This window comes from Algoriphagus locisalis, assembly GCF_900116615.1.
Classification (GTDB): domain Bacteria; phylum Bacteroidota; class Bacteroidia; order Cytophagales; family Cyclobacteriaceae; genus Algoriphagus; species Algoriphagus locisalis.
Window position 1 is genome coordinate 127,223 of record NZ_FPBF01000005.1, and the last position, 230,686, is coordinate 357,908.

Sequence of the window (230,686 nt, forward strand, 5' to 3'; positions counted from 1 at the left end):
CCAGACTTCGTGATGAGTGGCAATCCCAAAAATCCAGGTTGGAGCAGCTAAATCGAGGTGTTAGTAAGTAGTTTTTCTACTACAATGTTAAAGTTCACAAAATATAAAACTATGTATTCTATGTGTCTATGTGGTCAAAAGGAAAACCACATAGAAGCATAGGTGTCATAGGAAATAAATAAAGCATTCTAAAAGTACACTAAAAAGGTGCATCGCGATAGTTGCCTAAATCGAGGACTTATTTAACTATTGTTGAAGATTAGAATGTGCAATTATTTCTATAATATATAAATAATGACACTCCAAGAGGTGAAGTTGCTTGCTGCGAAAGGCGAGGGGCAAAGGATAGAATTCAAAAAGAAAGCGACTTTTCCTGAAAAGATTGTTAGGGAGTTAATCGCCTTTGCAAATACTTCAGGGGGCGATTTATTGATCGGAGTGGATGATGACGGGACTGTTAGTGGTCAGCGGTTTATTGAGGAAGAGATTTTTGTGATGGAAAAGGCGATCAAAGAGCTGATTTTTCCTCGGTTAGATTATGAGTTGTTTTCGCTGAAACTCAATGAGAAAAAGGGAGTCGCCGTTTTCAAAGTTCCAATAAGTCCCAACCGCCCGCATTACCTCAAGGAGAAAGACCGAAAGCAAGCATTTATTCGAGTGGCAGACCGCTCTGTAAAGGCGAGTAGAGAAGTTTGGGAAATATTGCGGAGGGGGAAAAATCCTCGGGATATGGTTTTTACCTATGGGAGAAAGGAAGAGATATTGATGAAGGCTCTTGGCGAATCAGAGAAAATCACGCTCAAGGAATTTGCGAAACTGGCGAATCTGCCAAAATTTCTGGCTTCCAAAACCTTGGTTCGCTTGGTTTTGGCCAATGTACTTCAAATCCATCCGCAGGAATCGGAGGATTATTTTACGTTGAAGGAGTAAGGGCGTGCTATTCGGGATTTGCAATCCCGAATTTCACTTGGGTTGGGTAGAAAGAGAAGAAGATTATGTGTGGAGTAGTGCGGCGGGATATTTTGGGATAAAAAAAGGAATGCTTGAATTGGCTGAGTTTGGGTGACTAGGGTTGAGCTTAGTTGGTTTATATGGATTATAAATCCAACGGATCGGCCTCGGGATTGCAAATCCCGAGGAGCGGTGAAATTGGCGAATCTACCAAAGTTTTTGGCCTCCAAAACCTTGGTGCGCTTGGTTTTGGCCAAAGTACTTCAAATCCATCCGCAGGAGTCGGAGGATTATTTTATGTTGAAGGACTAAGGGCATGCTATTCGGGATTTGCAATCCCGAATTTCACTCGGGTTGGGTAGAAAGAGAAGAACATTATGTGTGGAGTAGTGCGGCGGGATATTTTGGGATAAAAAAAGGAATGCTTGAATTGGCTGATTTTGGGTGACTAGGGTTGAGCTTAGTTGGTTTATAAGGATTATAAATCCAACGGATAAGCCTCGGGATTACAAACCCTGAGGAGCGTCCATAGGTAGTTTTATCCCGGTCCTTTCTGTAAAGCCAATATTCCCTTGCAGTCCGCCGGTGTGGATCATCAGCACTTTTGAGCCTCTTGGATAATAGCGGACACGGATGAGCTCCCAGAGTCCAAATGCCATTTTCCCTGTGTAAATAGGATCAAGTACGATCCCGAAGTTTTCGTAAAACCACCAGATAAATTCGATTAACTTTTCATGGTATTTCGCATATCCTCCAAAGTGGAATTGTGTTAGGATAGAATATTGGCCTTCGCTGTAGATGCGGTGTATCCGGATTAGTTCGCTTACTTCTTTATTTATAAAGTTCCCTTTTAAGGAAGAGAATCCTGTAAGGTATTGTGTGGATGAAAGAGAAGCATACAGTCCTGCGAATGTGCCTCCAGTACCTATAGAGGAGCAGATAAAAGAAAATTGCTGATCTTCTGGGCCCAGAATTTCCGAGGTTCCCTGGATCGCCAATCCGTTGGTTCCCCCTTCAGGAATTAGGTAAAAATCTCCAAATCTCTCTTTCAGTTCCACCAGAAATTCAGATTCCGCTTTATTTCTATAGGCAGTTCTGTCAATAAAGTGAAGTTCCATGCCCGCTTTTTCGGCACTGGAAAGGGTGTGATTGAAGGGTTTAACACCCTCACCCCTGATCAGCCCAATGCATTCCAAACCTTCAGCTTTTGCTGCTTGGGAAGTTGCGTAGATATGGTTGGAATAAGCTCCTCCAAAAGTCAACACCTTGTTCTTTCCTTCCTTTTTGGCTTGATCCAGATTGTGTCTGAGTTTGAAAAACTTGTTTCCAGAAACCTCCGGATGGACTAAATCCAAGCGTTTGACTGCCAATTCTATCCCCTTTTCCTCTAAAAAAGAATGTGTAAGAAACTGATTAGGTACAGGGTTTGGGCGGAGCATTGGTCGTGCTTTTTTGTTAAGGTATCAAAGTTAAGCTTGATAATCCTATTTTTGCAGCATGAGCATGCAACAAGAGGAAGATTTTGATGAGGAGGAGTTAGAGCTATACGAACATTTTAAGTTTGTAATAGACAAAGGCCAGACGCCCATCAGGATTGATAAGTTTTTAACAGGCAAAATAGCTTTCGCCACACGCAATAAAATCCAACAGGCCATAGATGCAGGGGCTATTCAGGTGAATGGGGAATCTATCAAGGGGAGTTACAAGGTAAAGCCGCTTGATGATATACGTGTGATGATGGGCAAGCCACCACGTGATACGGAAGTGCTGCCTGAGGATATTCCACTTGATTTTGTCTATGAGGATAAGCAGTTGCTCGTAGTAAACAAGCCTGCGGGCATGGTGGTGCATCCAGCTCATGGGAACTGGTCCGGCACTTTAGTGAATGGGTTGGTACATCATTTTCAGAATCTACCTGAGATGAAGGGGAATGAAGGCAGGCCAGGGCTGGTACATCGAATCGACAAGGATACCTCTGGATTGCTGGTGATCGCCAAATCTGAAGATGCCATGACATTTCTTGCAAAACAGTTTTTCCACCATACCATAGAGCGCACTTACCTGGCATTGGTGTGGGGAGAGCCTGAAGAGGATGCAGGTACAGTTGTAGGTCATGTAGGAAGAAGTGCCAAAAACCGTAAAATCATGGATGTCTTTCCGGACGGAAGTCAGGGCAAGCATGCTGTAACTCATTGGAAAGTGCTGAAGCGATTACGATATGTTTCGCTGATCCAGTGTAATCTGGAAACTGGACGCACCCATCAGATCCGGGCACATATGAAATTCTTGGGACATCCGCTTTTCAATGATGCAACTTATGGAGGAGATAAAATCCGCAAGGGAACCCAATTCTCGAAGTATAAGACTTTTGTCCAAAATGCATTTGATCTTTTACCAAGGCAGGCATTACATGCCATGTCTTTGGGATTCATTCACCCAGTCACCAATGAAAAACTATATTTTGAAGCACCGCTTCCTGAGGATTTTCAATCTGTTCTCGATAAATGGGATAACTATGTGAATTTCGAATAGCATCACTTTCATTAGTGAATAGCCAATATTTCTATAGATTTTATGTTGATTCATTAACAAAATGGCTGTTTTTAGGCCGTATTGATAATATTGTGGCCTATCATTGAAAAATAGTCAATATACGGCTCTATATTATTATCGTTTTTAACGATACTTCATTTTTCAATCGTTTTCATTAAAAATACTGTAAATATTCAGTTTTATTTTTGAATTATTTGCAATAAATAAACCGACCTTCTATATTTGAATCATACAAAGAGGGAATAACAAACGGTTTACTCTCAAAGCACTCAAAATACATTGAAATTACACTACACTGTAGGATGTTGAAATTGGCAGACAAGCCCTCCTGTCTCGGGGGTGGAGGTCATAGGATAAAGCATTTAGCGAGCTCGTAAATTTGCCTAACTACTCCGTGGAGGTTCGAATCCTTCTCCTACAGCAGGTTATTTTGGGTTTATTGTTAATTGACTAAAACCATGAAATTTTGTTTCGTGGTTTTTTTTATGCCTTTTTTTATTTTAGATGGATTTTGCCTTTGTTCTAATTAGCCCAATAAGATTTGGTGTATATAGGTGGCAACCTCCATTATTAAATCATTAATTACTATACCTATATTTGGTGATTAATTATTGATATTTCAAATAATTTCTTTTTAATATATGTTTACTGTAAAAAAGTAAATTAAATCTTGTCAAAATTTTAATAAACCAATGATATCTCTAATTTTGACCCAGCAAAATAAAAAATGGAAGAGCTGATTGGTTTTGCGCTCCTTTAGAAACTTTGCTTATCAGACCTATTAAACTTTGATTTTCTAAAAATCAATAGAATTGGCAAAAGGCCAGTTAAGAGTAACATTCCACATTGTAGGATGTTGAAATTGGCAGACAAGCCCTCCTGTCTCGGGGGTGGAGAATCAAGTAAAAAGCGTAATTCAACCGGACTATTGCCTAACTTCTCCGTGGAGGTTCGAATCCTTCTCCTACAGCATATAAAGCAGCACTCATGTGCTGCTTTTTTCGTTTAAATTTGTCTTAAATGTCTAATTTAGACAAAACGACCAACTGAATGAGCGAGGCCCACAAAGACAAGCATTCGAAACACCCTTTTCGAAAGAAAGTAGTGAGGTGGGTGATGTTTACTTTTTTAGCCATACTTTTTCTGGAATTTGTAGTTTATTTTGGTTCCAACCTATTGCTGTCGAGTTGGGCTAGGAGCAAAATCAATGAAGCGGCAAAGGATATATATCTAGTTGATTTCAATCGGGTAAGGTTTTCCTTGCTCAGACGGGGCGTATTCATGGACGGCATCGTCATGAAGCCAATAGGGGATCGCAAACCCGGGCAAAATCAGGCATTGTTTGATTTGACCTTGGATGAATTGGCTTTGAAAAAACTCTGGTTTGACTTCTCTGAGGGCATCTTGTATGTGGGTGAATTGGAATTTGATAATCCAAATATCAGTATGGATTTGCCTCCTAAATCCAATCAAACCGAGGGTAAGCAAAATGAAAACGAGAAAGGATCCCCTGTCAAAGCTCTTGAAGAGGAACTAAAGAAGATAATAGATAAGGCTAATTTCACTGGGGTATATATTCGTGAACTGGAAATCGATCATGCCGATTTATTCTTCTTGAATTTCCTAAGCCAAAATTCCTTAAAAGCGGAGAATACCAGGTTGCTTGTAAAGGATATCAACTGGGCGACTAAGGAGGAATGGGAGACTCCCTTTAATGCCAGGGGATTTGAGTTTGATCTTGACAATGTAAACTTCCCGCTTCCTGATGGTGTGCATTCGATAAAATCTGAGAAGGTTTTTGTGAGTTCATTGGATAACAGGATTTTAATCAATGGTTTTCAGCTGACCCCAGATAGGACTGCCCAAAGCAAATCTTATTATGATGTGTATTTGAGTGAACTACGAGTTGGAAATGTGGACTTGAATGAGGCTTTTATGTCCTCAAATGTTCTTATAGATGAGATAGTTTTAAATGATCCACACTTCAAAGTGGAGCAAAATGCCATCAGTGAGAAGGATAGTACAGCAAGTGGTGATCTAAACGAATTGATTCAGGGTATTCTCAAGTCTTTTGAGGTTCAGGAATTATCAGTGAATAATGGAAAGTTTTCCACTTATAGTTTGGCTGATACGCTAAAGAATAGGATTGATATCCAAAAGCTTGACTTTAAGATGATCAATTTTTACCTGGGTGCAGATGAGTCCAGAAAAGTCAATCAATTTTTCTATGGGGAGGAAGCAGCAATGGATATAGAAAAAGCTGATTTGTACTTATCCGATGAGGTCCACGTAATTTATGCTGATGGAGTAAGTGTGTCCTCTTTCAAAGACGAAATTATAGTTGAAAATATCAGGGTAGAACCAAGAGAGGATGCTTTGAAAAATGATCTTGCGAAGCACATCATGAGGATTTCACTGCCAAAACTCGCCCTGACGAATACTAATTTGAAACGCCTTTACAATGAGGGTGTTTTTACTATTGAGGAGATGCTAATTCAGTCTCCAAAAGTTGAAATCACCGAACTTAGAAAATCTGAAGAAACTACAGAAAGGGTACCAGTAAAAGAACTTCTAAAGGGGTATATGGATGAGCTGTCCATCGGAAAAATGGACTTGAGAGATGGTGAAGTTCAGTTTAAAAATGAGATGGGAGTGCGGAGTGACGATATAGGTTTTGAGAAATTCAGCCTGTTATTGGAAAAAGTCTTTTTGCAACCTAATCTGGATACAGATGTGAGAAACCAATTCCTTGCCGAAGAGATGGTGCTAAGTCTAGACAAATATAGGTTGAAGCTCAGGGATAATCTACATGAGTTTTTGGCTGATAAGGTGTTGATAGATAGCAAGAATTCTTTGGTCGTTGTGAATAATTTTACGCTGAGGCCTGAGAATCCGGATTCTACTCAGGTTATACTTGATAGCTATGGCAAGTCTGTGATTCTTGATATTTCCATTCCAGAGTTTCGGGTAGAAGGAATCGACCTGATGTCGGCATATTTGGATGAGAAGTTGGTTATCAAGCGGATTCTGGTTCCTTCTCCGGTGGCTAATTTTACCCGGTTCAGGAAGAAAAAAATTGGAAGCATTCCTGTCAATCAGGTAGAATCTCCTGATGAGATCAAAGATTTGCTGACTTCTTATTTTTCGACCATACAGATCGATTCGGTTAGTTTCAGTAATGGTCAGGTGCAGTATCAGAATTTTGCAGGGAAAAAGAACCTTTCCCTCAGCGAAGATAGTCTGTCGCTGAGTTTGAAGGGTTTTTACTTAGAGAAAGGAATGGCAAAAAGTCCTGGACGAACATTTTTTTCGGATGAAATCAACCTCATTTTAAGGAAATACGATTTTAGCGTGGCTGGAGGGGATTACGACGTGGATACAGATGGGCTTCGTTTTAATTCCCAGTCCAAAACAATTGTTGTAGATAATTTGACGCTGAGTCCAAGTAGCACCATCAGGAGTAAAATTGCATTTTCCCTGCGTCTTCCAAGCGTAACGCTAGAAGGGGTGGACATTGAATCTTTTCTGTTTGAAAATCAGTTGCAGCTCGACAAACTGGCAGTGGATGGAAGCACGATAAATCTGGAAATCAACAGAAATTATCAGCAGGAGGAAAATGAAGAAAATTCTATGGAAGACACAGGAAAGACACTTCCAAAGGCAGTGGAGCTGGTTTCAATAGCTAAAATAGAAGCAACAAATTCCAATTTGAGTCTAAATTATAAGGTGGGAAAGGATGATTTTGAATCTATACAAACGGATTTTGATCTAGGGATAACCGGCTTGAATCTCGACTCGGCAGCCAATGCCAGAAAGGATATTGCCGGCTTGTTTGATGAGATCAATCTGACCTTGAATGATTTTTCATATACTTTGCCTGATAGTATTCACACCATTAGGTTCTCTAATCTTTTTGTGGATAATTCAGCCGATGAGACAGTGTTTTCCAATTTTGAAGTAGCTCCTGCTACTATCACCGGCTATCCGGGAAAGCCTATTTTTTCCGCCACCATCGATGAACTGGGAGTAAGAAATAATAGCATCCGGGATATACAATCTACTGGGGTATTTGATATCACCCAACTCAGAATGCTGAATCCAAAAATCGATGTTTATCTTGATCAATCCAGTAAAACGCCAAGAGAGAACTCTTCCAAAGATTCATTGAAATCGAGCGAAGTGGGGCTGGTGGAGTCTATTTTGCTTCAGGATATTCTGATCAACAATGGTGCGATAGCCTTGCATGATAAAGAATCAGGTCTGATTCCAAGAATGGCTTTTAACAAGGTCAACCTTGCATTGCAAGGGCTGGATTTCGATTTCTTAAATAGCAAAACAAATCTAAATCCTCAGATTTTGTTGGAAAAGGACCTGAGTCTTTCGCTTTCGAATTATCAGGTTTATACAAAAGATAGTCTCAACAAATTCAATATTGGAAAAATCAGGTACTTGGGAAATACCTTGATTCTGGATAGTATATATTACCAGCCCGCCATGGGACGCTATGAATATTTGAGGAAAAAGGGCTACCAGGACAATGCTATGGACGCTTTTGTGGAGAGGGTACAACTTGAAGAGATAGATTTTGATGCCTATTTTCTTAACCAAAGCCTAAAAGCGGATGTTTTGCGGGTTGATGGGCTAAAATTGGATGTGTTTAGGGATAAAAGAATACCTCAGAAGGAAGGGCTAGTTAAGCCTATGCCTCAGGAATTGATGCAGAATGCGCCCTTTGATATGGAATTGGATTCAGTGGTTTTACGAAACGGGTTGATACGGTATCAGGAATTTGCTCCCAAAGCTATGCTACCAGGCGTAATCAGATTTGAAGAGCTAAATGCTTCGATTGCTCCCTTTGCCATGAAAAAAAACAGCGAGGAATTTCCGTTAAAATCAAGTATGGTGGAGGCTAGAGCTAAATTGATGGGAGATGGGGAAGTAAAGCTAACTGCAGATATGTTTTTTGGGGCACCTTATCCCATGGATGTGAATGTGGAACTGGGTGAGTTTGATCTCACACTCTTGAATAGCATGCTAGCCAACGGGTTGTTTATAAAAGTCGTAGATGGGCGGGTGACCGATGGAAAGTGGAATTTCCGTATGGATGATGAGGAGGCTATCGGTAAGATGAACTTCAAATACAAGGATCTGAAGATAGCTTTTCTTGATTCGCTGACATTGGAAAGAGGTCATGGAAAGCTGGGTCTGATCACGTTCCTGGCCAATACGTTTACCAGAAGTAACAATCCCCGTAAATTCTTTAACCGTCGTGTGACTTCCGATGTCTATTTTGAGCGGGACAAGTCCAAGTTCATATTTGGAGGCTGGTGGCGCGCGACTTTCAGTGGGCTTAAGGGCAGTCTGGGATTGGGACAACCAAAGATCCCAAAGAAGGAGGAAGAGGAGGAGTGATCAGTTTTCAGTGATCAGTCGCAGTTAGAGCTTGTTTTGATTCCTGCCGAAAAGAGCTAGTAGTTTCATTGTGGCATTCCAGAAACAGATTCTACTGGTAAAATGAAAAAAGCCGATCCAGTAATTGAATCGGCTTTTTAGATTTTAAAAATTGGAGGTTTAGTTCAATTTTCCTTCGGTGTCATCGTAGTCACCTGTGATAGTAACCCCGGCACTTTTGTTTACTCGACCATAAATTGTGATGGAGTTACCCGAGCCAACAAATTCAATGCTTGATCCGCCGTTTAGGTTTAAGTCTCCATAAATGACAATAGAACCGGAAAGTATCAATTTGGAATTGACATTCATCTGGGTATTTCCATTGTATTGTCCAAAAGCAAAAGAGCCATAGATCTCAGTTAAAGAACCACCATTTAAATTGAATTGGTTTTTCACTGCAAGAGAACCACAGAATTTGAAATTGCTGTTATTGTTGATGGTATTGAACGAAGCAGCTCCGGAGAATGCTTTAGTTTCGCCTCCATTGACATTTAGATTGTTGGATCCGCTGTAGGCTGGTAGCCCTTCACATGCGGCAGCTGTAGTGTCTTCCTGTTTGTTGATTTTCAAAATCTGCAGACCTCCAAAACCAGTTGCCACGAAAACAAACTCCTCTTCATTTCTCACGAAGTTGGAAGAACCATCCAGATCCAATACGCCATATTCTTTAATTGCTCCGAGATCAGATACGTCTGAAATAGAAATACCTGCTGCGCCATTTGCCATAAATAGCAGATTATTATCCACTGAAACAGCATTGGTGACAATATCACCTTCAGCTACATCCGTAGGGCGGATAGGAATAGCAAGTTTTTGTACCAGGCTACCATCAACCATTTTATAAATGCCTGCTCCATTAGCTCCTTCGGATACAAATAGATTTCCGTTTTCTATATCCAAGGTTCTTTTTGCGCCAGCTACATCTAGGGTTAGCGGGATACTGATCACCTCAGAAAGGCTGTTAGGGTCTAAAATATGAACTCCAGATGAACCGCTAAGTACCGCTAGTTTATCACTTCCGAATGCTACTGCTCGTAGATCTTCCATTTCAGAAGAATTTCCAGCAGTCTGAGTAGCATCAAAAAGACCGATTACTCCGTCATTTCCACTGGTGACAGCTGTGTTGGAATTTGTGTTTGCAACATCTGTAGCTACAAAACCAGGAAGAGAAGTGTACACAAAGTCTGAGGTAAATCTCCCGCCGGACACAGATACAGTGATCAGATTGGCAGGGGAAGTCACATCAGAATTTTCGTCAATATTCACGGCCGCAGCTAGGTAAAGCTTTCCGTTTTTGTATTCCAAAGCGCTAATGTCAGTGTCACTGAAAGTTGCCTGCTCGGTGATCGTAGGACTATAAGGGTTGCTGATATCAAAAATATCTACAGCCCCTAGGTAAGTGTCACCTTCCATGTTGTAAGAGACGTAAGCATAATCGCCATCTATATCCACATGTGTAGCACGTAGTGTCTGCCCCTCTACTTCAGGAGCATCCACTTGGGAAACTAAAATCAATGGAAGATCTGAAGATTCTTCCTGTATTCTTCCTTCAGGAGCAGATGGGTCAATGAGCCCGATTACCCCGGCATTATCCAGTTTCACACGGGCAGTGAGCGCTTCACTGTCGGAGTTGATTGTAATTGGACCATCGTTGAGAGGATCCGTGGTGTCATTACAGGAATAAAGACCTAGCGCAAGTGCTAAGCCAAAGAGCAAATGTTTTTTCATAATTTAGTTTACAAGCCCGCTTTTTATATAGAGGGATAAATGAATTTGAAATACTTAATTTTGGAATTTAATTCCGATGAGCGTACTAATTCAAGCGATACTTCCGAATTAATGATTCATAGCTGGCAAAATTGGTATAAAATTTTGATTTATATCAATACTTTCCCATTGGAATCATAGATAATTCAAAATAATCGCGCAAATGTAGAAATAGTATTGAATTTCCAATTGATTAAGCATCAATAATTTGCTTGTTTTTTGAGGAGGAAATGAAATCAGGAATAAATAGCCAGCTTGCTAAGCATTGGAATGACTTAGTTTCTCAGCAATTTGAGTTGTTGGGCATTTGCGCCCCAGCGGATGTCGAGTATATATAATCCGGCTTTTTTGCTGAGAAGCCATTCGGAAACTACTAGGGAAATATCTTCTGGAGAAGTGAGCATAGTTGATTCGCCCTCGCCCAGCATATTTACCAAACGCAAAGAAATCAGCTCGTCCTGATATTGGTTAAGTTGCAGTAGTTCCACGGATATTTCTGAACCTATGGTGCTTGGGTTGGGGTAGGCTACCCAGACTGACTTGCTGTCTATGGCATCCACTTGGATAGCTCTTGTCCTGCTGTAGCTGTATTTTCCAGAGAAGTCCAATTGTTTTAGTCTATAGAAAATATTACCTCCGGTTTTTGGCAGATCAGTGTCTGTAAAGCTGTATTCCACAGGTCCATCCGAATAGCCATTGCCTTCCACTCTCCCTATAGTTTCCCATTCTTTGACTGAGTTCACAGCTCGCTCGATCTCGAAGTGGGAGTTTTCCCATTCTTTGGCTGTGGACCAGTCGATTAGGGCAGAGCGGTGTTGGGGTTGGTAGGTTACGTTGAAGGAGAGGAATTCTACTGGGAGGATGCGGCATCCGCCGTAGTATGATGTACCACTACTGGAAACATTTGAATTTGGTCCGGGGACTAGTGGGTAAGCTCCAGTAACAGTACCTGCAGGTAACCTCGCATCACAAATTACTAAAGAGCTAGAATTATAGGTTCTAATCCAGCCCGAATTACCTATTGATAAATTCCCCTGTATTAAAACATCTGCCTCATTATGAGTTTCTAGTTTTGCCTCGCCTGTATTAGGAAGGTTGACATTTGATTGAAAAGTAACTAATGATTGATCGTAAATTCTCATTGGACTACTTATTGTAGTTTGACCAGTCACAGTGACATTTGAATTTCCTCTGATATTAACTGAGCCGGGTCCAGAGCTTGTAATATCTAGGTCTCCTCCAATAGAGATTTTTCCATTGTCGAAAGAATTAATAGCGTAATTGTTTACTGTGAGTTTACCTGTAGTTTTGAGTTCTCCATTTCCATAGATGTTTAAGGATGTTGATCCTATATTACTAGAGCTTATAGAGTTTGCAGATAAAAGCCCTCTAATTGAAATTGCTGCGATTCCAGTTAAGTTAAATTGATTGTTAACTATAAATTGTCCACCAGTATTTACATTAACAATAAGGTTATTTCCACCACTATTATTTATACTGAGATTTCCCGAAAAAGTTAATGCACCCCCTGAATTCACGGTTACTGAATGAAATAACCCACCTCCTATATTCACATTTCCACTACTGTTTGTGATTGGGTGATTTATAACAATTTTAATTTGGCAGTTTGGGCTCCATACAGGCCCAAGTGGAGGAATACCTGAATTATTTTGAGTTCCACACCCATCTGGATTTGTCTTGAACCACGCTGATGTGCTATTCCAGTTTGTACTATTGCCTGTAGTTGTATAAGTCTGCCCCCACACCTCTCCACTCCAGAAAATCTGGGCGTAGCAGAAAATTAGAAAAACGAACAGAAATCTGCTTTTCATTGTGGGAGTAAACCTAAGTTTCGAGTAAAATAATTTTTGCTCTTAAAGGGGATAAGCAAAAAGGGTTAATTTGGGGTGATTATTTTCAAATGCAAATATAAGACAATCAAATACGATAAATTGTTTCCATTTGGACTTATTTATTGAGAAAAAAATTTTAAAACACTTATTGTGAGTGTTTTATGAAGGGTTTGATTGTTTTCCTCATTGGGGATGCAACAATGAGTTAATTTTTTCTCTGATTTTACGCTTTTTTGCCAGTAGATCACAATGGCCTAGACTTAGCTCTGCCACCGGATTTGAGGTTATTAAATGGAGTAGGGGGAAAATGCATGATTTTCATTTTTCGAAATCTAAAAAGGAACTAAAAAACCTGGAAGGGCTAATTCTTCCAGGTTTTAAATTATGTATATCCGCTTTTCTACCAGTAAGAAGGCAAAAACAGCATAGGATATGTTAAACTTAAGAATTGAGGCCACTTCAGCCTGTCCCGCCAATGTGGGAGTCTTCGGTCATCCCCGCCTGCTGTCGGGCAGGGGTCTTCAGGCCGGTTGAGCAGAGAAATATTGGTTACTGGCATCATTCCGTATATCCATATTTTAAATTTTCGTTTTTAAGACTGTTACCTCCTGAGTATTACCTTGTGATATTCCCGTTTATCTCCCCATGATATTTCTAGGGTATAGACTCCCGCAGCTTTACCCCATAGCCAGTTAGATAACTGCTCGCTCAGCGTGCCAAGGACCGTTGTTTCTATCACTCCGAATTGACCTGTAGCTGCTATAATTCTTACAGTAACGGGTTCGTCATTGTAATCGCCTATAGCTATTAATTCCAAATTTAATGGATCTCCTGTGGTTGGATTAGGATAAACCTTCCAATAGGAATAGCCAGGGATTGGTTCTACCTGAATAGATCTGGTGACACTGAATGTAGAATCTCCATCAAAGTCAAATTGCTTCAGCCTGTAGAAGATGTTTCCACCAGACGCAGGGAGATCATTGTCAGTATAATCATACGCCACTTTTGATTCAGAATACCCAGCACCAGCTACTTCACCTATAGTTTCCCATTCTTTAACATCATTTACAGCTCTTTGTATTTCAAAGCGGTCATTTTCCCACTCTTTGGCTGTAGCCCAAGTCAGGTTGCCTGTTCGTTGGTCAGCTTCATAGGTAGCATTGAAGTAGAGGTATTCTACCGGAAGGATTCTGAAGTTCGGGTAGCGGATATAAACCACACCCTGGAAGCCATTGCTACCGCCAGTTCTTCCTGCACCTCCACCTGATCCATAAGTGGTAGCAGGTAAGCCTAGTCCTGTATTATTTCCCCGGCCTCCAGCATAGAACGTGGTTCCTCCTGAGGTATATTGACTTCCTCCCATTCCCGGCTCATTTACAGTTGCACCTGAAGAGGTGCCGCCTCCGCCTGCTCCATAGTAAATTTCTTCACCTGAGATGACTTGCATGTCTCCGTTTCCTCCAGTACCAGCTCTTAATTGGGTTGCGTCTCCACTGCCGTTTCCACCTCCTGAAGTAACTCCACCGCCACCTGCACCAGAGCTACCATAGCTTTGGCCATAGCCATTGCCACCATCATAGCCAGCACCTGCAGAGGCATATCCTCCGGTCGAATCATCTGATCCAGCCGCAGCTCCTCCGCCTCCAGATGCACCATCTCTACCTGGGCGTATAGTATTGTCTGAACTGGAAGACCCGCCACCTCCACCACCTGCGGCAGTCAAGCCAGAGAAGGTGTTGCTGCCACCATAAGTAAAACCTGGACCGGTGAAAGTTGAGCCTGCCCCGTCTCCTCCTTGCATATTCACACCACTAGCGCCTACACCTATTCCTCCAGGAGTGATATTGAACACTGCTCCTTGTAAGCCTGGTAATCCATTCATGCTAACCCCGGTGAACTCTTGGTAAATCACTTCACCGCCACCGCCGCCGCCAGCTGCTTCGCCATAGCCACCGCCACCGCCGCCGCCAACTACCAGTACTTCAAATTCATCTAATCCATCCGGTGCTGTCCAAGTCCATGAGGAACAATCCCCTGTGACACGGATCACGGTATAGCCTTCCGAGTCAGTATATTGGTAAATATCTCCAGTCCCACTACATGGAGGAGGTGTAGTACAATCATAGGTTACCACAAATTTTCCATTCGGTCCTGTGGTGCTAACAATAGCCTGTGCGAGTTGATCTGCTTTGGGTTCTGTTTCTGGTACTTGCGTTGCAAAAATATCAGATCCATCAAACACTAAGAAGATCTGTTGCCCAGCACTAACAGGAATAGTTGCTATGTTAGGGCCTCCATCACCAAATGCCTGAATAGTCACTTCACTTACCCCTGCGCCTACGGAATAAATAGCATCTCCATCTGCTTCCAAATATTCCGTGCTACAATTGATACCGAATGGAACAGTATTATTTGCTGGAACTGAGTAAGGACAGGTATCAGCGATTCCTTCGATGGAATTTATCGTAAGGATGGTTGTCCCTTCGTTATAATATTCTTCAGAGTCGAAGCTAAACTGACCAGCAGTGTTGACGGTCACTGTAATCGTCTGATCTGCAATTGCATTGGCGCCGCTTGTGCTGTAGTTTATTTTATAATCTCCCGGAGCAAGTTCAGGACCAAATACAGTAAATGTGGAACTGCCAGGAAGTGAAGTCGGATTGACCACTTGAATATCCGAAATAGGGTAGGATGGATCATCTACCGTGATGGTGCCTGTGGCAATTTCATCATTACATTCTCCAAATACAGTAATGCTGTAGTTAAATACTCCTACTTCTGTCGGAGTTCCAGAAACTGCAATCTCACCTGTTGCGTCGTTAAATTCTGCACTTACTCCTAGCGGTAAGCCATTCGCCCCTGCGACTCCCTCGTTACTTATATTATCAGCATTAGCTGTGTTATGAATAATATTTACCTGAGGAACACCAAGGCATAAGGTTAGTTCTTGGTATGCGGGATCAACGCTGGTTTCAGGCCTCATAGTAACTTCTACCGATGGGGTAGGATCAGAGAAGCAATCCACACCATTTAATGTAGAAACTGTAATTCTGCGGAATTCTGTGTCCTCATATAATGCAGGTGAATCATAAGTGGCATTAATAGCACCTGAAATTGCTGTCCAAGTTGTGTTAGTAGAATTTCTAAACTGCCAGATATAGCTAATAGCTCCATCTCCTGATCCGGCATCTGTACTGGTAAATTCAGCAGGATCATCTCCTGAACAAATGGTTTGATCTGCTCCTATGGTTCCTGCGACTGGTTCGCTTTGTAAAGTAATCGTCACAGGATCACTTGCTTGCCCCTCACAGGATAGGCCATTGACGGTAGAAGTCGTATATCTTCTGTATTGGGTAGTCTCCGTTAACAGAGGCGGGCTGTAATCAGCTCCTGTTGGATCACCGGGAACATCTACCCAATTAGGGGTAGAAAGATCGGTATTCATTTCCCATCTATAGGTGATCACAGCTCCGGCATCCTGTGGACTATATACACTACCAGTTATTGGCTCAGGTGTATCGCCTTCGCAAATCGTTTGATCGCTAGTGATAGTTCCTGCTTCAGGGACATCTTTTACCGTTATTAAACCTTCTACCCGTACTTGCTGACAAGAGCCTGTGGTAAAGACTTCGTAAGTGTATTCACCAGCCTCAGCAGGAAACCCGCTGATTCGCAAATTCACCCCATTCCAAGTAGCTGTTACACCTACTGGCAAACCAGTTACCAAAGGACCAGCTAATCCACCGCCAACAGCATACTCAATGTCAATTATCGGAGAATCTTCGCAAACAACTTGGCTATCGTCAGTTCCTGCGTCCGAAGTTAATCTAATAAATGGAGAAAGCGTGCCGAAGGAGATATCATCCAATGCGAAATCATTGCCACCAAGGGCAGTGTTTAAGTTTACAATTTCAATAATTGCAGTTGTACTGGTTCCCGAACTCCAGCTTGGATTGGATCTAAATTCCCTCCAATTATCTAAACTTACCTGTGCTTCACTTGTTGGCTTAGGGGCATTATCTAAATCCAACACAGTTCCCACTAGTTGTCCATTTATTTTAAATTGTAGCCTTGCTGGTGATGCTTCATTCAAATTCATTGCCCATGCCGAAAAATAATATTCCGTAAATGGTTCAACGGTGACTTCTTGTCTCCAAATTACTGGTTGTCTTAGTGGACTGCCAATAAGTTTACCTCCATTAACCATCATAAAATTTCTTGGTCCGGTAGCATTATTTGTATGATCTCTACCATGGAAATTTGTGTGGTAACCCACATTATCGCTTGGACTCCAGGCACTTTCGTCTATTGCGTAAAGACCCTCAGGCCATAATCCAGTGTCACCATTTACATTGCCATTTCCAAATCTTCGAAGATATTGAGATACTTGATTTGTTTCATATTCTGTAAAGAAGCTTGGATTATCAGGATCAAATTTTGTGAAGGAGCCATCTTCGATCAACTCTTCTGCTATGCTTATTGAAGATGTACTAACACATCCATCAGGAGATGTAGCGGTTACTGAGTAGGAACCTGCAATATTAACAGTAATAGATGGAGTTGTTTCACCTGTACTCCACTCGAAATCAGTATTTGTTACATTTGAACTGGCTACCAAAAGTACGGCTCCGTCCACGGCACAGTAATCCGTCTGTAATGTAATTACCGGAGTAGGATCGACTGTGATGGTGAAGGATTCTGAAGGGCCAGGGCAACCATTGACTGTAGGGGTCACGGTAATGGTTGCAGTGATAGGTCCTGAGCTTGGATTCTCCGTTACAAAGGCAGGAATATTTCCGTTGCCTGAAGCTGCCAACCCAATTTCCGGATGAGTATTTGTCCAATTGTAAACTACTCCTGAGACTGCATTGCCGCTAAAATTCACAGCAGTGGTGGATTGACCTGAACAACCGATATCCTGATCCGAAATAGGATCTACTGTTGCCACTGGTCTCACCAATACATCCACTTCGAAGGTATTTCCAACACATCCATCCGGTGTGGTAGGGGTAACAGTGTAAGTTACCGTCTGATCTACAAGGGAAGTATTGGTCAGGGTCTGTGAAATATTAGTTTGAGGGTTAGCCTGATCGGACTCTCCGTTTACATTTCCATTTGAAGAAACGATCCATGTATAAGTAGTTCCAGCAGGGACCGAACCATCTGTTCCATTCAAAGGGATAACTTCAAAAGTGTCTCCACTACAGATTACCGTTCCGCTAATGTCTGTAATCACAGGGGTAACATTGACATCTGTAGAATTACTAATTGCTGATACCGCAGTACATCCGCCTGCATTGCTGTAATTGACAGTAACATTCTTTGTACCGCTAGTTAACCAAGTTAGTGTAACGGTATGGTTGGTGGATCCTAAGCCTCCTGAAGTGATAGTATAGTCAGTTCCAGCAGTTCCGGATACAGTCCAAATGTAATTGGATTGCCCACTTTCTGTGGCATAAGTGACTGGGGCTCCAATGCAGAGATCGGCAGAAGGAGCTACTGTAAATGTTGGAGTTGGGAGTGGATCAACATCAATAGTATTTGAAACAGCTGTAGCAGCGGTACAATTATTCGAATTGCTATAATTAACAGTAACATTTTTGGTCCCACTAGACAGCCAAGTCAAGGTTACAGAATTATCAAAAGGACCTATACCACCAGTTGTGATCGTATAGTCTGATCCTGCAGTACCAGGCAAACTCCATACATAATTGTCTTGATTAGGTTGGGTTGTATAAGTTACCGAACTGCCTACACAGACATCTGTAGAAGGTTGTGTCGTAAATGTAGGTACTGGAAGCGCATTGACAATCGTAGAATTCACAACCGCAGCTACTGCTGTACAAGTATTTGCATTGGAATAATTGATAGAAACATTCTTTGTACCGGCTGTCAACCAAGTCAGAGTAACATTATCATCAGACGTACCTATTCCACCTGCTGTAATGGTATAATCAGTACCTAAAGTTCCCGGTACAGTCCAGATGTAATTCGTTTGGCCTGTTTCGGTGGAATATGTCACTGATTCACCCACGCAGACCTCAGTAGGAGGGGCTGCGGTGAACGTTGGTGTTGGAAGGGCGTTAACTATCGTAGAATTCACCACTGCTGCAGCTGGGGTACAATTATCTGAATTAGTATAATTAACAGACACATTTTTGGTGCCGGCAGTTAGCCATCTTAGGGTTACTGAACTACTTGAAGTTCCAATTCCTCCAGCAGTAATGTTATAATCAGTTCCAGCAGTACCCTGTACAGTCCAGATGTAATTGGATTGACCTGACTGGGTAGTATAAGTTACCGGAGTGCCTACGCAAACCTCAGCAGGAGGGGAGGATGTAAATGTTGGCTCAGGAAGCGCATTTACCACTGTGGAGTTGATAGTAGGGGTGGCAGAGGTACAGTTGTTTCCATTGGTATAACTGACCGAAACGTCTTTTGTGCCATCTGTTAGCCAAGTAAGCGTAACTGTGTTATCTGTTGCTCCAATTCCACCACCCGTAATGTTAAAGTCAATTCCTGCCGTACCAAGTACAGTCCAGCTATAATTGGATTGACCCGATTCGGTAGTGTAGGTCACTGAAGCTCCTACGCAGACCTCAGCCGCAGGAGCTGTGGTGAAGGTTGGTACAGTTAGCGCATTGACAAGGGTTGAAATACTCGTTGCAGTGGCAGCAGCGCAATTGTTTGAATTGTTATAATTGATAGTTACCTCTTTTGTCCCATCGGTCAACCAGGTAAGTGTCAAAGAATCGTCATTGGTACTACCTCCCCCTGTAATGGTGTAATCAGATCCCTCAGTTCCTTGTACGGTCCAGACATAATTGGATTGACCCGACTCGGTGGTATAGGTGATGGAGGTGCCAACACAAACTTCAGCCGATGGAGTAGGGGTCAAAGTTGGTACAGGCAATTCATTGACCACAAATGCTCCTGATATACTGGAAGTTTGATTTGGTCCGCATGCTCCTGAACTTGAAACGACCACGTAATAGAATACAGGAACGCCATCAGCAATAGTTGAAGGAGGAGTGAATGTGTTAGAATCGGTTCCGACTTGAGTATCAACTCCAGCATTAATTACTCCAGTCGTATTGCTATACCATTGGTATGACAAAGTTCCAGTTCCTGAAGCGCTAACTGATATTGGACTAAATGGGCCTTCTCCCTCACAAATGGTATCACCACTGAGATCCTCAGAGTCAATAGATGTTAATGGATTGACTATAAATGCTCCTGAAATCGAAGAAGTCACGGTTCCACAGCTTGGACTCGTTGCAGTAGCATAGTAATACCTTGGTAAACCATCCGCCACACTTGCGTCGGAAGGAGGAGTGAATGTTGGGTCGGTTGCTCCAGTAAGTAAAACTCCAGTTGAATTATCAGGAGTAGTATTTTGATACCACTGATAGGTAGCAGCTATACCACCATCGCCGGTCGCAGCTATTTCAAGCTCAGAGAATGGGCCATCGCCCAGACAAAACTCCTCGTTCTGCGCGGCAGGATCTAAATCAATGTTTATGGCAGTCCCAGATTCAGAAACTATATAAGCACCTGTTAGGTCAGAGGCGATCGGTCCACTACATGTGCCTGAGACAACTACATAATAATAAGAAATACCCTCGGGAGTGGATGGTGGAGTAAATGTTGCTGAAATAGCACCTGATACAGCTGTACCTGGATCTGTACTGATGTCTGAATTATCAGGCTTACGATACCATTGGAAGGACAATCCAGATCCTGTGGCGGTAATGGTGATCGGGTCAAATCCATCACCAAAACATTCCGTGTCTCCAAGCTGACCCGGATCAATCTCAGGGTCAATAGTAACAGGAGTACTGACTTCAATGGTATTCGAAGCTGGAGTTGGAATGGAGCAGCCATTTATATCAGTATAATTGACAGTTACTGTTTTGCTACCAGAACTTAGCCACTGAATGGTAACTGAATTACTTCCAACTCCACCACCGGTAATAGTATAATCCGAACCTGAAGCGCCGGGAATGTCCCAAACATAATTATTTTGACCGCCTTCGGTAGTATAGGTTACGGCATCGTTGAGACAAACAGGATTAGATGGCTCTACTGTAAAACTTGGCGCAGGAAGCGGATCTAGGGTTATGGTATTTGAGGCTGGGGCGATACCTGTACATCCGTTTGCATCGGTGTAATTCACCGTGACGGTTTTTACACCATTAGTCAACCACTGAACAGTTACTGTATTACTGCTTGTGCTAATTCCTCCCGCTGTAATCGTGTAATCAGTACCTGCTGCTCCGGAAATTGTCCAAGAATAGTTGGTTTGTCCTGCTTCGGTGGTATAGGTTACTGCCTCCCCAATACATACTGGGTCGGATGGCTCGACTGTAAATGTGGGCACAGGAAGAGGGTCAAGTGTGATGGTATTCGAAGCTGATAATGCACTAGCACATCCGTTTGGATTAGTGTAGCTTACGGTTACGGTTTTGTCTCCATCGGTTAACCATTCAATGGTAACAGTATTGCTGCTAGTACCCACACTTCCTGATGTGATAGTGTAATCACTGGTTTCAACCCCAGAAACTGTCCAGATATAATTTGATTGTCCAGCTTCCGTAGTATAAGTCACCTCATCTCCTATACAAACCGGATTTGCAGGCTCAGCAGTGAAAGTTGGGACAGGTAGAGGATCAAGATCTATGGTGCTAATTGCCGGAGAGATGCCTTCACAACCGCTTGTGTTTTCATAATTTACTGTAACTGTTTTTTGTCCTTCAGTTAACCAAATAATGGTAACAGTATTGTCACTACCAGCAGTAACCGTAAAATCGATTCCTTCATCACCAGAAACCGTCCAGTCATAATTTGAAATACCTGCGCTAGATTGTGTAGTGTAGGTATATTCTTGACCTATACAAACTGCTCCTGAAGGTGCAGAAGTGAAAGTAGGAGAGGGTCTTTCGTTAAGATTGATTGAGTTTGACGCAGGGCTCGCTCCTGCGCATCCACTGGCATTTTCATAGTTGACAGTGACAGTTTTGGAACCTGTGGTCAACCACTCAATGGATATTGAATTAGTACTGAGTCCACCTGTAGCTATAGTATAATCTGTTCCCTGAACTCCAGAAATATTCCAAGTGTAATTTGCCCGTCCCGACTGAGTGGTATAGGTAACGATCTCGCCAAGACAATAATCATCAGATGGCTCAACGAGGAAAATTGGTGATGGGAGAGGGCTGACTGTAACAGTACTATTAATATATGCTGCAGCCGAACATCCACTGGAATTTGAATAGCTCAGGAATACTTGTTTTGTACCTTGGGTTAACCAAATTAAAGTAAGCGAATTAGCTGTACTTGTTCCACCGGAACTTATCGTATAATCGGTTCCTAAAGTTCCTGAAATCTGCCAGTCATAGTTGAATTGCCCTGACTGGGTAGAATAAGTTACCTCTTCTCCTATACAAACTACCCCTGTTGGTTGAGCAGTAAAGCTTGGGGTTGGTAAGGCATTGATGGTTAAGCTACGGGTAGCGGTGTCGTCTGCACAGCTTCCTGAGCCTGTAACCGTATAGGAAATTGTTGTGGTACCACTAGCTAAAGCTGTTACCTGACCTGTGGAACTATTTACGGAAGCCACAGAAGTATTACTTGAAGACCAAGTTCCCCCAAGTGTTGTGGAGGTGAAGGTAGAGCTCTGCCCAACACAGAGTTCATCAGCGCCACTTAAGGTTCCTGCATCCGCTAGTGGAGTCACCGTGATGGATTGGGTTTCAAAGTCATCTTCACAGCCTCCTGAGCCAGAAACTGTGTATGTTAAAATGGCTGATCCTGCTGATACACCAGTCACCACACCTGTAGAAGGATCAACCGTAGCTACAGTTGGATTGCCGGATGACCAAGTACCACCTGTCATTGTGGAGGAGAAAGTGCTGGTTCCTCCTTCGCAGACTTCCGGGTCTCCACTTAAGGTCCCTGCATCTGGTGGCGAGGTTACGGTAACAAAAATGCTAGTTTGAGGAGCAGGACAGCCTCCACTTGCTGGAAGAGTGTAAAAGATTTCAACGGGGGGACCAGCAGAAACTCCAGTTACCAAGCCTGTGCTGGAAACTGTGGCAATAGCAGGATCGTCCGATGACCAAGTACCAAAAGAAGTAGTAGAAAACAGCTGGGAATCCTCTCCTATACAGATGTCCTGATCTCCACTGATGGTTCCGGGACTAACAGGCTTGCTAACAAAGACCGTTCTAGAAGAGGTGGCTACCGTACAGCCCGTAATGGTATAGCGAATATTTGCTGCGCCTGCACTTACTCCGGTAATCACTCCTGTATCTGGATCGACTGTAGCAATGCTTTCATCTGAAGAGGACCAGGCTCCTCCGTCCATGTTGGAAGTAAACGTGGTAGTTCCACCTTCACAAATGGATTGAGGGCCGTTTACAATACCGGCTGTTAAGGTATAGGAAATTCTGATTCGGCCCGCACCGCCTGCCCCACCTAATACTGAACTTCCGCCATTAAACCTGGATCCACCTCCGCCCCCTCCAGGTGCTTGACCAGGTTGTCCACTAGTATTTGAAGAATTGGTTCCAGCTCCGCCATTTCCTCCATCGCTCGCTATTGGTATTGTGCCTGGAGTAATTACCCCACCGTTGGCACCACTTGAAATAGCATATCCAGAAGAACCTCCACCACCACTTCCTTGTGTACCCCCGGAGTTAGATTGATTCCCTCCATTTCCACCTAGAAAAGTAACGTCATTACCGGTACCTACAGCACCTCCGGCACCACCATTTCCTGAATCCCCGACACCAGATCCACCTCTGGCTAACAAGCCTGTGCCAAAAGTGGTGTTTCCTCCATCTATGTTGGAATTATTTCCTCCAACACCTACACTGTGGTTAAAAACTTCGCCTGGGCTTACGGTGATGATGGACCGAGAATAGCCACCACCCCCTCCACCTCCGGCTCGGCTGGTTGAGCCAGTTCTTCTACCTCCTCTTCCACCGCCACCCCAGGCTTCTACAATTATTTCGGTCACTCCGTCAGGAACAGTCCAAATTTGGGGATAGGTTAATAAAGGGTCGAAATCCAAAGTCTCCACACAGCCACAATCCTCTACGATAATGGTTCCTGTCGCAGCCGCAACCCCGCAAGTACCGAGTAATTCTATGCTATAAGTGAAGGTTCCCAGCTCAATTGGATTACCTGTAATGCTGATTTCTCCGGTTGAAGAATTAAATGTTGCGCTGACTCCCTCAGGAAGTCCATTGGCACCATCCACTCCATCTCCATTTATGCCCGTTACTCCTGTCGTACTATGTGAAAGATCAACCTCGCCTGTGAAAAAGCAAAAAGTTTCTGTGGTAACAGGGGTAACGGTTTTACCCGGATTGACTGTGATGGTTTTGGTTACCAAAACATTGCTACAAGAACCACCACTTGCAGTTAGTTGCAAGGTTATCACACCAAGAGCACTGTCGTTTGATCCGGCAGTGTAGGTTGCATTGGCAGGACTATTGGCGTTGGTCCATGTACCGTTACCGTTTAGATTTGTCCAAGTACCACTGGTGGCAGCACCACCTATACTTCCGCCCATAGGAGCTGAAGTCTCTCCGTCACATATCTCCGCCAAGGCTCCTCCGGCAATAGCCGTTGGGCTGGTGGTAATCGTAAGGGTTTTTGTAGCAGTGGCTACTCCACAGGCTCCCCCAACTGTCGTTAAGGTTAGGGTGATAGTTCCAGTTTCTGATACTCCGGGAGTGTATGTAGCAGTTGCAGGATTGGTAGGATTGGTCCAAATACCAGCCCCTCCGCTCCAAATCCCTCCCGAAACAGATCCGCTAACACTTCCACCCATTGCCGGAGTGCTTTGGCCTTGGCAAATTCCAGCCAGAGCAGGGCCTGCATTTGCTTGGGGAAGTGCATTGACAAGAATTGTTTTTGAAACAGATGTGGTACCACAAGTTCCGCCACTTGTGGTAAGTGTAAGCGTAATCAACCCTGATTCCGCGGGCCCAGCCGTATAGGTTGCAGTTGCGGGATTGCTGGCATTAGTCCAGGAACCTGATCCTCCGCTCCATGTTCCAGATGTGGCCACACCACCGATACTTCCACCCATTTGGGCAGATGTCCCTCCTTGGCATATCGCTGCCAGGGCTCCTCCTGGATTTGCGGTTGCACCAGGGTTGACTGTTATTGTTTTTGAACTGCTTGTTGTTCCACAAGATCCACCTGATGTTGTCAAGGTTATCGTGGCTGTTCCACTGTAATTTGCTGGAGGGGTCCACGTTGCATTCAGGGCAGTTGAACTGGGACTGAAAGTTCCTCCGATTCCTCCATCAGACCAAACCCCACCCGTCGCTCCTCCACTAACACTTCCACCTAATGGTGCAGAGGTTCCGCGCTGACAAATAGCTGCAAGAGAAGGCCCGATAGTAAGTGTAGGATTAGGATTGACAACGATTGTCTTAGAATCGGTTCTGACACAACTTCCTCCGGTGGTGGTCAAGCTTAAAGTTGCTGTACCTGTATATCCTGCCGGAGGAGTCCAAGTCGCATTTAAGTTGGTTGCCGATGGGCTGAAAGTACCGCCAGCATTTGAAGACCAAATTCCAGTGGAGGCTGTGCCCCCGACACTGCCACCTAGAGCGGCTGAAGTTCCTCCTTGGCAAATAGGGGACATGCTGGTTCCTGCGTTTACAGTACATGTAGTGGGTTTAAGGGCTAGAAGTATTGCGCCAAAGTAAGAGTCAGAATTTCCAGAAAGTTCTACATCTCCATCACCTGTATTTCCAGTGTTAGGATTAGGTGCCCATGCCGCACCAATTGACATATCTAAATTTTCATTTATATCATCATCATAAATTTCAGTTAACGTCAAGTTTCCCGGACCAGGGGTGTTTGTAATCCACTCTGAATAGCTTCGATCGTTGTTTACGAATCCTAACATTAATAGTGCATTTCCTGGAGTAGAAGGGGAGATTTGATCAGCTTCTAAATCATCATCATAACCAGTTGTAAGTGACCCTACGGCATCAAAAGGGTCAGAAGTATCAACTCCAGAAAAAGCTACAATTCCTCCAATCATATGATCGGTGTCCGGATGTCCGAAAAAAGTGAAATTTGGAGAAATTACGTCCCCTGCATCTGCGATTTTGTATAGGATGGTTTGCCACCATGTTTCAGTTGTTGGTGACCAACCTCCACTATAATCATTTTCAATTTCTGATCCTGAAAGAATAGTCCACCCTGAAGCTGTTGCATTTTGTAGACTGCCAGCACCTCCAAATGCACCTGCTTGCCCTATATTGGCAATCATTATATCTCCCACTGCTAAGCCCGTAGGTCTGTTGATAGTGATGGAATTGTTATTTACAGAATTTGTGCTTGAACCCCTCAATGCTATCTGCCCCATCCCCTCACTAACAACCCCAATTCCTAAAACTAAAATCAGGATAAACTTGGTAAGGATAGAATTAAAAACAAATGAGGGATGTGACTGGTTTTTTCTACTTATTATCCCAAAAAAAATACATAGTCCTTCCATCACTTCTAAAGCCTGAACTGAAAACAGAATGCCGCTTCTAGAGTCAAGTGGGGTGTCATTGTTTATTTTGGGCGTGTTTTTTCTCATAAAACCATAAAAACTGCTATAAACATACAAAAAAAACCATTTTATACTTCAGTAAGCCTGAAGCTATTCTGGGAGATGAAGGGTGTTTTAAAATTATGTTTTGCAAATGGGTGAGAAACAAAAATAATAATAAGGCTTTTATGGCTATAATTCAAAAAGTCAGGACCTTCCTGCTCAGTTTTAGTCTATGTTGAAGTTTCCAAGCCGGCCTTTCAGGCCTGCGGTCACCGCAGGTTTTATCAAGTCCCAGTCCTGGCGGACTGGGTTAATAGAAGTCGGCCTTTCAGGCCTTTTACAATTAACGGAATAATATAGGCCTAGTATCTTGCTGCATTACTGCATTACTCCAAATCCTAGCCCAAATGGTCTGGATTGGCATAAGTCGGCCCCTTGGTCCTAAAGTTGGGTAGCCATCTATGAGTGTAATGAGAAGTATCTATTTGGGTATCATTATTTATTCAAGGCTGAAAGCCTGACTCATATCAGCTTAGGGTGCAGCCCTAAGATCAGGGTGCAGCCCTAAGTTCGGGGTCCAGCCCCGAAAAAACAGGAAATACCCCATGAGGTCTGAAAGACCGTATTCAGTTAGTATTTAATTTTTAATCCCAGAGGATCTGATTAAATTTTTATTAGTTAAATTAGTCAGTATTTAACCTACTGATTTTCATTTAATTCCTAGAAATTATGGCACAATCCTTATCTAAAGTTTACCTCCATATTGTTTTTTCTACCAAAAGACGGATTCCATATGTAAAGGAGGAATTCAAAGAGGCTATGGAATCTTATTTGGTTAAAGTAGGGAGTGATTTAGGCTCTTTCACCGAATCTATTTATCTGAACCCAGACCATTTACATTGGTTGTGTACCTTACCAAGAACGATCGCCATAGCAGAATTTTTGAACAAGGTGAAATCCAATTCATCAAAGATTGGCAAGCTTGAGGTTTCTCCTCATTTTGCTTGGCAAAATGGCTATGGTGCTTTTTCGGTCAGCCAATCTAAAGTGGAGACAGTGAGAGCGTATATTTTGAATCAACACGAACATCATCGAAAAGTTACTTTTCAGGAGGAGTTTAGGAAATTTTTAGAGGAGTATAGGATAGAATATGATGAAAAATATGTTTGGGATTGACGAGGATAAGTCGGCCCTTCAGGCCTATGATCATCTTAGGTTTTGTCAAGTCCCAGTCCTGGTGGACTGGGTTAATAGAAGTCGGCCTTTCAGGCCTTGGATCAGTTCAGTGTTTGCCAAATCCCAGTCCTGACGGTCTGGGTTGACATAAGTCGGCCCCTTGGGCCTTTTGCAATTAACTGAATAATATAGGCCTAGCATCTTGCAGCATTACTGCATTACTGCATTACTCCAAATCCTAGCCCAAATGGTCTGGATTGGCATAAGTCGGCCCCTTGGTCCTCAACTTTCTAAGAACGAAAATTTGAAATTCGATCAAAAGATTTTCATTCAGACTTCCAATTTAACAAGGCTGAAAGCCTGACTTATATCAGCTTAGGGTGCTTATATCTTAAATCAAAACGAACATCACAGGAAAGTTACTTTTCAGGAGGAGTTTAGGAGGTTTTTGGAGGAGTATAGGATAGAATATGATGAAAAATATGTTTGGGATTGACGAGGATAAGTCGGCCCTTCAGGCCTATGATCATCTTAGGTTTTATCAAGTCCCAGTCCTGGTGGACTGGGTTAATAGTAGTCGGCCTTTCAGGCCTTGGTTCAGGTCAGTGTTCGCCAAATCCCAGTCCTGACGGTCTGGGTTTGTATAAGTCGGCCCCTTGGGCCTTAACTCTCTAACTGTAGGACAATTTGAAATAATATCAAAAAATTTTCATTCTGACTTCTTCAATTTTAATAAGGCTGAAAGCCTGACTTATATCAGCTTAGGGTGCAGCCCTAAGATCAGGGTGCAGCCCCGAGAAAGACAGGATTTGAAATTCCCCGTGAGGTCTGAAAGACCGATTTAATGGCAATGGATTGCAAAAAAAATACCCTAGCCTATCTGGCCAGGGTATCTTGTGACAAGTATGTTGGGTTAGATTACCCGTTCATAGAAATCAAAAACTCTGCATTATCTCTAGTTCCTTTCATTCTCTGTAAAAGGAATTCCATAGATTCCTGAGAGTTCATGTCGCTCATCAGTTTACGAAGGATCCAAACACGCTGCATCTCTTCTTTGTCCATCAGTAGATCCTCACGACGAGTACCTGAATTAAGTACATCGATAGCAGGATAGATTCTTCTGTTGGAAAGCTTACGGTCGAGTGCAAGTTCCATGTTACCGGTTCCTTTGAATTCTTCAAAGATCACCTCATCCATTTTGGAACCTGTTTCTACCAGAGCTGTAGCGATGATGGTCAATGAACCACCATTTTCCACGTTACGCGCTGCTCCAAAGAAACGCTTTGGCTTGTGAAGTGCATTAGCATCCACACCACCGGAAAGTATCTTTCCTGAGCTAGGCACCACGGTATTGTGGGCTCTGGCAAGTCTGGTGATGGAATCCAAAAGGATCACTACATCATGACCTACTTCCACCATACGCTTGGCTTTTTCCAAAACGATATTGGACACCTTCACGTGTCTGTCGGCAGTTTCATCAAATGTGGAGGATATTACCTCTGCATTTACAGAACGAGCCATATCAGTCACTTCTTCAGGACGCTCATCGATCAATAAGATCATCAAGTGAACTTCTGGGTGATTTTTGGTGATGGCATTGGCGATCTGCTGAAGCAATACGGTTTTACCCGTTTTTGGCTGGGCTACGATCATGCCTCTTTGGCCTTTTCCGATAGGGGCAAATAGATCTACTACTCTGGTAGAGAATTTGTCTCCTGAGGTCGAAAGGTTTAATCTCTCTTCAGGGAAAAGAGGGGTGAGGTATTCAAAAGGAACACGATCCCTGATTTCGTCTGTAGTCTTACCATTTACGGTCGCGATCTTCAATAGGGCAAAATACTTTTCACCTTCCTTAGGCGGGCGGATAGATCCTTTGATATGATCACCTGTTTTTAGACCGAAAAGTTTTACCTGACTTGGAGATACATAAATATCATCCGGAGAAGCGAGGTAGTTGTAATCAAGTGAGCGAAGGAAGCCGTAGCCTTCTTGCATCATTTCCAATACGCCTTCATTTTCTATCACTCCATCGAATTCCCTTGGATTCACTCCTGGACGTCTTCTGTTAGAATGAGGTGTAGTCTCAGCAGCGGGTGCCATTACTTCATCTGGAGATTTGAAATTTCTTCTTCTAGGAAGCTCTACTTCCTGCTCAGGTCTTGCCTGTGCAGGTTTAGGAGTAGGCTTGTCCTCTTTAGTTTCAGAAGTAGTATCCACTTCTTCCACTGCTTTTCTTCTTGGCCTGAATGTCTTTGGCTCTTCAGCGCTGGAATCAGCCTGTGGCTGTGGTTTTCTTTCAGGACGATCGGATTGTCCTTCCTTTTTAGCTTTCCAATCAGGCTTAGTTTCCTTGTTTCTCGGCTCTGGAGCTTTATTGGATGCTTCGGCTGGTGTTTCTTCTGCCTTAGGAATAGCTGTTACGTTTTGTCTTTTGAACTTCGGCTTGTATTCTGATTCTTCCGAAGCTTTGGGGGCTGCAGCTGCAGGTTTGGGTGTTTCTGCTGGAGTTGCTGGAGTTTCGGTTTGCTCTGTAGGGGCAAAAGGCTTCTTTTTTGGCAAGGCTTGCTCTGGGGTGATGGCCTGCTGGTCGAGGATGGCATAGACGAGTTCGTCTTTCTTAAGTGATTTGCGGTTTTTGACACCTAGCTCCTCAGCGATTTCCTTCAGTTCAGACAGTAACCTGACTCTGAGTTCTTCTATGTTGTACATAAAGAGGGTATGAAAATAAATAAAATGTAGTAAATGCGGTATTTGAGATCGTGGATGATTTTCTGAGCAAAAAAGATCTGCAGGAAATCTCAAGTCAAAGTGGGCTGACTTGCTCATTCACGGTGAAGTCACAATATTAAGCCATGACTTTGGATAATACAAATTATTGTTTTGGAATTGTGAAAATGGAAGTATAGAATTGAGAATTTATAATGGAGAATTTTTTGAGCCACAGAGATATACAGAGGTTTACGCTGAGATGCACAGAGAATTTGAAATGGAGAATGAGAGAATTGGAGAATGGAGATTTTTTTAAGGCTCCCACAATCATTTGAGTATTTGAAAAACCTCAAATGTTCAAATTTTTTTCGCTGCGTCGCCGCGCCGCCGCGAGATATTCTCATTCATTGATCTGTCTCAAAATCGCCAACGACTTCCAGTTTCCGGGATTGTCTAAGTGCTGGCTGTAAAAATCCAGAAGATGATCCAGAAGCTTTTGGCGCAGTGCTTTTCCTACTTTTTGCTGATTGGAAAAAGAGTTAGTCATTAGAGAGGTCAGGTAGTTTTCAGCCAGACTGAGTTCTGTAATTGAAAAAGGCTGGGAGCGGCTTTCAGCCAAAAAACCTAGCGCCTCCTCTGGTGCGAAACCCAGAAAACTTGCCTTTTCAATCAGAAATACCAGTGGAAACTGCCCTAGATGAACTTCCTTGCTGTCTAGATGCTCCACACATTCTTTGAGAAAGTCAAAGAGTGACTCGTTCTGATAATTTTCATAGATGGACTTACTGATGACTTCTGTTATAAAAAGTGCAATTCCTGTTCGCGTAAAATCAAAAGGAATTAGCTGGTGCGCACTATGGAGTTGGGCTTCTGATATTCTTTGCAATCCTCCATTATCTTTATCATATACGACAAGGTCCAAAAGAGTTAGCGGCTGATAAAGAGCTATTTTAGATTTATTTCCCTGGGTACGTACCCCATTGACCAGGTAGGATTTAAGTCCAAGTTCCCGAGTAAATATCTTCACTATGATACTTGTTTCCTTGTATCGAATGGCACTTAGTACTATCCCTTGGGTCTTTTTGAGCATTTTGTAATGTTTCCTGTAGCGTTCTGCTGTGTTTCCCGCAGATAAACGCAGAAAAGTTCGCAGATTTCACGCAGATATTTCATTTAGATTCTTTAAAGTCTTCTTTAACTAGTCAATTTTTCATTTTGACTAACAATCCCAAATCCGACATCCCAAATCTGATATCTAAAATCCTATCACTTTTTATCCTCATAAAAACACTTTCGGCACCTTGCTTCATAGCTTTCTTTTTCTCCTAACACTACTTTCTCTTTTGCATCAGAAAGGCGAAATGAAAATGCTGCCAAGTCCCCACATTTCATACAGATCGCATTCACTTTGGTGACATACTCTGCGATTGCCATCAGCTTAGGCATAGGTTCAAATGGATTTCCTTCAAAATCCATATCCAGTCCGGCGAGAATCACGCGCTTTCCTTGCCCAGCTAGTTTTCTTGCCACTATGACTATCTGTTCATCGAAAAACTGTACCTCATCTATTCCTACCACATCACAATCTCCACTTAAAAGGAGAATATCATCTGCGAAGTTGACAGGAGTCGATCTGATGTGGTTTTCATTATGGGAAACGACGTCATTTTCATCGTAGCGCTTATCTATAGCTGGTTTGAAAATCTCCACTTTTTGCTTCGCAATTCTGGCGCGATTCAGTCGGCGAATTAATTCCTCTGTTTTTCCAGAAAACATGGACCCACAAATCACTTCTATTTGTCCTTTATTTCCTGATGACTTCCGCCTACCAATTGAAGGTTCTATAAACATGCCTGATGCTATTCGCTATAATTTATATGTGGAAATTTATTGAATTCACCCACCCGAACAACAATCTTACCTGAAAGTAGCTCTGCCTGACAGGAAAGTCTTTCCCCTGTTTTCAATCTTCCTTGCTGCAGGAAGTCAAGTTCGGGTTTGGTGGGAGGGGAGAGGTTTTCTGCTCCGGATTTGAGAATGATTCTGCAAGTGGTACACCTACCTTTTTTCCCACAGGCATGCATCCAGTCAATACCATTTTCATGAATAATTTCGATAACTTTACGATGAACGCTAGTAGAATTAATCCTCAGATTAAATAGATTTTCTATGACTATTTGAGGCATTTGTTCGTTGACTTTTGTAAACACCACTCTTCAATGACTATTCAAATTAACAGCAATTATTTAGAAAAATACGCCGAAGACTATGCCGCGATTGTTTGCGGTCAGTTTTTCTCTTCCAAACAATACATGACAGGGCAGGATATCGTGCAGCTCACCAACAGTGCCCAGGTGAATTTCTTTGTCATAAAAAGATTATTTGAGCTTTGGCAGCAGGAGCTGGAAAAGCTAAAGAGTAATCCTTATTTTGATTACCGTGACATCACAGTCCATGAAGCGCTGACGGAGTTTATGAATGTACTCTCCCGAAGAATCAAGGTAGAAAAGGAGCAACTTCAGCCATTGCTGGAAACGGCCGTGAAGCAGGCTATTCAGTTGGCAACAGATCCAGTGACCTTTTACCAAAATGAAATATCCAAGGCTCCCACAGGGAAGATCAATGAGTTCTTAAAGGAAAATAAGAAATACTATAAATGGCATACTGATGTAGTTGCCTTTTTGATAGACAAAGCCGGCTTTGGACACGATGAAAGCGCTTATCTACGAGCCGTGGCAGCCAACTATCAGGCGATAAAGGAATCCCTGGAATCTGTGAATTTGTTGCTGGCGACTTTCGGAGATGTCACACCATTTGATTTGGATACTTATATCGTTCAGGAATTTCCAACACCAACCCCTTCGTTTACGGCTGCTTCTGAAGCGGGCAAGGAGCAGGAATCCAGAAGCTCATTTTTCGACGAGGTAGAAAATGAAGCTTCAGTTAGAAAACAGGTTGAGCCAGAGCCCCAGCCAGTACAAGAAAGGGAACCTGAGCCGGTGAAGTCTGTGGAAACTCGCTACACCAATGGAGCTGCGGGAACCCTGGACTCCTACAATTTGAAAGCGAAATTTGAAACGCTCTCCTATAAAGGAATGAAAGGAATCATGGGAGAGCTATCAGAAAGTCTTGCCATCAACCAGCGGTTTATGTTTACCAAGGAGCTTTTTGACGGGAACGCTGATTTGTTAAAACATGCGTTGAAATCCATTGATAAATGTGATTCTTTTGATGAAGCGATTGGTTTGGTGAATTCGCGCTATGTGGGTGAGTTAGGCTGGAAACCTGAAACTGAACCGGTACAGGAGTTTCTTTTGCTGGTTTACAGAAAATTTGAAGTTTAAGAATATTTCGATTTGAAAGACTAAAAAGAGCTGATTGTCGGCTCTTTTTTTTGTTTTATATAATCAAATCTCCTTAATTTATAGGAATTGCTTAATTCACAGATTATCTTGGATAGACAAGTTTATATTTTTAACCTGGATTATGCATTAGGTTTCGTTATGAAGGCACTAATTGCAAAAAAAATCAGGCTGTTTGGAAACTGAGGCATAGCACCGCTATGGTGAAGTTGAAAACAGCAATGTAATGGCTGATTTTGAAGCAATTAATGGCTGTAATAGAATTGCTAGTGCATATTTCGGGTTTAAGTAAGTAGTTTGCGATCAATGCGTAAGAAACCTCAATACCCAATAGACTTTTGTTCACAGTTTCCAGGCATTAGTGTCGTGGACAAATTGCCCTTTTTGAATCCATGAAAGGATATCGCACGCTTCGAAATCAAGTTTTAGCTAATCTTGAGGCAAATTTGCCTAAGACCTTGACTTACCATGCGCTGGAGCATACACTCGATGTCCTAAACGTGTGTAACCAGTATATAAAGCGGGAAAAGATTCCTTACAAAGAAAGATACCTACTGAGAGCCGGCGCGATAGTTCACGATATGGGTTTTTTAAAAGGGCCTGCCAATCATGAGGAAGTCGGGGCAGGAATGGCGGAAATAATCCTGAAAGATTTGGGCGTTGATCAGCCTGATATTGTAGTGATTAGAGGATTGGTCATGGCAACTAAAATCCCGCAAAACCCTCAAAATCACCTTCAGCGTATTATCTGTGACGCAGACCTGGATTACTTGGGGAGAAAGGATTATCCGGAAATCAGCCAGAAATTGTTTAAAGAACTGAAGAATATGAATGTGATTTCTACGGCTCAGCAATGGAAGGATCTACAGATTAATTTTTTGAAAGCGCATCATTTCCATACGCCGTTTGCGATTAAGAATAGAGAACCGAAGAAGCAATTCTGGCTGAAAAAACTGTTGGACTCTTAACCCATCCTTCCTAGCTGAAGCGCTCTGGCACTGTCCATTTTGATGAAGATAAACAGCAAAATGGTAAATGACCAAAGCGAGGAACCTCCATAACTAAAGAATGGAAGCGGAATTCCCACCACCGGAAATAAACCAATGGTCATGGCAATATTGATCATGAAGTGAAACATCAGAATGGAGATCACACAATAGCCATATATTCTGTTAAACCTGTTCTTTTGGCGCTCAGCCATAAATACCAATCGGGTAAGTAACGTGACAAAGAGTGAAATCACCACCAAGCTGCCTAGCCAGCCAAACTCTTCTCCTAAGGTGCAAAAAATAAAATCTGTATGCTGCTCCGGCACAAAGTCGAACTTCGTCTGCGTGCCTTGTAAATATCCCTTTCCGGCAAGCCCTCCAGATCCAATGGCGATTTTGGATTGGGTGACATTCCAGCCAACACCCAGCGGGTCGATGTCTGGATTGAAGAGCACCATTATCCTGTTTTGCTGGTGTTGTGGTAATTTGGACACCGCAAAATCAAGGCTATAAGTGAAGGCAATTAATGCAATGCCGATGACACTGAAGCCTATAATCTGCTGTGGGGTCTTTTTACCCATTAGGATAAGGATGGCCACTATAATGACGATAGCCCCAGCCAAATAGAGGTTATTTTCTATGCCTAACGCAAGTAATGTTATCGTTATCATGCCGAGGCCGAGCACGTAGTATTTTTGCGGCAGCCCCTCTCTATAGAACATGATGAACATGGAGAAATAAACCATGGCTGTTCCTGTATCCGGCTGAAGAATAATCAAAATTATAGGCAATAAAAGCACACCAAATGCCTGTAATTGATACTTGGTTTTGGATAGATCAAAGGTGGGCCTTTCCATAAATTTGGCCAAAGCCAGAGCCGTTGCAAATTTTGCAAATTCTCCCGGCTGAATACGAAAGGAGCCAACGCCAATTGTAAGGATTTGCCCATTTACTTCCTTTCCAATAAAAGGAGTGAGTAGTAGCAAGACCAGCATGACTAGGTAGATGGGGATTGCCAGATTTTCGAAAAGCCGGTAATCTGCTGCCATGATTACAATGATGATGGCAACCGCAGTTCCTATCCAGACAAGTTGGATACCTGAGTTGATTGAGGTGTCGAAGATGCTTTTGTCCACTTGTCCATCATATACTGCGGCGTAGATATTAAACCAGCCTATGATGACCAAAGCGAAATAGATCATAACGGTGATCCAATCCACCCGATTTATGTTGATATCCGTCTCGCGCATTAGTAAATGAAATTTCCAGCTAGAACATATTCTTCCAGAGCAGGTCTGGATATGCTGTCTTTCAGGTATTTTTCTATCATCAGGGAAGCGGTACTTGCCGCAGCTCTACCTCCCCAGCCTGCATTTTCCACATAGACTGCTATAGCGATCTGCGGATTGTCTTTTGGTGCAAAAGCAATAAACACCGAGTGATCCTCCCCGTGTGGGTTTTGGGCAGTACCGGTCTTTCCTGCGATCTGGATATCCTTCATGATCGCCCGTGTGGCTGTTCCATACAATGCTTCAGCCATCGCGTCCTGCACCATATCAAAATGATGCGCATCCACCCCCACCATATGTTTAGTCTGGTATTCTGCGGGGATTTTGGTATTGTCTCCGTCAATAGCTCGAATCAAATGTGGAGTGTAGTAATAGCCTTTATTTGCAAAAATCGCTGCAAGGTTTGCCATTTGAAGTGGGGTGACCAAAAGCTCTCCCTGACCGATGGAAAGGGAGTAAATGGTGGAATATTTCCAACGACCTTCTCCATAAACCCTATTGTAATACTTACTTGAAGGAACATCGCCGATTTTTTCATTTGGCATATCTACGCCCAATTGACCGCCTAGGCCAAACTTCAACACATGATCCCGCCATTCATCTAGGCCGATCTCTGTGTCCTTGTAGGTATTACTGGATACTTCCTGATTGATAATTTGTCTGAAAGCCTGGTGATAATAAGGATTGCAGGAATTTCTGATCGCTCCAAACAGATTGACAGGAGAGGGGTGATTGTGGCAGGCAACTAGCGATTTATTGCAGGCAAATGTAGTTTCTGGTGTTAGGATTCCTTCTTGAAGACCAATAAGACTTTGCACGATTTTGAAGATGGATCCCGGAGGATAAGTCGCCATGATCGGACGGTTAAAAAGCGGCTTTGTTTCTAGCTTATTCAGTTCCGTATAATTTTTCCCAAAATCCGAACCCGTTAGACTATTTGGATCATAGAAAGGAGCAGAGATCATAGACAGGATTTCACCTGTTTTTGGCTCTATTGCCACCACAGAGCCTGTTTTGCCCATCATCAGCATTTCTCCATATTTCTGGAGTTCCATATCGATGGAGGAGTTGATATTATGGCCTGCTACCGAAGCGGTATCGTATTCACCGTCCTTGAATGGCCCCTTATCTATTCCGCGCACATTCACCATTTTGTACTTCACACCTTTTTGTCCACGGAGTTGATCCTCGTAGAATCGCTCCATACCGCTCAGGCCTACATAGTCTCCCTGCACGTAATACCCAGAACTGTCGCGCTCCAGCTGTCTGCCGCTGATCTCACCGATATATCCCAGGGCATGTGATGCAATAGGGTTAGGGTAGGAGCGTACAGATCTAGTCATGATAAATAGACCTGGGTAGTCAATTAGGAAATCTTGGATTCTCGCAAAGTCATTGGTAGATATTTGCTTGATAAAAGTGGAGGGCTTTACCGGCGAATAGTTTCTGGCAGCTTGATAAGATTCTATCAATTGCTCTTTGCTGATCTTAAAAAGTTCTAAGAAGCGGGTGGTGTCACCTACCTCAAACTCTTTGGGAACAATCATCAAATCAAAAATAGGATTGTTGTAAACCAGCAACTTTCCGTTTCGGTCGTAAACTAACCCACGGTAGGGGTGATCGACTATCCGTTGAATAGCATTCCGCTCAGCTCTTTTCATGAAGCTGTCGTCCATCACCTGTATCATAAATAGCTTGGTCAAAAGTACCGCGCCGACTATGAAAACAAAGATTATTATTACTACGGGCCTTTGGTCGTTCATCAGATTCCTCTCCTGCGTTTGAAGAACAGTAGTTGTACAATTATAGCCAAAATGACTGTAAAAATCGAGGAGAAAAGGCTTTTGTTTAGTACGCCAAATAATCCCCCTGTCCCCCACTGATCTGCAGTGAAAAACATCAGCGAAAAGGCAAAAACCAAAGGCAATGAGTAGCTAATGTACCAGCCAATTCCCATTTCCCGTAGGGTCGGGCTGTTGCTGTCATCATAGCCTCCATTAGGGCTGATCGCTTTCAGCCAATAGGTACGAAGAAATGCCAAGAGTGTGGCTGCTGCCGCATGCAAGCCGAGTGTATCGTAAAAAACATCAATTAGCAGCCCTAGACCGAAGCTGATCAAAATCAGGGGAAAACTGCGCATGCTGATCGGAAAACTCAAAATGGCCAATAGATAAATGAAACAGAAAGCCACACCAAAAAGAGCTACATTTTTCAATAGCAAAATCTGTACTGTACAAAGGCAAATCACCATGAAAATATAGGTGATCAGGTTTCTAAAATTCATTTTCTATTTCTGATTGCTTTTGCAAAGAATCGATTTCGTTTAATTGACTGTTTTCTACCAAATAGACATAATGTGCTTTGCTGAAGTCAGCACTTAGCTTAACCACTATGTCCAAGTAGTTTGGGTCTTCTCCTTGATTGACACTTTCTATGATTCCTACCAGAATACCTTCCGGAAAAACTGCACTGAACCCTGTAGTCACTATGGTGTCCCCAGCGCTTGCAGTCACGTGACGTGGTACATAGAGGAGTTTCGTTTTTTGGGAGTCTTGTCCATCCCACTTAGCCGTACCGAAGGAGTCGTTGTTTTTTATTTTGGTCGAGAGGTTCAGTTCCGTATTCAACAGGGAGAATGCTACCGAGTAGTTTTCAGACACTGATTTCACGCGTCCGATGACCCCTTGCTCATTGAAAACTCCCATTCCGGGTTTTATACCGTCATTAGAGCCCTTGTTCAGGGTAAGATGGTTTTGCGCAAAACGCAAAGAATTGCTGATGATTCTAGCCCCTTTGAAATTGTATTGTGCTTCGAATGCAGAATCCAATTCCAATTTTAAGCTATCCGGGCTTGAATTGATGGTCTTAAGTTGTTCAAGCAAAGCTGCATTTTGAATCACTAGCGCTTCATTATTTTCCGCTAGGGAAAAGAAATCCACCACATCTGAGCGGGTCTTGAGAACCGATCCGGTTATTGCATTGGAACTGTTAAAGAAAGCTGCACCCTGAGGGGAATTATTGGAGACGATTAAACTGATCGCCAATACTTCAAGCAAAACAAATAAAAGAAAAGACCTTAGGCTATAAAGGAATTGAAGGATGCGTAGCATTCGGGGTTTAAGTCATCAATACTGTTCGGAAATTCTGTACGTTTTTCAAGGCTGTGCCCGTTCCTCTCACTACAGCTCTCAGTGGATCTTCTGCAATGTGGATAGGAAGCTTGGTTTTCTGATGCAGTCTTTTGTCCAGACCTTTCAGTAGTGCTCCACCACCTGTGAGGTGAATGCCGTTGTCATAAATATCAGCGGAAAGTTCCGGAGGAGAAATCTCCAAAGCCTTCAATACCGCTTCTTCTATTTTCGAAACTGACTTATCCAAAGAGAAAGCGATCTCAGAGTAAGAAACCTTAATCACCTTAGGAATACCTGTCATCAAATCACGGCCTCTGATCTCATAATCTTCCGGCGGCTCATCGAGTTCTGTCAAGGCTGATCCAATGGCAATTTTTACTTTTTCAGCAGAACGCTCACCGATCAGCAAGTTGTGCTGACGACGCATGTAGTCCAGAATATCTTTGGTGAACGTGTCACCGGCTACCCTGATTGACTGGTCTGCCACGATTCCGGAAAGTGCGATCAAGGCAATCTCTGTAGTACCACCTCCGATATCCACGATCATGGATCCCATCGGTTTTTCGATGTCGATCCCGATACCGATTGCCGCAGCGATTGGTTCGAAGATCATATATACTTCTTTGGCTCCAGCATGCTCCGCAGAGTCGCGCACAGCGCGTTTTTCCACCTCTGTAATTCCGGAAGGGATACAGATCACCATGCGGTGGGACTGAGGAAATAAGCCTTTTTTCTGCCCAGGAATCATTTTGATCAATCCTCTGATCATTTGCTCTGCGGCGTAGAAATCTGCTATCACCCCATCTTTCAATGGGCGGATAGTTTTTATATTTTCATGCGTTTTCTCATGCATGTTCATTGCTTCCCTACCTACCGCTAAAACGCGGTTGGTAGTTTTGTCAATTGCGATGATGGAAGGTTCATCTACTACAATTTTATCTTTATGAATGATCAGGGTGTTTGCAGTACCGAGGTCAATTGCAATATCACTAGAGAAAAAGTCAAATAATCCCATTTTTAGGTATTGATTGTATTTACTGGAGTTAAGAGTTTAATATACTACGCTAAGTATTCATATTAAACGGGGGTCGGCAAAATTATTATCTTAATGGGACAAATTTGATAGAATCGGGATATTTTTTGGTAACAATATGAAATGATTGTGAGGCAGCTTTAGTTTGGGGAAGTTTTTTCTGTGGAAAGCTAATTGGCGCTAAATCTTGATTTATTAGACCTCATTGTTTTTAGTGTAAAATTATTTTACCTTTGCGTCGTATTCGAAAGTTTCTGGAGGGGACACCATATGGTCCCCTTTTTCATTATGCATACTATGACTGAATTGAAGCAAGCTATCGAAGAGATTGTAGAGAAGCATCTTCCGGATGAAAATCATTTCGTTGTTGAAGTGAAATTGTCTGAGAGATCAGGGAAAACCCTCCTCAACATTCTTTTGGATGCTGATGAAGGTGTGACTATACAGGCTTGTGCTAAGCTGAGCAGAGCTGTTTCTGAAGAGCTTGAGGCCAAAGAAATGATGCCTGAGGCTTATATTCTGGAGGTTTCATCTCCCGGATTGGATTTTCCTTTGAGTAGCAGAAGGCAATTTCAGAAAAATATCAACCGGGAGCTACTGGTTTCTTTGACTTCGGGAGAAGAGGTTTTGGGTAAGCTTTTGGAGGTATCAGAAGCAGGGATAAAGTTACTGGTGAAAAAGAAAAAGGAAAAGGGCAAGAAAGCCACTGAAGAGGAGGTTGCTCTTCCTTTCGAAGAGATGAAGAAATCAATTGTACAAGTATCTTTTAAATAAATAAAATGGATGCCAAAGTCTTAATAGAATCCTTCGCTGAATTTGCGAGATCTAAAAATGTGGATCGACCTACAATGATCCGTATCTTGGAAGATGTGTTCAGAGCTATGATTCGCAAGAAGTTTGAAACTGATGAAAACTTCGATGTGACCATTAACGCTGATCAAGGTGACCTTGAGATATTCCGTATCCGCGAAATCGTCGATGATGATTCTGAGGATATTTGGGATTTAGACAAAATCAGTTTTACGGAAGCCCGAAAGATCGAACCTGATTTTGAAATAGGAGAAGAAGTTTACGAGAAAATTGAATTGGAGGCTTTTGGAAGACGTGCGGTTCAGATGGCCCGTCAGACATTGATCCAGCGTATCAAAGATCTTGAAAAAGATATTCTTTATAATAAGTATGAGGAACTAGTAGGTGAGATCGTAAGTGCGGAAGTTTACCAGATCCTGGGAAGAGAGATTCTTCTAATGGATGGGGAGGGCAACGAACTTATCCTGCCTAAAGCAGAGCAAATCTCTAAAGACCGCTTCAGAAAAGGCGATACCGTGAAGGCTATTGTTCACCGAGTAGATATGTCTAACGGTAACCCAAAGATTATTCTTTCCAGAACTTCTCCGGTTTTCTTGGAGCGCTTGTTTGAGAACGAAGTTCCTGAAGTTTACGATGGATTGATTACGATCATCAAAATCGTAAGAGAGCCAGGAGAAAGAGCTAAAGTTGCAGTAGAGTCTTACGATGATCGTATTGATCCTGTAGGAGCTTGTGTGGGAATGAAAGGATCGAGAATTCATGCTGTGGTAAGAGAATTGCAGAATGAAAATATCGATGTGATTAATTACACCGAAAACCTGGATTTATATGTCACTCGTGCCTTGAGTCCAGCTAAAGTTTCTTCGATCACTGCGAATGAAGAGACAAAAAGACTATCCGTTTTCCTTAAGCCTGACCAGGTTTCCCTGGCCATAGGTAAAGGTGGATATAACATCAAACTTGCCAGCAGATTGGTAGGTTATGAGATCGACGTATTCCGTGAGTTGAACGAATACGAAGAAGAAGATGTCGATTTGATGGAGTTTGTTGATGAAATCGACGGCTGGATCATAGACGAATTAAAGAAGACAGGTCTGGATACTGCGAAGAGCGTATTGAGCCTGACTAAAGAGGACCTGACTCGTAGAACAGAGCTTGAAGAAGAAACTGTTGACGAGATATTCAGGATACTCGGACAAGAATTTGATCAATAAAACGGGAAAAAATCCCCGTGTAATACCCTAATTATTTAAGATTTCGAAAGAAGTTTTTGCTTATGTCAGAAGAAAAAATGATGCGTTTAGGCCAAATAGCCAGAAAACTCAACGTGGGTACGGCAACCATAGTTGAGTCTTTGGCTAAAAAGGGCTATGAGGTGGAGAATAATCCTAATTCAAAAATCAACATGAGTCAAGTTGAGATGCTGAATAAGGAGTTCAAATCTTCTGCCCTGGATAAAGAGGAGGCATCGCACCTCTCTATAGGGAAGCGCCATGAGCCTATCTCAATAGAGCCTGAAACTCCTAAAGAGGAGCCAAAACCAGCGCCAGCGCCAACGCCAGCTCCTGAGCCTAAGGCACAGGAAGCACCAAAGCCAGCAGCTCCTGCTCCAACTCCAGCCCCTGCTCCAAAAGCAGCGGAGGAACCAAAGCCTACACCTGCGCCATCTTCTGCACCTACTCCGCCTGCCGATCCGGAGACAGTATCTACCGAAGCCCCGAAATTAGAGGGTATTAAAGTCTTGGGTAAAATTGACTTAAGCAAAAACACGAGTTCTGTTCCTAGACATAAACAACAGCACGGCCAGAATAAGCACGGTCAAAAGCATGGAGACTCTAGGAAACCACAGCCAGCTCAGCAAAATAAACCTCAGCCTAAACCCGCTCAGGAAGATAAAAAGCCGAATGCTCCTCAAGCGCCCCAGGTTAAAAAAGAACAGCCAAAACCTGCTCCACAACAGCCAAGTACACCCGTACCGCCAAAACCTGTTGATCAGGTGATCTCTGCAAAAGCAGACTCACTTAAGGGGTTAACTGTTTTAGGTAAAATAGAACTACCTGCAGATCGGCCTAAGAAAAAAGGTGGGCCAGTGGCTTCTTCGGATGAAAGAGGTAGAGATAAAAAACGTCCGCGCAAGCGTATAGATAAACCAGGAACACCAGGTCAAGGCAATCGCCCAGGTGGTGGACCAGGTGGACGACCAAATCAGGGCGGTGGAAACCGTCCAGGTGGCAACCAAAGAGGTGGAGCACCAGTGAGAGCTCAAAAAGCAGAGCCAACACAAAAAGAAATTCAGGATCAAATCAAACAGACGCTAGCTCGACTTCAAGGCAAAAGTGCAGGAGGAGGAAAAGGCAAAAGCCGTAGAGACAAGAAAGCTGAAAGAGAGAGAGATGTTGATTTCGAAACAGAAGAAACAAAAATCTTAAAAGTAACTGAGTTTATCTCTGCAAATGACTTAGCAGCATTGATGGATCTGTCTGTTAATCAGATTATCTCTGCGTGTATGTCATTAGGCATGTTCGTTTCTATCAACCAGCGTTTGGATGCAGAAGCGATCACTATCATTGCTGATGAGTTTGGTTATGAAGTAGAATTCACCAAATCTATCGAAGATGAAATCGAGGTAGAAGAAGCAGACTCTCCGGAAGAATTACTAGAAAGAGCGCCGATTGTCACCATCATGGGTCACGTCGATCACGGTAAGACTTCCTTGCTGGATTACATCCGTATGTCCAAAGTGACAGCAGATGAGGCAGGAGGAATCACCCAGCATATCGGTGCCTACGATGTAATGACCAAAACCGGTCATAAAATTGCGTTCTTGGATACTCCAGGTCACGAAGCCTTTACAGCGATGAGAGCACGTGGTGCGAAAATTACTGATGTTGCGATTATCGTGATTGCGGCAGATGATAGCATCATGCCTCAGACTAAAGAAGCGATCAATCACGCTCAGGTAGCTGGTGTACCGATGATATTTGCGATCAACAAAATAGATAGACCAAACGCTAACCCAGCCAAGATCAAAGAGGAACTTGCCAACATGAATCTCCTGATTGAGGAATGGGGTGGTAAATATCAGTCACAGGATATTTCTGCTAAAACAGGTGAAGGTGTTGACGATTTGTTGGAGAAAGTTCTCCTGGAATCTGAAGTATTGGAACTTACTGCCAATCCTGACAAAAATGCAGCAGGTACAGTGATCGAAGCATCCCTTGATAAGGGACGTGGATATGTATCTACTATCATGGTTCAGGCTGGTACCTTGAGAATCGGGGATATTATCCTTGCCGGTCAGCATCACGGTCGTGTGAAAGCAATGTTTGATCACAAAGGAAAGAAGCTGAAAGAAGCTGGACCATCTACTCCTGTTCAGGTTTTAGGTCTTGGCGGAGCTCCTCAGGCAGGTGATATCATCAAAGTTTATGACACTGAGCGTGAGGCTAGAGATATTGCGAACTCAAGAGAGCAGATCCAGAGAGAGCAAAGCTTAAGAACTAAGAAGCATATTACATTGGATGAGATCGGTCGTCGTTTGGCTATCGGATCATTTAAAGAATTGAATATCATCATCAAAGGTGATGTGGATGGATCAGTGGAAGCACTTTCTGATTCATTATTGAAACTTTCTAAAGATGAAGTGAAAGTTAGCATTATCCACAAAGGTGTGGGTCAGATCTCCGAATCTGATGTATTGCTGGCTTCTGCTTCAGATGCCATTATCCTTGGATTCCAGGTAAGACCTTCTTCCAATGCTAAGAAATTGGCAGAGCAGGAAGAGATCGAAATCAGACATTACTCTATCATCTACGATGCGATCAACCAGATCAAAGATGCTATCGAGGGAATGCTAGAGCCGGAATTTGAAGAGGTGATCACTGGTAACATCCAGGTTCGTGAAGTATTCAAAATCACTAAAGTCGGAACTGTTGCAGGTTCTTATGTGACAGATGGTTTTATTACCAGAAAGAACAAGATCCGCGTGATCAGAGACGGTATTGTGATCCACGAAGGCGAAATCGATCAATTGAAGCGATTCAAAGACGATGTAGCTGAAGTGAAAGCTGGTTACGAATGTGGTATCTCCATCAAAGGCTTCAACAACATCGAGATTGATGACACCATTGAAGGCTACGAAATGAAAGAGATCAAGCGTAAGAAGTAAATTTCGCTTAGATATTACTAATTGAAAGGAACAGCATTGCTGTTCCTTTTTTAATTTTATAGGATGAAGGAAGCTGTTTTAATCCTAGGTTGGATTCTGTTCTATTTTTGTCTAGTCAGTCTGATAGCCGGTTTGATAAGACCTGTTCTAGTTCTTTGGTTTTTGGATAGGATGAATCGTCTTAAAGTCCTAAAAATTTATGGAATTATTTCCCTTATTCTTTTAGCTTTTCTTCTTTTGACAGAATATTATTTTAATTAAGGAATTATAATAGCGTTTAGTTTCGAATTAGTGATTTTTCATAAAATTATCATTAAGTAATTTGAGTGAGCGTTGGTTTTACAAATTGAATTTTACTACTTTTCGGATTGTAATAAACCCAGAATTGAAAAACTTCCTTTCCATTTTTCTGCTGCTCTGCTTTGCGATGTATCATTTTGGATACTATGCATTCTATTTTTCCTATGATCAGCATCTAGAACGCCAGTGGGAGGCGATTATCTATAGTGATAATGCTCAGGAAATAGAGCAAACGATTGTAGAAATCCCGCTTTCGGCGCCATATATGGCCAATCAGGACGAATTCCAGCCAACCAACACTTCTTTTGAGAAGGATGGGAAATTTTACCGAGCGATCAAGCAACGTTATCAAAATGACACCTTGCAAGTGGTGGTGGTACCCGATACCGCTCGTGGCGTGTTAGACAATACCGTGAAAAAGTGGATTTCCTTCCTGACGGATGATGAAATTCCTCAGGACCAAAATGGGAAGACGGTGATTAAGCTGGTCGTTAAAGATTATCTTCAGCCAAATCCATTTTTATTTGAAGCGTACACATCGACACCATTTGATCTTTCAATAGGTCAAGTTTTTTTTCAATATGCAAATCCTACTGATGGCATAGAATCACCACCTCCCCAGTTTTCCTAATTTATTTCTTTCGATTATTTTCTTTTGCTAATTCTAACTAAATGAATTTAGTAAAAGATAGATCGCGCATTTCTCTCTATGGCCAGTACAATGAGCTAGAGAGATTATGCTTAATCTATTAGGAATCAATACTAAATACTATGAAAAATTACTTCAGGACGCTGGTTCTCCTAGCAGGAGGACTGGGGCTGTCCTATATAACTATGGCCCAAACTCCAACAGACGGTTTGATGATGCCAAAAGGTGATATCTGTTTTTTACTCAACTACGAGTACGGACAGTTTGATCATTATTGGGAGGGAGAGACTCTCCGAAAAAACGGAACTATTGCAAAGGTGCAGCGGAGAACGGCCTTGGTAATGGCTGCTTACGGGATCTCAAATAAATTGGATGCCTATGTAGGTCTTCCGCATGTGAGTACTAATTCTACCACTCCAAACGGTGGCAAATTTGCGGGAGCATCAGGTATTCAGGATTTATCATTGGGCTTGAAATATGAAGCGCTTCGAAAAAGAGGTGAGAAAGGTGAATGGACAGCATTTGGTTCAGTGGTGTTTTCTACCCCAGTTTCTAATTATCTATCCGATTATCAGCCATACAGTATAGGGATTGGAGCTCCACAGATTGCTTGGAGAGCATTAGTAGAATATGAATGGAACAACGGTTTTTATCTCCGAGGGAATGGGGGATATACCTGGAAAGGCTATACCGAAGCCGAGCGTGAGTACTACTACAATGAGGGGAGTTACTATACCGCATGGATGGATGTGCCAAGTGCCTGGACCTATGAAGCGGTCTTGGGGAAATGGTTTATGGATAAATCTTTACGGGTGGAATTGAGCTATAATTCTTCTATTTCGACTTCGGGCGATGATATTCGGGCTTATAATGCTCCTCAGCCCACGAATAAAGTGGATATGGATCGAGTGGGAGTATTTGCTCAGTACTTTTTCAAAAAGCCAAAAGGGTTGGGTATCGTAGCATCCTATAGCCGTGTTATACATGGCAGAAATGCTCCCGAGATGACAGCGATTAGTGCTGGAGTCACCTATCAATTCGGCCTTTTCACTCCTAAAAATTAAGAATATGAAAATATTTCGACTAACAATATTATCCCTACTTACAGGAGCTCTAATGACTGCTTGTAACATGGACTTAGAAACTGAACTGGAATATAAGAGCTATGAATTTTCAGGAATAGATGAGGATGCGGGTAACTGGAAACCGATATTAATTTCCTCTGGAAGCGAACTTGCCATTGATGCACCTTCTGGAGTAGCATCTGCTGAGTTTTTGGCAGAAGTGGAAGGAGTAAAATCTACTATTGCTTCAATGTCAGGTGATCAAAGGAAAAATGTAGATCATTGGACAAACAACGCCGTGCTCCGCTGGAATGAAGTCGCACTCGGATTGATAGCTAAGTATAATTTGATCCCGGGACCAAACGTAGATGAGTCTTATACGCTACCTAATCCAGCCAATCCAGCTGGTCCACCTGTGTTTCCTTTTTCTCACCCACCTTATGCAAGTAGAGCTTTGGCTTATCTTTCTGTGGCGCAATACGATGGGATGATTTCTGCCTGGCATTATAAATTTCAGTTCAAAAGACCTGCTCCTTATCAGGTGGATATGGATATTCCTCATGCCTATGTTTCAAACAATTTGCCTTCTTATCCTTCGGAAGGAGCAGTTTTAGCTACAGTTTCCAGAAAAATCCTAACAGCTATGTTTCCTTTGGAAGCAGATTATCTGAAAGAGCTGGAAGAGCAGCATTTGGAAAGCCTGATTTTGGCTGGTGAGAATGTGCCAAGCGATTTAGAAGCTGGGAAAAAGATCGGTGAAGAAATCGCTGGAATAGCCTTGGCAAGAGCAGCTGATGACGGAATGAAATATGCCCAGTCGCCTAAGGCCGTTTCTGATTCCTTGAGACAAGCCGCATTTGATCGCTTTGGCTGGCAGTGGGAAAATCTGGAAAGCCCGGTTCGACCGGTTGGATTAACCCCACTTTTTGGAAAAGTGAAAATGTGGAATGTTCAAAATGTAGAAGATACCAGACCTCCTGTTCCACCGGCACCAGGATCAGAGGCATTTGAGAAAGACATAAAAATACTTCAGGATTATGCGGATAATGTCACACATGAGCGCAGGAGAATCGCCAACTTCTGGCAAGATGGCTTGGGAACCTATACGCCTCCAGGGCACTGGAATGACATAGCTGGAGAATATATTCTGAAATATAAATTAAACTCCATTCGCACAGCACGCACATTTGCCTATATGAATATGGCAATTATGGACGGGGGAATTAGCTGCTGGGATGCGAAGTATTACTACTATTACCCGCGACCTATTCAGATGATCAAGGATTTTGAGACTATTGCAGGTACTCCAAATTTTCCTAGCTACACTTCAGGGCATTCAGTCTTTTCAGCAGCAGCTGCTTCTGTTTTGACATATATTTTCCCTCAGGAAGGAGAGATATTCCATGAATGGGCAGAAGAAGCGGCCATTTCTCGGGTTTATGGAGGTATTCACTGGACTTTTGATGCCACAGTGGGAACTACCCAAGGTAGAGATGTAGCCCAATACACCATCGATGTCGCCAAATCCGACGGCGCAGATGATTAATATGCTAAATAGAAAAATATGAATATACGGAATGATGCCAGTAACCAATATTTCTCTGCTCAACAGGCCGGAAGACCCCTGCCCGACAGCAGGCGGGGATGACCGATGACTCCCGCATTGGCGGGACAGGCTGAAGTGGCCTCAATTCTTAAGTTTAACATATCCTATGCTGCTTTTGCCTGCTTACTGGCAGAAAGGCGGATATACATATAGAAAAAAGTCAAAGAGCCTTTGCGGGTTCTTTGACTTCTTTTTTCAGACTTTTTGTTGCCAAAACCATTAAGGAGATCGCTAAAATAAAGAGCAAGGCCGCAATAATTGAAAGCACATACACTTCATCTTTGAAGTTTTTCCAGGCAAAAAGTCCTAAGGAAGAAAGTGTAACCGTGAACATGAAAAACATGGGAATGGTCACAAATAGCGCATTGATGTTTTTCTTGATTAGCCAAACAGCGATTGTCAGTAAAGCAAGAGCTGCAAGTAATTGATTTGCTGAGCCGAAGATTGGCCAAAGTGTGGTGAATTCCCCTGAGAGCAAAAGCAAAATGGAGAATAAGACCACGATTCCTGTGGATACGTATCGGTTTTTAGCTAGAAATTGACCCGCTGCCTGTGGCACATCTTCGAAGTATTCCTGCAAAGTGAATCGAGCCAATCGGGTACATGTATCCAAAGTAGTAAGCGCGAAAGCCGAAACTGTAAGTGCTACAAACCCCACGGCAAATTCTTCTGAAATCCCCAAAGTTGCGATCATTCCGCCTAACCCTGTGGAGAAAAGTGCCACTGGACCTTCGCCGGAAAGGCGAGTAACATATTCTGATCTGGAAAGAATCACAACTGCTCCCACGGAAATAATTGCCAAAAACGATTCGATCAACATACCTCCAAAGCCTACCAACTTTGCATCTGATTCCTTATTCAATTGCTTGGAAGTAGTACCAGAAGCCACAAGTGAGTGGAATCCGCTAATGGCTCCGCAAGCTATGGTCACAAAAAGAACGGGGAAAATATAGCCAAGATTTTCATCGGATACATGGACTTCATTGCTCATTTCTATAGCAGGATTGGCTATAAACACGCCCAAGACAGCGGCTATGATCAATCCATAAAGCAAGAAACTATTGAGGTAATCACGGGGCTGAAGCAACATGCTCACAGGAGTCACCGAAGCAAGAAAGGCATAAGCCAAAAGTGCCAAAACCCATATTTTGTAATCCAGCACAAATGGAAGCTTCATTCCGAGATACACAAAGAAATACATCAAGATCACTCCTATTACAGTAATGATAATAAATGCTGTCTTCCGGTCACCAACCAATTTATTTACTATTCCGAAGCCTATGGCCAACAAAATAAAGAGTATTGAAGCTGACGCAACTCCAGGATTGGTGACAAAAGTCTTTGCTATAATATCTGAAAAAACGCCTATTACAAGAATTAGAGTGGAAAAACTGAAGATGACAAAGAGTTGTTTCCCTTTCATCCCAATTTGATTTCTGATGATTACTCCAATGGATTTTCCTTCAGTTTTTAGCGAAGTAGCCATGCTTCCCAAATCATGTACAGCACCAAAGAATATCCCCCCAACCAAAATCCAGATTACTGCCGGAATCCATCCAAAGGTCACTGCGATGATCGGCCCTACGATTGGCCCTGCTCCGGCAATCGAAGCAAAATGATGTCCTAAAACCACAATTGGCTTACTGGGCTCATAATCTACCCCGTCTCTATGGGTGTGAGATGGAGCTGGATTTTTATCATTTAGGCCAAATTTTCGGTACACATACCTCCCGTAAACCTTGTAGGCGATGAATAATATTACTGCGGAACTGAGGAGAAGAACGGCAAGGTTCATGTGTCATTATTTGGGTATATGTATATTTTTCAATGAAAAACCTACTCATTAGTATGCGAATTCAAAATAAGGTAAATATTAATCATTGAAAAAACGATTTTAAATAAAGCCCTGTGCGCTCAGATAAAATTGATTTGTCAGGCGATTACAGAGTTGGTTTTATTTAACGGATTTAACGACTAAATTTGTAACCTTTGATTCGTCAAAAACAACCTAAAAACTCAATATGGCTTGGTTTAAAAGAACTGACAAAGGCATCAAAACATCTACAGCTGAAAAGAAAGATGCACCTGATGGCCTTTGGTTTAAGACCCCAAACGGAAATATCATTCATACAAGAGAGCTGAAAAACAACGCTTACGTATGCCCAGATGATGATTTTCATGTAAAAATTGGTTCGAAGGAATATTTCGAAATTCTTTTTGACAACAATAAATTCAAGGAACTTGATGCCAACATGACATCTGGGGACCCTCTGAAATTCACCGATACCAAACCTTACGTTTCCCGAATAGAAGCTACGATCAAAAAAACAGAGTTGAATGACGCTGTGAGATCTGCTGTGGGCAAAATGAATGGATTGGACATCGTGATTTCCTGTATGGACTTTAATTTCATCGGTGGCTCAATGGGCTCGGTAGTGGGTGAAAAAATCGCTAGAGCTATAGACCATTCGCTGAAAAATAAGATACCATTCTTGATGATCTCAAAGTCTGGTGGAGCTAGAATGATGGAAGCTGGGTTTTCTTTAATGCAAATGGCTAAAACATCTGCCAAGCTTGCGTTGTTAGATCAAGCAGGTATTCCTTACATTTCTATGCTTACAGATCCGACGACTGGTGGAGTGACCGCTTCTTATGCCATGCTAGGGGATTTCAACATTGCAGAGCCTGAAGCGTTAATTGGTTTTGCGGGTCCTCGGGTTATTCGTGAGACGATCGGTAAGGATTTACCTAAAGGTTTCCAAAGTTCTGAGTTTGTGTTGGAGCATGGATTCCTGGATTTCATCGTAGATCGTCGTCAGTTGAAAAGCCGATTGACCACCTTACTTAGCCTTTTAAATAATTAATAGCGTTAGGACTAAAGGATTTAATTATTCAAGCCAAATTTGAACAGCGATTTGGTCTGTTTTAGTGATTAATAAATATATTTGTGCTCCCGTATTGGGCCAATCCATAAGAAAAATTAAACCAAAATTTCATGGGTTCAGTAATTATCACATCCATTGTAGCCTTTACAATAATCATACTGCTACTGGTATTTATTCTCCTTTTTGCCCAGTCCAAACTGGTCAATTCGGGTGATGTCAACATTGTAATCAATGGTGACGAGAGCTCTCCAATTGTAACTGCAGCGGGAACTACCCTGCTTTCTACACTAGGAGGCCAAAAAATCTTCCTTCCATCCGCTTGCGGTGGTGGCGGAACTTGCGCGATGTGTAAGTGTGTGGTCGAAGAAGGTGGAGGAGAAGTCCTTCCTACCGAAGTAGGTCACTTGAGCAGAGCAGAGCAGCAAAGTAACGTTCGTCTTGCATGTCAGGTGAAAGTGAAAAATGACATGAAGATCCGCGTTCCTGAGGAGATCTTTGGTATCAAGAAGTGGGAGTGTGAGGTTATCTCTAACTACAACGTTTCTACTTTTATCAAAGAATTCAAAGTGAAACTTCCTGAGGGAGAAACGCTTGACTTCGAAGCTGGTGGATATATTCAGATTGACGTTCCTGTGATCACAGTGAACTTCAAAGGGATGGATATCACTCCTCACCCTGATCTAGGTCACCCAGCAGACGTATATCAAAGTGATTGGGACAAGTTTGGTCTTTGGGACTTGACGATGAAGAATGACGAAGAGTTGTTCAGAGCTTACTCCATGGCCAATCACCCGGCTGAAGGTAATATTGTAATGCTTACGATTCGTATCGCTACTCCACCATGGGATAGAGCTAATAACAAATGGATGGATGTAAATCCAGGTGTTTGTTCCTCGTATGTGTTCTCTAGAGTTCCAGGCGATAAAGTGACTATTTCTGGTCCTTACGGTGAATTCCATATTAATCCTACCCAACGCGAGATGGTTTACATCGGTGGTGGTGCAGGTATGGCTCCATTGAGAGCGCAGATTTTCCACCTTTTCCACACCGAGAAGACTGGCAGAAAAGTATCTTACTGGTACGGTGGTAGATCTAAGAAGGAGCTTTTCTATGTTCCTCAGTTCAGAGACATCGAGAAAGAATTCCCTAATTTCCAGTTTAATATTGGTCTTTCTGAGCCACTTCCAGAAGACAATTGGAAAATCAAGAAAACTCCGGAAGATGAAGGTGATGGTTATGTTGGCTTCATTCACCAAGTATTATATGATAACTATCTGAAGGATCACCCTGAGCCAGACGAGGTGGAATACTACCTATGTGGCCCTCCTTTGATGAACTCAGCAGTGTTGAAGTTGCTGGATGATCTGGGAATTCCTCAGGAAAACATCCGATTCGATGACTTCGGAGGTTAATCAAAAACAAAAGATCCCGCTTCGGCGGGATTTTTTATTTAAGAGCCTTTTTTGATTATTTTTACCTTAGACTATCACCCCTTATGAATATCCAATCTTATTTTGATCCAGTTGCCGAATACCTTTGGCAGAAAAAATATCCAAACAATTCATTCTTTAAGCAAATCCATTTTTTCGGAGAGGAATTCCCAGATCTCAAAGGAGTACAGATTGCTTTGGTCGGGATCAAAGAAAATCGTGGTCTTGGCAAAATCGAGAGTGCCGACAGAGGAAGTAGTGAGATTCGGGAGAAGCTGTATGATTTAAAAAAAGGTTTTGGAGCTTATCGAGTAGCTGATTTAGGTGATTTGATTTCTGGAGAGAAATTAAGTGACACCTATCAAATGATGCAGGAGGTGGGAGATTACCTGATGAAGCATCAGATTCTCCCAATTTATTTTGGGGGGTCCCATGACTTGGATTATGGGCAATATTTGTCCTACCAGAAAATGAAAAAACTGGTCAGTTTGTTGACCGTAGATGCCAAATTGGATATGGAAGAAGAAGGTCCGCTTGCAGATCAGCATACGCAGGAGATCATTTTGCATCAGCCTAATTTTCTATTTTCCTCAGCCCATTTGGCTTATCAAAGCTTTTTGGTTGATCCTTCGCTGATCAATGTGGTTGAAAAGCTTTATTTTGAACATGTCCGCCTTGGAGAATTAAGAAGTGAATTCAAGGAAGTTGAGCCATTGATCAGAAATGCAGATTTATTGAGTTTTGACTTATGTGCCATCCAGTCTGCTGACGCTCCTGGAGCGGTGAATGCTGAGCCTTTTGGACTGACAGCAGAAGAAGCTTGCCAGATTTGCTGGTTTGCCGGTACCAATGAGAAGTTGAGTTCCATCGGGATTTATGGTTATGAGCCTTATTACGACGATGCAGCTAATAAGACTGCCAAAGTTGTTTCAGTTATGATTTGGTATTTCTTGGAAGGATTTTATTCCCGGAAAGATAGTCTTTCTTTCAAAAGCAGTGATTATACCAAATACACCGTTTCTCTGGACACCAAACCAAATACTTTGGTTTTCTATAAAAGTAAGCGAAGTGGCAAGTGGTGGATGGAGATTCCGCATAATGAAACTGAGAAATTTGATCGGGTCAGTACGGTTCCATGTAGCTATGCGGACTATCAGATGGCTCAAAAAGGTGAGATTCCTGAGCGATGGATCAATGCCCAAATCAAGCTGCTTTAATGAAGCTCTACACTAAACAGCAGCTTGCTTTGCGAAATGGACAGGATAAACCTGAGATTTGGGTAGCTTATCAAGGTGTAATATATGATGTGAGTAGCTCCAGACTTTGGAAGAAAGGCATGCATTACGAGCATTGGGCAGGGCAGGATCTGACAGAAGAACTGCCGGATGCACCGCACACCGAAAAAGTATTTGAGAAATTTCAAGCCGTTGGGCAATTAGCATAGATGATTTTAATCGCAGATAGTGGATCCAGCAAAACGGACTGGAGAGTAATTCATTCTGATCGTCGAATCAGTCAGCATCGGGGAATTGGGTTTAATCCCTATTACCAGACTTCAGAAGAGATGGCTATTCAAATGCAGGATGAATTTTTGATGAAGCTAGAGCCTGAGATCGAAGAAATATACTTCTATGGGGCAGGTTGCTCTTCTCCAGATCGAAAAAGCGAAGTGTCCTCAGCATTGAAAACTGTTTTTCCAACTGCTAAAATCATTATCGATCATGACCTCGCTGCGGCTGCCAAGTCCACTTGCGGTCATCAACCTGGGATAGCTTGTATCTTAGGAACCGGTTCAAATAGTTGTGATTACGATGGAGTTCAGATCGTCGATTCCCGTCCTGCACCAGGTTATATTTTTGGTGATGAAGGCGGTGGAGGATATGTCGGGAGAAAGCTGTTAAAGGATTTTATTAACGATGAGATGCCAGCCGAAATCAAAAAGGAACTCATTGAGAATTTCCATCTTAGCAATACAGTGATTCAGGAACATGTCTATCAGAAGCCATTTCCTAATCGCTACATGGCTAGCTTCTGCCGGTTTATCACCGAGCACAAGTCCAATCCCTATTGCTATATGCTTTATTATAACTCCTTTCAGGATTTCTTTAAGCAGCACGTGATGAAGTATTCAGGTTATACCGAGAAGCCGGTGAATTTTGTAGGATCTATAGCTTTTTATAACTCTGATATTCTTCGCAAAGCCGCCTCAGATGTGCAGATAAATGTAAATTTGATCATTGAAAGTCCGATTGCTGGCTTGACACTATATCACCAAGAGAAATTATGAAAGTAACTGAAAGCACTTCTCTTTATGACAATCTGGAGCAGATGGATGTCACTTCTATTCTTCAAAATATCAATAAAGAAGATAAAAAAGTGCCGCTAGCTGTGGAAAAAGTAATTCCTGAAATCAGCGCTCTGGTCGATGAAATTGTTCCTAGAATGGAGAAGGGTGGAAGATTAATTTATATAGGAGCAGGTACTAGTGGCCGACTTGGCGTATTGGATGCTTCAGAATGCCCGCCGACTTATGGGGTTCCTTTTGACTTGGTTCTCGGAATTATTGCAGGGGGAGATACAGCCATCAGGAAAGCTGTGGAAAATGCTGAGGATAATCCTGAGCAGGCCTGGAAGGATATTCTGGATTACGGATTTAATGCCAATGACACTGTGATCGGAATTGCTGCATCTGGGACTACTCCTTACGTTATCGGTGGGGTTAAGACTGCGAGAGAAAATGGCCTTTTAACTGGTAGTATCACTTGTAATCCAGATTCGCCTCTTTCCAAAGAAGTCGCTCACCCCATAGAAGCAGTAGTTGGGCCGGAGTTTATTACAGGAAGTACGCGAATGAAGTCCGGCACTGCGCAGAAACTTATTCTCAATATGATCTCCACCACCGTGATGATCAAGCTAGGTAAGGTCAAAGGCAATAAGATGGTCGATATGCAGCTTTCTAATGCGAAGCTGGTAGAGCGAGGTACCAAAATGATCATGGAAACTACCGGAGTAGATGAGGAAAAAGCGAAAGAGTTATTGCTCACTCAAGGTTCTGTGCGAAAAGCTACAGAATATTTCTATAAGTCAAAGAGCTAGATTAAAGAAACCTTCTAGGTTTTCATAATAGAATTTAAGGGATTGTTGGGTTCTAGGGAATTTCGTTAAAAACCTGGAAGGTTTACACGGGAGGAATAATTCCTAATCAGATGATTAGAAATCTCCAGATTGGTCTTACCTTTGCAGCCCGATTAAGGGGTTGAATTCCAATCGCTTAATCTTCACAATTTTATCCAGCAGTGATGCTGCAATTCTATGAAAGATAACAATTCGAAAAAGCCGTTTTTCGGCGAAGGAAAAAAAGATTCCAAACCTTCCAATTCAGGACAAAGAGGAGGTTACAAAGGAAAATCTGAAGGATTCAATAAATCCAACCACTCAGGATTTTCAAAGGCTGGCTCAGAAAATAAGTCATTCGGTAAAAATGAAGACGACTTTTCTGATTTCAAAAAGAAGCCAAGAACTAATAAGCAATCAGGATTCAAAACCTTAGGAGAGAAGAAGTTCGGTTCTAAATCTAATTTTGGTCCAAAGAAAGATCAAGGTTCTGATTTCTCAGAAAAGAAAGAATTTGGTGCTGGGAAAAAACAGTTTTTTGCAAAAAAAGAAGAATCAGAGGGGCCAAAGCCTTATAAAAGAGACTCTAAGTCTGCTAAGCCAACAGCTGCCGAAAAGCCAGATGGCCTTATTTATAAGGGTAGAGGAAAAGATCAAAAGCCAGTTTTTGCAGCTGGAAGACCAACCTATAAGTCAGATAAAAAAGATTCAAAGGGCTTTGGGAAGAAGCGTTTTGTAGATCAAGATACTAACGTAGAAAGACCTGACTATAATTTTGATGCGCTTCCTCAGAAGAAGAAAAAGATGGAGAGTGAGGATAACCTCATTCGACTGAATAAATACATTGCCAATTCCGGGATTTGTAGCCGAAGAGAAGCAGATTCTTTGATTAGTCAGGGTTTGGTGACTTTGAATGGTGAGGTTTGCACTGAGCTGGGCCGGAAAGTAAAGAAAACTGACCGTGTAGTATATCAAGGGAGAAAGATCAATCCTGAGAAACCGGTTTATGTGCTTTTGAATAAGCCAAAGGATTTTATCACCACCACCGAGGATCCTATGGATAGAAAGACCGTGATGAATCTAGTGGGTAATGCCTGTGAGGAACGTATTTTTCCTGTAGGTCGATTGGATAGAAATACTACTGGACTTTTATTGTTTACCAATGATGGCGAATTGGCAGCTAAGCTTTCACATCCTTCCAATGAGATCAAAAAGATCTATCAGGTGACTTTAGATAAGCCGCTTACGAAGAAAGACGAGGAAGACATCATTGAAGGTTTGACGCTTGAAGATGGTAAAGCTGATGTAGATGATATGCAAGTGCTGTCTTTAGATAGAACTATCCTTGGTTTGGAGATTCATATCGGTAGAAACAGAATTGTGCGTAGAATCTTTGCACATTTGGGCTATGAAGTCACTGCGCTGGATAGAGTAGTTTATGCAGGCTTGGATAAAAAAGATTTGAAACGTGGACATTATCGATTCCTCTCTGAGCAGGAAGTGATTCGACTAAAGTTCTTTATATAAGTAAAAGGCTCCCAATCGGGAGCTTTTTTCATACAAACCCTTTCAACCCTTGAAGCAAATCCCTCTTGGTAATCAACCCACCTTTTCTCCACAGAATTTTACCTTTTTTGAAAAGAATATAATTAGGTATCGAGCGTACCGCAAATTGTTGGGCTAGTTGGGGGCTTTTATCAATATTGATTTTTAGCAACTTGATTTTACCTAGCTCATTTAGCACCTCATCTATAATAGGATCCATGGTTTGGCAGGGCCCGCACCAGTCTGCATAGAAATCGACTAATACAGCCTCCTGACTCTTACTTATTATATCTTTTGGGTTTCGCTTTGGCATGACTATTCTAGTTCTGTTAAAAGTTAATCCGATAATTGGTAAAATCCCCTGCGGCAACTACGAAATCTTTAACCCTTAACAATTAACCTTCATTCTCTTTGCGCCAACCTCTATGTGCTTTGCGGTTAAAGCTTACAAAAAAAGCCGCTAACTCGATCTCGAATTAGCGGCCTCCTTGTTTGTTTTGGTTAATTAATTTCCAGCCGGAGCTGCTGGCGCGGCTGGCATTTCTAGACCTAATTTAGTCAAGACCAACTCAGTGAATTTGTCTTCTTCCTTAGTGTAAAGAAGGATAGGAGCTTGTCCTGCTGACTCAGCGAAGATATGCGTGTAGTTGTTTTCAGCGGCTACTGCATTGATCGCGTTGATTACTTTAGTCTGTACTGGGGAAAGAAGCTCACCCAATTTTCTCTGGTAGCTGATCTGTGAATCATTTTCCATTTTCTGTAAACTTGCCTGAAGGTCAGTCAATTCCTTTTCTTTTGCTGCTCTTGCTTCCTCAGTCATAGTGCTCATGGCTTGCTGGTAAGTCTGTACTTGTCGCTGAAAATCTTCACCCTTCAACTGCATGGTTGTCTGTAGCTGAGTTTCGTAGTCTTTGATATCAGCAGCGATTTGCTCCATCTCTGGCATCAAATCCATGATAAATTCTACGTTGGTATAACCAATCTTTACATCTTGAGCCTGAGCTGCGAACCCTACGCAAAGCAATGCTACTGCGGAAAGGATAACTTTTACTTTCATATGAATTTGTTTTGTTTTTTAATGGCCAAATGAAACCTCGCTCAGTTTCGAATCAGTTAGATTTTGATTCTAACATTTGCTCGATTTCATCCTTTCGGTGTTTTTATTGTTTGTTGTCTTCTATTCCCAATTCCTCTAAGACGAACTCCGAATAGTCATGCCTTGGATCAGTGTAGATAATCGCAGAAGGATCTGCTGCTTTATCAAACAACATTCCAAGGTTGTTTCTTCTTGTCACTCGCTCGATAGCATCGTAGATTTTGGATTGAAGGGGCTGCATGAGTTCCGCTTGTTTTTGGAAATACTGCCCATCTATACCGAAAACCCTGCTATTGAATTCTTGGGATTCTTTTTGTTTCAATTTTATGTCTTCCAGCCGTTGCTGGTACATTTCTTCTGTGAGGAGCACCTCCTCTGCTTTTAATTGGACAGTAAGTTCTTTGATCTGTTTATCCAAATTTTGTGCCTCTTTCTTCCATTCTGAGCTGATGTTCTCTAGCTCCTGTTGGATAATTGCATAATCTGGATGCTTGTTTAGAATGTATTCCGAATCAATGTATCCAATCTTTTGAGCCGCTAAAGGTGCTGCCTGTAGCACAAGGAGCAGCAAAAATACAATTTTCAGTGATTTATTCATGGGTTTGGGAAATTAACAATGGCCAAATTATAGTGCATTCTTAGAATGTCAATTTTTGCATAAATTAACTATTCCCCTCTCCAAATCCATGCTTATCGAATTTGCTGTCCTATGGTAAAGTGGAATTGTGAGCCACTTCTTTGAGTCGAGCCAGGAATGGCGTCAAATCCATATCCCCAGTCTATTCCTAATAGACCAAATGCCGGCATAAAGATTCTAGCTCCCATACCTGCAGATTTCTTTAGATCATATGGGTTGAAGTCTTTATAAGAGCCCCAGTTGTTCCCTGCCTCTGCAAAACCAAGAACAAAGATGGTAGCCGAAGGATTTGGTGAGATTAGATACCTAACCTCCATCACATATTTATTATATACTACTCCACCATAAGGCTCAGCTCCTTCTTGTCCCCTGGTATCTCTACCTGGAGTGAGAGACTGGTTTTCATATCCACGTAGTCCGATTATCTCCTGACCCAAGGCAAAGTTGTTCATAGTCATGCCATCTCCCCCTAGCACGAATCTTTCCAGAGGAATGATTCCTAGCTTACTGCCATAGGAACCCAAGAAGCCCATGTGAGCTCTGGCACTAGCCACTAATTTATTTGAGCCAAATAAAGGGGTGTAAACGGACGCATCAAACATCCACTTGTGGTATTCCAGCCACTTATACTTTTCCTGATCAGTTGACTCTTCAGTTATATTCTTGTTCAAAGAAGTATAGGGTGGGGTGAAAGCTGCAGATAAGGTGACATTCGACCCGAATCTTGGATAAGTAGGATTGTCAATATTGACTCTAGAAACTGTAGTATTCCAAGTAAGACTATTAGAGGTTCCCGTTGGATAGCTTAGGCCGAATGAGGTGCCAAACTCATCAAACTCATAGATCTGGAATTGCAAGGAGTTACTGAAATAAAAGTTATCATCCGGCCAAGTTACCCGCTTGGACAAACCTAATGTGGCTCCTGTAATTTTAAAAAAGCCTAATTCATCCCCAAAGCTATTTTGGTTGTAGAAATCTACCTGACGCTGTACAGAGTGGTTGAATGAGAAACTTAATGCATTTGGTTTTTTGCCACCAAACCATGGTTCTGTCAAGGATACTGAGTAGTTCTGGAATGACCTACCGTTTGCCTGCACACGTAAAGAAAGCTTTTGGCCATCGCCCACAGGTAGTGGATCCCACTTCGAGAAGTCCTTAATATTCTTCAGTGAGAAGTTGTTGAACGAAAGCCCCACTGTACCTACGAATCCGTAGAATCCTCCCCAACCACCGGAAAGCTCAATCTGATCATTGGGCCTTTCTTCAAGTTCGAAAGTAATGTCCACCGTCGCTGCTTCAAAGTTTGGTCTTAAGTCCGGATTGATTTTCTCAGGGTCAAAATAACCCAATGTGGAGAGTTCACGAATGGTACGAACTAAGAGCTCTCTGTTGAATTTTTGACCTGGGAGAATACGGATCTCACGCATGACTACGTGGTCAGATGTACGCTCATTCCCTTTGATATTGACAGAGTTTACGGTCACTTGAGGGCCTTCAAAGATCCTCATTTCCATATCGATGGAGTCTTCGAATACATTCACCTCAACTGGATCAATGGAGAAGAAGAGGTACCCATCATTTTGATACAAAGAACTTACGTCATCTCCTCTAGCTGGGTCGTAGTTTAACCGCTTGTCCAGTTGTTCTTTGTTGTAAACATCACCTTTTTGTATGCCCAGTTTTGCAAGGAGCACTTGGTCAGGGTGAATAAAGTTACCGTTGAATGTGATATTTCTGTAATAGTATTTTTTGCCTTCTTCTAGCGCAATATCAATGTTGATTTTATCCTCGCCAAAGTTGTAAACGGAGTCTGCCACGATTTTGGCATCGCGATAACCTCTACTTTGGTAAAAGTTGATCACATTATCTTTATCATTCCTATACTCTTTTGGAATGTACTTGGATCCGTTAAAGAAATTAAGTTTGAAGTTCTTGTTGATGTATTCTTTTACATCTTCATGAGATGCAGAATCTGTGTATAAAACTGTGTTCTTTATATCCTCAGCACTGGCATCGGTCAGTCTAGAATATCCGTCTTTAAAGACACTAACTCTTGCGTGCTCTTTGGTTTTCTTCAGCTTCTTCTTGAGCTTGGTATCATTCAGTTCTTCATTGCCATAAAATTCGATTTCGTTGATTCTTACTTTCGAATTTTGCTCCACATCAAAGATTAATTTTACGGAATTCGGAAGGGTAGTATCTCTTTCTTGCTTGATTTTCACATCCGCATTCATGAAACCTTTATCCAAGTAATATTTTTCAATATTCCTTTTGGCATTGTTCAGTACGTCATCACGCACTACACGTCCTCGGATGTTTACTTTGTCTCGAAGTTCACTTTCTTGGGTTTTATTCATCCCTGTGAACTCTACTCTGGAGAATCTAGGACGCTCCGTCAAATCAAGGAGTAAGTAGATATCATCACCCTCAATTTTAGTCACCAGGATTTTCACATCTCCGATGATCCCTTGTCCCCATAGCTTTTTCAGAGCATTGGATATAGCATCTCCCGGCACCTCTATTTTGTCATCTACTTTCAATCCAGATAAGGAAAGAATGGCGATTTCATCCAAGGTGGTAAGACCCACAGCTTTTATTTCTGCGATTCTATAGGTTTGAGGCTTTACGTAGTTCAGCTCCAAAATATCGATTGGCTTGCTTGTGGCATAGCGACTTTGACCCAAACGTATTTGCGCCATTGCTGAACTTGCCCAAACCAGACAAAACAGAATCAGTAAACTTTTTTTCATTAATTACTTAAGATTTAACTTGCTCACCCGTTTTGCCAAATCTCCTTTCCCGTGATTGGAAGTCGGAGACCGCAGCAAATAGATGCTCTCTTCTAAAATCCGGCCATAGTACAGGAGTGAAATACAACTCCGTGTAGGCCAATTGCCAAAGTAGAAAATTGCTAATTCGGTACTCTCCACTAGTTCTGATCATTAATTCAGGATCAGGATAGGCGGTAGTTTCCAAATGTTCGGCCATTACTTTTTGGGTAATGTCGGCGACATTCAATTTTCCTTCTGAGACTTTTTGAGCAATGTGTTTAGCTGCATGAGTGAGCTCCCAGTGACCGCTGTAGCTGAGGGCTAAGATCACTTTGAGACCCGTATTTTTTGAGGTGATTTCCTTCACTCTCATCAGTGTTTTATGTGCTGATGGGGGTAGGCTATCTACATCTCCAATACTTTCTAATTTGAAGTTGCCATTCATCAGCATAGGAATCTCATCAGACATGGTCTTCACCAGCAGCTCCATCAATCCATCGACTTCAGCTTTTGGTCTAGACCAATTTTCAGTGGAGAAAGAGAATAAGGTCAGGTATTTTACGCCTAAACTATCTGCTCCTTCTATAGCTTCCTTTACTGCCTTGGTGGCATTTTTGTGCCCAAATATCCGCATAGCCCCTTTTTTCGTGGCCCAGCGTCCATTGCCGTCCATGATAATAGCAATATGCTTTGGGATGTTGTTGTTGTCAGATACTTCCTTCATTCCAGCCGTCTCCGGTTCCTTACTTTTTTGGAGGTACAAAAATGCCATTTCTTTTCCAAATATTAGCCCTAGGGCTCGATTTATTAATATGCGTAGCATTTGGTAGTCGTGATAGTATAGCTAATTGTTACGCCTAAGAAGTAGTACCAATCCTTGTCATAGGCATTACCAAAATTGATTCCGAAGGGACCGTCAGGATTATTGGGATCCTGAAATCTTGGAATTACCGGCTCTGTACTATCTATTTTGTCTAAGTAATCTGTAAAGGTAGGACGGAAGCCTAATTCAGCTGCCAAAGTCCATCTATCATCTAGTTGGTACTTGATTCCTCCTCCGAAAGGGATAACCAAGGTTCCAACGTTATACTTTGTAGAAACATTAAAGGCATAGGTATTACCCTTCGCAAAAGCGTAAGTATAGCCTATCCCAAAGAATGCGTATGGAGAAAAGCGGAACTCTGAATTCCTTGTCAAGTAGTCTAGGAAATTAAATTCCATAACTGCCGAAGCCTCTATTATTCCAGCTCTAAACCTCCCATCTCTGACCTGAGCCAAACGATCTATTGGTTTGATACTATCTGCCGCATTCAGAAAAGCTGCACTACCGGCTACTCTCAATGACCACACATTGTCAAAATTTCTCTTGCCAAACAACGTGCCTTGAAGTCCTAATTGACCGGGGTCGATTTTCCGAATGATATCGCCGCTGTAAGCAGCTACTCCAATCCCGCCGCCTATATCGTATTTCTGCGCTTTGATTTCTCCGGTAATCCCGAGAAAAAGCATGGAAATGATAAGTAAGTAGTTGAAAATCTGAAAATTGACCTTTTTCAAGACGCTGCAAGATATGAAGTACCTAACGTTTAAAAAACGCATCTCAGTATTTAGCGGGTTAATAATTGTTAAGCTCAAATCGGCTAAGTCTTAAGGACATTGAATCAATTTCTCATGTCAAATCCCCAGTTGAGCTTTTGTCTTAGTGTGTCAAAGAAATTATAATGAGGCAACTTTACCAATTTTGCAGAAAACTTTTCCTTCTTCACACTTAGCTTTACTTCAGAGGAAATTGACGTAGATCGTGAGTCCAAAGATATTAAGAATTTTTCTGCCCTGCCTTCTATTTCAAAACTGATCTCACTTTCATCTGATACTATGATGGGGCGTACGTTCAGGTTATGCGGGCTTACTGGGGTAATTACAAGGTTTTTAGCTTCTGGTGATATTAAAGGCCCACCACAACTTAAGGAATAACCAGTAGAACCTGTAGGAGTAGAGACAATCAGCCCATCCGCCCAATAACTGTTCAGGTACTTGCCATCAATATACGTATGGACCGTAATCATGGATGAGGTATCCCGTTTGTGAATTGTGAATTCATTTAGCCCGAAATTTAAGCCATTGAATAACTTTCGATGGCTCTGTAGAGAAATCAATGTTCTGCTTTCCAACTGGTAATTTTCAGTAGCTAAATCTGTTATGGCATCTGCAATTTTCTCTTTGGCTACAGTGGCTAGAAAGCCAAGCCTTCCGGTGTTCAATCCTAAAATGGGAACTTCAAGATCACCTACCAAGGTCACGGCATCCAGTAAAGTGCCATCTCCACCAATGGAAATCACAAAATCCATAGCTGCCATGTCTTCCCTGCTTTCCAGCATCCAATAATTCAGCGCCTTATTGCCATGCATGCGAAGCTGCCGATCAAATTGCTCAGTGGCGAATATTTCGAATTGATGCTTGGTGAGTTCCTGGAAAAGTGACTGAACGTCTGAAAACAGTTCTGCTTTCAGTGCTAAGCCATGAAGTGCGACTTTCATGTACTAAATATCTAAAAATCTTAACAAGTTACCGATTCTATCCTCTTCGCTGCTTACTCCGGATTCCTCCTGATAATGATCGATGATCTTATACCCAAAGCGCTCAAGTGTGGCTTTGATATGTCGAAGTTCGGTTTGATCGAGTTTTAAAGTGAGTTTGATCTTACTATCATCCAAAGGATCAGTGGTGATAAATGAGCTGAGTACCTTTGTATTCTCAGATTCGATGATTCTTGCAATTTCCGATAAACTATAATCAGTCATACTCATGGATAGAATCACTACACTTCCCTGAGATTTGATAGAGAGGCTATCTGCAAAGGCGGAAATAGAATCCTCCATCGTCACTATACCTAGGTAATTTGAATCCCTGTCCAAAACGGCTACAATATTTGAGTTTTGCTCAGAGCTGACGCGGAGTACGTCATAAATATGCTTGTCGGAATAGACCCAGCAATGCGGATTGGCAGGAGCCACATCTGCGATTAATGTTTCTGGGTTATTTATTTCAAAAATCGTTTCTTCTTTGATGAGGCCCAGAAAACTTCCCTGATCGATAATTGGAAGTACATCAGTTCTGATTTCTTCCATCCAGGCCAGAGCCATTCCGGTTTTGTCAGAAAGCTTCAAGGGGGGAATCAGATTATTGATGTATTCGTAGGCGTGCATAGAAGAAAGATAGGGAATGAAATTAGATTATTAAAACGCGAGCGCAGCTAATCTTGTTCATTTTGGATGAAATAAGCCGAGGTTTCTCCTGTTTTACAGAAAGAAATTATTGTAAATAATCCCGAGGATGACACCTCCGGCTATGATTAATGGAGAAGATATTTTGGTAAACTGAAGCAATACATAGGTACCTAGGATAAATACAATATTCAACCCATTTGCTTCTAGAGGCTCAAATAGTAGGTAGGCCGCGGCGATTAGCATTCCGCAGGAAACAGCATTTATTCCCTCCAATGCAGCGCGTACCGGACGATATTTTTTCAGCTGATCCCAAAATCTGATGACAAAGAAAATAAGGAAAATCCCTGGAAGGAAAATCCCTGCTGCCGCAATAAATCCTCCCATAAAGAAACCTGCTGTCCCGAATTCCCGCATAGATAGCGCTCCTACATAAGAAGAAATACTAAATGTGGGTCCAGGAATCCCCTGGGAGATTGCATATCCGGTAAGAAATTCCTCTGAACTCAAAAAATGTTTGAAGTCCACAAACTCTGTGTATAAATAAGGTACGAGCACTTGCCCCCCGCCGAAGATCAAGCTTCCGTTACGATAGAAATTCTCAAAAAGAATTATGGGTTGATATTTGGTGACAGCTCCTAGTCCCGCAGCTAAAATTAGTACTCCGCCCCAGAGGTAGAAGTTTGCCCATTCGATTTTCAGTGGAGCTTCTTTCTCCAGCTTGGGTTGTTGCTTGTACTTTATTGAGGTACTTAGTCCACCAATAATTAGCAATACAGGGAAGATGTAAGGTGAACTATAGAAAAATGAAACGAATGCGGATATTAATACCAACACCATTGCCTCCGTAGTCTTGATCGTTTTACCGATTATTTTTTGCGCAGCGAAAATGATAAACCCGATAGCCATAGGCTGAATAAACCTTGCGAAATCCAATGCCCCAGGCGTATTTTCTTGGAGGAAATAAATGAGCATTGCCGCAAAAATCATAAGAAGGGTGGCGGGCAGAATCCAAACTAAAAGGGCAAGATAGGCTAAATTTGGTCCTCCCACCCGGTATGCGATCGCGCAAACCAATTGCGTAGAAGATGGACCAGGGAGCATATTGCAAAGTGCATTAAGCTCCCAAAGCTCATCTTCCAGAATGTAGGCTCTCCTTTTCACCATACGCTCAAGCAACATAGCAAGGAAAGCCTGTGGGCCTCCAAAGGCGGTAAGAGAAAGCGTGATGGTGTCTTTCAGAAATAGATAATATCGGACTTTCTTTACCGACATCCCTTATTTTCTCAGCCCTAGTTCGCGCAGTCGTTCTTCTAAGAATTCTCCGGCAGTAGCATCTTCAAATTGTTTTGGATGATCTGCATCTACGCAGCTCTCCAGGCAGGTAAGGTCCATTTCCGAGCGGGGATGCATAAAGAATGGTATGGAATATCGACTGGTATTCATTTTCTCCCGGGGCGGATTCACTACCCGGTGTATGGTTGACTTCAATTTTTTATTAGTCAGCCTCTCCAGCATGTCTCCTACATTTACTACCAATTGGTCTGGTAGCGCAGTGATCGGAATCCATTTGCCATCCATACGCTTCACCTGAAGCCCATCTGCACTTGCTCCCATCAATAAGGTGATCAGGTTTATATCCCCATGTTCCGCAGCTCTTACAGCGTCAGCAGGTACTTCATCAGGGTTTTCAATTGGGAAATAATGGATTTGTCTCAAAATAGAATTTCCATATGCTACTTTATCCTCAAAGTAATTTTCATCCAATTCCAGTGAAAGTGCAATTGCTTGAAGCATTGATTTCCCTGCGCTTTCAAGTGTGCGATACGCTTCATTTGCATCATTTTGGAACTCAGGAAGCTCAGAAGGCCAGATGTTTGGCGGATATTCTGATTTTACTGAATCTGTATCAGGAATTCGGCTGAGTTCTTGCCCCACATGATAAAATTCCTTTAAATCTCCGGTATTTCTGCCTTTGGCATGTTCTTTTCCCTTACCGGTATAGCCTCTTTGAAATCCAATTTCAGGTTTCTCGTACTTGGCTTTAATGTCGTCTGGAAGTTTGAAGAAATCTTTGATAGATCCATAAAGTCTATCTTGCAGGTCTTGGGATAAGCCATGGTTTTTAATCGCCACAAAACCAATGTTTTGGTAGGCCTCACCAAGCTTCTGTACAAATGCCGCCTTTTGTGCTGGGTTGCCCGAGGTAAAATCGGCTAAATCTAAACTTGGGATCTCATCAAATAGGATTTCCATTTGGGTATGTATTATAGTTCAACGTCTAATTTATCTTTAAAATTAAATATCTTTAATCTCAATTTACGCGCTGTATGAATAAATTCCTGACTTTACTCACATTCATTTGTCTTTTTGCAGCCTGTTCTTCCGAGAAAGAGAGAGTTAATGAAGCAGTAGTTGATTTGCCACAAAGTCAAGGAGCTGAAGCGGCTCCTGCTCCTCAAGTGAAATTCTTTCAATATGAAGATCAGGCTGCCTATCCGGATGCCATTCTTGAATTATATACCCCTTTGGGAAACCAGATTTTCAAGCCAGGCAAAGTTCCATTCGAATTTAATGTCAAAAACTTCCCTTTTGATTTAAATGAAACGCAGGAATTTAAGCTTTTCAATATTCTAAATGGCGGAGATCCAGTTGGATTTTATTCTCCCATTTTCCAAAGAGAGCTCAGCGAGGGTAGCTACCGGGTAGTGGCATATCTGGTCGATGAGGAAGGGTTTGCATTGAAAAATTTCGGGAATTACGTGGATAGAGATTTTCAGGTAGGTGATTCCAGGCCTTTTCCCTATTCAGCTGAGCCTTATTTGGTGTTGAATTACCCTAGGTCCGACCAGGAATATGAGGTCGGGACTGAGGTGGTTATTGATTTTTTGGTGATCGGTGGGGATATGAAATTAGATGCTCTCAAGGTTTCTATTCAGCTAAATGACTTCACCTATGAAATTGATCACATGGCGCCTGTAAGGATAGAAAATCTATCGGCAGGTACTTATCAGGTGAAAGTACGTTTACTTCGCGCGGATGGAAAAGAGCTGGATGGGCCATTTTCAAGTGTGAGTAAAGACATCATTGTTCGCTAACATGCTTATCTTTGGAACTTCAATTTCAAAGATTTTAAGATGCTTTTAGTTAATCAAATTCGAGAAAACTACGCCGGTGTTCTGGCCGGACTTCAAAAGAGAAATTTCCCAAATGCAGAAGCTGTACTGAATCAGGCAGTTGAGCTGGACGAGCTGAGAAAGTCCAGTCAGTCAGAGCGAGATCAGATACAAAGTGAGTCCAATGCGATTTCGAAGCAGATTGGATCTTTGATGCGTGAGGGAAAAGCTGAAGAAGCAGTCAAAATCAAAGAGAAAACAGCCGAGCTAAAGATTCAGATCAAAGACTTGGAAGATCAAACTTCTAAAGCTGAGGAGGATTTGAAAGTATTGCTTTATACGATTCCTAATATCCCTCATTCTTCTGTTCCAGCCGGAAAAACAGCTGAAGACAATGAAGTGGTTTTGGATAATGGAGTAATTCCTACCCTTCATGCTGATAAACTCCCACACTGGGACTTGATCAAGAAATACGATATCATTGATTTTGATCTCGGCAACAAGATATCCGGTGCTGGTTTTCCTGTTTATAAAGGAAAAGGTGCTAGACTTCAGCGGGCGTTGATCAATTTCTTCTTGGATGAAGCACTGGCTCAAGGGTATTACGAGATCCAACCGCCAATATTGGTGAATGAAGACTCTGGTTACGGTACAGGCCAGCTTCCGGATAAGGAAGGTCAAATGTATTACGTTGATGCGGATAACTTGTATTTGATCCCAACTGGAGAAGTTCCAATCACGAATATTTACCGGGATGTGATTCTAAATGAAGAGGATCTTCCAATCAAAAACGTGGGTCATTCACCCTGTTTCCGTAGAGAAGCCGGAAGTTGGGGTGCACATGTGAGAGGTCTTAATAGACTTCATCAGTTTGATAAAGTGGAGATCGTACAGATCACTCACCCGGACAAATCCTATGAGACACTAGAGGACATGAGCAGTTATGTGCAAGGGCTTTTGCAAAAGCTTGAATTGCCTTACCGTGTGTTAAGACTTTGTGGAGGTGATATGGGCTTTACTTCAGCGCTGACTTACGATATGGAGGTGTTTTCTGCTGCTCAAGAAAGATGGCTGGAAGTAAGTTCTGTATCCAATTTTGAAACCTACCAGTCCAATCGCTTGAAATTACGATTCAGAGGAGCCGACAAGAAAACGCAATTAGCCCATTCCTTGAATGGATCTGCTTTGGCACTGCCTAGAATAGTAGCTTCTATCCTGGAGAACAACCAGACTCCGGATGGTATCAATATGCCGAAAGTGCTGCATCCATATTTAGGGTTTGATAAGATTTCTTAATAAGAGGAAATTTGACTGCTAAACAGATTTAGGTCCAAGCCAGCCTGGCATCGGACAAGTCTGAAGGCCTTGGACCAGAGGTATGAAATTGAAAAAGCGTGAAGAGCTGATCTTCACGCTTCTTTTGCCTTATGCCTTGATTCTAACGTCTTAAGTCTCCCTTACCCAACATTTTCCTCAAAAAGTCTATCCAGCGTTTCTTCAAGATTCTCAGCAGCCCCAGCATGAGGTCTTGAGGTTTGGATAATAGAACTTCTGACCGCCGTTAGCCATCTGAATCTTGATGCTAAATCCATTGTTGCGATATTTCCTCCATTGACCGCTCCAGCGCATATTTTTTCAAAAGAAGCCAAGTTAAGCGCTATCATTTCTACATCTGCCAGCGGGTCAAGTGCCAAAAGTTTCTTTTCATCCAAATGAATTTTGCAGCCCAGAAAATTTCTTTTCCAATGACAGATCACTACCCCAACATTGATGAATTCTTCCCTTTCCACCCGTGGTACTACACGGATGATCGCATATTCATATAAGTGCTGTTCTTGCATCTTGAGCTTCTTTTATGAATTGATCGGAATAGGAAAGGCGGAGATTCAGGAAGTCTTGGTAAACTGCTTTCACTTCATTGGCATCTTCGGAATCACCTCCTGCGAGGAGCCACTCCTCAGGAATTGTGTTGACGATACTTTTGATTTTATCTAGTGTCAAAATCTTTTTGAATGTTTCATTCACTGCTTCAAGTTCTGAAGCCACAGGAAGTAACACATGGTTTTTTATGATGGGAAATGGACCTTCTGCATTTTTCTTCCAGTTGACCCAGGCATGCTGAAACAGAAAGGAAGCGCCATGGTCAATCAGCCAAAGCTCTCGATTCCAAATCAGCATATTCGTGTTTCGAAATGTTCGATCCACATTGGTGATAAACATGTCCAGCCAAACTATTTGTGAAGCCAAATATGGATCAGTAGTCATGGCAACTGGATCGTAATTGATCGCACTTGATAAAAAATGTAGCGCAAGATTCAACCCCTGACTTCCTTTGAGTAAGTCTTGGATTTCCTCATCACCCTCTGATCTGCCAAAAGCAGGATCCAAATTGGCGAATACCAATTCAGGTACTTTCAGACCTAAAGTTCGAGCAATTTCGCCACCCAGTAATTCAGCAATAAGTGCTTTTTCTCGCTGCCCAGCTCCTCGGAATTTCAAGACATATTTGAACCCATCATCCGCATCAGCTAATGCAGGCAAAGAACCTCCTTCACGTAGAGGAAGTATGTATCGCGTAACGTTTACGGTGCGAAGATTTAATTTATTCTCCATTGATGCTTTTTGATCCAGCTTGCTTGCCTAAAGTTAAAGAATCTGATTCAGATCAGTTCTTCTACATGTTTTTGGATATTAGAAGACAATTTTCCCATGGGTAAGTCATTTGCATCTGTCCCGAAAGGCTCTTCAATCTCTTCAGCTACAAGCTCCAAACTCGCTAACACGTAAAATATAAATGTCACAATAGGTGCTGCATAATAACCCAGGGAGAATACATAGCCCAAAGGCAAAGTGGTAACGTAAGCCAAGATAAATTTCTTGATAAAAGAGCTGTAAGAATAGGGGATTGGCGTATTCTTGATTCGTTCACATGCTCCACAGATATCTGTGAATGACATCAGTTCCAAATTCAACACAATTAATTGATCACCTGTAATTTTTTTGGCTTTATAGAGATCATTTACCTTAGCAAACATGAGCTTTGCTATCTGGTTGGGCACATGTTTTTCCGGATCAATTTCAGGTTTGATTTCCTCGTCCTGTTTATCGTCCAGCATATAGAGTGTTACTTTGGATTGCAGGTGTTCCTTGAGTGCAAAGGCATAGATGGGAATAGTTCTGCGGAAAAATTTCCGGGTTTCTTCATCAGAATCATCCAGCATTCCGGCTAGCTTCAGTGCGAGATTTCTGCTGTTATTGACTAATTGTCCCCAAAGCTTTCGGCCTTCCCACCATCTGTCGTAGGCGGTGTTTGTCCTAAAAACCAGTAGCATGGAAATCACAAAGCTCAGGAGACTATGCATAATTGGGATGTTCTGCACCCAGCTGTTTTCTCCAATCTTCAGGTAATCGATCTCCAGCCAAGCGATCCCAAGTGAGTAGGCAAAAATAATAGCCATAAAAGGGCCTAGCTTTACAAGCGTATCAGATTTTTGGATCAAAAAAAGGACCTGAAACCATTCCTTTGGGTTGTATGCTTTCATGTGTTTATAATTAATTTTTAAAGGTCACATGGAATCTCGCATGGTGAATAATCATTCCTCTGTGTGTCACCGAAGGGAACATGCTCGATTTCATATGACTTTGAAAAGATAGTGTGGGTGGAGACCGGAAAAATAAGAATTATACTACTAGTATCACAAGTGGGGATTTTCTACTTCTGCGAAATCAACTGCTGATGAATTTTTAAGACTTGAGGTATTAATAGCTTGTTATCGGTATTTTTAATCACAAAATCAGCTAATTCATTTTTCTGTTCGTCTGGAAGTTGCTGATTGATGATCTGGTTCACTTGCTCTTCACTACGATGTGGATCGCGCATCAATGTTCTGGAAATCCGAACTTTCAATGGAGAGCTCACATTTATTACATGATCTAAGGTTTTATTTCCTCCGCTTTCGAAAATCAATGCTGCTTCTTTCAATACATAGGGAGTGTTTTGCTCGGCTGCCCAATTCATAAAATCTTTCCCAACAGCTGGATGAACTAGGGAGTTTATTTTCTTGACTTTCTCAGGATCAGAGAACACCGTTTGTGCCAAAAAGCCTCGGTTTAATTTACCTTCAACATCATAAGCCTCCTCTCCAAAGGCATCCCTAATCTCAGTTTTCAGCTGTTTATCATTTCCCATTAACCACTTCGCTCGATCATCTGCCGAATAGATGGGAATCCCAAGTATAGAAAAGATCTTGGCTACAGTTGATTTTCCAGATCCAATTCCACCGGTAATGCCTACTAGAATGGGTAAGCTATTGCTCATAGTTGAGTTTTAAGAGTGCAGGCTGGGCTACAACTTGTTCTAAAAAATCAGGCATAGGCCTCACTTGCACAGCGATGGTGCTGTCTTCCTTGTTTCTTTTGTAATAATCCAAAACAGCTTCGAATTCTAACTCTTTCAATTCGGCTGACTTACGCTCATCGACTAAATAAGAAATCATAATTACCACTTCCTCATTCTGCAAGGTGACAGCGTTAGGGAAGTTTACTTTTTTGATTTTAAGTCGCTTATTCCCTTCTAGGAATTCAACCACTTCAAATTCAACTTGAACTTTTTGCTGCTCCAACGATACGTGATCACCCAGATTTTTTGGTATGCTGAGCTCGATCTCTTTATTGATGGATTTGTTGATTCGATTTTCATCTAAGAGTATGGGGAAGCTTTTCAAACTATCTAAAACCGAGCTAGGTCCTGTGAGTGCAATAGTAGTTGGAGTGAAAGAAACCGGTCCGATCACTCTAAAGTTTTTACCCATAGAGAAGCTTGTGGAGTCTAGGACTGGCATTACCTCTACGGTTTTTATTCTGTCGATATTGAATTTTAAAGAATCTTGAAGAACTGAATTGAGCTGAGTGGGGGAGAGGAACTCACCAAGAGATCTTTTGAGATCCGCTGTGAGTATGTGGTTTTTGGTAGCTGGATTAGAAAGCTCCACTGGGTAAGAGTCACTATTGAAGTTGAAATATTTCCTAAGCAGATCCCAGCCATTTCCAGAGATTTCTATTTCCACAGTTTTGGGTAGCTCAGTTACAGCTACGTATTGATCCTGGTCGTAAACAAACTCAATTGGAAAATCGACAACAGTATTATAATCGTCCTTATTAAGGGCGTTTAAAATCCAAAAAGTGGTAGCTGCTGCGATGCAGAGGACTACCACTTTCAGATTAGAGAGTTTTTTAGGAGAAATCCTTTTAGAGGATTTTTTAGTTTCCGGCAAAATTCAATTTATTTTTTTGTTTCTGGTTTTTTGGAGAAATCCAAAGAGATCGCAGATTTTTCAACTTTGACTTTTAGGCCTCGGTCCAATTCGAGCATCACAGTATCGCCCTCTACGGAGCTTACTTTGCCATGAAGGCCGCCAATTGTTACTACTTCGTCCCCTTTTTTGATTTCTTCAATAAATTTTTTGCTTTCCTTTTGTTTCTTTTGCTGTGGTCTGATCATAAAGAAATACATGATCAAAATGATAGAACCGAAAAGGAAAACCTGTCCTAAAATTCCACTACCACCTGCGGCAGCCTGAGCTAATACTGTTGAAATCATAATTATCGTTTAACTGGGCCAACTGGTGCTGCAGCGCCAGCCGCTTTAGGAGTAACTGTACCTTTCAATCTTAATCTAGTGACAGCTGGGTTAGTGTTTGCTTGAATGCTCACTGTAGGTGCTTGAGCTCCTGATTTAGCAGCTGAATTGAATACCACTTTCACGAATCCTTCATCTCCTGGCTTTACTGGTGCTTTAGACCAGTCTGGGCTGGTACATCCACAAGATGCAGTGATGTTGGATATTACCAATGGAGCTTGTCCATTGTTTGTGAATTTGAAGATGTGCTCCACTACTTGGCCTTCATTGATCACACCAAAATTGTACTCTTCTTCCGGGAAGGCAAAAGAACCCAAAGTAGATGGGTCAGCCACCTGGGTCGCTTGAGCATTTACAGGTGTTGCTGTCGGGGTACTGGTTTCTAATTGAGCGATTTTTTGTTCAAGTGCCGCAATTTTCGCGTCTTGATCACTTTTTTGGTTACATGAAGTTCCCAAAGCAAGCATGACGGAAAGTACCGCCACATTTATTACGTTGATTCTCATCTTTTTGTATTTTTTGATTAGAAGATCATCGGAAATCCTGCTTGATCGGAGATTCTTTCTGAGTGAGAAAGTTTCCTCTTATCTGATTTCAAATGGTGTTAGTTGTTTCCTTGGTTGATTTGATCTATTAACTTATTAACGTCGCTAAGAAGATTTTCCGCTTTGTTTTTCGCTTCGGAGATTACACGCTTTCCTTCAGTTTTCGCTTCGTTCAGGTGCATTTCTTTTCCATCCACTAAATCATCAATTAGCTCTTCTAACTCTTTCTTGTATTTAGAAAGTTTAAAAGAAAGACGATCCCGGGTATTGGTTCCGGTATCTGGGGCAAAAAGTACTCCCAGTGCTGCACCAGCGCCAGCGCCAATTAGGAATGCGATGAGTGAATTACTGCTCTTGCTCATAGTTATATTATTTATTGTCCAAAAGTCCTCTACCGCTCTTACGGATTTCTCCGCTATCGGTTAGCTCTTTCGCCATTACATCCAATAATCCGTTCACGAATTGCTTACTTTTTGGAGTGCTATAGGTCTTGGAGATGTCGATATACTCGTTGATACTTACTTTGACCGGGATGCTGGGAAAATTTTTCATTTCCGCTATTGCCATTGAGATAATTACTTTATCTGTGAACGCAAGTCTGTCGATATCCCAGTTTTTCGTTTTTTGAGTGATAAGAGCCTTACTGTTTACATCATTTTCAATGGTGAAGTTAAAGATATTTTGAAAAAACTCCTTATCCTCATCCCAGTTCATGGCGATCTCAGGCATTTGGCTTTCATTTTCCTCGTTGAGATTAGCCGCGTTTTTCAAAACTTTGGATGCTAAGCTCCTTACCACCGATTTATCTTCCGTCCAGTTTAGGTCTTTTTCAGAAAAGAAATTTAAAATGACCTCATTTTTGAAAATAACTTTCTTCAGTAAATCATCTACCAAGTCAAAATCCTGAGTAACCGTAGGGCTTTCCAATTGCAGGTATTCCTGGTAGTATTCTGATGGCTTGATATAGTCTCTGAACCATTCTCTAATTTCCAGTTCCACATCATCCAAGTGCACATTATATCTAGCAATGGCTCCTTGGTATAGGTTAGATTCCCGTAGGGTGCGTAAGACCTGGTTGTTTGGGAAATTTAGTTCATTGCCAAATCCAACCGGGTTATTTCCTGCGAATTTCTTCTTCTTTTCAATCTCTTTTTCTACATGCTTCGCAAAAGCCTGCAATAGTTCTATTGCCAATAAATATAGCTGCGGGATTCTCTCCGCAGAGACTACCATGTTTTTCAAAAGAAACTGGTGATCTTTTTCATTTGCGTCGTGGTACTTTTTCAGAGCATCCAACACCACATTCTTCACTTTCTGGCTTGCATCGCTAGCTTTAAGCAAATCTTTTGAAATGAGGTTCTGTTCGAATAGCTTGATTGCTTCCTCAGCTTCTTTGTTTAGTGCGGTTTTATCCTGCACTTCCATACTGTTCAGGTCCGGCATAAATGAGGCCCGGATAAAATCTTTCGACAGGTTTAGGTTGGAACCTTTGCACTGCTCGTATGCATAGAGGTTTTGAAAAGCCTTTACTCTGAGTATTCTTCTGTTTAGCATGTCTTCGAAATGAGTTGCAAATATAGGTAATTTGAGATGGCTATCATCTAGATAGATGAGACAAAAAAACCACCGAAAGCCATTTCCGGTGGTTTTGATTAGGATGTATAGAAAGTTAGAAAGAAAGCTTCACTCTTCCGATCGCTTCAATTCTGGCTTTTGCTGTCTCGATAGCTGCTTGCTGTGCTGGAATATTTTCATTTTCTGATTTATTCAAAATGCCTAAGCAAGTGTCATAGATTTTCTCGGTTTGCTTATATACAGTATCTCTATTGTAGCCACCGAAGTATTCCGCACCTACATTGATCACACCGCCGGCATTGATCAGGAAGTCAGGAGCATAGACGATTCCCTTTTCTACTAGAATCTTACCGTGCTTTGCTTCGTCTTTCAATTGATTGTTTGCTCCGCCTGCGATGACAGCACACTTTAATCGGTCAATCGTCTCATCGTTAATAGTAGCACCTAGCGCACATGGAGAATAGATGTCCATTTCCAAGTCATAAATCACATTAGGATCAACTACTTGCGCGCCTGTTTTTTTGGCTACAGCCTGTAGTTTGTCTTCGAAAATATCTGTCACTAGCACATTGGCACCTTCTTTTACCAAGTAGTCTATCAAATATTTTCCTACTTGGCCTACCCCTTGGACACCGATTCTTTTTCCTTGCAAGGATTCTGACCCAAAGGCTTTTTTGGCAGCAGCCTTCATTCCCATGTAAACACCATACGCGGTAACTGGAGAGGGGTCTCCACCGCCACCTTTGATCTCAGGAAGTCCAGTGACATGACGGGTCTCCAAGCCAATGAATTCCATGTCAGAGGTGTTCATGTTTACATCTTCCGCAGTCACATACCTACCGCCTAGACTCTGCACGAATCTGCCGAAACGTCTTAGGAAAGCTTCGTTCTTTAATTTTGGATCGCCCAAAATCACTGCTTTTCCACCGCCCAAGTTTAGACCTGCCAGTGCATTTTTGAAAGTCATCCCTCTGGAAAGACGGAGGACATCTGTAATCGCTTCCTCTTCTGAAGCGTAAGGCCACATACGGGTTCCGCCCAGTGCAGGACCCAGTGTGGTGTTGTGAATTCCGATCAATGCCTTTAGGCCTGTAGCTTCATCATGGCAAATCACCAATTGCTCGTGATCCATCGTGGTGATTTGGCCAAAGATTGAACCTTCACGTACTGTTTCGGTAGCTTTAATCTCTAACATGTGAACTTAGCTTTTTAGAATGTGTTATATTTGGGTACTCCTTGCGATTGGGGCCGATACAAAATTAAATACTTTTATTGGCCTTCAAAGGATTAATATACCCAGTTTTCCTAATCTAATTTCTTCATTTTAAAATTTTTATTTGGTGAAACCACTTTGGCGACTCAATAAGTATTTATTTAAATACAAGGGCTTAATCCTTTTGGGGATACTTTTTACGGTGATTTCTAACATTTTCGTAATTATCCCTGCGCAACTAGTCCGACTTGCCATAGATTATGTGGTTGAAAGTTTTTCTATTTATAGGCCTCTGGAGCAGGGAGAAATGGGCGGTCAGGCTCAAGATATTTTTCTAAAATTCGTCTTTGTATTTGGAGTTTTGATCTTAGTGATGGCTTTGCTAAGAGGGATTTTCCTGTTTTTCATCAGGCAGACACTCATCATCATGTCCAGAAAAGTGGAATATGATATGAAGAATGAGATCTACGACCATTACCAAAAACTTCCACTGAGTTTTTATAGAAAAAATAGTACAGGGGATCTGATGGCCAGAATCACGGAGGATGTGAGCCGCGTTCGGATGTACCTCGGCCCGGCGATTATGTATGGTTTGAATCTCTTGATTCTTTTTCCTCTAGTGATAACTTATATGATCACGGTCAATCCTATTCTTACTCTTTATGCCTTATTACCACTGCCAGTTCTTTCACTGAGTATCTATTATGTGAATAATATGATCAATGAGAGATCTGAAAAGATTCAGCGAAGTTTGAGTGGGTTGAGTACGTTTGTTCAAGAGGCATTTTCAGGAATTAGAGTCCTAAAAGCTTTCGTCAGAGAAAGTGACAGTGCCAATGATTTTGCGACAGCTAGTGAAGATTATAAGGTGAAGTCTATTCGACTGACTCGCGTAAATGCCTTGTTCTTTCCTATCATTATGGCGCTAGTGGGAGTTTCGACGATCATTACGGTCTATGTAGGAGGGCTACAGGTGATCAGTGGGGAAATAGGCTATGGTGTGATCGCCGAGTTTATTTTATATGTGAATATGCTGACTTGGCCCGTTACTTCGCTTGGCTGGGTGACCAGTATTGTGCAGCGCGCAGCCGCTTCCCAGACCCGGATCAATGAATTTCTGGATGAGAAAAATGATATACTCAGTACCGATGATATTAAAACGTCACTAGTAGGTACCGTAGAAATGGAGCATGTATCCTTCGTGTATCCTGAATCTGGAATCAATGCCCTGAAGGATGTAAGTTTTAAAATCAAAGAAGGGCAGACACTCGGAATAATCGGGACCACAGGGTCTGGAAAATCAACCATTGCTAATCTATTGATGCGCATGTATGATCCTACCTCTGGTGTGATTAAGGTAGATGGAAAACCAATTGATTCGCTTTCGATCTCGGATTTGAGGAGGCAAATTGGCTATGTGCCACAGGATGTTTTCTTGTTTTCGGATAGCATAGGAAACAACATTGCCTTTGGCATTGAAGAATCGGATCCTAAGATTATAGAGCAGGCGGCGAAAGATGCAGACGTGTATCAAAACATCGTGGACTTTCCAAAGGGATTTGAAACCATGCTTGGTGAGCGTGGAATAACACTTTCCGGAGGGCAAAAGCAGCGGGTTTCCATCGCTAGGGCAATAGCTAAAGAGCCGAAGATTCTTATTTTGGATGATTGTCTCTCTGCGGTGGATACCAAAACAGAGAATGTGATCTTGACAGCGCTCAAGAAAATCATGCAAGACCGTACCTCTATTATTATTTCACATAGAGTTTCCTCAGCTAAGCTAGCAGATCAGATCATCGTATTGGACGATGGGGAAATAGTGGAGCAGGGAAATCATACCTCTCTGATGGCTCAAAAAGGAGTGTATGCTGAGCTTTATGAAAAGCAGACTCAGGCAGGGGAATCGGTTGATAATTAGTGTTTTCTTTCGAAATTCTTTCTGAGTAAAGAAGCATTCTGGAAAAAGTAAGTAACTTGAAAAGTATCAGTTCATCTTAAAATTTTTGGTTATGGAAGAGAAGAAATCCACCACTCAGGATATAGAAAAAGTACTTAAGGAAATTGGGGACAAAATCGAAGAGTTGGTAAAAAAGGGAGCTGAAGCCGGTTCGGATGCAAAAGAGGATATAGAAAGGAAAATCCAGGATCTAAAAGATAATAAAACGACATTAGAAGCTGAATTCAAAAAAGGAAAGGAGATTCTAGAGCGGGAATTTAGAGAGCGAACGGATGATTTCAAGCCTAAATTGGAAGAATCCAAGGGGTTTTTGAAGGAAGGGTTAAAGCAGATTGGGTTAGCGATCAAAACCCTATTGGGCAAGAAAAAGAGTTGAAAGAATAATTTACTTAGAAATTAAAAAAGGCCCGAGATCAATCAATCTCGGGCCTTTTTCGTCACTTTTCAGCGAGTGCATTGCATCGATCATAAGCTGGGTCAAGATCTATGAAAATATCTTCTTTGGCTGTGACAAACCATTTGCTAAGCAGCTCTTCTTCTTTTTTGCGAAGTGTTGCTGCTTTTAGCTTTTCGTAGTCATCATTCATATTTGCTCTGTGAGCAGGGTATTTTGCCTTGTAGTATAGGATTCGGACTTTCTTTCCTTCTCTTGGATCGTCAAATTGCATAGGCTTAGTGATCTGGCCTACCTGCATGGTATCTATCATAAAGAATAGAAGAGGGTCTTCAAGGGTTCTCAGGGAAAGGCGGTTTGAATTGTTGGAAGGATCTGTGAAAAAACCTCCGGCATCAGAGGTAGTTCTGTCATCAGAGTAATCTTTTGCTGCTTTGGCAAAATCCATTCTGCCCGCTTCTATCTCGGTTTTGAGACTGTCTAGGTATCGCTCAGATTTTTCTATATCTGCTGCTGTAGCTTTAGGAGACATGAGAATGTGCCTGGTATTGTAGGTATTGTCCTTCTTTTCCAGAAGTTGGATGATATGAAAGCCATAATCAGATTCAACAGGATCAGATATCTCACCTTGTCTGAGTGACAATGCTGCTCCTTCATACTCCGGAACCATTTGACCCCTTGAAGAAAAGCCCAAATTACCGCCATTTGCAGCTGAGCCTGGATCTTCAGAATAGCGTCTCGCCAAATCAGCAAAATCAGCTTTGCCCTCGGCAATATCTTTTTTGAATTGCACCATTTGTTCATAAAGCGCTTGCTTGGTCTCTGGATTTACTTCCGGTTTTATTACGATTTGTCCCACGGTAGCCTCAGAAGTAAAAAGAGGAAGGGAGTCAGTGGGAATACTATTAAAAAATTCTCTGACATCATTCGGAGAAACAGTCAAGCCTTCGGTGATCTGAGTTCTCATTCGCTGCACAATCAATTGCTCCTTGATCACATCCTCGATTTCAGCTTTAAGTTGATCGGCAGTTTTACCATAGGCCTCTACGAGGGTGTTTTCGTCACCGCCAAACTGCTGAAGCACCATTGCGAATCGCTGTTCGGTCTGGAGCATCACCTCTGCGTCTGTCACGATCACTGAATCGACCTCTGCTTTGGCTACCATCAGTTTGTTGATCATCAAGGATTCAAATACTTGGCACTTGGTTGGGGATGTCTGTCCTTGCTGATTTTGGGACAAAGCTTCCAAATAGGCTTTTTGAACGTCTGATTCCAGTAAAATATAGTTGTCCACTTTGGCGACAATTTTGTCAAGAACCTGACCGGTAGTAGGTGCTGCTTCTTGAGCAAAAGATGCGGTGATCAGCAAGTTGGCTATTAAAGTGAATGTTAGTCGGTTTAGCAATTTCATTTGTTTATAATTTGTTCTTTAACGGTCATGTGCCAGCCCAGCTGACAACAGTCTGACGGGAGATCTCGCATGTTTTTGCGACCTTTAAGTCACATTCGATTCATGGCCGTTTTTCCGCCTTTAAGTTCAAATATGACGGTTTCTTATGTAAATTTTTATTGATTCAAAGCTACGAATGTTTCTTCCTTAGCTTTCGGATTGATTTTTATAGGATACTTTTTTCGTAAGGACTCTACCAGACTTTTGTCTAAGTATTCTTGATAATCCCGTATAACTAACCCTCGTGTTTCTTCAAATTTCTTTGGACCAGCACTTGTTTTCTCTCCTAAAATCACCAAATGCAAATGCCCATTGGCTTCTATCTCCTGATAGGTTGAGTTAATATCGGCCTTGGACAAAACGGGATGTTCGGCATATTCTAGGTTACCAGCTTCGGTTTGGTAAGCCAAGGAATTGCTGCTTTCGTAGCTCTTCTCAAAAGTAGAGATAAGATCATCTGAGAGCGTGGTTTCCTGAAGTAATTTTCTAGCGGCATCTACCTGAGACATATCCAGAACTTTCACGATATAGGCATCCACTCGTTCTTTCCATTGGTATTTTTGAATGTTTTCCTGGAAATATGCCTTTTGGGCTACGGAATCCATGAGGCCTTTTTGCCAAACTTGCTCGTTCATAAGAGAGAATAGCAAAATGCCATCTCGATACTCTTTCAGGAGCATTCTGTAGTCTTTATTATTTGCTTCCAAGTCAGCTTCTTCAGCCTCGTTTAAGACAGATGCGGCGAACTTTTCATACCAGGCGTCGAAAATTCCTTCCTTAGTAGCAAGGGGTATTTCTTGTACATTCATAAAATCAGCAAGATCCTGAGCAACATAACTTTTTCCTTGTAAGGAGAAGAGTTGATCTCTTGCCAAATCTTTCTCATTCATTACCTGGGCAAAGTCATTTTTGGAGGTTGCGCTTAGTTCAGACTTTAATTTGGCGACATTTTCTTCGTTTTCATCAAAGTTATAGCGTGACTTCTGAATCGCCATTACTTGTGATTGTATCATGGTAGATCTCGAATCCCTTAATATTCTGGATCGAATACTTTCTTCCATAGATTCGAAGCTGTCCACAGGTTTTTTATCTTCCAGCCTGAGAATATGGTAGCCATAGCGGGTTTGGATAGGAGGGGACACTTCTCCTATTTCTGTCAAAGAAAAAGCGGCCATTTCAAATTCCGGAATCATGGATCCAACGCTGAACCAAGGAAGTATTCCTCCTTTTTGACTGCTGGATGGATCTTCTGAATAATTTTTCACGATATCCTCCCAGACGGTGCTTTCCTTCTGGATCTCTGTGTAAATGTCAGCTACTTTCCTTTTGGCAAGGTCTTCACCATTCGGTGCATTTTCGTCTATTCTCACTAAGATATGGGATACTCTCACCTGACCTGGATTAGGCTGACGGTCTTTTACATTGATGATGTGGTAGCCGAAATCGGTCAAAACCGGATCAGAAACTTCACCTGGTTGAAGAGAAAATGCGGCATCTTCAAAGGGTTGAATCATCTGTAGCGCAGTGAAATAACCAAGGTCGCCTTGGTTGGCTTGTACCGATGGGTCATCGGAATATTTTACCGCGAGTTCATTGATATTTCCACCATTTTTTATTTCATCTTCGATTTTCAATGCCATCCTGAGAACGATCAAACTGTCTTCTGTTGATGCATTGGCTGGAAACTGGAGCAAGATGTGACTGGCACGTACGATTTCCTGCATTCTGGCGTAGGCTTTTCTTAGCTCCCCTTCTTCTAATGAATTTCTTATTAGAAAAGGCGCCTTGAGATTTTCTCTAAACGATTCAAATTCTCTGAGGAATTCCTCGGATTGATCAAGTCCCTGCGCTTCTGCCTCCCTTACTTTTAATTTGTAATTGATGAAAAGATCTAGGTTCTCTTCATATTCTTCTCTCGACATCCCCGGTGTACCGGGCTCAGAGTTATTTCCTTTAGATAAAAGGTAAATCAGCTCATCTTTATCGATGGATTTGCCCCCTAAAGTCAACAAGGGATCACTCTGATCTGACGCTTGAAAAAACGTCATCCCAGATGCAGTGGATCCAAATGTTAAAAGGAATGTGATTAAATATGCCGAAATGGTTCGGTTTGTCATGTGGTGAGCGCCAGAATTGGAATGCAATTTTACAAATTTATTAGGATTTAAAGTCAAAAGTCCCGAATACTAAGCTTTTAACAAGAATTAGGACTGAAACCATTTGATCAAGCGGCAGGTATTGGTGCCCTTCGTCGAGTCAAACTCAATTTCATCCATGATCTTCTTGACCAAAATTATGCCTAAACCTCCTTTTCGCTTATCTCCTTTTACTTTATTCAGGTCAGGAACCTCATAATCGAGCATATTGAAAGCCTTACCTTCATCGGTAATCTCAAAAATCAATTTGCCGGGATTTTGTTTGATATCAAGCTGTATGTAATCCAATGCATTACAGTTGTGTGAATGGATAATCAGATTTGCACACACCTCTTCCACTGCCAGAATAAGCTGCAACTGGTCGATGTCAGACAGCTGTAGCTCTCCTAGGGTCTTCTTTAGAAAGACCCGTAGCTCCGAGAGTGCGGTAGTTTGACAAGATATTTTCATCTGGTGTATCATTTCAGCTATTCAACGCAGCTTTTTTGTTGGGATAAATACTCATCAACTGATCTAATCCCAAAATCTTAAACACTTCATATACTCTGTCGGAAAGAGAATAGATTTTTAGCTCAATTTCTTTTTCCTGAAAATCCTCCAAATAAGACATAAACACCCCTAATCCGGCTGAAGAAATATACTCCAAGCCTGATCCGTCAACTAAAATAGAATTACTTCCATCTGCAACCATTTTAGTAATTGCTTCATCAAGTATCACTGAGTTGCTGGCATCTACTTCACCCTGCAGTAATAAAATTGTATGGCCGTTCTCTTCTTGGGTTTCTATGGTTAGCATTTTTTAGCTTGCTTTATTTTTTTGGGTAAATTTCACTACCATCATCGAATAATCATCATCTATTAATCGCTGTCCGCCTACAAAACTATGCAGAGCTTCTATGATTTTAGTCTGAATTTCCAGAGGAGTGAGTTCGTTGTAAACTTCTAACAGCGTCCTGACACGCTCATATCCAAACTGCTGGGAACTGTCATTTTTTGCTTCTACTATACCATCCGTGAATAAGACTAAGACATCTCCGGGGTGATACATTAATGTCCTTTCCACAACGTGATTTTGATAGTGCATGTTTCTTAAAATGCCCAGACCCAAGCCATCAATCTCCAAATACTCTGATTTGTTCAATCTTTTCTTGTGAATCAGCGTGGGTACATGACCTGCACGGGAATGACAGATGGTTTGTTTTGCTGTGTTGATAATAAATATCGATGCGGTAATGAAATGGTTTCGTTCAAGACATTTACTCAGGGCTGAATTTGCCTTAATCATAAAGTCTGAAGGACTGAGATCCAGTTGTATCAAACTTTGAAAAATACCCTTCATCTGAGACATATGAAAGGCAGCAGAAGTTCCTTTGCCGGATACATCACCTATGATTAACACATACCTATCTTCGTCAAGCTGGTAGGTGTCGTAATAATCCCCGCCGACCTCATCCGCGGCATTGGAAAAAGCACAAATTTCAAAAAACTCATTGTGGTCCAGCTGGGTAGGAAGAAGGGATTTCTGTACCCGCTGCGCGATTTTCAATTCTTCCTGGTAGCGTTCGTTCTGAATGGCTTGATTTAGCAGCCGATGGTTTTCAACCGCAATACAGGCTTGCCTCCCAAAGGTGCTAATGATATTCAGCATTTCCTTGTTGAATCCATCCCGCACCTCTTTGCAAAGCACAATTTTACCGATGACCGATTTGTTGATTACCAAAGGAACCAGGAGAATGGACTCATATTTTGGATGAACGATCCTGAGATTTATTGGGCTTAGATTGTCAGGTCGCTTTTCTGATTCCCATTCCTGAACCGTTTTTTGCGGTTCGATCAACGCTGAAATTTCTTCTCTGGTCTTCCGATCAATAAACCTCTCCTGAAAATACCCTTCGGGAAACTCATCGCTTTTCATGGCCAGCCAAGCTGCATCTGCGTAAGCCGCACTCATACAGGAGTCCATTAGAATATCCAGTACTTGCTCCTCATTCTCTTCAGGCTGAATCGATTGACTCAATCGCTGGAAATTGATCGCTTCAGTTAGCTTTTGCTCGAAAACGGAGGAAGTTGGGAGGTTGAAAAGTGTGACCAAAAAGCTCAGAACTGCATAAACCAATACAAACCAAAAAAGTGAAATCAGGAATAAATTACCCATCAGATTAGCAGGGTAATCGTATTCTAGGTCCACAGAGACTGTGTACCACAGGATGTATCCTATAGCCGCAATGATGATGGCAAGAAAAAGGAGTGATTTCCACTTTTCTTTGAAAGTCAAATAAGGAATCCACTTCAAATTAGTAGAAAGGATCACTGCCAAAATTCCAAGCAGAACTAGCCCGAAAAAGAAGCTGTAATCATAGGCTTCTCTATCGAAAAACACTAAAAACATAGCTATCAGTAGCGCTATTTCATATGCCTGCCATTGTTTTACTACACGCTTAGCTTTTTGGTAAAGGATGAGGTGCTGCCACAACAGTGAGGTGGAAATCAAAAAAATCGTCATCAGCCCAAAGCGAACGTGGTAAAAGAACGTTTTGAGAAATGGGTCATCTGCCAGCTTACTTTCGCCAAGGGAACCGTAAAATAATCCAATGATTAAATAAACAGCAACAGCAAAAATCCCAGTCGATGCACCTCTCCAGATCAGATTGAGGAAGTCGCTTTGGGTACTTTTGTTAATCGAATATTTATAAAAACTGTAAACCGTGATGAAATAGAGGGTTTGCAAGATCCAGGTGAATTCAATGGCTATGCCTGAATCCATTTCATTGAGGAGACCGACCAGCCTCACCAAATCCACAAATAGCAAAGCCAGCCATACTAGGATGGCGAGCAGCAAGCTTAGCTTTCCGATATGGATTTGCGGTAGTTTGATCATGGATGCGCTGCCACAATAATACTCATTCAGATTGGAAAATAGTGAAGGTAGCTAGCTTACCGAAGATAGTCAGATGTTAAAAAGTGTAAATAAAAAACTCCCAACAATTAATCTCAAGGGATTACATGCAAACCAAATCATCAATCACATTAACTCCGTATTTTTCTTCGATGAGCGAGATGACTTTACTCTTGTTCATCAGTAGTTCCTTTTTGATTGGCCCTGAGCTAATTTTCACAAAAAGTTTTTTGTCTTTTATAAACACAGAAGAAGTTCGATCGGCAATTGTTTTTCCAACGATTTCAGGCCAGTCATGAACCAATGACTTTTCTTTGAATTTTCCCTCTAAGCGGTATGCTTTGAGCAGATCGTTAAAAGCCGACTCAAGTGGTGCTACCTCTTTTTTTCTACTAAAATATCCGTCTCCCGCCATATTTGTCATCATCTTATACAAAAAGTGCTGCTGCAATACTATCTGCCAGCAGTTTTCCACTTTTGCTCAAAGATAGGTTTTTATCCTTCCAAACGAGCCAGCCTTCGGAATCCATCTGTGATAAAATGACTTTTCTGGTAGTCAAGAGATCTTGACCAAAAACCCGGGATATTTCATCAAAGTCAATTCCCCACAGCGTTCGCAGACCTGTAAGCATGTATTCATTCAGCCGCTCATCTTGGGACAGGTTATCCACCACAAATGGTAAGGTTCTGTTTTCCACACTTTTCAGATAAAGGGAATTATTTGACGGATTTGCCCCTCTATTTTGTCCATCATAAGAATGTGCACTGGGGCCTATGCCCAAATAGGGAACGCCTTTCCAGTAATTCGTATTGTGAAGGGCGAATTGCTCCGGCTTGCCAAAGTTAGATACCTCGTATTGGACATATCCAGCCTTTTCTGTCAGCTCTTGAAGTATTTCAAATTGCTCCGCCACAAAATCCTCTTCAGCGGGCTTGAATTCGCCTTTTTTCATCCAGGTTCCGAGTGCGGTTTTTGGCTCTACGGTAAGCGCATAGCTGGAAATATGTCCCGGGTTCTGTTTGATTGCCTCTGATAAATCCCGCTGCCAAAGCGAATGGTCTGGCTGGGGAAAACCGTAGATTAAATCCAGACTGAATTTTTCAAAACCTACTTTTCTAGCTTTTGCAATCGCAGACTTGGACTCTTCTGCCGTATGAGCTCGATTATAGAATTTCAAAACTTCCTCATCAAAGCTTTGTATTCCCAGACTCAGGCGATCAATGCCGAGACTTTTCCAGGCACCTAACGTATTTTCAATCAAATCATCTGGATTTGCCTCTAGGGTGACTTCTCGCCAATCCGAATTGAAAGTCATGGCAATCCGATCCAATATCTTTTCAATCAAGAGCGGAGGTAAAAGAGAAGGCGTTCCTCCTCCGAAATAGACTGTTTCCACTTTCTTGTCTAGCAGGTAATCGGCCCTCAATTCAATTTCCCGGCAGATCATATCAGTCATCTGATCTATTCGGTCAAGATTTGTGCTGAAGTGGAAATCGCAATAATGGCATGCCTGCCTGCAAAAAGGAACGTGGATGTATATGCCAGCCAAAGTGAATTCTATTATTTTGCGAATATAACCATTCCCAGAGATCCCTTTGAAAACCTACCTTTTGGCATCCTTTCTTTTTTTTCTTGCCGGAGGACAGCTTTGCAAAGCTCAGGATGCCAATTGGATCAATTGGGCTACCGATCCAGTTCAGCAAACAGCTGATTGGACTTCATTTGCCGACAAAGTCGAAAGAAAGAAATACTTAGACTCGCTTAGTCAGTCATTTCAAAACCTGGGATATCTTTCTCTTTTTCTGGAAAAGGAAGAAATATCAACTGATTCTCTGATCGTAAGGCTTATTCTTGGTGAAAAGTATGGGTGGGAATCCATTTCACCGGGGAATGTTCCTGAAGAATTCTTTAGGAATATTAGTCCTGTGACTGCGGAATACACCTCAGCTGCCAGGTGGATGCGTGAAGTTATTTCTAAAGCGGAGAACAATGGTTTTCCTTTCGCGCAAGTCAAACTCGATAGTATCCTTCGTAAAGGAAATTTTCTTTCGGCAGTTTTCAGATACGATTCGGGACCTTTGATTCTTTGGGACAGCCTTAAGGTAGCAGGCGATACGAAAACCCAAGAAAGGTATGTGCAAAATATTACAGGGATCCGACCCGGTCTGCCTTTTTCCCAAAAGCAACTTGACGTTGCCTCCGAGGTTCTAGCTCGATCAGCTTATTTTGTCCAGACAGAACCTCCTCGGCTGGATTTTCAAGTAAAAAAAGCACAACCGACCTTTACCTTGAGGGATCGGAATACCAATGTTTTGGATGGGGTAATAGGCTTGCTGCCAAATGAGAATGAGCCTGGGAAGATGCTCATTACAGGTCAATTAGATGTGGAATTGTATCATCTGGGAGGGAAAGGCCGAGATGTGGCGCTCCACTGGAAGCGTTTGAATATCGCCACCCAATCTTTAGATATTTCTGCCAAAGAGTCCTTTTTATTCAATTCTCCTTTAGACGTAAGTGTAGGATTCAGCCTGCTCAAGCAAGATTCTACTTTTCTAAATAGACACTTGAGTTTAGACTTTGGGTATCACCTGAGTCAAACTAGCTATCTCCGGTTTTTTACGCGCAGGCAATCCAGCGATGTGCTTGACACCGAGGCGTATGATGCCATGACCGAATTACCTGACGTGGCCGATTACCGCTGGAACCAATATGGGGTGGGATGGTCTTGGGATAGGAGAGATTCTCCGTTTTTCTCCAGAAGAGGTTTTCTGCTTAGCAGTGAGTTTGCCTTGGGCAATAAAAGAATTCTGGAGAATACAGGTTTTCCTCCTGAGGTGTACGAGAATCTTGACTTAAGTAGTCCGCAATACCTGGGCATGATGGATATAGAAAAACATATTTACATCAAACCGACTTGGGGGATGTGGCTGAAAGGAAGTGGAGGTTTTACCCAAAATCAAAACCTACTTCTAAATGATCTTTTTAGGTTGGGGGGTCTAAAAAGTATCCGTGGCTTTAATGAGAACTACTTTTTTGCTAAATCTTATGGGTATCTATCTATGGAACAAAGACTTTTTTTTGGAGAAAATTCATTTCTAATGGTTTTTGCTGACTTTGGCATTCTGGAAAACCCGTACTTTGCGGCTTCCATCGATAAGCCGGTTTCCTTTGGTGCAGGAATCAATCTTGACACCGGGACCGGTAATTTTAGATTTATTTATGGAGTTGGAAAATCAAATCTTCAACCTTTACAATTCTCCTATTCTAGGATACATTTTGGCTATCTAGCCAGATTTTGAGTATGAAAAAATTGATCAGCAAGTCAATACTACTAATCACCCTTCTTTTGGCGATAGGTAACGTGTCATTTTCTCAGGTTTTGGAAGATTACAATCCTAAGTGGCAGGAGGGAGAAAGAGAGACTTGGTTTAGTTCAAATGACCGATTAATTTTGGAATTGGATTTGGAAACATTTCCTTTGGCTTATTTTTCATTTGAATTTCCAGATCATTCTGTGGTTTTCGTAGGAGAGAAACTCTGGTTTTTTACAGATCAGGATACAGCCTTCACTGAGCAAGTAGAGGTGCTCAAGCAGGAGTTTCCTGAATCGAATGTGAGTCTTACGGTTTTTAAAAATGGCATTTCTTCTGAACAAGCTAGTGTAAGGAAAATTTTGAAATCTGAGCCTATAGAATCTAGTGCCAATACAATAGGGTTGGTTTCTGAAAAAAGAAATTTGAACAGACAAGGTGTTCGCGATTTTTTTATCGTAGGGATGATTACTTGTTTGCTGATGATTACGCTTTATAAGTCGGCGTATCCATTCATTTTTGCCATGATGATCAAACCTATTTCCTTGCTTAATGCAGAAGATTTTTCTGAAAGTGGGAGTTTGCAGAAGTTTTTTTCGGGTGATATTCTGTTGTATGTATATATAGTAAATATGCTTTTGTCCCTAGCCATGGTTACGGCTATGGTTGTTTTTCGTCAAGAATGGCTAGAGTTGAGGCTAGAATTAAGTTTTAAGACCTTAATAGCCTTATGGCTTTTAGGTTCTCTATTGCTATTGATTTTGACTATACTGAAGTTTACGGCCATTAGAATTTTATCATATTTGTTTGATTTGGGGAAATTGGAATTCGCTCACTTCTTTTACTTACTCCGGCTTGTAGTGATAGCCACCATTTTTTTGATTTTAGTCTGTGCGTTTTTTTTACTAAATGAATTTTCAGCAATTAAAATGGCATTGGAAGCTTCATTTGCAGGTTTTTTCTGGATATATATAGTAGGGATACTAGGCTTGTTTCTAATTATGGTGAATAGACTGGGCTTTAAGAAATATCATTTATTTACTTACCTTTGCATCGCAGAATTGGTGCCCTTTTTAATCTTGGCCAAATTGGTGCTTGATTTGGGTTATTGATTTCGAAAATCACCAAAAGGAATAATAGAAGCATGAGCACAGCTACCAAAGACAGGTTTAGACCAGTAAAAAGTATCCTAGTATCTCAACCAGCCCCTGCGGGCGCAAATTCTCCCTATGTGCAGTTGGCGGAGAAATACAATTTGAAGATTGATTTTCGTCAATTTATAAAGGTTGAGCCAGTAGTGCCAAAGGAATTCCGCAAGCAGAAGATTGATATTTTAAAACATACTGCTGTGATTTTCACCAGCCGTAATGCTATAGATCATTTCTTTGCGATCTGTAAGGATTTCAAAATCGAGATGCCTGCAGATATGAAGTATTTCTGTATATCGGACCAAACTGCTCACTACCTTCAAAAATACATTGTAATCCGAAAGCGTAAATTATTCGTAGGTCAGAAGACAGCGCAGGATTTATTTGATTACTTCAAGAAACATAAATCAGAAAAGTATTTATTTCCTTGCTCGGATATCCGTAAAGACGATATTCCTGAATACATGGAAAAAAATGGGATTGCCTTTACCGAAGCTATCATTTATCATACCTTAGAAGCTGATTTATCTGATTTGGCTGATGTGAAATATGATATCTTGGCCTTTTTCAGTCCTTCTGGGATCAAATCACTGAAAATAAACTTCCCGGATTTCGAACAGGGCAATACGCGCATAGCTGCATTTGGCCCCACGACAGCCCAGGCTGTTAGAGATTTGGATTTGATTTTGGATATTGAAGCACCTATGCCAAATGCCCCAAGCATGACCGGAGCATTGGAGCTTTATATAAAAAAGGCAAATAATTTGTAAAACATAAAACCTAATTCTGTGGTTTTTCAGTTTAAATTCTTACACTAGTTGAAATGTTAGGCGAAACCACTATAAAATGATTAGAAGAGGCCATTGTATATATTTTTTGAGATATTCATTTCTCCTGTTTTTCTTTTTTGAGGTTTCTTCGCTGATGGCCCAGCAGGATCCTCAGTTCACCCAGTATATGTATAATGGGATGTATTACAATCCAGCCTTTGCTGGAAAAGACGGAGGCTATAGATTTTCTGCGTTGCACAGATCACAGTGGTTGAACTATGCCACCAATTCTGGTCAGGGCGGAGCCCCCGTTACGCAATTGGTGACCGCTCAGGGAAGGCTTGAAGGGAAAAACATTGGCTATGGATTGACTGCTTTGGCAGTGGACAATATAGGTGCTACCAGTAATCTGGAAATCAATCTTCAAGGCGCTTATCATAAAAAGCTCAATAGATCTACTTTAAGCTTTGGTGCGTATGTAGGTATGTATTCTAGTTCTTTAGATTATGGTGAGCTCATCGTAGTGAATCCAGAACCTAATCTTCCCAATTCTGGAAAAGAAAGCCAATTAAATTTCAATTTCGGTGCAGGGTTGTTGCTGGATACGCGTGATTATTATATTGGACTAAGTTCCAGACATCTCAATGAACCTAATTTTGATTTTGGTGATGGTTCGTATGCAAATCAATTAAAAAACCATTCCTATTTGCTTTTTGGATATAGAATTAGACCAGTAGGACAATTAGTAATTGAGCCTAGTTTTCTATTAAAAACGGTGTCCTTCAATAATTTTTCCTATGAAGCTAGCGTTATTGCTACTCACCAGAATAAAATTAGTGGGGGGTTCGGATTTAGAGGAGAAGAATCAGTATCATTGATTCTAGGCTATAGCCTTTTACGGAATAATTCTCTGAATTTGGGCTATGCGTTTGATTTGGTATTTAGTGGAGTAGAGGCTAAATCTCCGACTAGCCACGAACTTATGCTTCGTTATACCTTGTCAAACGTGAGTAGAGAAATTCAAAGAGTGATACAGAGAACACCAAGATTTAGATTCTGAAATCAAGTTGAAAATCAGCTAGAATAGTGATAGTTGTGAATAACCAAATATTATCAAATCCTCATATTTTGGCAGGTTATTTGCATTATTGTGCCAAATTCAGCTAAATTTCGAATCTTGAAAATATTTTACACTGCGTAATTATTTGATGAACGAAAAAACGTCATTTATGTATAAAAAAATCAATGTTCGCTTATTGCCTTTAACCTTAGGGTTGGCAATTGTGACACTTTTGCCGAGTTGTGGTCTTTTTAATAAAAAGGGATCTGCCAGCGAAAAGATGAATAGAAGAGGAGAAGTGACCGGTGTTCCTAAGCGTACCAACTGGCAGCAAAACCTCCCTTATGATATGGTTCCTGTGAAGGCAGGTACTTTTTGGATGGGGCAAGCCGATGAGGATATCGCTTTTACGCAATCTGCATTGAACAAGCAGATTACCATCTCTGAGTTTTTCATGGATAAATATGAGGTTTCCAATAATAAGTACCGTCAATTTTTAGAGGCTGTAAAAAGCGGAACTTACGAAACAGGTACTCCCACTACGTTAAAAGATCCTCCACAATTAAATTATGATGAGTTGAAGCCGGATACTACAGTTTGGTCCACAAGCTTTGCCTATCATTATGGAGATCCGTTGATGGAATTTTACTTTGATCATCCAGCCTTTGATAATTATCCTGTTGTAGGTGTCACTTGGGATCAAGCTAAAAAATACTGCGAGTGGAGAACCTATCACATGCGAGCTAATGACGAAAGCGACTTTGATGGTCCGGCATTTCAATTGCCGTCTGAAGCAGAATGGGAATATGCTGCCAAAGGAGGTAAAGATGTAGCTAAATACCCATGGGGTGGTCCTTATTTGAAGAATAAAAGAGGATGCTTGATGGCAAACTTCAAGCCAGGAAGAGGAAATTACATAGATGACGGTTTCCCTTATACCGCACCTGTTGATGTTTTTGCGCCGAATGGCTATGGTTTATATAACATGTCAGGGAATGTAGCAGAATGGGTACTTGATGCATATGCTACTACATCTAGCTCGATTACCTGGGATTTGAATCCAGTTTATGATGATCCTAACGAGCCTAGAAAGGTGGTAAGAGGAGGAAGCTGGAAGGATATCGCTCACTATCTAGAGACAAGTACAAGAACGTATGAGTATGAAGATGTTGCTCAAGCTCACATAGGATTTAGAACAAAAATGACATTCATTGGACGCTCTGGCTCTATGGATGTGAAAAGTTCAACTAGAAGAAGAAGATAGAATATAAACAAATCCACAAAGTAAATACCTTAAAACCTTAATTACACTTTAACACATGGCTAGCAACAGCAACTCGTTTTCAGCAACATTTTATTCCAGCATCATGCCAAAAATTTATGGTATTGGTGCAGCAGTGGTTATTCTTGGTGCTATGTTCAAAATCTTAGATTTACCATTCGCCAACTGGATGATCGGTATTGGACTTAGTACTGAGGCAGTGATATTTTTCCTTTCAGCATTTGAGCCACAACATCAAGATGTAGATTGGTCTAAAGTATATCCAGAATTAGCGGGTGATGCGCCGGCAGCTCCTAGAGCACAAAGAGTAGTGGCAGGTGGAGATCAGGTTTCTCAAAAGCTTGACGAAATGCTTAAAAACGCTAAAGTAGGTCCTGAACTGATTGAAAGCCTAGGTAAAGGAATGCAAAACCTGGCAACCTCTGCCCAGAAAATGGGTAATCTATCCGATGCAGCCGTGGCTACTAACGAATATGCAACTAATGTGAAATCTGCTGCCAAAACATTAGTGGATATGAATGCTTCTTACAGCAAAACCGCTGCTGCTCTTACAGAAATGTCTGCGGCATCTCAAGACGCAAAAGCGTACCATACCCAAGTAGTCACTGTAACTAAGAACCTTTCTGCATTGAACTCAGTGTATGAAATGGAACTTCAGGACGCTAATAGCCATGTGAAGACATTGAATAAATTCTATGCAAACATGACTGCAGCTATGGAAGGTCTTACTGAAGCAGGAAAAGAAACTCAAGCATTCAAAACAGAATTATCAAAATTGAATCAGAACGTCAGTTCATTGAATAAAATCTATGGTGGAATGCTATCCGCTATGAAAGGTTAATTTCTCTTCAATTCATTTTAAAATCCATTAAAACTTAAAAATGGCAGGAGCTAAAGAGACACCTAGACAGCGGATGATTGGTATGATGTACCTGGTTTTGACGGCCCTTTTGGCCCTCCAGGTAAGTAACCAGATCCTCCAAAAATTTGTGTTGATAAACGATGGGATGGAAAGAACCTCCCGAAATTTCATCAACAAAAATAAAAAGACAGTTGAATCGATCGAATACACGGTGGATCAACAAGGTAACAAAGAAGTAGATGTGCCAAAAGTGGCTGCAGCTAATCAAATTAGAGAGGCTACTAAAGAAACTTATGATTATTTAGAGCAGATTAAGCAGGATTTGATTACCCAGTCCAATGCAAAAAATGAGGAAGGTAATTATGTGAACGCGCAGCTTAAAAATACTGAAATCACTGGAAACCTTTTTGCCAACAATGGAAAAGGTGAGGAAATGAAAGCTATACTAAATGCGTATCCAGCTAAAATTTCTGAAATCCTAACTTCAGTAGGTCTTTCCGATCTGAAATTTGATGACATCGCTAAAGATGCTTCTGAAATTGAGCTTTTTGCAAATGACAGAGAGGCAAGAAATAAGGACTTTGTAGCTTTGACCTTTGTTAAGTCTCCTGTTGGAGCTGTTATGGCTTTAATTTCTCAGTTTCAGAATGAGGTATTGAACATAGAGAGTGAGGCTTTGACTGCTGTACAGAATACCATAGGTTCATTCTTTTTTAAAGCTGATGTGACTGAAGCTCGAATAGCAGCGCTATCTAATGTAGTGGCAGCTGGCACAAAGTTCGAAGCTGATATGTTCATTGCCTCAAGTTCAACTGCATCGGTACCTACCATGACCATAGACGGTAGATCGGTTCCTGTAGATGCTACTGGTTTCGGTAAAATAGAATTTAACGTGACTCCTGCTTCTGAGTATGATGATCGTGGCTTAGCCCGAAGAGTAATCAACGGTGAGATTATTACGAACGTAGGTGGTGAAGACAAAGTACTTCCAGTGGAATATGAGTATTTCGTAGCTCAGCCGGTAATTAAGGTTTCATCTGAAGTGGTACAGCAGCTGTATGCTGATTGTGCCAATGAGTTGTTGATTGAAGTTCCTGCATTAGGTAATACCTATTCTCCGGAATTTTCGGTTAGCAATGGCCAATCCATCAAAGGAAGTAAGCCAGGGCAATTGACTGTGATTCCTGGTGCATCTGGGAAAGTAAATATTGGAGTGAGCAGTGGAGGTAATAAAATAGGCACGGTTGATTATGACATCAAGCCTGTTCCTGCTCCTACCTTGGTTCCAGCTACTTCTAATGGGTCAGAAATTGACCTAAGTCAAGCACAAGCTATTAGTTCTTTGATGGGGCTCAAAATGCTAGCTAAGGCAGAGCCTACTTTCGCGAGAACTATGGCAAAAGATGCCACTTTCGAAGTGACCGGTGGTGAAATGAGATTGTTGAGAAATGAAGTTCCTCGTCAGACAGTTCAAATCACTAATGGTAATAGTTTGGCAATGCGTTCGTTATTAGAAAGTGCAAGAGCTGGTGATGTCGTGGTTTTTGAAATCAGACAAGTGACTAGAACAAACTTCAGAGGAAATAAGATTCCTTCAGAATTAAGACAAGTTGTCCCTATTCGAGTTAAGTAATTCGAAATTTGGGATTAAGATAAACGAATGATTATGAAAAAGTTTCTTCCAAAATTAATCCTATCCCTGCTAATAGCAGTTGGACTTTCGCCATTAGTGAGCGAGGCGCAAATCGCTCCTACAAGCGTTAGCCCTTCTGGATACGGGGATCGTCAGTTTGATATGGATACCATCTACTCTGCCAAAAGAATCAGAGAAGATGATAAAATGTACCAAATTGGTGTTTGGAGAAGAATTGATCTCCGTGAGAAATATAACATGCCACTTTATGGGTCTGGAGATACAAAGAGTAATGGTATTGTAAATCAGATCTATAAAGCGATTGTAGAAGAGAATGCCTTAGAGGTTTTTGGTGACGAAGAATTTACCCAGCCACTATCTATCGCAGAATTTCAGGACAATTTCTGGTTAAATGCTACCGGTGACAGTATTTTCTCCAAGCAGCTTTACTATCTTGATTTTAGAGAAGATTTTGTTTTTGATAAGCATCACTCTGATATGGTATTCGATATCAAATACCTTGAATTGGTGATGCCGTCTGAGACGAATTCCAATGCAGGTCAAAAGACCATTGCTTTCATTCGTTATAAAGACTTTTACAACTACTTCAAAGATCATCCTGAAGCTAGATGGATTAATTTCCAGAACCTATCCAAAAGCCTAACGTATGACGAAGCTTTTGAAACTAGACTTTTCAGATCTGTGGTAAGAAGATTTACTAATTCGGAAGAAGCGCTGATTGCGGATCTTGTGGCAGTAGATCATCCTAATCCCGAAATGCAAGCTTACGTAGATGCGCTCGAATTTGAGTATAAATTGCTAGAATATGAAAACTCCCTGTGGGAGTGGTAATAAATAGAAAAAGGGGCTTTTTTTAAGCCCCTTTATTTTTTTCTTTCCATGCTATCAATGCCTTTGCGCGGCTAGCTCCAATTATTGCAGCAATTTCCTTTTCACTTGCTTCACTGATCTTTTTTACCGACTTAAAATGACTCAAGAGATTATCGGCAGTGCTTTTTCCTATACCAGGGATAGCTGTGAGCTGTGTCCCAAAAGCATTTTTGCTTCTTACATTTCTATGAAAGGTAATCGCAAAGCGGTGAGCCTCATCTCGGATTCTTTGTAGTAGTCTTAAGCTCTCTGATTTCTTATCAATATGTATAGGATAAGAATCACCCGGAAAGTAAATCTCCTCTAGCCTTTTAGCAATACCAATAATTGGCATTTGTCCATAGATACCAAGTTGCTTCAGGGCTTCTACCGCAGAAGATAACTGTCCTTTGCCACCATCAATTACCACTAACTTAGGCATTGGTTTTCCTTCGTCCAATAGGCGCTTATACCTACGTCCTACGACTTCTTTCATGCTTGCAAAATCATCTGGACCCACCACTGTTTTGATGTGATAATGCCGGTATTCTTTTACTGCAGGTTTGCCGTTGAGAAAACACACCATACTTGCTACCGGATTGGTGCCTTGTATATTTGAATTGTCAAAGCATTCGATGTGGTCAGGGATTTCCGGTAAACTTAGATCCTGTTGGAGCTGACGAATAACTCTATCTTTTTTGTCCTGATTTAAGCCTGCCAACAATGCCTTTTCTTTTTTATAGTAAAGTGCATTTTTCAATGACAGCTCGATCAACTTCTTTTTATCTCCAATTTTTGGATGGAATACGTTTAAGCCTTCAATCTGCTCAGTTAGTTCTATGTTTAATAAAACTTCTTCTGCATCGCTTTGGAATTGATCCTGAAGGCGAATCAAAGCTGTAAGGAGTAATTGTTCATCTGATTCATCTAGCCGCTTTTTAAGCTCCACATTCTTTGATGTTATTAAAGCCCCATTTTTAACTCGCATGAAGTTCACGTAAGCATTTTTTTCGTCAGAGACAATCGTACACACATCCAGATTGTTGATGGAAGGGCTGGCGATCAAGGATTTTGCCTGATATTTTTCTAACAAATCAAGTTTTTCCTTGAGCTTGTGGGCTTTTTCAAATTCCAGATTTTCTGCATGTACCTGCATCTCTTGCTTGAAATAGGCTTTAGCTACCCCAAGATTTCCTTTCAGAATATGCTTTGCTTGTTCTAGATCTTTACTGTAAGCGGCTTCATTTTGTAATCCAACGCAGGGACCCTGACAGTTTCCAATATGATATTCCAGACAAACTTTATATTTCCCCTCTGCGATCTTATAGGGTGACAAATCAAGTTTGCAAGTTCGGATGGTGAATAGCTCCCGGATCAAATCCAACACGTTATTCATAGCTTTAACGCTGGCAAATGGACCGTAATAAGTTCCTCTCCTTGGGATCATTTTCCTTGTCGGGAAAATCTGAGGGAAATTCTCTTTTGTCAAAAGAAGGTAGGGATAAGTCTTATCGTCACGCAGAAGAATGTTGTACTTCGGCTGTGACTTTTTAATCAGGTTGTTCTCCAGAAGTAGGGCATCAAATTCGCTATCCACAATGGTGATCTCAATTCTGCGTATCTCTTTGACCATTTTTCTGGTCTTGAGATTCACGCCAGTGTTTTTATTGAAATAACTGCCGACTCGCTTCTTCAGACTTTTTGCCTTGCCTACATAGATCAACTCATTTTCCTCATTAAAATACTTATACACTCCCGGTTGATCTGGAAGTGTGAGATGATCGGTAGGGGAAAATGAGGAGGATTGCATGGGCTAAAATTAAAAAAAAACAGCCTTGGATTAAGGCTGTTTTTAAAAGAGGTTTTATATTTTTTTAAAAGTCGTTCTTCTTTGCGTCGTAATCAAAATCTGCAAATCGCTGACTTTCTTTTTCATAGACATCGCAATCTATCTCTATGCTAAGTGGGCGTTCAGGTCTTGGGAATGGACCCTTTGTATATCCTAAACTCTCGTCAGCATATACTTTTTTCATATAATTCTGCCAAATAGGTCGTGCAGTTCTACCGCCTTGACCATCATACCAGCTTCTGAAGTGAATGGCGCGGTCATCACCACCTACCCAAGCGCCACTTACCAGATCTTTACTTATTCCCATGTACCATCCATCGGAAGCATTTTGGGTTGTGCCAGTCTTTCCTCCAAGCTCATTGTCCTGTCTCAATTCCCAATCAACCCCCTGGCTGGTTCCTCCGCTTTCTTCAAAACCTCCTCTGAGCATGTAAGTCATTAAATAAGCATGTTCCTCGCTCATAGCAGGCCTCTTTTTGGCGGTGAATTGTTGAATGACGTTTCCGTTTTTGTCTTCAATTCTGTCAATATAGAATGGTGTAGTGTGCTCACCTTGGTTTACAAAAGTCCCAAAGGCGCCAACCATTTCGAAAATAGAGACATCGTTTACTCCTAGTGCCAAAGCCGGTACTTCCTCCAGATCACTTGTCACTCCTAATCGTCTAGCCGTCTCGACAACTATTTTTGGGCTTAGCTTTTTCATCATATAGGCAGTGATGGAATTCACCGATTCTGCCATGGCTTGTCTGATGGTCATTTTTTCATAAGTGAACTTCGAATCTGCATTCGATGGGCTCCAAGCCGGTTGGCCTGGGATATATACTTCCACAGGCTGGTCAATGACGCTGTAGCAGGGGCTGTATCCGTTTTCTATGGCAGCGGCATAGACAAATGGCTTAAACGTGGAACCAGGCTGTCTCTTGGCTCTAAGCACGTGATCGAACTTAAAATATTTGTGATCCAATCCTCCTACCCAAGCTTTGATCTGGCCTGTGTGCGCATCCATGCTCATAAATCCAGTCTGAAGGAATTTCTTGTAATAACGCATGGAATCCATGGAGCTCATAAGGGTATCTACTTCTCCTTTTTCCCATGAGAAAACTTTCATCTTCTTCTTCTCATTCAGCTTGATATTGATAGAGTCTGTGTCGTTTCCATAGCGTACTTTGAGCAAGCGGTAGGCTTCAGTTCTTCTTACTGCATCCTCGATGAAATTGGGGATCACGCGACGGTTTTCATCTATCCATGGGTCCTTATTACCCATTTCCTTATAAAATTTAGCTTGCAAGGTGGCCATATGTTCAGCTACAGCTTCTTCCGCGTATCGTTGCATACGGCTATCGATCGTTGCGTAAATCCTAAGCCCATCGCCATAAAGGTCATAGGCAGACCCATCTGACTTGAGGTTTTCCTTAACCCACTTTTGTAAGTCTGCTTTTACGATCTCTCTGAAATAAGTTGCCAAACCTTTATTTTGATTGGCAACACTATAGTTCAATTCAATAGGCAATTTGGAAAGAGAATCAAATTCAGCATCTGTTAGAAAATCATTCTTCCTCATTTGTCCAAGTACTGTATTTCGTCTGTAGAGGGAATTGTCAGGGTTATATACTGGGCTATAATAGGATGGTGCTTTGAATAGTCCAACCAAAACGGCGGATTCTTGGATTGCTAGATCCGAAGGAGTTTTATTGAAAAAGGTCTTTGCTGCAGTTTTGATACCAAAGGCGTTTGAGCCAAAGTCTGAGGTGTTCAGGTATAAGGTTAGAATCTCATTTTTGGTGTATGCTTTCTCCAATTGAGTAGCAACAATCCATTCTTTAGTCTTGATGATCAGCATTCTAAGTCCAGGTATTGAACTTAGCAAACCATTGCTGGCATCTGTTCTCGTTTTGAAGAGGTTCTTTGCTGTTTGCTGACTGAGGGTGGATCCTCCTCCGGCATTTTGGCCCAGTAGGATTGATTTCACAAAAACCCGTGCCATTGCCTGCATATCTATCCCGGAGTGGTTCTCAAAGCGAACATCCTCAGTTGCTATTAAGGCATTAACGAGGTTTGGAGAGAGATCCTCGTATTTTACGGGACTTCTATTTTCACGGAAATACTGCCCTAAAAGTACACCATCAGTAGAATACAACTCTGAAGCGATCTCTGAATCTGGATTTTCCAACGCTTTAAAGTCTGGAAGAGATCCGAATAGTCCAAGGAAATTGATACTGACCATCCAGACAAATAGGATGAAACCAAAAAGTCCCGCAATAAAGGCGATCCAAAGGTATTTTATGGTCTTGGACACCCAAGGGGACGTTTGGGGTTTGGCTTTGTTACTCATAGTTTACTTATAAGTGGACTTGAAGAAAGTCCTGTATTCTTCTAAATTTTTGCTTTTGTTTAATGCAGTAAAGTTCTCAATAGAAATCACAAAGGAATCTGATTTTACCTGATCGGTCAGCCCTTCAGATTCGAATTCTTGTTGAAACTTACTGTAGTACTCTTTTGCTTTTGCGGCATTGGAGAAAGGACTAATGATGAAAATCGCATTCTCTCTATTCATATTCATTTCACCTGTTCTCAGCCTTTCTTTAGAGAAATTTGAAGCATGAAAAGTCTCTAAATCCGGCAGCAAGCTTTTTACTGTTTCGGCTAAGGCCGGATCCATCACCAGTACAAAAATATGCGTTGCAGATTCGTTGTATTTATAAGGTGAGTTAGACGCTCCTTCATTTTCTCCGTCATCAGTAACTGCATTCTTCTCAACTTGAGTAGAATCACTTTCATCTAGTTCTTTTGGATTAAGTGCTGCAAGCTCTTCTTGAGACAGCAAAGGTTTTAGCATATTCCTTGCCAATTCTACCAAAGCTTGATCTTGAGAATTTTCAATATAATTTTCCAGCCGTTCTCTATACCTTACACGACCTTCAGTTTGGCCGGTATTCATAATATCCAGCAGCAATAGTCGCTCTGTATTGCGCGTAAGTGGATACTCTTCTAATGTTGACTTTATGATGCTCTTACTTGTCTGATATTGACCTGAATAATAGGCATTATAGGCTTGTTCATATCTTTTTGAAGATTCTACGTAAGCCAAATTACCAGATGCTGCATCGGGATTGTTTACAGAATAAGTATATTGTGATTCTGGAAATTCTCGATTTAAACGTCCGACATATTGCTGTGAATTGCCTCCCAAATCTTTTTGTGCCAAATACAATAAATAATATGCTTCAGGCTTCTTGGATGAGCTAGGATAGACACGAACCAGTGTTTCTAGATTAGCGACACTTTTTTCTACTTCTTCCAAGTCAAAATATAAGAGTTTGCCTAATTCAAAATAGGATTCCTCTAATTCAAGATTCAGCGTCTGGATTTGCTGCTCCGAATTAGGGATTCCTGCCAATAGATCGTCCAGCGTTGGCAATTGGCTGATAAGATTATCTGTCTCTGAAGCGATAGAGTCTCCTTCAATCGGTTCGGAAATGGTAGGAGCTGAACTTTGGAAACTCACAGCGCTTCTTCGCCAGTTATCCTGCAAGGGTCTATTACCCCAACTTCTTTGAAAATCTATCGCTCCTTGTTGCATCGCGACGCTATTGTCGAAATAGAAGGATGAACCGGAGCCCCTGTCGCTGAAAGCTAATAGGTTATCAAAAATGCTCGAGCTTTTGGGCTTTTGAAGTGCTTCTGCTTCGCGCATGAGGCGTTCCTCTTCGGTTTTGATATAATTTTCAGCAATTAATTTTTGCTCCTCCGGAGAAAGCCCAGCAAGCTGCAGCAAACTGTCATTTCCCTCTATGCGCTCAAAGTGAAAGACATATTGATCTAAGGATTCTTTCTGATTGGTGATGGCAAGTGCTGCAGGATCTTCTTCATTGATAAAGCTGAGCGCGGAATCCAGGTAGTATTTTGTGGCTCTGTAATCTTTGAACTCCGCTAGGTTTATTTCTGCCAGCTTTTGGTAGATGTATCCTTTCACCCTAGGGTTGCTACCGGGTTCTTTTGCTGCTTGGTGAAGTAATTCTAGCGTAAGTTCGGTATCGCCTTGCTTTTCTTCGAAAAGTGCCTTTTCATAGATCACTACGTCTTTGAGGTCTTTGTTTTTCGGATCTTCGTAGAGATCCTCATAGTATTTTCTGACTTTCCTGAGATCTTTGGAAGCATTTAGTTCTGCTACTTGTTGGGCGTACAGCTGCGCATAGAAACTTCGCTCATAGGGAGGGTTTCCTTCCAATGCTTTCTCATAATATTCATGTGCCAGAGCTTCAAAACCTTCTCTTTGGTACCGTTGCGCGAGTATGAAGTTGATTCTTGACTCCTCTTTTTTATCCTTAGAATATTCTATTGCCTTGTCGAGAGCTCCTATTACTCCGCTTCTGTCGCCACGTTTTTCGTAGTAATAGGCCAGTGTCCTATAGAGTTCATAGCGGTTTTCATCCGCAATGTTCTTTTCTTTGCCGAGGTAATCAATCGTGAAATTGGCATTTTCAAATTCTCCTTGATCTACATAAAGCCGTAGCAAGGTGATGAGCGTCTGATGTCTCAGGTCATCACTTTTGGAGTTTACATTGATGTATTTAAAGGTGTTCTGAGCATCGTCGAAGTGGGATTGGTAATAGTCCAGCTTTCCCAGGATATAATAGCTATCGTCCACCCAATTGCTGATTTTATGCCATTCGATGGCTTTTGAAGCTAATTCCCTGGAGGATTGTAATTTCTCAGCATTGGCTTGAATCGTAGCAGAATCGAAGGGGATAAAGACAGGAAGGATCTGTGTATAGTCCTCCTTATAGTTTTGATAAACTTCAGTTTCTACCTCCTTCAATCTCACATCTGCTAAATAATAAGCGTTGAAATGCGCAGTGACATTATGAAATGTCCTGTTTGTGAAGGTGTTGCGCTCAGATGAGCACGCTACGCAAAAAAATAAACTAACTACAAGTAGTCTGGAAAATATCCTCATAAAATGGTTTTGCCCAATTCAGGTAGCAAAATAGGTTTTTTGGTTTACTTAGTGAACGAATTCCATGGTCTATTATTTGTGGGTTGATCTTTGCACAGATTTATTTAGGCCATTTTAACTTTTGCCGCCCCTTTAACGCTATTCCAATGCCCAAAAATAACCAAGAAAGAGAATCCCACCGCACACCAGTTTATGTGAAATACATAGGTCTTTCTTTTCAGCTATTCGGAGTAATCGGGGGAGGGACTTGGCTAGGATGGTGGTTGCAGCAAAAGAGCGACATGAAGTTTCCGTTATGGTTGCTGCTCTTTTGTTTTTTGTCCATTGTTATTGCATTTTATCAATTATGGAATTCGATTCGCTCGGATAAGTAGAGCTACAAAAGAAAATTTGGGATAAATTTGTAAGAAATTAATTCCCATGACGTTGAAAACAAACTATCATTTGAAATTTTTCCTGCTCACAGGAATATTTTGTTTACTGATACTTTTATTTGGTTGGTTGCTTCCTTCCACCGTGCATGAGGAAATATGGAAAATTCTGTTTTTTCTCGCAATAACCTCCTATTTGGTAGGAATAATGAGCCTTTGGCTTCTTAAAGGATCTTCAGAAAATCTTCTTCAAGTGAAATTGTTGGGGATGATCATACGGATTTTATCCTCATTATCTTTTATAGGAATCATGGTTTTTATGGGCTCAGAGAATATTCTTTTGTTTGTAGTGAATTTCTTTATCCTTTTTTTGTTCTATCTGGTTTTTGATATCTACACGTTTCTGGCTAACTTGCGCCCGATTTCGAAGTAGCCCTCAAAAAAAGAGTAGATGACGCGCAAATTTCTTTCCCTAAGTGTTTTATTGTCAGCCTTTTTGCTGATTTTCTCCAGTGTGTCTTTTGCCGCTGGGGCTGATTCTGAAGATGGAGGAGAAGATCCGACTGGTTTCATCATGCACCACATCAAGGATTCCCATGAGTGGCATTTTTTCAATATAGGTCATACGCATGTAACGCTTTCCTTGCCAGTTATCGTGTATTCAGGTGATAGAGGATTGGAGTTTTTTAGTTCCTCAGACTTCCAAAACCACGAGACTCATGCTTTCGGAGAGGAATATGCCCATGAAGGGTATTTCATCGACTCCCATGACCACATGGGCAGGGTTGATGGAGCTAGCTTCACAGATTTGTCTATTACCAAAAATGTAGCGATGATGTTCCTGGTAATCGCAGTGGTATTGATTCTCACGCTTTCAGCAGCAAGATATTATAAGAAAAACGGAGCTATTGCGCCAAGAGGAGCAGCTGCTTTCGTGGAACCGATTGTGATTTTTGTGCGGGACGAAATTGCCCACAAAGCAATAGGTCCAAAGTATAGAAAATTTGTTCCTTACTTGCTTACCCTTTTCTTTTTCATCTGGATCGGTAACCTGATCGGTCTATTGCCAGGTGCGGCTAACCTGACCGGAAATATAGCTGTGACGGCTACTTTGGCTATTTTGACATTCATTATCGTGAATGTAAATGGGAATAAGGATTACTGGAAGCACGTCTTCATGACGCCGGGTGTTCCTATTCCGTTGCTTTTGGTCATCGTACCGGTAGAGATTATCGGTTTGTTTACCAAGCCTTTTGCTTTGATGGTGCGACTTTTTGTAGCGATCACAGCAGGTCACATTGTAATCTTGGCTTTCATTGCATTGGTCTTCATTTTCCAATCCTACACCATCGGAGTAGTGAGTACGCTTATGGTGACTTTCATCAATATGATTGAGTTGTTGGTGGCAACAATACAAGCGTATGTATTCACTTTGTTTACAGCGATGTATATTGGTTCTGCAGTAGCGGAGCATGCACATGACGAGGCACATTAATTAGGAATTTCTTTGTTCAATTTATAAATAAAAACGTATGTTAACTTCAATCTTATTAACAGCTGGAATGGCACTTATGGGTGCTGGTATCGGTGCAGGTATTGTTGCGATTGGCGCAGGACTTGGTATCGGTAGAATTGGTGGACAAGCTATGGAATCTATTGCTCGTCAGCCTGAGGCTGCTGGTAAAATCCAGACTGCTATGTTGATCATTGCAGCTTTGATCGAGGTGGTTTCCCTGTTTGCAGTAGTAGTATGCCTACTTATTGCGTTGAATGCAGGCGGTATCGCTTTCTAAGAACAAATGAATCGGGATTGGCCGTTAGGGTCAATCCCTCTTTTTGAACAATAACGAAATTATATATATCTAATGGATCTGATTTTACCTAGTTCCGGCCTGATCTTCTGGCAGTTGTTTGGCTTTTTGGCTCTCTTGTTTATCTTGGTCAAGTTTGCCTGGAAGCCTATGCTTGCTGCTATCGACGAGCGGGAAACCAGTATCAACAACGCGTTGAAGGCAGCTGAAACTGCAAGAAATGAAATGGCAAATTTGAAAGCTGAGAATGAGAAACTTCTTGCTGAAGCCAGACTGGAAAGAGATACTATTTTGAAGAAAGCTCAGGATGCTTCTGTGAAAATGATCGATGATGCTAAAGCGGAAGCTGTAAAGGCTGGTGCTTTGATGATCGAGAATGCGAAAGCTGTCATTGAGACTGAGAAGAAAGCTGCCTTGGCAGATGTGAAAACTCAGGTGGCTACGCTTTCTCTTGCAGTTACTGAAAAGCTATTGAGAGCCAACCTATCCGATAACAAATCTCAGAAGGATTTGGTAGAAGGATTCATCAAAGAACTTAAGCTTAACTAATACGCCTCCATGTCAAACCAGAGAGTAGCATCCCGCTATGCCAAGTCAATCATGGAACTTTCTTTGGAAAAAGGAAGGCTAGAGGAGGTGCATACAGATTTTCAAAGGCTGACTGCTTTGGCAGATAGTAACCGTGAATTGGCGTTGGTTATGAAAAACCCTGTCGTCAATTCCGATAAAAAACTGAATGTACTGAAAGCACTTTTTGCAAAGGGAACGGATCCACTTACGATGACTTTCTTTGAGATTGTCTCCCGTAAGAATAGAGAAGAGATTCTCCTAGATGTGGCAAAGGAATTTGAAGTACAATATAATCTTCACCATTCTATCCAGGTAGCTGAGGTGACTACTACTTTTCCGATCGATGATATGCTTCGAAAGGAGTTTGCTGATGTGGTAAAAGAGGTTTCTGGAAAGAAAACAGTACAGTTGGTAGAGAAAATAAATCCTGACCTGATCGGAGGATATATTTTGACAGTAAATGATCGTCAACTTGACGAGTCGTTGAGTAGCAAACTGAGACAATTGAAAACTCAGTTTTCCCAAAATCATTACGAAAGTAAAATCTAACAAAAAAGCATTAATCTATATATCATGGCAGAAGTAAGACCTGATGAAGTTTCGGCAATTTTAAGAGAGCAACTCTCTGGTGCAAGAACCGAGGCGGAACTCGAAGAAGTGGGTACAGTCCTTCAAGTGGGGGATGGTGTAGCTCGTATCTATGGACTTTCTAAGGCTCAGTCCGGTGAATTGCTAGAATTCGACAACGGTCTGAAAGCAATGGTACTGAACCTGGAAGAAGACAATGTCGGCGCGGTACTTTTCGGTGACTCCAAATCTGTAAAAGAAGGAGATACTGTAAAAAGAACTAAGCGAATTGCTTCTATTCAAGCAGGTGAAGGGATGCTTGGTCGGGTAGTGGATACCTTGGGTAACCCTATCGACGGTAAAGGCCCGATAACAGGTGAGTTGTATGAGATGCCTTTGGAGCGTAAAGCCCCAGGTGTAATCTACCGTCAGCCAGTTACAGAGCCTCTTCAAACAGGTATCAAATCTATCGATGCGATGATTCCAATTGGTAGAGGACAAAGAGAATTAGTAATCGGTGACCGTCAGACTGGTAAGACTGCCGTAGTGATCGATGCTATTTTGAACCAAAAAGAATTTTACGATAAAGGTGAGCCAGTTTTCTGTATCTACGTAGCAATCGGTCAGAAAGCATCTACCGTTGCCGGTGTAGTAGCTGCACTAGAAAAAGGTGGCGCACTTCCATATACAGTAATCGTAGCAGCTCCTGCTTCTGATCCAGCTCCAATGCAGTTCTTTGCTCCATTTACTGGTGCATCGATCGGTGAGTTCTTCAGAGATACAGGCCGTCCTGCTTTGGTGGTTTATGATGATCTTTCTAAGCAAGCAGTAGCTTACCGTGAAGTATCGCTTCTTTTGAGAAGACCTCCGGGACGTGAAGCTTATCCAGGTGATGTATTCTACCTTCACTCAAGATTGCTTGAGAGAGCTGCGAAAATCAACAAGTCTGACAAAATCGCTCAGGAAATGAACGATTTGCCGGATTCGATCAAGCATTTGGTAAAAGGTGGCGGGTCTTTGACAGCACTTCCGATTATCGAAACTCAAGCTGGTGACGTTTCTGCTTACATCCCGACTAACGTAATCTCTATTACAGATGGTCAGATCTTCTTGGAAACAAACCTTTTTAACTCTGGTATCCGTCCTGCGATCAACGTAGGTATTTCCGTATCACGAGTAGGTGGTAATGCGCAGATCAAGTCAATGAAGAAAATCGCCGGTACCTTGAAATTGGACCAGGCAGCTTTCCGTGAATTGGAAGCCTTCTCTAAGTTTGGTTCTGATCTGGATGCGACTACTAAGCGTACGATCGAAAGAGGAAGAAGAAACCAGGAAATCTTGAAGCAAGCGCAGTACTCTCCAGTATCTGTAGCACATCAGGTAGCGATTATCTATGCTTCTACTAAAGGCTTGATGGATACAGTTCCAGTGGAAAACGCCAGAGCATTTGAGAAAGAATTCTACACACTTTTGGACACTTCTTATCCTGAAGCGCTAGACTTCATCCTGAAAGGGAATGTGGACGAAGCTGGAAAAGTTCTTTCTAAAGCAGCTGCAGAATTAGCGCCTAAGTTCTCTAAATAATTGATTTGAATTCCGGAAGACGCGAGTCTTCCGGATATCTATACCCCTAGCACAAAGCAAGCAAGATGGCTAATCTTAAGGAAGTAAAGGAACGGATCACCTCAGTAGTCTCTACCCAGCAGATTACCAAGGCCATGAAAATGGTATCCGCCGCCAAACTCAGAAGAGCCCAGGACAAAATCGTACAGATGCGTCCTTACTCTCAGAAGTTGACACAAATCCTGAATAACGTATCGGCTGCTTCAGATGGAGCTGCAGATATTGTATTTGCTGAAAAGCGAGAAGTGAGCAATGTATTGATCATTCCTGTGACTTCAGACAAAGGATTGTGTGGTGCTTTCAATACCAATGTAATCAAAGCAGTAAATCTTGCTGTAGCGCGACAGTTTGCAGGTAAGAATATAACGATTCTCCCTATCGGTAAAAAAGCATTTGAAGCCTTCAAAAAGCGTGATTTCAAACTAGTTTCCGATTACTCTCAGCTATTTCAGGATTTAACTTTTGATAACGTAAGAAACGCAGCTGAATTTGCCATGAACGCATTTATTGCAGGTGAATTTGATCAAGTTGTATTGGTTTTCAATGAATTTAAAAACGTAGCAACTCAGGAAGTTCAGGTAGAGCAGTTTTTGCCTATGGCAAAGGACGATTCTGGAGAAGAGAAAACGGCAGATACGGATTATCTTTTAGAACCATCCAGAAAGTACATCATCGAAGAGTTGGTTCCTACATCCTTGAAGATCCAGTTTTATAAAGCTGTCCTAGAAAGCAATGCATCAGAGCATGGAGCTAGGATGACAGCGATGGATAAGGCAACTGATAATGCGGGTGAATTGCTTAAAGAGCTAAGATTGATGTACAACAGAACTCGTCAAGCTGCAATTACCAACGAAATACTAGAAATAGTCTCCGGTGCCAATGCACTTGGAGGTAAGTAATAAACGATAGACCTACTTTCCGAAACCACAGCTCGCAAGGGTTGTGGTTTTTTTTGGTTTTACCTCAGAGAGCACAAAGGTCAACACAAAGGACATAGAAATAGGCTATCCTACTTCTCCAGAAGCAGGATAAATCTCGGATTGTCTGGCTGAGCGAAGTCGAAGCCTACTATTCTACTTCCATTTTTTTTTGACAGCTTCTCAAAGAAAAATCTCCCTACCACAAATAGAAAATAAGTTTTTTGGTTGCAGGCAATTTGCTTCTTTGAGAATTCATCCTGTCCGCAAAGCGTTGATAATGTGTTTACCTTCACTTTTGATTTCTTTTTAACCCGAAACTCAGTAGTTCCATGAAAGCAATTTTTACCACATTATGTTTCTTCTTCATGCTTAGCCCGAGCATTTTTATCCCAGATCATAACCCTGAGGAGGAATTAATGCTGTCCACGCAGAACTTGCTCCGTTCGATGAAGTTGATCGACCAAGCTATTTCGGCCCATTTTAGAGGAGAAGGAATGGCAATGGCTAGATTTTATAATCCCTACACTCAGGAGCGCTCCGAGGAAACAGGAAGTGTATGGATGTATTCTTCAGCTATCGAGGCAGTAAATGCTATTCTTCATACCTTAAAGTCACAGCGTGAGCATGGGGAGGATGAGTTTTACAAGGCACATTTTGCCAAATACTCAGATTTGCTGGCTGACTTGTATGAGAACGCAGATTACTACCTAGGCACTTTTACGTTGACTTCCTACACCCAAACCGAAGAGTGGTCGGTATATGGAGTAAACCGTGGAAAAGCTAAGGGCACAGCTAAGGTAGAGGGAATAGAAAATGTGTATGACGACCAGATGTGGTTAGTACGTGAATTGTTAGAATCTTACAAAGTTACTGGTACTCCTGCGTACTTAGAAAAAGCAGAATATCTTACAGCCTATGTGTTGGACGGCTGGGATACTTCTCGCAATGCCGATGGTTCAGAGCGAGGTGGAATCACTTGGGGTCCAGGTTACGTCACAAAACATGCTTGCAGTAATGGACCTATGGTTAGTCCGCTTGTTTGGCTACATGAGATCTATATGGGCAAAAATGATCAGATAACTCAGCGGTACATTGATCCTGTCGATAAGAAAAGCCGAAAGACCAAAAAGGTATCTAAAAGCGACTATTATCTGGATTTTGCCAAAAAGGTGTACCATTGGCAAAAGAAAGAATTGCTGGGAGAGGAAGGCGTTTATGTAGATATGATGGGAAGCTGCACTCCCGGCAAGCCTCAGACCGAAACGATCAATGGTACCAAATACCGTGTTGGGATTACCTGCACAGATCCTGTGGGAACTCCTTATACCTATAATAGTGGTACCATGCTATCAGGTGCAGCAGACTTGTTCAGAGTCACCAAAGACAAAAAATACTTGAAAGACGCCAAGAAACTGTCTGATGCTAGTTTTCAGTATTTTGCTACCCTTGGGCAAACGCTACCAGGTCATTACACATACGGAACTGAAGGTTTCAGAAACTGGTTTAATGGCGTATTGATGCGTGCATTTGTGGAAATAGAGCCGGAATATGAAAATGCAGCCGATTATGTGGATTCTTTCCAAAAGAACCTTGATTATGGTTATGAGCACTTCTTGTACAAGGGATTTTTACCTACTGACTTATTAACCGGTTGGAATGCTGATCAAGCAAAAAATGCTACAGAAGGGATGTTCAATTTTACTTTTGCGGCGGAATATGCGGTATTGGCCAGATATGAATTGGACCAAAGCGAATGATTGCGTGGTGAACATAATTAAAGGTGGGAATCGAACTAATTACCATCTTCTTTTTAATTTGGTGCGAATGACCTAAATTAGGGTTTGGTATTCGCCCTTACCCTAATTTTATGAAACTTCAGACTCGTTCTCTTGCACTCCTATCAATACTTATGGCCGTTTTCTCCTGTGCAGAAAAGTTGGAAGAAAAAGAAAAGCTTCCTAACGTCATTGTGATTTTAGCTGATGACTTGGGTTATGGAGATATTCATGCCTTCAATCCAGAGAGTAAAATACCTACCCCAAATATTGATGCGTTGGCTGCTGGAGGAATGAAATTCACTGATGCTCATACACCTTCTGCGGTGTGTACGCCAACTCGATACGGGTTTCTGACAGGTAGATACAATTGGCGGAGTACCTTGAAGTCCGGGGTTCTGACTGGGAAATCACCGGCGCTCATCGAGGACGAGCGCACGACTATAGCCGATGTGATGAAAACCGCCGGTTACCATACTGCTTTTATAGGAAAGTGGCACCTGGGCTGGAACTGGGGGCTAGTAGATGGTGATACGCTACGGGGTGAAGGCTGGGACGCTAAAGACTTTGACCAGATTGATTTCAGCAAACCTATTACCCATACGCCAAATGATCTGGGTTTTGACTATTCCTATGGACATTCAGGCTCACTGGACATGGCTCCTTATGTCTATGTGGAAAATGGTGAAGTTACCGCCCTGCCAGACACAGTGACTGTCAATACCGGCAAATATTCCTGGTGGAGAGAGGGACCAACTTCCCATGATTTTGACCATGAAAAAGTCACCCCTAACTTCTTCGAACGATCTATTCATTACATAGAGGAGAAGTCTCAGGACGACAAGCCATTTTTCTTATACTTGGCTCTACCGTCTCCGCACACGCCTATTTTGCCGCCAGCAGAATGGCAGGGAAAAAGTGGAGTTGCTCCATTTGGAGATTTTATAATGATGATAGACGATTATGTGGGGCAGGTAAATGCAGCGATCAAAAATGCCGGAATTGAAGAGAATACACTGATTATTTTCACCAGCGATAATGGAGGTTCGCCGGCAGCAGGACTAGATGTGATGCAGGCTGCGGGGCATTTCTCCAGCTATATTTACCGAGGTCATAAAGCGGATATTTACGAAGGTGGCCACCGAGTTCCGTTTATTGCCAAGTGGCCTGCCAAAATCCAAGCTGGCACTACCAGAGACCACACCATTTGCCTGACAGATGTAATTGCAACCAGCGCAGAGATTACGGGGTATGAATTGAAGGACAATGAAGGGGAAGATAGCTTCAGCTTGATGAGGCTATTTGATTTCGATGATCCACTGGAGGAATTTCGGGAGGCAACAGTGCATCATTCCATCAATGGTTCTTTTGCGATCCGTCAAGGAGATTGGAAGCTGATCATGGCCAAAGGATCTGGGGGATGGAGCGCACCCAAACCGAATACTCCGGACGAAGAAGGACTATCAGATGTACAGTTATATAATTTGGCCTCTGATCCAGGTGAGACGACTAATCTTCAGGCGGAAAATCCTGAGAAAGTTGCGGCGCTAAAAAGTCTTCTGAGTAAGTATATCAAAGAGGGCAGAAGTACCCCAGGTGCTCCTCAACAAAATGATAAGATCGAAGGCGAGTGGAAGCAGATTGGGTTTGTGGAGTAGGGACAAAATTATTTAGGTCCTAATTCACTAGAACTATATTTATTAACAAATCTCCGAACATATTTTTCTAATTGGGTGCCTAAGTAATAAGGTAAATTCATTAAATAGAAATCAGTGCCAGCAATCGTTCGAGCTGGTTCTATTTTAAATTCTCCAGCATATACTCTGACGGCGTATGGATGTTCACATCGATCCATAAATTGGTGAAGAGAGCGAAGTGTCCCTTTGCTTCCCGACTTTACTTCTACTGGGATGAGATATTTTTCAAAAGGAAAAATTAAGTCAACTTCAGAGTTGCTGTCTTTTTCCTGTCGAACCCAAAAGTTAGAAGTGGAATAGTAATCTTCTACAGTGGAGTTAATTTCTTGAGCTACTAAATGTTGGACAATTCTACCTTTATGCACCTCATCCAGATCTCCTACTTGAATGAGTTGAGCTTGAAGCCCCATTGCTTGATTCCATAGACCAGTGTCAAGAAATTGTAGTCTTGGGCGCTTTTTGAAATCAATCACAATAGGAGGCTTGACACTGGTAGTTGGATAAATCAATTGAATAATTCTAGCTAAATCCAATGCACGCAAGGCTTCTCCTACTTCTCTACTTTTGTAATTCGAGTTTCCAAAACCCTCAAACTTAATGCGATCTAGTTCAAAAGGTGCCGTATCGATCACGTGCCTAATGATTCTTTTCTCGGTTTCATTTTTAGCATATTTCTCTACATCATCTTTATAAGCTTGCCAAAGCTTGCGATAGTTTGATGATAAGGCCTCCACATTCTTATTTTGTGCAAAATCACTTACTAGAGCTGGCATGCCACCGATCAATGCATATTGATGAAAATGCTCTTTAAGAATTTGATGGGCATATTCTGGAACGGGTACGTCGCGCAATGACTCCAAAGCCCTAAGCTGTCCCATTGCTAGAAGAAACTCTTCAAAATTGAGTGGATGTAAGTATAAATAATCAACTCTTCCGACTGGAAAGCTTGGGATTTTAGATAGTGCGAACTCAAGGAGAGATCCTGCTGCAATAACGAATAGGTCTGGACTGTCTTCTAAAAAATAGCGTAATTGAGTAATTGCGCGGGGACTTTCTTGTATTTCATCTATAAACAAGAGAGTTTGTCCAGTTTTGGGACTTGTGTTTTTAGACAGGAAAATTGCATTCAGGATTTTCTCCGTTCCTTCCAGTTCGAAGAGTCTTCGCTCGCTGTCTCTTTCCAGGTTTAATTCTATATAAGTAGAGAAATCCTTGGAAAATTCTCTTACCAGCGTAGTTTTACCAACTTGCCTAGCTCCACGGATGATCAGTGGTTTTCTACTTTCCAATTCCTTCCATTTCAGTAATTTACTGAGTGAATTCCGTAGTATCATTTTTCCATTTGTAACAAAGAGTAGGTTAAATTAACGGATATATGTCACAAAGCGAACCATATTTTATATTTTTTTTGTCACAAAGAGTAAGTAATTTCATCCAAAGTGAAAAATTGAATAAAATAGCTTCATTAAAAACCTAACTATTCAAACACATTAAATATGGTAGAAGCACTGCTAAGCAAAATGATAAAATCGAAGGGGAGTGGAAGCAGATTGGGTTTGTGGAGGAGGCTTTGAGTCTAAGCTTCTAGCATGAGTTCGACCGCCTTCGGGGTCGTGGGTTAGTTTGGTACCCAATAAACCATGGGTTACACCTATGGTTACGCCACGGCGCACAGGTATTAATGGTTTGACCCCGTTAGGGGGCATGCTTTTAAATCGATTTTCAGCAAATCATTTGATCTTTCAATCTCCAGTCGTTTTTAGAGGAGAAGTCAACACATACGACCCGTGACCACGAAGTGGTCCAACTTATCAATAACCGCGGGTGCAACCCGTGGACATCAGAAATAATAATTGAAAATGGTAACCCCGAAGGGGTTGAACTTTGATAAGTATCTTGACTATCACTAAAGATTGTTAGGTTTGACCTATTCTGGGTCTTGGGGTTCATCTGGGGAATTCTTTTATCTACCCGAAATAAGGAGAGTCCATACATCTTTATTTTTTTAACTGATCAATAGTCACCAAGTATTCCAATAATTGTTAGAATAGCTCCTACAAATATCAGTATCCAAATACCTAATATGAATTGTGTCAACGAGTAACTCCAAACTCGCTCTTGTTTTTCTTTGGCCGACTTATTTGATTCAATTGCCAGTCCGAGTATTCCCAATAGAAGGAAAACAAGTCCGATGATTAAAATGTCTACATTCATTTTTTAATTTCTATTATCCAGCCACCAATTTATTTATTATTAAATATTTTTAGTGGGTGGCTCATCATCGGTTTTATTCACTTTATCTCCGGCTTCCTTGGACACTCGAAATCTAGTTTTTATGATACACGAGCTTGGGCGGTGACAGCGAATTTTCCAATTTTCTAATTCGAAATTTAAAGCCTAATTGCCCGCGCCACCACCTTCGCCATGATCCCCAAACCTTCGGTATTTGGATGAACTCCATCAGGTAGGAGATCTTCATGGCCCATAAATGGGGTATATAGATCGATCAGCTCGGAGCCTGAGTCTATTGCAATATCCATGATCATCATGCGTTGCTCATTGTTCATGACTACTGGAGTGATTCCGAAGTTTTCACGGGTTACAGGTACCGGCATGATTACATAGACTTTGCCATCGGCAGGCATGGTTTTCTTAAACTCAGCGATCATATCCAAATAGTCTTGTCTGAATTCAGAAGCATATTTCCAGTTCTGAGGCTTGGAATCATTTGTTCCCAACATGATGATCAGAATGTCGGCTTTGAAGTCTTTCACCTGCTGAAACTGTGGCTCATTCCAAAAAGGGTAATCACCTTTGCGTAAAAGAGTTCTTCCACTTACTCCGAAATTCCCCACTTCATAGGCGTCACCGAGAATGGCTTGCATCTGTAACGGCCAGCTGTCTGGATTGTCTCTTCCTGGACCTTGGGTGATACTATTTCCCACACAGGCGATTTTGATAGGAGATTGTGCCAAAGAAACACTGGCAAAAGCCAGAAGAGCGACTAAAAGTAAATTGAGTTTTTTCATGTGTTTAGGTTTATGGGGTTGAGAATTGATCCGTAAAATAAATAATATCCACGAGCATCCGTGCATCAACTATGGACTTTTGCCCATTCGCCTTATCTTTAATCCGTGCAGTTTCTTTTTAAAATCTATCAGCGGCTTACCTGGCTTTCTTTGGATGTGGTTCTTGGCTCAATGGCAGGTATGCTTTTTTTTGAGCGAGCACTGAGAGTAGAATTGGACTGGCAGGAATATGCGCTGCTGGGTATGGCTGTTTGGTGCATTTATACCGCAGATCATTTGATGGATGCGCGAAAACTGGCAGCTGAGCATGCTGAGGACAGGCGTCGTTTTCATCTGATTTACCAAAAGCCTTTACTGCTTATGTTAGGCATTGTTGGATGTATTGGCCTGTATTGGGCGATAAAGTTCTTCGGGTTTTCTCAGGAATTGTTTTTCGGTGCAGGGCTTGGGGTTGTGATTCTAGGGATTATGTTTGCCGTGAGGAAATTGGCCGCTAAGCAAGCCCTTCTAAAGGAACTCAGTTCCGCTATATTCTATGTAATCGGGATTTCTTGGCTTCCTTGGTATGAAGCTCCAGCCATAGATTATACCTGGACGGCTTTTGGCCTGACTATTTTATACATGGGCTTAGCTTACCTAAATCTGATTATGCTTTCCAGTTTGGATAAGGAGAGCGACTCGGAATCTGGCTTTTCTTCCATCGCCACACTTATCCCTCAGGAGAAGCTTAACCCGAGAATTCACCAGCTGGCAATTGGATTAATGCTATTCGCTTTAATTGGTTTGCTACTGGTGAATTCTCTTTATAGGATTTTCCCGGGTTTAGTATTGTTGATGTTGCTTGTCCACTATTTGAGCTTTTTCAAATCTGGCTCTAGCCCTGAACAAATCCGGATGCGAATGGAAATCGCCTTCCTGATTCCTGCTATTTTGATCTTGCTTTAGACAAAAGCACTATGTCCGGTAATGGCCCGACCTACGATCAGTGAGTTGATTTCCTTGGTGCCTTCATAGCTGTAAACTGCTTCCGCATCAGCTACAAATCTCGCGATATCATGGCGGAGCAAAATGCCATTTCCTCCGAAAAGCTCTCGGGAATGATCCACGATGGAGCGCATACGAAGCGTACAGAAAACTTTGGCTAGGGAAGCATGTTCGTCTTTCAGAATGTCATCGTCCTGCATTTCCGATAATCTGAATACCATCGTCTGCATGGCAGTCAAATCACCTAGCATAGTCACCAAAAGATCCTGAACGAGTTGGAAGGAAGCGATAGGTCTGCCGAATTGCTTGCGTTCATTGGTGTATGCCAACGCCAATTCATATGCTCCTCTGGAACAGCCTACGGCTTGCCATGCAACCCCAGCTCTGGTCATGCGAAGTACCTTGGAAGTGTCGCGGAAGGAGTTTGCTTCCTGCAATCTGTCTGATTCCGGCACCTCACAATTCGTAAGCGTGATCAGGGCATTCTGAACAATTCTCAGCGCCATTTTATCTTCCAGTTTTTCAGCTTTGAATCCGGGATTTTCTTTTCGCACGATAAATCCTTTCACCTGCTGATCGTCCAAGTCTCTCGCCCAGATGACAGTCATGTCTGAAAACGTAGCATTTCCAATCCACTTTTTCTGCCCATTTAGCACCCAGGCATCGCCTTCTCTTTTACAAGTAGTAGTCAAACCGCCTGCTACACCGGATCCGACTTCAGGCTCGGTCAAGCCAAATGCCCCGATTTTCTCAAGCTTTTGCATAGCAGGTAGCCATTCATGCTTTTGGACTTCAGAACCACAGAGGTAAACGGAACCCATGGCTAAGCCACTTTGCACTCCGAAGAATGTGGAGATGGAAGTGTCTATTCTCGCCATTTCCATCGCTACAAAACCTTCGAGCAGTGCGGAATGGCCGGGACAGCCATAACCTTGGTAGGTGAGACCGGCAATGTCGAGTTCTGCCATTTTTGGGATGATCTGCATGGGAAATTCACCACGGTTCCAGTAGTCATTCGCGATGGGTTTGATCTCCCGTTCCATAAATTCACGTACCCGAAGCTGGATCTCCCGCTCGTGATGAGGAAGGGTTTTACCAAGCTCATAAAAATCTCCATTGATCGGAGGGATTGTCTTCGGACGTCTTCCGCCCTTCATCATTCCCATCATTTTCGACAGGTCTTCCTCGCTCATTTGGGATACCAATCCGACCATCTTGGAAATATCAACTTTTTGGGAAAGCTTTGAGATTTGATCCAGATCGATGGTGGATAAAAGTTGGCGCAGACCGCCTATGGTTTTAAATAGATTCTTCATAAAAAGGGTATTTTGGGAATTAGTTCATTCCTTTAAACTAGTGAAAGATCAGTATAGTTTACTTGCTCCATTCTACAATCGTCTGACCAAACTGGTTTTTGGTGAGGATTTGACGTTGGCAAAACGCCATTTTGTGGAAAATATAGAAGGAAGAAAGGTCTTAATCATCGGTGGGGGAGATGGCCTGGCTTACCAAAGTTTCCAAAATCACTTATCAGGTGAGTATTGGGAAATATCCAGAGCTATGCTTCAAAAAGCTGAGGTTAACCTGGAAGAAAGTGGATTGAGCTTTCATTTGGGCTTTTTTCAGGCCGAAAAAGAATTTGATGAAGTATGGCTACATTTTGTACTGGATACCATGTTGGATGAGGAGATTGAAAGTCTTTTGAGAGAGATTAGGAAAAGTTTGAAACCTCAAGGCACAATTCACTTGGCTGATTTTTTTTCTCCCCAAAACTTTTTTCAGCGGATTAAACAAGGGAGTATGATTGGATTTTTCAGAATAGCCGCGAATCACAAGCGGAAAAATCTTCCTGATTATGAGGCAATCCTCGAAAATCAAAACTGGGTTAAAATGGCGGAAAAAGATTTTCTAGAAGGCTGGGTCAAAGCGCAGAAATGGAGTTTAAAATGAATTGATTTCAGGTTTATTTCTGAATAGCTCCATCAGGCGAGTCAGGGAACTCATCGCCCCGGTACGGCACGAAGATAGCAATCCAGATGGATCGGCTTATCCGGTACATAAATGGCAAAAAAACTAGTACCGTAACCGCGAGGACAGACAGAAGGAGGGTGAGAGAATAGTCAGGGATGACCACTGATAATGCCACCCAAGCAGTAATGAACAACGCCGTATTAATCGCATAACTGATGAACATGGCTCCGAAGTAATAGCCAGGTTCTGGCTCAAAGGATTGCCCACAATGCGAGCAGGATTTGTTCATAACCGAAAATTTTGTGGTTAGCAGTTTGCCCCGCAAAAACATATCGCCTTGATGGCAGCGAGGGCATTTACATTGATAAATACTTTTTAGGGTGGAAAGTCTCATTCTCGTGTTGATTTGTTAAATTCCTAGAGCATGATAAGAGTAAACTCCTTTATGCTAACTAGGGATTAGATTTCTCAATAATTTTCATAATCATCTCATCAAAGTATTTTCCGTTTCCCGGTCCATACCAGTTCATTTCCCGCACTTCATGAAAGTCTTCGTCATAGAGTTCATCAGGCGTGATATAACCAATATAGCCTCCGTTGAAAGTAGTGATGATCAAATTCAAACCTTTGCTTTGCGCCAGCTTCTCCCACTTTTCATAGAAAACACCAGAAAGCTCTCCACTGGAAGCGATCATCAAGGTGTTGCCGATCTGGGTGATGTCAAGATGTGCATCTGTTTCTCCAAGAAGGTAATTGAATAACCAAGGTCGGAGGCGAAGGTTGTCTGAAACTCGAAGATGCGGCTCTCGCAAGGATACCGGTAAGTAGCCTGTTTTGATCCGGTGATTTTTGACAGTTGCGAAATAAGTCATCCGAAGATTCACGGCAGAATCCAGTTGATGTGCGTATAGTTCTACCATCTCAGGAGTATTTCCTGGCCGCAAAGGTCTATGACTCCCAACTGCTCCTGCAGCATACATTGCAAAATCAAAACCTCCAGCTTCCAGGTCTTTTGTCAGGTAAAAAGGGTAATCACCAGACAAACCCATGAACTTGGTGGTCATGGTAGTCGCATGAGCTGAGTAGGTGAGGAAGGTAGCTTTTTTGCCGGACTTTTTGGTGAAAATAAGTTGACGAACAAAAGGATCTGTCGGACCATCTTTCACAAATCGATTGGCGACAAGAGCTCCTGCGTCTGCTTTACGATAGTTGATGGAAACCGTGTCTTGATTAGATATCGCATGTTGCAAAGCCGAAAGACTACGCGAAACCATCAGGTCAATTATCTCTTGATCGTAACCTCCAAAAGCCATTTCTCCCATCGGACCCGGCATGTAGCCACCCATTCCTGAGTGCGTATGTGTAGCGGTGAAAATCACCTGATCCACGGGCAGTTTTGATTCGCTTATCGCATGTTGAATTTGCTCTGCAAGCTTCGGGTGCACGATCAGCAACTCATAATTAAGCCAAGCAACTCTAGTTTTTCCGTTGGAAAGAGCCAATGCTTTGACGTAGCTGCTGTCCTGTACAAACTCGTATTTTCCTCGAGGAGCATAGCCAACTAGATCAGCGGGTTCGGACGGGGTCATGTTGACACTTGACCAGCCAGCAAGCCAGGTTTCCCCTTGGGAATTAGAAAAAGTGCTTTGATCTAAGCTCTCCAAAGTCTCTTTATAAAAGGCTTGGTCCTCAATAGGAGAGCGATCTACTTTGGTCAGCGTGATCAATCCTATTACTAACAAAACAACAAAAGTCCAGCTTAGGACTTTTGTTGTTTTTAATAAGATGTTTTTCCCTTTCAATGCCATTTAAATACGGATGTCCACTGTTTTATTTGATTAAGAGCAAAGTGACTTCATAAATGGTAAACACTATCTTATCCGGTACTTCGGTCTTCCGTCATCGGTCTTCTGACCGGGGGAGCAAGGAGAATACTGGTGCTGATATGATTTCAGTTAAATAGATAACTTAATATTCGAAAACACCATGAGGGCTGGTAATCGTTACTTTTTTGCCTTGATATGGCTCAACTCTACCGATGATCTGTGCCTCTACGCCGTATGATTCAGCGATGTCGATTATCTCCTCCGCATAGCGCTCATCCAGATAAACTTCCATTCTGTGTCCCATGTTGAAGACTTTGTACATCTCTTTCCAGTCCGTACCGCTTTCTTCTTGGATGATCTGGAAAAGGGGAGGTGTTTCAAACAAATTGTCTTTGATCACATGCACGTCGTCCACGAAGTGAAGGACTTTGGTCTGGGCTCCACCGCTGCAGTGCACCAAACCATGAATCCTAGGTCGCATGTAGTTCAGAACATCCACCATGATAGGCGCATAAGTTCTCGTTGGGGAAAGAACCAGTTTGCCAATGTCCACAGGGGCTCCTGGAGCAGGATCTGTTAGGTTATATTTTCCTGAGTAAACGAGCTCTTCCGGTACAGAAGGGTCAAAGCTCTCAGGGTATTTTGTTTTCAATACTTTGTTGAACACATCGTGACGGGCAGAAGTAAGTCCATTGCTTCCCATGCCACCGTTGTATGCTGTTTCGTATTTTGCCTGACCAAAAGAAGCCAATCCTACGATCACATCACCTCCCTGAATCTGATCATTTGAGATCACTTCATCGCGGCGCATTCTGCAAGTGACTGTACTATCAACGATGATCGTGCGGACCAAGTCACCAACATCTGCGGTTTCACCGCCAGTGAGTACAGCATTGACTCCGTTGTCACGAAGCATCTGAAGCACTTCTTCCGTGCCTTCGATGATTGCTGAGATTACCTCTCCGGGAACCAGGTTTTTATTTCTTCCAATCGTAGAAGAAACGAGGATATTATTGATCGCACCTACGCAAAGCAAATCATCGGTGTTCATGATGATCGCATCCTGCGCAATACCTTTCCATACGCTCACATCGCCGGTTTCTTTCCAGTAGGAATATGCCAGAGAGGATTTCGTGCCGGCACCGTCAGCGTGCATGATATTGCAGTAGTCTGGATCGTTGCCAAGGGTGTCTTCTACGATCTTACAAAATGCCTTTGGATAAAGCCCTTTATCAAGTTTTGAAATGGCCTGATGCACATCTTCTTTGGAGGCGGAAACTCCGCGCTGCATGTATCGCTCGTTCATGTGGGCAAAGTTAATAGGTTCTCCGCAAAATGGATGAATAAGAAGGGTAAAGTTAAACAGGTGGCTTTAACCAAAGATTGCTCGGGTTTCGCGGAGGAGGCAGTTTAAAAGTTGGGCTTCGAACTCTTGGTTCTACGGATTGAGCGCAGCTTGGGCAGGAAGGTTAGTCTTAGAATACTTAATTTTCTCAAAATCAAAAATGTGTATATTGTATAAAATTATACACATTATGAGAACAAACATTGAAATTGATGAAAAGCTGATGGAGGAAGCGATGAAAGCTTCTGGCTTGACTACAAAGAAAGCCACCGTGGAAGAAGGGCTGAGGCTCATTCTTACTTTGAAAAAGCAAAAACGAATTCAGGAATATAGAGGTAAAATGAAATGGGAGGGTGATTTAGAGAAAATGAGGACGGATTTATGATCATGGTCGATTCATCTGTGTGGATAGATTACTTTAATGGGAATAGGAATTCGCAAACTGATTTTTTAGATGGAGCACTCGGCAAGGAAATCATCTGTACAGGCGATTTGATAATGACTGAAGTACTCCAAGGGTTTAACGCTGATAGCGACTTTTTAAAGGCAATGGGTTTTTTCGAGGATTTGCATTATTTCAATTTAAGTGGTAAAGATATAGCAGTTTTGGCGGCTCAGAATTTTAGATTTTTAAGGAAAAAAGGGGTGACAATTCGAAAAACCATTGATGTTCTGATTGCCACATTTTGCATCCACAATGAAGTAGTACTTCTCCATAATGACAAAGACTATGTGCCATTTGTAATCTACTTAGGATTAAAATCTGCGATTTAAAAAGTTCAAAAACCTTGATTATGTGAGTCTAATCGAATAAATCAAGTCCCGCTTCTGGAGAAGCAGAACATCTGTGCCCACTGCGATAAACTCTGTGCTCCCCGCGGTTAAACACCTTTTATCAGTTTACTCAGGAATGCTCAAGCACCATTTCTTTCACGCATTCTACCCAAGTATCTTCAGAATTTAGGCTAGGCACCAAATCCCATTCCTCACCGCCTCCTTCGAGGAATTTGTCTCTGTATTCACCAGCTACTTCCACGGTAGTTTCTAGGCAGTCAGCCACAAAAGCTGGGGAGAAGGCTAATACCTTCTTCACTCCTTGCTTATTCAGCTCATCAATTACATCATCCGTGTAAGGTTTTACCCAGGGATCCTTCCCTAATCTAGATTGAAAGCAATTCACGGTTTTCTCTTCTGGGATGCCTAGTTTCTCGGCTATCAACCGAGTCGTTTTGAAGCATTGTGCACGATAGCAATAATGGTTTTTAGCCCCATATTTATTACAGCAAGCACCAAGCTGGCAGTAACCATCTACAGAACCTTTGAGTATGTGTCGCTCCGGGAGTCCATGGTAAGAGAAGAGAATTTTATCGTACTCCTTTCCTTCCAGCATTGCTCTGCCACGCTCTGCCCAAGCCTCTAGAAATAGAGGTTGCTCAATGAAATTGCTGATAAAAGTAATGTCAGGAATGATCTGCCAGCCTCGGGCTATCTCCATCACTTTGTCCTGTACCGAACCTGTGGAGGCAGAAGCGTATTGAGGGAAAAGCGGAAGTACAATGATTTTGGTGACATGAGCTTTTCTCAATTCTTCCAATCCAGCTTCTATGGATGGGGTTTGGTACCGCATCGCGATCGCTACTTTATATTGCTTGGAATCAAGTTTATTGATCAGTTTATCTCTAAGGTCTTCTGTATGAAAAAGTAGAGGAGAGCCACGGTCTGTCCATAGTTTTCGGTATTCATGCGCGGACTTGGGTGCGCGGAAAGGGGCAATAATCAGATTGATCAGCATCCATCTGAACACAACGGGGATGTCGATCACCCGTCCATCCATTAGAAATTCTCGAAGGTATTTTCTTACGTCGCCGGTAGCGGTACTATCTGGGGTGCCCAGGTTAACCAGCAAAACGCCGGTTTTTCCGGTTTTAGTCATGAGAGCTTTTGGTATGAGGATTTGCGTTTCAGAACCCAAAAATACGTCCGATTGTTAGATTTAGCCAATTGATCCTAAGAATCAACGATTGAAAAAAGCTTTTAAACCTTCAGATTCCTCGCCCAACCAATCAGTGGTCCTGCACTCATGCTGGCAATAATCGCTAAAATCACCAACCCTATAAAGAGCGGCTCAGTGACCAGACCGTTCTCTAAAGCTATCAATCCCAGGACTATATCCATGCTTCCTCTTGTGCTCATACCAATGCCTGCGACGATGGATTCTTTACGGGGAATACCTGCAAGTCGTCCTCCAAAATAAGCTCCATAATATTTTGTCAAAAGACCAACTACAATGACAACCCCAACGATTCCAGGATCGAATCCTGAGATAAAGTTTACTTTGAGTCCGATGGATACAAAGAAGATCGGTGCGAAGATGTTATTGATAAATTGGTGTAAGATCTCTTTGGCTTTTTCGGTTAAATACTCAGAATCTCCCAGCGCCACTCCGATGATAAAGGCTCCGAAAATGGCGTGTATTCCAATGAATTCGGTAAAGGAGGCTGCCAAAAAGCAAAGTGCCAAAGAAAGCGAAAGTAAGCCTCCAGGCCATGCCAGTTTCTTGTTGATCCAAGGTAAAACCTTGTTAATTAGTCCTTTTCCCACGGTGAGCATGACCAAGGTGAAAAGTAAGGTCAACCCTATGGTAGGCCAAACTCCCAGGCCTTCACTTCCAGACTCAGATAGAGATAAGATCACAGAGAATATCAGCCAGCCGAGCACGTCCACTATCATGGCTCCGGCTATAATGAGAAGGCCTGAAGAGGTTTTGAAGAGATTCAGATCCATCAAAATCCTGGCTACAATGGCTAAGCCTGTGATTGAGATCGCTAGTCCGAAGAAGGTGGAGGCAACTATTCTATCGTTGATATTCACACCCAGAAATTCCGGGAAAGCATAGGCAACTACAAAGCCTGCAATAATCGGTAGGACCATCGAGGCTACGGCTATATAAAGTGCCTTTTTTCCCTGGCTCCATACGATGTGTAATTCCACCTCCAATCCGGCTATGAAAAGCAACAGCACGACAGATATCTGCACAAAACCGTCAAAGGCAATGTTGGTCATCTCATGAGCGCCAAATAGATACTCATGAGCTCCAGGGAAGAAGTTGCCGAGAATCGTCGGGCCTAGAATAATTCCTGCAAAGATTTCACCTACTACGGCAGGTTGCTTGAATTTCCTTGCTAACTCAGCAAATACTCTAGCGAGAATAAGAATAGAGGCGAGTTGGAGGAGTAAATTAATTACCTCCTTATGGTCTAGCGTTTCCATGGAGGTTTAATTTTTTACGATTAGTAAATTACAAGGCAAAGTGCTTAGCAGATCTTCCAAGTCATGCGGGAATATCCGATCGAAAAAATTCAATTTATGATCATCTCCTACCACGAGTAGGTCAGCATCTATTTTCTCGCAGAATCTTGCGAGTTCCACGGCCCATCGTCCTCCCGTCACTTTTATGTTTGGTCTCAATTTACCTAGATCCACATTTTTTAATATGTCCTCCACATACGTCAGTTCATGTTGCACAAGTTGCCTGCGTGTCTGAGAAGCCTCTTCCTCAGAATCCTCACTGGCTGTTCCCATTTGAAGCCCGTACATCTTTATTTCGTTCAGAATGTGGACTTGCTCAGCATTTATTTTTTTGGAAAAATCTATCCCTACTTTGATTACATGAGGAGTGATTTCCAATTGGGTGCCGTTGAGCACTATTTTTTCAAAAACTGTAGAACCTACCTTGGGCTCAATTAGTGTGAGGACAGAGCATGGAGCTTTACGGATGATTTTGCGCCCTACCGACCCCATGTAATACGTGAGGAATCCTTCACGTTTTAGTGCGCCGGCCACCAACAAATCAGCATTTTCTTCTTTGCATGCCTCATTGATCATTTTTACTGGTTTTCCTTCTTTCCAGATCAACTTTGTTTTGATTTGGTCTAAGCCTGTTTTGATCAGGATTTCTTCAAGTTTGGCCTCCAATTCATCGGTCTTTTTTCCGATATGAATGAGGATCAACTCAGACTCGAAGAGTTCGACCAGGCGCTTTGTTTCAGAAATCAGAGCTTCCATCCTTGGGGAAAAAGCTATGGCAAGGGCTACTTTTTGATACATGTTGAAAAAGCTAATGACCTTAAATAAGCGAATTTTCCCGATCTGTACAATACTTTTAATGCAACTCCATTTATCCTGACCCCGATCCATTCAAGGGTTATTTAGGCATTCCGAAAAAGGAAGAGGCTTTTTGTCCCGAATTTTTAGTAAAATTTAGGATCAATCTTTTTCGGGATTGGAAAAATCAGAGAATTAAAACCCAAACGATTTATGAAGAAAACACTACTCAGTTGGTTGTTGATGGGAGGGATGGGACTTTCGGGCGCTGCATTTGCGCAGTCCGATTACTCCACGATCAGTCAGCTCAATCAGCGTTTGCAAAGCGTAGCATCCAATGCTTCCGCCACGCTCACCTCACTCACCAAAACAGAAGGTGGCAAAGATATTTGGGTGCTGAAAGTCGGCACCGGTGAACCTGATCAAAAACCTGCTATCGCAGTAGTGGGAGGAGTGGAAGGCTACGAAGTTTTGAGTGTTGAATTAGCAGTTCAATTTGCTGAAAAGCTGGTTGCTGATCACTCAGATGCACTTGAGGCTACCACGTTTTACATTTTCCCAAACCTATCTCCTGATGCTTACGAGCAGTATTTTGCTTCCTTGAAATACGAGAGGAGAGGGAATGCGGTATCCATTGATCACGATCGAGATGGAATACCAGGAGGTAGCGGTTACTCAGACTTGAATGGAGATGGTGTGATTACCATGATGCGAGTTGAAGATCCTATGGGAGACTATATCCTTTCAAAAGAAGACGAGCGCGTGCTTGTGAAAGCCGATAAATCTAAAGGAGAAGCAGGTAAATATTTGCTATATAAAGAATCCAAAGACGATGATAAGGATGGAGAGTTTGCTGAAGATCTAAAAGAAGGGATTGCCTTCAACAAGTCTCTGACGTACAAGTTTCCGGTTTTTGAGCCTTTGGCAGGCGATATGCCTGTGACCCAGAAGGAGTCAAGAGCAATGCTGGATTACCTGTTTGACCAGTGGAATATTTTCGCTTTTGTGACTTTTTCTCCAGCTAACAACTTGTCTGCGCCATTGAAGTACAACGCCGGAAATGCAAGCAAACGGGTGGTAACTTCCATTTTGGAGAAAGACCACGCGATCAATGCAATGGTTTCGGATATCTACAAGGAAACGGTGACGCAGAAAGCTTACCAGCAGGACAATCAAGGAACTGATGGGGATTTCTTTCAGTGGGCCTATTTTCATTTTGCAAGATTAAGCTTCAGTACGCCTGGTTACTGGACTCCGGAATACAAGGATTCTACAGGAAAAGGGAAGTCAAATGCTGAGGCTAATTATTTGGCTTGGGCGGATTCTCTGGAAATGAATGATGTTTTTGTCTCTTGGACAGAAGTGGAGCACCCTGATTTTCCAGGTAAAAAAGTTGAAGTTGGAGGAGTTAAGCCGTTTGTGATGACAACTCCTGCTTTTGATAAAGTAGATGAGATTGCTGCGCAACATACCGAGTTTATTCTCAAGCTGGCGGAGATGCAGCCAAAACTGGAAATCCACAACGTAAAAACCGAATCACTAGGAAATGGCTTGACCCGGGTGACCATGGATTTGTTTAATAATTCTGCTATTCCTACCCACTCAGAAATGGGTGAGCGTTCCCGGTGGCTTCGCAAAATCAGGATCGATTTGGATGCAAAAGAGGAAGATATCGTAGCGGGAAACAAAATCGAACTCATGGACTCTATCGGCGCCTATGAGAAAGCTAGTTTCAGTTGGATTATTCGTGGTTCAGGAAATGTGACTGTAAAGGCTGGCGCTTCTCATGCCGGATTCACTTCTACAACCGTAAAACTTTAAGCCATGCAAAAGATAAAAACAACAAAATTGATCTTCGCTTTGGCTTTGGGAGCACTTAGCCTAGGAAGTTATAAAGCAGATGCTCAGGAGAAATTTTTTAGAGCAGTCGGCACACCACACAATCCAAAAGTAGATATAGCCTTCAATCGCTATTATACTTATGAAGGTTTGGTGGATAATATGAAAAAGATTGCGGCAGCGCATCCAAACATCGCTAAGCTGGAATCTATCGGAAAATCTTACGAGGGACGCGACATGTGGACCTTGACGATTACGGATTTTTCTACAGGTAAGGATACGGATAAACCAGGAATGTGGATTGATGGTAATATTCACTCCAATGAGATCCAGGGTGGTGAATTCTCCCTTTATGGAGCTTGGTACCTGACCGAAATGTTTGCTGATAATGAATTTATTCAGCAATTATTGAAGGATAAGGTGTTTTACATCACGCCGACCATCAATCCCGATGCGAGAAATGATTTCTTTCTGGAGCCAAATACTGCCAATTCTCCACGCTCAGGGATGATGATTCTTGACAACGATGGTGATGGAGTAGCCGGAGAGGACGGGATGGATGATCTGGATGGGGATGGTCATATCACCATGATGATCAGAAAATCACCTACAGGGCGCTACATCAAAGATCCTCAGGATCCGCGCAAGCTGATAATGGTGGGAGCAGATAAAATGGGTGAATATGAAATGCTCGGACAGGAAGGTACAGATGGAGATGGCGATGGTCGTGTGAATGACGATGGAGTTGGGTATTACGATCCAAACCGTGACTGGGGCTGGAACTGGCAACCGGATTATATCCAAAGAGGGGCATTGAGATATCCATTTACGCTACCGGAAAACCGCTCTATCATGGAGTTTGTGAAAAAGCACCCGAATATAGCTGGAGCTCAAAGTTTCCACAACTCAGGAGGCATGATCCTGAGAGGACCAGGTGCAGAAGAGGATGTGAGTACCTACAATCGAAATGATATCCGAATCTACGATGCCTTGGGTCAAAAAGGCCAGGAAATGATACCAGGATATAGATACCTGACTGTTTATAAGGATTTATATTCTGTTTTTGGAGGGGAATTAGATTGGTTTTATGGTGTGCGCGGGATTTTCACCTTTTCAAATGAGCTGATGGTTCCATACTTGTATTTCCATAAACAAGGCGGCGGGCAAAATGAAATGTTCGAGGTAGATGAGTTTTTGACGATGGGAGATGCCTTTGTGAATTGGCATGAGTATGAGCATCCGCAGTTTGGAACAGTTGAGATCGGAGGATTCAAAAAGAATTTTGGTCGTGCTCATCCGGGATTCTTATTGGAGCAGGACGCTCACCGGAATATTGCATTCACGATTTACCATGCTTACCACACGCCAAAACTTTCTGTAATGGATGTGAAGGAAGAAGATCTTGGTGGAGGTCTGAAAGCGATCACTGCAACTATCTTTAATGAGCGTCTGATGCCAACACACGCCAGCCAGGATCTTAAATACAAGATTGAAAGACCTGATTACGTCACTCTTTCCGGAGCCAAAGTTGTTGCGGGATTTGTGGTGGAAGATGAGGATTTCAACAAGTTGACAGAGCAAAAAAATAATCCTGAGAAAATCTTGGTTGAAAATGTGCCGGGAATGACTGGAGTAAAAGTGAAGTGGATTGTGTCCTCTGGGTCCAATTATTCCATTACAGTCGATTCTGCCAAAGGCGGAAAGGCGAGTTGGAAGAAGTAAAATTTTACTTATAACGAATCCTAAAGCCGGCTCCTTCGGGAGTCGGTTTTTTTGGTGGTCAGGCTTTTGGAAAATCTTAAGGAAACGAAATCTTCGAGAATGGGTATAAATACTTAGAGCCAAAACTAATAGCCATGGCAAAGAACAGCAGACCCAGTATAAAAAATGAAGAGCAATATGAAGCCCTTCGTGACAAAGGAATGAGTCAGGAAAAGGCTGCCCGAATCGCCAATACCGAAGACTCAGGAAAAAAGGGAGGAAAGGCCAAGCCCTATGAGGAGCGGACAAAAGATGAACTTTACGAACAGGCCAAATTCGTAGGCATCGAAGGAAGAAGTAAAATGACCAAGAAGGAATTGATTTATGCCCTTCGAAACAACTAAAAAAAAGCCCTGTCCCGGTAAACCGAGGCAGGGCTAGCTTTATAGAGTTGGTTTAGCTTATAGGCTAGTAACGTAGCTTTCGAAACCTGAAGCTGTTTTTACTTTGAAGTTGATGCCTGCTCCACTCACTTTATCGAAAGAGTAGATTTTGTGAAGTCCCTGAGGATTGTCGATTTTCTCAGTGTGGATCAATTTGTCTCCATCATAGATCATTACTTCGATATCTTTTGCATCCAAGTTGCTTACTAGCAATCTGTATTTGTTGTCTCCCATTGGAGCAACTCTAGAGAATACAGTTGGAACTTCAGTTACGAAGTTATTGAATGAACCTGAAGTTAAGACACCAGATTCGTCTGTAACTACTACAGAATAAGCTCCTTGAGGAAGTGCTTTAAGGTCATACTTCTTAGCAAACGCCTCAGTCTTGTTGATTCTGTCTCTTAAGATCAAACGATCTTCAGCATCAGTGATTTTCACGATCACAGTTCCTTGTGGTGCTTCATTGAAAGCTACTGCTACCTTAGTAGTTTCAGTTTGTCTAATGACAACTGCTGTTCCTTCTGATTTGGCAAACGCTCCTGCAGCGATCCCCGCTACAAAAAGCAATGTGAATAATTTTTTCATTTTAATAATTGGTTTGAATAGGTTCTAATTTTTGTGTAACCGCCGGACGGCTGATCCGTCTCTTGGTGGGGTAATTTGGGCTACATTTTCCATCGGGGTAACCGATTGGTTTGTTATTACGATTCAAAGGTACGATGGAAATCATTAATTACAAATACTTCAATGAAAAAAGATTATTGTTAATGATTTGATAACAGATCAATGAAATATTTGCCGATTTAATAAAATGCTCCCGCAATCGATAGCGGAACTCGTTGCGTTTCGATTTTTGCCAGTTTTGAAAAATATTTATTGGTAAAAAAGGGTTTTACAAAATATTGTAATCACAGCTTTTAAGAATGTCTATAGATTTCCAATGGAAATTTTGTGAAAAAAAATTTAAAATATTTTTCAGAAGGCATTTCAAAAGAGAAGGAAATGAAGCCGATTTGATAAAAATCAACAATATTTGGCTAAAGTTATTGCTGTTATATCATCCGGATATTGAGGATTAGGCAAAAAAAACAGGCTTAGAATCGATTATCTAAACCTGTTTTTGGAAATCTCACAAAAATAGGAAATGTGACTTTTCCGGATTTTTAGACTGAATTAGTTTCTTCCCTTATAATTTGCCGCTTTTGCAACCAATTCCTGGTCAAATTTTCCTTTTAATTCCACCACCATTAGGTCACCTTCATCGCCACCCACTAGCACCACTAAGTCCGAAATGGTATTTCCTCCTTTGGAATAAACCATCACTCCGCCTTTTTTGCCTTCGGACGCTTCCATTAACAAATCGTAGCGCTCCCTTTCCAAGCCTTTTTGCAAAGCTTTATATTCCACTCTGCCGTCATCAACGTGATCAGGTAGCGTAAAGAAATTTAGTTTTTCGATAGACTTAGCTACAGTCGCCATGTCATTCTCGTCAATATCGATTTTGAAGCCCTCTGCAAAATTCATAAAGTTGCCCCCGATCTCCATGTGAAAGAAGTCGTCTTCACTTTTGTATTTTTCATAAAGAGCCTTGACGCTTTTGCTCTGTGCCTGAACGGCCATTACTGATCCGATTAGTGCTAAGGTTAGGATTAGCTTTTTCATAATTATTATATAGTATGGTTTTTTTTAAATGCTTATTTCTGTTGTCAACCTTTTGGGTAACTTGAAGTATCTTCTTAATTGAGAATTGAGAATTGAGAATTGAGAATTGAGAATTATTTTACTCCCTTACTTCCTTTCCCATATAGATCCATTCCCGGGATATCAGTTTTTTCGGCCAGCATGTTTAGGTCTTCATAGGTGAAGCTTCCCAGCATGGATAATAAGGTGAAATCTCCCGCTTCTCCTGAGATCATCATAAGTTCCTTTACTAAGCCACCTTCCTCGCGAACCATAAACTTCAGGCTACTTCCCTTGTCTTCCACAATCATAAGGTCTTCGTACTTATTTTTAGTAAGCGTTCCCATGGCTTCTCTATAGAAAGTCATTCCATCCACTTCGTCGGAGGAAAGAATTCGAATCCCTTTTACTTTTTGAATCAGTTCCCCGAGGTCCTCTGAGTCTTTGTCTGTTCCTGCATTGCTTTTCAGAAAGCCTCCAGCCATCTGCATCATCTTCGGACTGATATACACCCTGGAGAAACGGTCATCTTCCATGTATTTGGAGAAGAAGCGCTGGATGGCATCATCCTGAGCCTGCACCTTTATAGTAAAGGCGAGCAGTAAAAGTGGTATTAGTATATATTTTTTCATTGCTTATTTTGATAAGGAGTTGCCAAATAATTGGTTTGTTGTATTCAGGTATTTCATTTCATTCATTACACCCATTTCTTCCTGACCTTTTGAGAGGTTAGTTTGGATTAAAGCAAATGCCTGCATCACCTCTAGGTATGCTTCCTGCTCAGCTTGCTTCTGCTCATATACAGTCCATCCCCAGACGGAGCCGAACAAGATTGCCACAGATGCAGCCCAATTCATCCAGTTTCTGGATTTGATAGGGACTGTCTTAGTAGGCATTTTTATGCTTGGTTCTTCGGACGTGATCTCGCTTATACCTATAAACAAAGCTTTCTCATCGGCATATCCTTCGGCAGATTGAAGTAAAAGCTTCAATTCCTGTTCTTCAGCTAAGCTTGTCTCAGCTTCCCAGTACTTTTCGAGTAATTCGTCTATTCGCTGGTTCATTTGGTTAATTTTTGGTTGAGCATCCGCTCTCGAATGCTTTTTCTGGCTCGGTGAAGATTCACTTTCACTTGTTCCAAACTTATGTCCAGGTGCTCTGTAATTTCCTCGTAACTCAAGCCTTCCACTTCTCTCAGGTGAAAAATCTCCTGCTGTCGTATCGGCAATCCTTTGACAAGCTTCATCACTTGTCGCACGGTGTCTTTTGTGTCTTCAGAAACTGTTTCTTCAAGTTGCAATTCTTCCAACCCTTCAAGAGAGTCTAGTTTCTTCGTTTGGCGGAAGTGCATCAATGCTTCATTTTTCAAACTTCTCACCAGCCAAGCAGTTAAGTTGGGGTGGGTTCGAAGTTCTTCTTCCCGTTCGAAGGTTTTTTCGAAGACATTCTGAAGCAAATCCTCGGCAAGGGATCTATCCCTAACCCAGAGATACCCCAGCCGATAGAGCCTGCCTCTTTGCGGCCAGATATGTGCTTCAAAAAATGACTTCATTTAATACGGTAATGCATGAGATAGGCGTATGTTACAGTCGGGGCTAAAAAAAAGTGAAGTTTTTTTTGAACTTTCTTTTCTACAGAGTAGCCGAAGACTATCAGTAATTTAAGATTTTGGCTGTGAGAAATAGCTAGACTAAATTGCTTCTAAATTGCAGATCAATATAGTATGCATGCCTACTATTTCTTAATTTGCTATACTTCAAGCAAAAATTGATTCTGTATCTTGTATCAAACCTTAAACACAGCGATGGGTTGGAACCATTCAAAAGAGAGAAGTTTAGAAATTCCTAATTCAGGTAGTTGGACAGAATATTTACCTGCGCTCTCTGCGATCCCGATGGCTTTCGGGACTTTGCGCCCTTTGTGGTTAAATAAGCACATAAAAAAAGCCATGAATTGCTTCATGGCTTGTGGTGATAAGTGGACTCGAACCACCGACTCACGGATTTTCAGTCCGATGCTCTACCAACTGAGCTATATCACCTTGTTTGTAAAGTGATGCAAAGGTAGGTATTTGAATATTTGAAGCAAGTCATTTTAGAAAAAAATATAGACTAAAACCCAAGAAACACGCTAATAACGTCACTATGAGCTTTTTACCTCAACTTATATTTTTGATCATTTTACTGGCCGCTGGCTACTTCTTGATCAAACGAGTCAAATTCCTCCGCAGAAACATCTTTCTGGGGAAGGCTGAGACAAGAAATGATCAACCAGAGAAGCGCTGGAAGACAATGCTGCTGGTAGCATTCGGCCAGCAAAAAATGTTCAAGCGATTTATTCCTGCTTTTTTGCACTTCTTCGTCTATGTGGGATTTCTGGTGATCAACCTAGAAGTACTGGAGTTTGTCATCGATGGCATCGTAGGAACACACCGTATTTTTGCCCCGTTTCTAGGAAGTGCTTATACCGTGGCGATGAATATTTTCGAATTTCTCGCAGTTGCCGTGCTTGTATCCTGTGTTATTTTTCTAATCAGGCGAAATGTGACCCGTATTCCTCGCTTTACAAAGCCCGAAATGAAAGGCTGGCCCGCAATGGATGCTAATATCATTTTAGTGATTGAGATCGTCTTGATGATCGCTATTCTGAAAATGAATGCAGCTGACCAGGTCTTGGCTTCCCGTGGGGTGGGACATTACATTCCAGTCGGCGGATTATTCTTCAGTGGATTGCTGACTCCTATGTTTGAAAGTTTCAGTTCTGAATTCCTGATTTTTGTGGAAAGAGCCGCCTGGTGGTTCCATATTGTAGGGATTTTGGCATTTGCTATTTACGTGACTTATTCCAAGCATCTACATATTTTCCTAGCCTTCCCGAACACTTGGTACTCGAACTTGAAGCCAAAGGGAGAAATGGAAAACATGCCAGCTGTCACCAATGAGGTGAATATGATGCTGGGAATTCCTTCTGACGCGCCAACTGACCCGCCTGCCGAAATCGGTAGATTTGGAGCCAAAGACATCAATGACCTGAGCTGGATTAATGTGATGAATGCCTATTCCTGCACAGAATGCGGTAGATGTACTTCAGAGTGTCCGGCAAATATTACGGGTAAAAAGCTTTCTCCAAGAAAAATCATGATGGATGTGCGTGATCGTGCCGAGGAAGTAGGAAAAAGCTTGGATTCTGGAGGAAAAGGCTTGGAAGATGGTAAATCACTGTTGGGTGACTACATTACTAAAGAGGAATTGAATGCCTGTACCAGTTGCAATGCCTGTGTGGAAGCCTGTCCGGTAAATATAGATCCCCTAGCGATAATTTTGGAAATGCGACGTTATGTGGCCATGGAAGAGTCGGGAACGCCAGCTCAGTGGAATGCCATGTTCCAAAATATGGAAACCAGTTTTGCGCCATGGAAATTCAGCCCTCAGGATAGATTTAATTGGGCGGAGAAAGTGAAAGAAGAAGAAATGTAATGATTTCCGATATCAGATTTCGGATTTACGATTTCTGGTAAATTCAAACGATGATTTCCAAAAAAAGCTTTCGTTTGAAATTGAAATAACTATCAAAATAATTTGTGGTCTAAGGGTATAAAAGAATCTCAATTCTAAGTAGGGTCTCGTAAATCGTAAATCAAAAAATCGTAATTCAGAATTATGTCAACATATAAAGTACCAACCATGGCCGAGATGGCCGGCAAAGGAGAAAGTCCAGAAGTTCTATTCTGGGTAGGTTGCGCCGGATCATTTGATGATCGATACAAAGCCGTTACACAGGCTTTTGTGAAAATCTTAAATAAAGTAGGAGTAAGCTTTGCGGTCCTCGGTCCAGAAGAAGCTTGTACCGGGGACCCTGCAAGACGTGCAGGGAATGAGTTTCTTTTCCAAATGCAAGCCGTGGCAAATATTCAGGTGATGAATGGTTACAACATCAAAAAGGTAGTGACCGCTTGCCCGCATTGCTTTAATACCATTAAAAATGAATACCCAGCTTTGGGTGGAAATTATGAAGTGATTCACCACTCACAATTTCTTCAGCAGCTGATCAATGAAGGAAAAGTGGCGCTAAAAGGTGGAGGGGAATTCAAAGGAAAGAAAATCACTTTCCATGATTCCTGCTACTTAGGAAGAGCAAATAATGTCTATGAAGCTCCAAGAGATGTGATCAAGGCATTGGATGTGGAACTGGTGGAGATGAAGCGTTGCAAGACCAAAGGACTTTGCTGTGGAGCAGGAGGAGCGCAGATGTTCAAAGAACCTGAGTCTGGGAAAAAGGATATCAACGTGGAGCGTACCGAGGAGGCGTTGGCAACAGGGGCTAGTACCATAGCGGTAGGATGTCCATTCTGCCTGACCATGATGACCGATGGCGTGAAAAACAAGGAAAGAGAAGCTGATGTGAAGGTTTATGACTTGGCAGAAATGATCGCCAAGGACATGGGAATCTAACAAACTTGTTTGAATCAATTTGACCCTTTTTGCCGTTAGGTAGAAAGGGTTTTTCTTTGCTAATAAGTTAAAAGCAATTATGTACGTAGAATTTAATGATATGTCGGAAGATTCACGGGTTTGGGTTTACCAAGCAGCCCGTCAATTCACTTCAACCGAAAAGGCTTTAATCGCATCCAAACTAACCGCTTTTTGCGATGGGTGGAATACACACGGCAACCGAATGCCGACTTCATTTCAAATCATAGATGATCAGATATTGGTTTTGGCAGTTGATGAGTCAGGCTTGGGCGCTAGCGGTTGTTCTATCGATAGTTCAGTCAGGACTTTGCGTGAGTTGGAGCGTGAAATTGTGAACAATCTCACTGATCAAGGCAAAGTGACTTTTAAATCCAATTCAGGAGAAATCAACGTAGCTTCTGCTTTAGGAATCAAGTCAAAAGTCACTTCAGGTGAGATTGATTCACAAACTCTCGTGATTAATCCGCAGGTAAAGAATAAAAAAGACTTGGAAAGTGTCTGGATTTTGGCCGGGAATAGTTGGCTGAACCGATACTTTCCAAATTAATTTAGTAATATTCAGAATAGATCATCAATCACCTTTAAAAAGATGAAAAACAATTTTTTGTGGATTTGCTTACTATCCTTCATAGGGTTAGCCTCATGCAAGAGCCTTCAGGAAAAAGGAAATGAACAGTTTCTCTCTGGCCAGTACCAGTATGCGATCAGTTCTTTTTCTCAAATCTTGGCAGATGATCCTGATAATCAGGAAGCAAATCAAGTGATCGCGGAGAGTTATAGACTTTCTAATCGAATCGAAGAAGCCGCTCCTTATTACGAAAAGCTAGTCGAAGAGGATCCTACATTTGATGGCTATTATCGCCTAGGGTTGAGTTTGAAAGCTCAGGATAAAGTCGAAGAAGCGAAGGCAGCTTTTGAGAAAGCAAAGGGCTATACTCAGGATGAGACTTATTTGGCAGAGACGCAGCGACAACTGGAGGCGATTAAACTTTCTCAGGGAATCGAAGATTACTGGCCTTATCATGAGCTGGTGAATTATAAAGATTTAAATACTGCTGGGCCGGATTATGCGCCCGTGATCTCTGAAGATTTTATTTATTTTACCTCAGGACGTCAGGCTAGTGGGCTTTACCCGGCGGATGGATCCCCTTATACCAAATTGTTCCGGGCCAGAGCTGATGGACTTCGTGTGGATGTAAGTGGAGCCCAAGCACTGCCCGAATTCAAAAATGAAGAAGGCTTGAATCAGGCTGCCATTGCAATCAGTCCAGACGGTAACACAATTATTTACGCTCGTGGCAATTCTACTTCGGACAAAGATCTTCCGGAAACTGCACTTTTTGTTTCGTATTTCAGAGGCGGAGGCTTTACCCAGCCGATTTGGATGCCTGTAAATGAAGACGAGTTTTGGTGGAATTCAACTCCGGCTTTTTCTGAAGATGGGGAAGTATTGTATTTCGCATCCAATAGACCTGGTGGATTTGGAGGGATTGATTTATATAGCGCAACAAAACTGGCAAACGGTGATTTTGGAAACCCAAAAAATCTAGGGCCGAATATTAATACACCAGGCAACGAGCTTTTCCCTAGGCCTATGGGAGATGGTAAGTTTTTCTTTTCCTCAGATGGACATCCTGGATATGGGAAACTTGATCTTTTCGTCGCTGAAAACGATGCTTCCGGTGAGCAGGTTATTAAAAACCTTGGAGAGAACTTTAACAGCACGAATGATGATTTCTCACTTTTCTTTACTGACTATCCGAAAGCGGGCTTCATTTCTTCTAACCGTGATGGAGGAGTAGGTGATGATGACATCTATTACTTTGAGGACAAAACGCCTAAGCCGAAGATCATCAATGTATTGCTAAATGTCTATACCAAGCAGCGAGTTGCTGGAGAAGATGATGCAGTATTGGAGCAAGCACGCGTTGTGCTTTACGATAGTTTAAACAAGCAAGCTGGAGGAGATTTCTCTAATACGAATGGTAGAGTGAGGTTTACGCTTACACCGGATTCTGACTTTACAATCATAGCCTCCAAGAGCGGATATTTCTCAAAGTCTATCCCTTACACCACGACTGGAAAGACGCCGGATGTTTCTACGCTGGTGCAGGATGTAACCAATATTACCCTAGACACTACGATCGTACTTGATCAGCTGGTATTGGATCGCTCGATTGTTCTTGAGAATATCTATTACGATTTGGATAAGGCTGAAATCAGATCAGATGCCGCAGTAGAATTGGATAAACTAGTTCAAATATTAAAAGATAATCCAGCGATCAGAATAGAATTGAGTTCACACACAGATGACAGATCTTCTGATGCATATAACCAAGATTTGTCCCAGCGTAGAGCTCAGTCTGCAGTGGATTACATCGTGTCGCAAGGGATTTCGTCCGATAGGCTAGTGGCTAAAGGCTATGGTGAAAGTCAGTTGATCATCGAAAATGCTTCTACCGAAGAAGAACATCAGACGAATAGACGAACTGAGTTTAAAGTGATTGAGATAAAAGAATAAATATTAAAACTTGCGTTTAAATCAAATAACTAGGTCATGAAATATAGGAGAAATTTTTCTGTCATTGCTCTAATATTATTTTGTTCCTGTACTAATGACGAAATAAATGTACCCTTCAATATCAATTCAGAATCGGAATATAGTGGAACATTTGAGACACTTGACTCCGATAATATCAGAGGTGATGTTACTTTATTCATAAACAATGGGATATATGAGTGTTCAACAAATTTACCATATGGTCGCTCAGCTGGAAGGCTGTTGATAGATGACAATTCAATAAATTTCATTGACACGCTATTCTTTCCTGTTCCAGCCCTTTACGGGCCTTCTTATCCTCTTAGCGGTGATCACCAATATAACTATGATGGTAAAAAGCTTACGATATGGAAAAATAAAAATGTTGGGGAGGTCAAGTATGAATTAGTATTAAAAAATTAAGCTTAAGTCTGTAGGCTTGGACTTAAATATAAATGGGTTTAAAATTTTTTTTAACGCTTACCACTTACCTAATTTTACCTCGAAAACTTCTCCACAATATCCTTCACAATCATTCCAGCATGTACCACACTGTTTTCTATGAAGAATTCCCGTGTGTTTAGTCCGCCACAGACAACTCCAGCAAGGTAAACTCCCGTTACGTTTGATTCGTGACTGAGCTCATTGTATTCAGGCTGGCACTTTTCGTCTTCACTCAAATTCACACCCAGTTGATTTAGCAAACTAAAGTTTGGCTTGTAGCCAGTCATAGCAAGTACAAAGTCGTTTTCAATAGTCACTTCACCTTCAGGAGTATCGATCACTACCTCATGCTCGCGGATTTCCCTGAGTTTTGATTTGGTAAAAGCCTTGATAGAGCCTTCTTTGATACGGTTGACTATGTCTGGACGTACCCAGTATTTCACAGCTTGATCCACTTCCTCTTCGAGCAGAATCATGGTGACTTCAGCGCCTTTTCTCCAAGTCTCTAATGCAGCATCCACAGCTGAATTGGCTCCACCGACTACCACTATTTTTTGGTTGATAAAAGGCCAAGGCTCTTTATAGTAATGGTGAACTTTTGGCAGGTCCTCACCCGGAATATTCATCAGATTTGGTAGATCGTAAAAGCCAGTTGCCATTACAATATTCTTTGCGTGGTAGTCACTTTTGGAAGTTTTGACATGGAATAGTTCTCCTTTTTTCTCAAGTTTTTTCACTGCTTCATACAACTTCACGTTGAGATCAAAGTGAGAGAAAATCCTGCGGTAATACTCAAGTGCTTCCGTGCGGTTCGGCTTATTTCCAATAGACATAAAGGGAATTCCTGCCATCTCCAGCCTGTCTGAAGTGGAGAAAAAAGTCATGTTGATCGGGTAATTATAGATGGAATTCGTGAGTGCTCCTTTTTCTAGAATCACATAATCTAATCCTGCTTTTCTTGCCTCTACCCCACAGGCAAGGCCTATGGGGCCGCCACCGACGATGAGTACATCATATATTTTGTTTGACATTAGGTCTTAGGTTTGTTCAATTTGAAATTGAAAATCGAGGTCTGAGTATTGGGCTGGATTCCATTGATAACTGCGCTGTTTGAGTTGGACCAACCCAGATTTATCTTGAACCAATGCTGCGGCCGAAACCGTTCCATAATTCCCCGACATTCTGATTAATTGTGCTGAAAGAGCGGATTCCATTTCAGGAGGAACCCCAGTTTTAGGTAGCGTGTCCTGGGGATGGGTTTCTCTGGATTTCAGGATGTTAATCAGATCGTTGGTAGAAAAATCTGACTGAATCAACGTTTTTAATTGAGATTTGGCCAATTCAACTTTTGGCCAAGGATCATTTAGCAAGGCGTTGCTCAGACCATAAACCCCAGGCTTTACCTCTAAGATTTCCGGAGAGTAATTACTTAGGTAAAAGAGCTTATTCCCATCACTTACCAGGAGATTGAATCCGTCGTATTGATCTTGATGCTTCTGGATTCCTTTCAAATACTCTTTGGCAGTAATAGAACTTTCTAGCCATGCTTGCACCAGTTTGCCTCTGCTGATTTTTGCATTCCTTGGATTACTGAAATCTCTGTAATTGGTAAGTAAAGACCATCGGCCATTTGGATGAATACCCATCCAAGTACCACCACTTCTCAGGTCTTTACCTGCATAAAAGCCACTTTCCCAAAGATGCATTTTTTCAGAAGGGCGATTGAAAAATTCATCGCGGTTTGTGCTGATGATCAACGGGTATTCAGTATGGGATTTCCAAGAAAAAGCGACTAGACACATGGCTTAAAAATAAAGAAAAGGCCGGAATTTCCGGCCTTTAGGGTGATTATCCAACTTCTACTTCCTTTAGACTCGGGTAATCGGTGAATCCTTTTTCTCCTGGAGTATAATAAGTGTCTTTGTCTGGCTGGGCAAGTTCTGCACCTTGCGCAAACCGCTCTACCAGATCTGGATTGGAGATAAATAAAGTGCCATAGGCAACTGCATCAGCATCTCCATCTTCAATCACTTTATTTCCCTTCTCCTGATCGAAGCCCGCATTGATGACAAGCGTACCTTTATATAACGGGCGAAAATGCTTTGCAATGTGTGTGACTAAGTAAGGAATATCGGAAACATCAGAAAAAGGCTCTGAAAGGTGGAGATAAGCCAAATCGTAGTTATTTAATTTTTTGACAATGTACTCAAAGGTAGGGATGGTTTCCTCATCGGCTGTCATTCCAAATACTCCATTCAACGATGGATTCAAACGTAAACCGATCTTCTGCTCTGGCATTACTTCCTTCAGTGCATCGATGATCTCAAAGAGTATTTTAGCTCTATTTTCAATCGATCCTCCGTATTCATCCCTTCTCGTATTGCTTGTGGCATTGAAGAATTGGTGAAGTAAATAGCCATTAGAACTGTGAATTTCAATTCCGTCAAATCCTGCTTCCATGGCATTTTTACCGGCATTTTTGAAATCTTCAATGGTTTGTTTTATTTCTGCACGGCTCATTTCTTTGGGAGTGACCGTTTCTTTGAATCCTTCTGGGGTAAAGGACTTTGTATTTGGATTGATAGCTGAAGGTGCCAAAGGCAAATCTCCACCATGGAAATCCGGATGGGAAATTCTGCCTACATGCCATAGCTGTATAAATATTTTCCCATCATTTTCATGAACTGCCTTAGTCACTCCCTTCCAGCCTTCCACTTGAGCAGGGGAATAGATTCCAGGAGTGTTGATGTATCCTACGGCTTCTGTGGAGATCTGCGATCCTTCTGTGATAATAAGGCCTGCCGATGCACGCTGTACATAGTATTTTTCGTGGATCTCAAATGGCTTATTCTCGGGATTAGCAGCTCGACTTCTGGTCATCGGTGCCATCCAGACTCTATTTTTTAATTCTAACCCATCGGCAAGTGTGATAGGTTTAAGAAGTGGTTGATTGCTCATAATAATAGTTGGTTTGTTTTCAAAAATTCAGTGTATATACAACTAATGTCAGGGATGGAAAGTTCAAAGAAAATTTAACCTCATCGAAAATTCTTTTCCGCGATCACGTAGTTATTATTTTATCAGGGCATCAATACCTTTTCCAAAGATCAAAACCAAACACTTTTTTTCGTGAGAACTAGATGATCTCTAGTTAATTTATTTATCAAAAAAATCGTTCAAGATTGATTTTATAGATTTAAACTACTGGTAAATAGGTTTTTAACACTTTTTAATACGATTATTTTCGTAGAAGTTTTGAACTTACGATTCTCTTCGTATATCTTTGGTACGAAAGTAATCGTATAAGCTCCTATGAGTAAGCCAACCGAATCAGAATTAGAAATACTTTCCCTGCTGTGGGAAATGAAAGAAGCGAGTGTCCGCCAAGTTCATGAGAGACTGGCCGAGATAAAAGACACCGGATATACGACCACACTGAAGACCATGCAGAATATGCATGCCAAAGGAATGGTGCATCGCAATGAAGAGCAGCGTACACATGTCTATCGCCCAATTACCAATCAAAAGGAGACGCAAAAATCGCTGCTTAAGAATTTGGTGACAACGGCTTTTGGCGGTTCTGCGCAAAAATTGGTACTCCAAGCATTGGGCGCAGAAAAGCCTTCAAAGGAGGAATTGGATGAAATTAGAGCATTTTTAGACCAACTTGAAAATCAGAAATAATGGATCTTTTAAACGACTGGATTGCTGAAAGCATTCTTTATGCTACTGGCTGGACACTTGTTCATTCACTCTGGCAACTCGTAATTATTAGCGCGAGCTTTTGGTTGCTTCTAAAAATATTTGGGAAGCAAAGCACCGCTTTCAAGTATAATTTGGGATTGGGCGCTTTGGGTCTGACTTTACTTACAGCACTTGGAACATTCTTTTATGAGCTTTCCATTTATACCCCGACTCCATTATTTGAGAGGCTCAATATGGCGTTTGTGCCAGCAGAGAGTTTGAATACCTCATCAGGCTATGAGACCGATGGATTGATCAATGTGATTATTGGTTGGATTGAGTTACAATTGCCTCTGTTGGTGAATTTCTGGTTCCTTGGCGCTTTGCTCTTTCTCTTCCGTCTATTCAATAGCCTTTCGGAAATCAGAACACTTCGTAAATCCTCTACAGATCCTCAGGATTTTCAGTTGGAAAAGACACTATATCGTCTGATGGGCAAAATGGATATCTCTAAAAATGTTGAGCTTCGCCTGACTTCCTATTGTGTTTCGCCTGTTACTTTCGGCTACCTCAAACCTATTATTCTTATTCCGGCAGGGCTTATTTTCCAGCTTACTCCAGTTCAGTTAGAAGCAATTATCGCTCATGAATTGGCACATGTGAAGCGGAACGATTACCTCATCAATCTCTTTCAGTCAGCACTGGAAGTGCTCTTCTTTTACCATCCTTGTTATTGGTGGATGAACCAGACGGTGAAAGAGCTTAGAGAAAATGCAGCCGATGATTTGGCTGTTCAGGTTGGTGTGGTGCCAAAAGAACTTGCCTACAGCTTGGCAGAAGTATTGAATTTTGCAAAGCAAAATCCTCCTGAGCTTGCCTTGGCAGCAGGAAAAAGAAGGAACCCAACTCTTCAAAGAATCAAAAGAATTCTGGGCCATCCCGCTCAGACCTATCCTCAAAACCCTATTATTTCTATCCCTATGCTACTAACACTCTTATTAAGCGCTGGCCTGATGGCTACAGCACAGCAGGACGCTTCCGTCGCTGTTGAGAAAATGAATCCTGTTACAGTTGATGTGAATGCAGAAATGCAGGCAATTGCTGAAGTTGAGAAAAATATCAATGCGAATGTTAACTCAAACATCGATAATAACGTGAATGTATTTCTCGATACGATTATCGACAATGAAGTGAAAAAAGTGGTGATCACTGACGGGAAGCCAACCTATGTGAACTCCAAAAACCAAATTGTAGAATATCAATACGCCAAGCCGGAGCATGTGCTCATTAAAGGAGACACGATCATTACTAAAGGAGATACGGTTATTTTAAAGAGCCGTAAAAAGGGTACTTACGTTTATCACCGGAATGGAGAGATGGTCGTTTTAGATGATATGCCTGAATTAGAGCTTGCCCCAGTTCCTCCATTCCCAGGGGAAGCTATGGCCCCGGTGATGGATTTTGCCATGGCACCTATGCCACCTATGGAATTTGGGATGGCTCCAGTTCCAGACTTCGATATGAGCGAAATGCCTGAGATGGTTTTCGAAATGGGTGATCACCCAATGATTTTTGAATTTGATGGGAAGAATGGTCTTGGTTTTTTCTTCGATGCAGATACAATCAAAAACATGACTCCTGAAGAGAAGGAGAAATGGGCAAAAAATGTAGAAAAACGTTCGGCAGAATGGGCAAAAGCAGCTGAATTGAATGCCGCAAAATGGGAAGCTCATCAAGAAGAATTCGGAGCTAAGATGGAAGAGTGGCAAAAAGCCATGGAACCAAAACTAAAGGAATTCGAGAAGAAAATGGCTGAGTGGCAAAATGCATACGAGCCAAAGATGAAGGAATTCGAAGCAAAGATGAAAGCTTGGCAGGAATCCAATGAGCCCAAACTGAAGGAGTATGAGGAAAAAATGAAGGCTTGGGAAAAAGAAATGCAACCAAAAATGGAAGAATACCAACGCAAAATGGAAGTTTGGCAACAAGAGAATGCCGCGAAAATTGAGGCTTACCAGAAGAAAATAGAAGAAGAATTAAAGAAAAAAGAAGATAATAAATAGACCTAAAAATCGTCTTTAATATGCCTAAAAAGGCAATTGTGTGTTGATGCTTTGAAAAAGACCTGCCCAATGGACAGGTCTTTTTTCTTATATTCTTTACTTTGGAATCAATGCCTTAAGATCATCAAGGGTGTTTGCCTCTTCTATTGATTTGTCTTGTCTCCAGCGCAGAATTCTAGGAAAGCGAACTGCAACACCACTTTTATGGCGGTTTGAAAAAGCAATGCCTTCAAATGCCAATTCAAAAACAAGTGTTGGGGTAACGCTACGAACAGGTCCAAACCGGTCTAAAGTAGTCTTTTTGATGATGCTATCTACTTTCGCAAACTCCGCATCAGTCAAGCCTGAGTATGCTTTGGCAAAAGTCACTAACTCATTTTCACCTGATTCATTTTTCTGCCAAAGTCCAAAAGTGTAGTCGGTAAATAGGTTTGTCCTTCTTCCATGCCCGCGCATAGCATAGGTCAGTACGGCGTCAATTGTCAGCGGATCAGTTTTCCATTTCCACCAATCGCCTTTTTTTCGACCAACCTGATAGGAAGCAGACTTCCTTTTTAGCATCAAACCTTCGCTGCGTTTCTCTCTTGATAGCGCTCTTTCTGCAGCTACTTCAGCCCAAGAACTGAATTGCATTTGTTCTGAAATATGTAAAGCGGGATGGTTTGTTTTTTGGATCAAGGCCTCCAAAAGAGCTCTTCTTTCCAAGTAACTCAAAGCCCTAATATCCTCTCCATTATATTCCAGAAGATCATAAGCTTTAAATATCACAGGCACTTTCTGTAGGATGCTTTTGCTGACATTTTTTCGACCTATTCTAGTCTGAAGATCATTGAACAGCGCAATTTCTCCATCAATAAACGCTAAAATTTCCCCATCGATCACTGTACCGGGAGGTAGAAAGTTTACCAAATCTGCGATTTCAGGATATTTATCAGTGACGAGTTCTTCGCCTCTAGACCAGATGAATATTTCGCCTTTTCTAGCGATGACCTGTCCACGGATTCCGTCCCATTTGTGCTCTGCTACCCAGTCGCTAACATTCCCAAGTTCTTCAAGTTCGCATTCTAAGGCGTATGCGAGGTAAAATGGATAGGGTTTGGATACATAGGCTTGTTCATTTCTGCCAAAAACTAACTCTTCAAAAGTAGTTTTGGCGGGATTCCAGTCGCCCATCAATCGATAGGCAAGCTCATCTTGAGGGACAGAAGTGACTTGAGAAAGTGCCTTGGTCATGAGCTTTTGGCTGATCCCTATCCGGAATGACCCGGTAAGTAATTTTGTGAATACAAATCGGGAATAGTAGTCTAACTGAAGCCACATTTGCTGTACATATTCCTTCTTTTCGAGATCAGATTTGGGCTTTAATAGCACCAACTCTTCCAGAATTGTACTTAATGTTTTCTCACTGTGATGGGTGTCATTGGGTACTACTAAAGCAATAGATTCAGCCAAATCTCCCACGATATGATAGCTTTCTTCGAAAAGCCAAAGTGGAATTTCTGCTAGTTCTGCTGCATAAACCCGAAGTAAGGTAGTGTTTACAGGCCGTGGAGGTCTCCGGTGTGATAGAATTGCCATAGTCCACAGCTTATCTTTTTCATTTGCATCGGCAAAGTATTCAGCTAAAGCTGCGACCTTCTGGTTTGTCTTGTTGGTTGAGTCCAGCTTTTCTATAAGTTGAGCGAACTTTCTCATGCCAATTGACTGTTTTCTGTGGCTGATGAATCTTCTTTTTCTCCTTCGTAATCGGTGTTTTCTATACTTGCGTCATACCCAATTTCCCGAAGGTATTTGCTGAAAATATCCGTATATCCGTGAGTGCAAATCACCCGAGTTGCTTCGCTGGCTTTAATACTTTGCAATAATCCTTGCCAATCGCAATGGTCAGAAAGCACAAAGCCCTTATCGGTAGCCCTACGTGATCTTGCTCCCCGAAAAGCCATCCACCCGCTACAGGTTCCCGTCTCAAATGGCACCATCTTTCTCATCCAAGGCGAGCCATGAGCACTTGTTGGAGCGACTACCATATTGCCTCTGATTTCCTTCCCTTCAGTTTCTTTACTGATTAGATGCGTCTTGGGCATTTCCAGTTGAGGGCGGAGCACCGATGTCATATTTTCTACTGCGCCGTGAGTATATATTTTTCCTATGGAAGGGTCCAAATGCTTGAGAATCCGCTGAGCTTTTCCAAGCGTATAGCCAAAAAGTATGGAGGTTTTTCCTTCCTCTTTATTGCTTTTCCACCAAGCATTGATCTCTTCAAAAACAGTTGCTTGAGGTTTCCATTTGAAAGCAGGCAGTCCAAACGTACATTCGGTGATCATGGTATGGCACTTGATCAACTCGTATGGAGTGCAAACTCCATCATCTTCAGTTTTGTAGTCTCCGGTGAATACCCAAACTTCACCTTTGTACTCTACCCGTACCTGCGAAGAACCGATGATGTGTCCTGCTGGATGGAGGCTAAATTTGACCCCATTTATTAGAATAGGCTCGTTCCAGCCGATTCCTTGGACATTGATCTCTCCCAATCTGTGTCGAATGATGGGGATATTGCTGTGGTGGGTTAAATATTTCTTATGTCCAAACCGAGCATGATCAGAGTGGCCATGGGTAATAATAGCGTTGTTTACCGGTCGCCAAGGATCAATATAGACCTGAGCTTTTGGGCAGTAAATCCCCTTTGAATTAAAAATCAATAGATCGCTTTGTTTCATTCAGAGGGGGTCAATAAGTACTCGATAAATGTTTCAATGATCATTCCATAGCCGATTTTTTTGTGGGCTTCTCTTCAGTAATCAGTTTGTTAACTGTATTTAAGAGAAAAAGTATGTGAGGGTTAAAGAATTGGAAATAGAAGATTCAAGAATGGATTTTAAAAGGCAAGCACTTACCTAGAAATATACTCAATTCCTGAATTTGCTTCCCCACTTTGAAGAAACCCCAACCTTGAAAAAGTCTTTTGATATGCATCAAAAATGGTCTTAAATGGGAATGAAAGGTGTTTTTTGGGTAAACTTTGGCTTTGGCATAAGTTATGGATTTAATGAATGCGAAAACAATTTTTAACCAAAACAACAACTATTATGAGCGCATTTGAAGATAAAGTAAAAGGAAACTGGAACGAGATCAAAGGTAAGTTGAAACAACAATACGGTGATTTGACTGACGACGATTTGATGTACGATGAAGGTAAAGCAGACGAGCTTCTAGGAAAAATCCAGAAGAAAACCGGTAAGTCAAAAGATGAAGTAAAATCCTTTATCGATAATATCTAATTTCAAAAATATTAGAAGATTAATAAAAGCGCTCTCAACTCGAGAGTGCTTTTTTTTGCACAAAACTCAAGATTAACTATTGGGTTTTCACGAATGATTTCCGGAAATATCTAGACTATGATTTTATTTTCCGCTGAAATCGTCGGAGTATAAATTTAATATTGGGGCAGAAAATTTTTCGCTGTGGGTAAATTCCCCACTACAACGTAGTTTTTTAATCTATCAGGGGAAATTGCCCCACTTTTCTTTCGTCTGCCTTCCTCTATTCCCCAAGATATTTTTTCATCTGATTATTAAATGGCTAAAACACCCTGTTTTGCCCCGTTTTGGGGAATATCTAACCGCTTTCTAATCAATACAATACCCCTAAAAAATTCCTTGAATTTTTCAACTATTTATTGGGATGGAACAAAGAATTACCTACTTTTAAGTCAAAGTGGGAATTTGTGGAGGAAAGTGGTAGAAAGTGGAGAGCATTTTGCTACTTTTGTCTTTACTACATACTCATCATTTTAAAGAGTTCAAGAATTTATGTTCAGAAGTCAATTCGATTGCAAGCTAGATCCCAAAGGGCGTCTGGTGTTGCCTGCCAAAATCAAGGCGGCGATACCGGAGGCTAATGGAACTACGCTTATGCTTCGTATGGCTGAAGATAGGTGTTTGGCTCTTTATCCTATGGTAGAATACAAAAAACTTGAGAACAAAATCAAGGCGCTTTCCATGCATAACCCTGAGCAGCGCTTGTTGCAGCGGGCTTTTTTCAGTTCGGTAGTGGACGTAGAATTGGATAGCACGGGTCGTTTGTTGATACCGAAAGTCTATCTCACTTATGCAGGACTTGAAAAAGATGTAATCGTGGTTGGTAACGGCGGGAGAATAGAATTGTGGAACCAGGAAAACCATAGTCAGAATAATATTGAAGATCCGGCGGAGGTTTCAGGCCTGATGGAAAAGTATCTCATTTAATCTCATGACGGAGTCTATTTACCATATTCCAGTGATGCTAGCCCAATGCACTGAAGGCTTGTCTATTGATCCCAACGGGATCTATGTGGACGTGACTTTCGGTGGAGGAGGACATTCCCGTGAGATTCTAAAGCACCTGGACAAAGGGCATTTGTATGCATTTGATCAGGATGTGGATGCAGAAGCAAATATCCCTTCATCGGACAACTTCACTTTTATAGCGGCCAATTTCCGGGATTTGAAAAAATACCTAAGGCTTCACGGAGTAAAAAAAGTAGATGGGGTTTTAGCAGACCTGGGAATTTCTTCCCATCAGATCGATGAGCCAAGTAGGGGCTTTTCTACCAGATTCAGCGGGAGTTTGGACATGCGCATGAACCAATCGGCAGAGGTTTCTGCCAAAGAGGTTTTGAATACATACGATGAAGGTCAATTGCACAAGATTCTCGGAATGTATGGAGAGGTGAAAAATGCAAAGACTTTGGCACAAGCAATCGTATCGGAAAGAAACTCACAGCCATTTGAGACTACGGAAGGCTTTACTTCCTTTTTGAAAAAATATGCTCCTAGGGGCAAAGACTTTAAATATTACGCTCAGGTTTTTCAGGCGTTGAGGATAGAAGTAAATGACGAGATGGGCGCTTTGGAAGAGATGCTGCTTGATGCGGTGGAGGTTCTAAAGCCAGATGGCAGATTGGTGGTGATGAGCTACCACAGTCTGGAAGATCGCTTGGTTAAAAACCTGATGATCAAAGGCAGATTTCAAGGTGAGGTGGAAAAGGATTTTTATGGAAATCTAATTCGGCCTCTGGAGCCAATCAGCCGAGGAGCTGTGGTGGCAGATGCAGAAGAAATAGCTTCTAATCCAAGAGCAAGAAGTGCAAAACTCAGAATAGCGAAGAAGACGGAGGTATGAGCAATAATACATTTAGAAAGAAACTCAAGTCAGGCAACAAGCCAAAAGGAGGTCCTCGAAAATCCATCTTTAGTTGGATAGAAGAGAAGCTCGATGTCACCGGGATATTGGGTGAGGGAGTGCCTGTCCAATTGGTTCCGCCAGTTGGATTTGTGGCTTTATTGGCTTTGGTCTATATCTGGAGTAATCACCGTGCTGAGAATATGGTGCGCAAGATTGAAAAAGCGCAGCAGGAAGTAGAGGACTTACGTGCTGATGTGACTACGCTGGAAGCAGAATACATGCTAAGCAGCATGCAGTCAGAAGTGGCTAAGCGTGTAGCTGAACAAGGAATATTTGAACTGAATCAACCACCGATAAAAATCGAGGTAGAAAATTGAATTTTAAGAAATCCATATTGATCCGAGTACGGGTGGTGTTTATCCTGATAGCGCTGTGTTCAGCTGCTATACCGTACAAAATCGCCAAACTTCAAATGGCGGATGGAGATGTATGGCGTGAAAAAGCGGAGACTATCAACTTCCAATACAGAGAAGTACCAGCCACCCGAGGTAACATTTACGCGGCAGACGGAAGCTTATTGGCTACTAGTTTACCTTTTTATAGAGTGGCTCTTGATCCGACTATTGCAAAGTCTGACACCTATAAGTCAGGGTTGGATTCCCTAGCCAAGATGCTGTCTTCCTATTATAAGGACAAATCAGCTGCTTCTTACAAGCGAATGATCAACGACGCTAGGTTGGAAAACAAGAGATACCTGGTATTGAATAGAAAGCAAATCGGATATCAAGGCATGCAGGAAATGTCCACCTGGCCAATTTTTAGAGATGGAAGAATGGGGGGGGGAGTGATCTTCGAGAAAGTAGAGAAAAGATATCGTCCGTTTAATTCCCTTGCCAGCCGTACAGTTGGCTTTTTGAATGAGGATGCATATGGTGCTGGGATCGAGTATAGCTTCAACAATTACCTGCAAGGACAGGATGGAAAGGCACTTTTTCAGCGTTTGGCTGGAGGAAGCTGGAAGCCGGTTTTTGATGCAGAAGATGTGAAGCCTGAGAATGGTTATGATGTCACCACTACACTGGATGTGAATATTCAGGATGTGGCAGAAACTGCCCTGAGACGTCAACTGACTGATCGTGATGCTGAATTTGGTTCGGTCATCGTGATGGAAGTGAAAACAGGTCAGATCAAAGCAATAACCAATTTGCAGCGCAATTCCAGCGGAAATGGTTACGGTGAAAACTACAATTTCGCAATAGGTGATCAGGGAAATACAGAGCCAGGATCGACATTCAAATTGCTTTCCATGTTGGCGCTTTTGGAAGAAAACAAAATCACTTTGGATGAGACAGTGGAAACTGGAAACGGGTCCCACAAATTCTACAATCAAACGATGCGTGATGCCAAAAATGGTGGATACGGCACGTTGACAATTCGTGAGGCATTTGAGAAATCTTCCAATGTAGGTATCTCCAAATTAGTAGATGAGCATTTTGGCTCAAGCCCTTCCAAATTCATGGCTTATATAGATAAGGTTGGTTTGAGAGAGCCTTTAGGTTTTCAGCTCATAGGTGAAGGGAAACCTTATTTCAAAAAGCCTGAAGACAAAGACTGGTATGGTACCACACTTCCTTGGGTTTCTATAGGATATGAAATCAAGCTAAACCCTCTTCATACGCTGGCATTGTATAATGCAGTGGCGAATGGCGGGAAAATGATGAAGCCATACATCGTGAAGTCAGTTTCCAAAGGAAATATCATTGAAGAAAAATACGAGCCTGAAGTTGTCCGCAAGCAAATCGCTTCTGAGAAAAATATCAAGCTTCTTCAGGAGCTATTGGAAGGCGTCGTCGTTCGCGGTACGGCGAAAAATATAGCAAATGCTGACTATAGCATCGCAGGTAAAACAGGTACCGCTCAGAAGCTGATCAACGGGCAGTATTCTAGAATTTACTACACAAGTTTCGCGGGCTATTTCCCTGCTGACAATCCAAAATATTCAATGGTTGTCGTGATCGATAGTCCAAAAGGCTTTGCTGCATACGGAGGGGATGTTTCAGCTCCGGTTTTCAAAGAAATCGCAGACAAAATCTATGCACTTGACATTGAATTGAACCCAGACAATCAGCAAGAAATATTCAGGGCTGAGGCAGACGGAACGCAATTGCCATATGTGAAAGCAGGTAAAGCGGAAGAGCTTCAAGGCATTTTCCAAGAACTCGGATTGAAGGCATCTGCTGCTAATCCTGAGGAATGGGTGAAGACAGTCGCTCAGGATGCAAGTGTACAGATGAGCGTCAATGATACGGACAAGTCGACTGTACCTGATGTGTCAGGACTTCCGCTTCGAGATGCGCTTTTCATTCTTGAGAATAAAGGAATGAAAGTCAACTACACTGGGAAAGGCAGAGTAAAAGCTCAGTCTATTTCCGCTGGGACCGAATTAAGACCGAACACAACTATTAATCTGGTATTAGGATAAATGAAAGTACTAAAAGACATATTATATAAAGTATCACTTACCTCTACTACCGGAGACATGGAGTTGGGGGTGAAAGATATTGTCTTTGACAGCCGTCAGGTGACTGAGGGTAGTGCTTTCGTAGCGATCAAAGGTACTCAGGTAGATGGCCATGAATTCATAGAGAAAGCTATAGGACTTGGAGCTAAGAGCATCGTTTGTGAGCAATTGCCAGAGCAGCTTTTGGATGGGATCACTTATGTAGAAGTGGTGAACTCTGCCAGAGCACTAGGCATAATGGCAAGCAACTACTTTGATAATCCTTCTGAGACTATCAAGGTAGTGGCGATCACAGGTACAAATGGAAAGACCACCACAGCCACTCTTTTGCATCAGCTTTTCATGCGGATGGGCTACAGCACAGGCTTACTTTCCACAGTAGAAAATAAGATTAATGAAACTGTAATCCACGCGACTCATACTACGCCAGACGCGGTGAGCGTGCAGGCTTTGCTTCGCAAAATGGTAAAGGAAGGCTGTACACACTGCTTCATGGAAGCTAGTTCTCATGCCATCGTACAAGAGAGAATAGCAGGGTTAAAGCTTGCAGGAGCTGTTTTTACAAATATCTCTCATGACCATTTGGATTATCATGGCACGTTTGACGAGTACATCAAGGCTAAGAAAAAGTTATTCGATGAACTTCCAAAAGACGCTTTTGCACTAGTAAATGGTGACGATAAACGAGGAGCAGTAATGCTTCAGAATTGCAAAGCTTCACATCAGTTTTTTTCACTGAAGTCTCCTGCTGATTTTAAAGCCAAAATCATATCCAATACTCTCGAAGGTCTGGAGCTAGACATCAACAGCAAGTTGATCTGGTTCAGGATGATCGGCGCATTCAATGCCTACAATCTTCTGGCGGTATTGGGAGTCACTGTACTTCTGGGCGAAGAGGAGGACGAAGTTCTTCGTGAGCTTTCAGGAATCCGCGGTGCCAAAGGCCGTTTCGATAGAATTTCCATTGCAGGCATCACTGCCATCGTGGATTATGCGCATACGCCAGATGCTTTGGATAATGTCCTTAAAACAATCAACGGTGCTAGAACGGGTGGCGAACAACTGATCACAGTAGTGGGCTGTGGAGGAAATCGTGACAAAACCAAGCGTCCCATCATGGCAAAAATCGCTGTTCAGGAAAGCGATAAAGCAATTCTTACTTCTGACAACCCTCGATTTGAAGTGCCGGAAGAAATACTAAAAGATATGCAGGCTGGGGTAGGTCCGTCTGAAATCAGAAAAACATTAAACATTGTGGATCGCAGAGAGGCAATTAAGACGGCTTGTATGCTTTCTCAAAAAGGAGATATCATTCTTATCGCCGGTAAAGGCCATGAGGATTATCAGGAAATCAAAGGAGTGAAGCATCACTTTGATGATACCGAAGTAGTAACCGAGTTTTTACAACAATTGACACAGAGCTGAGATGTTATATCCACTTTTTGATTATTTGGACAAAGTGCTTGATATCCCTGGAACAGGGGTGTTTAGATTTATCTCATTCCGAGCTGGAATGGCTGCGCTTTTTTCATTGATCATCACCATCTCTTTTGGCCACAAAATCATTGCTTGGATCAGAAATAAGCAGATCGGAGAGACAGTAAGAGATCTAGGTTTAGAAGGCGAAAAGCAGAAAAAAGGCACGCCGACGATGGGGGGCTTGATGATCATGGCTGCAATATTAATTCCGACTTTGCTTTTCGCAGATCTGAATAACATTTACATCATTCTTTTGCTGATCACTACGGTTTGGTTGGGAGCAATTGGCTTTGTAGATGATTACATCAAGGTTTTCAAGAAAAACAAAGAAGGTCTCGCCGGTAGATTTAAGATCATCGGTCAGATTGGCATCGGGATTATCGTGGGTTCCACACTTTATTTCAATGAAAGCGTAGTAATCCGTGAGTTTACCAACCCGGTTTCCATAGAAGAAGGGGTGGTAGAAACGCCAACGTACAGAGATGTGAAAGTGGCTAAAACCACCATTCCTTTTACCAAAAACAATGAGCTGAATTACGAGACTTTGCTTGGCTTTATGGGTGAAGCGATGACTCCGATTCTATACATTTTCGTCGTGACTTTCATCATTACCGCGGTTTCCAACGGTGCTAATATCACAGATGGTATCGATGGATTGGCAGCAGGAACCTCAGCAATAATTGGTTTGACTATTGCGATTTTCGCTTACCTAAGTGGTAATGCGATTTTCTCATCCTACCTCAACATCATGTACATCCCGAATTCGGGAGAGCTGGTAATTTTTGCTTCGGCCTTTATTGGCGCCTGCGTGGGATTCTTGTGGTACAATGCCTATCCGGCTCAAGTTTTTATGGGTGATACAGGAAGCTTAATGCTCGGAGGAGTGATCGCTGTGTTGGCTTTGACGCTTCGCAAAGAACTACTGATTCCAATCATGTGTGGGGTATTTGTAATCGAAAATGCAAGTGTGATGCTCCAAGTTGGGTACTTCAAATACACTCGAAAAAAATATGGTGAAGGCAGAAGAATCTTCTTGATGTCTCCACTTCATCATCATTACCAAAAGAAAAATATCCCAGAGGCCAAAATCGTAACCCGATTCTGGATTGTGGGTATTCTTTTGGCAGTAATCACTTTGGCAACATTGAAACTTAGATAATAGAAATGAAAAAACTAGTCGTTCTGGGCGCGGGAGAAAGCGGATTGGGAGCAGCAATGCTTGCCAGACAGAAGGGCTATGCCGTTTTCGTTTCCGATGCAGGACAGATTTCTCTGGCGCGAAAAGCTGAAATGGAGCGGTTGGGAATTGCTTTTGAAGAAGGAAAGCATTCGGAGGAGAAAATCCTCAGTGCAGATCTGATCATCAAAAGTCCTGGCATTTCTCCAAAGGCGGAAATGGCTGCAAAGGCATCGTTGGCAGGCATTCCGATTATCGATGAGTTAGAATTTGCATTTGGCTACAGCACCGGAAAAGTGATTGCGATCACTGGAACCAATGGTAAAACTACTACCACATTGCTGACTTATCACTTAATGAAAGAAGCGGGTTTGGACGTGGGTTTGGCTGGAAATGTAGGCAAAAGCTGGGCTGCGCAGTTACTCGAAAAAGAACATGAATGGTGGGTGATCGAGTGCAGCAGTTTCCAAATAGATGGATTTGTCAACTTCAAACCCTCAGTTGCGATTCTTTGCAACATCACGCCAGATCATTTGGATCGCTACGAGTATAAAATCGAGAATTACATAGATTCCAAGTTTGGAATCTTTAAAAATATGACTTCTGCCAATCAGGCTATTCTTTTTGCAGAAGATGCTTTGACTTTAGAAGGTTTGAAAAGCAATGAAGTAAAAGCTTCTACCCTTTGGGTTTCTGCTTTGGAACTTCAAAAAGAGGGAGCCTGGACAGATGGAGAGAATTTGACTTTTGCGGTAGCAGAGCAATCGGTAGTTGTGCCAGTGGATTCACTTTCTCTCAAAGGGAAGCACAATCTTTTGAATGCCCTTTGCGCTGGTTCTGCAGCTTTGATCGCGGGTGTAAAGGATGTGGATTTTATGCTGGGATTCCAGACGTTCAAAAATGCGCCTCACCGAATGGAGTTGATCAAAGAAGTAGATGGAGTGAAGTTTATCAACGATAGTAAAGGCACCAATGTGGAAGCTACGGCTTATGCGCTGGCGAGCTACGACAACCCATTGATCTGGATTGCCGGAGGCGTGGACAAGGGAAATGACTATACGGTTCTATCTCCATTGACAGAAAAGGTGAAAAGCCTGATTTGCTTGGGCAAAGACAATGAGAAATTAAAATCAGCTTTTGGGTCGTCTATAGCAGACATTCGAGAGACACAAGATATAAAGGAGGCGGTTTCTTGGGGAAATGAACTTGGGGAATCTGGAGATATAGTTTTGCTATCGCCAGCTTGTGCAAGCTTCGACTTGTTCAAAAATTATGAAGATCGCGGAATTCAATTCCGTGCCGCAGTAGAGAACCTTAAACCGAAAGCCATCGCATGAGTGAGTTTAAAGCATGGATAGATAGAAATTTCAAAGGCGACCCAATCATTTGGGGTATTGTCATTCTATTGTCACTTTTCAGTATTCTGGTAGTGTATTCCGCTACGGGTTCTTTGGCGTACAAATATGCGGGTGGAAATACTGAGATCTACTTGATCAGACATTCCATGTTGATTTTTGTGTCGTTGGTAGTGATGTGGTTTGCGCATAAAATACCTTATAAAAGGTATGCGATGTATGCGAAGCTGGGTGTGGTTATTTCCATTCCATTGCTTTTGGTGACCTATATGTTCGGCTCCAACATCAATGAAGCTAATCGCTGGATTACAATTCCTGTGATCAACCAAGCTTTCCAGCCATCCGATTTGGCTAAGCTTTCACTGATAGCTGCTATAGCGTTGATGCTTGCCAAAAGACAAAAGAACATTAAGGACTTTAAAAGCACTTTCGTTCCGATTATTATCGCAGTAGGTCTGATTTGCGGACTTATCGCCATGGCCAATTTCTCTACAGCGATTTTGTTGTTGATTACATGCCTGCTGATTATGTTCATCGGTCGTGTTCCTCTTAAGTATCTGACGATTGTTTTGTTTGTCGGGCTTCTGGGATTGACAGTTGCAGGATTTACCGGTCAGCGTGGATCTACTTTAGTTTCCAGAGTTACCGCATTCTTCAATGAAGAGGAGGTTCCATTCCAAGCTGAGCAATCTTATATCGCAATCGCAACTGGAGGAATTGGCGGAAAAGGTCCAGGGAATTCTGAGCAAAGAAATTCGCTTCCGCATCCGTATTCAGATTTTATCTACGCCATCATCATAGAGGAATATGGATTGATAGGGGGATTCTCCGTGCTCTTCCTGTACCTCGCGCTTCTTTATAGAGGTATGCGAATCGTGGCAAATTCAAATAAAGCATTTGGTGGATTACTATCTGCGGGATTGAGTTTCGCATTGGTTATTCAGGCATTAGTGAATATGGCCGTAGCCGTTGGCTTAGGGCCAATCACGGGTTTGCCACTTCCGCTTTTGAGTATGGGAGGAACATCTCTCGTGTTTACAGGGATTTCTCTGGGAATTATTCTCTCAGTAAGTCGTGGTGATCATCAGGATGAATCGCAGGCAAGTAGCTCCACTATTGGAAATAGAACAAGACTTAAAACCGCATAATTATTAACGCACAACGTACATATCGCATTTTGATCAGTGGTGGAGGAACCGGGGGGCATATCTATCCGGCTATCGCTATTGCTAATGCCTGGAAGGAAAAACATCCTGCCAGCGAGATCTTATTTGTGGGTGCTTTGGGCAAAATGGAAATGCAGAAAGTACCTGAAGCTGGGTACAAAATCAAAGGACTTCCAGTGGCTGGCTTGCAAAGAAGCTTGTCTCTGGAAAACCTGAAATTCCCTTTTAAGCTTTTGAAAAGCCTGACTCAAGCTTCCCAAATCATCAAGGACTTTAAGCCTGATGCAGTGGTAGGAGTAGGTGGCTACGCAAGTGGTCCGGTGCTTTATGCTGCGCAAAGAAAAGGAATTCCTACGCTGGTACAGGAACAAAACTCCTACGCAGGTTTGACAAATAAAATTCTGGCTAAAAAAGCCAAAAAGATCTGTGTTGCCTATCCTGATATGGATCGCTTTTTCCCTACGGATAGAATCGCTTACACAGGAAATCCTGTTCGCAAGGACATTCTGGATTTGTCTGGAAAAAGAGAAAATGCATTTACCCATTTCGGGTTAGATCCCGCTAAGAAAACTCTTTTGGTTTTGGGTGGCTCACTAGGAGCAAGAACACTAAACCATGCTGTGCTAAAGGATATGCAGATACTTGAGGAGGAAGGTTACCAGGTGCTTTGGCAGTGTGGTAAATTTTATTTCCAAGAGATGAAATCCAAGCTGTCAGACTCAGGTCTGAAATCTATTTATCTGAATGAGTTTATCCGCGAAATGGATTTGGCATATGCGGCGGCAGATGTGATTGTTTCTAGAGCCGGAGCATTGTCGGTTTCAGAACTTTCTCTTGTGGGTAAACCTGTGATTTTTATTCCATCTCCGAATGTGGCTGAAGATCATCAGACCAAAAATGCAATGGCTTATGTAAGTCATGACGCAGCATTGCTTTTGAAAGATTCAGAGGCTGTAGGCGCTTTGGAACAAGAAGTAACTAAGCTAATGAAGGATAGCTCGCTGGCTTCCTTATTAGGAAAAAACATAAAGAATCTGGCTAAGCCGAATGCGGCAAACGCCATAGTGGAAGAAGTAGAACAATTGATTGTATGAGTTTCGAAGGTATAAATAGCGTCCATTTGCTCGGAATTGGCGGCATAGGCATGAGTGCCTTGGCCCGATGGTTCCGTCATGAAGGATATGCTGTATCTGGATATGACCGTACTCCTTCGCCACTTACAGAGGAATTGATCGCGGAGGGAATGCAGATTTCTTTTGAGGACAAGTTGGAAAGCATTCCTGCTCAGATCAAAGACCATTCTGAAAAGGCCCTGATCATTTGGACTCCGGCTATGCCGAAGGATTCTGCACAACTGAATTTCTTCAGAGACAATGGCTATCAACTGAAGAAAAGATCAGAAGTGCTAGGCATACTGACAAGCACTTATTATACAATCGCCGTTGCTGGTACACATGGTAAGACGACTACGTCCTCCATGATAGCCCATATGCTGAAGTCAGCAGGAAAGCCAATTGTGGCATTCTTGGGTGGAATAACACAGAATTATCAAAGCAACCTGATTCTGGGAGGTAAAAAGTCTAAAGAGCCAACCTTAGTAGTAGTGGAGGCAGATGAGTTTGACCGCTCATTCTTAAGACTCCACCCAAATGAGGTAGTGCTGACAAGTGCAGATCCTGACCATTTGGATGTCTATGGTGACGAACAGCACATCTTGGATGGTTTCTTGGAATTTGTTCATCTGGCAGATAAAAAAGGAAGATTATACATACAGCAGCATGCTGCACAAAGACTTGGAGAGGGCAAGCTTCCAAAGATCGCTACACGTGAGTACGGGTTGAGATCTTCCGGAATCAGTGCTGAGAATATTCAGGCGCGACCTGGTTCATTTGTCTTTGATTATTTGGATGGCAAAAATGAGATTAAAGGCTTGGAGTTATTCATTCCTGGGTTTCATAACGTGGAAAATGCCTTGGCGGCAATCGCCATAGCTCTGGATCACAATATCTCAGAAGAGCAAATCCGCTTAGGATTGAGCTCTTTCAAGGGAGTGAAGAGAAGGTTTGAAATTCATGTGAATGAGGGGAACCATGTTTACATAGATGATTATGCGCATCATCCTGAAGAGATCCGAGCCTGTTTAAGTTCAGTTCGGGCTATGTTCCCGACGAAGAAATTAACGGTGATTTTCCAACCGCATTTGTTTTCGCGCACGCGTGATTTTGCCGAAGGCTTTTCAGAGAGTTTATCCTTGGCGGATTCGGTGATTTTGTTGGATATCTACCCAGCAAGGGAGTTGCCAATCGAAGGAGTGACTTCAGCGATGTTGCTGGATGGGATCAATACGGATCATAAGGAATTGGTATCCAAAGAGGATTTGATGAGTCATTTGGACAAGGCATCACCGGAAGTTTTGGTGACTCTTGGAGCTGGAGATATTGACCGATTAGTACCTGTGATTGCTACTTGGATGAAAGAGGGACTTAACCGATATGCGCTATGAAAAAAGCTAATCTAAAGAAAATAGCGGCTTTTGTGGTGCTCAGTCTAGTACTGGTTGGATTCATCGGATTTGTGGAAAAGCAGACGATGTACAAGACTTTCCAAGGTACTGAAATCGATATAGAAGGAGTAAGTGGAGTGTATTTCGTGGAGGATGCCGAGATCTCAAAAATCCTAGCCGAAGCATTTCCTGAATTGAAAGCAGGATTGATGCTTGAGCAAGTGCCAATGAAAGCAATTGAAGCTAGGCTTTTAGGGCATCCATTTGTAAAGTCGGTGGAAGCTATGCTGGGACAGAAAGGGATTTTGAATTTGAAGATCAGCCAGCATCAGCCGATTGCGAGAATTGCGCAGCCAATGGCAGCTGACGGCTATATAACAACCGAAGGCAAGGTGATTCCTACTTCCACTTCATACACGAGCCGTGTGCTGATTTTGGAAGGCGACTATGCTGAAATGCTAATGGATAAAGGTGATATCAAAGCGGATATGCCTGAATTGATGGACTTGATCACATTCATCACTGAGGATGAATTTTGGAATGCACAGATCACCGAATTGGAAGTGAATTCCAAGGATAATATCCGTCTTTTCCAACAGGTGGGAAGACAGGTAATTGAGTTCGGTGACGCACATGATATAGAGAATAAGTTTGACCGGATATCGGTCTTTTATAAGGAAATATTGCCTCGCAAGGGCTGGAATACTTACGATCGGGTAAGTGTAAAGTTTAAGGATCAAATCGTCTGTGAATAATAGCTTGGATATGGAAAACAAAGAACTAATAGTAGGACTGGATATTGGGACAACCAAGATCTGTGTCATTGTGGGACGCAAAAATGAGTATGGCAAACTCGAGGTGCTAGGCATGGGCAAAGCCGTTTCTGACGGAGTTGATCGCGGCGTGGTGACCAACATAGACAAGACTGTCCATGCTATAGAAAAAGCAGTGGAAGAAGCCTCGGAAATGGCCAATGTGGACATCGCTGATGTCATCGTGGGAATTGCCGGGCAGCATATCCAGAGCAAAATACAAAGCGGCAGCATCATGCGTCATCCTACCGATGATGAGATCACGGTAGAAGACGTAAGGAGACTTTCCAGCGAAATGGAAAACATACTTATTCCTCCGGGAAATACAATCATCCATGTAATGCCCCAGGATTACACCGTGGATTACGAAGGTGGTATCAAAGATCCTGTAGGGATGTCAGGTACACGTCTGGAAGCTGATTTCCATATCATCACCGCCCAGACCACTGCTATCAACAATATAAACAGATGTGTGCGCCGTGCAGATTTAGTTTCCAAGCAACTAATTCTTGAGCCATTGGCAAGTTCACTTTCTGTTTTGAGCGATGACGAGAAGGAAGCAGGCGTTTGCCTGGTAGATATAGGAGGCGGAACCACAGACATCGCCATTTTCTACGAGAATATTATTCGTCATACTGCCGTGATTCCTTTGGGTGGAAATATTATCACTAAGGACATCAAAGAAGGCTGCATGGTGATGCAGAATCAAGCGGAATTGCTGAAAACAAAATTTGGAAAAGCCATCACAGAAGAGGCAAATCCAAATGAGATCGTATCGATTCCAGGCTTGAGAAATAGAGCTCCAAAAGAGATTTCTATCAGAAACTTAGCTTCTATCATTCAGGCTAGAATGGAAGAAATCATCGAGATCGTGCAGAATGAGATTATGCAAAGTGGGCATTACAAAAAGCTGGCTGGGGGAATCGTCCTCACAGGAGGTGGTTCTCAATTGCAGTTCATCTCTCAGCTCTTCGAATACATGACAGGTCTGGATACCAGGATTGGCTATCCAAATGAGCACTTGGGTAAGTCGGTGATCGAGGAAGTGAAGAGCCCGATGTACGCGACTTCAGTAGGTCTTGTACTTGCTGGATTCAAAGCACTTGACGACAGAGATCAAGGCTATGCTAAAAGAACTGCTAACGGAAAAGCCATTAAAAGACAAAAACCAATGGACATCAGTCCAAAAGATATTTTCGATAAAATCGCCGGAAGACTGAAAGGAATTCTCAGCGATGACATCGGAGACGATATTAATTACTAGGGCTTATGATTGGGGGAGATTGATGGCTCTGCTGCCAATTTCCCTTTTTAAAACACCACTAATACAACCATAGAAAATTCACCAATAAATATAAATATGTCAGATAACATGAAAGATTACAGATTTGATTTACACAAAAACCCGAAGTCAATTATAAAGGTAATTGGCGTTGGTGGAGGCGGTTCCAATGCCGTAAACCACATGTTTGGTCTAGGGATTAAAGACGTTGAGTTTGTGGTAGTCAATACCGATGCTCAGGCGCTTAAGTCTAGCCCGGTTCCATTGAGATTACAGCTTGGCGCTAATTTGACCGAAGGTCTTGGTGCCGGTGCAAATCCAGAGCAAGGAAAAAATGCAGCGATAGAATCAGAGGATGAGATCCGTGAGCTATTGGCTGATAACACCAAAATGGTATTTATCACAGCTGGAATGGGTGGAGGTACCGGTACTGGTGCAGCTCCTGTGGTAGCTAGAATTGCAAAAGAGCTTAATATCCTAACTGTGGGTATTGTTACCGCTCCATTCATGTTCGAAGGAAAGAAGAAAATGAATGTGGCTCAGGCTGGAATTGAAGCTCTTCGCGAGAATTGCGATACAGTTTTGGTTATTTTGAATGACAAATTGAGAGAGATCTATGGCAACCTTGCCATCAGAACTGCTTTCAGCAAGGCGGACGATATTCTATCTACTGCTGCAAGATCTATCGCTGAGATCATCACTGTTCATCAGGATGTAAACGTGGATTTTGAAGATGTGAAGACAGTAATGAAAGATGCTGGTGCTGCCGTGATGGGCTCTTCCACTGAGGAAGGCGAAGGACGTGCAATCCGCGCTGCAGGTGCTGCTATCTCTTCTCCGTTGCTAAACAATGTAGATATCAAAGGAGCAGAGAAAATCTTGCTTTCTATCATGTCTGGCGAAGACGAAGAATTGTCTATGGACGAATTGAGTGAAATCACTGAGTACATCCAGGAGAAAGCTGGTGACAATGCAGAAGTGATCTTCGGTCAGGGTATCGATCCTGAATTAGGCAAAGCTATCCGAGTAACTGTAATTGCTACAGGTTTCCAAATGGATAGACTTGCAGGTACTAAGAGAGAGGAAACAGCTAAAGCTATAGCTGCACCTTCTCCAGTTCCAGCTCCAGCACCAAGCACTCCAGTTCAGGAAGTAGAAGAAGAGAAAACAGTAATCAATTTGGACTCTGGTAAATCTGAGAAAGTGAAAGAAGAGCCAGTTGCTAACGGATCCACTTTTGTATTCTCTATGCCTAAAACTCCTGCTCCTGCTCCAACTCCAGCTCCAGAAGAGAAGCCAGTGGCTGAAACCCCTAAGAAAGAAGAACCAATCGAAGCTCCTAAGCCTGCTCCAAAGAAAGAAAGCTTATTTTCTTTTATGAAGAAGGATGAAGTAAAAGCTGAAGCTCCTAAGCCTGCTCAGGAGAAAATCGTCCATGATCTTTTCGAAGATGAGGAAGAAAAAAATACTCCTGAAGCGCCTAAAAAAGAAGAGCCAGCTACTCCTGCCTTTGCAAATGATTACTATGAGCAAATGAAGCAGAAGGCGATTCAAAGAGCTCATGAGCGTTTCGAAAAGCTAAAAGGAAGCCGTGCTTACAATCCAACTCCGGAAGAATTGAAGGAGAAAATGGAGGTGCCGGCTTATCAGCGTAAAAACGTAGTATTGAACGAACCTCAGCATAGCTCTGAGCCAAGCATCAGTAAGTACAACTTGAGCGATGACAATGAGATTCTAGGTAATAATAGATTCCTGCATGATAATGTGGACTAAGTCCTAAAACTCAAGCAGCATGTCTGCCTGGGTTTGCAGCAAGTCCATGTACAGCCTGTTGGTGAGCAGGTTATCTGACATATTTTGCTCTATTTTAGCCAGTTTTGGCTTAAGAGCAAGGACATGCATACCCAGATAATGGAAGATGTCGGTAAGGTGGCTCATTGCGATGCCACCCCCGCCTATTCCAGATGAAATACCCACCAAAGCACACTTTTTATTCCTGAATGTATTAGGATAGGTCATCCCGTCGATGAAGGTTTTTAGGATTCCCGGGAATGAACCGTTGTACTCAGGTACGATGAACACAAACTTTTTCCCATCTACTAATTGATCGTGGAACTCGTTATACAAATCATGTTTCCCGTTATTTTCATACAAAGCATTCTCAATAAAATCACTGGGCAGATCCTCTAATTCCATGATTTCTGATTGCTCACCTTTCTCTGTTAGGATACTTTGATAGAGTTCAGCGATGGTTTTGGAGACAGAGTTCTTACGGTTGGTTCCTACGATTATCTTGATCATTGCATGTATATTTCTGAAGGGAAGACATTCTTACGGGTGTATTTGTTCGAAGCTTAGCTGTAATTTATATCTTTAGGACTGACAAATTACACCTTATGGACTACCCAAATCAAATCTCTGAAGCAACTTCTTTTATACAATCCCAATATTCTGGGGAAATATCAATTGCGATTATACTTGGAACAGGCCTTGGACATTTGGGAGATCAGATCAATGTAGAAAAAGAAATTGACTACGCTGATATCCCAAATTTCCCGCTTTCTACAGTAGAGAGTCATTCTGGCAAATTGATTTTTGGGGAGCTTTCCGGGAAAAAAGTGATGGCGATGAAAGGCCGCTTTCACTACTACGAAGGCTATTCTATGCAGGAAGTGACATTTCCAATTCGGGTTATGCACAAACTTGGAATTAGAACACTTTTGGTTTCAAATGCTTCGGGAGGATTGAATCCGGCCCAGGAAGTAGGCGATGTGATGATTATCCGTGATCAGATCGATTTGTTTCCAGAGAGCCCACTTCGTGGAAAGCATTTCGAAGAATTTGGTCCCAGATTCCCGGACATGAGTGATGCCTATTCAGCAGATTTACTCTCCAAGGGTTTAGGTTTTGCTAAGGCAAATAACTTCAGGGTTCATACAGGAGTGTATGTAGGAGTGCAAGGGCCAAACCTAGAAACGCCCGCAGAATACAAATACCTTCATGGCTTAGGTGCGGACGCTGTAGGAATGAGTACCGTACCGGAAGTGATCGTAGCGCGGCAGATGGGAATTGAGGTGTTTGGGATTTCTGCAATTACAGATTTGGGAGTAGAGGGCAAAATCCAGCCGGTGACAATCGTGGATGTTCTTGCCGCTGCCGCTAAAGCTGAACCGGTAATGGCTGCAATTATCAAAGAATTGGTTAGACAAATAGATTAAGTATTCCATAGACGTTGACCTGCTTCTCCGGAAGCTGGACTAATAAAGATTGCTTCGTCGTACCTCCTTCTACCAATGACGAAATCCTAAGTTTCGATATTGATTTGATTACACATCGAAGTGAAGAATCACGGCAAAGGTTTCTTAAGTCGCGCCTTTGCGCCTTTGCGGGAGCCACTTCGACTTCGCTCAGTGTGACACATAGCAATTAATCGCCGCGCCGTTGCGCCGCCGCGAGAAATTTACCAGCTAGTCGGTTTATAATCCTTCAGGAATTTTCCATTCCAATGTTTGCTTGTATTGATTCCATCGAATAAAGGATCCATCACCCGGGCAGCTCCATCCACAATATCTAATGGAGGTTGGAAGTCATGCAAATCCTGCTTTCTCTTGGCCAGTTCAGCAGGATCCTCATCCGTCACCCAACCTGTATCTACTGCATTGGTGTAAATCCCAAATTTAGGTAGCTCAGCTGCCGAAGTTAATGTCATCATGTTCAATGCAGCCTTCGCCATGTTGGTATGTGGATGCCGAGCTTCCTTGTGAAACTGATGGAATTTGCCTTCCATAGCTGACACATTGATGATATGTTTTTTACCCGTATAATCCTTCTTCATGATATTTACGAGGCGATTGCATAGCACAAATGGAGCAACAGAATTTACGAGCTGAACTTCAAGCATTTCGTTGGTGTGGATTTCTCCCAGCTTCAATCTCCAGCTATTCGTTTTTCTCAAATCCACTTGCTGAAGATCAGCGTCCAGTTTTCCAATAGGGAAAATCTCCTCAGAACTCAAAGAATCATCGATGCTATAAGGTATTTGCGTCAGCTGAGCGGAAGAAGTAAGTCCAATCCCGAGTTGTTTTCCATGCCAGGAAACAGGCAGATTTTTGTTTTCGCCCTCGGCAAATTCCTGACTGAGAATTCGGATTTCCTGCAAGCACTCATGATGATCGGAAAGTAACTTTTGCGAAGCTGAAGAGAGGTCATTCCATTCCAAGGTCTCATTTTCCATCAAATGCTGATAAAATCCTGCTGGTCGGCGAACTGTCTGAGCGGCATTGTTGATCAAGACATCCAAACGATCGTATTTCTGCTCTATGTAATTGCAAAAAATCTCCACACTTGGGATATGTCTCAAGTCCAAGCCATGAATATGAAGTCTGTTCCCCCATTCTTTAAAATCAGGTTCCTTGGCAAATCGTAAAGCTGAATCCACCGGGAATCGAGTCGTGGCAATAACCGTGGCTCCAGCCCGGAGCATCATTAAAGTAATATGGTAACCGATTTTCAATCGAGAGCCCGTCACCAACGCAACTTGACCTTGCAGATCTGCAGTCTGAAAGCGCTTGGCATAATTGAAATCCCCGCATCCTGTACACATGGTGTCGTAGAAATGATGCAATCTGTTAAAGGATTCCTTGCAGACGTAACACTCGCGAGGGGATTCGAGAATAATAGCTTCCTCGGCTTCTTTTCCGGTCAGAGACAACATAGTTGGTGCGATGAAAATTGAAGCTTCCCGAGCAGAACGGATGCCTGTCGTTTTTCTGGCAGATTTGTCTTTGTCGGCAACTTTCTTTCTGTGGATCTTCTTAGCGCCTTTTTTGCGCTCGGCAAGTTCTTCCTTACTTGGTCTTGAAAATTGCCCTGCAGCCATCAAGAGCGCAAGTCGGCTTTCTTTAGGGATATCAAAAATCTGGTCCGTATCCGCATTTAATCCTTCCAGCACTGCGATGGCTTGAGCGATTTGTTCAGCGGTGATTTTCACTGGTTTTACAGATTCTGATTCCTTTTCCATGGTTGTTCAATACAAGGGCGCAAAAGTAGAGATTTATAAAATGGAAATTAGTGTCATTCAGTAAGATGCTTTTAATGCTTGATAATTATGCTCATATTTTCTCACCCTTTAATTAAGTGACTGGCCGTTTTTTCAATATTATCTATTGGTTATTGAGAATATGTGTTATAAAAATTGTGTATTTATTTAATTAACCTAACTTGTTATTATCATTTAACAATTACTTACAACCTAAAACCTAAAGAACTGATGAAAACACTAATGCTGATTGCACTTTTTATGGTCTCTTTCGTAACTGCTGCTACGGACGTTACCGGACGCTGGACTGGTACTATTATGGATCAATTTGAAGTGGTCTATAACTTTACCCAAGATGGAGAGACAGTTGGAGGCACTACTGTTGGCCCAGATGGCTCCACTATAAAGATTGCGAATGGAGTGATCAAGGGCGATGAAATTTCTTTCACAATTGATGTAATGGGCGGTGATTTACCTATTAAAGGCAAAGTTGATGGAGATACCATGAAACTCACCTTTACAATGGAGGGAAATGAAATGCCTTTCGAATTGAAAAAGGACGCCAAAAAGTAAATTAAGAGAACTCTAAAAGATAAACCGAAGTCCAACAGGGCTTCGTTTTTTTTTATCCTAGTTTAAGTTTATATCCCCATAAGTGTCAAAAATCCAGATGTGTAAATCCTTGTAAGTCAGGATTTCGAAAGCTTCATCCGTGGCTATCTACAGGTTGTCATTACAGGACAATTCCCTTAGAAATTACCAGATCAAATTTTTCTATTCAACAACTACAGTTTGCTTTTTCGCTTCCCGATTGACCCGTATAGACAGTAGTACCACGCTTTTTGTAATGAGGGACTGTAAATGAAATCAAATTAACAATTGCGCCTTAGAGTCTTGGCGGGAGATAAAAAAAGAATGCCGCGTCGCTGCGCCGCCGCGAGAGAAACAGATCCATTTCGAGAAATACCTGACCTCACTAAGGGTAAATCCCAAATCTCCTGTCATAGAATCAAACTAAAGCAATTAGTATGAATTCCTTTACTAAGATTCTTGGGGTACTGTTTTTCATGGCAATCAATCCCCTTCAAGCACAGCAACTCACACAGACAATCCGAGGTACGGTGATCGATCAAATCACAAAAGCACCAATGCCTGGAGCAACGGTGATGATTTTGGATTCACATCCTCTCATCGGTACTACAACCGATGAGGCAGGAGATTTCAAAATCCAAAATTTGCCTGTAGGTATCTATGCGCTCAAAGTGAGCTTCGTTGGGTTTGAGGAAATGATCCTTCCCACTATCAAACTTAACTCTGGTAAAGAAGTGGTTCTCACTGTCCCTTTGGAAGAAGATCTAACGCAAATCGATGAATTCGTCGTGACGGCTAGCGATAAGGATCGGACGATCAATGAAATGGTGCAGGTGAGTGGACGGACGTTCTCTGTGGAGGAAACCAGGAAGTTTGCCGCTGCAGTGAATGATCCTGGCCGAATGGCGATTTCCTTTTCTGGTGTGACAGGAACTGATGATGGCAACAACAACATTTCCATTCGGGGAAATAGTCCAAACGGTTTGCTTTGGCGTATGGAAGGAATAGACATCCCCAATCCCAACCATTTTGTGAATCCTGGTACTTCAGGTGGAGGAGTTTCCATTCTCAGTTCCCAATTGTTGGCAAATTCTGATTTCATAACGGGCGCTTTTCCTGCGGAATATGGCAATGCACTTTCGGGAGTATTTGATTTGAACCTGCGAAAAGGGAACAATGAAAATCAGGAATTTACGCTTCAAGCGGGATTTTTGGGTCTGGATGTGGCAGCAGAAGGACCAATTGCCAAAGGCTACAAGGGTTCTTATCTGATAAACTATCGGTATTCTACACTTTCTCTGCTTTCGAAAATCGGACTTCCTCTGGGCGATTTTGTGACCAATTTCCAGGATTTGTCTTTCAATGTTTTTCTTCCAACGGGTCCGAAAAGTACGATTACAGTCTTTGGATTTGGAGGATTAAGTGATCAGGATGGAAATGCACTGACGGATTCGCTGGAATGGGAATCTGAAGGAGATCGTTATGGCGGGACTTTTTTCTCCAATACTGGGGCAGTTGGAGTCAAGCATTCCTATAGTTTGAACGAAGCAAATTTCCTGCAGACTACGGTGCTGGCCTCTGGGCATTCTTTGGGTACAACGGAGTTTCGATTAAATGATGAGCTTCGGGAACAAGATCGCTTCTATGAAAACTACAGCAATTCGAAAGTCACGCTAAGCTCCGTTTTGAATACCAAGTTTTCTGCTAAAGCAAGTTTAAGAAGCGGGTTTTATATAAATCAGCTTTACTACAATCTCCGTGAAGATGACTTTGATGAGGAGTCACAAAATCTAGCAACTAACATCAATTCTAAAGGAAATACACAGAGCATCCAGGCCTTTTCCCAATTGAATTACCGTGCAAATGAGCGGTTGACTTTCAATCTGGGGTTGCACTATCTACAACTTTTGATGAATAACTCCAACTCAATTGAGCCAAGAATTAGTGCTTCGTATGCGTTGGACGAAAAGCAGCGGGTTAGTTTCGGGTATGGCTTGCATTCCCAAGTGCAGCCGCTCGGGACCTACTTTGCGGAGCAAACTGTAAATGGACAGATCACTCTTCCAAATGAAGAGCTTGGTTTGAGTAAATCGCATCATTTTGTGTTGGGCTATGATCGCTCGCTGACACCCTATTTACGGATGAAAGTGGAAACGTATTACCAGCATTTATTTAATATTCCTATCAAAAGCGGCACAGATGAGACGTATTCTATCATTAACCAACAATGGACTTTCACCACGGATCCATTGGTGAATGAAGGGTTTGGGAAAAATTATGGAGTGGAACTGACTTTGGAGCAGTTTACCAACAAGGGGCTTTATTTCCTGCTCTCCGGTTCTCTGTATAATTCACTTTACAAAACGAACGAAAACGTCTGGAGAAACACCGCTTACAACGGCAATTTTAACCTGACTCTGACCGCTGGGAAGGAGTATGAACTGAAGAGAAATCGAGTGTTTGGAGTAAATCTCCGGGTGATTTATAGAGGAGGATTGCGGGATACACCGATAGATTTGGAAGCCTCTATTGAAAAAGGGGAAGGCGTCTATCTTGAAGATCAGATTTATTCGGAGAAAAACCCCAATTACTTCCGAACCGATCTTCGCTTAAGTATGACGAAAAACAAACCCAAGTCCACCAGAACTTGGGCGCTGGATATACAAAATGCAACTAACCGTCAAAATGTGTATGGTGCATATTTTGAGCCGATGACAAATAAAATCGAAACTTCGTATCAGGCTCCGCTAATTCCTATTTTGAGTTACCGGGTGGAGTTTTGAGGGAAGGAAAACGAAGTGTGAAAATGCTTCGTTTTTTTGTTTCACTGATTCAGGTGGTTGTACTTTTAGTTTAAAAAAATAGGAGTTTATAGTTGAATGGTTCTAAGATTGGTTTGGGATTTGCTAAGAGGTTTTTCCGTCAACTACTATTAATCTATTTTACGATGAGGATTCTCAAATCTATATTTTTCGCAAGTTTCATACTTCTTACTCTTTTTGCCTGTACTACCGATGAGGAGCCTTTATTTCAGGAAAAATATACGGCTGATGATTTAGTCAAACTTTATGGAGATGATTTCAAGCAATGGGAATTGCAGGCTTTTTATGATAACTATAACCAGAAGCGGTTAAGTGATAGAAATGCCTGTTTTGTTGATGATTTTTTCGTGTTTCAAAAAGATTCGAAGCAGATAAATGTGACTCCAGGTGAAGTGGGCTGTGATAATGTGGCAGCGGAAGATGAAATAACCACGGCTTCCTATGAATTTTATGAGGAAGATGGGTTTGTTTTTATTTCTATCGCTAAGGCTTCATCAGTCAATGGAGTTATCAAAAACAAATTTTTCAGTTTGCAATTGGTAGAACTGTCTGATAAAGAGATGATTTTCGCCAGCGGTGAGAAAGGCAATTATGAGATGGCTTTGGTTTTTGTAGCTAGTTGATTTGCTGGCCTAGCCATTATCATGGCTCTGGTTCCGATCTTTTTCATCCCTTTCAAGTCCAGTTTCTATTTGTCCATACCTGCCAGCATTTCCTCTCCGTGTAGTAGATTTTTTTTGAAGAGTTCAAAATCACGGTGTTGTGGTTTTGCACCCATCTCTACAGCTTTTTTGAACAATGGAACAGCTTCTTCCACTCTACCAAGTGCCATAAGTCCTTCTCCCATAGAGTCATAGACATTTGGAGAATCCGGGTGGTTTTCAAGGTTGTATTGGAATAAGGCCAAGGCATGCTTGTACTTATCAAAGCGCATTAGGCTATACCCAAGCATGTTAAAATCTTCCTCGGTTAATAAGGATGCGGGAATATAGGTTCCTATATCAGAAATAAACGTTTCAAATTCCTCAGGGGACAGTCTTTGTGCAGCACTGATGATTTTCTTATTTGGGTCGGCATAGAGTACTTGGCGAACCGACTGTGCAATCTGAGTCGGCTCTGCTGCAGGTAGCCTGTTCATGGTTCCTGATGAAAGAAGCACGGAATATTCCGGGCGAATTAGTGCATATTCATCAAAGAAATCCAGCTTGCTTGCCACTAACAATTTGTGGAATTCCTGCGAATTCATAGACAACTCATTCATCATCGGAAATACATAAGTCCCTCTCCCTAAAATAACTAATGAAGGCATTTCTGGAACTGATTGAGACGACCAGATAAGCTCATCTTCCTGTAGAATACCGAAAAATAGTTGTGATTCTAAGTTGTTGCCAACAGAACTATTGGTCATTGTTTTGGCTAGGAAACCCATGTATTCTGCCCCTATTTTTTCTCCATCCAAACCCTTCTCGCTTAGGTATTTACTTAGCTGAGTCGCATTTTCTGTGTCTATTACAGGATCAATGTAGATCATTCCTTCTACCTCGGTTGGATGATTTTCTGCAAACTGCCGGATGAGTAGATTCCCCCAGTTGTTTCCTGCTAAAATGTAAGGCGGGTGGATTTTCATTTCTTTTAGAAGTCCTTCCAATGCCTTTACTTGAGACTCTATACTTGGTTTTTGATCCGAATTGGAAGACTTTCCAAGACCTACTCTATCATAGGAAAGTACAGGAGAAAACTCAGCGATTTGATCAAATGCAGCATTCCAAGACTCCAAACTTTGCCCAGTCCCGGCTTCCAGAATCACGATGGGTTGATAAGCTTTCCTCTCCGCTAAACCTGAAGTTTTAGCCCGCATTTGTTTTCCATCCACAGATATAATTTCCGTTTTTGATTGGGCATTTACATGCGTAGCAAAGAAAAATGCGGGTAGGAATCCGAGTAAAAATAGTTTCTTCATGGGATGTGTTGATTTGTTCGAACTAAAAGTTAACTAAAAAATAGAATTTATGGAAAGCTGATTTACAGATTTTTACAAGTGTTAACAAAATTTTCAAATGAGTTGATAAGGAAGGGATTGTTCATTTGGGCTTTTATCACTTTCCTGATTTATTGACAAATAAGCCCTATTTTAGAATTGGCAAGCTGTTCATAGCTATCAGCTTATTTTCTTTAGAGTCCTGAGTTTTAGTTAGAACCAAATTACATGCGATTTTTTCAAGTTTTTCAATATCCAATTTCAACAAATTCTAATCATGGCAGCAAAGTATAAAACCCCGGGTGTTTACATCAATGAGCAAAATGCTTTTCCGAATTCGGTTGTTGAAGTTGCCACAGCGGTACCGGCATTTGTTGGCTACACTCCGCAAGCGGAATATCAAGGTAAATCGTATCTGAACACTCCTGTCAAAATCACCTCCTGGAATGAATTTTTGACCTTTTTTTGCTTCCCAGAGAAGGAAGGGATTAAGCAACAACAATACAGCCCAGTGTTTTATGTTGAGGAGTCGAAGATTGTTCCAAATGCTGTTGGAACCCTCTCCTTAGATCAGACTGATTATTCTATCACTCCTGATCCCAGTACTATCTACTACCTCTATTTGAGTGTTTACATGTTTTATCAAAATGGAGGAGGAGATGCTTATATCGTTTCAGTTGGAGGATATGGAAAGCCTTCGGGAAGGCCACTTAGGCCGGGCGATCCGCTGGTCAATCCAAATGTCTCGCTTAAGGAATTACTGAATGGACTCTCTTTGCTCAAAAAAGAAGCTGAGCCTACGATGTATGTATTTCCAGAAGCCACTCTTATGACACCTGGCAATCATGCGACCCTTACTCAGGAAATGCTTCGGCAGTGTGAGGAGCTTAAAACGGCAATTTCCATTCTGGATGTTCCAGCTGGTAGAGACGCTAGTCAACAGAATTTTGAAAAGGAAATTGCAAATTTTAGAAATGGCACTGGAAACATTGGCTTGAGTTACGGTGCAGCTTATTTCCCTTTTGTAAATACCACCTGTCTTAATCAGGAGGATCTAGATTACTCAAATTTGTTTGGGGGCGATGTGTCAAAGCTGGCTGAATTGATCAATCCAAAGGATGCTGATCCCACTTTAAAAAAGATTTTTGATATGATCGTAGATGATCAAGAGGAGTCTATGTCAATAAGGCAACTCAATAGAGCCTTATTGAATTACAGTAAGCTTTATTCGGCGCTGTTAGCTAAAGTTCGGGAGCAGGCAAACCTACTACCACCAAGCGGAGCGATGGCCGGAGTAATGACTATAGTCGATAATTCTACTGGAGTCTGGAAAGCTCCTGCAAATGTTAGCATAGCTGGAGTGACTGGCTTATCTTTTTACGTAAATGATACCCAGCAAGGGCCACTCAATGTAGATTCAGTTACGGGTAAATCTGTGAACGTCTTACGCTCTTTTGTCGGGCAAGGAATATTGGTTTGGGGTGCGAGAACGCTGGATGGAAACAGTCAGGATTATAGGTATATCTCCGTTAGAAGAACTCTAATAATGTTAGAGCAGTCCTGTCAATTAGCTGCAAAAGCTTACGTGTTTGAAAAAAATGATGCAAATACTTGGCAGTCAGTGAAATCTATGATTAGCAATTTCTTAACTAGTATTTGGAAGCAAGGAGGTTTGGCAGGTGCAAGTCCTGAGGATGCTTTTTCAGTTGAGTGTGGCCTTGGAAGGACAATGACTACTCAAGATATTCTCAATGGAATAATGATCATCACTATTAAAGTAGCAGTGACTCGTCCGGCAGAGTTTATTGTGATTTCGTTTTCGCAGCAAATGGCAACTTTGAGTTAACTAGTTAGCGAGGGTTTTCTAGATTATTACGAGGTTAAAGCTCTATGCTTTTTAAACCTTAACATCCACATTCTTTAACCATATTCGCAACTCCTTTGCTGGTAGCTTTTCTGATTGCCTGGCTTACAGATCCAAAGTTCCAAAAGTTTACTCCGCCGTCTTCGTCTGGAGTTCCCCAATCACTGATTTTTGTGATAATAGCATTGTCAGAAACAATATTTCCTGATGCGGTTTCTATCAACGCTACTCTAATTGTGGCTGATATTTCCATGTCTGGAGCTGGTGGACTCATTTCGTAAAGCTGCTGCTCGCTTCTATAATTCCATTCATCAGAATTCCTGGTTTCTCCCAGTGCAATTCCCAAAAAGTAAGGATATCCTAAAGCAGAATTCACTTTAGCTCGCTGTTCGGGATCATTTGGATCTGTTATTCCTGCGGAAAAAAGCTCGTGTTCCAGACGGTCATAGAGTTCAACTTTTGTAAAACCTTTGTCCCGAAGGATTTCCAATACTTGTGATTCGAGATAAGCTTGCTCACCAGGAGAAAGTTTGCTGAAACCTGAGTCCCAAGGTAAAGGCAAAAGCAAAACTCCATCTGACTGAGAAAGGCAGATGTGGCATTTTAACCGGGTATAAATCTCCGTAGATGTACAGGCAGAAAAGGCTATTAGAGTGAATAGCAGTAGAAATCCTTTTTTCAAAATACGGCTTGTAAAATAGTGGCTCGAATAAAGAGATCTGAAATCAGGGGCTATTCCGACACTTCAGTTATGGTGCGATATTTTGCCCATTTGCTTAGCAGCCCAATGATCGAAATGATCTGTAGAATCATTGCTGAGCCTAAAATTAAATCAGCATTTGGGCGATCGATGATTTTAAAATAAGCTCCAAAAATCACCATACTTATGCTTATAAGCAAAATACGAAACATGAGTTTCTGACGCTTGCTGAGGTTGTTCAGGTTTGGAAAAAGTTTGTATAGGAGATTGATCATGTGGGTAATTTAGTTGAAAAATCATCAAAATCGATAACCAAATCGCAGGTGAATATTTGCAGTTAACTCACCGGTATCGGAAGTATAGCCTTTGGATTTGTAAAAACTATGTAGGTATCCGATCCCTATGCCTGTTTCGAATGTGAAGTTTCTTCCTATAGGACGGCGTATTCCCCAGGTTGGTACAATAGACAGGTCCGGGATAATACTTTCATAATAGTTAGAAATTATAAATAAATCCGGGTGGAAACTGGTCTTGATGGAAATGAAATTCCCGAAATTTCCTCTTGTAGCTTTGCCTTTTTTACTGCGTTTTCCAAGGTTATAATACCAGCGAGGCTCTGCAGTAAATACCGGAAAAAATGCATGTCCCGAAGAGTAGGTTCCCCACCAGAGCCCGCCATCCAACCCTACCTCTGCTCTTAGAGCTAATTGATCTGACAGTCTATACTCCTTATTTAGCCAAATTCCCAATAGGCCTGTTTGAAGCTCAGTTTTATTGGTCGTGACAGCTGCTTCCTGGGCATTTGCCCATGAGGCAGAAAATAGAAATGCAACTAGCGCGAACAGCTTTTTCATTGAGACTAGATTTATAATTCCCCCAAAACTATTGTTTTTTTAACATCCAACATCCAACATCCAACATCCAACATTTTATTTCCTTGGATGAAAATCCGTCAACACCTGCCTCAGGTAATCACGATCTAAATGTGTGTAAATTTCCGTGGTGGTGATGCTTTCATGACCTAGCATTTCCTGAACTGCACGAAGATCCGCTCCTCCTTCGATCAGGTGCGTGGCAAAGGAATGTCTGAAAGTATGGGGGGAAATGTTCTTCTCAATTCCAGCCTGCTCCGCAGTTTTCTTGATAATCAAAAATATCATAACACGGGAAAGCTTCTTGCCCCGGCGGTTAAGAAAAACGAATTCTTCGTGGCCTTTGGCGATATTTTGATGCACCCGAACTTCATTTATGTAAATATTCAGGTATTTCAAAGCATCCTTTCCAATAGGGACGAGGCGTTCTTTATTTCCTTTTCCAACCACTTTGAGAAAACCTATATCTTCAAAAATCTGTCCTGTTTTCAGTTCTATCAATTCACTTACCCGTAATCCTGAGCTGTACAACATTTCCAGCATGGCGCGGTTGCGATGGCCTTCCGGTTCTCCGAGAGGAATGGCTTCCAAAAGTTGCACGATTTCCTGATAGCTCAGGGTATCTGGTAGTTTTCTTCCCAATTTTGGGGCTTCGAGAAGTTGAGCGGGGTCTTCAGTAATTCTATCCTCATACATCAGGTATTTATAAAAGGCCTTGATTCCTGAAATGATCCTGGCCTGGGTGTAATCGGATATTTCAAGCTTGGCCAGGTCATTGACAAATCTTCTCAAATACTCTAATTCCAGATTCAAGGGGCTTTTTTCAGGAAAATTCACTTCCGAATAAGCTGCTAACTTCTCTACATCGCGTGTGTATGCTTCTATGGAATTCCCACTCAGGGATCGCTCTAGCTTTAGGTAATGGCGGAATTGTTTGATGTGGTTTTGCCAGTCTTTAGTCATTGATGTGATTTGAAAATTGGAAGATTTAAAAATTGGAAAATTAATACTCCCTCATTTCATCCAGATTTCCTTCCCAAGTGATTTTGCCTCTGAGGTTGGACAATTCATTTAGCTTGATTTTTCGGAGGTAAGCTTTCAGGGCGGCTTCCACATCTTCCTGAACATTTTTAGCATCAGTTCTTTGTAAGATTTCAGCCAATAGCTTTTCATCAACAGTTACTTTCATATCCTTTTTACGCTTATTAGTAAAATTACAACTTTAGAACTTTCCAACTTCAAAACCTGAAAATCCTTTTAACTTTGACTCAGAAACCATCAAACCGAATATTGTTTTGAAGATAATGATCATTAACGGCCCCAACCTCAATCTATTGGGTAAAAGAGAGCCGGAAGTCTATGGAAGTACTTCTTTTGAAGAATATTTTGAGGGCTTGAAAAAAGCTTTTCAGGATGTAGATCTGCATTATTTTCAAAGTAATGTGGAGGGCGAACTGATCAATAAAATTCACGAGGTTGGCTTTTCCTACGATGCGATTCTGCTCAATGCCGGCGGCTATACCCATACTTCTGTGGCTATTTCAGATGCGATTGCTGGCGTGACTACACCTACTCTTGAAGTACATATTTCGAATATTTATAAGCGAGAGGAATTCCGCCACAAAAGCATTATTTCCAAATCTTGCGTCGGAATGATCTCTGGTCTTGGCCTGAAAGGCTACGCACTTGGAATTCTCTATTTTCAATAACCTATTTCCCTATGCACACTTTTGCACCCGGGCCATCTAAAGTTTACGATGCCCTTCCTACTTATTTGCAAGATGCCTACACTGCAGGTATTCTGAGTGCTAATCACCGCAGCAATGCGTTCATGTCCCTGTATCAGGATACTGAGCAATTGATGCGCGAAAAGCTGCACATGCCGGAGGATTACAAGTTGTTATTTACCTCCAGTGCCACCGAAAACTGGGAGATTATCACCCAGTCTATCGTGCAGCAGGCTAGTTTTCATATTTACTCAGGTTCCTTCGGGAAAAAGTGGATCGGCTTTGCGAAGCATATCAATCCTGCCACTGACGGCCTGAAAATCGAAGCAAATCAGGCAATCGACGTGGCAAACTTGGAGATCTCTGAGGACTTTGATGTGATCGCGCTTACCCAAAATGAAACTGCCAATGCGACCCAAGTGCCGATGTCGATAATTGAGGAGATCAAGGAGAAATATCCTGAGAAAATGATCGCGGTGGATACGACATCTTCCATGGCTGGGATAGAATTGGATTTTAGCTTGGCTGATATTTGGTACGCTTCTGTGCAAAAATGCTTTGGACTTCCTGCAGGTCTGGGGATTCTGATTTTATCTCCCAAAGCGATTGAAAAGTGCGAATCAAAAGGTGAAAAAGGCAGGTATAATTCCTTAAGTTTTATGCTTGAAAATGCTGCCGGTTACCAGACGCATTACACTCCGAATGTGTTGGGGATTTACCTGTTAAACAGAGTTTTGAAAGATTTGGAAGAAATCCAGCACATTGATGCAAATCTTAGAGAGCGCATGCTCAAGTTGGAAACGGCTGTGGCCCAATCCAAGTCATTGCGAATGCTTGTGGATAATGCAGAGACGAGAAGCACCACGGTTTTGGCTGTTTCGGGTCCGGAAGAGTTAATCGCTTCGGTGAAAAAGGATGCCGAAAAAGAAGGAATGCAATTGGGTTCTGGCTATGGACCTCATAAACCAACAAGTTTCCGAATCGCCAATTTCCCTGCGGTTACCAATGCTGAAATGGATAAGTTGATTGGGTTTTTGGGGAAATTTTAGCCGCAGAGTCCGTGGAGTTTTTCGCAGAGTACACAGGTTTTGAATACTAAACTGGTTCAGTCTTCAGACATGGACCAGTTTTGTTTATATCTCAAAGTTGAAGGGTTCAAAAATAACAACGAGGAGTTTTTATTAATATCTGTCAACTAATTTTATTTTAGTTATTTTGAAAAAGGAGTGACGACGAGGAGAAATCTAACTCTTTAAAGGAAATTATCGTAAATTGATTTGGTAAAATGTATTAAAAAATGAAGACAGAATTGCAGGTTGATTTATCGTTTGAAAAAATTCTTTCTATAGTAAAGCAATTGCCAAGGAGGCAAAAGGTGCTCTTATCTAGGGAGTTAGAAAAAGAGTTGATTGATTCGAAGCTTACTAAACTATTAAAATCATTTAAGGCCAATGACCTGGATGATGAATTACTTTGCAAAGAGATTGAAAATGTAAGACAAGAACTCTATGAAGGACAGGGAGATCAAAGTCATTTTTGACACCAATGTTTGGATTAGCTTTCTTATAGGTAAGTCACTTTCAAAATTAAAGCATCTAATTTCAAATGGTGTAGTCAAAATTGTTACTACAGATCAGCTTCTTTTAGAAATAAAGAAAGTCTCCCAAAGAGAGAAACTCAAGAAATATTTCCCACCAGATTCAGTGAATGACCTCATCGACCTTTTAGAATCAATAGCGGTAAAAGTTGAGATTTCGCCGACACATTTTGTAAGCAGAGACCCAAAAGATAATTTTCTGTTAGACTTAATAGATTATGCAAAAGCTGATTTTTTGGTGACAGGTGACAAAGATCTTTTGGAGCTCAACCCTTTTAAAACTGCGCAAATAGTAACACCTTCTACTTTTGCAAGTGTCCTAGAAAGGTATTAAATCAGCAGATCGGTAGTTTAGTGACTTTTTTCTTAACCATGAATTAATCCAAAAACTCTCGTGCTCATATAGACCTCAAAGGTTAATTCCCTACTTTCGCGGCATGTTTGATTTTAAAGAAATATTGTCAGTTTCGTTGATCCTTTTTTCTGTGATTGATATCTTAGGTTCTATCCCGATTATCGTCAATCTGAGACAGAAAGTTGGGCATATCCAGTCCGAAAAAGCCACATTAGCAGCAGGGGCCTTGATGATTTTATTTCTATTGGCTGGCAAATCAATTTTAGGGCTTTTTGGAATAGGAGTGGAGGATTTTGCGATTGCCGGAGCGCTGATCATTTTTGCGATTGGTGCTGAAATGATCTTGGGAATCGAGCTTTTCAAATCTGATCCTGAAGCAAAAGCCGGAGCTTCCATCGTACCTATTGCTTTTCCACTGATCGCAGGCGCAGGTACATTGACCACTATTTTGACGCTGAAAGCTGAGTTTGCTCAGATCAATATTGCAATCGGCATTCTTCTGAATCTGATCTTGGTTTATATTGTATTGAAAAGCACGGGTTGGCTGGAGCGAAAAATCGGAAAGACTGGTCTGGATGTTCTGAGAAGGATTTTTGGGATTATTTTGCTTTCCATCGCTGTCAAGATTTTCAAAACTAATGCCTTTCCTATAGGAGTGGATTCGGGTATTTAACCCAATTCTCGGTTAGATTTTTATTTACTTTGTTTCATGATTACCATTTACACTGATGGCGCTGCCAAAGGCAATCCCGGTCCAGGCGGCTACGGCGCCGTTCTGAAATTCGGAAAACACCGAAAAGAACTTTCCGAAGGCTTCCGTCTTACTACCAACAATCGCATGGAATTGCTGGCAGTAATCCGCGCACTGCAAGCGATCAATACGACAGAGTTTACGGTTCAGATTTATTCGGATAGCAAATACGTAGTTGATTCGGTAGAGAAAGGCTGGATATGGGGCTGGCAGAAAAAAGGCTTCAAAGACAAGAAAAACCCAGATCTCTGGTTACGCTATATTCCGCTGCATCTGAAGTACAAGCCTAAGTTCATCTGGGTAAAAGGTCACGCCGGAAACATTGAGAATGAGCGCTGCGATGTCTTAGCGGTCCAGGCGGCGGAGGGTTTTGATCTGAAGGCAGATACGGGGTATGAGGCTAGTTTGTGAGTTCTTTAGCGATCATAACTTTTGGATAAAATCGCTAAGAAAATCCTTTACAGGAAGGATATTGATCGTTTTTCCATCAGAAGAAAGTGAATCTCTTTGAATTAGTGTAAGGATAAATCCTTCTGTTTTTTCGAAAAAATCCATTGCTTCCAATAGCCCATCAAGCTCTCTTTGTTTATTGTCCACATGCACTTTCTCTGTGACTTGTATAAGCCATTTACAGCTTTCTCCTTCAAAAACCACAAAATCACATTCTTTTCTATCCCGGAAATAATAGAGCGGTAGGTTCGTTTTTCGTAGAAATAGAAACACGAGATTTTCCAATAAGCGACCATGATCTTTGCTGAAACTGAGCGAATTTGCTTTGGCAAAGCCAGTGTCTATGCAATAGACTTTCTTGGGGTTCTTGGAGATACTTTTGGCTGACCAGCTGAACCTAGGCAGGAAGAAGAGTAAATAAGCATCTTCCAGCCAGGATAAATAGTCGGAAACTGTAGTGGCAGAGCCCACTTCAAAGGTCTTTTTTAGGCTGTTGAAACTCGTTTCTTTTCCAACATTGGACAAGAGAAACAGCGTGATGTCCATCAGCGTTTTGGTGTTCTTTATGCTATAACGTATGGCTATGTCCCTAAACACGATGTCTTTGAGGAGGTTTTGCAATACTTCTGGATTTTTATCACGCAAGTATTCTGGGAATCCTCCTAGGTTGAGATACTCTAAAAAGCTATCGTTATCCTCTGATTTTTGGCAATAATCTAAAAACTCCTGATACGAAAATGGAAATATCTCGTGAGCCAGGTATCTGCCAGTGAGTCTAGTGCCCAGTTCCCGGCTCAGTAATGATGCATTCGAGCCAGTGACATACACTTTCTCGCCACGATCATGGAGCTGTCTTATGTAGATCTCCCAGCCTGGCACATTTTGAATCTCATCAAAGTAATAGGTGGAAACATCCTCGCCGAATACCTCATCGAGTTTTGGGAAATCACTGATCTCAAATCCAAATATGCGTGGATCTTCAAAATTCAAATAGGCAAAGCTAGTAGGAGTCTCCGATATGATCTGTCGCATAAGCGTACTCTTTCCGCATCGGCGTATGCCGGTGATTACTTCTATGTGAGTGCTAGAAGGTTTTATTTTTGATTTTGCATCTCGTTTGGTAAGCGAAAGTTCTTTATCGAATATTTTCTTTTGCCCTTCGACAGCCGCTGCTATCTCCTCTTTAAGTATCATATCTTGAGGTGTTTACTCCATCAAAGATACTGTTTATTTTATAAAAGTATATTAGTTTCTTTTTATAAAAGATAATAGTTTACGTTACAAACGTAAACTATTCAGCACTCTGAAGCTAAGATGTTAGACTTATGATTTCAACCTTCACAATCTCTCCATCGTCATCAGCGGAATATCTTCTCTATTGAACTCCAAAAGTGGCTTGTATTCTGACTCAGGATATTGCCAGCCATTTTCTCCTAATTCATAAAGCAAAGGAGCGAGGTTTTGGACAGCAGCTTTACAGCCCTGTACGATCGCTCCCATATTACCAGTCTGCTTGGAGAGGACTGCTTCGTTCTCGATTTCAAAAGGCCCAGAGAAATTTTTCTCTTTCAAAATATTCACAAAAGCCCTCCAATCCATCGAATCGCCCAAGCCAAAACCTGGTAACGTAGCTTCGTAGTGATGTCTGTCCCAAGGATTGGTGCTGGAAGGAATTCCTGCTTTTGCTGCCCATTCTGGCTTTACTTGCTGCATGGGATACATATTTCCCCAGAAGGGATCGGGATTATTACGGGTGGATTTGACATGAATTCTCTTCAGACGATTCATGTCAGTGTTTTTGATTACTTCCACAGGATCGGTATGCTGCCAGATGTCATGGGAGGGGTCGTAGATTTCTCCGTGATTGGCTTCTGGGACTAACTCGTACATGAGTTTTCTCGCTGCCAAAACTCCCGGCAGGTTGTTAAACGTCCCGAAATAACCTGAACTTCTCCAGCCTTCCATAGGGCAGTTTTCATAGAGAACAGTCACTCCCAAGCTATTTGCATAGCGAATGATGGGCCCAAAGACTCGCTGGTATTCCAGTAGGTTTTTCTCAAATCCTCCTTCCTGATTTCCCAATTCATGGTTGTAGCCAACGAATGTTCCAATCTTTACATCATTTTCATCACCGCCAAGCAGGTGAGCCATTCGAATCAATTTCAGCAGGTGATTCTGATTTTTGATCCGCTCAGCAGGATCTCCTCCGATCAGGTTGTCAAAAGCACCAATGGAAAGCCGAAGTTTAGCGCCGTTGAATTGATCAATGAGTTTTTTGGCGGCTTCTGGACCGAAATTTTCATAATCCAGATGCGTGGCGACAAAGTCATCGCGGGTGCCATCTTTTCTGAAAACGCAAAGATCAAGTCCTTGTACGTCAATTTCCAGTGCTTTCTCCACCGTTTGATCCAAGTTGAGCTGGTCAAAAGCGGAAGTCATGATCCAGATTGGGTTTGTCATGTTAGTCGAGGTTTGGATTAAAAAAAGGGATAACCAAAGCTTTGAACAAGCTTTGGTTATCCCCAAGTTAAATGTTTGAATGGTTTGTGCCGAAAATCAATGAATTAATGTAACAATTACTTCTTGCGTCCCAAAGCCTGGCAGGGCTACTGATTGAGAAAGTACAAGCTCACTGCTGCTGACGCTTTCGACGTTCAAGTCTCCCGAAGCGCCAGGGATCTCAATCAAATCCGTGTCTATGGTCAATACTTTACTGGTCTCATTGTAACTCCATGTAAAATCAGAGGTTTGTGGAGCAGCATCATCGCATTTGGTCGGACCAGAATCTACCACACCGATGCTGATGGGAGTTTCGTAATTGAAAGTTATCAAATTGTCCAAGTGGCAATCGTCTATAAATGCCTTAGCGTCAATCCCGGCGGCGGTGACAGTACTGAATTTCCAAGCGACCCCAGAACCAATTAATTCGGCTTCTGATTTGGGAGGATCTGAATCCTCACCGTCTGTACATGAACTGAAGGAAACTAAACTGGCTAGTGCAAATAGAAAAGAGAGTCTATGAAAAGTCTTCATTGGGGAAAGTATTAGGATTTAGAAAATCTAAAATACGTAAAATAGGCTAAAATCAGCTTTTAAATTTGATTCGTGCCTATTATTCACCGGCAGAATACCTTCTTCTGATTTCCACTTTTTGCTTTTGTCTAGCCCAAAGTGCACGAGCCAAATCAGAAGCAACTTGGTCTGGCTCAGATTCGTGAAGTATTTTTTTTAGTTTTTCCTCTCCCAAATCAATACGATAGCAAATCTGTAGCAAGCGCTCAAATTCCCGATCCAGCATGTAAGCGATGACTTTGGATAGCGTAGCAATAGCTTTTTCTTCGTTGAATTCCTCGGTTTTGTCGGGAAGGTCAAAGTCCTTTCGCAGGAGGAGAAAAGTTTCTTGGGACAGGGATTCACTCATGATAGTATCAAAAAAGCCCCGAATTGATCCGGGGCTAGAGATTTATTTGTCTGATTTTTTACCAGACTTAGCTTCTTTCGCAGCTTTTTGTTCTTTTGCTGTTGGGGCCTTAGCTTCTTCAGTTTTTTCCTCTTCAGCTTTCTGAAGTACCTCTGGGGCTTTTTCCCGGATTAATTTGTACCAAGTGATCAACTTTTTGATGTCTGAGGTGTAAACTCTAGCTTCATCTACTTCTGGAAGGACATGCTTCATAAAAGCTCTCAACTCAGATTCATCCGGATTGGCATCCAAGCCAAGATCACCTTGGAATTCCGCTTCTATCTTTTGCATCACAGATTCCAAAGGCTCAGCGCCCTCTTCTGTCAAGGTGTAGATAGAAATATCGCTAAGAATAGACACACGCTGGGACATGCCGGCAACGAGCTTGGTTTTCTTCGCATCCATGCTTTCCAGGATCACTCCCGTGCGTGAAGGCTTCAAAACTTTGAACAAACCGGGTTTACCGGCTACGGTGGCAAGATCTTTAAAATTCATTTGGTTTATTTTTTCGAGGCTGCAAATATAGGATTATCAATTAAATGATTCACCTGGCTTCATATTCTGTTACTAGTTCTTCCATAAACTTCGTTAGTTCCACTTTGCCTGTGCTGGCTTCTGCACTGGTGACGAAGTAGTCAGGGTTTTCTCCAAACATCTCTCGGGTTTTCTGTAGAAACTTCTGGATGTTCTGATCGGTTTTTGACTTGGACTGCTTATCTGCTTTAGTGAAAACCAAGGCAGTTGGGACTTCTTGTGTTCCGCACCAAAGCAAAAATTCCAAATCTATTTGCTGTGGTGGTAGTCGGCTATCGATCAAGACAAATACTCCACAAAGATTTTCTCGTTTTGTTAAGTAGGTCGTAATCATACTTTCCCAGCCCTGCTTTACTTTCAGGTTTACTTTGGCGAAGCCGTAGCCGGGAAGATCGACAAGGTACCACTTGTCATTGATCATAAAGTGGTTGATCAACTGCGTTTTACCTGGTTTTTGAGAGGTCTTTGCAAGTCCTTTTTGGTTGACAAGCATATTGATCAGCGAGCTTTTGCCCACATTGGACCTGCCGATAAAAGCTATTTCTGCCCGGTCTGGTTTTGGGCAATTTCCCGGGTTAGAATTACTGATTACAAAGGTGGCTTTCTGGATCATCTGCTGGTATTTGTCTGCAAAAGTACGACTTTATCCGAAAAGGGAAGGATGAAGCTGTAGCGCAACAATTTTCCATTCCTCGTGTTTCTTGCCTATTATTGTCCTTTCAAAGATAGAATTCTGATGGCCGTAGTACCTTATAAAGACAAGCAAGATTCCAAAAAGGATCAGGTAGCTGAAATGTTCAATAACATTTCTGGCAAATATGATTTGCTCAATCACGTGCTCAGCATGGGAATTGATATCACTTGGAGAAAAAAAGCAATTAAATATCTCAAAGATGATCATCCGAAATTGATCTTGGATATCGCTACTGGGACAGGTGATTTTGCGATTGAAGCACTGTCTTTGAATCCAGATAAGATCATCGGAGTGGATATCTCCGAAGGTATGCTGGAAGAAGGGCGAAAGAAAATGAAGAAAAAAGGGCTGGAAGATAAAATTGAACTTCAGCTTGGAGATTCTGAAGGGCTACTTTTCGAAGATAATAAGTTTGATGCAGTCATCGTTTCTTTTGGTGTCAGGAACTTTGAGAATCTGGAGAAGGGATTGGCTGATATGTATCGCGTATTGAAGCCAGGCGGCAAAGTGGTGATTTTGGAATTCAGCAAGCCGACCAAAGCACCGATGAAGCAAGCATATGCGTTCTACTCCAAGGCTATTTTGCCGCAGATCGGTAAAATTGTATCCAAAGACAATTCTGCTTACACTTATCTTCCTGAGTCAGTACAGGCCTTTCCGGATGGAATGGATTTCCTGAGAATTATGAATAATGTCGGATTCACCAGCAACTTATGCAAACCACTAACATTTGGAATAAGCTCGATCTACGTAGGCACAAAGTAGTCCTACTGGGTTTAGTTTTTTTCTTAGCAGCGATTCCAACGTTTGGTCAAGGTATGTTTGGCTTGACTTCGGCTTCCGCCTCAGACAATAAAACCCTTTCCTATGGATTCTTTTTGGCCGCGCACAATAGCACGCTGAGAGTAAAATACACAGATGCATTTTTAAATTCTAATCCATCAAATGCTTTTGCTGGTGTGAGAAGTATTCAGCCACTATTTTCGCCTGGATTTTCACTTGGATTTATCGGTATTCTGAGGTTTCATGATCAAGTTTCCATGATGTTTACGCCCAAGGTGGGTTTCTATGAGTATAAGACTGAGGTTACCTATTTCAATGACCAGATCGATACTGAATTAATCGGAGGAGATGTGATAATTAGTGAAGAAAATCTTGGACAAGTCATAGAATATAGCTCTGAAGCCACGATGGTAGAATTGCCGCTACTTTTCAAATACCGTTCGGTGCGATTCAACAATACCAGAATGTACTGGTTAGGTGGAGCGAGTTATCAGTTTCGTACCAAAGGTCAGGACGAAGCCAATGTAGATGATATTGTGATGTCTGGGCAGGATTTCTCACTAGAAGCAGGTATGGGCTTCGAATTTTATTTCAAATACTTCAAGTTTGCTCCAGAGATACGCTTTTCTCACGGGCTCAACAATGCATATCTTCCGGAAAATACACGTCCTGAACTAGAGGGTGCAATCGAATCCCTCCGCAGAAAGTCAATTACACTCTATCTGAATTTTCAGTAATAAGAGGGATTGTAAAATTGGAATATTGAAAAATTGTAAGATTTGGAAATACCTAGATTGAGGTGAAACATCTAAAATTGGACATTGATCATTGAAAGTTGTCCATTTATTATTTTTTATCTTGCACCCATGAATAATAAAATTGCCCTAATCACCGGAGCAACTTCTGGAATCGGCAAAGCTGCTGCCATCACCCTAGCTAAAATCGGTTATAACATCATTGCGACAGGAAGACGAGGAAACCGTCTGGAAGAATTAAAGTCAGAACTGCCTAAGAATATTGATTTTTTACCCTTGATATTCGATGTTCGAGACAGAGAACAGGTTTTGGAAATCTTTAACAACCTTCCTGAAAAATGGAAAGCAATAGACGTGCTGATCAATAATGCAGGAAATGCCCATGGGATTGATCCTGTGCAATCTGCAGATTTAGATGACTGGGATGCCATGATGGATATCAATGTAAAGGGACTTTTGTATGTGTCCAGAGCAATTATCCCAGGAATGACAGAAAGAAAATCAGGAATGATCATCAATATAGGCTCCATCGCGGGCAAGGAAGTTTATCCCAACGGAAGCGTCTATTGCGGAAGCAAGCATGCTGTAGATGCCATCACCAAAGGGATGCGGATAGATCTCAATCAATTTGGAATTCGGGTAGTTGCTATTCATCCAGGGTTAGTGGAAACCGAGTTTTCATTGGTAAGATTTAAAGGTAATGAAGATAAGGCTAATACGGTTTATCAAGGTATGGAGCCATTGGTAGCTCAGGATATTGCAGATATAGTGGAGTTTGCCGTAACTAGACCTGCCCATGTGACAATAGCCGATGTGGTGGTGCTTCCTACTGCTCAGGCTTCGGCTAGTATTGTAAAACGAAATTCCTGATTGTGAAGAACTATTACCTGCCATTTATTCTACTTTTAGCTGCCTGTGGAACATCCCAAAAAAGCGATCAGGAAATTTTCTCTGAGCAGCAGCGTGAAGTGTTGGATCCGGTCAAAGACATAGATTTGGAAGTGGAAAAATCAGAATTGGAAAAGCAGCTGATCGCTCAGGGACTGGTAAATGTAGAGGAAGTAATACCCGGAATTCGAGTAAAGCTTAAGTATTCTACTACTGATAATTTCTTCAAGCAGGATGTCTATGGTGATTTAACTAAAGCATTTCTTCAACCTGAAGTAGCTGAGCGACTGAAAAAGGCTCAGGAAATGCTTCAAAGAGAATTTCCTGATTATACCTTGCTTGTGTATGATGGTGTTCGGCCATCCAGCGTTCAGCAAATTCTTTGGGATAATCTGGACAAGCCAGATAGCCTAAAGCCCTTGTATGTAGCAGATCCGAAAAAGGGTAGCCTACACAACTTCGGCGTCGCTGTAGATTTAACCATATTTGATACTAAAGCTGATTCTCCTTTAGATATGGGGACAGGCTATGATTTCTTTGGCTACGCAGCTTACCCTGATCGCGAACAACAAATGCTTGATGAAGGTAAGATATCAGCAGCTCAAATCGCAAATCGAGCCATTCTCCGTAAAGTGATGACTACTAATGGCTTCACTGGTATCGGATCGGAATGGTGGCATTTCAATGCTTTTTCCAGGAAAGAAGCCGGGGAAAAGTTTGAAATTATCAAGTAACAATTTTCAATTTTCAATAATCAATAATCAAGTTTCAAATACACTATTCAATTTTCAAAAACCCACAACTCAAACCTTATGAAATTAAAACGCACGCTTTTTACCTTTGCGCTGATTTTCAGCATTGCTCTGGTAGCCCCAGCCCAACAATTCAGAGCGCTGGTATTCAGTAAAACCGCAGGCTTTCGCCATCAATCCATTTCTGATGCTGTAGTGGCATTAAAGAAAATGGGAAAAACACAGGTTTTCAGCGTTTATACGACTGAAGACGCTGGGGAATTTACGGATGAAAAACTGGCAAAATATGATGTAGTAATTTTGACTACTACCACTGGGACTATTTTCAATGCTGAACAGAAAGCTGCATTCCAGCGATTCGTCCAAAGTGGGAAAGGCGTTGTAGGTATTCACTCCGCGACAGATACCGAGTACGAATGGCCTTGGTACAATAAGATGATCGGGGCTTATTTCCTATCTCATCCGGCTCAGCAGACACTAAGACTTGATGTAGTGGATCAAACTCACCCATCTACCTGGCATTTGCCTAAAAACTGGTTGTGGACAGATGAATTGTACGAATTCAGAGAGATCAATCCTGATATCAAAGTTTTGATCAAAGCAGACGAAAGCACCTACAAAGTAGCTAGAGGAAATGGGGAAAATCATCCGATGGCATGGTACCATGAATTTGACGGCGGAAGAGTGTTTTACACTGCTTTGGGGCATGTGGAGTCCGCTTGGGAAGAGGATGATTTCTTAAAACACCTCTATGGAGGGATCTGGTACGCTGCTACCGGGGAGCCATATAAGTAATACATTTGTAGGAAAATCAGATTTGCAGGAACTTAATGCCGGCAAATCGGTTTTCTAAACAAAAATCAAGAATACCATGCTACAAGCACAAGCAAGACCTGTACACCTCTACATGGAGGCCAATCCAAACCCCAATTCCCTGAAATTTGTAGCCAATTTTATGTTGGTGGATGAAGGGGTAAGTTTTGATTTTCCTGATGCAGAAAGTGCCAAAATCAGTCCGCTAGCTCAGGAGCTTTTTAATTTTGCGGCAGTGGAGCGTGTTTTCATTGCTTCTAACTTTGTCACAGTTACGAAGTCCGAGTCGGTAGAGTGGACGGAGATTCAGGGCATTGTCAGAGATCATATCAAGCAGTATTTGGAAGCTGGCAAAGCTCCAGTTCCGGTCGGATTTGATAAGGATCCGCTTTTCGATGAGAATGATTCGGAAGTGGTGAAAAAAATCAAGGGGATATTGGACGAGTACATTCGTCCGGCTGTAGAGCAAGATGGTGGAGCGATCGTTTTCCATTCATTCCATGACGGTGTGGTAAAAGTACAACTACAGGGATCTTGTTCAGGTTGCCCTTCGAGCACAGTGACGTTAAAAGCTGGCATCCAAAATCTTTTGACCAGAATGCTTCCTGAAGTGAAGGAAGTGGTAGCGGAAGGAGTTTAAGCTTTTCTTATGGGAAAAAGAGATTGGTCCTGGGCGATTCTTGGAGTTATTGCTTTAGGGATACGCTATATGGCAGCTCAAAACCCGGAAGCTACAGATACTATTTATTCGAGAATTTTCTTTCCGGGAATCCGGAATGTAATCGATATGACGCTGGGAAAACTGCCTTTTCCCAGCGTTTATTTATTTATCCTGTCGGTGATGTTGATCATCGGCATTTATATTTTTAGGCTTCGCAAAAAGGCAGGTTGGAAAAATAGAGTTCTTTATTCCTTTCGTGCTTTGGCAAATGGACTTGGCGCTCTGATCTTCTTTTTTTTATTTCTTTGGGGATTCAACTATCAGCGCACACCAATCGTGGAACAGCTGGGTTTGCAGCCAAAAGCCATGAATCTAGATCAGCTGAAAAATGAGGTGCTGATCACACAGCGACTTGCTGTGCAATACCGCAACTCAATCTCAAGGGATACGGCAGCGATAGAAAGCATTTTGGATTACCCCGAACTTGAGCGCTTAGTCCGTAAAAATATTGCCGATAACCTGGATATGCTTGGCTTGAATTTTACCGGTCAGCCTAGGACCAAGCTTTTCCCCCCACCGGGATTTATGCGGAAAATGGGGATTTTGGGCATCTACTTTCCCTTTACCGGAGAGAGTTATATTGATCCAACTTTACACCCGCTGGAGCAGCCATTTACAGTAGCACATGAAATGGCGCACAGCTATGGAGTGACTGATGAAGGAGAAGCTAACTTCATCGCCTGGGTGATCTGTACAAATAGCGATGATCAATTGCTTCGCTATTCCGGGCAGTTGAGATTGCTGATGTACCAGATCCGGGATTACTATAGAATGGCACCGGAAGACTACCGGGAATGGCTAAGGAATCTCGAGCCAGGAATCAGAAACGACATGATGTCCATCAAGCGAAACAGTGATGCTATTCAGGCATTTTCATTGGAATTAAGTAGAAAGACAAACGATGTATTCTTGAAAACTCAGGGAGTAAAAGCAGGAATCAATAGCTATCAGCAATTGCCTAAACTTGCTTTTGCTTGGAGAGAGCGGATGAAGGATTTTTAAGGAGCTTGAGCTCACAGCATTTGCAACGGAGTTTTTCTCTAGATTTTTATAAGCATGTTTCTCAAAAAATAGTAGTTTAGTTTTTGGATTGGCTTTTTGCTCCTTTATTGCTGATTATTTGATAAAACTTACTGCTTACTCATGAAAATTGTCCTTTTCTTTTTGCTTATACTTTTTTCTAGTGCATCTTCTTTTGCCCAGATTACCATGGATACCGAGTACAAGGATGACGGTAGCATAGAATTATATGCAACAAACCCTGAAAATGCACCCTACACTGTTTTGATTGATGTGACAGCGCATTCGAATCTACTCCCCATAGGATCTTCAGGACTAGTGATAGCCCGTCCGGGCAGATCCAAAGTGACAACGCTGAAGCGTAGAACAGAGGGGCAAAGCACTAGCTTGCGCTATACTTATTCTTTCATCAAAGGAGATTATTTTGCAAAGAGCAAAGTAGAGCCTACCTACTTAATTCCACTTCCTGAAGGTACGTTGGCTACCGGAATACGCATGACCCATATAGAAAATCGCCTGCAACCCAAGGAAGAGAATACTGAGTATGTGGGGATTTCTTTCAGGTTTGATTTGCCTACCGAGATACGTGCTCCCCGCAAAGGGGTAGTCACTGCGATCAGCATGGAGCAGTACGATGAGCAGCAAAACCTTGACTTTGACCGCTCGGAGAATTTTATCGAGCTTTTTCATGAAGATGGCTCGCTGACCAAAATCATGGTTTTGAGACCGGGAAGTCAGAGAGTGAAAGTAGGGCAGGTGGTTTTTCCGGGAGATGTTCTAGCTGATTCGGCTGGAGAAGAGTATGTATCTGGATTACATGTACGCTTAGTAAATATGAAGCCGGTAAAAGACGGTACAAACAAGTTGAAATACTATCATGAACCTATGAAATTCATTTCCAAGGAAGGTGAATCAGACTTTCCTCAAATGAAAAAAGTAGCGGTGATTTATCCCGAGGAAATTGTGACTGCTGAAATGAGCAAGAAGGAAAAGAAAGCCTTTGTGGCAGAAACTCAGGATTGATTGATTTTCTTTCTATTGCCAAACCAAACACCGATAATTACTGCCACGATCCCTACGTAGTGACCGAAAAGTAGCACTTCTCCGTCCAGTACTCCCCAGAAGATGGCTACGATTGGAATAAGATAAGTCACTGAGGAAGCAAAGACAGGGGTTGCAGTCTTCACCATTACATTGAAAATGATTAGTGCTATCGCTGTTCCCATCACCCCCAGCAAGGTGATGTATCCTAATGCCGGCAGCGCGCCATCGATATTCACGACTTTGTAGGAAAACTGTGTGCCTGCCATTAAATAGATTAGCGCCATTGGCAAAACCATGATCAGTGAGATCGCTGTGATCTCAATTGGTTTCAGTTTTTGAAAGCGGTATTTGATGATATTCAGATTGAATCCATAGCAAATACAGGCCAAAATCACATAAAAAGCATACGAGTTGATACCTGTAAATGCCCCAAATCCAGAGCCTTCTTTTACGGTAACCAGAATAAAAACACCAATAAACGCTATGGCCAGACCAATTCCGTTTCTTCGGGTGATTTTAGACTGAAAAAACAGAGCGCCAATAACAACAACCGCCAATGGAGTGAGCGCATTAAGGACACCGGTTAGCGAGCTACTGAGCTGAGTTTGTGCTTTTGCAAAAAGAAATGCAGGAATGAAGCTTCCAACCAGCCCGACGATAATCAGGTTTTTGATCTGAGTTTTATCGAGGTTTTTGATTCTTGGAATAGAAAGTGGCAATAGAAAAGTGGCAGCAGCGACGATTCTATAGGCTCCTACTTCGCCTGGGGAAAATACTTCCAGCCCTCTTTTGATAAGAATAAATGAACTTCCCCAAATAAGGGATAGAAGAATGAGTAACCCCCAGTTTTTGAGGTTGCTGTCGTTGGTGGTAGTTGACATTGGCATAAATGGGACATTGCCCACTTACAAAGGAAGCAAAAGCAAAGAAAAATTCGTGAAAAAATTAGCAGGAGTTGTACACTGGAGTCAATCTTTGAATCTGATGCTTTTGTCGAGCTATTAAAAAAGCAATGTTAAACAGTTTTTTGGGGTATAAGCTAAATAATATTAGTATTTAGTAAGTTTTTAAGGTTATATCCGTAAAAATATATTTTTAATACTTACTTTTATGGTTATAACCTTAAAAAGAATGATAGCAAGAGCGACTTATTTCGAGCAGTTACGGGAATTCATTGACAAACCGCAGATTAAAATCCTGACTGGGATCAGAAGAAGCGGTAAGTCAACTGCATTATTGCTGCTTAAAGAAGAGTTATTAGCTAGAAGTATTGACGGTCACCTAATTATTCATATTAATTTAGAAAGTTTTGTGTTCTCTGATTTGCGTACAGCTACTCAACTTTATAGATATGTTGAGGAGAAAGTACAAAAAGGTAAAAGAGCCTATTTGCTTCTGGATGAGATCCAAGAGGTGGATGGCTGGGAGAAAGCAATAAATTCAATGTTGGTAGATTTTGATGTAGATATTTACCTCACTGGTTCCAATTCTCATCTTTTGTCCTCAGAATTGGCCACCTATTTGGCAGGACGCTTTGTAGAGATGCCAGTATATACGCTGTCCTTTGCCGAATATTTACAATTCCGAACTGCTTATTTCCCAGGTGATTCAACTGATAGAAAATCGGCTTTTATGGCTTATTTGAGAGTGGGAGGTTTTCCGGTGCTACATACGGCAAATTATTCAATAGAAACGGCATACAAAGTTGTGTATGATATATATTCTTCTGTTATACTTCGGGATACAGTTCAGCGCTACAAAATAAGGGATGTGGAATTGCTAGAGCGGATTGTGAAATATGCTATTGATAATATAGGTAATACTTTTTCGGGAAAGAATGTGGCAGACTATTTCAAAAGTCAGCAACGAAAAATTGATCTCAATACAGTTTATAATTACTTGACAGCTTTAGAGGGTGCCTTTATTTTATACCGGGCTTCACGGTACGATATTAAAGGAAAAGAAATCTTAAAAACCCAAGAAAAATTTTACTTGAGCGATGTGGGATTGCTTTATGCTACGATGGGGTATCGAGATAGGATGATCTCAGGGATTTTGGAAAATATAGTTTTCCTTGAATTAAAAAGAAGAGGATATGCTGTGTTTGTAGGAAAATTTCTTGATAAGGAAATTGATTTTATCGCCGAAAAGAAAGGCCAAAAGATATATGTGCAGGTAGCCTATAAGCTAGAGAGTGAACAGACTGTAGAAAGGGAGTTTTCTAGTCTTTTAGCCATTCAAGATCAATTTCCGAAATATGTAGTGACACTGGATGACTTCTGGAAAGAAGCTGTGGAGGGCGTTCAGCATGTACACTTATCCGATTTTTTACTTCAAAGTTTTTGATTTGTTGGATGAACAGAAAAGGTGGCAAAGCAGAATCTTACCTTCCAACTTTACCACTTTCCGCCTTTTTAACTCTGTTTTCTAAAAAACGTGATCTGCATAGACATCAGAAACTTGCTCCAAAATCTCGCAAACATGTTCGTACGTTTCTGCAGTGACCATTTCAGCTCGGTATTGTTTGAAATTAGGCATACCACGGAAGTAATTGGTGTAATGTCTTCTCATTTCGAGAATACCTAATTTGTCTCCTTTCCACTGAACTGAAAAGTCTAAGTGTTTCTTTGCGACAGCTATTCTTTCTTCCAGACCAGGAGCAGCTAGTTTTTCGCCTGTGGCTAAGAAGTGCTTAATCTCATTGAAAATCCATGGGTAGCCGATCGATGCTCTTCCTATCATCATGCCATCGACGTTGTACTTGTTTTTATATTCCAGTGCCTTCTCAGGTGAGTCTATGTCCCCATTTCCAAAAACAGGAATATGTAAACGTGGATTTTCTTTCACCATATTCAGGTAGCTCCAATCTGCTTCGCCTTTATACATTTGAGCCCTGGTACGGGCGTGAATGCTGATGGCTTGAATTCCCACGTCTTGGAGACGCTCAGCCACTTCCACGATTCGGATGGTGTTATTGTCCCAGCCAAGGCGGGTTTTTACAGTCACCGGGATATTAACGGCTTTAACGATTTCGGCAGTCATGGAAACCATCTTGTCGATGTCCAAAAGAATCCCGGCACCAGCACCTTTGCATGCGACTTTGTTAACCGGGCAACCATAATTGATATCCAAAATGTCCGGCTGAGCTTCTTCTACTATAGCTGCAGCTTCACGCATGGAGTCAATCTCATTTCCGAAAATCTGAATACCAATTGGCTTCTCATAATCGAAAATATCGAGCTTGGCCACGCTTTTGGCAGCATCACGAATCAATCCCTCTGAGCTGATAAATTCTGTGTACATGAGGTCTGCACCATTCTCTTTGCATACTGCTCTGAACGGCGGATCACTGACATCTTCCATCGGTGCAAGCAACAATGGGAAGTCCCCTAACTCCAAGTTTCCTATCTTAACCACTTCTTATTTTAAATTTGCGCGTAAATTTACCTCAATTATGGAGATATACGAAACAGAATCAGAAATAGCCAAACGAAAGAGTTGGCTTTTGTCCTTGATAGTCATCGTTTTAGTAACGATAGGGGTTTTGATAGTTCTACAGGTAGTAGCGCTTGGAGTAGCTCCTTATCTCTTTAATATCACCATAGAAGAGATCATGGGCTTGATTACAGGAGATTATTCTCCACAAAACGGGCGAATGGCAATGTTTTTTGTGCAGGGTATTGGATCTGGAATTGGACTTTGGGTTGCTGCTTATGTTATTATGCATTTTATAGACAAAGCGGATCTTCACTGGGAAGTCCAATTTTCAAGATTTAATCTCGTAGGAGCAGGATTAGTTCTATTAGTTTGCTTGGCAGGGATGTTATTCAATACGTTATTAATCTATTTCAATTCTCAGCTTGTTTTGCCTGAATTTATGTCTGGAATAGAATCCTGGATGAGAGATATGGAAACCCAGACGATGGAGTTGACTAAGTTTCTTACCGATTTCCAGACGATTCCAGAATTGTTGACAGGTCTTGTAGTGATAGGTTTGCTAGCAGGAATTGGTGAAGAGATGTTTTTCAGGGGCCTGATTCAACCCAAGATGCATCTATATACTGGAAATGCTCATGCAGGTGTATGGGTAACGGCTTTTATTTTCTCCGCTATTCACCTTCAATTTTATGGTTTTCTGCCCCGATTATTTTTAGGTGGGATGTTTGGGTACCTTTATTACTATTCTGGAAGTCTTACCTATCCTATTATAGCCCATATTGCGAACAACTCGATCACCGTACTGATGGTCTATGCGGCAAATCAAGGCATGATAGATTTTGATTTGGAGTCCACAGACACAGTGTCTTATCCGGCTGCTTTAATTGGATTATTGGTTCTTTTGGCTGGAATCTTTTACTTTAAGAAAATAAATAAACCCAATGGAGAACTGGAACAAGGTATTTGAAAGCACAATGCAAGTAAGAGCGGAGATTGTGAAAGGAGTCTTGGAAGAGCATCAAATTCAAGCTGTAGTATTAAATAAAAAAGAGACTATTTATCAGATTTTCGGGAACTATGAAGTGCTAGTTCAGCAGAAAGATTTGATCATGGCGAATAACCTTATCCAGAATGAGATCACGTTTTAGTATCAATAACTACAGCAATCTGGGGCAGAGGGCCATCACGGGGTTGCTTGGAGCATTGGTCATAGTGGGAGGTTGTATCTATTCGGAATACACGTATTTCTTGGTTTTCGCGGGGATTCTCGGGTTTTCGCAAATGGAGTTCTATAAACTCAGTGGACTCGATGGGATGCTGCCTTTAAAAAGCTTTGGGACTTTTCTGGGCTTAATGATTTTCTGTCTCACCTTTTTGGTCGAGCAGGAGCATCTTTCGAGTAAATACTTCTTTCTGATCTTCCCTATCGTCTCTCTTACCTTTTTTATTAAGCTTTATCGCAAAACAGACAAAAAACCATTCACAGGCGTAGCATATACTTTTTTGGGTCTTTTCTATGTGGCAGTACCCTTTTCCCTTCTAAATCTTGCAGTATTTTCAGTAGAAGCCACTTATAATTATGAGATCATCATTGGGTGTTTGCTGATACTTTGGGCCAGTGACACTGGAGCCTATTTTGCGGGAACAAAATTTGGTAAGACTAAGTTATTCGAGCGAGTTTCACCAAAGAAGTCCTGGGAGGGATTTTTGGGAGGAGCTTTTTCAGCAATAGGAGTGGCATTTATCCTTACCAGATACTTTCACATAATTGAGGATTGGAAGTGGTTGGTGATTGCAGGAATAATCATCATCGCCGGGACCTATGGTGATCTGATTGAATCGCTTTTCAAGCGATCGATTGAGATCAAAGACTCCGGTAGAGGACTGCCTGGGCATGGAGGATTTATGGATCGTTTTGACGGATTGTTACTTTCGGCCCCATTTATTACGGCCTTTTTGAAAATATTCTAATTTGAACCCTTCTTGATTGAAAATCTGATTAATATTGCACCGCATTTGAATAACTAAATCAAACCCGAATATGGCTTACATTGAACCGGCTCCGATCAAGGATAAAGAGAATCCTCTGGAGTCAATGATGGAAAGATTCAACATTGCAGCTGAAAAGCTAGGCCTCTCAGACGAGGTGTACAATGTCCTGAAAAATCCAGCCAAACAAGTAATCGTTTCCCTTCCTATCACGATGGACAATGGAAAAATCCAGGTCTTTGAAGGTATCCGAGTAATTCACTCTAATATTCTTGGGCCAGCAAAAGGCGGTATTCGCTTCGCTCCAGATGTCCACATCGATGAAGTACGTGCACTGGCTGCTTGGATGACTTGGAAATGTGCTGTAGTGGATATACCATACGGTGGAGGTAAAGGTGGTGTAAGATGTAATCCTAGAGAAATGTCTAAGGGTGAAATTGAACGCCTTGTCAGAGCCTATACAATGGCTATGATTGATGTCTTTGGTCCAGATAAGGACATTCCTGCTCCGGACATGGGCACAGGCCCAAGAGAAATGGCCTGGCTTATGGATGAATATTCCAAAGCGAAAGGTATGACTGTAAGCTCAGTGGTGACAGGTAAGCCACTGGTACTTGGTGGATCTCTTGGAAGAACTGAAGCGACAGGACGTGGTGTAATGGTTTCTGCATTGGCAGCCATGCAAAAACTGAAGATTAATCCTTTCCAGGCAACTTGCGCAGTACAAGGTTTCGGAAACGTAGGGTCTTGGGCGGCTAGATTGTTGGAAGAAAGAGGATTAAAGATCGTTGCTATTTCTGATCATACTGGAGCTTTTTATAATGAAAAAGGTGTAAACATCGTAGAAGCCATCGAATATCGCGATGCGAATGGTGGTAATCTAGAAGGCTTCACTGGAGGAGAAAAAATGTTGGATCCTGCTGATCTGCTTACGTTGGATGTAGATGTGCTAGTACCAGCTGCAGTAGAAGATGTGATTACTATCCATAACGTGAATGACATCAAAGCTAAGCTGATCGTAGAAGGTGCAAACGGACCAACTTCGGCTAAAGCAGATGCCATCATCAATGAAAAAGGAATCATGGCTGTGCCTGATATCTTGGCAAATGCTGGTGGAGTGACCGTTTCTTACTTCGAATGGGTTCAAAATAGATTGGGCTATAAATGGACTGCCGACCGTGTAAATCGCCGTTCTGACAGAATCATGAAAGATGCCTTTGACACGGTTTATCAGACTTCCTTGAAGTATGAAGTGCCGATGAGAATTGCAGCTTATATCGTTGCTATTGATAAAGTTGCGAAGACCTATACATTCAGAGGAGGATTCTAAGCCTGTTCTATCGAAAGAATATTTTATCTTTGAGGCGTGGGGCAATCTCCACGCCTTTTAGTTTTGAAAATTATGACTATACACAGAGAAGGACGAGTTTTGTTATTTTGGTTGCTAATTATCTTAGTGGCTGGTAATTACCTGATCATCTATTTCATGCCGGATGCACGGGTACTTTCTAATGTTGCTGTTTTAGGAAGTATTGTGTTGTATCTGATTATTCTACAGTTTTTCAGAAGCCCTATTTTCAAGCTTCCATCTGATGAAAGCTTGGTTTATGCTCCTGTCGATGGGAAAGTAGTAGTGATTGAAGAAACTTTAGAAGATGAATACTTGAAAGAGAATCGCAGACAGATTTCGATTTTTATGTCTCCTATCAACGTGCATATTACAAGATCTCCTATTAAAGGAATCGTAGAGTTTTTTCAATATCACCCAGGAAAATACCTTGTCGCTTGGCATCCAAAGTCAAGTACTGAAAATGAGCGAACTTCTATGGTAGTGACCCATGAAAATGGTACAAAACTCATGGTTAGACAAGTTGCTGGAGCTTTGGCCAGAAGAATTAAATGGTACGTGAAGCCAGGCTCCGAATTAGCCTCAGGAGGAGAATTCGGTTTTATCAAATTCGGTTCAAGAGTAGATGTTTACCTGCCGCTAGATGCTGAAATTATGGTGGGATTAGAGGAAAAAACCAAAGGAGGCAGGACTCCAATTGCGAGATTGAAATAGTAATTCTGGGTGCAAAAGAAATTCCTACAATTTAGTTTGGGATTTTGTAGCGTTTAAAGGTTTTAGTTCGTAATGGATTTATGAAACAAATTTTTATGCCATGAGATACTTATCCTTACTTATTCTAGCTTGTTGTGCACTATCTTTATCTAGTTGCACTGATCCCGAAGAGCCAAAATCTCCTTTAATTGGAACTTGGGAAAACCGGAATTATTCAGATTCTTTAGATGTATGGTTTGTAGAAAGTTATTCCTTTCGGAATGACAGTCTTTTTGATGTCACTTCTTCTGTGAGAGAAACTGAAATTGGAGAGGAGTTAGGTTACAGAATGACTGCCACTTCTTGGTACAATTTCGAAGCTGATATTTTTCAATATTACTATTCAGACGCTTTGATTCATTTCGAAGGTGAGAATCAACCGTTTTATGTGCCCAAGCAGGATTTGAAACCAGGGATAGTGGATTTTTTCAGGATACCTACGGGCAAATTGACCTTTACCAGTGACTTGCGTCAATTTACTTTTCAGGAAGATTGTTGGAATGTAAACGATGATAATGACTGCATTGAATTCCCTGCCCAAACCTTTGTAAGGGTTGATTAAGCAGCTTTTTTGCTTTTGTACAGCCAATATCCCAATCCTAAAGTAGTGAGGAAAAAAATGGTAGTGGTCCACTCAAAAGTTCTTCGGGTGGAACGCATACTTTCTAGGGATTTGTCCCGCTCGGCTACAGCTCTTTTTAGCGCCTGTACATCTTTTTCTTGTTTGAAAGCAATGGCTTTGTAGTCTTCACTGGTTTGAGTAGCTGTGGTGGTTTCTATATCACCGATCATCCGGAGTTCATCCATGATCAAGTTATCTTTTGCGATGATCCGCTCCAGCCATTCATTCGTCTCAATCATGTCTTTCTTGGTGCGATTGCCAAAGATTCCAGATTTTTTACTTTCGGATTCTTTCCACTGTTGGGTAAGGGCATCCCGCTCTTGAACCATTTTCTCCAATTTGGCCTGACCCGCTTCGGTGAATTGTGGGGTGATGAAGTTTAAAAAGAATAGAACTAGTCCTAAAGTCATTTTTCTTGTGAATATAGATTGCTTACTCTAGCCATTTCTGGCTGAGTAGGAATTATTTTACTTCTAATATAAAGGAATGCAAAGAGCAACATACCAACGAAAAAGATCAAAGTTGAAGTTTGAAATTTCCATTGCTCTAATTCCTGTGAATAAATCTCATGATTTTTATGAGCAAGCTGACTTTTCAATTTTTGAATGTGTTTCTCCTGCGAGACTGCAATCGCTTGGAAGTTTCCGTTTGCTTCCTCTTGTTCAGCACTACTGATTAATTCTAAGTTCATGGCATCCATAGCTCCCGTGAGTTCTTGACTTTGCGGAGCTTTTGGAATCATATTTTCAGAAAGTCTGGCGCTATAGGTCGTAGCGTAGATTTGAAGGGGTAAAAGAAATAGCCAAGTAAAAATTGCAGTTTTCATAGCAGTTAATTTAAGGTTGGTGGTTTTTCTTTCTTCCTATCCAAACTGCATTCCAATCCGCTCTTTTTATTTCTTCCAGCCTCGCGTCATTTCTTTTTTGCCTGGAGGTCCTGGCAAGTTCTCCACTTCCAATCCCAATTCTTTCAGGTCTCTTCTTAGCTGCCCGGTCGCGCAGTAGGTAGTGAATATTCCTCCGGGGTTGATGGAGTTGCAAACTTTACTCAATGCCTCTTTTTTCCACATTTCAGGCTGTTTACTAGGTGCAAAAGCGTCATAGAACACGACATCTGTGGGGTAAAGGACCACTTCATCCAGGGTGGTTTTTTCTTTTTTCATGTTGAAATATTCAGACATGATTACTCCTTTGTCCCAATCCGCTTTATGCAATCGCTGTAAATAAGGCTTGTAATGAAAAATGGCATCGTCCATATCTCCATAGTTTAGCTGGGAATAAATATCCTCAGTTAGTGGAAATGGCTCAATGCTATGATAAAGTACCGGGATCTGATTTTGCTCCGCCCAAACTAGAGTCAGCCAGGCATTCAGACCGGTGCCAAAACCAACCTCAAAAATGCGAAGTGGCTTTTTCTTGGGGTTTTCAATCACCCATGAGTCTAATCCATAGAGCATAAAGACATGGATTGATTCTTTGAATGCACCGTGAAAGCTGTGATATGTTTCTTTTAACTCCTCGTTGTAAAGCGAGTGAGAGCCATCTTCTGTAGTGATGATTTTTAAGTTGCCAATCATACCGAATAGATTAATGCTGAACAGTAAGCGGATACACCTTCTTGCCTGCCGACAAATCCAAGTTTCTCAGTGGTGGTAGCTTTGATAGAAATGTCATTTTCTGAGACATTCATCACTTCAGCCAAGCAGCTTTTCATAGCAGGTATGTGCGGATTGACTTTTGGAAGCTGAAGGCAAATGGTGATGTCTAAGTTGCCAACTTCATATCCGGAATCCCGCAGAAGAACCATCACTTCTTTTAGTAAGATTTTGCTGTCAATGCCTTTGAATTTTGGGTCCTGATCGGAAAAATGATAGCCAATGTCACGCAGATTTGCGGCTCCTAAAAGTGCGTCACAGATCACATGAATCAGTACATCAGCATCGGAATGTCCGACGGCGCCTTTCTCATGTTCTAATTTGATACCTCCCAGCCAGAAATCATATCCTTCTTTTAGCTGGTGGACATCGTAGCCGAAACCTATTCTGAATTTGTTCATGCAGGTACAGATTTATAATATAAGACAGAGGAGTTTTCTTCACGGATTAGGCGATTTGCCCAAGTGATGATTTCATCTCCCTTTATGTTGGATTTATTTTCGAATTCCTCGTAATAGAGGTCTGGATTTCCCAGCTGTGCATAATTTGCCAGATTCATGGCTCGATTGAGCACTTGGATGGATTCGTAGGTTTTCATTGCTTCACCTTGGTTTTTTACTTTCTGAAGTGAATGATCTGAGATTTCAGAAGTAAGAAAGCTAGAAACAACTGCATCCAAGGCTTGCTCAGCTTCTTCTGCAGAAACACCTGACTCCATTTTTCCCGAGAAAATTAACAACCCTGGGTCCACTGATCCTAAAATGTAGGCTCCCACGGAAGCAAATAACTTCCCGTTCTTCACCAAAGTTTGTTCCAGCAAGGAAGACTTGCCAAAGCCAATGATGTCTGTAATCAAATCAGCCTCAAGGTATCCTTCAGCTAATTTTGCAGGCATTTTATATGCTTTGTATAGTGCATCTGTGGGCACAGTAGCTTCTACCACTTTTGTCTTTTTGGTAAGTTGAGCTGGTTCTACTGGGATTTGATGAGCTGGCTCTGATAGGTTTGGAATTGGTTCAAACCATTTTTTCGCCAATCGTTCTACTTCGGCTTGAGTCACTGCGCCAGCTACAACTAAGACGGCATTATCAGGACGATAATTTGCCTGGTAAAATGCCCAAACGTCCTCTTGGGTGTAGTTGATTATATCTTCTAAATTCTGACCTATTGTAGGCCAGCGGTAAGGATGCGTGTCGTAAGCGAGGTCACGCAAATGGTGAAAAACATCCCCATAAGGCTGATTGAGGTAGCGCTGCTTGTATTCCTCCATCACTACTTTTCGCTGCGTCTCGATCGTTTTCTTACTCAGTGTTAATTGCAGCATACGATCAGATTCCAGCCAAAAGGCGGTTTCCAGATTGGCGGCAGGAATAGTAATGTAATAATTCGTGATATCGGGACTGGTGAAAGCATTGCATGCTCCGCCCACACGCTCCAATTCACGGTCAAAAACCGGGACATTCGCAGAACTTCCAAACATCAAATGCTCGAAGAAATGAGCAAGACCGGTTTTGCCGGGCTTTTCATTTCGGGATCCGACTTTATAAAGTAGGTTGAAAACGGCGATTTTACTGCCGTGATCTTCGTGGACGATCACTTCCAGTCCGTTTTCTAAGAAAAATCTTGTGTAGGGTAGCATAATTGTAGCTTGCAAAGCTAAGATAATTGGCAATTCTGGCTAATCAGGAAGGCGTATTTTAAATAAACCTTCCTGCTAAAACATCAGTTTAACCAGAAACAATCTCATTAGTGTAAGCATTCCTTATTTTTTCGAAAAAAAAACGAACTTTGGAATGATTGCCTAAGTTAGTTTTCCAAAATAACCCTCAGCTCAATTCCCTTATGAAAAAACATTGCGTAGAACTCCACCAAACCGGACAGTTTTCACGATTTTTTTTGGATTATATCGAGGGGAAAAAGGAGCTTGAGCCATTTTACAGTCATGCTCCAAAATTGGAGAGTTTCAAAAACGCGATAGAGCAGAAGACTTTTTCCGCAGAACATCGAAAAGGGCTAGTAGATGCGCTTCATAGCCAGTATGCCAATCAGGAAGTGAGTTATGCTGTTTCTTCAAACATTGAAGCTTTAGCATCTGAGCGGACATTCACGGTGACGACGGGACATCAACTTAATCTTTTTACGGGTCCACTTTACTTTATTTACAAAATCGTTTCCACGATAAACTTGGCTAAGAAACTAGCTAAAACCTATCCTGACTATAAGTTTGTGCCCGTTTACTGGATGGCGACCGAAGATCATGATTTTGACGAAATCAATTACTTCAAGCTAGATGGAAAGAAGTATCAGTGGAATTCTGAGCAGACTGGCGCTGTCGGTGATTTTGAATTGGATAAAACTTTCAAAGAGTTTCTAAAGTCTGTTTCTTTTGCACCAGAGGTGTTTTTGGATGCCTATGCTTCTTCTAAGACGCTCTCTGAGGCAGCTAGAAAGTATGTCAATTCACTCTTTGGAGAAGAAGGTTTGCTGGTGGTAGATGGGGATGATGCGAAGTTGAAGCGAGAGTTTACTGAAGTGATACTTTCCGACTTATTTGAGCATAAGCCATTCGAAAAGGCAACTGAAGCTACTGATGCGCTCGAAGAATTGGGTTATAGCAGTCAGATTTTTCCCCGAGAAGTGAATTTCTTTTATTTGGATAAAGGTGTTCGTGAGCGGATTGAAAAGATGGAATCTGGCTTTGGTGTAGTGAATACTGAGTTGCGATTCACCGAGCAGGAAATGAAAGCTTTGATAGAAAAGCATCCAGAGCGTTTCAGTCCAAATGTGGTGTTGCGTCCATTATATCAAGAAGTGATTTTACCGAATTTGGCTTATTTGGGAGGGCCAGCAGAAGTGGTTTATTGGCTGCAATTGAAAGGAGTTTTTGATCATTTTGAGGTTCCTTTTCCAGTTCTTTTGCCACGTAATTTTGCTTTGATTCTAAACGAAAAGGTGCAGCGGAAAATGGAGCAGTTGAATTGGAGTTTTGAAGACCTATTTGTAGATCTGGAGCATTGGAAAAAGACCTTTGTAAAAGCTGAGGCTAGTATGGATATCGAGTTAAAAAAGCAAAAGGAAGTGATTTCTGCCCTTTTTGATACTAAGGGAAAAGAGGCTGCTCATTTGGAGAAAACCTTGGAAAATGCCTTTGAAGCTGGTAAGGTTCGGTCCTTAAAGATTATAGATCAGATGGCGACAAAGCTTCGGAAGGCTGAAGAGCGCAGACTAAACACCCAAATTGAGCGTGCCTGTTGTATTCAGGAGCTAGTGAAGCCGGGTGGAAGTCCTCAGGAGCGGGTAGTTAATATGATGCAGTTTTATTTGAGCAACCCAGAGTTGATTTCTGAACTGCTGGATTGCTTTGATCCATTAGATTTTAGAATGATGGTTTTGTCAGATGAGTCTAGATAAGCATCAATTAAGGACTTATTACAAGGAGCTTCGAGCTTCTTTGTCAGAAGAAGAAATAGAGCAAAAATCCCTTCAGATCAAAGGCAATGTGATTTCTTTTTTGAATGGAAGAAAAGGTCTCAACCATTTTCATTTATTTTTTCCAATCCCAAAACATCGAGAAGTAAATACCTTTCCCATTAAAGCGTATTTAGAAGAAAATGGCGCCGCCGTTTATACGTCAAGGGTTGATCCTAAATCATTGCAGCTAAAAACGTTGCGTTTGAAGCCAAATACTAAGTTTCAATTTGATAAGTGGGGGATTCCTGTACCAGAGGAGTTTGATCTGGTGTCAAATGATCTGATTCAAGTAGTCTTTATTCCCTTATTAGCCTATGATCAAAAGGGTAATAGAATTGGCTTTGGTAAGGGTTATTATGATGCTTTTTTGGCAGGATTGGATCCTTCCGTACTTAAGGTGGGGCTGAGTTTTTTTGCTCCGGAGCTAAGTATTCTTCCAGAGCTTCATGATATACCTTTAGATTATTGCATTACGGCAGAAAAAATTATTACTTTTTGATCCTGAAATAACAGACTACTCTATGCGATTTACACTTCTCGTGCTTTTTATTACGGTTCCCATGTTTTTTTTATCCGTGAATGAATCCAATGCTCAGCTTGCAGATTACAATACCATGGTAGGAGTAGTAGGTGGAACTAACATTGGTGGTACGGTAAAGCAATTCATTTCTTACAATGGCGCTGTTGATCTGTTAGTTTACAGAAGATGGAAAGGGTGGGTGGCAGCGGCACTATATGAGCACCATCTGGATATTAGGGAAATCCGCGGACTGGAATGGTATTTTGGAGGTGGGGCTCACTACGGAATCTGGAAAGACGGCAAAGGTGAGCCTCCCTGGGTTTATAAGATTGATCAGGATTACAATGTTTTCGGAGTGGATGCAATCACAGGTTTAGAATACAATATCAATCAGAGTAATTTTTTTGTAGGGCTTTATTGGAAGCCCGCCTACAACTTCACCGACTTCACTAAGTTTTGGGAAGATGAAGCTGCATTTACGTTGCGGTATTCATTGTAGGATCTAGTTCGATTACCAAAGTTTGAGACTTCTGATTCTAGAAGGTGAAATGGGTTTTAGTCCATATTTTGGTCGATATTCTTTTTTTTTTCGGATTGGTTTTGAGCAAAGGGCTATAGTGATGAAATAGGGCAAAAGAGGCGCTGCTTTTTTCTTTACTCTGTTTTATTCCGCTCATTATCATTATATTAAAATCTGATTTTTGATTTATGTTCCTTTTTAAAACTACACTTTTATGAAAGAGTCATCCGATATTTCCAAACCTTTTCAGCCGTTTAAATCTATTGGAGTCTGTTTTAGCGGCGGAGGATAATGAGCAACAGCTTTCATTATGCGATTATGTACATTCAAGTATATGAAGAGGTTGTTTGGCTTGATTTTTATTCGATTTGAGGTAAACATAAATCAAACATTTGCGAAAGCAAATAAGCAATTTTTTATTGTAGGATTAAGAGCTTAGCTTTGGGTTCTTCTTCAAAAATTAACAATGGATAAGTTTTCTTATATCGCTAATGCTCACGTGTCTTATATAGATGAGCTATACTCTTCTTACAAGAGTGACCCAGAATCAATCGACCCTAGCTGGAAAGAGTTTTTCGATGGCTTTGACTTTGCACTGACCAATTACGGTGAGGAAGACAATGCTGCTGCATCGAATGGGAAAGCCGCCGCTCCGGCGAAAAATGGAGCTTTGGCCACTCCAGGCACCATTATGGACATGGAGCAATTGCCTAAGGAAATAAAGGTAAGGGCATTGATTCATGCCTATAGATCCAGAGCTCATTTGAGATCTAAGACCAATCCTGTAAGAGAGCGAAGAGATAGAAAAGCTTTGATTGACCCTCAGGACTTTGGATTGGGGCAGGAAGATATGAATACAGAATTCCAAGCTGGAAATGAAATCGGCATTGGAACAGCTAAGTTTTCCAAAATTTTAGAATCCCTAAAGTCCATTTATGAAGGATCTGTAGGATTTGAATACTTGTACATCCGTGATCCGGAGATGCTGGATTGGTTTAAAACTAAGGTAGAAAAAGATGCCTTGGCATTTAATCCTACTCATGAAGAGAAAAAGCGTATCCTTTCGAAGCTTAACCAAGCGGTAGTTTTCGAAAACTTTTTGCATACCAAATACCTCGGGCAAAAGCGTTTTTCACTGGAAGGTGGAGAAAGCACTATCCCGTTCTTGGATGCAGTTATTAATACTTCCTCTCAATTAGGAGTAAAAGAGGTGATGATTGGAATGGCTCACCGTGGACGTTTGAACGTGTTGGCAAATATCATGGGTAAAACCTATGAGCAGATTTTCTCGGAATTTGAAGGAACTGCCAAGCCTGACTTAACCATGGGCGATGGTGATGTGAAATATCACATGGGGTACTCTAGTGATATCGTTACTCACTCAGAAAACAAAGTTCATTTGAAATTGGCTCCGAATCCATCTCACTTGGAGGCTGTAGATCCGGTGGTAGAAGGTTTCCTTCGTGCCAAAATCGACTCAGAATATAAAGGAGATGTGACAAAAGCACTTCCTATTTTGATACATGGTGATGCTGCTGTGGCTGGACAAGGAATCGTCTATGAGGTAACGCAGATGGAAAGCCTTAAAGGATATAACACCGGAGGTACCATACACTTTGTGATCAATAATCAGGTGGGCTTTACCACTGATTTTGATGATGCCCGTTCCTCGATTTATTGTACTGACGTGGCTAAAATCATCGACGCACCAGTTATTCACGTGAATGGTGACAATGCTGAATCAGTTGTTTTTGCTGCTAAACTAGCTGCGGAATTCAGACAGAAATTCAGTCGCGATATTTTTGTGGACATGGTTTGCTACAGACGTCATGGCCACAACGAATCTGACGAACCTAAATTCACCCAACCTGAACTTTACAATATCATTTCGAAGCATCCGAATCCAAGAGAGATCTACGTAAAGCGATTGGCAGAACGTGGAGATGTGGAGGCAAAGTTAGCTTCGCAAATGGATGAGGAATTCAGACAATTACTTCAGGATCGCTTGAATCTAGTGAAGGAAAAACCACTTCCTTATCAAGCTACGCGTTTTGAGCAGGAGTGGAGCAATCTGAGAAGATCCAAGCCGGAAGATTTTGATCAGTCTCCACAGACTGGTGTAACTCAGGAGCAAATAGAAAAAGTAGCTGAAGCGCTGACAGTAATTCCTAAAGGATTTAAGCCTCTTAAGCAGATCGAGGTGCAGTTGAAGCAACGTAAGGATATGTTCTTCCAGTCTAAATCATTGAACTGGGCCGCGGCAGAATTGCTTGCCTATGGTTCATTGACTTTGGAAGGAAAGACAGTCCGATTGACAGGTCAGGATGTACAAAGAGGTACATTCTCTCATCGTCATGCAGTTCTCCATGATGCGAATACCAATAAAGCCTACAATTCCTTAAAGGAAATGAAGGATAGGAAAGGTGAGTTTTACATTTATAACTCTCTTCTTTCTGAATACGCTGTGTTGGGCTTTGAATATGGCTATGCGATGGCAAATCCACATTCCCTGACTATCTGGGAAGCACAATTTGGTGATTTTGCCAACGGTGCTCAAACCATGATTGACCAATTTATCACTTCTGGGGAATCAAAGTGGCAGAAAATGAACGGGTTGGTAATGCTTCTTCCCCACGGATATGAAGGTCAAGGCCCTGAGCACTCCAATGCCCGTCCGGAAAGATTCCTTCAGCTTGCTGCTGAATACAACACTATTGTGGCTAACGTAACTGAGCCGTCAAACTTCTTCCACTTGTTGAGAAGACAGCTGGCTTGGGAATTCAGAAAGCCATGTATTGTGATGTCTCCAAAGTCTTTGCTTAGACATCCAAAAGTAGTTTCTCCACTTTCTGAATTCACTTCTGGTTCATTCAGAGAAGTTCTTCCAGATACTACAGTGAATGCTAAAGATGTGAAGCGAGTTGTGCTTTGCTCCGGCAAAATCTACTACGACTTAGAAGAAGCTCGTGAGAAAGAGAAAGTGAAAGATGTAGCGATTGTGCGAATCGAGCAATTACACCCTCTTCCTAAAAAGCAAATGCTAGATGTTTTGGCAGGCTATCCAGAAGCTGAGGTTGTCTGGGTTCAGGAAGAGCCATCTAACATGGGTTATTGGAATTATATCTTGAGATTACTTTATAAAGAAATCCCGATGGATATTATCGCTAGAAAGGCCAGTGCTTCACCTGCTACGGGTTATAACAAAGTGCACGTAGAAGAGCAGAAAAACATTGTTGCTCAAGCACTTAAATTGAAATAATTACAGCTCTTTTTATAAAGACATCCAAAATAATCGTATCATTTTGTTCCTCTCTTTTTGACTACAAAAGAGAAAAAAAGAAAAACTTATGAGCAAAGAAATTAAAGTCCCAGCGGTAGGAGAATCCATTACGGAAGTAACTATCGGTCAATGGTTTAAAAAAGATGGGGAAGAAGTTCAAATGGACGAAGTCCTATGTGAACTGGAATCTGATAAAGCCACTTTTGAATTGCCGGCAGAAGCTGCGGGCGTGCTTAGAATCAAAGCCCAAGAAGGTGATGTTCTGGAAATCGGAGCTGTAATCTGTGAAATCGATGAAACTGGAACTCCAGGTAAATCAGAACCAGCCGCTGATGCTGCACCGAAAGCTGAAGAAAAGTCTTCGGGAGCCAAAACTACCGGAGAAGTGAAAGAAATGGTTGTGCCTACCGTAGGTGAGTCCATCACCGAGGTGACCTTGGCAAACTGGATCAAATCAGATGGAGATTATGTGAAGTTGGATGAAATCATCGCTGAGGTAGATTCTGATAAAGCTACGTTTGAATTGCCAGCTGAGGCATCAGGAATCCTTCGTCATGTGGCACAAGAAGGTGATGTGCTTGAGATTGGCGGAATGATCTGTAAAATCGAAGTGACAGAAGGCGAACCTGCTGCAGCAGCTAGTTCTGAATCTTCTTCTGAATCAGCTCCTGCGGCTGCATCAGGAAATACAAACTATGCTACAGGACATGCATCTCCAGCGGCTTCCAAGATTTTAGCAGAAAAAGGAGTTTCTCCTGAGTCTGTGAAAGGAACTGGAAAAGACGGTAGAATTACCAAAGAAGATGCTCAATCTGCTCAAAAAGCTACTCCCGCAAAAGCAGAAAGCAAATCCGTTGCCCCTGCCGCTCCTGCACCAGTTGCAGGTTCAAGAGATGAGCGTAGAGAGAAAATGTCTTCTTTGAGAAAAACAGTTGCAAAGAGATTGGTGTCTGTGAAAAATGAGACGGCGATGTTGACCACATTCAATGAGGTGAATATGAAGCCTATCATGGATTTGAGATCTAAATTCAAAGAGCAATTCAAAGAAAAGCACGGTGTAGGACTTGGGTTCATGTCCTTCTTCACCAAAGCGGTTTGCGTAGCGCTTCAAGAATGGCCTGCTGTAAATGCTAAAATTGATGGAAACGAAATCGTTTATAACGATTACTGCGATATTTCCATCGCTGTTTCTGCTCCAAAAGGACTTGTTGTTCCAGTTATCAGAAATGCTGAAACGCTAAGCTTTGATCAGGTAGAAAAAGAAGTAGTTAGACTGGCTACTAAGGCTAGAGATGGCAAACTTTCTATCGAGGAAATGACTGGTGGCACATTCACTTTGACCAACGGAGGTATCTTCGGCTCAATGATGTCAACTCCTATCATCAATGCTCCACAATCTGCGATTCTAGGTATGCATAACATCGTTCAGCGCCCTATGGCTGTGAATGGTGAGGTGGTTATCCTTCCGATGATGTACTTGGCTCTTTCTTATGATCACAGAATCATCGATGGACGGGAGTCAGTTAGCTTCCTCGTTCGAGTAAAAGAATTGCTTGAAGACCCGACAAGATTGTTGTTTGGAGTTTAAGTATTTACGATTTCTGATATACGATTTACGAGGGGCAGAGAAACTTATGGCTCCATTTTAACAAGTCTTGGATCTTGATTCTAGACTCTAAAATCTAAAAAATAATGTACGACGTAATAGTTATAGGTTCTGGTCCGGGTGGATATGTTGCAGCGATTCGCTGTGCACAACTTGGGCTGAAAACGGCCATTGTTGAAAAATACCCAACGTTGGGAGGTACTTGCCTGAATGTTGGCTGTATCCCATCCAAAGCATTATTGGATTCATCCGAGCATTTCCATAATGCTGCTCATACTTTCGAAACTCACGGCATCAAACTGAGTAATTTGAAAGTTGACTTGAAGCAAATGATCACCCGAAAGAACGACGTGGTGAAGCAGAATACAGATGGGATTGATTACCTGATGAAGAAGAACAAAATAGAAGTTCATCAAGGAGTTGGCTCTTTCGTAGATAAGACTACTGTGAAAGTGACCAAAGATGATGGATCTTCTTCAGACATTCAAGGTAAAAACATCATCATCGCTACTGGTTCAAAGCCATCTACTTTGCCTTTTATCAAGCTGGACAAAGATCGTGTGATTACTTCTACAGAAGCATTGAACCTGAAAGAAATCCCTAAACATCTGGTGGTCATCGGAGGTGGTGTGATCGGATTGGAACTGGGCTCTGTGTATGCCAGAATGGGGGCAAAGGTTTCTGTGATCGAATTCATGGATTCATTGATTCCTACCATGGATCGTACCATGGGAAAAGAACTTCAGAAGTCTTTGAAGAAAATCGGTTTCGAGTTTTTCTTGAAGCATAAAGTGACTGCTGTAGAAAGCAAAGGCAAAGAAGTAACTGTAAAAGCAGAAAATCCAAAAGGCGAAACGGTAGAAGTAAAAGGCGATTATGTGCTGGTTTCTATCGGTAGAAGACCATATACTGATGGCTTGAATGCTGAAGCTGCCGGTGTTAAAATTACAGACCGAGGTCAGGTGGAAGTAAATGATCACCTGCAAACCAACGTTCCGAATATCTATGCAATCGGCGATGTGGTGAAAGGCGCTATGCTAGCTCACAAGGCTGAAGAAGAAGGTGTATTTGTCGCCGAGACTATTTTGGGACAAAAACCACATATCAATTACAACCTGATTCCGGGTGTGGTTTATACTTGGCCAGAAGTGGCAGCGGTAGGTTATACCGAGGAGCAATTGAAGGAAAAAGGCATCAAATATAAAGCTGGTAAATTCCCGTTCATGGCTTCTGGCCGTGCCAGAGCATCCATGGATACAGATGGTTTGGTGAAAGTCCTGGCAGATGCTGAGACCGACGAAATTCTAGGTGTGCACATGATTGGTCCTAGAACGGCTGATATGATTGCTGAAGCAGTTGTAGCGATGGAGTACCGCGCATCTGCTGAAGATATTGCTAGGATGTCTCATGCGCACCCGACTTACACAGAGGCTTTCAAAGAAGCATGTCTGGCAGCTACAGACAATCGAGCTCTACATATATAAAAAATTAGTACCCTTGCTGATTAAAGCCATTCGGAGAGATTCGAATGGCTTTTTCTTTGGTCAAATTTTTGGTTTAATTAGCGTATGAAGTTTAAAATTGCCCTAATCGGTGCTGGAAATGTCGCTTGGCATTTGGCCCCTGCCTTAGAAGATGCTGGCCATGTGATCACCGAAGTCTATGCGCGTACTTTGAAAAGTGCGGAGACTATTACGGATCGTGTTTATGCAGGAGAACCCAAAGATGATCTTGATTTTTCGGCGAGCGAGGCGGAGATTTTCATTTTGGCAGTAAAAGATTCTGCAATTTTGGATGTGGCAGATGAGATTATTTTACCCGAAGATTCAATTCTGGTTCATACTTCAGGATCAGTAGGTTTGGATATTTTAAATTATAGCTCAGCGACTTATACCGGCATATTCTATCCCTTGCAATCTTTTACAAAAGGACGGAAAATCGAATTTGACGAAGTACCGTTTTTATTGGAATCAGATGATGAAGAGACATTACAAAAGCTGAAGAAGTTGGCGAAAAGTCTTTCTCCTCTGACTTATACAGTGCGATCTAAGGATAGAAAAGCCATGCATATTGCAGCGGTTTTTGCCAGCAACTTTTCCAATCATATGATAAGAATTGCTGAGGAGGTAATGCATAGACAAGGTTTGGATTTTGAAATGCTCAAGCCACTGATCATTGAGACGATTTCAAAAAGTCTTCAAATGGGCGCTAAAGCAGCTCAAACTGGCCCTGCTATTCGGGAGGATTATGAAACCCTGGAAGATCATCATCGATTCTTGAATTACAATGAAGGAATCGCCGAAATCTACCGACTAGTCTCCCAAGATATAATTGATAGTTAATTAGTGGCTCCATGTGCCAAACTTCCCAGCTTGGTAATCAGCGTATGCTTCTTGGATCTGTTTAGTAGTGTTCATTACGAATGGACCTTGAGCGACCATTGGCTCATTGAATGGTAAAGCATGACCTAAAATCAAAATTGAATCTTCGGTAGCTTCTACACTAATGGTTGTTTCATTATTTTCAAACTCCACTAAATTCCTGAAATTGATTTCTTCTCCATTCACGTTCAGACTGCCTCGCACAATATAGAAGAATACACTTTCATCCTTCGGAATTGATTGTTCAAATTTCCCGTCTTTTTCTAAATAGATAGTACTCATTGTAATTGGGAAATTGCCTTTGAATGCACCTTCATTGGCTCCCCAATCTCCGAATAGCTGCTGTACTTTTACTTTACCTCCATCGATTTCAAAAGTTGGAATTTCTTCTTTTTGCAAGCCTACATAGCTTGGCTTCATCATTTTTTTATCCGCAGGAAGGTTTAGCCATAGCTGAAGGATTTCAAGGTCACCACCATCTATCTTGAATTTATCACTACTGACTTCAGCATGGATCAATCCACTTCCGGCAGTCATATATTGTACGCCTCCTGGACCGATTACAGATCCATGTCCAGATGAGTCCTTGTGCATGATATCTCCTTCCAAAATAAAGGTAACTGTCTCCATTCCTCTATGTGGATGTGGGCCGAAAGGCAATCCTTGGTTGGGAGAGGGATAAGTTTGAAAGCCGTGATGATTTAGAAAAATGAATGGATCTAAATGGTCTAATGACCGAGTTGGCATTGGACTGTATGTCACTAAATCGGCTATAGGTCTGTATTCCGCTTTATGTATTCTCTTGATTGATCTCATGATTTTTACAATTAATGTATATACATGTAATGGTTTTTGAAGAGATATAATTCACTTAATTCGAGATTATTTTGGTATATCCTTTAGCCTAAGTTCGAAGAGGTCAGTTCGTCTATCCTTCAGGTTTCTCACACTTCCAAACTGATTTAACTCCCTCAGCAAAGAGAGGTCAACATCGGCTATCAAAGTCATTTCATTGTTTGGCGTAGCTTCAGCTTTGATGCCGTTACTTGGAAAAGGGAAATCGCAGGGAGTGATTACCATGGATTGTGCGTATTGCATGTCCATGTTATGAACTTTAGGCAAATTGCCCACACTACCAGCCATAGCCACATAGCATTCGTTTTCTATAGCCCTAGCCATAGCGCAGTTGCGCACTCGGGAATACCCGTTTTGCGTATCAGTTAAAAATGGTATAAACAGAATGTCCATTCCTTCGTCAGCTAGGATCCTGCTCAGCTCTGGGAATTCAGCATCATAACAGATTAAAATTCCAATTTTGCCACAGTCCGTATCAAAGGCTTTCAGCATGCTTCCGCCTTGCATTCCCCAGACTTTGGCTTCCAATGGCGTAATATGAAGCTTCTCATAAGTCTCTATAGATCCGTCTCTTTTGCAGAGATAGCCTACATTATAGAGCTTGTCATTTTTGATCTTCGGCATGGAGCCGGTGATGATGTTGATATTGTAGGAAACAGATAGCTGCGCAAATCGCTTGACAATCTCGTCAGTATATTTTGCCAATCCACGAACTGCCTGCGCTTCACTTAGGTGATTGAACTCCGCCATCAGCGGCGCATTGAAAAGCTCAGGGAAAAGCGCAAAATCCGAGCGATATCCGGAAACAGCATCGATGAAGTACTCTGCCTGTTGCATCAACTCATCCAAATTGTCATACAAACGCATTTGCCATTGGATCAGCCCAAGACGAACGATGGTCTTGTTGGTGGAGGCTTTCTTGTTCGGCTTTTCATAAAAAATATTCTTCCATTCCAAAAGCACCGCGAACTCACTGGAAGCGGCATCGCCTTCTAGGTAGTTCTTCATGATCCTAGCTGGGTGGAAGTCATTTGCTAATTGAAAATTCAAAACTGGGTCATAGATTTCCTTCAGCTTTACTTTTTCCAAATATTCCTTTGGCCCCATCTGATCTGCGTACTTGTGGTAATTGGGTATTCTTCCTCCAAATACAATTCCTTTCAGGTTTAACTTTTCGCAAAGCTCCTTACGATAATCATATAGCCTTCTGCCAAGTCTCAATCCACGGAATTCCGGTTTGATAAAGACATCAATGCCATAAAGCATGTCTCCGTCGTCGTTGTGGTTTTCGAAAGTAAAGTTGGTGGTAATGTCCTTATAAGTATGTTCACCTTCCAGATCAGCGTCACTGACAATGATAGAAAGTGCACATCCAGCTAGCTGGTCATTTATTTTGATGACCACCTGACCTTCTGGAAATTTAGAAATCAGGGTTTCAATTTGACTTTCTGCCCAAAAAGATCCAGGCATACTTCTGTAAGCTTCGATCATGGCGGCCTTGAAATCGCCGTAGTCTGAAGGTTGCAGATAAGATAAGGATATGTTTTCTACTTGAGTATTGTCCATGGGGAAAGCGTGAAATTTCGTTGATTTGAATAAACGTATGAAGTTAAAACAATGTCGTTTAAGATATACAGAATGCATTCAACCAAAAAATCCTTTCCAGTTCGGAAAGGATTTAAGGTTTTATTAAGAGCTGGTTATTTAAGCCAGGCAAGCTTTACTTCTTCTGGAGCTTTCATCCGGTCTGCTAACCGCATATATCTGTCTGATAGCCTTACTAAGTAATCTTGGGCTTTTGATGCTACGTCATTGAGTCCAGTTAAACTTTCAATTTTCCAAAGTCCCACTAAATGTTCGATGATTCGGGCATAATCCCAACCTGTGTATATTCCAACTTTCTGGGTGATTGCTGAGAATTGAGTGAATAAGGAAGGATTTGAACCGCCTTCTCCCATCAATACCGCAGGCATCACGATCTGCTTTCTCATTAGTTTTTCAAAAGCGATAATTGCTCCATTAGGATCAATGTCAAAGATGGCAGACATAAAGCTTTTGTATGCTTTTTCATGTCTAGCTTCATCACCGGCAATTTGCTTACAGATTCTACCCAAAACAGGGTCTCCTGCGATATCCGCTAGTTTTCCGGTGTTCACATGTGAAACCTTGGTTGCTCTTTCCTGAAAGGAGGTATAAACGATGGCTTGGTAAGGATCTCCACCCGTGTTGGCATCAAAACCATTCATCAGAAGCCTGTGGATAGTTTGCTCTACAGCTTTCATATCCACTCTTCCTGTCATGTAGAGGTACTTATTAAGCAAGTCTCCATGGCGGTTTTCCTCTGCAGTCCAAGATTTACTCCACCTCACCCATCCGGATGGCGACAGCAGTGAACGTTCTGGATTAATTCCTTCCAGCAAGTTGAAATAGGTCTGATAACTTGGAAGGGCTTCCTCGGTAATCATATTGCCTACAAGTGAAGTCAAAACTGTATCAGGTATCCCCTCAGATCTTTGTTGCAAAAGCTTTACTTGGTCATGAATATCGGGATCGCCAAAATCAGGTAGAAAATCAGAGGGTTGCCAGCACTTGTCTGGGTCAACCAGAATATTATCTACTGCTTCGCCAACGAGCCCATCCAATTGGGAAATGACCTCTATGTTTTTTTCTAGTTCGTAATCTATTTCTCCTGATTTCATCATGGATAAATTTATGTCCGAATTATCATTAACTCGGTACGGTTTTGAATTAGGACAAATTTACTCACAAATGGACAAATTTCAGATAGATTGTCTCTATCTATGATCTGCATTTTTACAAGTTGCCTGCTTACAGCAGGTTAGGTCAAATAACCATGATTTTTATCATGAAATTTGACAAGAGCTAGTAAGGAATGCCCTATTTGGGTTTAAATTCTTTGAATCGCTTACTTATTAAGATAAGGAAAATATTGTAGTCCAAGTTCACTTAACGAAAAAAAGCCTTCGTGTGAAGGCTTTTAACTAATTAGAAAACAGATAAACTTTTAGTAGTCCAATTTGTATGCGACTACTTTGTTCTTGAAGAAAGTAGGCACTAAAACGATATTATCTCCTGGTATAAATCCTATGTCAGCGGTATTGGATGAAGCATCTTTTGTGTCCAAAAGTAAGGTTTCGGTACCTTCAGCATTGATGAAATATACCTCTCCAGCCCATCTAGAGGCGACGTAATTTCCATCTCCAAGGATGACTAGTCCATCACCTCCGGTGACTGTCTCGTTTAGGATGGTGGAGCTACCGTCTGTCTGAAGTGTTTTAAATCCTGACTTGTCCAATCCGTAGAGTGTTCCATCTGTACCAATGGCAATTCCATTGATAGATTCGTGTCCTTCTGTAACAGAGGATATCATGCCTGCATCTAGCATATGCACCTTTCCGGTATTCATATCTGTGAAATATACCTTACCATCAAAAGTCGCTAAATCGTTAAGAAACTGTCCGCCCTCTACCGGGTATTTGTTGGAGATTTCACCTGACTCCAAGTTTATTTCGACCAATTGATCAATGTCAGTTACATAAAGATTTCCATTGGCTATACCCATACCTTTGGGTGCATTTAGACCAGTTACCCAGTCTTGAGATACTATATTTCCCTCTTTGTCGATGATGGAAATGGATCCTTTGCCATCCTTTTCTGTAGGCTGTCCTTCGATATTGGAAACATAAATTTTCCCAGAAGCTGCATCATATAGGACAGATTCATTTGTAGTTAAGGTTGAATCAGTTTCCCAGATTTTGGTTAGGGTGGGAGTTTTTACTTCTTTCACAATTACTTCCTCCGAGGAAGTTTCTTCCGATTTTTGAGGATTGCACTGAGCAAATAACAAGGTAGTTGACAGTCCGAACAAAAGGGACTTTGCGTTAATTTTCATAAGCTGTAATTATTAGTTGTAAAAGGTTGGGTTATAAGTATGCGGAGATACTTCTTCGTAAATTTTTCTTAGAAAGTTATCGGAAGAATATTCATCTCCTATTTTTTATAAAGTTCTAAATTTATTACTGAATAGTAAAATCCCGTGTAAGACATTTATTTGAATCAGGGGTTTCTGGTGTTTATACTTTCAGCTTATTTTCTGTCAAACTAGGATTCTTGGGTGAAAAATTCTTTTTGTTCGCCAATAAATTTAGCATTTCTGCCTTTAATGGATTAATTCAAGCTCTCAATTAAAATCTAATTATCTTTCCTACTATACTAACCCACCAACTTATGAGAAAATATTTAAGCTTAGCATTATTAGCTAGTATCGCTTTTGCCTGCTCACCCAAAGAAAAAGTAGAGACGGAGGTTGATTATACTCAAATGTCTGATGAAGAGCGTTTGGAAGTGGCTAAAAAAATGGCCCATGAAACCATCATGGTCGATGGACATGTGGATCTTCCTTATCGTATGAAGGTAGGAGGTTTTACGCTTCAGCGAGAAATTCTGGACGTTTCGGTTCGTACCCCTGATGGAAATTTTGATTTTCCTAGATCCAAAGAAGGAGGACTTGATGCTCCTTTTATGTCGATTTATATTCCTGCAGGTTTACAGCAAACCCCGGGTTCTTCCAAAGCCTTGGCGGATTCCTTGATCTTGATGACTGAGCGCTTGGCAGAGACTTTTCCGGAAAAGTTTGCTATGGCATATAGTCCGGCTGATATAGAAAAGAATTTTGCCGAAGGCAAAGTGTCCCTACCTATGGGCATGGAAAATGGATCGGCGCTGGAAGATGATATTTCCAATGTGGAATATTTTCACGGACGTGGAATTCGTTACATCACATTGACTCACGGTAAAGCCAATTTGATCGGAGACAGTAGCTACGACACCGTAAGGCTATATAATGGTCTTAGTGAGTACGGTGAGCAAGTTGTGACGGAGATGAACAGAGTAGGAATTATGGTGGATGTGTCGCACGTGTCAGATGAGACCTTTAAGGATGCCCTGGCGATTACCAAAGTGCCTGCGATAGCTTCTCATTCCTCAGTTAGAGCCTTTACGCCCGGCTTTGAGAGAAATATGAATGATGAATTGATACAGGCACTTGCCAAAAACGGTGGAGTAATGATGATCAATTTTGGTGGGACTTTTATAGATTCAGCTTATGCCGCAGGAGCAGATAAGGTGCGTGAGCATTTCGTAAATTACCTAGCTGAAAACAATCTTTCTAGAAGAGATTCTGCCGCTCAAGCTTATATCGCTGAATATACCGCTGCGAATAATCCATTTCCGACCGTTCAACGAGTTGCAGATCATATTGACTATGTGAAAAATCTGGTGGGAATTGATTATGTGGGGTTGGGATCTGATTTTGACGGGGTGGGAGATTCTCTGCCTACAGGATTGAAAGATGTGTCCATGTATCCAAATCTGATCGCTGAGCTTTTGAAAAGAGGGTATTCTCAGGAAGAGATCGAAAAAATCTGTTATAAAAATGTATTCAGAGTTTGGCAGGCGGTGGAAGATTATGCCGCGAGTCAGTCCTAATTACTATTGATCTATACAGTTGGACCCTGCTTTTAGAAAGGAAGCAGGGTTCTACTTTTTAAACCCAATGGCTTTTCTTTCACTTAGGGTAGGTTTTAGAAGTTCTTCAATCAATTGATAGATATGATTGATGTGTTGATTTTGATTGGACTCGGCATCTTGCAAGGCCTGGATTTTTTCTTGCAATTCTGAATAGTTAAGCGCCCATTCTCTAATCCTGACGAATGTCCGAATAATTGTGATATTAACCTGAATGGCTCGTGAGCTGCTAAGGACTGATGAAAGCATGGCTACTCCTTGCTCTGTGAATACATAGGGCAAGGAGCGGCGACCTCCCCAACTTGAGGTCACATTTTGTGACTTCAAGTTTTCCCATTCTTCAGAAGTAAGTTGAAACATGAAATCCTCGGGAAATCTTTCAGAATTTCTTTTGACTGCTTGGTTCAGAACTTTCGTCTGCACGCCATACATTTCTGCTAGGTCAGAATCTAGCATAACTTTCTGCTGACGGATCTTGTGGATTAGCTGAAGTACTTGTTCCTCGTTTAAAAGTTCGTTCATAAATGATGTTTAAAAAGTGTAAACTAATATATAATAATATAGAGTTATAAACACTCATAATGTCGTGAAATCACCATATTCCAAATAAAATTCTGCCAGATTTTCCGTTTTATGCTGTAAAATCCAACTTTTCCAGCCATTGTGACCGAAAAAAGTTATTGGAAGTAGTTTTGATGTTAGGGGGAGAGGCTAAGTTATAGAGTGAATCTCAGCCCTCAATATTAAATTTAAATACCACTATTAATCAACTATAACATGGACTTTAAACAATTCACAATAAAATCTCAGGAGGCGATTCAAAAAGCTTTGGAGTTGGCAGCTGCAGCAGGGCAGCCGAATATTGAGCCAGCTCATTTGCTGAAAGGCATTCTTTCTGAAGACGAGAATGTGACGGATTTTCTATTTAAGAAATTTGGCACAAGCAAGCAATTGATCAATCAGAAACTGGATGAGCGATTGGCAAAACTTCCCAAAGTAAGCGGAGGACAGCAGCCTTACCTTTCCAATTATTCCAATCAGGTATTAACAAAGGCAAAGGACTACCTTAAGACTTTTGGGGATGAGTATGTGGCGATCGAGCATTTGCTCTTGGCCATATTGAGCGCAGGCGATGCGACAGCACAAATTCTAAAAGATCAGGGGATAGCTGAAAAACCGCTGATCGAAGCCATAAAAGAACTAAGAAAAGGCAATAAAGTGACCGACCCAAACGCAGAAAGCAAATACCAGGCTTTGGAGAAATACTCTAAAAACCTGAACGAAATGGCCAGAAAAGGGAAAATTGACCCTGTGATTGGCCGGGATGAAGAGATACGAAGAGTGCTTCAGATCTTGGCACGTAGAACTAAGAACAACCCGATCCTTTTGGGTGAGCCGGGTGTGGGTAAAACTGCAATCGTAGAAGGGCTGGCGCAAAGAATCGTGTCCGGTGACGTGCCAGAAAATCTTAAATCCAAAACCTTGATCTCTTTGGACATGGGCTTGCTGGTAGCAGGCGCCAAATACAAAGGAGAATTCGAAGAGCGTCTAAAGGCTGTTATCAAAGAAGTAACCGATGCGGAAGGAGAGATTATTCTCTTTATTGACGAGATCCATACTTTGATCGGTGCAGGTGGTGGAGGAGAAGGAGCTATGGATGCGGCTAACTTGCTGAAGCCCGCTTTGGCTAGAGGGGAATTGCATGCTATAGGTGCAACTACCTTGAAAGAATATCAAAAGTATATTGAGAAGGATAAGGCCTTGGAAAGAAGATTCCAAGCCGTGATCGTCGATGAGCCAGATGCGGCCGATGCGATTTCAATTCTTCGCGGGATCAAGGATAAATATGAACTTCACCACGGAGTTCGTATCAAAGATGATGCGGTGATTGCGGCAGTAGAACTTTCGCAGCGATACATTTCTGACCGTTTCTTGCCTGATAAAGCCATTGACTTGATGGATGAGGCAGCGGCTAAATTGAGGATGGAGATTGACTCTTTACCACAAGAACTGGATGAGTTGAATCGTAGAATCATGCAGTTGGAAATCGAGCGGGAAGCCATTCGAAGAGAGAAAAACCATGACAAGGAATCGGTCCTGAGTAAGGAGCTTGCTGAGCTTGCTGAGAAACGTGATAGTGTAAAGGCCAAGTGGGAGAGCGAAAAGGCTGTGATTATGGGCATTCAACGTGAAAAAGAGCGGATTGATAACTACAAACTGGAAGCCGAGCAAGCCGAGCGAGCTGGGGATTTCGGCAAAGTAGCCGAAATCCGTTACGGGAAAATCGTGGAAGCTGAGCAAAAGCTGGAGTCTTTCAAATCTCAGCTGGCAGAAATGCAGGCTGGATCTCCTTTGCTGAAAGAGGAAGTGGACCAGGAAGACATCGCTGCGGTGGTTTCTAAATGGACCGGAATTCCAATGAATAAGATGATCCAATCTGAGCGGGAGAAACTACTGCACTTGGAGGAAGAGCTTGGAAGACGAGTTGCAGGGCAGAAAGAAGCGATCACAGCACTTTCAGATGCGGTTCGTAGAAGCCGTGCAGGTTTGCAGGATCCAAAGCGGCCGATAGGAAGTTTCATCTTTATGGGTACCACCGGCGTAGGTAAGACTGAACTGGCGAAAGCTTTGGCAGAATACCTCTTCAATGATGAGAATTCCATGGTGCGTATCGACATGTCCGAATATCAGGAAAGACATGCAGTCAGTCGATTGGTGGGAGCGCCTCCGGGCTATGTGGGTTATGATGAAGGTGGTCAGCTGACTGAGGCAGTTCGTAGAAAACCTTATTCTGTGATTTTGCTAGATGAGATCGAAAAAGCGCATCCAGATGTATTTAATATCCTCTTGCAAGTGTTGGATGATGGGCGATTGACAGATAATAAAGGCCGCGTCGCCAACTTCAAAAACACCATCATCATCTTGACTACAAATATCGGATCGCACCTGATCCAAGAGCGATTTGCTGAGATGGAAGAGTGGAACAAGGAGGATGTTTTGGAAAAAACCAAAGCAGAAGTTTTCGATTTGTTGAAGAAATCTGTTAGACCTGAGTTTCTAAATCGTATCGATGAGACGATTATGTTTGAACCACTGAATAAGGGGATCATCCGGAAAATCGTGGATATCCAGTGGAGAGAGATTCAGCATAGATTGTCAGAAGCTGGAATAGAAATCGAAGCGACCAAGGAGGTCTTGGATTACCTGGGAGAAATGGGATTCGATGCCAACTTCGGGGCAAGACCGCTAAAGCGAACTATGCAGCGATTGATCTTGAATGAGCTGTCCAAGCAAATCTTATCTGGCTACATTAAAAATGATTCTGCTGTTTTAGTGGACTTGGATGCGGATAAGCAGGTATATTTCAAGAATGTGGAAACGGTGGAATTGTAATTTAAAATCACCATAAAAATAGCAAACCCTTGAGGCCAGTTTGGCTTCAAGGGTTTTTTGAATCAAGGGGTTAAGCCCCGATCCAATCTAGGTAATTCCCAGTGTGAATGGTTTCGTAACTGGCATGAGCATAAGCTTTGGCCCATGCACCAGGAACTTTGGACGTTTTGCTGGATTGGTACTTGAACTCATAAGCCCGAAGTGAATCTCCCTCTTCTTCCACCCAGTCGATTTCCTGCTGGTCGTAGGTTCGCCAGAAATAGTTATTGCAGTGCATATGGCTGTAATTCTGGAATTTTATCCGTTCTACAGCGAGATAGTTTTCCCAAAGTTCACTCACATCAGCCCGAAGGTCAAGTCTGTTGAAGTTCCGGATTATGGCGTTTCGCACTCCATTGTCGTAGAAGTACCAGCGGCTGTTTTTTACGATTTCTTTGCGGAGGTTTCTGCTGTATCCGCCGATTTTGAATACCACGAATACTTTAGATAGCAGATCCAAATAGCGTTCTACAGTATTTTTGGACATACCGAGTTGCTTGCCGAGTTCTTCCAGCGAAACTTCCTTTCCAACCTGAAAAGCCACCAACCGAAGGAGGGCGTACAGTTTATCAGAATTTTTCACCCCATCAACCATCAGAATGTCTTTCAAGAGATAATCGTTCATGATCTGATAGAGATAGTCTTCCTTGTCTTTCCAGTCAGGGTAGCGGGTCAGTTCTGGATAACCACCGAAGATCAGGCGTTCTTCACGTTTTTCCAGCGTAGTTTTGAAATCTTCCACTTGGGCAAATTCCATTTGTGCCAAAGGGTACAGAAACAACGTATTTTTCCTCCCCACCAGTGGCTCGCCCACCTGCTGATGCATATCAAAAGAAGAAGAGCCCGTAGCAATAATCTGAATGCCTTCGATACTATCAACGATCAGCTTCAAGATCAAACCAATCTCCGGAATATGTTGGGCCTCATCGATGACCAGCAGGTTTTTGCCGGCCAGCAAGCGGCTATAGTTCGCCACTGATCTTTCCTGCAAAAGCGCTGCATCGAGCACATCTTCTCCATTGAGAATCAGACTTTGTTGAGGATCAACATCTTTGGTAAATTGACGTACAAGCGCAGTTTTCCCAGACCTTCTCGGGCCAAGAATCATCAATACCTTATTTGGCATAAGTTTCCGATCAAAATCGGCTTGTAATGCTCTGGGGATATTTTGCACTGTCTATCTTATTGAAATACAGCACAAAGTAAGCTCTTTTCTGAGAAATTAAAAAGTAAACTGACTCAATTAATGTAAATTCCGTCAGTTGATTGACTCAATTAATGTAAATTCCGTCAGTTGATTGATGTAATTAATGTAAATTCCGTCAGTTGACAAGAATTATGGATTTGATTACTTTAGAAAATGCTTGAACATTTCTTCCCATGCCCTTATTGTTTGGCAGAGATATCGATTTTGGTTGACCCTTCACTTCCTTCGCAACAGTACATAGAAGACTGTGAAGTTTGCTGTAATCCGATTGAAGTTAATATTTCAATTGAAGAAAACGATATCGCTTCTTTCGAAGCTAAATCAATTGAACAATAACCTATTTAATCTCTTTAGGTAAGGTAATTTTGCCCAGGTCCTTTGGTAGTTTTTTTGTGTTAACCACTACTTCTTTGGATTGATAGTCAATCATAGAGATTATTAGAGTTACCTCTTCTTGATCAAAATATTCTAAATCCAAATAAAAGTTCCCATTAATATCCGCGACAGTGCCGGTAGTTGCATCTTTGACTTTGATGACCGTTCCTGGGATAGGCTTCTTATCTGGTGAGAGGATAAGACCTTTTACCTTTTTATCTGGCCTGAGTTGTTCTGTGTCAGGTGCGGCAGTGAGGTGTGAGATAGAGAAGGCTAAACCACCTAGGAATAAACAAAAGGCAGTAAAAATGCCAATGTTTAACCTTCTTAGCTTACGTTTGTGCGGATCTTTTAATGTATTTTTCATAGTTCTACTAAAATTTAATAGTAAGAAAAATAAAATAGTTGAATAATCCTAATTATTTGATTACTAATTCACTGGCGTGTGCTCCATCAAATAATTCGTCAGCAATGTGTATAAGTGAAGTGAGGTTCCATCTCCCTCATAGATCCCATGTGATCGGTTTGGATAGGGCATCATCTGGAATTGCTTGTTGTGCTTGATGAGCTCATTCATGAGCATTTCTGCCCCTTGATAATGCACATTGTCATCGCCTGTTCCGTGTACAATCAGCAGATTTCCTTCCAGGTTTTTGGCATAGGTGATCGGTGATCCATTCACGAAGTCCTCCATGTTTTCCTGAGGCAATCCCATGTATCGCTCTTGATAGATATTATCATAAATCAGCTGATTGGAAACCGCAGCCACGGACATGCCGGTTTGGTAAATTTCTGGGAATTTGAACATCAGATTTAAAGTCATGGAGCCTCCTCCGCTCCATCCCCAGACGGCTACCCGGCTTTCATCCAAGTAAGGAAGTTTAAGTAATTCCTTGGCGGCCAGACCCTGATCTTGGGCGTTGATAACGCCGATTTTTCTATAAATGCTTTTTCTCCAATCGCTTCCTTTCAATGTCGGTGTACCACGATTGTCCATGTCGATAATGAAATAGCCTTTTTGCGCTAGCATAATATTATAAAGCCCAACTTGCGTATCCGTCGCTACTGTGCTCCATGGCTCGCCATACACATGGAAAAGCACCGGATATTTCTTTGTCTCATCAAAATCAACCGGATAAATGATTCTTGCGTCCAGCGTCACACCTTCAGAAGTAGTCACAGTGGTAAATTTGATTTCAGGGGTTTTAAGCGAAGCTAGTTTGGTTTTGTAAGCCTGATTTTCCACTAAAGTTTTCAGCACCTCATGCTTTGGCAAAGAGATCAATCTCGTAGTCAAAGGATCTGAAGTACTTTGATGATTATGAACCGCAACTTGTCCATTTGGAGCGATATCATAAGTGTTTACTCCTTCGAAAGCCTCAGGAGTTACCCGTCTCAGTTTTCCTTTGCCAGCCAAATCAATGGCATACAGGTAACGCTGGGTAGCATTCTCAGGAGAGGCGATAAAGAAAACTTCTTTGTCCGAAAGACCGCCAAAAGAAGCGACGTCATATTCTCCCGGAGTGAGTAAAGTCTTGTTTCCAGAAGCAATGTCCACTTTGTAGATATGTCTCCAGCCATCAGTTTCGGTCATTCGGAGAAAAGCTTTTCCTTCATCCACCAGAGGCAAACTATTGTCGCTCCAGCCATATCTGGATAAGTCAGGATAAGCCAAATCCACCCAAGTCTTTTCAGATTCTACATAAATCTTTTTCAGTTCTTCATGGGAAGGTTTATAAGTCCAAATGGTCAGTTGATTTTGCTTTCTGTTCATCTGCTGAATTAAAAGCAAATCATCATTGATCCACTGCATTCCTGGAAGGTAATTTTCCTTTTCTCCTCCCGGAATCGGAATCCACTTGGTCTTTTGCGATGCGATGTCAACTAAGCCGATTTTCGCGCCGGCAGGGTCTTCGCCCACTTTTGGGTATTGTAAAGGAATGGGTCTGGAATAAACTGAATCGGTATTATTGATCATGTAAAAGGTGCCGATTTTGGAGGCATCAATTTGCCAAAAAGAAATGAATTTGGCATCTGGACTCCAGGCAAATCCGTCCCGTTTTCCAAACTCTTCTTCGTAAGCCCAGTCAAAAGTTCCGTTAATGATTTTGTCCGTACCATCAGAAGTTAATTGGGTGACTTCGCCTGTTTCAAAGTCCTCTAAATACAAATTGAACTTCTGTACATAAGCGACTTTTGAGTTGTCAGCAGAAAACTTTGCAAACATAAGAGAGGAAGGCTCAAAGTCCTGACCCAATTGCTTCAACGCACCGCTTTCCAGGTCGTAAACGTAATAGTCCCCTTTGGTATTGGACCTCCAAACTCTACTTGAATTCGTGAAAATCAGCACTTTTGATCCATCCTCCGAAAGACTGAAGGACTCGATTTGAAGGGGTTTTCCATTGCTTTGCAAAGCCGATCCTGGCACAAAAATGCTTTTCTCTAGGCTTTTGCTATCCCATCTCGCCAGTTCATATCCATTTTCCACGGTGACGTAGGCGTCCCCATTTTCTATCCATTGAATGGGTTGAAGTCTTTCTTGCCGAAATTCATTGGAAGCATATATCCGCTCTAGGGTTAAAAGGTCTTTTTGCTGAGCAATAACGGAGGTGGCGACTAGTGAGAAGAGGATGACTAGTGAAAGAAAATGTCTTGGAAAATGCATGAACGCTGGGTTTAAACTGAAGTCATCAAAAATAAGAGAATATCCCAAGACTTTTCATGAGAGGTCAATCCAAAAGAAAAACAGGTCAATTTGACCTGTTTTCTACATTTCCTATGGATGTGGTTTTGCTGTCGTTAATTTTTGCGATGCTATTGCAAAGCGGCATCTTTCATTTTGATTTGTCCCAATGACTTTGGAAGCTCTTTGATTTTCACGTCTATCGATTTGGTTTCCTTTCCAACATATTGCACAGTCAAAGTGATACTTTTTTTTGTGAATTGGCTAAGATCTAATTCGAAGAATCCATTTGGATCAGAGACTACGCCTTTGGTCGAACCATCCACAATAATAGTGGCACCGATTATTGAATAAGCATCTTTATCAATAATTTGGCCTCTGACAAGTGGTGTAGTCGGTGGTTTTTCCATTTTTTGAGCGAAAGACGCCTGGTTAAAAGCGAGGCAAGAGAAAATCCCTATAAAAAAGAGAACGCGAATATTAATCGATCCGGATATGTTCATAAGCTTAAAAGATAAAAGTTAGTCAAACTCAAGTAACTAAAAACTCTTAAATATTTCAAGTTATTGAAAATTAAATTTTTACAGTTGCAAATCCCCCTCATACTTGAATTTCAAAACCAACGATTGATTTTTGGTTAGAAGGGAGCTTGAAGGTAATTGTCCGGGTAAACTAAAAACAGATCCGAAACTGGCTTAATTTATTTATTGCTTTAATCTATAGCTCAAGGTTAAGATCAGTTGTCTTCGCTGGTATTGTGAATCACCTTCCGTATAGAAATTCACGCCTTCGCTGTTGTATCTGTTTCTTCGTGAATTGAAGATATCAGTGGTATTGAAAACTAAAGTTCCTCGATCTTGAAATACACTTTTGCTGGCGGAAAGATCCATGAAGAATATGCCTTTTCTCACTCCCTGGACGGTTTTTTGTCTGGCATCGTAATTTGCCCTAACCTGGATGTCCAAACCTTCAGCTACTGTAAATCTGGATGTCTGACGGAAAAGCCAGGAGGTCGTTTTGGTCTCGTATCCATCTTGGAAATTGGTCCCATCGATTCTAGCATGGAAGAAGTTTACATTAAAGTCTATTTTCCACCAATCTCTGATCTGATAGTCACTGGTCAGTTCTACCCCAAAGGAATTTTCTCCATTGAGGTTGTAAGGCAAAGTCCTTGAGTTTCCATCTTCATCCACGGTGCGAAGTCGCTCAATTTTGTCATCTGTGCTTCGGTAATAAACTGTAGTGAACAAGGTGCCCAGGTCAAAGTATTTGATATGGCCTAGCTCGAATGAATTGGTGTACTCCGGGTTCAGATCTGGATTTCCGCTGAAAAAATTCCTGGCATCTGAAAGGGTGACATAGGGACTGAGGTCGTTGTAAACTGGTCTGCGAACCCGGCGGCTGTAGCTGACCTGAAAGGCATTTTCAGGAGTAATGTTATAGGTCAGGTGCGCACTAGGGAAGAGATTGGTGTATTTTCTGGGATTTACCTCATTGGTTTCTTCTAGCGTGGTTTTTACATCTGTATGCTCTACGCGGAGTCCGCCTTGGTAGCTCCATTTGCCTGAGGTATTCCCGAGTATTCCGTATGCGGCCAGTATGTTTTCATCATAAAGGAAAATATTGTCCAAGCCAGGTACAGGCTCGAATTCCCCGCTTTCATTTTTTTCCTCTACCAGGTAATCATTCTTCATTTCCCGAAAACTGGTTCTGAATCCCGCTTCGAATTTTCCTTCCTTAGCAAAAGGCTGTACGTAATCCAGCATTGCCAGGTATTGGTTTTCGTATTCGTCATTCAGGGAGGTTTGGACCAGAGCCGAGCCAGCTAGGGGAGTACCGTCCGGCAAGTAGGAATTTTGGGTAAAAGTCTGATCAGAATTTTCCCAATAATTCAGATAAGTCAGGGTGCCGGTCAGTTCATGTCCTTTTCGCTCAAAGCTTTTCTTGTAATTCATGGAAATTTCAGAGTTCGGCTCCTGCTCCGTTTCATCTTGATTTCTTAGGGTAAAGCCCCGCAGGTTTTCAAGGGTATTCCAAGAATCCTCATATCGGATATCGGTATTT

200 protein-coding genes and 1 tRNA gene (2 of these 201 cut by a window edge) are annotated in these 230,686 nt (G+C 41.9%); 106 read left to right on the forward strand and 95 right to left on the reverse strand.

The features are described 5' to 3' along the window. The 3 genes from uvrB to BM386_RS24050 all read left to right on the forward strand — a co-directional run. Nucleotides 1-71, forward strand: the final stretch of a protein-coding gene (gene uvrB / locus BM386_RS14615) for an excinuclease ABC subunit UvrB (RefSeq protein ID WP_091695656.1). Its footprint begins 1,972 nt before the window's first position; only the last 71 of its 2,043 coding nucleotides appear in the window; its start codon lies beyond the left edge, outside the window; it ends in the stop codon at nt 69-71. A 223-nt stretch (nt 72-294) separates the two neighbouring features. After that, complete coding sequence (locus BM386_RS14620) at nt 295-930, forward strand: AlbA family DNA-binding domain-containing protein (RefSeq protein ID WP_091695658.1); 636 nt, start codon at nt 295-297, stop codon at nt 928-930. Nucleotides 931-1,091: 161 nt separating this feature from the next. Continuing rightward, on the forward strand, nt 1,092-1,313 hold the full coding sequence (locus BM386_RS24050) for a hypothetical protein (protein ID WP_091695659.1): 222 nt from the start codon (nt 1,092-1,094) through the stop codon (nt 1,311-1,313). Between the two features lie 144 nt (nt 1,314-1,457). Here the strand turns inward: BM386_RS24050 and BM386_RS14630 are convergent, their stop codons facing one another. Further along, complete coding sequence (locus BM386_RS14630) at nt 1,458-2,390, reverse strand: 1-aminocyclopropane-1-carboxylate deaminase/D-cysteine desulfhydrase (protein ID WP_091695661.1); 933 nt, start codon at nt 2,388-2,390, stop codon at nt 1,458-1,460. A 58-nt stretch (nt 2,391-2,448) separates the two neighbouring features. Here BM386_RS14630 and BM386_RS14635 point away from each other — a divergent pair, with 58 nt between their 5' ends. Further along, a complete protein-coding gene (locus tag BM386_RS14635; RefSeq protein ID WP_425285311.1) occupies nt 2,449-3,483 on the forward strand; it encodes an RluA family pseudouridine synthase in 1,035 nt (344 codons plus the stop codon). Nucleotides 3,484-4,554: 1,071 nt separating this feature from the next. Then, complete coding sequence (locus tag BM386_RS14640) at nt 4,555-8,916, forward strand: AsmA family protein (RefSeq protein ID WP_139235930.1); 4,362 nt, start codon at nt 4,555-4,557, stop codon at nt 8,914-8,916. A 159-nt stretch (nt 8,917-9,075) separates the two neighbouring features. On the opposite strand, the gene BM386_RS14645 is transcribed toward BM386_RS14640, so the two are convergent. The 3 genes from BM386_RS14645 to BM386_RS14655 form a co-directional block, all read right to left on the reverse strand. Next, complete coding sequence (locus BM386_RS14645; protein WP_244545537.1) at nt 9,076-10,683, reverse strand: LVIVD repeat-containing protein; 1,608 nt, start codon at nt 10,681-10,683, stop codon at nt 9,076-9,078. Between the two features lie 314 nt (nt 10,684-10,997). After that, on the reverse strand, nt 10,998-12,554 hold the full coding sequence (locus BM386_RS14650) for a hypothetical protein (protein WP_091695666.1): 1,557 nt from the start codon (nt 12,552-12,554) through the stop codon (nt 10,998-11,000). A gap of 622 nt (nt 12,555-13,176) precedes the next feature. Beyond that, nucleotides 13,177-26,190: a PKD-like domain-containing protein gene (locus BM386_RS14655; RefSeq protein ID WP_091695667.1), complete on the reverse strand. Its 13,014-nt coding sequence runs from the start codon at nt 26,188-26,190 to the stop codon at nt 13,177-13,179. A gap of 684 nt (nt 26,191-26,874) precedes the next feature. On the opposite strand from BM386_RS14655, the gene tnpA reads away from it, so the two are divergent. Continuing rightward, the gene (gene tnpA, locus BM386_RS14660) at nt 26,875-27,321 is read left to right on the forward strand and encodes an IS200/IS605 family transposase (protein WP_091695668.1); all 447 of its coding nucleotides are present in this window, start codon (nt 26,875-26,877) and stop codon (nt 27,319-27,321) included. A gap of 918 nt (nt 27,322-28,239) precedes the next feature. Here the strand turns inward: tnpA and rho are convergent. The 4 genes from rho to BM386_RS14685 all read right to left on the reverse strand — a co-directional run bounded on the left by rho (nt 28,240) and on the right by BM386_RS14685 (nt 32,216). Continuing rightward, entirely contained in the window at nt 28,240-30,030 is a 1,791-nt protein-coding gene (gene rho / locus BM386_RS14670) for a transcription termination factor Rho (RefSeq protein ID WP_091695670.1), read from the reverse strand. Nucleotides 30,031-30,430: 400 nt separating this feature from the next. After that, entirely contained in the window at nt 30,431-31,120 is a 690-nt protein-coding gene (recO, locus tag BM386_RS14675) for a DNA repair protein RecO (protein WP_091695671.1), read from the reverse strand. Nucleotides 31,121-31,296: 176 nt separating this feature from the next. After that, nucleotides 31,297-31,881, reverse strand: coding sequence for a thymidine kinase (locus BM386_RS14680; protein WP_091695673.1), 585 nt, complete (start codon nt 31,879-31,881; stop codon nt 31,297-31,299). A gap of 8 nt (nt 31,882-31,889) precedes the next feature. Next, nucleotides 31,890-32,216 (reverse strand): 2Fe-2S iron-sulfur cluster-binding protein, encoded by a 327-nt coding sequence (locus BM386_RS14685; protein ID WP_091695675.1) that lies wholly within the window; start codon nt 32,214-32,216, stop codon nt 31,890-31,892. Between the two features lie 33 nt (nt 32,217-32,249). Here BM386_RS14685 and BM386_RS14690 point away from each other — a divergent pair, with 33 nt between their 5' ends. Together BM386_RS14690 and BM386_RS14695 are read left to right on the forward strand one after the other, a co-directional pair. Next, the gene (locus BM386_RS14690) at nt 32,250-33,374 is read left to right on the forward strand and encodes a hypothetical protein (protein WP_091695677.1); all 1,125 of its coding nucleotides are present in this window, start codon (nt 32,250-32,252) and stop codon (nt 33,372-33,374) included. A gap of 410 nt (nt 33,375-33,784) precedes the next feature. Then, a complete protein-coding gene (locus BM386_RS14695; protein WP_091695678.1) occupies nt 33,785-34,360 on the forward strand; it encodes an HD domain-containing protein in 576 nt (191 codons plus the stop codon). Here the strand turns inward: BM386_RS14695 and rodA are convergent. The 5 genes from rodA to BM386_RS14720 are packed head-to-tail and all read right to left on the reverse strand — an operon-like array spanning nt 34,357 to nt 39,816. Next, nucleotides 34,357-35,631 (reverse strand): rod shape-determining protein RodA, encoded by a 1,275-nt coding sequence (rodA, locus tag BM386_RS14700; protein WP_091695680.1) that lies wholly within the window; start codon nt 35,629-35,631, stop codon nt 34,357-34,359. The genes BM386_RS14695 and rodA overlap by 4 nt on opposite strands. Next, a complete protein-coding gene (mrdA, locus tag BM386_RS14705; protein ID WP_091695681.1) occupies nt 35,631-37,433 on the reverse strand; it encodes a penicillin-binding protein 2 in 1,803 nt (600 codons plus the stop codon). The genes rodA and mrdA overlap by 1 nt, the downstream gene beginning before the upstream one ends. Beyond that, the gene (locus BM386_RS14710) at nt 37,433-37,954 is read right to left on the reverse strand and encodes a rod shape-determining protein MreD (protein ID WP_091695683.1); all 522 of its coding nucleotides are present in this window, start codon (nt 37,952-37,954) and stop codon (nt 37,433-37,435) included. Before BM386_RS14710 ends, mrdA begins: the two co-directional genes overlap by 1 nt. After that, on the reverse strand, nt 37,944-38,780 hold the full coding sequence (gene mreC / locus BM386_RS14715; protein ID WP_091695684.1) for a rod shape-determining protein MreC: 837 nt from the start codon (nt 38,778-38,780) through the stop codon (nt 37,944-37,946). The genes BM386_RS14710 and mreC overlap by 11 nt, the downstream gene beginning before the upstream one ends. Nucleotides 38,781-38,787: 7 nt before the next feature. Further along, on the reverse strand, nt 38,788-39,816 hold the full coding sequence (locus BM386_RS14720; protein WP_091695686.1) for a rod shape-determining protein: 1,029 nt from the start codon (nt 39,814-39,816) through the stop codon (nt 38,788-38,790). A 315-nt stretch (nt 39,817-40,131) separates the two neighbouring features. Between BM386_RS14720 and BM386_RS14725 the strand changes: the two genes are divergently transcribed. The 6 genes from BM386_RS14725 (at nt 40,132) to BM386_RS14755 (ending at nt 48,371) form a co-directional block, all read left to right on the forward strand. Next, nucleotides 40,132-40,608, forward strand: a complete 477-nt coding sequence (locus tag BM386_RS14725; RefSeq protein WP_091695687.1) for a ribosome maturation factor RimP — start codon at nt 40,132-40,134, stop codon at nt 40,606-40,608. Between the two features lie 5 nt (nt 40,609-40,613). Then, entirely contained in the window at nt 40,614-41,858 is a 1,245-nt protein-coding gene (gene nusA, locus BM386_RS14730) for a transcription termination factor NusA (RefSeq protein ID WP_091695689.1), read from the forward strand. A gap of 62 nt (nt 41,859-41,920) precedes the next feature. Further along, nucleotides 41,921-44,812, forward strand: a complete 2,892-nt coding sequence (gene infB, locus BM386_RS14735) for a translation initiation factor IF-2 (protein WP_091695690.1) — start codon at nt 41,921-41,923, stop codon at nt 44,810-44,812. Between the two features lie 385 nt (nt 44,813-45,197). Further along, nucleotides 45,198-45,743, forward strand: coding sequence for a hypothetical protein (locus BM386_RS14745; RefSeq protein WP_244545538.1), 546 nt, complete (start codon nt 45,198-45,200; stop codon nt 45,741-45,743). Between the two features lie 140 nt (nt 45,744-45,883). Continuing rightward, complete coding sequence (locus BM386_RS14750; protein WP_091695694.1) at nt 45,884-46,825, forward strand: transporter; 942 nt, start codon at nt 45,884-45,886, stop codon at nt 46,823-46,825. Nucleotides 46,826-46,892: 67 nt separating this feature from the next. Beyond that, nucleotides 46,893-48,371 carry a vanadium-dependent haloperoxidase gene (locus BM386_RS14755; RefSeq protein WP_244545539.1) on the forward strand — a complete coding sequence of 493 codons (1,479 nt, stop codon included), beginning with the start codon at nt 46,893-46,895 and terminating at the stop codon, nt 48,369-48,371. 220 nt (nt 48,372-48,591) lie between these two features. Here the strand turns inward: BM386_RS14755 and BM386_RS14760 are convergent, their stop codons facing one another. Beyond that, on the reverse strand, nt 48,592-50,226 hold the full coding sequence (locus tag BM386_RS14760) for a carbon starvation CstA family protein (protein ID WP_091695697.1): 1,635 nt from the start codon (nt 50,224-50,226) through the stop codon (nt 48,592-48,594). A gap of 226 nt (nt 50,227-50,452) precedes the next feature. On the opposite strand from BM386_RS14760, the gene accD reads away from it, so the two are divergent. The 7 genes from accD to BM386_RS14795 all read left to right on the forward strand — a co-directional run bounded on the left by accD (nt 50,453) and on the right by BM386_RS14795 (nt 57,387). Continuing rightward, nucleotides 50,453-51,295 carry an acetyl-CoA carboxylase, carboxyltransferase subunit beta gene (gene accD / locus BM386_RS14765; RefSeq protein ID WP_091695699.1) on the forward strand — a complete coding sequence of 281 codons (843 nt, stop codon included), beginning with the start codon at nt 50,453-50,455 and terminating at the stop codon, nt 51,293-51,295. Between the two features lie 131 nt (nt 51,296-51,426). Further along, complete coding sequence (gene nqrF, locus BM386_RS14770) at nt 51,427-52,728, forward strand: NADH:ubiquinone reductase (Na(+)-transporting) subunit F (protein WP_091695701.1); 1,302 nt, start codon at nt 51,427-51,429, stop codon at nt 52,726-52,728. Between the two features lie 83 nt (nt 52,729-52,811). Next, complete coding sequence (locus BM386_RS14775; protein ID WP_091695703.1) at nt 52,812-53,963, forward strand: formimidoylglutamase; 1,152 nt, start codon at nt 52,812-52,814, stop codon at nt 53,961-53,963. Next, nucleotides 53,963-54,190 carry a cytochrome b5 domain-containing protein gene (locus BM386_RS14780; protein WP_091696132.1) on the forward strand — a complete coding sequence of 76 codons (228 nt, stop codon included), beginning with the start codon at nt 53,963-53,965 and terminating at the stop codon, nt 54,188-54,190. The genes BM386_RS14775 and BM386_RS14780 overlap by 1 nt, the downstream gene beginning before the upstream one ends. Continuing rightward, on the forward strand, nt 54,191-55,033 hold the full coding sequence (locus BM386_RS14785; RefSeq protein ID WP_091695705.1) for an N-acetylglucosamine kinase: 843 nt from the start codon (nt 54,191-54,193) through the stop codon (nt 55,031-55,033). Then, nucleotides 55,030-55,842 (forward strand): N-acetylmuramic acid 6-phosphate etherase, encoded by an 813-nt coding sequence (gene murQ / locus BM386_RS14790; RefSeq protein ID WP_091695706.1) that lies wholly within the window; start codon nt 55,030-55,032, stop codon nt 55,840-55,842. The genes BM386_RS14785 and murQ overlap by 4 nt, the downstream gene beginning before the upstream one ends. A gap of 216 nt (nt 55,843-56,058) precedes the next feature. Beyond that, nucleotides 56,059-57,387 carry a pseudouridine synthase gene (locus BM386_RS14795; protein WP_091695708.1) on the forward strand — a complete coding sequence of 443 codons (1,329 nt, stop codon included), beginning with the start codon at nt 56,059-56,061 and terminating at the stop codon, nt 57,385-57,387. A 28-nt stretch (nt 57,388-57,415) separates the two neighbouring features. On the opposite strand, the gene trxA is transcribed toward BM386_RS14795, so the two are convergent. The 10 genes from trxA to BM386_RS14845 form a co-directional block, all read right to left on the reverse strand. Beyond that, nucleotides 57,416-57,718, reverse strand: coding sequence for a thioredoxin (gene trxA / locus BM386_RS14800; protein WP_091695710.1), 303 nt, complete (start codon nt 57,716-57,718; stop codon nt 57,416-57,418). A 192-nt stretch (nt 57,719-57,910) separates the two neighbouring features. Continuing rightward, nucleotides 57,911-58,462: an OmpH/Skp family outer membrane protein gene (locus BM386_RS14805; protein ID WP_091695712.1), complete on the reverse strand. Its 552-nt coding sequence runs from the start codon at nt 58,460-58,462 to the stop codon at nt 57,911-57,913. A 103-nt stretch (nt 58,463-58,565) separates the two neighbouring features. Continuing rightward, a complete protein-coding gene (locus tag BM386_RS14810) occupies nt 58,566-59,099 on the reverse strand; it encodes an OmpH/Skp family outer membrane protein (RefSeq protein WP_091695714.1) in 534 nt (177 codons plus the stop codon). Between the two features lie 92 nt (nt 59,100-59,191). Continuing rightward, nucleotides 59,192-61,888 (reverse strand): BamA/OMP85 family outer membrane protein, encoded by a 2,697-nt coding sequence (locus BM386_RS14815; protein ID WP_091695716.1) that lies wholly within the window; start codon nt 61,886-61,888, stop codon nt 59,192-59,194. A gap of 7 nt (nt 61,889-61,895) precedes the next feature. Continuing rightward, nucleotides 61,896-62,681: an isoprenyl transferase gene (locus BM386_RS14820; RefSeq protein WP_091695718.1), complete on the reverse strand. Its 786-nt coding sequence runs from the start codon at nt 62,679-62,681 to the stop codon at nt 61,896-61,898. Between the two features lie 35 nt (nt 62,682-62,716). After that, on the reverse strand, nt 62,717-63,466 hold the full coding sequence (porG, locus tag BM386_RS14825) for a type IX secretion system protein PorG (protein ID WP_091695720.1): 750 nt from the start codon (nt 63,464-63,466) through the stop codon (nt 62,717-62,719). Nucleotides 63,467-63,570: 104 nt separating this feature from the next. Then, entirely contained in the window at nt 63,571-64,446 is an 876-nt protein-coding gene (locus tag BM386_RS14830; protein ID WP_091695722.1) for an NAD kinase, read from the reverse strand. Between the two features lie 3 nt (nt 64,447-64,449). Next, nucleotides 64,450-65,115, reverse strand: coding sequence for a CBS domain-containing protein (locus tag BM386_RS14835; RefSeq protein WP_091695724.1), 666 nt, complete (start codon nt 65,113-65,115; stop codon nt 64,450-64,452). Nucleotides 65,116-65,208: 93 nt separating this feature from the next. Next, nucleotides 65,209-66,408, reverse strand: a complete 1,200-nt coding sequence (gene chrA / locus BM386_RS14840) for a chromate efflux transporter (RefSeq protein ID WP_091695725.1) — start codon at nt 66,406-66,408, stop codon at nt 65,209-65,211. A gap of 3 nt (nt 66,409-66,411) precedes the next feature. Further along, nucleotides 66,412-67,389 (reverse strand): isopenicillin N synthase family dioxygenase, encoded by a 978-nt coding sequence (locus BM386_RS14845; protein WP_091695727.1) that lies wholly within the window; start codon nt 67,387-67,389, stop codon nt 66,412-66,414. Between the two features lie 74 nt (nt 67,390-67,463). Between BM386_RS14845 and BM386_RS14850 the strand changes: the two genes are divergently transcribed. Both BM386_RS14850 and serS read left to right on the forward strand, forming a co-directional pair. Further along, a complete protein-coding gene (locus BM386_RS14850) occupies nt 67,464-68,231 on the forward strand; it encodes a hypothetical protein (protein WP_091695728.1) in 768 nt (255 codons plus the stop codon). Nucleotides 68,232-68,270: 39 nt separating this feature from the next. After that, nucleotides 68,271-69,545, forward strand: a complete 1,275-nt coding sequence (serS, locus tag BM386_RS14855) for a serine--tRNA ligase (RefSeq protein WP_091695730.1) — start codon at nt 68,271-68,273, stop codon at nt 69,543-69,545. Between the two features lie 161 nt (nt 69,546-69,706). On the opposite strand, the gene BM386_RS14860 is transcribed toward serS, so the two are convergent. The 10 genes from BM386_RS14860 to BM386_RS14905 form a co-directional block, all read right to left on the reverse strand. After that, nucleotides 69,707-70,090, reverse strand: coding sequence for a DUF3037 domain-containing protein (locus BM386_RS14860; RefSeq protein WP_091695732.1), 384 nt, complete (start codon nt 70,088-70,090; stop codon nt 69,707-69,709). Continuing rightward, a complete protein-coding gene (locus tag BM386_RS14865) occupies nt 70,068-70,862 on the reverse strand; it encodes a HipA family kinase (protein WP_091695734.1) in 795 nt (264 codons plus the stop codon). The genes BM386_RS14860 and BM386_RS14865 overlap by 23 nt, the downstream gene beginning before the upstream one ends. Before the next feature lie 47 nt (nt 70,863-70,909). After that, the gene (locus tag BM386_RS14870) at nt 70,910-71,791 is read right to left on the reverse strand and encodes a bestrophin family protein (RefSeq protein WP_091695735.1); all 882 of its coding nucleotides are present in this window, start codon (nt 71,789-71,791) and stop codon (nt 70,910-70,912) included. A 170-nt stretch (nt 71,792-71,961) separates the two neighbouring features. Next, nucleotides 71,962-72,567: a dephospho-CoA kinase gene (gene coaE / locus BM386_RS14875; protein ID WP_091695737.1), complete on the reverse strand. Its 606-nt coding sequence runs from the start codon at nt 72,565-72,567 to the stop codon at nt 71,962-71,964. Further along, nucleotides 72,557-73,522, reverse strand: a complete 966-nt coding sequence (locus tag BM386_RS14880) for a YbbR-like domain-containing protein (RefSeq protein ID WP_091695740.1) — start codon at nt 73,520-73,522, stop codon at nt 72,557-72,559. The genes coaE and BM386_RS14880 overlap by 11 nt, the downstream gene beginning before the upstream one ends. Nucleotides 73,523-73,530: 8 nt before the next feature. Next, on the reverse strand, nt 73,531-73,848 hold the full coding sequence (yajC, locus tag BM386_RS14885; protein ID WP_091695743.1) for a preprotein translocase subunit YajC: 318 nt from the start codon (nt 73,846-73,848) through the stop codon (nt 73,531-73,533). A 2-nt stretch (nt 73,849-73,850) separates the two neighbouring features. Next, a complete protein-coding gene (locus BM386_RS14890; protein WP_091695747.1) occupies nt 73,851-74,393 on the reverse strand; it encodes a DUF1573 domain-containing protein in 543 nt (180 codons plus the stop codon). Nucleotides 74,394-74,491: 98 nt separating this feature from the next. Continuing rightward, nucleotides 74,492-74,794, reverse strand: a complete 303-nt coding sequence (locus BM386_RS14895) for a YtxH domain-containing protein (RefSeq protein ID WP_091695749.1) — start codon at nt 74,792-74,794, stop codon at nt 74,492-74,494. A 7-nt stretch (nt 74,795-74,801) separates the two neighbouring features. Further along, complete coding sequence (gene nusB, locus BM386_RS14900; protein ID WP_091695752.1) at nt 74,802-75,986, reverse strand: transcription antitermination factor NusB; 1,185 nt, start codon at nt 75,984-75,986, stop codon at nt 74,802-74,804. 115 nt (nt 75,987-76,101) lie between these two features. Next, nucleotides 76,102-77,202 carry a Glu/Leu/Phe/Val dehydrogenase dimerization domain-containing protein gene (locus BM386_RS14905; RefSeq protein WP_091695756.1) on the reverse strand — a complete coding sequence of 367 codons (1,101 nt, stop codon included), beginning with the start codon at nt 77,200-77,202 and terminating at the stop codon, nt 76,102-76,104. A gap of 145 nt (nt 77,203-77,347) precedes the next feature. Here BM386_RS14905 and BM386_RS14910 point away from each other — a divergent pair, with 145 nt between their 5' ends. Then, nucleotides 77,348-79,138 (forward strand): ABC transporter ATP-binding protein, encoded by a 1,791-nt coding sequence (locus BM386_RS14910; RefSeq protein ID WP_091696134.1) that lies wholly within the window; start codon nt 77,348-77,350, stop codon nt 79,136-79,138. Nucleotides 79,139-79,229: 91 nt separating this feature from the next. Then, on the forward strand, nt 79,230-79,553 hold the full coding sequence (locus BM386_RS14915; protein WP_091695759.1) for a hypothetical protein: 324 nt from the start codon (nt 79,230-79,232) through the stop codon (nt 79,551-79,553). A 61-nt stretch (nt 79,554-79,614) separates the two neighbouring features. Here the strand turns inward: BM386_RS14915 and BM386_RS14920 are convergent, their stop codons facing one another. The 7 genes from BM386_RS14920 to hemW form a co-directional block, all read right to left on the reverse strand. Beyond that, entirely contained in the window at nt 79,615-80,982 is a 1,368-nt protein-coding gene (locus BM386_RS14920; protein ID WP_091695761.1) for a peptidylprolyl isomerase, read from the reverse strand. Between the two features lie 155 nt (nt 80,983-81,137). Then, a complete protein-coding gene (locus BM386_RS14925; protein WP_091695765.1) occupies nt 81,138-83,138 on the reverse strand; it encodes a peptidylprolyl isomerase in 2,001 nt (666 codons plus the stop codon). 87 nt (nt 83,139-83,225) lie between these two features. Then, on the reverse strand, nt 83,226-83,627 hold the full coding sequence (locus BM386_RS14930; protein ID WP_244545540.1) for an ATP-binding protein: 402 nt from the start codon (nt 83,625-83,627) through the stop codon (nt 83,226-83,228). 13 nt (nt 83,628-83,640) lie between these two features. Next, a complete protein-coding gene (locus BM386_RS14935) occupies nt 83,641-83,973 on the reverse strand; it encodes an STAS domain-containing protein (protein ID WP_091695771.1) in 333 nt (110 codons plus the stop codon). A gap of 3 nt (nt 83,974-83,976) precedes the next feature. Then, nucleotides 83,977-86,055, reverse strand: coding sequence for a GAF domain-containing SpoIIE family protein phosphatase (locus BM386_RS14940; RefSeq protein ID WP_091695773.1), 2,079 nt, complete (start codon nt 86,053-86,055; stop codon nt 83,977-83,979). Nucleotides 86,056-86,176: 121 nt separating this feature from the next. Next, complete coding sequence (locus BM386_RS14945; RefSeq protein ID WP_342029146.1) at nt 86,177-86,524, reverse strand: DciA family protein; 348 nt, start codon at nt 86,522-86,524, stop codon at nt 86,177-86,179. Then, on the reverse strand, nt 86,502-87,623 hold the full coding sequence (gene hemW / locus BM386_RS14950) for a radical SAM family heme chaperone HemW (RefSeq protein ID WP_091695775.1): 1,122 nt from the start codon (nt 87,621-87,623) through the stop codon (nt 86,502-86,504). Before hemW ends, BM386_RS14945 begins: the two co-directional genes overlap by 23 nt. A 61-nt stretch (nt 87,624-87,684) precedes the next feature. Here hemW and BM386_RS14955 point away from each other — a divergent pair, with 61 nt between their 5' ends. From BM386_RS14955 to porN, 8 genes are all read left to right on the forward strand, one after another. Beyond that, a complete protein-coding gene (locus tag BM386_RS14955; protein ID WP_139235931.1) occupies nt 87,685-89,373 on the forward strand; it encodes a BamA/TamA family outer membrane protein in 1,689 nt (562 codons plus the stop codon). A gap of 2 nt (nt 89,374-89,375) precedes the next feature. Next, nucleotides 89,376-90,497 carry a DUF4271 domain-containing protein gene (locus tag BM386_RS14960; protein WP_091695778.1) on the forward strand — a complete coding sequence of 374 codons (1,122 nt, stop codon included), beginning with the start codon at nt 89,376-89,378 and terminating at the stop codon, nt 90,495-90,497. 32 nt (nt 90,498-90,529) lie between these two features. Then, a complete protein-coding gene (locus tag BM386_RS14965) occupies nt 90,530-91,303 on the forward strand; it encodes a uroporphyrinogen-III synthase (RefSeq protein WP_091696138.1) in 774 nt (257 codons plus the stop codon). 76 nt (nt 91,304-91,379) lie between these two features. Next, on the forward strand, nt 91,380-92,363 hold the full coding sequence (locus BM386_RS14970; RefSeq protein ID WP_091695780.1) for a PorP/SprF family type IX secretion system membrane protein: 984 nt from the start codon (nt 91,380-91,382) through the stop codon (nt 92,361-92,363). A 169-nt stretch (nt 92,364-92,532) separates the two neighbouring features. Beyond that, nucleotides 92,533-93,627, forward strand: coding sequence for a T9SS ring complex lipoprotein PorK/GldK (gene porK, locus BM386_RS14975; RefSeq protein WP_091695782.1), 1,095 nt, complete (start codon nt 92,533-92,535; stop codon nt 93,625-93,627). 55 nt (nt 93,628-93,682) lie between these two features. Next, nucleotides 93,683-94,486, forward strand: a complete 804-nt coding sequence (porL, locus tag BM386_RS14980) for a type IX secretion system motor protein PorL/GldL (protein WP_091695784.1) — start codon at nt 93,683-93,685, stop codon at nt 94,484-94,486. Nucleotides 94,487-94,526: 40 nt separating this feature from the next. Beyond that, nucleotides 94,527-96,140: a type IX secretion system motor protein PorM/GldM gene (gene porM, locus BM386_RS14985; RefSeq protein ID WP_091695786.1), complete on the forward strand. Its 1,614-nt coding sequence runs from the start codon at nt 94,527-94,529 to the stop codon at nt 96,138-96,140. Nucleotides 96,141-96,173: 33 nt separating this feature from the next. Then, entirely contained in the window at nt 96,174-96,992 is an 819-nt protein-coding gene (porN, locus tag BM386_RS14990; protein WP_091695788.1) for a type IX secretion system ring subunit PorN/GldN, read from the forward strand. Nucleotides 96,993-97,014: 22 nt separating this feature from the next. On the opposite strand, the gene uvrC is transcribed toward porN, so the two are convergent. The 3 genes from uvrC to porW form a co-directional block, all read right to left on the reverse strand. Next, nucleotides 97,015-98,820, reverse strand: coding sequence for an excinuclease ABC subunit UvrC (gene uvrC, locus BM386_RS14995; RefSeq protein ID WP_091695790.1), 1,806 nt, complete (start codon nt 98,818-98,820; stop codon nt 97,015-97,017). Nucleotides 98,821-98,884: 64 nt separating this feature from the next. Next, nucleotides 98,885-101,191: a penicillin-binding protein 1A gene (locus BM386_RS15000; RefSeq protein ID WP_091695792.1), complete on the reverse strand. Its 2,307-nt coding sequence runs from the start codon at nt 101,189-101,191 to the stop codon at nt 98,885-98,887. A 3-nt stretch (nt 101,192-101,194) separates the two neighbouring features. Further along, nucleotides 101,195-103,816: a type IX secretion system periplasmic lipoprotein PorW/SprE gene (porW, locus tag BM386_RS15005; protein WP_091695794.1), complete on the reverse strand. Its 2,622-nt coding sequence runs from the start codon at nt 103,814-103,816 to the stop codon at nt 101,195-101,197. Between the two features lie 146 nt (nt 103,817-103,962). Between porW and BM386_RS15010 the strand changes: the two genes are divergently transcribed. The 9 genes from BM386_RS15010 to BM386_RS15060 all read left to right on the forward strand — a co-directional run bounded on the left by BM386_RS15010 (nt 103,963) and on the right by BM386_RS15060 (nt 113,111). Then, complete coding sequence (locus BM386_RS15010) at nt 103,963-104,190, forward strand: AtpZ/AtpI family protein (RefSeq protein WP_091695797.1); 228 nt, start codon at nt 103,963-103,965, stop codon at nt 104,188-104,190. A 448-nt stretch (nt 104,191-104,638) separates the two neighbouring features. Beyond that, nucleotides 104,639-105,682, forward strand: a complete 1,044-nt coding sequence (gene atpB, locus BM386_RS15020) for a F0F1 ATP synthase subunit A (RefSeq protein WP_091695801.1) — start codon at nt 104,639-104,641, stop codon at nt 105,680-105,682. Between the two features lie 37 nt (nt 105,683-105,719). Further along, entirely contained in the window at nt 105,720-105,980 is a 261-nt protein-coding gene (gene atpE, locus BM386_RS15025) for an ATP synthase F0 subunit C (RefSeq protein ID WP_091695803.1), read from the forward strand. A gap of 72 nt (nt 105,981-106,052) precedes the next feature. After that, nucleotides 106,053-106,547 (forward strand): F0F1 ATP synthase subunit B, encoded by a 495-nt coding sequence (locus BM386_RS15030; RefSeq protein ID WP_091695804.1) that lies wholly within the window; start codon nt 106,053-106,055, stop codon nt 106,545-106,547. A gap of 9 nt (nt 106,548-106,556) precedes the next feature. Beyond that, on the forward strand, nt 106,557-107,117 hold the full coding sequence (gene atpH, locus BM386_RS15035; RefSeq protein ID WP_091695806.1) for an ATP synthase F1 subunit delta: 561 nt from the start codon (nt 106,557-106,559) through the stop codon (nt 107,115-107,117). 24 nt (nt 107,118-107,141) lie between these two features. Next, entirely contained in the window at nt 107,142-108,719 is a 1,578-nt protein-coding gene (gene atpA, locus BM386_RS15040; RefSeq protein ID WP_091695807.1) for a F0F1 ATP synthase subunit alpha, read from the forward strand. A gap of 65 nt (nt 108,720-108,784) precedes the next feature. Next, on the forward strand, nt 108,785-109,657 hold the full coding sequence (gene atpG, locus BM386_RS15045; protein WP_091695809.1) for an ATP synthase F1 subunit gamma: 873 nt from the start codon (nt 108,785-108,787) through the stop codon (nt 109,655-109,657). Nucleotides 109,658-110,007: 350 nt separating this feature from the next. Continuing rightward, nucleotides 110,008-111,435: a glycoside hydrolase family 76 protein gene (locus BM386_RS15055; RefSeq protein WP_091695812.1), complete on the forward strand. Its 1,428-nt coding sequence runs from the start codon at nt 110,008-110,010 to the stop codon at nt 111,433-111,435. A 110-nt stretch (nt 111,436-111,545) separates the two neighbouring features. Then, a complete protein-coding gene (locus tag BM386_RS15060; RefSeq protein ID WP_091695814.1) occupies nt 111,546-113,111 on the forward strand; it encodes a sulfatase family protein in 1,566 nt (521 codons plus the stop codon). Between the two features lie 8 nt (nt 113,112-113,119). Here BM386_RS15060 and BM386_RS15065 read toward each other — a convergent pair whose 3' ends face one another. Then, nucleotides 113,120-114,484 (reverse strand): ATP-binding protein, encoded by a 1,365-nt coding sequence (locus BM386_RS15065; RefSeq protein ID WP_091695815.1) that lies wholly within the window; start codon nt 114,482-114,484, stop codon nt 113,120-113,122. A 1,056-nt stretch (nt 114,485-115,540) separates the two neighbouring features. After that, complete coding sequence (locus BM386_RS15075; RefSeq protein WP_091695819.1) at nt 115,541-116,179, reverse strand: GDSL-type esterase/lipase family protein; 639 nt, start codon at nt 116,177-116,179, stop codon at nt 115,541-115,543. 105 nt (nt 116,180-116,284) lie between these two features. On the opposite strand from BM386_RS15075, the gene BM386_RS15080 reads away from it, so the two are divergent. Then, nucleotides 116,285-117,124, forward strand: coding sequence for a hypothetical protein (locus BM386_RS15080; protein WP_091695820.1), 840 nt, complete (start codon nt 116,285-116,287; stop codon nt 117,122-117,124). Here the strand turns inward: BM386_RS15080 and BM386_RS15085 are convergent. Continuing rightward, the gene (locus BM386_RS15085; RefSeq protein WP_091695822.1) at nt 117,121-118,479 is read right to left on the reverse strand and encodes an acyl-CoA dehydrogenase family protein; all 1,359 of its coding nucleotides are present in this window, start codon (nt 118,477-118,479) and stop codon (nt 117,121-117,123) included. The genes BM386_RS15080 and BM386_RS15085 overlap by 4 nt on opposite strands. Before the next feature lie 40 nt (nt 118,480-118,519). On the opposite strand from BM386_RS15085, the gene BM386_RS15090 reads away from it, so the two are divergent. Further along, entirely contained in the window at nt 118,520-119,113 is a 594-nt protein-coding gene (locus BM386_RS15090; protein ID WP_170857107.1) for a class I SAM-dependent methyltransferase, read from the forward strand. 13 nt (nt 119,114-119,126) lie between these two features. Here BM386_RS15090 and BM386_RS15095 read toward each other — a convergent pair whose 3' ends face one another. The 3 genes from BM386_RS15095 to BM386_RS15105 form a co-directional block, all read right to left on the reverse strand. Beyond that, complete coding sequence (locus tag BM386_RS15095; RefSeq protein WP_244545541.1) at nt 119,127-119,528, reverse strand: DUF983 domain-containing protein; 402 nt, start codon at nt 119,526-119,528, stop codon at nt 119,127-119,129. A gap of 58 nt (nt 119,529-119,586) precedes the next feature. Then, nucleotides 119,587-120,942 (reverse strand): neutral/alkaline non-lysosomal ceramidase N-terminal domain-containing protein, encoded by a 1,356-nt coding sequence (locus BM386_RS15100; RefSeq protein WP_091695826.1) that lies wholly within the window; start codon nt 120,940-120,942, stop codon nt 119,587-119,589. Between the two features lie 160 nt (nt 120,943-121,102). Continuing rightward, the gene (locus BM386_RS15105; protein ID WP_091695828.1) at nt 121,103-122,266 is read right to left on the reverse strand and encodes an AIR synthase related protein; all 1,164 of its coding nucleotides are present in this window, start codon (nt 122,264-122,266) and stop codon (nt 121,103-121,105) included. Nucleotides 122,267-122,495: 229 nt separating this feature from the next. On the opposite strand from BM386_RS15105, the gene BM386_RS15110 reads away from it, so the two are divergent. Together BM386_RS15110 and vapC are read left to right on the forward strand one after the other, a co-directional pair. Then, a complete protein-coding gene (locus BM386_RS15110) occupies nt 122,496-122,690 on the forward strand; it encodes a type II toxin-antitoxin system VapB family antitoxin (RefSeq protein ID WP_091695830.1) in 195 nt (64 codons plus the stop codon). A gap of 2 nt (nt 122,691-122,692) precedes the next feature. Further along, a complete protein-coding gene (gene vapC / locus BM386_RS15115) occupies nt 122,693-123,079 on the forward strand; it encodes a type II toxin-antitoxin system VapC family toxin (RefSeq protein WP_211482916.1) in 387 nt (128 codons plus the stop codon). Nucleotides 123,080-123,209: 130 nt separating this feature from the next. Here the strand turns inward: vapC and hemH are convergent, their stop codons facing one another. The 3 genes from hemH to BM386_RS15130 form a co-directional block, all read right to left on the reverse strand. After that, the gene (gene hemH / locus BM386_RS15120; protein WP_091695833.1) at nt 123,210-124,238 is read right to left on the reverse strand and encodes a ferrochelatase; all 1,029 of its coding nucleotides are present in this window, start codon (nt 124,236-124,238) and stop codon (nt 123,210-123,212) included. Between the two features lie 101 nt (nt 124,239-124,339). After that, nucleotides 124,340-125,575, reverse strand: coding sequence for a cation:proton antiporter (locus tag BM386_RS15125; RefSeq protein ID WP_091695835.1), 1,236 nt, complete (start codon nt 125,573-125,575; stop codon nt 124,340-124,342). Nucleotides 125,576-125,581: 6 nt separating this feature from the next. Beyond that, on the reverse strand, nt 125,582-126,412 hold the full coding sequence (locus BM386_RS15130) for a universal stress protein (protein ID WP_091696142.1): 831 nt from the start codon (nt 126,410-126,412) through the stop codon (nt 125,582-125,584). A 210-nt stretch (nt 126,413-126,622) separates the two neighbouring features. Here BM386_RS15130 and BM386_RS15135 point away from each other — a divergent pair, with 210 nt between their 5' ends. The 3 genes from BM386_RS15135 to BM386_RS15145 all read left to right on the forward strand — a co-directional run bounded on the left by BM386_RS15135 (nt 126,623) and on the right by BM386_RS15145 (nt 130,353). Continuing rightward, the gene (locus BM386_RS15135) at nt 126,623-128,230 is read left to right on the forward strand and encodes a M14 family metallopeptidase (protein ID WP_091695836.1); all 1,608 of its coding nucleotides are present in this window, start codon (nt 126,623-126,625) and stop codon (nt 128,228-128,230) included. 3 nt (nt 128,231-128,233) lie between these two features. Further along, entirely contained in the window at nt 128,234-129,970 is a 1,737-nt protein-coding gene (locus BM386_RS15140; RefSeq protein WP_091695838.1) for a M14 family metallopeptidase, read from the forward strand. Between the two features lie 134 nt (nt 129,971-130,104). Continuing rightward, entirely contained in the window at nt 130,105-130,353 is a 249-nt protein-coding gene (locus BM386_RS15145) for a DUF7218 family protein (RefSeq protein WP_091695839.1), read from the forward strand. 57 nt (nt 130,354-130,410) lie between these two features. Here the strand turns inward: BM386_RS15145 and BM386_RS15150 are convergent, their stop codons facing one another. The 6 genes from BM386_RS15150 to BM386_RS15175 all read right to left on the reverse strand — a co-directional run bounded on the left by BM386_RS15150 (nt 130,411) and on the right by BM386_RS15175 (nt 134,113). Continuing rightward, nucleotides 130,411-130,977 (reverse strand): hypothetical protein, encoded by a 567-nt coding sequence (locus BM386_RS15150; RefSeq protein ID WP_091695841.1) that lies wholly within the window; start codon nt 130,975-130,977, stop codon nt 130,411-130,413. A gap of 588 nt (nt 130,978-131,565) precedes the next feature. Further along, nucleotides 131,566-132,054, reverse strand: coding sequence for a DUF4252 domain-containing protein (locus tag BM386_RS15155; protein ID WP_091695842.1), 489 nt, complete (start codon nt 132,052-132,054; stop codon nt 131,566-131,568). Nucleotides 132,055-132,167: 113 nt separating this feature from the next. Beyond that, entirely contained in the window at nt 132,168-132,704 is a 537-nt protein-coding gene (locus BM386_RS15160) for a DUF4252 domain-containing protein (protein ID WP_091695844.1), read from the reverse strand. A 3-nt stretch (nt 132,705-132,707) separates the two neighbouring features. Next, nucleotides 132,708-133,136 carry a hypothetical protein gene (locus BM386_RS15165; protein ID WP_091695846.1) on the reverse strand — a complete coding sequence of 143 codons (429 nt, stop codon included), beginning with the start codon at nt 133,134-133,136 and terminating at the stop codon, nt 132,708-132,710. After that, on the reverse strand, nt 133,133-133,624 hold the full coding sequence (locus BM386_RS15170) for an RNA polymerase sigma factor (RefSeq protein ID WP_091695847.1): 492 nt from the start codon (nt 133,622-133,624) through the stop codon (nt 133,133-133,135). Before BM386_RS15170 ends, BM386_RS15165 begins: the two co-directional genes overlap by 4 nt. A 416-nt stretch (nt 133,625-134,040) precedes the next feature. Further along, nucleotides 134,041-134,113 (reverse strand) — tRNA-Phe (locus tag BM386_RS15175). Nucleotides 134,114-134,216: 103 nt separating this feature from the next. On the opposite strand from BM386_RS15175, the gene BM386_RS15180 reads away from it, so the two are divergent. From BM386_RS15180 to BM386_RS15200, 5 genes are all read left to right on the forward strand, one after another. Next, complete coding sequence (locus BM386_RS15180; RefSeq protein WP_091695849.1) at nt 134,217-135,548, forward strand: 4Fe-4S dicluster domain-containing protein; 1,332 nt, start codon at nt 134,217-134,219, stop codon at nt 135,546-135,548. Between the two features lie 183 nt (nt 135,549-135,731). Beyond that, complete coding sequence (locus BM386_RS15185) at nt 135,732-136,523, forward strand: (Fe-S)-binding protein (RefSeq protein ID WP_091695851.1); 792 nt, start codon at nt 135,732-135,734, stop codon at nt 136,521-136,523. Nucleotides 136,524-136,602: 79 nt separating this feature from the next. After that, a complete protein-coding gene (locus BM386_RS15190; protein WP_091695853.1) occupies nt 136,603-137,091 on the forward strand; it encodes a hypothetical protein in 489 nt (162 codons plus the stop codon). Nucleotides 137,092-137,133: 42 nt separating this feature from the next. Beyond that, on the forward strand, nt 137,134-139,065 hold the full coding sequence (locus BM386_RS15195) for a CHU_0125 family OmpA-like outer membrane integrity protein (protein WP_091695855.1): 1,932 nt from the start codon (nt 137,134-137,136) through the stop codon (nt 139,063-139,065). Nucleotides 139,066-139,101: 36 nt separating this feature from the next. Beyond that, nucleotides 139,102-139,506 carry a hypothetical protein gene (locus BM386_RS15200; RefSeq protein ID WP_091695856.1) on the forward strand — a complete coding sequence of 135 codons (405 nt, stop codon included), beginning with the start codon at nt 139,102-139,104 and terminating at the stop codon, nt 139,504-139,506. Between the two features lie 74 nt (nt 139,507-139,580). On the opposite strand, the gene BM386_RS15205 is transcribed toward BM386_RS15200, so the two are convergent. From BM386_RS15205 to BM386_RS15215, 3 genes are read right to left on the reverse strand one after another with little or no spacing between them, the layout of a single operon-like run. Next, nucleotides 139,581-140,558: a YpdA family putative bacillithiol disulfide reductase gene (locus tag BM386_RS15205; RefSeq protein WP_091695858.1), complete on the reverse strand. Its 978-nt coding sequence runs from the start codon at nt 140,556-140,558 to the stop codon at nt 139,581-139,583. Nucleotides 140,559-140,564: 6 nt separating this feature from the next. Continuing rightward, nucleotides 140,565-141,329, reverse strand: a complete 765-nt coding sequence (locus tag BM386_RS15210) for an NRDE family protein (RefSeq protein WP_091695860.1) — start codon at nt 141,327-141,329, stop codon at nt 140,565-140,567. 46 nt (nt 141,330-141,375) lie between these two features. Further along, entirely contained in the window at nt 141,376-142,485 is a 1,110-nt protein-coding gene (locus BM386_RS15215) for an alkene reductase (protein ID WP_091695861.1), read from the reverse strand. Nucleotides 142,486-142,839: 354 nt separating this feature from the next. Here BM386_RS15215 and BM386_RS15220 point away from each other — a divergent pair, with 354 nt between their 5' ends. Continuing rightward, the gene (locus BM386_RS15220; RefSeq protein WP_091695863.1) at nt 142,840-143,211 is read left to right on the forward strand and encodes a BlaI/MecI/CopY family transcriptional regulator; all 372 of its coding nucleotides are present in this window, start codon (nt 142,840-142,842) and stop codon (nt 143,209-143,211) included. Then, nucleotides 143,211-145,274 (forward strand): M56 family metallopeptidase, encoded by a 2,064-nt coding sequence (locus BM386_RS15225; protein ID WP_091695865.1) that lies wholly within the window; start codon nt 143,211-143,213, stop codon nt 145,272-145,274. Before BM386_RS15220 ends, BM386_RS15225 begins: the two co-directional genes overlap by 1 nt. 96 nt (nt 145,275-145,370) lie before the next feature. Here BM386_RS15225 and BM386_RS15230 read toward each other — a convergent pair whose 3' ends face one another. Continuing rightward, entirely contained in the window at nt 145,371-146,969 is a 1,599-nt protein-coding gene (locus tag BM386_RS15230; protein WP_091695866.1) for an ATP-dependent DNA ligase, read from the reverse strand. Next, a complete protein-coding gene (locus tag BM386_RS15235) occupies nt 146,966-147,991 on the reverse strand; it encodes a ligase-associated DNA damage response exonuclease (RefSeq protein ID WP_091695868.1) in 1,026 nt (341 codons plus the stop codon). The genes BM386_RS15230 and BM386_RS15235 overlap by 4 nt, the downstream gene beginning before the upstream one ends. A gap of 369 nt (nt 147,992-148,360) precedes the next feature. On the opposite strand from BM386_RS15235, the gene BM386_RS15245 reads away from it, so the two are divergent. The 14 genes from BM386_RS15245 (at nt 148,361) to ftsZ (ending at nt 164,505) form a co-directional block, all read left to right on the forward strand. Next, on the forward strand, nt 148,361-148,552 hold the full coding sequence (locus BM386_RS15245; protein ID WP_091695871.1) for a CsbD family protein: 192 nt from the start codon (nt 148,361-148,363) through the stop codon (nt 148,550-148,552). Nucleotides 148,553-149,083: 531 nt separating this feature from the next. Further along, nucleotides 149,084-149,518 (forward strand): division/cell wall cluster transcriptional repressor MraZ, encoded by a 435-nt coding sequence (gene mraZ / locus BM386_RS15250; RefSeq protein ID WP_091695874.1) that lies wholly within the window; start codon nt 149,084-149,086, stop codon nt 149,516-149,518. Between the two features lie 4 nt (nt 149,519-149,522). Beyond that, on the forward strand, nt 149,523-150,434 hold the full coding sequence (gene rsmH, locus BM386_RS15255; protein WP_091695876.1) for a 16S rRNA (cytosine(1402)-N(4))-methyltransferase RsmH: 912 nt from the start codon (nt 149,523-149,525) through the stop codon (nt 150,432-150,434). Beyond that, a complete protein-coding gene (locus BM386_RS15260; protein ID WP_091695877.1) occupies nt 150,431-150,814 on the forward strand; it encodes an FtsL-like putative cell division protein in 384 nt (127 codons plus the stop codon). The genes rsmH and BM386_RS15260 overlap by 4 nt, the downstream gene beginning before the upstream one ends. After that, nucleotides 150,811-152,919, forward strand: coding sequence for a penicillin-binding protein (locus BM386_RS15265; protein ID WP_091695879.1), 2,109 nt, complete (start codon nt 150,811-150,813; stop codon nt 152,917-152,919). The genes BM386_RS15260 and BM386_RS15265 overlap by 4 nt, the downstream gene beginning before the upstream one ends. Beyond that, nucleotides 152,920-154,383: a UDP-N-acetylmuramoyl-L-alanyl-D-glutamate--2,6-diaminopimelate ligase gene (locus BM386_RS15270; protein ID WP_091695881.1), complete on the forward strand. Its 1,464-nt coding sequence runs from the start codon at nt 152,920-152,922 to the stop codon at nt 154,381-154,383. Nucleotide 154,384: 1 nt separating this feature from the next. Then, nucleotides 154,385-155,596: a phospho-N-acetylmuramoyl-pentapeptide-transferase gene (mraY, locus tag BM386_RS15275; RefSeq protein ID WP_091695883.1), complete on the forward strand. Its 1,212-nt coding sequence runs from the start codon at nt 154,385-154,387 to the stop codon at nt 155,594-155,596. A 5-nt stretch (nt 155,597-155,601) separates the two neighbouring features. Next, nucleotides 155,602-156,951, forward strand: coding sequence for a UDP-N-acetylmuramoyl-L-alanine--D-glutamate ligase (murD, locus tag BM386_RS15280; protein WP_091695884.1), 1,350 nt, complete (start codon nt 155,602-155,604; stop codon nt 156,949-156,951). Further along, a complete protein-coding gene (locus BM386_RS15285) occupies nt 156,948-158,117 on the forward strand; it encodes an FtsW/RodA/SpoVE family cell cycle protein (protein WP_091695886.1) in 1,170 nt (389 codons plus the stop codon). Before murD ends, BM386_RS15285 begins: the two co-directional genes overlap by 4 nt. Nucleotides 158,118-158,146: 29 nt before the next feature. Beyond that, entirely contained in the window at nt 158,147-159,229 is a 1,083-nt protein-coding gene (murG, locus tag BM386_RS15290) for an undecaprenyldiphospho-muramoylpentapeptide beta-N-acetylglucosaminyltransferase (RefSeq protein ID WP_091695888.1), read from the forward strand. Next, nucleotides 159,226-160,638, forward strand: a complete 1,413-nt coding sequence (gene murC, locus BM386_RS15295; RefSeq protein ID WP_091695890.1) for a UDP-N-acetylmuramate--L-alanine ligase — start codon at nt 159,226-159,228, stop codon at nt 160,636-160,638. Before murG ends, murC begins: the two co-directional genes overlap by 4 nt. Continuing rightward, a complete protein-coding gene (locus tag BM386_RS15300; RefSeq protein ID WP_091695892.1) occupies nt 160,635-161,393 on the forward strand; it encodes a cell division protein FtsQ/DivIB in 759 nt (252 codons plus the stop codon). Before murC ends, BM386_RS15300 begins: the two co-directional genes overlap by 4 nt. A 10-nt stretch (nt 161,394-161,403) precedes the next feature. Beyond that, a complete protein-coding gene (gene ftsA, locus BM386_RS15305) occupies nt 161,404-162,714 on the forward strand; it encodes a cell division protein FtsA (RefSeq protein ID WP_091695894.1) in 1,311 nt (436 codons plus the stop codon). A 108-nt stretch (nt 162,715-162,822) separates the two neighbouring features. Further along, nucleotides 162,823-164,505 (forward strand): cell division protein FtsZ, encoded by a 1,683-nt coding sequence (gene ftsZ, locus BM386_RS15310; protein ID WP_091696144.1) that lies wholly within the window; start codon nt 162,823-162,825, stop codon nt 164,503-164,505. Between the two features lie 3 nt (nt 164,506-164,508). Here the strand turns inward: ftsZ and BM386_RS15315 are convergent, their stop codons facing one another. Continuing rightward, nucleotides 164,509-165,033 carry an NADPH-dependent FMN reductase gene (locus BM386_RS15315; RefSeq protein WP_091695896.1) on the reverse strand — a complete coding sequence of 175 codons (525 nt, stop codon included), beginning with the start codon at nt 165,031-165,033 and terminating at the stop codon, nt 164,509-164,511. Nucleotides 165,034-165,128: 95 nt separating this feature from the next. On the opposite strand from BM386_RS15315, the gene BM386_RS15320 reads away from it, so the two are divergent. Next, on the forward strand, nt 165,129-165,950 hold the full coding sequence (locus tag BM386_RS15320; RefSeq protein ID WP_091695898.1) for a purine-nucleoside phosphorylase: 822 nt from the start codon (nt 165,129-165,131) through the stop codon (nt 165,948-165,950). A gap of 242 nt (nt 165,951-166,192) precedes the next feature. On the opposite strand, the gene BM386_RS15325 is transcribed toward BM386_RS15320, so the two are convergent. After that, the gene (locus BM386_RS15325; protein WP_091695900.1) at nt 166,193-167,752 is read right to left on the reverse strand and encodes an SDR family NAD(P)-dependent oxidoreductase; all 1,560 of its coding nucleotides are present in this window, start codon (nt 167,750-167,752) and stop codon (nt 166,193-166,195) included. A 249-nt stretch (nt 167,753-168,001) separates the two neighbouring features. Between BM386_RS15325 and BM386_RS15330 the strand changes: the two genes are divergently transcribed. The 3 genes from BM386_RS15330 (at nt 168,002) to BM386_RS15340 (ending at nt 171,806) form a co-directional block, all read left to right on the forward strand. After that, entirely contained in the window at nt 168,002-168,343 is a 342-nt protein-coding gene (locus BM386_RS15330) for a hypothetical protein (RefSeq protein WP_091695902.1), read from the forward strand. A 455-nt stretch (nt 168,344-168,798) separates the two neighbouring features. After that, a complete protein-coding gene (locus BM386_RS15335) occupies nt 168,799-171,144 on the forward strand; it encodes a TonB-dependent receptor (protein ID WP_091695904.1) in 2,346 nt (781 codons plus the stop codon). A gap of 164 nt (nt 171,145-171,308) precedes the next feature. Continuing rightward, nucleotides 171,309-171,806: a hypothetical protein gene (locus BM386_RS15340; RefSeq protein ID WP_091695906.1), complete on the forward strand. Its 498-nt coding sequence runs from the start codon at nt 171,309-171,311 to the stop codon at nt 171,804-171,806. 65 nt (nt 171,807-171,871) lie between these two features. On the opposite strand, the gene BM386_RS15345 is transcribed toward BM386_RS15340, so the two are convergent. After that, nucleotides 171,872-173,143 carry a tetratricopeptide repeat protein gene (locus BM386_RS15345; RefSeq protein ID WP_091695908.1) on the reverse strand — a complete coding sequence of 424 codons (1,272 nt, stop codon included), beginning with the start codon at nt 173,141-173,143 and terminating at the stop codon, nt 171,872-171,874. A gap of 295 nt (nt 173,144-173,438) precedes the next feature. Here BM386_RS15345 and BM386_RS15350 point away from each other — a divergent pair, with 295 nt between their 5' ends. Further along, nucleotides 173,439-175,007 (forward strand): phage tail sheath family protein, encoded by a 1,569-nt coding sequence (locus BM386_RS15350; RefSeq protein ID WP_091695910.1) that lies wholly within the window; start codon nt 173,439-173,441, stop codon nt 175,005-175,007. A gap of 58 nt (nt 175,008-175,065) precedes the next feature. Here BM386_RS15350 and BM386_RS15355 read toward each other — a convergent pair whose 3' ends face one another. The 5 genes from BM386_RS15355 to BM386_RS15375 all read right to left on the reverse strand — a co-directional run bounded on the left by BM386_RS15355 (nt 175,066) and on the right by BM386_RS15375 (nt 177,786). Then, entirely contained in the window at nt 175,066-175,707 is a 642-nt protein-coding gene (locus BM386_RS15355) for a hypothetical protein (RefSeq protein ID WP_091695912.1), read from the reverse strand. 50 nt (nt 175,708-175,757) lie between these two features. Further along, nucleotides 175,758-176,000 (reverse strand): hypothetical protein, encoded by a 243-nt coding sequence (locus BM386_RS15360; RefSeq protein WP_091695914.1) that lies wholly within the window; start codon nt 175,998-176,000, stop codon nt 175,758-175,760. A gap of 24 nt (nt 176,001-176,024) precedes the next feature. Beyond that, nucleotides 176,025-176,579: a hypothetical protein gene (locus BM386_RS15365; protein WP_091695916.1), complete on the reverse strand. Its 555-nt coding sequence runs from the start codon at nt 176,577-176,579 to the stop codon at nt 176,025-176,027. A 75-nt stretch (nt 176,580-176,654) separates the two neighbouring features. Further along, on the reverse strand, nt 176,655-177,560 hold the full coding sequence (gene xerD / locus BM386_RS15370) for a site-specific tyrosine recombinase XerD (protein ID WP_091695918.1): 906 nt from the start codon (nt 177,558-177,560) through the stop codon (nt 176,655-176,657). A 40-nt stretch (nt 177,561-177,600) separates the two neighbouring features. Further along, on the reverse strand, nt 177,601-177,786 hold the full coding sequence (locus tag BM386_RS15375; RefSeq protein WP_091695920.1) for a type II toxin-antitoxin system VapB family antitoxin: 186 nt from the start codon (nt 177,784-177,786) through the stop codon (nt 177,601-177,603). Nucleotides 177,787-177,892: 106 nt separating this feature from the next. On the opposite strand from BM386_RS15375, the gene aroQ reads away from it, so the two are divergent. The 6 genes from aroQ (at nt 177,893) to rnhA (ending at nt 181,438) form a co-directional block, all read left to right on the forward strand. After that, on the forward strand, nt 177,893-178,306 hold the full coding sequence (aroQ, locus tag BM386_RS15380) for a type II 3-dehydroquinate dehydratase (protein WP_091695921.1): 414 nt from the start codon (nt 177,893-177,895) through the stop codon (nt 178,304-178,306). A gap of 11 nt (nt 178,307-178,317) precedes the next feature. Then, nucleotides 178,318-179,373: an aminotransferase class V-fold PLP-dependent enzyme gene (locus BM386_RS15385; protein ID WP_091695923.1), complete on the forward strand. Its 1,056-nt coding sequence runs from the start codon at nt 178,318-178,320 to the stop codon at nt 179,371-179,373. Nucleotides 179,374-179,621: 248 nt separating this feature from the next. Then, nucleotides 179,622-179,864: a type II toxin-antitoxin system VapB15 family antitoxin gene (gene vap15 / locus BM386_RS15390; protein WP_091695925.1), complete on the forward strand. Its 243-nt coding sequence runs from the start codon at nt 179,622-179,624 to the stop codon at nt 179,862-179,864. Next, entirely contained in the window at nt 179,833-180,255 is a 423-nt protein-coding gene (locus BM386_RS15395) for a putative toxin-antitoxin system toxin component, PIN family (RefSeq protein WP_091695927.1), read from the forward strand. Before vap15 ends, BM386_RS15395 begins: the two co-directional genes overlap by 32 nt. Nucleotides 180,256-180,358: 103 nt before the next feature. Next, nucleotides 180,359-180,949, forward strand: a complete 591-nt coding sequence (locus BM386_RS15400; protein ID WP_091695928.1) for a MarC family protein — start codon at nt 180,359-180,361, stop codon at nt 180,947-180,949. A 36-nt stretch (nt 180,950-180,985) separates the two neighbouring features. Further along, entirely contained in the window at nt 180,986-181,438 is a 453-nt protein-coding gene (rnhA, locus tag BM386_RS15405; protein ID WP_091695930.1) for a ribonuclease HI, read from the forward strand. A gap of 12 nt (nt 181,439-181,450) precedes the next feature. Here rnhA and BM386_RS15410 read toward each other — a convergent pair whose 3' ends face one another. From BM386_RS15410 to yihA, 6 genes are all read right to left on the reverse strand, one after another. Then, complete coding sequence (locus BM386_RS15410; protein WP_091695932.1) at nt 181,451-182,671, reverse strand: ATP-binding protein; 1,221 nt, start codon at nt 182,669-182,671, stop codon at nt 181,451-181,453. Between the two features lie 144 nt (nt 182,672-182,815). After that, the gene (locus tag BM386_RS15415) at nt 182,816-183,937 is read right to left on the reverse strand and encodes a sugar phosphate isomerase/epimerase family protein (protein WP_091695934.1); all 1,122 of its coding nucleotides are present in this window, start codon (nt 183,935-183,937) and stop codon (nt 182,816-182,818) included. 96 nt (nt 183,938-184,033) lie between these two features. Next, nucleotides 184,034-184,510, reverse strand: a complete 477-nt coding sequence (locus BM386_RS15420; protein ID WP_091695935.1) for a hypothetical protein — start codon at nt 184,508-184,510, stop codon at nt 184,034-184,036. A gap of 79 nt (nt 184,511-184,589) precedes the next feature. Next, on the reverse strand, nt 184,590-184,898 hold the full coding sequence (locus BM386_RS15425; protein ID WP_091695937.1) for a hypothetical protein: 309 nt from the start codon (nt 184,896-184,898) through the stop codon (nt 184,590-184,592). A 42-nt stretch (nt 184,899-184,940) separates the two neighbouring features. After that, nucleotides 184,941-185,432, reverse strand: a complete 492-nt coding sequence (locus BM386_RS15430; protein WP_091695939.1) for a DUF5606 family protein — start codon at nt 185,430-185,432, stop codon at nt 184,941-184,943. A gap of 49 nt (nt 185,433-185,481) precedes the next feature. Continuing rightward, nucleotides 185,482-186,084 (reverse strand): ribosome biogenesis GTP-binding protein YihA/YsxC, encoded by a 603-nt coding sequence (gene yihA / locus BM386_RS15435; protein WP_091695940.1) that lies wholly within the window; start codon nt 186,082-186,084, stop codon nt 185,482-185,484. A gap of 123 nt (nt 186,085-186,207) precedes the next feature. On the opposite strand from yihA, the gene ubiE reads away from it, so the two are divergent. The 8 genes from ubiE (at nt 186,208) to BM386_RS15475 (ending at nt 192,920) form a co-directional block, all read left to right on the forward strand. After that, entirely contained in the window at nt 186,208-186,930 is a 723-nt protein-coding gene (gene ubiE / locus BM386_RS15440) for a bifunctional demethylmenaquinone methyltransferase/2-methoxy-6-polyprenyl-1,4-benzoquinol methylase UbiE (protein ID WP_091695942.1), read from the forward strand. Further along, the gene (porT, locus tag BM386_RS15445; protein WP_091695944.1) at nt 186,879-187,685 is read left to right on the forward strand and encodes a type IX secretion/gliding motility protein PorT/SprT; all 807 of its coding nucleotides are present in this window, start codon (nt 186,879-186,881) and stop codon (nt 187,683-187,685) included. Before ubiE ends, porT begins: the two co-directional genes overlap by 52 nt. A gap of 129 nt (nt 187,686-187,814) precedes the next feature. Beyond that, nucleotides 187,815-188,573 (forward strand): SDR family NAD(P)-dependent oxidoreductase, encoded by a 759-nt coding sequence (locus BM386_RS15450; RefSeq protein ID WP_091695946.1) that lies wholly within the window; start codon nt 187,815-187,817, stop codon nt 188,571-188,573. Between the two features lie 2 nt (nt 188,574-188,575). Next, a complete protein-coding gene (locus tag BM386_RS15455; RefSeq protein ID WP_244545542.1) occupies nt 188,576-189,325 on the forward strand; it encodes a M15 family metallopeptidase in 750 nt (249 codons plus the stop codon). A 78-nt stretch (nt 189,326-189,403) separates the two neighbouring features. Continuing rightward, nucleotides 189,404-190,138, forward strand: a complete 735-nt coding sequence (locus tag BM386_RS15460) for a ThuA domain-containing protein (RefSeq protein ID WP_091695951.1) — start codon at nt 189,404-189,406, stop codon at nt 190,136-190,138. A 76-nt stretch (nt 190,139-190,214) separates the two neighbouring features. Next, a complete protein-coding gene (locus tag BM386_RS15465; RefSeq protein WP_091695953.1) occupies nt 190,215-190,796 on the forward strand; it encodes a NifU family protein in 582 nt (193 codons plus the stop codon). Between the two features lie 9 nt (nt 190,797-190,805). After that, nucleotides 190,806-191,879: a DUF3810 domain-containing protein gene (locus tag BM386_RS15470; RefSeq protein WP_091695955.1), complete on the forward strand. Its 1,074-nt coding sequence runs from the start codon at nt 190,806-190,808 to the stop codon at nt 191,877-191,879. A 141-nt stretch (nt 191,880-192,020) separates the two neighbouring features. Continuing rightward, nucleotides 192,021-192,920: a M23 family metallopeptidase gene (locus tag BM386_RS15475; RefSeq protein ID WP_091695957.1), complete on the forward strand. Its 900-nt coding sequence runs from the start codon at nt 192,021-192,023 to the stop codon at nt 192,918-192,920. Here the strand turns inward: BM386_RS15475 and BM386_RS15480 are convergent. Beyond that, nucleotides 192,911-193,822: a DMT family transporter gene (locus BM386_RS15480; protein WP_091696145.1), complete on the reverse strand. Its 912-nt coding sequence runs from the start codon at nt 193,820-193,822 to the stop codon at nt 192,911-192,913. The genes BM386_RS15475 and BM386_RS15480 overlap by 10 nt on opposite strands. A gap of 250 nt (nt 193,823-194,072) precedes the next feature. Between BM386_RS15480 and BM386_RS15485 the strand changes: the two genes are divergently transcribed. Next, a complete protein-coding gene (locus BM386_RS15485) occupies nt 194,073-195,287 on the forward strand; it encodes an ATP-binding protein (protein ID WP_091695959.1) in 1,215 nt (404 codons plus the stop codon). Between the two features lie 81 nt (nt 195,288-195,368). Here BM386_RS15485 and dusB read toward each other — a convergent pair whose 3' ends face one another. Beyond that, nucleotides 195,369-196,358: a tRNA dihydrouridine synthase DusB gene (dusB, locus tag BM386_RS15490; protein ID WP_091695960.1), complete on the reverse strand. Its 990-nt coding sequence runs from the start codon at nt 196,356-196,358 to the stop codon at nt 195,369-195,371. A 37-nt stretch (nt 196,359-196,395) separates the two neighbouring features. Here dusB and BM386_RS15495 point away from each other — a divergent pair, with 37 nt between their 5' ends. From BM386_RS15495 to BM386_RS15520, 6 genes are all read left to right on the forward strand, one after another. Further along, nucleotides 196,396-197,346: a CPBP family intramembrane glutamic endopeptidase gene (locus tag BM386_RS15495; protein ID WP_091695962.1), complete on the forward strand. Its 951-nt coding sequence runs from the start codon at nt 196,396-196,398 to the stop codon at nt 197,344-197,346. Continuing rightward, nucleotides 197,321-197,527, forward strand: coding sequence for a putative signal transducing protein (locus BM386_RS15500; RefSeq protein WP_091695964.1), 207 nt, complete (start codon nt 197,321-197,323; stop codon nt 197,525-197,527). The genes BM386_RS15495 and BM386_RS15500 overlap by 26 nt, the downstream gene beginning before the upstream one ends. Next, nucleotides 197,511-198,350, forward strand: coding sequence for a phosphatidate cytidylyltransferase (locus BM386_RS15505; protein ID WP_091695965.1), 840 nt, complete (start codon nt 197,511-197,513; stop codon nt 198,348-198,350). The genes BM386_RS15500 and BM386_RS15505 overlap by 17 nt, the downstream gene beginning before the upstream one ends. A gap of 70 nt (nt 198,351-198,420) precedes the next feature. Next, nucleotides 198,421-199,698, forward strand: a complete 1,278-nt coding sequence (locus tag BM386_RS15510; RefSeq protein ID WP_091695967.1) for a Glu/Leu/Phe/Val family dehydrogenase — start codon at nt 198,421-198,423, stop codon at nt 199,696-199,698. A 72-nt stretch (nt 199,699-199,770) separates the two neighbouring features. Next, nucleotides 199,771-200,430 carry a phosphatidylserine decarboxylase family protein gene (locus BM386_RS15515; RefSeq protein ID WP_091695969.1) on the forward strand — a complete coding sequence of 220 codons (660 nt, stop codon included), beginning with the start codon at nt 199,771-199,773 and terminating at the stop codon, nt 200,428-200,430. Nucleotides 200,431-200,530: 100 nt separating this feature from the next. After that, nucleotides 200,531-201,031 carry a hypothetical protein gene (locus BM386_RS15520; protein WP_091695971.1) on the forward strand — a complete coding sequence of 167 codons (501 nt, stop codon included), beginning with the start codon at nt 200,531-200,533 and terminating at the stop codon, nt 201,029-201,031. On the opposite strand, the gene BM386_RS15525 is transcribed toward BM386_RS15520, so the two are convergent. The 5 genes from BM386_RS15525 to BM386_RS15545 all read right to left on the reverse strand — a co-directional run bounded on the left by BM386_RS15525 (nt 201,028) and on the right by BM386_RS15545 (nt 204,384). After that, nucleotides 201,028-201,501, reverse strand: a complete 474-nt coding sequence (locus BM386_RS15525; protein WP_091695972.1) for a Clp protease ClpB — start codon at nt 201,499-201,501, stop codon at nt 201,028-201,030. The genes BM386_RS15520 and BM386_RS15525 overlap by 4 nt on opposite strands. After that, the gene (locus BM386_RS15530) at nt 201,498-201,917 is read right to left on the reverse strand and encodes a hypothetical protein (RefSeq protein ID WP_091695974.1); all 420 of its coding nucleotides are present in this window, start codon (nt 201,915-201,917) and stop codon (nt 201,498-201,500) included. Before BM386_RS15530 ends, BM386_RS15525 begins: the two co-directional genes overlap by 4 nt. Before the next feature lie 66 nt (nt 201,918-201,983). Then, nucleotides 201,984-202,667, reverse strand: a complete 684-nt coding sequence (mnmC2, locus tag BM386_RS15535) for a tRNA (5-methylaminomethyl-2-thiouridine)(34)-methyltransferase MnmC2 (protein ID WP_091695976.1) — start codon at nt 202,665-202,667, stop codon at nt 201,984-201,986. Then, nucleotides 202,664-203,146 carry a 2-C-methyl-D-erythritol 2,4-cyclodiphosphate synthase gene (gene ispF / locus BM386_RS15540; RefSeq protein WP_091695977.1) on the reverse strand — a complete coding sequence of 161 codons (483 nt, stop codon included), beginning with the start codon at nt 203,144-203,146 and terminating at the stop codon, nt 202,664-202,666. The genes mnmC2 and ispF overlap by 4 nt, the downstream gene beginning before the upstream one ends. Beyond that, nucleotides 203,143-204,384, reverse strand: a complete 1,242-nt coding sequence (locus BM386_RS15545) for a M16 family metallopeptidase (RefSeq protein ID WP_091695979.1) — start codon at nt 204,382-204,384, stop codon at nt 203,143-203,145. Before BM386_RS15545 ends, ispF begins: the two co-directional genes overlap by 4 nt. Nucleotides 204,385-204,587: 203 nt before the next feature. On the opposite strand from BM386_RS15545, the gene bshC reads away from it, so the two are divergent. From bshC to BM386_RS15580, 7 genes are all read left to right on the forward strand, one after another. Beyond that, complete coding sequence (gene bshC, locus BM386_RS15550; RefSeq protein ID WP_091695981.1) at nt 204,588-206,156, forward strand: bacillithiol biosynthesis cysteine-adding enzyme BshC; 1,569 nt, start codon at nt 204,588-204,590, stop codon at nt 206,154-206,156. Further along, the gene (locus BM386_RS15555; protein WP_091695982.1) at nt 206,143-206,715 is read left to right on the forward strand and encodes a 5-formyltetrahydrofolate cyclo-ligase; all 573 of its coding nucleotides are present in this window, start codon (nt 206,143-206,145) and stop codon (nt 206,713-206,715) included. Before bshC ends, BM386_RS15555 begins: the two co-directional genes overlap by 14 nt. Before the next feature lie 22 nt (nt 206,716-206,737). Then, entirely contained in the window at nt 206,738-207,235 is a 498-nt protein-coding gene (locus BM386_RS15560; RefSeq protein ID WP_139235932.1) for a hypothetical protein, read from the forward strand. A 487-nt stretch (nt 207,236-207,722) separates the two neighbouring features. Then, entirely contained in the window at nt 207,723-210,515 is a 2,793-nt protein-coding gene (locus BM386_RS15565) for a 2-oxoglutarate dehydrogenase E1 component (RefSeq protein WP_091695985.1), read from the forward strand. Between the two features lie 88 nt (nt 210,516-210,603). Beyond that, nucleotides 210,604-212,124, forward strand: coding sequence for a 2-oxoglutarate dehydrogenase complex dihydrolipoyllysine-residue succinyltransferase (gene odhB / locus BM386_RS15570; protein WP_091695987.1), 1,521 nt, complete (start codon nt 210,604-210,606; stop codon nt 212,122-212,124). A gap of 104 nt (nt 212,125-212,228) precedes the next feature. Next, a complete protein-coding gene (gene lpdA / locus BM386_RS15575; RefSeq protein ID WP_091695989.1) occupies nt 212,229-213,626 on the forward strand; it encodes a dihydrolipoyl dehydrogenase in 1,398 nt (465 codons plus the stop codon). 84 nt (nt 213,627-213,710) lie between these two features. Continuing rightward, nucleotides 213,711-214,484, forward strand: a complete 774-nt coding sequence (locus BM386_RS15580) for a Rossmann-like and DUF2520 domain-containing protein (RefSeq protein ID WP_091695991.1) — start codon at nt 213,711-213,713, stop codon at nt 214,482-214,484. Here the strand turns inward: BM386_RS15580 and BM386_RS15585 are convergent, their stop codons facing one another. From BM386_RS15585 to BM386_RS15600, 4 genes are all read right to left on the reverse strand, one after another. Further along, complete coding sequence (locus BM386_RS15585) at nt 214,485-215,339, reverse strand: pirin family protein (protein WP_091695993.1); 855 nt, start codon at nt 215,337-215,339, stop codon at nt 214,485-214,487. A gap of 66 nt (nt 215,340-215,405) precedes the next feature. Next, a complete protein-coding gene (locus tag BM386_RS15590) occupies nt 215,406-216,944 on the reverse strand; it encodes a carbon-nitrogen hydrolase family protein (RefSeq protein WP_091695994.1) in 1,539 nt (512 codons plus the stop codon). Nucleotides 216,945-217,078: 134 nt separating this feature from the next. After that, entirely contained in the window at nt 217,079-218,080 is a 1,002-nt protein-coding gene (locus tag BM386_RS15595; RefSeq protein WP_091695996.1) for an acyl-ACP desaturase, read from the reverse strand. A gap of 323 nt (nt 218,081-218,403) precedes the next feature. Next, a complete protein-coding gene (locus BM386_RS15600) occupies nt 218,404-219,291 on the reverse strand; it encodes an SMP-30/gluconolactonase/LRE family protein (protein ID WP_091695997.1) in 888 nt (295 codons plus the stop codon). A 335-nt stretch (nt 219,292-219,626) separates the two neighbouring features. Between BM386_RS15600 and BM386_RS15605 the strand changes: the two genes are divergently transcribed. Continuing rightward, nucleotides 219,627-220,886 (forward strand): dipeptidase, encoded by a 1,260-nt coding sequence (locus BM386_RS15605; protein ID WP_091695999.1) that lies wholly within the window; start codon nt 219,627-219,629, stop codon nt 220,884-220,886. Between the two features lie 51 nt (nt 220,887-220,937). On the opposite strand, the gene BM386_RS15610 is transcribed toward BM386_RS15605, so the two are convergent. After that, nucleotides 220,938-221,447: an ORF6N domain-containing protein gene (locus BM386_RS15610; RefSeq protein ID WP_091696000.1), complete on the reverse strand. Its 510-nt coding sequence runs from the start codon at nt 221,445-221,447 to the stop codon at nt 220,938-220,940. A gap of 255 nt (nt 221,448-221,702) precedes the next feature. Between BM386_RS15610 and clpB the strand changes: the two genes are divergently transcribed. Continuing rightward, nucleotides 221,703-224,318 carry an ATP-dependent chaperone ClpB gene (gene clpB, locus BM386_RS15615; protein ID WP_091696002.1) on the forward strand — a complete coding sequence of 872 codons (2,616 nt, stop codon included), beginning with the start codon at nt 221,703-221,705 and terminating at the stop codon, nt 224,316-224,318. Between the two features lie 70 nt (nt 224,319-224,388). Here the strand turns inward: clpB and BM386_RS15620 are convergent, their stop codons facing one another. Next, nucleotides 224,389-225,483 carry an ATP-binding protein gene (locus BM386_RS15620; protein ID WP_091696003.1) on the reverse strand — a complete coding sequence of 365 codons (1,095 nt, stop codon included), beginning with the start codon at nt 225,481-225,483 and terminating at the stop codon, nt 224,389-224,391. Between the two features lie 234 nt (nt 225,484-225,717). On the opposite strand from BM386_RS15620, the gene BM386_RS15625 reads away from it, so the two are divergent. Next, complete coding sequence (locus tag BM386_RS15625; RefSeq protein WP_091696005.1) at nt 225,718-225,900, forward strand: CPXCG motif-containing cysteine-rich protein; 183 nt, start codon at nt 225,718-225,720, stop codon at nt 225,898-225,900. Between the two features lies 1 nt (nt 225,901). Here the strand turns inward: BM386_RS15625 and BM386_RS15630 are convergent, their stop codons facing one another. The 4 genes from BM386_RS15630 to BM386_RS15645 form a co-directional block, all read right to left on the reverse strand. After that, nucleotides 225,902-226,306, reverse strand: coding sequence for a carboxypeptidase-like regulatory domain-containing protein (locus BM386_RS15630; RefSeq protein ID WP_091696007.1), 405 nt, complete (start codon nt 226,304-226,306; stop codon nt 225,902-225,904). A gap of 63 nt (nt 226,307-226,369) precedes the next feature. Continuing rightward, a complete protein-coding gene (locus BM386_RS15635) occupies nt 226,370-228,604 on the reverse strand; it encodes a S9 family peptidase (protein WP_091696009.1) in 2,235 nt (744 codons plus the stop codon). A 149-nt stretch (nt 228,605-228,753) separates the two neighbouring features. Further along, entirely contained in the window at nt 228,754-229,032 is a 279-nt protein-coding gene (locus tag BM386_RS15640; protein ID WP_170857108.1) for a carboxypeptidase-like regulatory domain-containing protein, read from the reverse strand. Between the two features lie 294 nt (nt 229,033-229,326). After that, nucleotides 229,327-230,686, reverse strand: the 3' portion of a protein-coding gene (locus BM386_RS15645) for a TonB-dependent receptor (RefSeq protein WP_091696147.1). Its footprint extends 1,040 nt past the window's final position; only the last 1,360 of its 2,400 coding nucleotides appear in the window; its start codon lies off the right edge, out of view; its stop codon occupies nt 229,327-229,329.

Excerpts from the sequence above, each read along its gene's own strand:
- BM386_RS14620 (WP_091695658.1), top strand. The coding sequence starts at position 295 with ATGACACTCCAAGAGGTGAAGTTGCTTGCTGCGAAAGGCGAGGGGCAA.
- BM386_RS24050 (WP_091695659.1), top strand. The coding sequence starts at position 1,092 with ATGGATTATAAATCCAACGGATCGGCCTCGGGATTGCAAATCCCGAGG.
- BM386_RS14630 (WP_091695661.1), bottom strand. The coding sequence starts at position 2,390 with ATGCTCCGCCCAAACCCTGTACCTAATCAGTTTCTTACACATTCTTTT.
- BM386_RS14635 (WP_425285311.1), top strand. The coding sequence starts at position 2,449 with ATGAGCATGCAACAAGAGGAAGATTTTGATGAGGAGGAGTTAGAGCTA.
- BM386_RS14640 (WP_139235930.1), top strand. The coding sequence starts at position 4,555 with ATGAGCGAGGCCCACAAAGACAAGCATTCGAAACACCCTTTTCGAAAG.
- BM386_RS14645 (WP_244545537.1), bottom strand. The coding sequence starts at position 10,683 with ATGAAAAAACATTTGCTCTTTGGCTTAGCACTTGCGCTAGGTCTTTAT.
- BM386_RS14650 (WP_091695666.1), bottom strand. The coding sequence starts at position 12,554 with ATGAAAAGCAGATTTCTGTTCGTTTTTCTAATTTTCTGCTACGCCCAG.
- BM386_RS14655 (WP_091695667.1), bottom strand. The coding sequence starts at position 26,190 with ATGAGAAAAAACACGCCCAAAATAAACAATGACACCCCACTTGACTCT.
- tnpA (WP_091695668.1), top strand. The coding sequence starts at position 26,875 with ATGGCACAATCCTTATCTAAAGTTTACCTCCATATTGTTTTTTCTACC.
- rho (WP_091695670.1), bottom strand. The coding sequence starts at position 30,030 with ATGTACAACATAGAAGAACTCAGAGTCAGGTTACTGTCTGAACTGAAG.
- recO (WP_091695671.1), bottom strand. The coding sequence starts at position 31,120 with ATGCTCAAAAAGACCCAAGGGATAGTACTAAGTGCCATTCGATACAAG.
- BM386_RS14680 (WP_091695673.1), bottom strand. The coding sequence starts at position 31,881 with ATGTTTATAGAACCTTCAATTGGTAGGCGGAAGTCATCAGGAAATAAA.
- BM386_RS14685 (WP_091695675.1), bottom strand. The coding sequence starts at position 32,216 with ATGCCTCAAATAGTCATAGAAAATCTATTTAATCTGAGGATTAATTCT.
- BM386_RS14690 (WP_091695677.1), top strand. The coding sequence starts at position 32,250 with ATGACTATTCAAATTAACAGCAATTATTTAGAAAAATACGCCGAAGAC.
- BM386_RS14695 (WP_091695678.1), top strand. The coding sequence starts at position 33,785 with ATGAAAGGATATCGCACGCTTCGAAATCAAGTTTTAGCTAATCTTGAG.
- rodA (WP_091695680.1), bottom strand. The coding sequence starts at position 35,631 with ATGCGCGAGACGGATATCAACATAAATCGGGTGGATTGGATCACCGTT.
- mrdA (WP_091695681.1), bottom strand. The coding sequence starts at position 37,433 with ATGAACGACCAAAGGCCCGTAGTAATAATAATCTTTGTTTTCATAGTC.
- BM386_RS14710 (WP_091695683.1), bottom strand. The coding sequence starts at position 37,954 with ATGAATTTTAGAAACCTGATCACCTATATTTTCATGGTGATTTGCCTT.
- mreC (WP_091695684.1), bottom strand. The coding sequence starts at position 38,780 with ATGCTACGCATCCTTCAATTCCTTTATAGCCTAAGGTCTTTTCTTTTA.
- BM386_RS14720 (WP_091695686.1), bottom strand. The coding sequence starts at position 39,816 with ATGGGATTATTTGACTTTTTCTCTAGTGATATTGCAATTGACCTCGGT.
- BM386_RS14725 (WP_091695687.1), top strand. The coding sequence starts at position 40,132 with ATGACTGAATTGAAGCAAGCTATCGAAGAGATTGTAGAGAAGCATCTT.
- nusA (WP_091695689.1), top strand. The coding sequence starts at position 40,614 with ATGGATGCCAAAGTCTTAATAGAATCCTTCGCTGAATTTGCGAGATCT.
- infB (WP_091695690.1), top strand. The coding sequence starts at position 41,921 with ATGTCAGAAGAAAAAATGATGCGTTTAGGCCAAATAGCCAGAAAACTC.
- BM386_RS14750 (WP_091695694.1), top strand. The coding sequence starts at position 45,884 with ATGAAAAATTACTTCAGGACGCTGGTTCTCCTAGCAGGAGGACTGGGG.
- BM386_RS14755 (WP_244545539.1), top strand. The coding sequence starts at position 46,893 with ATGGACTTAGAAACTGAACTGGAATATAAGAGCTATGAATTTTCAGGA.
- BM386_RS14760 (WP_091695697.1), bottom strand. The coding sequence starts at position 50,226 with ATGAACCTTGCCGTTCTTCTCCTCAGTTCCGCAGTAATATTATTCATC.
- accD (WP_091695699.1), top strand. The coding sequence starts at position 50,453 with ATGGCTTGGTTTAAAAGAACTGACAAAGGCATCAAAACATCTACAGCT.
- nqrF (WP_091695701.1), top strand. The coding sequence starts at position 51,427 with ATGGGTTCAGTAATTATCACATCCATTGTAGCCTTTACAATAATCATA.
- BM386_RS14775 (WP_091695703.1), top strand. The coding sequence starts at position 52,812 with ATGAATATCCAATCTTATTTTGATCCAGTTGCCGAATACCTTTGGCAG.
- BM386_RS14780 (WP_091696132.1), top strand. The coding sequence starts at position 53,963 with ATGAAGCTCTACACTAAACAGCAGCTTGCTTTGCGAAATGGACAGGAT.
- BM386_RS14785 (WP_091695705.1), top strand. The coding sequence starts at position 54,191 with ATGATTTTAATCGCAGATAGTGGATCCAGCAAAACGGACTGGAGAGTA.
- murQ (WP_091695706.1), top strand. The coding sequence starts at position 55,030 with ATGAAAGTAACTGAAAGCACTTCTCTTTATGACAATCTGGAGCAGATG.
- BM386_RS14795 (WP_091695708.1), top strand. The coding sequence starts at position 56,059 with ATGAAAGATAACAATTCGAAAAAGCCGTTTTTCGGCGAAGGAAAAAAA.
- trxA (WP_091695710.1), bottom strand. The coding sequence starts at position 57,718 with ATGCCAAAGCGAAACCCAAAAGATATAATAAGTAAGAGTCAGGAGGCT.
- BM386_RS14805 (WP_091695712.1), bottom strand. The coding sequence starts at position 58,462 with ATGAAAGTAAAAGTTATCCTTTCCGCAGTAGCATTGCTTTGCGTAGGG.
- BM386_RS14810 (WP_091695714.1), bottom strand. The coding sequence starts at position 59,099 with ATGAATAAATCACTGAAAATTGTATTTTTGCTGCTCCTTGTGCTACAG.
- BM386_RS14815 (WP_091695716.1), bottom strand. The coding sequence starts at position 61,888 with ATGAAAAAAAGTTTACTGATTCTGTTTTGTCTGGTTTGGGCAAGTTCA.
- BM386_RS14820 (WP_091695718.1), bottom strand. The coding sequence starts at position 62,681 with ATGGCATTTTTGTACCTCCAAAAAAGTAAGGAACCGGAGACGGCTGGA.
- BM386_RS14830 (WP_091695722.1), bottom strand. The coding sequence starts at position 64,446 with ATGAAAGTCGCACTTCATGGCTTAGCACTGAAAGCAGAACTGTTTTCA.
- BM386_RS14835 (WP_091695724.1), bottom strand. The coding sequence starts at position 65,115 with ATGCACGCCTACGAATACATCAATAATCTGATTCCCCCCTTGAAGCTT.
- chrA (WP_091695725.1), bottom strand. The coding sequence starts at position 66,408 with ATGTCGGTAAAGAAAGTCCGATATTATCTATTTCTGAAAGACACCATC.
- BM386_RS14845 (WP_091695727.1), bottom strand. The coding sequence starts at position 67,389 with ATGGAAATCCTATTTGATGAGATCCCAAGTTTAGATTTAGCCGATTTT.
- BM386_RS14850 (WP_091695728.1), top strand. The coding sequence starts at position 67,464 with ATGAATAAATTCCTGACTTTACTCACATTCATTTGTCTTTTTGCAGCC.
- serS (WP_091695730.1), top strand. The coding sequence starts at position 68,271 with ATGCTTTTAGTTAATCAAATTCGAGAAAACTACGCCGGTGTTCTGGCC.
- BM386_RS14860 (WP_091695732.1), bottom strand. The coding sequence starts at position 70,090 with ATGCAAGAACAGCACTTATATGAATATGCGATCATCCGTGTAGTACCA.
- BM386_RS14865 (WP_091695734.1), bottom strand. The coding sequence starts at position 70,862 with ATGGAGAATAAATTAAATCTTCGCACCGTAAACGTTACGCGATACATA.
- BM386_RS14870 (WP_091695735.1), bottom strand. The coding sequence starts at position 71,791 with ATGAAAGCATACAACCCAAAGGAATGGTTTCAGGTCCTTTTTTTGATC.
- coaE (WP_091695737.1), bottom strand. The coding sequence starts at position 72,567 with ATGAGCAATAGCTTACCCATTCTAGTAGGCATTACCGGTGGAATTGGA.
- yajC (WP_091695743.1), bottom strand. The coding sequence starts at position 73,848 with ATGATTTCAACAGTATTAGCTCAGGCTGCCGCAGGTGGTAGTGGAATT.
- BM386_RS14890 (WP_091695747.1), bottom strand. The coding sequence starts at position 74,393 with ATGAGAATCAACGTAATAAATGTGGCGGTACTTTCCGTCATGCTTGCT.
- BM386_RS14895 (WP_091695749.1), bottom strand. The coding sequence starts at position 74,794 with ATGAGCAAGAGCAGTAATTCACTCATCGCATTCCTAATTGGCGCTGGC.
- nusB (WP_091695752.1), bottom strand. The coding sequence starts at position 75,986 with ATGCTAAACAGAAGAATACTCAGAGTAAAGGCTTTTCAAAACCTCTAT.
- BM386_RS14905 (WP_091695756.1), bottom strand. The coding sequence starts at position 77,202 with ATGTTAGAGATTAAAGCTACCGAAACAGTACGTGAAGGTTCAATCTTT.
- BM386_RS14915 (WP_091695759.1), top strand. The coding sequence starts at position 79,230 with ATGGAAGAGAAGAAATCCACCACTCAGGATATAGAAAAAGTACTTAAG.
- BM386_RS14920 (WP_091695761.1), bottom strand. The coding sequence starts at position 80,982 with ATGAAATTGCTAAACCGACTAACATTCACTTTAATAGCCAACTTGCTG.
- BM386_RS14925 (WP_091695765.1), bottom strand. The coding sequence starts at position 83,138 with ATGACAAACCGAACCATTTCGGCATATTTAATCACATTCCTTTTAACA.
- BM386_RS14930 (WP_244545540.1), bottom strand. The coding sequence starts at position 83,627 with ATGAAAATATCTTGTCAAACTACCGCACTCTCGGAGCTACGGGTCTTT.
- BM386_RS14935 (WP_091695771.1), bottom strand. The coding sequence starts at position 83,973 with ATGCTAACCATAGAAACCCAAGAAGAGAACGGCCATACAATTTTATTA.
- BM386_RS14940 (WP_091695773.1), bottom strand. The coding sequence starts at position 86,055 with ATGATCAAACTACCGCAAATCCATATCGGAAAGCTAAGCTTGCTGCTC.
- BM386_RS14960 (WP_091695778.1), top strand. The coding sequence starts at position 89,376 with ATGAAAAAATTGATCAGCAAGTCAATACTACTAATCACCCTTCTTTTG.
- BM386_RS14965 (WP_091696138.1), top strand. The coding sequence starts at position 90,530 with ATGAGCACAGCTACCAAAGACAGGTTTAGACCAGTAAAAAGTATCCTA.
- BM386_RS14970 (WP_091695780.1), top strand. The coding sequence starts at position 91,380 with ATGATTAGAAGAGGCCATTGTATATATTTTTTGAGATATTCATTTCTC.
- porK (WP_091695782.1), top strand. The coding sequence starts at position 92,533 with ATGTATAAAAAAATCAATGTTCGCTTATTGCCTTTAACCTTAGGGTTG.
- porL (WP_091695784.1), top strand. The coding sequence starts at position 93,683 with ATGGCTAGCAACAGCAACTCGTTTTCAGCAACATTTTATTCCAGCATC.
- porM (WP_091695786.1), top strand. The coding sequence starts at position 94,527 with ATGGCAGGAGCTAAAGAGACACCTAGACAGCGGATGATTGGTATGATG.
- porN (WP_091695788.1), top strand. The coding sequence starts at position 96,174 with ATGAAAAAGTTTCTTCCAAAATTAATCCTATCCCTGCTAATAGCAGTT.
- uvrC (WP_091695790.1), bottom strand. The coding sequence starts at position 98,820 with ATGCAATCCTCCTCATTTTCCCCTACCGATCATCTCACACTTCCAGAT.
- BM386_RS15000 (WP_091695792.1), bottom strand. The coding sequence starts at position 101,191 with ATGAGTAACAAAGCCAAACCCCAAACGTCCCCTTGGGTGTCCAAGACC.
- porW (WP_091695794.1), bottom strand. The coding sequence starts at position 103,816 with ATGAGGATATTTTCCAGACTACTTGTAGTTAGTTTATTTTTTTGCGTA.
- BM386_RS15010 (WP_091695797.1), top strand. The coding sequence starts at position 103,963 with ATGCCCAAAAATAACCAAGAAAGAGAATCCCACCGCACACCAGTTTAT.
- atpB (WP_091695801.1), top strand. The coding sequence starts at position 104,639 with ATGACGCGCAAATTTCTTTCCCTAAGTGTTTTATTGTCAGCCTTTTTG.
- atpE (WP_091695803.1), top strand. The coding sequence starts at position 105,720 with ATGTTAACTTCAATCTTATTAACAGCTGGAATGGCACTTATGGGTGCT.
- BM386_RS15030 (WP_091695804.1), top strand. The coding sequence starts at position 106,053 with ATGGATCTGATTTTACCTAGTTCCGGCCTGATCTTCTGGCAGTTGTTT.
- atpH (WP_091695806.1), top strand. The coding sequence starts at position 106,557 with ATGTCAAACCAGAGAGTAGCATCCCGCTATGCCAAGTCAATCATGGAA.
- atpA (WP_091695807.1), top strand. The coding sequence starts at position 107,142 with ATGGCAGAAGTAAGACCTGATGAAGTTTCGGCAATTTTAAGAGAGCAA.
- atpG (WP_091695809.1), top strand. The coding sequence starts at position 108,785 with ATGGCTAATCTTAAGGAAGTAAAGGAACGGATCACCTCAGTAGTCTCT.
- BM386_RS15055 (WP_091695812.1), top strand. The coding sequence starts at position 110,008 with ATGAAAGCAATTTTTACCACATTATGTTTCTTCTTCATGCTTAGCCCG.
- BM386_RS15060 (WP_091695814.1), top strand. The coding sequence starts at position 111,546 with ATGAAACTTCAGACTCGTTCTCTTGCACTCCTATCAATACTTATGGCC.
- BM386_RS15065 (WP_091695815.1), bottom strand. The coding sequence starts at position 114,484 with ATGATACTACGGAATTCACTCAGTAAATTACTGAAATGGAAGGAATTG.
- BM386_RS15075 (WP_091695819.1), bottom strand. The coding sequence starts at position 116,179 with ATGAAAAAACTCAATTTACTTTTAGTCGCTCTTCTGGCTTTTGCCAGT.
- BM386_RS15085 (WP_091695822.1), bottom strand. The coding sequence starts at position 118,479 with ATGAAGAATCTATTTAAAACCATAGGCGGTCTGCGCCAACTTTTATCC.
- BM386_RS15095 (WP_244545541.1), bottom strand. The coding sequence starts at position 119,528 with ATGAGACTTTCCACCCTAAAAAGTATTTATCAATGTAAATGCCCTCGC.
- BM386_RS15100 (WP_091695826.1), bottom strand. The coding sequence starts at position 120,942 with ATGGCATTGAAAGGGAAAAACATCTTATTAAAAACAACAAAAGTCCTA.
- BM386_RS15105 (WP_091695828.1), bottom strand. The coding sequence starts at position 122,266 with ATGAACGAGCGATACATGCAGCGCGGAGTTTCCGCCTCCAAAGAAGAT.
- BM386_RS15110 (WP_091695830.1), top strand. The coding sequence starts at position 122,496 with ATGAGAACAAACATTGAAATTGATGAAAAGCTGATGGAGGAAGCGATG.
- vapC (WP_211482916.1), top strand. The coding sequence starts at position 122,693 with ATGGTCGATTCATCTGTGTGGATAGATTACTTTAATGGGAATAGGAAT.
- hemH (WP_091695833.1), bottom strand. The coding sequence starts at position 124,238 with ATGACTAAAACCGGAAAAACCGGCGTTTTGCTGGTTAACCTGGGCACC.
- BM386_RS15125 (WP_091695835.1), bottom strand. The coding sequence starts at position 125,575 with ATGGAAACGCTAGACCATAAGGAGGTAATTAATTTACTCCTCCAACTC.
- BM386_RS15130 (WP_091696142.1), bottom strand. The coding sequence starts at position 126,412 with ATGTATCAAAAAGTAGCCCTTGCCATAGCTTTTTCCCCAAGGATGGAA.
- BM386_RS15135 (WP_091695836.1), top strand. The coding sequence starts at position 126,623 with ATGAAGAAAACACTACTCAGTTGGTTGTTGATGGGAGGGATGGGACTT.
- BM386_RS15140 (WP_091695838.1), top strand. The coding sequence starts at position 128,234 with ATGCAAAAGATAAAAACAACAAAATTGATCTTCGCTTTGGCTTTGGGA.
- BM386_RS15145 (WP_091695839.1), top strand. The coding sequence starts at position 130,105 with ATGGCAAAGAACAGCAGACCCAGTATAAAAAATGAAGAGCAATATGAA.
- BM386_RS15150 (WP_091695841.1), bottom strand. The coding sequence starts at position 130,977 with ATGAAAAAATTATTCACATTGCTTTTTGTAGCGGGGATCGCTGCAGGA.
- BM386_RS15155 (WP_091695842.1), bottom strand. The coding sequence starts at position 132,054 with ATGAAAAAGCTAATCCTAACCTTAGCACTAATCGGATCAGTAATGGCC.
- BM386_RS15160 (WP_091695844.1), bottom strand. The coding sequence starts at position 132,704 with ATGAAAAAATATATACTAATACCACTTTTACTGCTCGCCTTTACTATA.
- BM386_RS15165 (WP_091695846.1), bottom strand. The coding sequence starts at position 133,136 with ATGAACCAGCGAATAGACGAATTACTCGAAAAGTACTGGGAAGCTGAG.
- BM386_RS15170 (WP_091695847.1), bottom strand. The coding sequence starts at position 133,624 with ATGAAGTCATTTTTTGAAGCACATATCTGGCCGCAAAGAGGCAGGCTC.
- BM386_RS15180 (WP_091695849.1), top strand. The coding sequence starts at position 134,217 with ATGAGCTTTTTACCTCAACTTATATTTTTGATCATTTTACTGGCCGCT.
- BM386_RS15185 (WP_091695851.1), top strand. The coding sequence starts at position 135,732 with ATGTCAACATATAAAGTACCAACCATGGCCGAGATGGCCGGCAAAGGA.
- BM386_RS15190 (WP_091695853.1), top strand. The coding sequence starts at position 136,603 with ATGTACGTAGAATTTAATGATATGTCGGAAGATTCACGGGTTTGGGTT.
- BM386_RS15195 (WP_091695855.1), top strand. The coding sequence starts at position 137,134 with ATGAAAAACAATTTTTTGTGGATTTGCTTACTATCCTTCATAGGGTTA.
- BM386_RS15200 (WP_091695856.1), top strand. The coding sequence starts at position 139,102 with ATGAAATATAGGAGAAATTTTTCTGTCATTGCTCTAATATTATTTTGT.
- BM386_RS15205 (WP_091695858.1), bottom strand. The coding sequence starts at position 140,558 with ATGTCAAACAAAATATATGATGTACTCATCGTCGGTGGCGGCCCCATA.
- BM386_RS15210 (WP_091695860.1), bottom strand. The coding sequence starts at position 141,329 with ATGTGTCTAGTCGCTTTTTCTTGGAAATCCCATACTGAATACCCGTTG.
- BM386_RS15215 (WP_091695861.1), bottom strand. The coding sequence starts at position 142,485 with ATGAGCAATCAACCACTTCTTAAACCTATCACACTTGCCGATGGGTTA.
- BM386_RS15220 (WP_091695863.1), top strand. The coding sequence starts at position 142,840 with ATGAGTAAGCCAACCGAATCAGAATTAGAAATACTTTCCCTGCTGTGG.
- BM386_RS15225 (WP_091695865.1), top strand. The coding sequence starts at position 143,211 with ATGGATCTTTTAAACGACTGGATTGCTGAAAGCATTCTTTATGCTACT.
- BM386_RS15230 (WP_091695866.1), bottom strand. The coding sequence starts at position 146,969 with ATGAGAAAGTTCGCTCAACTTATAGAAAAGCTGGACTCAACCAACAAG.
- BM386_RS15235 (WP_091695868.1), bottom strand. The coding sequence starts at position 147,991 with ATGAAACAAAGCGATCTATTGATTTTTAATTCAAAGGGGATTTACTGC.
- BM386_RS15245 (WP_091695871.1), top strand. The coding sequence starts at position 148,361 with ATGAGCGCATTTGAAGATAAAGTAAAAGGAAACTGGAACGAGATCAAA.
- mraZ (WP_091695874.1), top strand. The coding sequence starts at position 149,084 with ATGTTCAGAAGTCAATTCGATTGCAAGCTAGATCCCAAAGGGCGTCTG.
- rsmH (WP_091695876.1), top strand. The coding sequence starts at position 149,523 with ATGACGGAGTCTATTTACCATATTCCAGTGATGCTAGCCCAATGCACT.
- BM386_RS15260 (WP_091695877.1), top strand. The coding sequence starts at position 150,431 with ATGAGCAATAATACATTTAGAAAGAAACTCAAGTCAGGCAACAAGCCA.
- BM386_RS15270 (WP_091695881.1), top strand. The coding sequence starts at position 152,920 with ATGAAAGTACTAAAAGACATATTATATAAAGTATCACTTACCTCTACT.
- mraY (WP_091695883.1), top strand. The coding sequence starts at position 154,385 with ATGTTATATCCACTTTTTGATTATTTGGACAAAGTGCTTGATATCCCT.
- murD (WP_091695884.1), top strand. The coding sequence starts at position 155,602 with ATGAAAAAACTAGTCGTTCTGGGCGCGGGAGAAAGCGGATTGGGAGCA.
- BM386_RS15285 (WP_091695886.1), top strand. The coding sequence starts at position 156,948 with ATGAGTGAGTTTAAAGCATGGATAGATAGAAATTTCAAAGGCGACCCA.
- murC (WP_091695890.1), top strand. The coding sequence starts at position 159,226 with ATGAGTTTCGAAGGTATAAATAGCGTCCATTTGCTCGGAATTGGCGGC.
- BM386_RS15300 (WP_091695892.1), top strand. The coding sequence starts at position 160,635 with ATGAAAAAAGCTAATCTAAAGAAAATAGCGGCTTTTGTGGTGCTCAGT.
- ftsA (WP_091695894.1), top strand. The coding sequence starts at position 161,404 with ATGGAAAACAAAGAACTAATAGTAGGACTGGATATTGGGACAACCAAG.
- ftsZ (WP_091696144.1), top strand. The coding sequence starts at position 162,823 with ATGAAAGATTACAGATTTGATTTACACAAAAACCCGAAGTCAATTATA.
- BM386_RS15315 (WP_091695896.1), bottom strand. The coding sequence starts at position 165,033 with ATGATCAAGATAATCGTAGGAACCAACCGTAAGAACTCTGTCTCCAAA.
- BM386_RS15320 (WP_091695898.1), top strand. The coding sequence starts at position 165,129 with ATGGACTACCCAAATCAAATCTCTGAAGCAACTTCTTTTATACAATCC.
- BM386_RS15325 (WP_091695900.1), bottom strand. The coding sequence starts at position 167,752 with ATGGAAAAGGAATCAGAATCTGTAAAACCAGTGAAAATCACCGCTGAA.
- BM386_RS15330 (WP_091695902.1), top strand. The coding sequence starts at position 168,002 with ATGAAAACACTAATGCTGATTGCACTTTTTATGGTCTCTTTCGTAACT.
- BM386_RS15335 (WP_091695904.1), top strand. The coding sequence starts at position 168,799 with ATGAATTCCTTTACTAAGATTCTTGGGGTACTGTTTTTCATGGCAATC.
- BM386_RS15340 (WP_091695906.1), top strand. The coding sequence starts at position 171,309 with ATGAGGATTCTCAAATCTATATTTTTCGCAAGTTTCATACTTCTTACT.
- BM386_RS15345 (WP_091695908.1), bottom strand. The coding sequence starts at position 173,143 with ATGAAGAAACTATTTTTACTCGGATTCCTACCCGCATTTTTCTTTGCT.
- BM386_RS15350 (WP_091695910.1), top strand. The coding sequence starts at position 173,439 with ATGGCAGCAAAGTATAAAACCCCGGGTGTTTACATCAATGAGCAAAAT.
- BM386_RS15360 (WP_091695914.1), bottom strand. The coding sequence starts at position 176,000 with ATGATCAATCTCCTATACAAACTTTTTCCAAACCTGAACAACCTCAGC.
- BM386_RS15365 (WP_091695916.1), bottom strand. The coding sequence starts at position 176,579 with ATGAAAAAGCTGTTCGCGCTAGTTGCATTTCTATTTTCTGCCTCATGG.
- xerD (WP_091695918.1), bottom strand. The coding sequence starts at position 177,560 with ATGACTAAAGACTGGCAAAACCACATCAAACAATTCCGCCATTACCTA.
- BM386_RS15375 (WP_091695920.1), bottom strand. The coding sequence starts at position 177,786 with ATGAAAGTAACTGTTGATGAAAAGCTATTGGCTGAAATCTTACAAAGA.
- BM386_RS15385 (WP_091695923.1), top strand. The coding sequence starts at position 178,318 with ATGCACACTTTTGCACCCGGGCCATCTAAAGTTTACGATGCCCTTCCT.
- vap15 (WP_091695925.1), top strand. The coding sequence starts at position 179,622 with ATGAAGACAGAATTGCAGGTTGATTTATCGTTTGAAAAAATTCTTTCT.
- BM386_RS15395 (WP_091695927.1), top strand. The coding sequence starts at position 179,833 with ATGAAGGACAGGGAGATCAAAGTCATTTTTGACACCAATGTTTGGATT.
- BM386_RS15400 (WP_091695928.1), top strand. The coding sequence starts at position 180,359 with ATGTTTGATTTTAAAGAAATATTGTCAGTTTCGTTGATCCTTTTTTCT.
- rnhA (WP_091695930.1), top strand. The coding sequence starts at position 180,986 with ATGATTACCATTTACACTGATGGCGCTGCCAAAGGCAATCCCGGTCCA.
- BM386_RS15410 (WP_091695932.1), bottom strand. The coding sequence starts at position 182,671 with ATGATACTTAAAGAGGAGATAGCAGCGGCTGTCGAAGGGCAAAAGAAA.
- BM386_RS15415 (WP_091695934.1), bottom strand. The coding sequence starts at position 183,937 with ATGACAAACCCAATCTGGATCATGACTTCCGCTTTTGACCAGCTCAAC.
- BM386_RS15420 (WP_091695935.1), bottom strand. The coding sequence starts at position 184,510 with ATGAAGACTTTTCATAGACTCTCTTTTCTATTTGCACTAGCCAGTTTA.
- BM386_RS15425 (WP_091695937.1), bottom strand. The coding sequence starts at position 184,898 with ATGAGTGAATCCCTGTCCCAAGAAACTTTTCTCCTCCTGCGAAAGGAC.
- BM386_RS15430 (WP_091695939.1), bottom strand. The coding sequence starts at position 185,432 with ATGAATTTTAAAGATCTTGCCACCGTAGCCGGTAAACCCGGTTTGTTC.
- yihA (WP_091695940.1), bottom strand. The coding sequence starts at position 186,084 with ATGATCCAGAAAGCCACCTTTGTAATCAGTAATTCTAACCCGGGAAAT.
- ubiE (WP_091695942.1), top strand. The coding sequence starts at position 186,208 with ATGGCCGTAGTACCTTATAAAGACAAGCAAGATTCCAAAAAGGATCAG.
- porT (WP_091695944.1), top strand. The coding sequence starts at position 186,879 with ATGCAAACCACTAACATTTGGAATAAGCTCGATCTACGTAGGCACAAA.
- BM386_RS15450 (WP_091695946.1), top strand. The coding sequence starts at position 187,815 with ATGAATAATAAAATTGCCCTAATCACCGGAGCAACTTCTGGAATCGGC.
- BM386_RS15460 (WP_091695951.1), top strand. The coding sequence starts at position 189,404 with ATGAAATTAAAACGCACGCTTTTTACCTTTGCGCTGATTTTCAGCATT.
- BM386_RS15465 (WP_091695953.1), top strand. The coding sequence starts at position 190,215 with ATGCTACAAGCACAAGCAAGACCTGTACACCTCTACATGGAGGCCAAT.
- BM386_RS15470 (WP_091695955.1), top strand. The coding sequence starts at position 190,806 with ATGGGAAAAAGAGATTGGTCCTGGGCGATTCTTGGAGTTATTGCTTTA.
- BM386_RS15475 (WP_091695957.1), top strand. The coding sequence starts at position 192,021 with ATGAAAATTGTCCTTTTCTTTTTGCTTATACTTTTTTCTAGTGCATCT.
- BM386_RS15480 (WP_091696145.1), bottom strand. The coding sequence starts at position 193,822 with ATGTCAACTACCACCAACGACAGCAACCTCAAAAACTGGGGGTTACTC.
- BM386_RS15485 (WP_091695959.1), top strand. The coding sequence starts at position 194,073 with ATGATAGCAAGAGCGACTTATTTCGAGCAGTTACGGGAATTCATTGAC.
- BM386_RS15495 (WP_091695962.1), top strand. The coding sequence starts at position 196,396 with ATGGAGATATACGAAACAGAATCAGAAATAGCCAAACGAAAGAGTTGG.
- BM386_RS15500 (WP_091695964.1), top strand. The coding sequence starts at position 197,321 with ATGGAGAACTGGAACAAGGTATTTGAAAGCACAATGCAAGTAAGAGCG.
- BM386_RS15505 (WP_091695965.1), top strand. The coding sequence starts at position 197,511 with ATGAGATCACGTTTTAGTATCAATAACTACAGCAATCTGGGGCAGAGG.
- BM386_RS15510 (WP_091695967.1), top strand. The coding sequence starts at position 198,421 with ATGGCTTACATTGAACCGGCTCCGATCAAGGATAAAGAGAATCCTCTG.
- BM386_RS15515 (WP_091695969.1), top strand. The coding sequence starts at position 199,771 with ATGACTATACACAGAGAAGGACGAGTTTTGTTATTTTGGTTGCTAATT.
- BM386_RS15520 (WP_091695971.1), top strand. The coding sequence starts at position 200,531 with ATGAGATACTTATCCTTACTTATTCTAGCTTGTTGTGCACTATCTTTA.
- BM386_RS15525 (WP_091695972.1), bottom strand. The coding sequence starts at position 201,501 with ATGACTTTAGGACTAGTTCTATTCTTTTTAAACTTCATCACCCCACAA.
- BM386_RS15530 (WP_091695974.1), bottom strand. The coding sequence starts at position 201,917 with ATGAAAACTGCAATTTTTACTTGGCTATTTCTTTTACCCCTTCAAATC.
- mnmC2 (WP_091695976.1), bottom strand. The coding sequence starts at position 202,667 with ATGATTGGCAACTTAAAAATCATCACTACAGAAGATGGCTCTCACTCG.
- ispF (WP_091695977.1), bottom strand. The coding sequence starts at position 203,146 with ATGAACAAATTCAGAATAGGTTTCGGCTACGATGTCCACCAGCTAAAA.
- BM386_RS15545 (WP_091695979.1), bottom strand. The coding sequence starts at position 204,384 with ATGCTACCCTACACAAGATTTTTCTTAGAAAACGGACTGGAAGTGATC.
- bshC (WP_091695981.1), top strand. The coding sequence starts at position 204,588 with ATGAAAAAACATTGCGTAGAACTCCACCAAACCGGACAGTTTTCACGA.
- BM386_RS15555 (WP_091695982.1), top strand. The coding sequence starts at position 206,143 with ATGAGTCTAGATAAGCATCAATTAAGGACTTATTACAAGGAGCTTCGA.
- BM386_RS15560 (WP_139235932.1), top strand. The coding sequence starts at position 206,738 with ATGCGATTTACACTTCTCGTGCTTTTTATTACGGTTCCCATGTTTTTT.
- BM386_RS15565 (WP_091695985.1), top strand. The coding sequence starts at position 207,723 with ATGGATAAGTTTTCTTATATCGCTAATGCTCACGTGTCTTATATAGAT.
- odhB (WP_091695987.1), top strand. The coding sequence starts at position 210,604 with ATGAGCAAAGAAATTAAAGTCCCAGCGGTAGGAGAATCCATTACGGAA.
- lpdA (WP_091695989.1), top strand. The coding sequence starts at position 212,229 with ATGTACGACGTAATAGTTATAGGTTCTGGTCCGGGTGGATATGTTGCA.
- BM386_RS15580 (WP_091695991.1), top strand. The coding sequence starts at position 213,711 with ATGAAGTTTAAAATTGCCCTAATCGGTGCTGGAAATGTCGCTTGGCAT.
- BM386_RS15585 (WP_091695993.1), bottom strand. The coding sequence starts at position 215,339 with ATGAGATCAATCAAGAGAATACATAAAGCGGAATACAGACCTATAGCC.
- BM386_RS15590 (WP_091695994.1), bottom strand. The coding sequence starts at position 216,944 with ATGGACAATACTCAAGTAGAAAACATATCCTTATCTTATCTGCAACCT.
- BM386_RS15595 (WP_091695996.1), bottom strand. The coding sequence starts at position 218,080 with ATGATGAAATCAGGAGAAATAGATTACGAACTAGAAAAAAACATAGAG.
- BM386_RS15600 (WP_091695997.1), bottom strand. The coding sequence starts at position 219,291 with ATGAAAATTAACGCAAAGTCCCTTTTGTTCGGACTGTCAACTACCTTG.
- BM386_RS15605 (WP_091695999.1), top strand. The coding sequence starts at position 219,627 with ATGAGAAAATATTTAAGCTTAGCATTATTAGCTAGTATCGCTTTTGCC.
- BM386_RS15610 (WP_091696000.1), bottom strand. The coding sequence starts at position 221,447 with ATGAACGAACTTTTAAACGAGGAACAAGTACTTCAGCTAATCCACAAG.
- clpB (WP_091696002.1), top strand. The coding sequence starts at position 221,703 with ATGGACTTTAAACAATTCACAATAAAATCTCAGGAGGCGATTCAAAAA.
- BM386_RS15620 (WP_091696003.1), bottom strand. The coding sequence starts at position 225,483 with ATGCCAAATAAGGTATTGATGATTCTTGGCCCGAGAAGGTCTGGGAAA.
- BM386_RS15625 (WP_091696005.1), top strand. The coding sequence starts at position 225,718 with ATGCTTGAACATTTCTTCCCATGCCCTTATTGTTTGGCAGAGATATCG.
- BM386_RS15630 (WP_091696007.1), bottom strand. The coding sequence starts at position 226,306 with ATGAAAAATACATTAAAAGATCCGCACAAACGTAAGCTAAGAAGGTTA.
- BM386_RS15635 (WP_091696009.1), bottom strand. The coding sequence starts at position 228,604 with ATGCATTTTCCAAGACATTTTCTTTCACTAGTCATCCTCTTCTCACTA.
- BM386_RS15640 (WP_170857108.1), bottom strand. The coding sequence starts at position 229,032 with ATGGAAAAACCACCGACTACACCACTTGTCAGAGGCCAAATTATTGAT.